Genomic DNA, 227399 nt, shown 5'->3' with positions numbered 1-227399 from the left:
CGTCTTGTCGTACCCGCGCTCCTGGAAGAGCCGCATGGCGGTCTCGAGGATCAGGGCGCGGGTCTGCTCGGACTTGCTGAGGGGGGCGCCGTCGCCGGGGCCGTCGTTCTTCGCGGGCACGGAAGGAGCCTAACGCCAGGAAGCGCCCGCCCTACGGGGCGGTGCAGGTGCCCGCGGCGCAGCCCGGCGGGGTGTGGCTCCAGCCGTGGCGCGGGTCGTACGTCCACCCGTCGCCGCGGTGGTACACGCCCCCGCCCCATCCCGTCGTGGATCCCCGCCACTTGGCGGCGGCCAGCACCGCGCCCCTGGCGAGCCGGGCGCCGGCGGGAGTGCTCAGCCGGTGGGCCAGCGGCCGGTACTCGCGCAGCGCCCACAGCGTGACGATCCACGCGGCGGCCCCCCGGTACACCTGCCCGCCGTCGCCGACCACGGTGATCTCCTCCAGCGTGGACCCGTGATCGAGGTCCGGGAAGCGGGCCCGCGCCGCCTCCGATCCCGCCGGGACCGGCTCCAGCGGCACCAGCTGCGGCCGGCGCACCAGCCAGTCCCGCAGGAAGGCGCACAGGGAGCACTCGGCGTCGTACAGCACGGTGAGCCGGCGGACCGGGACGCGTGCGGCGCCCCGGTCCTCGACGGTGGCCGTCACGCCGCTCACGCCCCGGCCCGAGGGGCCGCCCAGCCCTGCGGCGGCACCGGCGGGACCTGCTCCCGCTCCATCACCCCGCGCCGCCGGATCCTGTTGAGCACGTACACGTTGCCCAGGTGCATCACGCCGAGCACCAGCAGCACCACGCCGAGCTTGGTCGACAGGGCCTCGAAGACGCCGCGGGTGTCGGTGATCGTGTCGTCGTCGCTCAGGTACAGCGCGACGAAGCCGAGGTTGACGAGGTAGAAGCCGACCACCAGGAGGTGGTTGACGGCGCCGGCGAGCTTCTCGTTGCCGTGCAGCACGTCGGCGAGGAAGACCCGCCCGTTGCTGCTGAGCGTGCGGGCCACCCAGACGGTCAGCGCGATGCTGACCACCAGGTAGATGACGTAGGCGATGACCGTGCGGTCCATGTCCCCCAGCCTTTCTTGAACGCGTTCAAAACGCTGACGGGAGAGACTCTAGACCTTCTTTTTGAACGTGTTCAACTCAAGGGTGGGGTGGGCTGCGTCACGCATCCGCCGTGTTCGGTGTGCGGCTCAGTCGGCCTTGCGGGGCCGTCCCGCCCGGAGGACCTCGGCCACGTCCAGGGTGACCTTGGCGCCGATGGAGTCGGGGAGGGTGACCTGCCGGCCGGGGGAGTGAAAGCGGTGGGTGACGTAGCCGTCCCCGGCCGGGTCGGTCAGAACGTGTACGCGCTGGTGTTCGCGGTCGACGACGACGTAGACGGGGATCTTCGCCTCGGCGTAGGCGGCGACCTTGGTCTTCAGGTCGTTCTTCCAGTTGCTGGAGGTGACCTCCAGGACGAGGCGGAAGCAGACCGGGTCGTAGCAGTTGTTCTCGATGAGGTGGTCGTCGATGTCGGAGTCCACGACCACCAGATCAGGAATCGCGTAGTCCTCGGTGTCGGTGGGCAGCCAGAGGCCGACGCCCTGGAGCACTTCGGTCTCCCCGCCGTGCAGTCCGGCTGTGAAGAAGGGGAGCATCAGTGTGGTCAGGGCGCGGGCGTGCGGGCCGTCCGGTGGGGGGGACACGAGGATCTGGCCTCCGAGGATCTCGACGCGGTAGCCCGGAAGTCGGTCCATGAGACGGTTCGCCTCCGCGATCAGCGGACGCTCGTCGTGGGGCCGCTCGACGGATGCTGCGGACATCGCGTGCCTCCTGGGGGGCTGGTGTCGAGACCATCATCGTAGGGCGGGAGACGCCCTCACGTCCGTCTCAGCCGCGTTCACCCGAACGTGGGGCATATGCCGGAGGGCCCCGTCTCCGGCGGAGACGGGGCCCTCACGGACCTGAACGAACGAGGTACCTCAGTAGCGGCGCGTGATCAGCGCACGCTTCACTTCCGCGATCGCCTTGGTGACCTCGATACCGCGCGGGCAGGCGTCCGTGCAGTTGAAGGTCGTGCGGCAGCGCCAGACGCCGTCGCGGTCGTTGAGGATCTCCAGGCGCTGCTCGCCGGCCTCGTCACGCGAGTCGAAGATGAAGCGGTGCGCGTTGACGATGGCCGCCGGGCCGAAGTACTGCCCGTCGTTCCAGAACACCGGGCACGACGAGGTGCAGGCGGCGCACAGGATGCACTTGGTCGTGTCGTCGAAGCGCTCGCGGTCCTCGGCGGACTGCAGCCGCTCGCGCGTCGGCTCGTTGGTGTCCTTCGTGATCAGGAAGGGCATCACGTCCCGGTACGCCTGGAAGAACGGCTCCATGTCCACGACCAGGTCCTTGAGGACCGTCAGGCCCTTGATGGCCTCGACCGTGATCGGCTTCTCGGGGTTGATGTCCTTGATCAGCGTCTTGCACGCCAGGCGGTTCTTGCCGTTGATCCGCATGGCGTCGGAGCCGCAGATGCCGTGGGCGCAGGAACGGCGGAAGGTCAGCGTGCCGTCCAGGTCCCACTTGATCTTGTGCAGCGCGTCGAGGACACGCTCCTTGGGGTCGATCTCCAGCTGGAAGTCTTCCCAGGTCGCCTCGGCCGAGACCTCCGGGTTGAACCGGCGGATCCGCATCGTGACGGTGATGTAGGGGGAGTCGGCGAAGCCGGGCCCGGGGGAACCGGCCGCGTCCGCCTTGTCCAGAACAGGGGTAGCCATCAGTACTTACGCTCCATCGGCTGGTAGCGGGTCTGGACGACCGGCTTGTAGTCCAGACGGACGGTCTCGGTGCCGTCGGCGCCGACCTCGCGGTACGCCATCGTGTGGCGCATGAAGTTGACGTCGTCGCGGTTCGGGTAGTCCTCGCGGTAGTGACCGCCGCGGGACTCCTTGCGGGCCAGCGCGGAGACGGCCATGACCTCGGCCAGGTCGAGCAGGTTGCCCAGCTCGATGGCCTCCAGCAGGTCGGTGTTGAACCGCTTGCCCTTGTCCTGGATGGCGACGTTCTTGTAGCGCTCGCGCAGCTCGGCGATCTTCTCGACCGCCGTCTTGATCGTCTGCTCGGTGCGGAACACCATGACGTTGGCGTCCATGGTCTCCTGCAGCTCACGGCGGATGGTGGCCACCCGCTCGTTGCCGGTGGAGGACCGCAGCCGCTCGATCTGCTCGACGACGAACGCCTCCGGGTTCTCCGGCAGCTCGACGAAGTCGGCCTTCTGCGAGTAGTCCGCCGCCGCGATGCCGGCCCGCTTGCCGAACACGTTGATGTCCAGCAGCGAGTTGGTGCCCAGGCGGTTGGCGCCGTGCACGGACACGCAGGCGACCTCGCCGGCCGCGTACAGGCCCGGGACGACGGTGGTGTTGTCCGCCAGGACCTCACCCTCGACGTTGGTCGGGATGCCGCCCATCGCGTAGTGCGCGGTGGGCTGGATCGGGATCGGGTCCGTGTACGGCTCGATGCCGAGGTACGTCCGCGCGAACTCCGTGATGTCGGGCAGCTTGGCGTCGAGCTGCTCCGGCGGGAGGTGCGTGAGGTCCAGGTAGACGTGGTCGCCCTCGGGACCGCAGCCGCGGCCCTCGCGGATCTCCGTGTAGATGGAGCGCGAGACGACGTCACGGGAGGCGAGGTCCTTCATGACCGGCGCGTACTTCTCCATGAAGCGCTCGCCGTCCTTGTTGCGGAGGATGCCGCCCTCACCGCGGGCGCCCTCCGTCAGCAGGATGCCCATGCGCCAGATGCCGGTCGGGTGGAACTGGAAGAACTCCATGTCCTCCAGCGGCAGCCCGCGCCGGTACACGGCCGCCTGGCCGTCACCGGTCAGCGTGTGCGCGTTCGACGTCACCTTGAAGAACTTGCCGGTGCCGCCGGAGGCGTAGATCACCGACTTCGCCTGGAAGACGTGGATCTCACCGGTGGCCAGCTCGTAGGCGACCACACCGGCCGACTTCCTGACGCCGTCGACCTCGGTGATCAGCTGGTCCAGGACGTAGAACTCGTTGAAGAACTCCACGCCCTCCTTGACGCAGTTCTGGTACAGCGTCTGGAGGATCATGTGACCGGTGCGGTCGGCCGCGTAGCAGGAGCGGCGGACCGGGGCCTCGCCGTGGTTGCGGCTGTGACCGCCGAAGCGGCGCTGGTCGATGGTGCCATTGGGCGTCCGGTTGAACGGCAGGCCCATCTTCTCCAGGTCGAGGACCGAGTCGATGGCCTCCTTCGCCAGGATCTCGGCGGCGTCCTGGTCGACCAGGTAGTCACCGCCCTTGACCGTGTCGAAGGTGTGCCACTCCCAGTTGTCCTCCTCCACGTTGGCCAGCGCGGCGGCCATGCCGCCCTGCGCGGCGCCCGTGTGGGAGCGGGTGGGGTAGAGCTTCGTCAGGACGGCCGTGCGGCTGCGCTTCGTCGACTCGATGGCCGCGCGCATGCCCGCGCCGCCGGCGCCGACGATGACGGTGTCGTACTTGTGTACCTTCATGAGTTTCGCAGCCCCGTGCCTAGCGGATGTTCGGGTCGAAGGTGAAGATCACCAGCGTGCCCAGCAGGATGGTGAACACCGTGGCGGTGTAGAGCAGGCCCTTGAGCCACAGCCGGGTGTTCGGCCGCTCCGCGTAGTCGTTGATGACCGTGCGCAGGCCGTTGGCGCCGTGCAGCATCGCCAGCCACAGCATCAGCAGGTCCCAGACCTGCCAGAACGGCGAGGCCCAGCGGCCGGCCACGAAGGCGAAGCCGATCTTGGAGACGCCGCCGTCCAGCACGAGCTGGATCAGCAGGTGGCCGATGACCAGGACGACCAGGACGACGCCGGACAGGCGCATGAACAGCCAGGCGGCCATCTCGAAGTTGCCGCGCGTGCTCTTCGGGCTCTTCTTGGTCCGCTTGCGCGGGGGCTCGATGACCGGCGCCGGGTTGTCGACGGAGTAGAGCGCGTCGCCCTCGACGGGGCCGATGCCCGAGGCGGTGGTGTCAGTCGTGGACATGGGTGTCAGCTCCCGAACAGTTCACGAGCGGCGTGGCCGAGTACGGGGTAGATCGCCCCGAGCATCAGCACGAGCCACAGGGCGACGACGGTCCAGAGCATCTGCTTCTGGTAGCGGGCGCCCTTGACCCAGAAGTCGACGGCGATGACACGCAGGCCGTTGAGCGCGTGGAACAGGACGGCGGCGACGAGGCCGTACTCCAGCAGCGCGACGATCGGCGTCTTGTACGTGGCCACGACGGTGTCGTAGGCCTCAGGGGACACCCGCACGAGGGCGGTGTCCAGCACGTGAACGAACAGGAAGAAGAAGATGAGGACGCCGGTGACTCGGTGAGCCACCCAGGACCACATTCCTTCCCGGCCGCGGTACAGCGTTCCAGCCGGCACGGAAGTTTCCTCCGGGAGCGGGGTTCGGGGCCGCGCCGGCTTTCCTTGTCGGTCGGGCCCGGCCGGGTACGGTCCACCGGCCCCCAGCATGTTAGCGACGCTTGCCCGCGGTGCTTACAGCGGGCCTGCCGGTGTGATCAAACTGGCACGCTTACGGGCTACCGGCTGCCACCGGGGTGGGGGATATGCGGTCGATCGCCCGGATCGGCCCCGTGGCGGTCCTGCGCGCCCGCGCGGCGAAGCCGCAGGTCGTCAGAGCCCCGCGCCCCTGGCCAGGTCCGTCAGGCGCCCTCGTGCCAGACGCCGGAGCTCCTCCGCCGCCACCGCCCGCTCCTCGTCCGGATCGTTGGCCAATCGTGACCGGATGTCCTCCAGGACCCGGCCCAGGGTCTCCTCCTCGGGGACGCCGTCCAGGCAGATGACGAACACGTGGCCGAACTTGGCCGCGTACGCCGTGTGGGCCGCGGTCAGGGCCGTGTGGGCGGCGGAGTAGGTGCCGTCGGGGAGGGCGGGGAGGGACTCCGCCGCCAGGGCCTCCGTCAGCTCCTCGGGGGAGAGGTCGTACGCCGCCTCGTCGGAGGCCGCCAGGAGGGACGGCAGGTCGGGGTAGGGGCGGTGGCCGGAGAGGCGCAGGGCCCAGCGCAGGCTGCGCAGGCAGCCCAGGAGGGCGCGCTCGGCGTCCTCGGCGGGAGCGGCGTTGAACCGCTCGAGCGCGGACGGGGTGCCGGGCGCGTCGCGGGACTGCCCGGGTATGACGACTCGGCCGGGGAGGTCTGGGAGACGGTGCGCAGGCAGCGTGGGTCCTCGTGGGCGTCGCGTGTGTGTCGGTGGAAGATGCTGTGAGAGTTGTGACGACACGTTATCGAGTGAGTCCGAGACGTGTCCGATCGGTACCCCGAATTCACCCGGACGGCAGAGTTTGAGGACGGCTCGTCGACGCCCTTCACCCGTTCGGGTCGTACGTTGGCTGGGTGAGTCGGCACAGGCAGCACAGGCAGCACGGACAGCACAGGCGCCGCGCGGCGGCGGGGGCGGTGCGGCGGCGACGGGTGCCGGCCGTGGCCCTCGCCGCGGGCGCGGTGGTGGCCGCGTCCGGCGTGGGCCTCGGCCTCTGGGCGGCCTCGGACGGCGACGGCGCGTCCGCGGGCGCGACGGCGGCCTCCTCCGCGCGGAGCCCCGGCGGTCCGGACGAGGCGGCCGGGACGACGGGCGGGGGCCCGAGCCCGAGTCCGAGCCGGACCCACCCGCTGTCGAAGGCGCCGCGCACCATACCCGCCGTACGCGACCACACCGCGGAGCGCGGCCCGGGCTGGCGTCCCGCGAAGGGCCACCGGGTGGTCGTGGACGATCCCGCGCTGGCCGACGAGGGGCGTCTGACGGCCGGCGAGCTGGGGCTGGCGTACGCGGGGGAGCGGGACGACCGGCGCGCCGGGGACCTGCGGCTGGAGCTGAACCGGGACGCGGGCGCGAACCCCGAGTCGTACACGATGACCGTGCGGGACGGGCGGGTGACCATCAGCGCCCCCGGCGAGGCGGGCGCGTTCTACGGCACCCGCACGCTCAAGCAGGAGATCGAGGGGGCCGGCGGCGCCCCCGAGGGCGTGGTGCGCGACGAGCCCGCCAAGCAGCGGCGCGGGCTGATGCTGGACATCGCGCGCAAGCACTACACCGCCGGCTGGATCGAGGACCGGATCCGTGAGCTCGGCGACCTGAAGTTCAACGAGATCGGCCTGCACTTCTCCGACGACCAGGGCTTCCGCGTCGAGTCCGACTCGCATCCGGAGATCGTCTCCGCGGACCACCTCACCAAGGCGCAGGTGAAGGAGATCGTCGATCTCGCGGCGAGCCGGCACATCACCGTCGTCCCCGAGATCGACTCGCCCGGACACCTGGGCGCGGTCATCGCCGCCCACCCGGACCTCCAGCTGCGCGACGTGAACGGCGGCGCGGTGCGCGGCGCGATCGACATCTCGAAGCCCGGGTCCGCCGAGATCGTCGACGACCTGCTGGACGAGTACGCCGGGCTCTTCCCCGGCGGGCAGTGGCACCTGGGCGGCGACGAGTACCAGGCGCTGGTGGTCCCCGACCCCGAGGCCTCGTTCCCGGGGCTGGCCGCCGCCGCGCGGGAGAAGTACGGCTCCGGCGCGACCGTGGAGGACCTGACCACCGGCTGGCTCAACGACCGGGCCGCCACGGTCCGCGCCCACGACCGCACGCCCCGCGCCTGGAACGACGGCTTCTTCCGGGACGGGTCGGTGCGGGCCGCGGAGGACATCCAGGTCGCCTACTGGACCGGCAAGGAGATCGGCGCCCGGCAGCCCGCCGAGTACCTGAGCGAGGGCCGCAAGGTCGTCAACCACAACGACGAGTTCCTCTACTACGTGCTCGGGGAGCCCCTGACCTTCGTCTATCCGACGGGGGAGCGGATCTACGAGCAGTGGACGCCGCTGGTGCTGCGCGGCACCACCGCCGTCCCCGAGCGGTACGACGACCAGATCCTCGGCGGGTCCCTCGCCGTCTGGGGCGACATCCCCCGGGCCCAGACCCAGGACCAGGTCGCGGCCGGGATCCGGCTGCCGCTGCGGGCGACCGTCCAGAAACTCTGGGACCCGGACGAACCGGAACTGTCGTGGGCGCAGTTCCGGGACCTGGCGGGCCGGCTGGACTGACCGGGCCCCGATCCGGTGGCCGAAAACCTCTCCTTCCGCCTGCTCGACCGGCTCGGCGCGGTGCCCCTGTGACACTCCCGGCCCGTCGCACGCAGTAGGGGGAAATGCGGGCTCCGTGAGGGATGGGGCACGTGAGGGCCTCGTCAGGGGCTCGCGAACACCCCTTGAGGAGGCGTGGATGAGCCTGGTGGACCTGATCGCACAGGCCGACGAGCGCGGACTGGCCGTGAGTGGATTGGCTTGTTTGGATCGGTGCGTGCCGCTGCTGGGCGGCGACGACGAGGTGCTGCGGCCGCTCTGGGCGAGCCTCGCCCGGGCCGCGCCCGCCGGTGACTGGGCCCAGCGGCTGGAGGAGGCCCGCGGCACGCTGGACGCGGCGGCCGGCGGCGCGGACGAGGCCGCGGTGCTCGCGCACCGGATGCTCGCCGGCGCCCCCGCCGAGCGGTCCGCCGCCGGGCTGCGGGAGTGGGCCGACGACTGCTCCCTCGCCGCGCTGCGGATCCACCGGCTGCTGGACGGCGCCGCCGACGACTGCGGCCTCGCCGACGCCCGCTGTGACGACCGCCCCGACGGCCTGTCGCCGCTGCTCGCCGCCGAGCTGCGCCGCCAGTCCACGGTCCTGGAACTCCTCGCCGCCCACGGCCCGGCGGGCCTGCGCACGGCCCGCGAGGTCTGCACGGAGGGGCGCCGGGTGCTGCGCGCCGTGGTGTCCCGCCGCAGCCGCAGGGACACCTGAGCCCACGACTGCGGCCCGACCCGGACCGCAGTGACGAAACGCTTTGCCGGCGCGCTTACCAGGATGTGACGACTGCGACGACTGTGACGACACAGCAGGAGACCAGGCCCCAGGCCGCGACCAAGCCGGTCCGCTGGGCGGCGGACGCGGTGGCGGCGATGCGCGAAGGAGCACGGCTGCGCCTCGACTACTCGGCGCGCAGTCTGTGGAGCGTCGACCGGATGATCGAGGACATACGCCAGGAGGCGGCCCCGCTCGCCGCCGTGGAACTGGTGCTGCGCGGGTTCGGCGCCTACGCCGGCGAGGTGATCGCCCGCCAGACCGGCGGCGAGTGGTGGTCCTCCGGCGGCGACCACTGGGTCCGCACCCCCGACGGCCGCCTCTGGGACCCGATCGAGGAGGCCCGCCGCTGCTACACGGGCGACGGCTCGCTGCGCCTGCTGTGCCGCGACGCGTCGGACGGCGAACGGACCTGACGCACGCGACGGCCGGGGCCCCGCACGGTGTGCGGGGCCCCGGCCGTCGTCGTACCGGGTGCGGATTACGGCGCCAGGGCCTGGCCCAGCCGCACGTCCGCCGCCAGGCCGAGGGCGCCCCTGCCGAAGACGTACGAGTCGCCGTAGCCGAGGCCCGAGCCGTTGCTCGGCAGGTACAGGAGCACACCGTCCCAGGTGTCCTCGCCCTCGGCCCCGGCCGTCAGGTCCGCGCGGCCGTAGCCGGACAGGTCCGTCAGGGACACCGCGGAACCGAACCGGTCACCGGACTCGGTGGCGCCGGCGATGCCGGAGGTGTCCTGGGAGACGCCCACCGCGCCGGAACCGGTGAGACCGGAGGAGCCGCCGCGGAACAGGAGCACCTGACCCGCGTCCTTGCGGCCGGCGCCGCTGCGGGTGAGGTCCTCGCCGGGGGCGCCGGCCAGGACGTCGGCGTAGCCGTCGCGGTTGTGGTCGCCGGCCGACACCGAGGTGCCCAGCGCGTCACCGGACTCGTTGGAGCCGGGGACGCCGGAGGTGTCCTGGTGGAGCGTCCTCATGCCGGTGGTGGTGAACCCGGTCGACGTGCCCAGGACCATGGTGATCCGCCCGCCCGGCGCCGAACCGCCGGACTCGGCGGCCACCGGCTGGCCGATGACGATGTCGTCGTAGCCGTTGCCGTTGAAGTCGCCCGCGGCGATGGAGCGCCCGCCCTTGACGGAGATGACGCCCGCCTTGGTCAGGCCGGACGCGGAACCCGCGAAGCGGACGACACGGCCGGTCCCGCCGGTGTCGCGGTAGTTGAGGGCGATGTCCGCGTAGCCGTCCCGGTTGAAGTCGCCGCTCGCGGCGTCCAGGTAGGAGACGGACCCGGTGGAACCGGTGAGCGTGCCGTACGCGGTGGCGCCGCCGGTGTGACGGGCGTTCCAGTTGCCGCCCCCGCCGGTGCCGGCCGCGAACACGTCCGCCGTGCCGTCACCGTCGAAGTCGCCGACGGCGACCGTGGTGCCGAGCTTCGCGCCGGTCTGCGTGACGCCCGAGGTGGAGTACGAGAAGCCGGTGTTCAGCTCCGGGCCGTACATCACCGCGACCCCGCCGCGGTCGGTGTGGCCGCTGGTGTCGTTCTCCCCGGGGACGCCGATCGCGAGGTCGGCGTACCCGTCGCCGTTGACGTCGCCCCAGGCGGTGGAGGTGCCGAAGCCGTCACCGGACTCGTCGGAGCCGGGGACGCCGGGGCTGTTCTGGGTGAGCGTCCTCTTCGCTCCGGTGACCGGGCCGTTCGGCCCGCCGGGGATCACGGTCACGCTGCCGCCGCCGCTCGAGGCCTTCGGGGTGCCGGCGACCAGGTCGGCCAGGCCGTCCCGGTTGTGGTCCGAGGTGGCCAGGGCGTGCGAGACGCCCGGGTTCCCGGCGAGCGAGGCGATGAGGGACAGCTTCGGGTAGAGGTTCGCGCCGGGGCAGGCCGTGTAGTTGGTGTCCCGGTGGCCGAAGACCCGCGGCAGGGTGACCGACTCACCCTTGTCGATCTTGTTGCCGGTGACGCCGGCCTCCGTGCCGGAGGTCAGCGTGACCTTGCCGGTCGGGTCGATGCCGTACATGCCGAACTTCCAGGCGACGACCCGCGCGATCGAGTCCAGCGCGGCCCGGCTCGGCCGGGCGCTCTCGAAGTTGCCCAGGTACGAGATGCCGAGCGTGTCGGTGTTGAAGCCGACGTCGTGCGCGCCGGTCACCGGCAGGTCCATGCCGCCGCTGCGGCCCTCGAAGATCTGCCCGCAGCGGTCGACGACGAAGTTGTAGCCGATGTCGTAGTAGCCGCGCGCGAAGTGCTCCTGCTGGATGGAGCGCATCCGGGCCCGCGAGTCGGCGCAGGACACGCTGTTGTCGCTGTCGACGCCGGTGTGGTGGACGACGGCGGCCTTGATCTCGGTGCCGTAGCTCGGCGTGCCGTCGTAGTCCGTGGACGCGCCCCACTCGGCCTGGGTGATGACCGGCGGCTTCACGACCGTCGAGGGCCGGGGCTCGGGGACGGTGGGCGTCGGCTCGGGGGACGCGGTCCCCGCGGCCGTCTCCGAGGGGGTGCCGGTCGGCTCCGCGGAGGCCGTGTCCGTGTCCGTGGGGGTGGCCGTGTCCGTGGCGGGCGTCTCCGTGGCGGGCGTCTCCGCGGGGGCTGCGGTGCTCTGCGTCCCCGTCGGCTCCGGGGTCACCGGTGCCGTGGTCTCCGCCGTGAACGCGGCCGGCTCCATGTCCGCGACCGTGGGCGCGCCCTCGGGGTCCGTGCCCGGGTCGAGGAGCTTGACGTCCATGCCGGCCGGCTGACCGCCCGCCTGGGTGCCGTCGGCGTTCACCACGCGCACCTCGACGCCGTCGGAGTCGTCGGTCCACACCGACGCCGTGCCGCCGCGGGTCGCCGCCCGCTCGCCCTCCGCGCCGTCGGCCTGGCTCGGCTCGTCCTCCAGCTTCTGCCAGCCGGACCAGGTGCCGGTCTCCAGGTCCCGGGTGCGCACCTCGGGCGTGCCCTTGGCGTCCGCCTCCGGGTTGTCCCAGGTCACCAGCACCGCGCTGAAGCGCTCCGTGGCCTGCCGGTCGAGACCCCGGCGGCCCGCGCCCCGGTTCTCCAGCTCCAGCGTGTGGACGCTCGGCTCGCGGGCCTCCTCCCGCGGGCCGGCCGGCGCGGACGACTGATCGGCCACCGCGTACGTGACGACGCCCGCGCCGCTGAGCACGACGGCCCCGACGGTCAGCCAGGTCCGTCGTTTCAGGCTGAGCGGCTTGTACGCATGGGTCCTGCGAGGACTCAACTACCCCACCCCTAGAGAAAGCACATGGACACCACCTGTCCCACAGGTGGCACTCATCCAGCGCCGAGCACAGGCCAAACGTCACACGTGGCGTCACCGGATCCGCCCCTCCCCCGAAGGGCCCTCGCGGACGTCCGGGAGGCCCAAAGGTTGTATGCCTCCTGTCAGTTGACCGTGTGGTGATCGCCACGTCCGCGGCCCGTGATGATCACGGTCCGCCGGCCGCTTGGTTCCCGGGGGATGCGAACGGGTGCCCCGGTGAGTCGAGTCGAGGGGCGGTGTCGCATGGAGGCGGCGGACGAGCGGGTACCGGGCGCGGGACGGATGCGGCCGCACGCCGCGGCCTTCGTCGCCCTCGCGACCGCCCGCGGCAGGCTTCCGCTGGACTACTCCGTGGCCAGCCTGCGTCTGGTCGACGCCCTGGTCGACGGGCTCCGCAAGGGCGGGGCGGACCGCGAGCGGGTGCACGACACGCTGTTCGGCCTCGGCGCCTACGTCGGAGAGGTGCTGGTGCGCCGCGCGGGCGGGGTGTGGGTGGACCTCGACGAGCGGCAGCGCGCGTCCTTCGGCCAGCCGGTCGGGGTCCGGATGCCCGACGGCCGGATCTGGAACCCGGTCGGCAAGGTGCACAACCGGTTCGAGGCGGGCGGCCCGCAGGAGTCGCTGCAGACCTTCTACCTGGTGCTGCACGGCCGGGCCCGGCGGGCCGTCGCCTGACCGTCGAACGGGGCGGCACGGCGGGACTCCGTCGTAGGGGGAGCGGGCGGACCGGCCCGCGTCCGCGTGTGCCGCACGGGGCGTGTGACGAGCTGTGACACTTTCGTGGCGCCGGACGCTGATGACCGTGGGGGTGCGGGCGCTGTCGGACGTGCTCACACCAAGCGATAGCGGTGCGCTACGCGTTCGGTACGGACGAGGACGGTTCTTGGGCCACGGAGGGGAATCCCGCCGCGCACAGGCGCACGACGGGGAGCTGGGCGCGGCCGTCGTGCGGGCCCAGAAGGGCGACGAGGCCGCCTTCGCCGTGGCCTACCGGCTCGTGCAGCCCGGCCTGCTCGCCTACGTGCGCGGGCTCGTCGGGGACGACGCCGAGGACGTGATGTCGGACGCCTGGCTGGAGATAGCCCGCGACCTGGGGAGGTTCAAGGGCGACGGGGCCGGCTTCCGGGGCTGGACGGCGACCATCGCCCGGCACCGGGCGCTGGACCACCTGCGCCGACAGCGGGTACGGCCCCGGCCGTCGACCCTGGAACAGGACGTCCTGGACCTGCCCGGGCCGCAGAGCACCTACGACCAGGCCATGGAGGCCATGTCCACCGAGTACGCCCTCGCACTGGTCGGCGGGCTGCCGCGCGACCAGGCCGAGGCCGTGCTGCTGCGGGTGGTCGTCGGCCTCGACGGCCCCGCCGCCGCCCGCGTCCTCGGCAAGCGGCCGGGCGCGGTGCGGACGGCCGCGTACCGGGGTCTGAAGCGTCTGGCGAAGCAGCTCGGCGTCGAGAGTGTGACGGATGAGGCGTCGCGGACGCTGGGTGAGTCGACATGAACGTCGGCCGGGACGGCGGACACGGCGGGCGGCGCGGCGACGCACGCCCCGGGCCGGCCGCACCCGGCGGCCCACGACGGCCCCCGAGGGCCGTCGGCTGAACAGGCCGGACACGTGGAGCGTATCCGTCGGTCCGGGCGGCGGCGCCCACGCGGCCGGCCCGTACGGGCGCGGCGGTCCGGGCGGGCCGCGGCGGCGGACATCAAGTGGAACGAGCAGGGACGGGAACGGACATGGGTGAACGGCAGAACGACGGCGGGCCGGCCGGCCGTCGGCGTGTGCACCCTGAGAGGGGCGCGCCGCCCGGGCCCGGCGGTCCGGATTCCGTCACGGGTGGGCGCCGGGTCGTCGACGCCGCCGACCTGGAGGCGCTGCTCGCCGGCGCGCTGATCCGCCGCGGCGTGGACGCCGGGGCCGAGCAGCGGGCCGTCGCCGCGTTCCTGGCGGCCCGGGAGTCGGGGGCGCAGGGCGCGCGCACCCGGCGCCGGGACGACTGGCGGCCCCGGCGGAGCCGGCTCGGCCGCCACTCGCTGAAGGCCACGCTCTCCGTACTGGCCGCCGGTCTCACCCTGAGCGGGGTCGCGGTCGCCGGCATTGGCGTGACGGACTCGTCCACGGACGGCCCGGCGGAGGACGGCAAGGGCACCCACGCCCCGTCGCCCGGCGCCACCGGCCCGTCCACCGGCGGCCCGGCCGGCCCGGGCGCCGGGGGCGACCGGCCGGACCTCCCGGGGACCGCCCGGGAGACCGAGGCCCACTGCCGCGCCTACGAGGAGGTCCGGGGGCGCGGCAAGGCGCTGGACTCGACGGCCTGGGAGCGGCTGACGGAGGCGGCGGGCGGCGCGGCGAACGTCGACGCCTACTGCGCCGGGCGGCTGGGCGGGGCGGCGGGGGCCGAGGAGCGGTCCGCCGGCACCCGGACGCCGGAGGCGAAGGGCGACGAGGAGGCCGACCGGTCCGGAAACGGCCCCTCCGGCACCCCGGGCGACAACGCCACGCGCACCGCGGGCAACGGCCCGGGCGGTGCTCCGGGCACCGCCGGCAACGGCTCCGGCGGCGGTTCGGGCACCGCGGGCGACGGCGCGGACGGCAGCACGGGCAAGCCCGGGAACCCGGGCGCCGAACGCCCGTAGCGCACCCGTACGCCCCGCCGCCACGGGGCACGGCTCACCGGCGGTCCGTGTCCCGTGGGGTGCCTGGGGCCGGATGCCGGTTTTGAGACCAAGGCTGTTGATTTCAGGCCGAAAGACATCCCGCGCTTTACGGATGTACTCGCCACTGATTGAGGATGAACTCGGAAGCAACACGTCCCATTCACTGTGTGGTGGTACCGAGTACTCCGCTCACGTTCAGGACCTCGTGGCACTCCGACGCCTGACGACCCGTGGCCGGTGTACCGGGCTTCGCGCAGGTCACGCTGATGGTCACCGTGTCGTTCTCGGGGATCTCGATGGGGGTGACCCAGTGGTAGTCCTGGTTGCGGAACGTCTCCAGCGCGATCGTGGTGATCTTGCGGTCGCCGAAGGTGATCGTCAACACGCCCTCGTCGCCCTGGAAGTTGGCGACGACGATGTCGGTGACCCCGAAGACGCTGTTCTCGGGCACCCGGTAGGTGCCGGTCCCGGTCGACCCGGCGCCCGTCCTCAGGTCGATGGTCGCCGAGCTCTGCCGGCCGCCGGCCGCGGTGCCGTCCCCGGCCGAGGAGCCGTTTCCGCCGCCGCCCGGCCCGGTCTCCGCCCCTGCCCCCGCCCCCGACTCCTGGCCGCCGCCTCCGGGCCGGCTGTCCGCGCCGGTGCCGGGGGACCCCCCGCCGGCCTCCTGCTCCCCGGCCGGCGTCGGCCGCGGCCGGACCGCCTCGGTGGCCGCCTCCTCGGCGGCGCTGCGCACCGCGGGACGGACCAGCGTGAACCAGGCGAGCAACAGCGCGAGCAGCGCGGCGAGCAGCACCAGCAGCCACTTGGGGAAGACCGGGATCTGGACGAACTCCGCGTCCAGCGGCGGCCCTGCGACGGGATCGTCCCGGCGGGCCTGGGCCGGCTCCTCCCGGTCGACGGCCTCCGTGGTCTCCACGGTGAACGGCCACACCACGGGAGCGCCGAACCACACCGGCTTGGCGGTACGGACCCGCAGCCCGACCTCCGCCGACTCGCCGGGCTCCAGCTTCGGCTGCGCCGGGTCGAAGACGAACCCCAGCTCCTCGCCCGCCTGCCCGGCGGTGAAACGCGCCCGCACCGCGGTGTTGCCCCGGTTGCGCACGGCCAGCCGGTAGCGGCCGCGCAGCCAGCCGCGCCGGCGGCGCGGGGACAGCTCGGCCCGCAGCTCGTGGAACTCCCCGATGTGCACGGTGGTCTCGAGGACCCGCACCGCGTCGGGGTGCTCGTTCGGCAGCACCCGCACCCCGAGGGGCGTCTCACCGGCCCGGACCTCCGGGGAGCGCGGCGGCTCCAGACGGAGCGTCACCGTCTCGGAGGTGCCGGGATACAGGGAGACGCGCGCCGGTTCCACCGTGGTCCAGGCGGCGCAGTCCCCGACGACCTCCAGGTCGTACGCCTCGACGATGTCGCTGTCGTTGCGCACCGTCAGGGTGGTGGTGGCGATGTCGCCCGGAGTCACCGTCACGGCCGGGATGTCGAGGCCGGGCGCACCGGGACCGGAAGAGGCTGCGGAAGGCGTCACGCCCTCACCGTAGGAACGCGCCCGGGAGCGCGGCCAGGAACGCGAGGGCAACGCGCGGGCAGCGGCGCTGCCCGGCAAGTCAATGTCAACTCCGTTGTAACGGTGTGTTCTTGATGTGGCGAGCCGCCTCCCGTGCGCCACCTCTTCCGTGATCGCCTCGCGTTTCATCCCTTACCCCCCACCGACTCATGAAACAGGTAGCCATGTTCCGCGTGGAAGAGAACAAACCTGCCGCGTCCGACATCGCGCCGCGTGACTCCGTCCGGGCCGGCTCGATCCACCGCACCTCCCGCTCCGAACCCCCGGCCCGGGTGACCCTGGCCGTCTACGCCGCCGACCCCGTGCTGCGCGTGGGCGTCGTCCAGCAGCTGCGGCACCGCCCCGAGGTCGACCTGGTCGACGCCGACGACGCGGACTCGGCCCAGGTGTCCCTGGTCGTCGTCGACCACGTCGACGACGACGTGGCCGCCTTACTGAACCGGCTGCGGCACAACAACGCCACCCGCACCGGCCTGGTGATAGGCACCCTCGGCGCCGGCGGGCTGCAGCGCGTCATCGAGTGCGGTGTGGCGGCGGTGCTGCGCCGTGCCGAGGCCGATCAGGACCAGCTGCTGCGTCTGGTCCTGGCGACGGGCAACGGCGAGGGAATGCTGCCCGGCGACCTGCTCGGCGAACTGCTCGACCACGTCGGCAGCCTCCGGCGTTCCGCGCTCGACCCCGGAGCCCTGTCCCTGTCCACCCTCACCACGCGCGAGGCGGACATGCTCCGCCTGGTGTCGGACGGACTGGACACGGCGGAGATAGCCCGCAAGACCTCGTACTCCGAACGCACCGTCAAGAACGTCCTGCACGAGGTCATCACCCGGCTGCAACTGCGCAACCGGGCGCACGCGGTGGGCTACGCGCTGCGCAACGGTCTGATCTGAGGACCGGCCGGGCGCCCCCGCCGACGACGCCGGGGAACCCCGCGCTGCCCGAAAGCACACCCCGCGCTTCCCCCGGGTGCGGCCCCACCGCCCTGCCGCCGTGCGCGCGGCCGGTGCACGGTGGCGGGGGCACGTCCAGATGCCGCACCAGACTGCGAAGGGGACCGTGATGGAAACCGCTGGCTCCGGCGGGCGGTACCGCCTGGGGAGACTCGGCATGTCACTGCTGCTGGTCGTCCCCCTCCTCGGGGTGACGGCGGCGGCCGGTCCGGGCAGCGCCGAGCCGCGGCCGACGGCCGCGGCGGACGCCGCTCAGACCCGGATCGTGTACGCCGGCACCGGGCACCGCAGTCTCGGCGAGGTCACCACCACCACCTCCAGCACCGCACTGCCCGGCAAGGGTCCGGCCCCCTCCGACGAGGATCCGGCCCACTACGACGTGCAGCCGTCCGCCCTCGGCGACCAACTGGTCTTCGCCAGCCGCCGCGACGAGAAGAACCCGCAGATCTACCTGCGGGCCGCCGACGGTTCGGTACGGCGGCTCACCACCGGCATGGACGCGGCGCACCCCCAACTGACGTTCGACGGGCGGTTCGTGGTGTTCGACGCGGCCGAGTCCGCCGCGGGCGGCGGGACGCAGCGCGACCTGTGGCTGGTGCGCACCGACGGCACCGTCGGCACCGGTCTGTCCCGGCTGACCAACACCCCGGACGACGACGAGGAGGACCCGACGGTCTCCCCCGACGGGAAGCGCATCGCGTACGTCTCCGACGTCGACTCGTCGGCCGGCCGGCAGATCTACGTACGGAACCTGGACAAGGGCATCGCCACCCGGATCACCGACCCCGCGAACGGCACCGCCTCCGAACCGGCGTGGAACCCGGTCGACGACGGCGACAACCGCGACTGGATCGCGTACACCGTCACCACGACCGAGGACGGGAAGTCCGTGCGCCGGCTGCGGATCACGAACCGGACGGTCGACGAGCCGCCCACGAACGGGACGGTCGACGAGCCGCTGTTCGGGGGCGCGAGGGCCGGCTGGCGTGCCCACGGGGCAGCGTGGCTGCCCGACGGGGACGGGCTGGTGTTCCTCAGCCCCGAGACCACCTGTGAGTGCGAGGGCGACTGGGACCACGTGTTCCGGTCCACCGCCCACTCCGACCGGGTCCCCTCGCTGGTGCTCAACGAGAACCGGGACGTCCTCTCGCCCACCTGGCTCGGCCCCCTCGACGGCGGCAGGGCGGTGGTCGAGCGCACCTCCGCGGCCGGCCCGCACGCGGTGACGCTCCAGGACGCCCGGACGGACGGCTCCGACCCCCGCGACCTGGGGCTGACGATCCTCAACGAGGATCCGGAGGCCGACACCAACATCGACGCCGCCAAGGACCCGCTGTTCGATCCCCGGCCCGGCTACGACCCGTGGACCGAACGGCAGAGCTACACGCCCGACGGCCGCCGGATCGTCGTCACCCGTTTCGAGACCAACGCCGCCGGCCAACGGATCCAGCGGATCTGGATGGTGGACGCCGACGGCTCCAACCCGGCGCCCATGAAACTCGAGGGACGCGCCGACACGGACTGGGACACCGACCCGGCGTTCTCCCCGGACGGCAAGTACCTCGCCTTCACCCGGACCTCGCCCGGCGGCGTCGGCGGAACCAGCCACATCCTCATCGCGGACGTCGCCAGCGGCGCGATCACCGGCGAGGTCGTCCCGCCGGACGGAGAGCTCACCGGCCGGGACGCCCAGCCCACCTGGTCCCCCGACGGCACCACCCTGGCCTTCACCCGCGCCGAGGAGATCAACGGGGCCGGCGGCAACAAGCACGTGTGGACCGTGTCGGTGGACGACCTGTCCCAGCAGGACGGCCTGTCCCAGCAGGACGACCTGAGCGAGGAAAACTGCCCGGGCGACTGCGAGGTCATCGACGACAGCCCCGCGTTCTCCCCGGACGGCCGCGGCATCGCCTTCAACCGCAAGAACGGCGCCGGCCGGATCGACGAGAAGAACGGCATCCTGCTGACCTCCCTGACCGGCGACACCTGCCGGGTCCTACTGCCGACCGCCGCCCGCGGCCTGCCCGGCGCCTGCGGCCGGGAGCTGCCGGACACCTCGGTCACCGGCCCGCACCAGCCCCGCGACGCCGCCTGGACCGCCGACGGCAAGGGGCTCGTGTTCAGCTCCCGCGCCGCGGTCGCGGTCAACAGCCCCGAGAAGCTGAACCTCCTCGACATCGCCTCCGGTGACGTCACCGCGCTCACCGGCGACCTCGCGGGCCGGCAGAAGGAACCCGCCGTCCAGCAGTCCGTGGACCTCGCCGTCCGGGCGCCCGGCACCGCCCCGCGGGTCACCGTCGGCGACACCACCACGGTCACCGTGGAGGTGGTCAACAACGGCCCCGCCGCCTCCCCCGGCACCCGCCTGACCGTCGCCCCGCCGGCCGGCGTGCGGGTCACCCGGATCAGCCGTCCCGGCGGTACCTGCGACGCCGCCTCCCTCCAGTGCGACCTCGACGTGGTGGAGCCCGGCACCACCGTCCCGGTGGACGTCACGCTCACCGGTGTCGTCCCCGGCGACGCGCCGGTCGGCTGGTCGGTCGACGGTACGGTCATCGACCCGCGGCCCAGCGACAACGCGGGCCGGACCGTGGTGCCGGTGGCCGAAGCCACGCCGACGCCCACGCCCACACCTACGCCGACTCCGACTCCGACGCCCGCGCCCCCGACTCCCACGCCGCCCGCGACCCCGACCCGGACGCCGACTCCCGCGGTGCCTCCGGAGCCGGCGGAGCCCGAGGCCGGTCCCGGGGTGCGGGTCGCCGCCCAGCCGAACCCCGGCTACGTCGGCGGGCGCGTCGTGGTGACGTACACCGTCCGCAACGGCCGCAACGCGCTCGCCACCGGACTGCGGCTGCGCGTCGGCCTGCCCGCGGGCATCCCCGACAGCGGGCGCCCGGCCGGCTGCGACCGGAGCTGGGTGTGCGCGCTGCCCGACCTCACACCGGGCGCGAGCACCGTCGTACGGGTCGTGCTCAGCCCGGACAAGGCGATGACCGGCCAGGTCACCGGCGTGCTCACCACCACCGGCACGGACGCCGACCGGAACGACAACACCGCCCGGCAGCGGCTGCGCGTCCTCCAGCCGCGCATCGTCGCGGTGCCGGAGATCGGCAGGCCCGGCTTCGTCACCTCCGTGCGCGGCGAGGACTTCCCGCCGGGAGCGCCGGTGCGGTTCACGTGGAAGCCGGGGATCACCGCGGCGGCGGCGCCGACCGTCCCGCTGGCGGACGGCACGTTCACCGGCCAGCTGCTCATCCTCGCCAAGGACCAGACCGGACCGCGCGTCATCACGGCCAGGGGCCCCGGATTCTCCCCGGTGAGGACCGACTTCCTGGTCGTCAACGGCAGCGTGCAGCCGCCGGACGAGGTGACCCGCCGGTGATCCACGAGGTCGACGAGGGGCTGCGCCGGCTGCTCGCCGGAAGTGGTCTGGAGGCGTCGGGCGTCGACGTGGTCTTCGACGCCCCCACCCGCGACTGGGCGGCGCGGCGCAGCGCCCCGACCGTCTGCGTCTTCCTGTACGACATCCGGGAGGACGCCCTGCGGCGCGGCACCGGCGCCGGGGAGGTGTACGACGAGGACGGGCACCTCGTCGCACGGCGCTCCCCGCCGCGCTGGTTCCAGCTGACGTACCTGGTCACGGCGTGGGCGAGCCGCCCGCAGGACGAGCACCGGCTGCTGTCCCAGGTGCTCGGCTCCCTGGTGGCCCACGACGTGCTGCCCCCGGACCTGCTCACCGGCTCGCTCGCCGAACTCGGCCTGACCGTGGGCCTGGACACCGCCGGGACCGGGATGGACGCCCCGGCCGCCGCCGACGTGTGGTCGGCGCTCGGCGGGGAGCTGAAGGCGTCCCTCGGGGTCCGGGTACGGGCACCGCTCGCCGGGGTGACCAAAGCCGTCGCGCCGCCGGTCACCGAAGGCCTCGTCGTGCGCTCCGCCGCCGCGCGCGAGGGCGCTGCAGCGAGCCCGGGACGCCGGCTGCGCTACACGGAGGCGAGCGACCCGGGCCCGGACGGCTTCACCGGCCCGCGCGAACGCCCGCCGGCCCCCGCCCGACGCCGCCGCAAGGGAGACCGCCAGCCGTGACGCACACCGTGGAACCCGCACTCGACGGCGGCCACGCCGGGGGAGGGGGCACCGACGCCGATGTGCCCTCCGCCGGCCCCGACGCCCTCTGGGCGCGGCTCGCAGCGGTCGAGAGACGGGTGCGGGAGGCCGTGGCGGTGCGGCGGCACGCCGATCCGGATCCCGACGACCCCTACCGCGGCCAGTACCTCACGCCGGAGGCGGCGGCGCGGATCCTGGACGAGCCGGGTGGGCTCGACGCGCCCGCGCAGGGGCCCTGGCAGCCGCCGGCCCGTTCCGTCCCCGGCACGCTCGCCCGGCGGTTCGGGCTGTCGCCGCTGGACCTGGACCTGCTGCTGGTCGCCCTGGTGCCCGACCTGGACGCCCGGTTCGAGCGGCTCTACGGCTACCTCAACGACGACCTGACACGCCGCCGGCCCACGGTCGGGCTCGCACTGGAGCTGTGCGGGCTCGGCGGCGCGTCGCCCGCCCGGTTCCGCCTCGCCCCCGGGGCCCCGCTGATCGCCCGCGGCCTGGTGGAGGTCACCGAACCGGAACGGCCCCCGCTCTCCCGCGTCCTGGTGGTCCCCGACCGGGTCACCGGCCACCTCCTGGGCGGCACACAGCCCGACGCCCGGCTCGCCGGTGTGCTCGGCGAGGTCCTCGAGGACCCCACCGCCGAGGCCGCGGAGGTCCGCCGGGCGGCGGCCGCGGCCGGGACCGGCATCGGCCTCGTCCATCTGCGCAGCCGGGGCGGCGACGCCGGTGGACTGGCCGCCGCGGCCCTGCGCCTGGCCGGTCTGCGCCCGCTCGTCCTGGACACGGCGGCGCTCGCCCGGCGCCCGGCCGACGTGCCGGCGCTGGCCCGGGTGATCGCCCTCGAAGCCCGTCTGACCGGCGCCGGTGTGGTGCTCGGACCGCTGGCGGAGCTGCCCGGGGAACCCGCCGAACGGGCCCGCACGCTCAGCGCGCTCTGCGCCGAACTGCGGGGCATCCCCCTGTTCACGCACGGCACGACGGGCTGGGACCCGCTCTGGGCGGCCGACACCCCCGTCGTCCTGACCGTGCGGGCCCCTTCCCCGGACCGCCGGGCCGCCCGCTGGCGGCACGCGCTCGCCCGGGCGGCCGGGGTGACCGGTGGGGCCGTGACCGGTGGGGCCGAGGGCCTTCCCCGGGCCGCCGCTGCCGCGGAGCCTCCCGGCCGGGAGGCCGGTGCCGCCGGGTTCCTCGACCGGGCGGCCGGCGAACCCGCCGCGACCGGAACCGTCGGCCGCCCGGCCCCCGGTGACGTCGTCCCGGTCGGCGACGTCGAGGAGCTCGCGCAAGCCGTCGCCGCGCACCGGCTGGACGCCGGGCAGCTGTACCGGGCCGCCGACGCGGCGGTGCGCACGGCCGCGCTCGACGGCCGTCCCGTCGGGCCGGACGATCTGCGTGTCGCCGTACGTGCCCAGAACGGTGCCGGACTGGACCGGCTCGCCCGGCGGGTGGAGCCGGGCGTCGGGTGGGACGACCTGGTGCTGCCGCCCACCACCCACCGGCGGCTGCGGGAACTCGCGCTGCGCGCCCGCCACCGTGAGCAGGTGCTCGGGCAGTGGGGGATGCGGCCCGGCGGCGGCCGGGGGCGCGGCGTCATCGCGCTGTTCGCCGGCGAGTCGGGCACCGGCAAGACCATGTCCGCCGAGGTCGTCGCCGCGGACCTCGGCATGGACCTGTACGTGGTGGACCTGTCCACCGTGGTGGACAAGTACGTCGGGGAGACCGAGAAGAACCTGGAGCGCATCTTCACCGAGGCGTCGGCGGTCAACGCGGTGCTGCTCTTCGACGAGGCCGACGCGATCTTCGGCAAGCGCTCGGAGGTGAAGGACGCGCACGACCGGCACGCCAACATCGAGTCGGCGTACCTGCTCCAGCGCATGGAGTCGTTCGACGGGATCGCGGTGCTGACCACCAACCTGCGGGCCAACCTGGACGAGGCGTTCACCCGCCGCCTGGACGTGGTCGCGGACTTCCCGATGCCGGACGCCGGCCGGCGCCTCGCCCTGTGGGACCGGTGCCTGGGCGACCGGCTGCCCCGGGCCGACGACCTCGACCTCGCCTTCTGCGCCGACCGCTTCGAACTGGCCGGCGGCTCGATCCGGGCCTGCGCGGTCACCGCGGCCTACCTGGCCGCGGAGGCGGACGGCCCGCTCACGATGCGGCAACTGGTCACGGCGGTCGCCCAGGAGTACCGCAAGCTCGGACGCCTGGTCCTGGAGAGCGAGTTCGGTCCGTACACGGCGGAGGCCGTGGGCGTGTGAGGCGCCGGGACCGTCAGAGACTGGCGGTCTTGAGGATGTGGGTGGCGATCACCTGGAACTTCCGCAGCTGGGCCTCGATCTCGGCGGCGTAGTCCGGTGCGTCGACGGTGACGGGGTAGTCGGTGCCCTTGGCGCGGTAGTGCGCGGTGATCTGCCGGTTCCCGGCGAACCGCAGCGCGACGCCCTCCGGCCAGTCCCTGAGCAGCAGGAGGGGACCGTACGGTTCGAACCACCGGGGAAGCACCAGGGAGGTGAACCCGCCCGGGCCGGGAGGGATCCGGTCGGACGGCACGTCGGACTCGTAGGACCCCAGGTGCGGGCCCTTGGTGAGGACGTCGGCCCCCGGCCTGCCGACGATCGCCATCGCCGTGTTCTGGGTCCGGTCCTGGAGCAGCGACCGGTACTGGGCCACCGTGTCCGCGTGGGACTCCGCGAGCAGCCCGGCTTTCTTGTTGTTCAGCACGGCCGAGGCCAGCATGCGGAACATGCCCTCGTCGCCCGCGGCGGCCTCGCGGACCTCGGCGAGCTCCGCCTCGCTCAGCGCGGTACCGGGAACGTCCTCGGCCATCTCACCGAGGATCATGTCGTCGTCCACGGGACGCTCCATGGCCACGCTGAAGCTGCCCCGGTCGCGTGCCGTCAGCGACTCGTCCACCACGTCCCGGATGTCCGCGGCGGAACCGCCCCCGCGCGCGTCGAGCACGTTCACCGCCAACGCGGTGCTGTCCCCCTCGTCGTTCGAGCCGGTGAAGGCCGTCCCCTGGCGGGACAGGGTCCTGCGCCCCAGGATCCCGCTGCCGTTGATGGAGTGGACCAGGTCGATCATCGCCGCGATGCGCCCGACCTCGATGACGAGCTCCTCGGCGTCCTTCACCTGCAGGGGCACGTCGGCGGTCAGCTTCGGCGCGTAGCTCAGCACCAGCCGGCCGGTGTCGGTGAGGAGATAGTCCAGTCCGGCGTCCTGGACGACGCGGGCCGGATCGGCCACCTCCGCGCCGCCGACGAGGACCGCCCGCTGGACCGCCGCCTCCCCGGCGACGGCGGCGGCGGGGTGCTCCGGGCCGGCGGTGCGCACTGGAACCGGCCCGGCCATCACCCGGCGGGCAGTGGCCTCGGCCTCGCGCTCGAAGCGGTCGCCGGGATCGCTGATCCGCAGGCCCGCGCCGTCGTCGGCGCCGGCGACCGGCCCCCGGCGCTGCTGGACGACATGGGTGAGCTCATGGGCGAGGGTGTGCTTGTCCGTTCCGCTCCGGCCGAGGACGACATGGCTGCCCGAGGTGTACGCCCGTGCTCCCACCGAGTCCGCCGAGGCCGCCGCCTCGGGGCCCGTGTGCACCTGCACGTCGTGGAAGGACTCGCCGAGCCGGGCCTCCATCTCCGTCCGGAGCGCGGGCTCGAGCGGCCGGCCGGGCGTGCTCAGGACGTCGTGCACCGCCGAGCGCTGCACCGGCGCACCGTGACCGCAGTCGGCGGTGTGCTCGTGCCGCTCCTCCGCCACCATGCGCGCCACCACCGCGTTGCCCACGGCACGTTGCAGGGCCGGCAGCCCCGCGGGGGACGGACCGCCCGTGAGGGCCGTCCGTTCGGCGGGCGGCGCCGTCCGGGCCTGCGCCCGGCCCGTCCGGCCGGCCCTCTGCGGTTCTTCACGGGCACGCATGCGCTGTCCTCTCCACGGATCCCCGGCCCTCCAGTCGAGCGCGCGGGCCGGCGGGGCGTCCAGGGCCGTGAGGGCAGTACGGGGGCAGAGGCGGGTCCCGCCCGGACGGTCAACGCGGGCAGTCCGGAAAGGCAGCGGTCTTGCCCCTGTCCAGGTCCGCCGGTCCCTGCCGCCCCGCCCGGTGCGCCGCGCAGACTCGGCCTGGACACAGGTGACCGCAAGGACGTTAAGGAGCGAGCATGCCGACGTACCTCACCCCGGGCGTGTACGTGGAGGAGGTGCAGTCCGGTGCCCGGCCGATCGAAGGGGTCGGCACGGCCGTCGCCGCGTTCGTCGGCTTCGCCGGGAAGGGCCCGTTCCACGCGCCGACGCTGGTCACCAGCTGGGACCAGTACGCGCAGCTGTTCGGCGGCTTCACCGAGGGCACCTATCTGGCCCACGCGGTCTACGGGTACTTCGCCAACGGCGGCGGCGCCGCGTACGTGGTGCGCATCGGCGGGTCCGCCGAGGACACCTCCGCCCCGGCGGCGGGCAACGGCCGGCCGAGCGGAGCCGGCCGGGCCGCGCAGCCGGTGGAGCTCGGCGGCTTCCTGATCGCGGCCAGGCCGGGCGTGACCGGGGTGTCGGTGGAGATCGCCGACGCGGACGGCGAGAACCCGCCGGAGGACCGCTTCAAGGTCCTGGTCCGCCGCGGCGACCAGGTGGTGGAGACCTACGAGGCCTCCACCCGCAAGAACGTCAAGGGGTACCTGGTCACCCAGGCCCGTGCCTCCGCGCTGATCGAGGTCACCGAGCAGCGCGGCGCCGGCCAGACCAAGCCCGCCGCGCAGACCGTGGCGGTCCCCGACGCCCCGGGCGTCCCGGCCGTGAACGGCTCCGGCGAGCCGGCCCGCATCGACCCCGCCGAGTACGTCGGCGACGCGGCGGCCCGCACCGGGTTCGGCGGCCTGGAGACCATCGACGAGATCACCATGGTCGCGGTGCCGGACCTGATGGGCGCCTACCAGCGCGGTGACATCGACGCCGAGGGCGTGCGCACCGTGCAGCTCGCCGTCATCTCGCACTGCGAGCAGATGGGCGACCGGGTGGCCGTGCTCGACGCCCCGCCCGGGATGTCCGCCCAGCAGGTGCGCACCTGGCGCAACGACGAGGCGGGCTACGACTCCCGCTACGCCACCCTGTACTACCCGTGGGTGCGGGTCTTCGACCCGGCCCTCGGACGCAACACCACCGTCCCGCCGAGCGGTCACGTCGCCGGTGTGTGGGCGCGCAGCGACGCCGAGCGCGGCGTGCACAAGGCGCCCGCCAACGAGGTGATCCGCGGCGCGGTCGACCTGGAGCTGCGGCTCAGCAAGGGCGAGCAGGACCTGCTCAACCCGATCGGCGTGAACTGCATCCGGGCCTTCCCCGGCCGCGGCATCCGGATCTGGGGCGCCCGCACCCTCTCCTCCGACCCGGCCTGGCGCTACCTGAACGTGCGCCGTCTGTTCAACTACCTCGAGGAGTCCATCCTGCTCGGCACCCAGTGGGTGGTGTTCGAGCCGAACGACGACCGCCTGTGGTCGAGCATCCGGCGCAACGTCACCGCGTTCCTCCAGGAGGAGTGGCGCCGGGGCGCGCTGTTCGGCCGGACCGCCGCCGAGGCGTTCTACGTGAAGTGCGACCGCGACAACAACCCGCAGGAGTCCATCGACCAGGGCCGGGTCGTCTGCGAGATCGGCGTCGCGCCGGTCAAGCCCGCGGAGTTCGTGGTGTTCCGGCTGGCCCAGTTCTCCGACACCACCAGCCTCATCGACGAGTGACCCGCGGGTCCGCAAGGGAAGGTTGACAGACAGACATGGCAACGGGCGACGCTCTTTCCACCCACGTCTTCGGCGTGCAGCTCGGCGGGTACCTGGTCGAGTCGATCCAGGAGATCAGCGGCTTCACCGTCGAGGAGGATGTCGTCGAGGTCAAGCAGGTGACCTCGGAGGGCAAGCAGATCATCCGCAAGCAGCCGGGCGCCCGGCAGGCCGGCGAGATCACGATCACCCGGGGACTCGACCAGAGCAGCGAGTTCACCAACTGGATCAAGGAGACCCTGAACAACGGGGCCGTGAACTCCGCGCGCCAGAACCTCACGATCGAGATCAAGGACACCGAGGGCACCACGGTCCGCCGCATCCAGCTGCTCCAGGGCTGGGCCTCCAAGTGGGAGGGCCCGTCCCTGAAGGCGGGCGAGTCCTCCCCGGCCACCGAGTCCGTCACGATCGTGTTCGAGGAGATCGTCGTCGAATGAGGCGTCGTACGGTGACGGCGGGCAACCTGGAGGAGCTCCTCCAGGCGACGGCGCCCGCCCCGGCGGCGGAGCAGACGGCGGCCACCCCGGCCGCCGCCCCGCCGCGCCGGGAGGACCACGGACTGCGCACCGAGTTCGAGTTCGAGCTGCCGCGCGGCTACGTGGACGACGAGGGCACGGTGCACCGGCACGGCACGATGCGCCTGGCCACCGCCCGCGACGAACTGCGGCCCCAGATCGACCTGCGGGTCAAGGAGAACCCGGCGTACCTGAGCGTGGTGCTGCTGAGCCAGGTGATCACCCGGCTCGGCTCGATCACCGATGTGCACGCCGGGGTCGTGGAGCGGATGTACGCCACCGACGTCGCCTTCCTCCAGGACTTCTACCGCCGCATCAACAGCGAGGGCCACACCCGCGCGGCGGTGACCTGTCCGCACTGCGAGGGCGGCTTCGAGGTCGACCTCTCGGGTGGGCGCCTGGGGGAATCGTGACGTACGCGCTTCCCCGGCTCCGGGAGGAGATCGCGTACGTCGCCTACCACTTCCACTGGCAGCGCGAGGAGATCCTCGACCTGACCCACGGCGAACGCCAGCAGTGGGTGGCCGAGATCGCCCGTATCAACACCCGCATGAACGAAGGCGGTTGAACACATGGCATGGCGGGACAGGCTGCGCCGCCGGGCCGCGGGGCCGTCGGCGGACGGCCGGTCCGGCACGGGCGGCACAGGCGTGGACCGGGGCGCGAACGGCGTCCCGGCCGCCGCCGTGCCCGCCGACTGGGACGGCGGCTGGCGCCGCACCGCCGCACCACGACTCACCGTCTCCCGCGCCCCACTGGGCGTGAGTGACGGCCTCTCCTTCCGCTCGGGTCTCGCCGCCTGGCAGAACCCGTCCTTCGACGGCGGCCTCGGCCACGCCCTGCTGCCCGACGCCCCGACCGGCCTGGTGCGGGGGGTCACGCGTCCGGCCGCCCCGCAGGCCACCGGCAGCGGCGGGGGGCCGCTGCTGCTCCGTGCGGTACGGACGGAGGGGGACGGCCCGCAGGGCGGTGCGCCGGACGCGGTGCGGCCGGACACGGCGCGTGCGGATACGGCGCGTGCGGACGGTGCGGCGTCGGCCACGCCGGTCGCGCGCCGGATGCGCTCGTCCGGTTCGGGGTCCCCGGGTTCTGGGTCTTCGGGTTCGTCGTCCTCGGGCTCGGCGTCCTCGGGCTCTGTGTCTTCCGGTTCCAGGGCCTCCGGACCCAAGCCGTCCGGTCCGGCATCCTCCGGTCCGGGGGCGTCCCACGGCGGCTCAGGCGGTGCGCGGGCGGCGGGCACGGGGTCCGGGGCGGAGACCGTGGCGGCTCGTTCCGCTTCCACCGACGGCACCGCCGGCGATTCCGGCACGGGGAGGCCGGGCGGCGCCCCGCAGACCCGCGGCATCACGTCCACGACGTCCCCCGCCGTGCTCTCCTCGTCGGCTCCCGCTGTGCAGCGGGCCGTGACACCGGGCGGCACCCCGGTCGTGGCCCCCTCCGATTCCGGCCGCCCGTCGACCACTCCGCCGATTCCGCTCGTACGACGTGTCTCCGTGGTCCCCGGTGCGTCCGCCGGGGGAGCCGGTGCCCGGCCCGCTTCCGGCGCCCCTTCCTCTTCCTCGTGGACATCCTCCGAGGGGCGCGGTGCGAACCCCGGGTCCGCGTCCGGGCCGTCCGTGCAGCGCACCGCCGCGGGGGCGTCGCCCGAACGGAGCGGCGGCCGACCGGAGGCGCCCCGGACCCCCGATGCCGAGGCGTCCCGCCCGGTCGCCCGGCCGCGGCCGGTGGGACCCCGGCTGACCGTCGCCCGCCGCGTGGCCGTGCCCGTACGCCGTGTACCCGCCCTGCGCCCCACTGCTGCCCCCGCCCCCGCCTCCGCCCCTGCGCCGGGCGACGCCACGACCTCCGACCCGTCCGGCTCGGCCGCCCCCGCCCCGACCGCACCGGCCGGTCCCCAGGCACCCCCGGCCGCCCCCGTCCAACGCGCGGGCGGCCGACCGCCACTGGGCGCCCCGCTCACCGAACTGCCGCACACGGCGACACCGTTGGCGAAGGACGCTCCCGCCGTACCCGCCACGGGGCCCGCTTCCGGCCCCGCGCTTCCCGTCGTCCAGCGTCAGGCCGAGGACACGGCCGGCACCTCGTCCGCCAACGGCGTGCGGGGGACGGCCCCGAGCACCGGCCCCGACATCCCTGCCTCGGACCCGGGTCCCGTTCCCCGGCGATCCGGTGCCCGCGCCCGCGGCGGTCTGGGCGCGCCCCTGCCCGCGCTGCCCCTCAGCGCCGACCTGCCCGGCGCCACCGCGTCCGGCGCCCGGGGCCCCCGTACGACCTCCGGCGCCCGGACGCCCGCGGAGGCGTCCCCGGCACGGGGAGGGGGCGCGGCGGCCGCCCCGCTGCTGGGGACCGTCGGTGTCCAGCGCAGCCTCACGGATCAATCCGCCACATCGAGCACGCCGAGCGCACCGAGCACCCCGTCACCCGGTCCCGCGGGTCCTCACGGCAGCGGGCCGGCCACGCCGCTGGTGACGCCGGTTCCGGCCGCCGCGTCCCCGGGTCCGGCACCGGAAGGCCCGGCCGGGAACGCCGTACGCCCCACGTCGGCGTCGGCGTCGGCGTCGGCACCGGCCGGACCGGGCCCGGGTCCCGTCGTCGCCCGTGCCATGAGCCCTGCCGCGGGCGCGACCACCACGGGCGCCCGCACCACGGCCGGGGGCACGGCCAGCGCAGGCTCCACTGTCAGTGGCCCGGGGACCATCCGTCCCACGGTCAGGAGCACCGCGGCGGCCCAGCCCGCCGCCACAACCACCCCCCGCACCACCCCCGTGGCCCCCCGCACCCTCGCGCTGCTCCCCGCCCGCCCGCTCAGCCTCAACACCCGGGCCCCCGAAGGCGCGGCACCGGCGGCCGCGTCCCGCAGCGGCGGTGGCCGTCCCGTCGTGGCCGCGCGCTGGACCACGGCCCCGGCCGCCTCCGGCGCCGGCCCCGCAGCGTCCACCGGCGCGCCCACGCGCCCGGTGCCCGCCCCGTCCCCGGGTTCCCCGGCGACCCCGCCGCACGTCCAGCGGGCCGTGACGACGCACCGGCCGCAGGACCCGGGTGTGCGGCGACCGGACCCTGCGGTACGGGCCGGCGGACCGGCCGGCCCTCGGAGCACCGCCACCGGTCCTCGAAACACCGCTACCGGCCGGCGCGTCCCCGTCGTCAAGCCCGAACCGCCCCGCACGGCTCCCGGTACGGCGGCCGCCCCCGCACCGGCGCGGTCCCTCCCCGTGACCGCCCTCCAGACGGCACCCCTCGCCCACGGCCCGTCGGCCACGACGGCACCGGCGCCGGTGGGACCCGTCCCCGTGGTCCGCCCGAGGGCCGTGCCGCCGGGACCGGCGGCAGGCGGGGGAACCGGCCGCGGGGCGGCCCCGGTCCAGCGCGACACCTCCCCCGCCGGTGACCTCGCCGTGGCCAAGGGCGTACCGGTCAAGGCCGTACCGGCCGAGTCGGGCCCGGAGCGTGCCCGTTCGTCTTCGGTCTCCGCCGCCGGCGACCTCGCGGTGCCCGGGGGCCGCGGCAGGGGCGCGGACCGGTCCGCCGATTCGCCGCAGAACCCCGGCGCCGACCTGGACGACCTGGCGCGTCGCCTGATCGACCCGCTGGCCCGCCTGCTGCGCACCGAACTGCGGCGCGGCCGGGAACGTACGGGCCGCCCCTACGACGGACGCCGCTGAGGGCACGGCACGGAACGGATGACGGACTGATGACGGACAACATCTTCGCGAGCAGCGTGTTCTTCCAGCTCACGATCGGCGGCAACGACCTGGGCGCGTTCAACACCTGCTCCGGCATGGGCGCCGAGGTGGAGATCGAGAGCTACGCGGAGGGCGGCAACAACGGCTTCGCCTGGCAGCTGCCCGGCCGCGTGACCTGGTCGAACATCACGCTCACCCGGCCGGTCACCGCCGACACGGCGAAGATCGGCCGCTGGCTGGACGAGACGCTGAAGCGGGTGCAGCCCAAGGACGGCGAGATCGTGGCGCTGAGGCCGAACCTCAGCCGGATCATCAGCTGGCAGGTGTTCGGGATCGTGCCGGTGCGCTGGCAGGGCCCGTCCTTCGACCCCAGCAACTCGCAGGCCGCGGTGGAGACCCTGGAGATCGCCTACGAGGGGTTGCGCCCCTCCTGACCCGGTCCCGCCGACCGCCCCGCACCACCCGCACCCGCCCCGGAAAGGAAGTCCCGGCATGTCCACAGTGTTCCGCTCCAGTCGGGCCAGGGCCCAGCTGACGCTGAAGGAGCCCCCGGCCTCCGTCGGAGCGAAGCCGGGCGGGACGATCGCGCGGCTGGACCTCCAGTTCAACCCCAACACCCTGGAGCTGCAGAAGACCACCGAGTGGCGGCGCACCCCGTCCCGGATGGCGGGGCAGTCGGCGCTGCCCGAGTTCGTCGGCAGCGGCCCGCGCACACTGAGCCTCGAGGTGTTCCTGGACGCCACCGCCAAGCACGACAACTCCGTGGAGCGGGCGGTGGAGAAGCTGATGAAGGGGTGCGTGCCGACCCCGGCGAGCATCGGCCGCAAGAAGCCGGCCAGTCCGTGGGTGCGGTTCGAGTGGGGCACCGCGCGCACGACCTCGTTCGACGGGGTGCTCTCCAGCCTGTCGGTGTCGTACACGCTGTTCGACGTGGACGGGAAGCCGCTGCGGGCCACCTGCCGGCTGTCGATCGAGGAGGCGAGCGTCGACCCGGCGGGCCAGAACCCGACCTCCGGCGCCCGCACCGCCCGCAGCACGCACACCGTCGTGGCGGGCGACAGCCTGGCCCTGCTGGCCTGGCGGGAGTACGGCGACGCGACGGCCTGGCGGGTCATCGCGGAGGCGAACGGGATCGACGATCCGATGGCCCTGGTGCCCGGCACCGAACTGGTGGTGCCGGGGCTGCGGGACGCGGACGGTGAGGAGGAGCGGTGAGCACTGCCGTGGAACGGGGCGGCCGGTCCTTCGCGGCGGACCCGATCGTGGAGACGCCCGGCGAACTCCCGCAGATCTGGGCCGCCCAGCTGGTGAGCTGTGTGGTGGACGAGAACGTGGGCCTGCCGGACGCGGCGGTGCTCACCTTCCGCGACCCCGACCACGAGTTCCTCCAGAAGACCGGCATCACCATCGGCACCCCGCTGAAGGTGTCGGTGGAGACGGTGTCCGGGCAGGCGCGCGAGCGGCTGTTCAGCGGCGAGGTGACGGCCCTGGAGCTGGACCGGGACCGCACAGGATCGTTCACGGTGGTGCGCGCCTACTCCAAGGCGCACCGCCTCCAGCGCGGCCGGAAGGTGGTGGCGTACCGGAACATGACGGCGGCGGCCATCGTCCGCAAGGTGGCCGCCGGGGCGGGCCTGGCCTGCGGCACCGTGGAGGCCGCGCCGGTCACCTACCGGCAGCTGTCGCAGGCGAACGTGTCCGACTGGGACTTCCTGCAGTTCCTGGCCGCCGAGAGCGGCGCGCAGGTGCGCGTCGACGACAAGGGCCTGCTCCAGTTCACCAAGCCGGAGAAGGCGTCCGGCGCGCCCTCGCCGTCCACGTCGGCCACCCGGAACCCGATGGTGCTGGAGTACGGGCGGAACCTGCTGGCGCTGCGGGCCTCCCTGTCGGCCGCGGACGGGGCGCAGCAGGTGGAGGTGCGCGGCTGGGATGTCACCACGAAGCGGCCGCTGGTGGCCGCCCGGCCCTCGGTGGACAGCGACGTGGTGGTGCCGGGACTGAGCCCGGCGTTCGCCGCCCGGTTCGGCAGGGCGAAGCTGACGGTCACCGACACCCCGTACCGCACCCAGGCCGAGACGAAGGCGGTCGCGGACGCGGTGGCGGACCAGGTGAGCGCGGGGTTCGGCGAGCTGGAGGTGCTGGCCGAGGGCAACCCGAAACTGCGGGCGGGCAAGCCCGTGGCGCTCGGTAACGTGGGCCAGGCCTTCTCCGGCAAGTACACGGCGACGGCGGTGCAGCACGTCCTCGAACCGCACGGCGGATACCGTACGACGGTGTGGGTGAGCGCCAGCCCGGACCGTTCCCTGACCGGCCTGGTCACCGGCGCCAACGCGCCCTCCCGCGGCCCGCGCATCCCCGGTCTGGCGATCGGCGTGGTGACCGACGTGCGCGAGCCCGGCGGCGTTGAGAACGGCGCCGTGAAGCTCACGTTCCCCTGGCTGGACGACACGTACGTCACCGACTGGGTGCGCACCGTGCAGTGGGGCGGCAAGGGCGGCGGGGGAGTGGTGAGCCCCGAGGTCAACGACGAGGTCCTGGTCGGCTTCGAGCAGGGCCTGCTGGACAGCCCGTACGTCATCGGAGGGCTCTACAACGGGGTGGACAAGCCCTCGCCGCACGACGTGCCGCTGGTCGACGGGACCACCGGGAAGGTCAACCGCCGTTCCTTCGTGTCGCGTTCGGGGCACCGGGTGGAACTGCTGGACGCGCGGGCGCCCGGCCGCTCGGGGGTGCGGCTGATGACCGCCGACGAGCACATGGAGGTGTTCCTCGACGACCGCCGGGACCGGATCGAGCTGACGGTGTACTCCGGCAAGGGCGGGGCCCGGCAGCCCCTCAGCTCCGTCGTGCTCGACAAGAAGGGCATCACCCTGGACGCGGGCCGGGGGGACGTGAGCGTGTCCGGCCGCAACGTGGACATCCAGGGCCGGGTCGACGTGAAGGTCGGCGGCCGCAACGTGAACGTCACCGGAAGCTCGGGCGTCACCGTCGACGGCGGTCTGCTCGGCGTCCTCAAGGCCAAGCTCATCCGGATCAACTGACCCCGTCCGCCGTCGTTTTCCGACACCCTCCGAGGAGAGCCGCATGCCAGCCGCAGCCCGTACCGGTGACCCCACCAGACACGGCGGCCGGATCACCACCCCGCCGCCCGCCGCCGCGCAGGCGGTGGCGACCGTCCTGATCGGCGGCCGCCCCGCCGCCGTCGTGGGCAGCCTGCACGTCTGTGTGCTCCCTCCGCACGCGGCCCTGGGACCGGCCAACGTGATCATGCCCGACCCGGCCGGGCTCACCTCGGGCCAGGTCCTCATCGGCGGGCTGCCGGCCGCGCGGGCGGGCGACCGGACGACGTGCGGCGCGACGGTCCTGCCCGGCGCCGTGAACGTCGTGATCGGCGGTGGGGTGTGAGCGAACGGTTCATCGGCCGCGGCTGGGGGTTCCCGCTGCGGGTCGGGCCCACCGGCGGGATCGCCCTGGTCGAACGGGAACGGGAGGTCGAGGAGGCGATCCGGCTGGTGCTCGGCACCGCGCCCGGCGAGCGCCCCATGCGCCCGGAGTTCGGCTGCGGCATCCACGACTACGTCTTCGCCCCCGGCGACGGCGCCACCGCCGGACGCGTCGCGCAGCAGGTGCGCGAGGCCCTGGAGCGGTGGGAGCCGCGGATCGCGGTGGACGACGTGGTGGTCGCCTTCGACGCGGTCGAGGACGGCACCCTCTACATCGACGTGCGCTACACCCTGCGATCCACCAACGACCGGCGCAACCTGGTCTTTCCCTTCTACACGATCCCCTCCGAGGAGGGGGCCGAGGAAGCGGGCGCGGACTGATGGCCCTGCCCTCCCCGAACCTGGACGACCGGCGGTTCCAGCAACTCGTCGACGAGGCCAAGCGGTACGTGCGGCAGCGCGCCCCGGAGTGGACCGACCACAACGTCTCCGACCCGGGCGTCACCCTGATCGAGACGTTCGCCTACCTCGTGGACCAGCTGCTGTACCGGCTGAACCGGGTCCCGGACAAGAACTACACCGCGTTCCTGGACCTGCTGGGCATCGGTCTGTTCCCGCCGACCGCGGCCGGCGCCGACGTCGACTTCTGGCTCTCGGCGCCGCAGCCCGACACGGTCGCGCTGCCCCCGGGCACCGAGGTGACCACCGCGCGCGGCGAGTCCGACGAACCCGTGGTCTTCACCACCACCGACGAACTGCGCATCCTGCCCAGCGAGTTGACCCGCCTGGTCACCGCGCCGAGGACGGGCGAGCAGAGCGACCGGACCGGCATGCTCGCCGACGGCCTCGACATCCCCTGCTTCCAGACGAGGCCCGAGCCCGGCGACGCGCTGCTGTTCGGCCTGCCGACGGCGGTGCCGCGCTGCATCGTCGCGGTGCGCCTGGACAGCCGCGTCGAGGGCATCGGCGTGGACCCGCGCCAGCCCCCGCTGGTGTGGGAGGCCTGGGACGGCGGCGGCTGGCGGCCGTGCGAGACCGGCGACGACACCACCGGCGGCCTCAACCGGCCCGGCGAGGTCATCGTGTACGTACCGGCCGGGCACACGGCGTCGGTGATCGGCGGCACCCGGGCCGGCTGGCTGCGCTGCCGGGTCACCGAGGCGGAACCGGGCCAGCCGTTCTACTCGGAGTCCCCGACGGTGCGCGAGGCGGCGGTGTTCACCGTCGGCGGCACCATGTCCGTCGAGCACGCCGAGACCGTGACCGACGTGCCGCTCGGCACCTCGGAGGGGGTCGCCGGACAGACCTTCCGGCTCGGCCGCCCGCCGGTCCTCCTGGACGCCGGGCCGCCCGTGGTGGAGGTGTCCTCCGACGAGGGGTGGCGGCGCTGGGAGGTGGTGGAGCACTTCGGCCGCTCCGGACCCGCCGACCGGCACGTCCGGGTGGACGCCACCACCGGCGAGTTCCTCTTCCCCCCGGCGCTGCGCGAACCCGACGGCACGCTGCGGCAGTGCGGCGCGGTGCCGCCCAAGGGCGCGCGGATCCGGGTGGCCCGCTACCGCACCGGCGGCGGCCCCGCGGGCAACGTGGCCCGCGGCGCGATCTCCGTGCTGCTCAGCTCCGTGCCGTACATCGCCCGGGTCGTCAACCGGGAGGCGGCGCGCGGCGGGGTGGCCGGGGAGACCGTCGAGAACGCCAGGCGGCGCGCGCCGGAGGCGCTGCGCATGCAGGACCGCGCGGTGACCGCCGAGGACTACGAGATCATCAGCCGCCGGGCCGCGCCCTCGGTGCGCCGGGTGCGCTGCCTGCCGGCCGCGGACGCGCCGGGCGCGGTACGGGTCCTGGTGGTGCCGGACGCGGTGGCCGACGAGGGCGACGACCGGCTGCGCTTCGAGCAGCTGATCCCCTCCGACCAGGTGCTCGCGGCGATCACCGCGAGCCTCGACGAACGGCGGCTGATCGGCACCCGGCTCGTGGTGGAGCCGCCGGTCTACCAGGGCGTCACCGTGGTGGCCCGGCTCTCGGCGGCCCCCGGCGACACCGACCGGGTCCGCGGTGCCGCGCTCGACGCGCTCTTCGCCCACCTCAACCCGCTCGTCGGCGGCCCGGACGGCACCGGCTGGCCCTTCGGGCGGCCCGTCCAGTACGGCGAGATCTTCGGCGTCCTGCAACGCGCCACCGGCAACGCCCTGGTCGAGGAGATCCGGCTGTTCCCCGCCGACCCCGTCACCGGCCGCCGCGGCGCCCCCACGGACCGCATCGACCTGTCCGCGGGCGCACTGGTCTTCTCGTACCAGCACCAGGTGGTCGTGACGGCGGTCGGGGCGGAGGGCCGGGGATGAGCCGTGCCGCGATACCCGGTCTGCCGAGCAGGTACCCGATCGGCGGGCAACTGCCCGCGCTGTACGCCGACGACGACTTCGCGCAGCGGTTCACCGCCGGGCTCGACACCGTCCTCGCCCCGGTGTTCTCGACCCTCGACAACCTGCCCGCCTATCTCGACCCCCGGGTCACGCCGGTCGACTTCCTGGTCTGGCTGGCGTCCTGGGTGGGGGCCGTGGACGACCCGCAGTGGCCGGTGGAACTGCGCCGCGAGGCCGTCGTCCGCGCGGTGGAGCTGCACCGGTGGCGCGGCACCCGGCGCGGGCTGGTCGAGGCCCTGCGGCTCGCGCTCGGCGTGCACGCCGACGTGACCGGCGACGGCGGTGCGGTGTGGTCGGGCACCGCGGCCTCCGCCCTGCCGCCGGAGCCGTCCGCCGAGGTGCTGGTCCGGGTCCGGCCGGCCGGCGGGACACCGGTGGACGTGGACAGGGTCCACGAGATCGTCCGGGCCATGTGCCCGGTGCACACGGCGTTCCGGGTGGAGGTCCTGTCCGGTCCGCCCGCCGAGGAAGGGAGCTGACGCATGCGTGCATGTCCCGCGTGCGGGGCGGCCAACGACCCCGCGGACGACTTCTGCGGCAACTGCGGCGCGTACCTGGGCTGGTCGGACACACCGCCCGCGACGAGCCGCGCCGCCACACCGGCGACTCCGGCGGTCACGGAGCCGGCGGACCCTCCGGCGGACCCGGGGCCCCCGGCCGTTCCCGGGCGGCCGGCCGCTCCGGCGGGTCCGGGCCGGCCGGCCGCTCGGCCGACCGCCGCGGAGCCCGGGGCGGACCCGGTCCCCGACGGCCTCCCCGCGGCCGTCCCGGAGCTTCCCGCGCCCCCGGCCGTCCCGGAGGTCACCCCGCCGGAGGTGTCCGAGGCAGTCCTCCCGGAGGACGGGCCCCTGTCGGCCGCGCGTGCCCTCGGAGCGTCGCTGCGTTCCCGGCTCACGGGCCGTGGGCCCGACGGGGCGGGCGTCCCGGACATCCCGGCCGCGCCCGCGGACCTCCTGGCCGCAGCCGTCCCGGAGACCCCGGCCGCGGATGCCGCGGGCTCCCGCGCCGGCGCCGACGACGGGCCGGACGCCGACGACGGGCCCGGTATCGACGACGGGCCGGACGCCGGCGACGGGCCAGGCACCGGTCAAGGGACCCGCACCCCCGAGGGTCACGGAACCGCCCCCGCCCAGCGGGCGACCCCGAGCCCTCCGCCCCCCTCCGCCCCCGGCGCTCCCCGCGCCGGCTCCCCGGCCCCCGCTCCCGCCGAGTCCCCGACCGCCCCCACCGCCTCACCGCCCCCGGCAGCCCCCCGGCCCCCTGCCGCCTCACCGCCCCCGACCGCCCCCCGGTCTCCCGCCGCCCCACCCTCCCCGACCGCCCCCCGCCTCCCGGCCGCGTCACCCCCCGCCTCCGACCCCGACCCCGACCCCGTGCGCCCCGTCCTCCCGGCGAAGCCGGTGGCCCCCCGCCCCGTCGTGCGTCCCGCGGCGGTGGAGGACGACGGGGCGGGGCGGCCGTGTCCCGCCTGCGGTACGCCCAACCGGCCCGAACGCCGGTTCTGCCGGCGCTGCGCGGCCGAGCTGAGGCCCGCCGAGAAGCCCGCCCCGCTGCCGTGGTGGCGGACGGTGTGGCCGTTCCGGCGCCGGACGCGGGCCGGCTCGGGCTCGGTGTTCCGGTTCTTCGTGATCCTGGCCGTGGTGCTGGCGCTGTGCGCGGCCGGTTTCCTGCTGCTGCCCGCCGGACGGGCCCTGATCGAGGACACCCGGGACAAACTGGGCAAGGCCACGCCCGTGACCCCGGCGGGCGTCGAGGCGAGCGGCGCGGTGCCCGGACACCCGGCCACGGACACCACGGACGGGCTGAACAACCACTACTGGGGCGCGCCCGGACCGGGCGCCTCGGTGACCTACACCTTCCGCAAGCCGTTCCGCCTGGTCGACCTGATCATCACCAACGGGGCGTCCGCGTCCCCCGAGGAGTACGCCCGCCAGGCGCGCGCGCTCCAGGTGGACCTGGAGGTGACGGCGGAGGACGGCACGAAACACGACAAGGAGATCACCCTCAGCGACAAGCCGGGCCCGCAGACGATCCCCACCGGCGTCAGCGACGCGAAGACGGTGCGCCTGGTGCTGCGTTCACCCGCCGGCCTGACCCCGGGGCGTCATCTGGCCCTGGCGGAGGTGGAGTTCTTCCAGCGGAGCTGACGACGCGCCGCCCCGGGCCCGCCCCACGCGCCTTCGGGGCCGGGCCCCTCCTCGGCGGAGGGGGAGACGCCAGGGCAACGGCCGGGGCCGCCACCCCCCACAGGAGAGGCCCCGGCCGTCGCGCGTCACGGGCCGCGCGGCGACCCGTACTTCCTACAGCGCCATGAGTGCGTTTTCTGTCACACCCACCTGTGTCACGGGTTAGTTGCATCTTGGACGGACATGGACGGGGAGGGGATTCAGGCCGTAACGTGCCTTTCGCGCCAGGCCGTGGCGGACACATGACCATGAACCACCCGCGGTCCCGAGGCCGCAACCACTGATCGAGCAACCACGACGGCGAGAACCCGGTCCGCGAGAGCGGCGCCGGTCGAGGCGCAGAAGGGCGCGCGCGGGTGCTGGGGGACGACGCGGAGCTGACCACCGCGGTGCGCGCGGCACAGGACGGGGACGAGACCGCTTTCCGGACTGTGTACCGCGCCGTGCACCCGCGGCTGCTGGGGTACGTACGGACACTGGTCGGCGAGCCCGACGCCGAGGACGTGACGTCCGAGGCGTGGCTGCAGATAGCCCGTGACCTGGAGCGGTTCACCGGTGACGCGGACCGGTTCCGCGGCTGGGCCGCCCGTATCGCCCGCAACCGCGCGCTGGACCACATACGCATGCGCGGGCGCCGCCCCGCGATCGGCGGCGACGAGACCGAGCTGACCGGGCGGGCCGCCGAGTCCGACACCGCCGGTGAGGCCATCGAGGCGCTGGCCACCGACGGCGCGTTCTCCCTCATATCCCGGCTGCCCCAGGACCAGGCCGAGGCCGTCGTCCTGCGCGTGGTCGTGGGCCTCGACGCCAAGTCCGCCGCCGAGACGCTGGGCAAACGACCGGGTGCCGTACGGACGGCCGCGCACCGGGGTCTGAGACGCCTGGCCGAACTGATCGGCGGCGATCCGGAAGCCCAACCGGAATCCGCCGGGGTGCTCGACGCCCTCCCTCCCCAGAGAGAACCACGCCGTCGTACGGTGACGTCCGCGAGTGTCACGCAGATGCGAACGCGGACGCAGAAGGACATGTGATGGCCGACGAGCAGCACAGGTGGCTGGACCGCGGGACCGCGGAGCGCTTACTGAGCGGAGAGTCCCCGGAAACCACCGATCCCGCCGCCCGTGACCAGGCCCGACGGCTCGCCGCGACCCTGCGCGCGCTCTCCGCGCCACCCCCTCCGGACGGCGCGGAACTCCCCGGTGAGGCGGCCGCCCTGGCCGCCTTCCGTACGGCGCGCGAGGAACGGGAGGGGGCGGGCGAAACGGCCCGCGGTGCGGACCACCCGGCCGGAACCCGGCCCTCCGACATCGGGCCGATTCATATCGGCGCCCCGCGCGGTGATCGTTCCGGAACCGCGGACGGACCCCGGCGGAGACGGTTCCCGCACCTCGGGCTGGCCGCCGCGATGGTCGCCGGCATGGTCGGGGGCGCCGCGGTCCTGGCCGGAACCGGGATCCTGTCCGCACCGTCCGACGGCTCCCGGTCCGACCCGGCGGCCTCCGTCACGGCCACCGGCACGCACCCCGAACGCCCGCTGGTGTCACCTCCGCCGAAGGGCGGCGCACCGGGCGGAGCCACGCCCGGGGGCCGGCACCCCGAGGGCGCCGCCGGCACGGCCGAGGACGGCGTGGGCGCCGCCGGGGACGCCGACGGGTCCCGTGCACCGGGGGAGCCCGGCGCGGAGACCGGTGACGGCGCGGCCCGTTCCGGGCACGACGGGAAGCGGATCGCCGCGGCCTGCCGCGCGTGGCGCGACGGCGAGGCGCTGAACGGCGAGCGCGAGCGCCTCCTCGAGGACGCGGCGGGCGGCTCCTCGCGCGTCGGCCCGTACTGCGAGGACGTGCTGTCCACACCGGACGCACCCGGTGCATCCGATGAGTCCGGTACATCCGGTGCGTCCGGCGCCGGTGAGGGAGCCCCCGGCGGCAACGGCAACGGGAAGGCCGACGGCCGGAGCGAGGGGCAGGGCCAGGGCCAAGGTCAGGGCCGGGGCAACGGCGGCAGCAGTGCCGAGAAGGGCACCAGCGGCACCAGCGGCACCAGCGGCAACAAGGGCGAGGGCGGCAAGAAGAACCCATGACACCGCTCTGACCTGCCCTTTTGTTGACCGCTGAAATTTCCTCTGAAATTTCCTCCCGGCAGGTGTGACACTTTCGGCCCTCGTGGCGCAGTAATGAGTGAGCCGACTGGTCATCGGCTGCCGCACGGAGCCGGGGTTCCCCCCGTACCCACGGCTCGTGCATTCGGCGCGGGCGGGACACGTTCCCCCGGTCCCGCCCGCGCCCCGTCTCACCAGTGCACGACCACCTTGTCGCCGCTGCGCACCTGCCCGTACAGCAGGGCGACGGCCTCCTCGTCCCGTACGTTGACGCAGCCGTGCGAGGCGCCGGCGTACCCCCGCGCGGCGAAGTCGGCCGAGAAGTGCACGGCCTGGCCGCCGCTGAAGAACATGGCGTACGGCATGGGCGAGTCGTAGAGCGTGGACACGTGGTGCCGGGACTTCCAGTAGACGTGGAAGACGCCCTCCCGGGTCGGCGTGTACTCGGAACCGAAGCGCACCGGCATCGTCGACACCGTCCGCCCGTCGACCATCCAGCGCAGGGTGCGGCTCGACTTGCTGATGCACAGCACGCGGCCGGTAAGGCAGCGCGGGTCGGGCGCGTCGGCCGGCTGGCCGCCCATCAGATACAGCTCCCACCTGCCCGGTTCGCGCGTCATGCCGAGCAGCCGCTGCCAGGTGACGGAGTCGGTCACCCCGGTCCTCGGCAGTCCGCGCCTGCCCTGGAAGCCCCGGACCGCCTTCACCGTCAGGTCGTCGTACGTCCCCGTGGGCCCGTGGAAGATCCAGGCGACCTGCCGCAGCCGGGCCTGGAGCTCGCGCACGTCGCGCCCGGAGTCACCGGGGGACCACAGCACGCGCGGTGCCGGGGCGCCGGGACGGGGGGAGGACTTCCCGCCCCCGGCCGGAGCCCGCGACGCCGGCGGCGGCGCGGCGGGCGTCCGGCCCGGCACCTCGACGCGCACCGGCGGCCGGCGCTCCCCGTCCGTCCCGGCGGGCTGCACCGTGCAGCCGGCCGCGCACCCCGCGAGGGCGGCCAGCGCCGTGAGACCCGCGATCCCTTTCCTCCCCATGCCCCCTCCTCCGCACACCGGCCGCCCGGCCGTCACCTGAGTTGTTCCCCGGACGTGACCGCCGGCGAACAACGGGGCATGGTGGTGAGTGACCGGAAGACGACCGCCGGGGTGGTGCTGTGAGCGGGGTCCCACCCAGGCTGTGAGGAAGGTCCCAGCGTGCGCCCCTCCACCGGACCGCGCGCACACCGCTACAGTCCGTCGAAGGGTCGTCCTGTACTGACGGGTAACCGAGGGGTGCGGGGCGGGCGAGTCGAGCAACGCCGCTCAGCGGGAGGCATCACACCATGGCGCGCGAGTCGGGCAGTGCCCGGTCCACCGAGAGCGGACTGCCCATCGAACCGGTCTACGGGCCACAGGCCCTCCAGGGCTGGGACCCGGCCGGGAAGCTGGGCGAGCCGGGGGCGTATCCCTTCACCCGGGGCGTGTACCCGACGATGTACACCGGCCGGCCCTGGACGATGCGCCAGTACGCCGGTTTCGGCACGGCGACGGAGTCCAACGCCCGCTACCAGCAGCTGATCGCCAACGGCACGATGGGCCTGTCGGTCGCCTTCGACCTGCCCACCCAGATGGGCCACGACTCCGACGCCCCGATCGCGCACGGCGAGGTCGGCAAGGTGGGCGTCGCCATCGACTCGATCGACGACATGCGGGTGCTGTTCGGCGGCATCCCGCTGGACAAGGTCTCCACGTCGATGACGATCAACGCCCCCGCCGCCCTGCTGCTCCTGCTCTACCAACTGGTCGCCGAGGAGCAGGGCGTCCCGGCGGACAGGCTCACCGGCACGATCCAGAACGACGTGCTGAAGGAGTACATCGCGCGGGGCACGTACATCTTCCCGCCCAAGCCCTCGCTGCGGCTGATCGCCGACATCTTCAAGTACTGCAGGGCCGAGATCCCGAAGTGGAACACGATCTCGATCTCCGGCTACCACATGGCCGAGGCGGGCGCCTCGCCCGCGCAGGAGATCGCGTTCACCCTCGCCGACGGCATCGAGTACGTCCGCACGGCGGTCGCGGCCGGCATGGACGTCGACGACTTCGCCCCGCGCCTGTCCTTCTTCTTCGTGGCCCGCACCACGATCCTGGAGGAGGTCGCCAAGTTCCGCGCGGCCCGCAGGATCTGGGCCCGGGTGATGAAGGAGGAGTTCGGCGCGAAGAACCCCAAGTCGCTGATGCTGCGCTTCCACACGCAGACGGCCGGGGTGCAGCTGACGGCCCAGCAGCCCGAGGTGAACCTGGTCCGCGTCGCCGTCCAGGGCCTCGCGGCGGTGCTCGGCGGCACCCAGTCGCTGCACACCAACTCCTTCGACGAGGCGATCGCCCTCCCGACCGACAAGAGCGCGCGGCTCGCCCTGCGCACCCAGCAGGTCCTCGCCTACGAGACGGACGTGACGGCGACGGTCGACCCGTTCGCCGGCTCCTACGTCATCGAGAGGATGACCGACGACGTCGAGGCGGCGGCGCTGGAGCTGATGCGCAAGGTCGAGGACCTCGGCGGCGCGGTCAACGCCATCGAGCACGGCTTCCAGAAGAACGAGATCGAGCGCAGCGCCTACCGCATCGCCCAGGAGACCGACTCCGGCGAGCGCGTCGTGGTCGGCGTCAACCGCTTCCAGCTCGACGAGGAGGAGCCCTACGAGCCGCTCCGCGTCGACCCGGCCATCGAGGCCCAGCAGGCCGAACGCCTGGCGAAGCTCCGCGCGGAGCGCGACCGGCGGGCGGTCGACTCGGCCCTGGCCGCCATGAAGAAGGCGGCGGAGGGCGAGGACAACGTCCTCTACCCGATGAAGGACGCCCTGCGCGCCCGCGCGACGGTCGGCGAGGTGTGCAACGCGCTGCGCGAGGTGTGGGGGACCTACGTGCCGAGCGACGCGTTCTGAACGCCTTCCGGACACGGTGAGCGCCCGGGCCGGCACCCCGCATCGGTGGGTGCCGGCCCACGTCACCCGCCGCTTCCCCGGGGCCGGGCGAAACCCCGTGGACGGAGCGTCGTACATCCATGCGACACTCCCCCCATGTTCGGCGTCACTGACCTCCCCACCTACCTCGCGGGCCTGATCCTCATCGTCCTGCTGCCCGGCCCCAACTCCCTCTACGTCCTCTCCGTCGCCGCCCGTCGCGGTGTGCGGGCCGGGTACACGGCCGCCGCCGGGGTGTGGTGCGGGGACACCGTGCTGATGACGCTCTCGGCCGCCGGGGTCGCCTCGCTGCTCCAGGCCAACGCCGTGCTGTTCGGGATCGTGAAGTACGCGGGCGCCGGATATCTGACCTGGCTGGCCGTCGGGATGCTGCGGGCCGCGTGGGGGATGTGGCGGACGCGGCGGGACGAGGACGTGACCGAGGTCCCCGCCGCTGCCACGCCCGGTGAGCGTCCGTTCCGCCGGGCCCTGGTCGTCAGTCTCCTCAACCCCAAGGCGATCCTGTTCTTCATCGCCTTCTTCGTGCAGTTCGTCGACCCGGCCTACGCCTACCCGGCGCTCTCCTTCGTCGTCCTCGGTGCCTTCGCCCAGATCGCCAGCGTGCTCTACCTCAGCGCGCTGATCTTCGGCGGCACCCGGCTCGCCGCGGCCTTCCGCCGCCGCCGTCGCCTGTCGGCGGGGGCGACCTCGGCGGCCGGCGCCCTGTTCCTCGGCTTCGCCGCGAAGCTGTCGCTGGCGAGCGCGTAGGGCTCAGCGCCCGCCGAACCGGGCCAGGTACTCCGGGAGCCCGGCCGCCGTGTCCCCGGCCCAGCCCACGTAACCGTCCGGCCGGACGAGGAACAGCCCCGCCCCGTACGTCCCGTGCGCCGGTCCGCGCACCACCCGTACGGCGTCACCCGGGGCCGGGACGTCGTCCGTGCCCAGCGCCAGCAGGGTCCAGTGCGGACCCCGGAACGCGTCGAAGAGGCGTACGCCGCTCACCGTGGCGTCCGGGGCCCGGTCGCCCGCGCGCACCGGACCCGGCGCCGTCCGCGTCTCCGCGGTGAGCGTCGAACCGGGGTAGCCGAGCCCCAGTTGCCGGGTGGCCCCGCCCCGCCGGGTCTCGCCCCGGTGGACGCTGGTGGACAGGCTCAGCATCCGCTCGGCGACCGGGCGCCGCTCCTCCTCGTACGTGTCCAGCAGCGACGCGTCCGCCCCGTCGCCCAGCACCGCGCCCAGCTTCCAGCCCAGGTTGTAGGCGTCCTGGACGCTGGTGTTGAGGCCCTGGCCGCCGGCCGGGGAGTGCACGTGCGCCGCGTCGCCGGCGAGGAGGACCCGGCCCGCGCGGAACCGGTCGGCGAGCGCGGTCCGCGGGCGGAAGTCCGAGGCCCAGCGGACCTCCGTGACGTCCTCGGCGGCGAGGTGCGAGCGGGCGGCGACGACCCGCCGTACGCCCTCCGGGGAGAGGTCCACCTCCGTGCCCTCCGCGAACCGGGCCATCAGCTGGAAGTCCTCCGTCCCGGCCAGCGGGCAGATCGCCAGCAGGTCCTCGGCCCCCTCGCCCTGCGGGAAGAAGTGCCAGTTGTCCCGGTCCAGGCCGCTGATCCGCACGTCCGCCACCAGCGTGGGGAACGGGTCCACCGCCTCCCCGGTCATGCCGACGCCGACCGCCCGGCGCACCACGGAGCGGCCGCCGTCCGCCGCGACGAGGTACCGGGCGCGCACCGCCCCGCCGGAGGCGAGGTGCGCGGTCACCCCGTCCCCGTCCTGGGCCACGCCGCTGACCTCGCGGCCGAAGGCGACCTTGCCGCCGAGCTCCTCCAGCCGCTCCAGCAGGATCCGCTGGGTGCGCCACTGCGGGACCATCCAGGGCTCGTCGTACGGCGAGCCCTCGCTCGGCTCGGCCGGGTCGGACAGGTGGTGCTCGCCGAGCCGCTCGCCGTTCCGCCAGATCATCCCGACCGGGTAGCCGCCGCCCGCCGCGCGGATCGCGTCCAGTACGCCCAGGTCGTCGAAGACCTCCATGGTGCGCGGCTGGATCCCCTTGCCGCGCGAGCCGGGGAACAGCTCGTCCGCCCGCTCCACCACCAGCGCGGGGATCCCGCGCCGGGCCAGGTCGATGCCGAGGGTGAGGCCGGTCGGTCCCGCGCCCACGACCAGTACGTCCACGTCACTCACGATCCCGTCTCCTTAACACTGTTAAGTGCCCTGCCTCCCGAGCGTGTCCCTAACGGTGTTAAGTTGTCAAGCGTGAGTTCGGAACGACGCGCCCCCCTGGACCGCCGACGGGTCGCCGACACGGCGCTGGAACTGCTGAACGAGGTCGGCCTGGACGGCCTGACGCTGCGCGCGATCGCCAGGGAACTGGACGTCAAGGCGCCCGCCCTCTACTGGCACTTCAAGGACAAGCAGGCGCTGCTCGACGAGATGGCGACGGAGATGTACCGCCGGATGGTCGCCCACAACCCGCTCGACCCGGACGACACCTGGCAGGAGCGGCTGCGCAAGGCCAACCGGGGCCTGCGCACGGCCCTGCTCGCCTACCGCGACGGCGCGAAGGTGTTCAGCGGCTCACGCTTCACCGGCATCGAGCACGCCGGGCAGATGGAGGACATGCTGCGGTTGCTCACCTCCGCCGGTTTCCCCCTCGCCCGGGCCGCCCGCGCGCTCAACACGACGTACCTCTACACCCTCGGGTTCGTCACCGAGGAGCAGGGTGTCCAGCCGCTGCCCGGCGAGCGCCGGGAGGGCTTCGACGTGGCGGAACGCGCCCGGGCCATGGCCGAGTACCCCCTCGCGGCCCAGGCGGGCAGGGAGATCTTCGAGAACTACGACCGGCACTTCGAAGAGGGCCTCGACCTGCTGATCGCGGGGATCGAGGCCCGGTACGGGACGCGCTGAGGTCAGGAGGCGCGCAGGAACGCCGACAGCGACGCCTTGCCGAGGTAGGTGAAGCGGGTGGTGCCCGTGAGGTGCTTGTCCAGCGCCTCCTCGATGCCGGGCCACTTGGGGTCGCCGAAGTCGTCCAGGACGACGATCGCGCCCGGGGCGGCGATCTCCTCCGCCCATGCGAGGTCCTTCGCGACGCCCTCGGCCGAGTGGTCGCCGTCGACGACGATCACGCCGTAGGACCGGTCCGAGACGGCCGCGCGGGTGTCGGGGTCCTCGGAGAAGCCCTTCCGGATCCGGGCGGCCGCGCCCGCCGGACCGGCCAGGGCGAGATTGGTGCGCACGGCCTGCTCGTCGACCGGGGTGCCGGAGGGGTCGGAGCGCCGCGGGGTGCCGGGCTGGAGCTGCACACCGGCGAACGGGTCGACGATCGTCACGCTCGGGCTGCGGCCGTCGCGCTCCATCATCCGGATCAGCCCGGCGGAGAACATGCCGTAGAGGGTGCCGATCTCCAAGATCTCGTCGTTCGGCGGGTCGAGCAGCGGGATCGTGCCGAGCTTGCCGCAGATGTTCATGGTGCCGCCCGCGATCCGGCCGGCCCCGAGCGACTCCAGCGCGACCAGCAGCCGGTACGCGGCGGCGACGTTGCGGACGGCGGCGTCCCGGTCCCCGGCCAGCTCCGCCACCTCGGAGTGCAGCCGGTTCAGCGGGCCGGGGCTCACGATCCGCGACAGCCCGCGCCCGGACGGGCCGAGCAGCAGGTCGAGGGTGAGCTGCTGGCGCTTCACCGTCTCGGCCGTCTCACGGAGTTCTTCTCTGTCCGCCGCGCCGGCGGCGGCCGCGGCGCGCAGCCGCCGGTCGATGCGCTGGTCGATGAGCTCGGCGACCGGGCGCAGCAGACGGCGGGAAACGGAACTGGTGAGCAGGGCACGGCTGTTCATGAACCGGAGACCTCAATCCGTCGGGAGCAGGGCGAGAGTGGTGCGGTTCGTGGTGGGGAACAGGCTAGGCGCGGGGCCGCGGTGGGCAGGGGGTACGGAGTCGAGCGGCGCGCGAACAAGTGGCGAACTCCGTGTGGAGCCCGGGCGACGCGTGCGCCGGCCGGGTCAGCCGAGCAGTCGCCGCAGGTTCAGCTTCCCCCACAGCAGGCTGGTGACGAACGACAGCGCCATGACCGCGGCGACCAGGCCGACCAGCAGCAGCCCCGCCACCGGTCCGCTCAGGTCCGGCGACACCAGCGGGGTGACGATCTCCTCGACGAACAGCACATGCACCATGTACGCGCCGAGCGCGGCATCGGCCAGCTTCTTCAGCAGCGGCTGCCGCTTCTCCGGCACCCGGATCCTGCTGATCAGCAGCAGGACGCAGACGCTCATGGCGGCGACGAAGAGATGCGCGTTGGGCATCACGTAGTGGATCTGGGTGTTGTACCAGAGGGCGCCCGCCATGGTGAGCGGCAGCACCGCGTACAGCGGCCACCGCGTGCGGACGACCCCGGCGGGGAGGGCGAACAGCAGCGCGCCGCCGACCGCGTACACCAGCGAATAGGTGCCGAACCCCCAGGCCACCGGCGGCATCTCGCGGTCCGTGAGCTCGGCGATCGTGGTCAGCACGCTGGGCAGGACCGCCATGCCGAGCAGCGCCGCCCCCAGCCCGTAGGGCCGCTTCCCCGCCTTGATCAGCATCGCGAAGGCGAGCAGCATGATGATCGGGATGTAGGTGTACATGAACCACAGGTGGTACGCGGGCTGCACGGAGCCGAAGAGGGAGTACTCCGCCAGCTCGGCCATGGGACGGTCGTTGCGGTTCCGCAGCCATGCCCAGACCAGGTAGACCGCCGTCCAGGCGAAGAGCGGGACGGTGTTGCGGACGACGCGCTGCCACATGCGGGCGCTGTCGCGCGGCGGCGCGCCGACCAGTACGGCCCAGCCGGCTATGGCGAAGTACATCGGGACGGCGAAGGGATTGATCGCCTCGGCGATGTGACCCGCCCAGTACGAACCGGCCCCGTTCTCCGGGGCGTTGCCGGTGGAGCGGATGAACTGGGCGCCCACGTGGCCCAGCATGATGGTGGCGGAACAGATGAGCCGCATCAGGTCGATGTCGAAGCGGTGTTCGCGCGCGGGGGCGGCGGTCTGTTCCTGGGCGGGGCTGCCCTGTTGGTGCGGCAGGCGTACGGCGATGTCGTTCGGCACCGCGCAACTGTCGGCCGGTGTGGTGTACGGGAGTTGACGAGCGGGTGGCACCGTCGTGACCGGTGCGTCTCGGTTGGCCGTGCGGGACGGGTGGGGAAGGGTGGGAAGGGGTGCGGCGCGGCCCGGCGCCGTACGGGACGCCTCCCCCACTCGCGGCTCCGTTCGAGCGGGGGAGGCGTCCCCGTCCCCGGGGCCGCCTCCCGGGCCTTCGAGGCGCCGGGGGAGCCACGACCGCCCGCGGCGGGGGCGTCAGGGCTTCCGGGTGGCGCGGCGGATCTTCCTGCCGACCACGCGCTTGGCGCGGGCCGCCTGGATCCGTGCGCGGGTGCGGGGGGTACTGCCGGGCAGGCCCAGCTCGGCCAGGCGCAGTTCGGGGAAGTAGTAGCCCGGCGTGTCGGGCAGGTGGGCGCGCAGCCAGTCGGCCGCCGGCCCGCGCAGGGCCGGGTACGTCTTGGGCTGCATGCAGAAGCCGATCGCCCGCACCAGCGGCGACAACGTCTCCGGGGCCGCGCCGACGACCGCCGGGGCCTCCTCCCGCTCCAGGTCGGGCACCAGGTGGTCGACCACGGCCAGCGGGACGCGGTTGCTGTTCGGGTAGGGCTTCAGACGCCCCATCACCAGCGCGGTCCCGACCCGGGCGACGGGCACGTCGTAATAGGCGGAGGCGGTCACCATCGCCGTCGAGAAGCAGCCGACGACGAGTTCGGGACGGCAGTGGTGGTACAGGGTCTCGGCCAGCAGCGGGGCGTCCAGCACGGTGAGCCGTACCCCCGCGTCCGCCGCCGCCTTGCTCAGCGCCGCCGAGTAGCCGGCGGGGGCCGTCGGATGCGGCTTGAAGACGAGGGACCGGTGCCCGGCCCGCACGGCCCCGGTGAGCATGCGGACGTGCAGGTCCTCCTCCTCCCGGTCGCTCAGGATGTTGATCGCCGCCAGGTACTGGCCGAGCAGGACGGCCGTCGGCGCCTCATCGAGGACGGGCGCCAGCCTCGGGTCGTCCGCCGCCTCCACGGAGATCTCGTCGAGCACGCCCCGGAACGCCTCGTCCGGGACGATCTCGGGCTCCACGCCGTACTCGGACAGCAGCAGCGGCCTCAGACCGGGGATCAGGTCGAGGTGCAGCAGCCGCCGGATGCGGCGCGCGATCGTCAGCGGCAGCTTCTCCCGGGTCGGGCCGTAGCTCATCAGCCCGTCGGCGTACACGTCGACGGCGGCCTCGGAGAAGATCGCCGCCAGCGCGCGGGCCGGGTTGACCTGGATCGACTCGACGGCGAGCTCGACCGTGTCCCGCTCGTCGATGCCCCACTGCAGACGGAACGCCCGCTGCCACAGCACCGTGTCGTTGCCGCGCGGGCCCCAGGTGCTCGGGTGGTACGGGCTGATCGCCTCGTTCCAGCTGATCACCGAGTCGAACCGGCCGGCCAGCGGCCCGTAGCCGTGCATCTCGTCCAGACGCAGCGCCGTCTCGGGGACGGCGGCGTTGTTGGAGACCAGCAGGACGCGCCGGGCCCCGTCGCGCGGCCCGTACCGGCCGGCGTCCAGCGCCGCGGCGAGCGTGGCCGCCCCGTAGAGGGTCGAGACCTGGAATATCTGGGTCGTGTGGGACATGGGTCAGGCAGCCTTCCGCCCGTCACGCAGGCGGCCGAGCAACCTGCTCCGAGTGCTGTCGATGGTCTTGAGGGTCTCCTCCAGCGCCTGCTCCGGCATCCGCTGGAGCGCGGCCCGCGTCTCGCGCCGCAGTCGCTGGGCCGCCGCGGGCTCGTACTCGTTCACCTTGCCGATGTGGAACGCGATCATGGCGCAGTAGGTGCGTACGGCCTTCAGGAGGAACCGGTCGGCCTCCGGGTCCTGCTGCACGTCCCGCAGCAGCGCGTCGTAGGCGGGGATGAAGTCCAGCTGGCGGTCGTCCTTGATCTGGGTGAGCGAGGTCGCCACGCCCCGCCGGTAGAACACCCCGTGCAGCCCCAGGGACGCGTACGTCCGGGCCTTCAGGTGCAGCCGCCAGATCCACAACCGGTCCTCCGCCGTGCGGAGTTCCGTCGCGAAGCGCATGCCGCCGTCGGCGAAGAGGTGCCGGCGGTAGATCCCCGCCCAGACGAAGGGGTAGTCGACCATCGTCTCCGTGTCGGCGGGCGCGATCCCGTCGCGCGGGTCCATCACGGCGTTGCGCACGGCGGCCGGGGGCCGCCGGATCACCCGCTCGGTGCCGGTGGCCTGGACGTGATCGGTACGGGCGAAGTCGCAGCCCAGCTCCTCCATGGCCCGCACCATTCCGGCGAGGTGGCGCGGCCCGTACCAGTCGTCGCCGTCGAGGAACGTGATCAGCTCGCCGTCGGCCGCGTCGATACCGCTGTTGCGCGCCTGGGCGATGCCCAGGTTCGTCTCGTGCCGGATCACCCGGGCGCCCGGGAGCTTCTCCGCCCAGCGGTCGATCACCCAGGGCGTGGCGTCCGTGGAGCAGTCGTCGACGAGCAGGAACTCGAAGTCCGGGTGCGCGTTGGCGGCGAGGCTGCGCAGGGTGCTCTCGGCGAAGGCCTCCACATTGTGCATCGGGACGACGACGGACAGTTTCGGCACGTGGTTCTCTCTTTCGGGGCTCGAAGCGGCGGTGGTGCGGTGGCTCATGCCGGGCCGAAGGTCTCCCGGAGTTCGTCCAGGTTCGACCGGGTCGTCTCCCACAGGAACTTCTGCGCGTCGTGCACGTCCGCCACCGCGGCGGCGTGGTCGTCGAGGAGCGCCGCCGCCCGCTCCCGGAGACGGGGGCCGAGTCCCCGGTCGTGCACGGACAGCCCCCACTCCTCGCGGCCGATGTCGGACAGGAAGTAGGCGAGCTTCGGGTGGGAGACGAGGCTGAGGATCGGGGTGCCGCAGCCGAACGGGATCATCCCCGCGTGCCCGCGCATCCCGATCACCAGCCGCGCCCGGCGGTACAGCGCGCGGATCCCGTCGTTCGTCATGTCGTACAGCTGCTCCACGGGCAGCGCGATGCCGTGCTCCCGGCGCAGGTCGTGCACGAACTTCTCGTCGGCCGGCATGTGGGCGGCGTACCGTACGTCGGCCCGGTCCCGCAGGCCCTCCAGCGCGGTGGCCAGCTGGGCGAGGAAGTGACCGTAGTCGTGGCCGAAGCGCAGGCCCGCGCGGTCGTACGCGCAGTTGACCAGGACGGTGTCGTCCCGCGGCACCGGGTCGAGCCACCCGGGGACCAGGTACCGGGCCACCGTGGTCGGGCAGGGCTGGTAGCGCACCCGGTCGCGCAGTCCGGCGGGGAGCAGCTCGCGGACCCGCTCGATCGAGCCGTGGTTGCGCAGCCCGAAGAACGCCGACCGCTCCACCAGGACCCGCAGGCTCTCGGCGAACCGGCCGCGGCGGTAGAGCTGCCCGTCGAACACGTTGTAGCCGACCGCGAACACCGCCAGCGGCGCGGTCAGCCGGGCCAGCACGCCGTCCGGGACGTTCCACTGCCAGTGGCTGTTGCCGTTGGGGGAGGTGTCCGGCAGGAACAGCCCGCCGCCGCCCACGACCACCCCGCGCCGCGCGTTCAGCTCCTCCAGCGCCGCCTCGTCGACCAGCCGGTGCACCGGCTGCTGGTACCAGCGGCGCGGGCCGGTGTCGGTGCCGAAGCACATGCGCACGGCCTCGGGCAGGACCTTGTCGCCCGCGTTCTCCTGGCCCTCGGCGAACAGCGCCACGTGCGCCAGCTGTTCCGCCGGGGACGGCGGCTCCGGCTCCGGGGCCCGCTCACGGGTGCGGACGTACCAGCCGTGGCACCCGGCGTCGGTGGGGTCGGCCTCCAGCCCGTCGCGGGCGTAGGCGTGCGCGTCCGCCTCCCGTCCGCACAGCCACGCCAGACGGGCGAGCTGGGCGAAGGCGCGCGGCGCGACGTCGGGCGAGGCCGCCGCCAGGAGCAGACGCGCCTCGGCCTCGTCGTAGCGGGACAGCGCCATCAGGCAGACGCCGAGCGTCTCCTGGCAGCGCGGCGCGTCCAGCCGGTCGCCGACGACCGGGGCGAGGACGTCGACGGCCTCGTCGTAGCGGCCCTGCCTGCGGTACACGTCGGCGACCGTACGGGCGAGGTCGAGCGAGGGGCGGGCCCGGAGCAGGGGCGGCGCGAGGTGCGCCAGGAGGTCGGGGTGCTTCTCGCCGGGCAGGGCGCAGTAGGCGGCCCGGAACTCCTCGTCGCCCATCTCGAAGCGGCGCCGGGCCTCGGCGGCCGGACCGTACCCGGGCTCGTCGAACGGGCCGGTGAAGTGCAGGACGGCGACCTGCGCGGGCACCGGGGCGTCGTCGTACAGCCGGCGGGTGAGGAAGTCGTACCGCGCGTCGACCGGCGCCAGGACCCCCTCGGGCACCGGGTCCGGTCCGGCCGCCGCCCCGTCGTCCACGTCGGCGCGCTGCACGACCAGCAGGCCGTCCGGCAGGACCGCGCGCCGTTCCCGCCCCTCCTCGTCGCAGAGCAGCTGCGGCACGGCGCCGACCCCGTGCCGCATCCGCAGCAGCGCGCCGATGTCGCCCAGTACGACCATGGCCGGGGTGAAGGCGACGACGGTGTCGTAGCCCTCCAGCCGGAAGACGTCACCACGGCCGTCCGCCCGGCGCGTCACCACGCGCGGGTGCAGCCGGCGCAGCGCGTCGAAGGAGGAGTCCGGCAGTCCGGGGTGCAGCACCACGAAGTCCTCGCACACGCCCGGATTGGTGAGCGCCAGGCTGCGCAGCAGCGTGGGCAGGGCGGGCAGGCCGTCGGTGCCGGTGTGGACGGCGAAGGCGATCCGGCGTCTGCCGGTGACGGTGCTCCGGTCGTCCGCGGAGGTGGCGGAGGAGTGGGTCATCGCAGGGCGATCCTCATCTTGCTGTCGTCGACGTGCGTCGCGCGGTCCATGACCCACTCGGCCTCGTCCGGCCGCAGCCGTCCGGGCTCGCCGAAGCCGATGAGGTCCAGGCGGGGGCTGACGTCCAGGAAGTCCAGCAGCCGCAGGACGGTGAAGGCGGTGCTGGTCCCCGGGCCCCAGGCTCCCTCGCCCAGCAGCGCCGGGTCGCTCAGCGGACGGCGCAGGGAGGCGTCACCGACGTGCTCCTGCGCCCCGGCCACGAGCCGCTGCCGCGTGGCGCGCCGCCACGCGGCGGCCGGGTCGCCGAACACCAGCCGGATGCCGGCCGGCCGCGTCCAGGCGGGCCCGTCCCACGGGGTGTCGCCCCGCAGCGAGACGGCGTGCAGACCGGTGCGCTCGCCGGTGCCCTCCGCGCGGAGCCGGAAGGAGTCGCAGCGCACCACCAGGTCGTAGCGGTCGATCTCGGCGCCCAGCGTGCTCCCGGCGACCTCCGGGGCGTCCGACACCAGGCACACCGTCCGCCCCGCGACCAGGCCGCGCAGCCCGCCCACCCCGACCGGCGTGCTCCCGCCGAGCAGCGGGTCGGAGATCCCGGACCGCTCGACGAGCCGCCGGTGGGCGCCGTACAGCGCGAGTAGACGCCGTACGGCCGGGTCGCCCGCGCCGTGCTCGGCCACCCGCGCCCGTACGTGGGCGGCGAACTCCGGTGCCGCGACCGCGGTGGGCTTCCCGGCCAGGTCGCGCAGCGCGGCGCCGGCACCGGGGAACAGCGCGGCGGCCTCCTCCAGGCACTCCATCCGGCGCCGCAGCGTGTCGATCCTGCGGGCGACCTCCTCGGCCGCCTCGCCGTCCCGCAGCAGCGTGAGGTGGCGCTCGTAGCACTCCAGTGCCTCGTCGCCGCGGCCGAGCCCGTCCAGCGCCCGGCCGCGCAGCCGCCACGCGCCCCTGGACCGCTGCCGGATCCCGGTCGACGTCTCGGCGATGCCCAGGGCCAGGGCGAGTCCGTCGTCCCCGCCGGCCTCCAGCGCGCGCTCGCCGACCTTGAGCAGGGCGTCGAAGGGGTCGGCCGACGGGGCGTCGAGCGAGCCGGCGAGGACGCCGATCGCCCGGGTGAGCCGGGTGTCCCGGGCAGTGGGGCGGCCGTCCCGCGACGCGAGGTACTCACCGCACAGGCGCAGGCCCCGGGCGTACAGGTCCCGCCTGGCGGCCTCCTTCTGCCGTGCCGTGAACAATCCCGCCAGGGGGTTCGTCATGCTTCCACCGTCCTCCGATCGGAGGCCGAATGTGCCCCAGTACGGCTGGTCGGCGGTGGCTTCCGGGTGGACATCGGGTGAACAGTGCCTCTCGAACAGTCGGCCCGGCGTCGTGGGCCGCTCAGCGCCGCACGGCCTTCCTCAGTGCCCGCGCCCGCCGCACCACCCGGCGCGCGGTGGTGCTGCGGGGCAGGAACGCCAGCCGTTTCGGGATGCCGCCGGGAAGCCCCAGCGAGGTGAGCCGCCTGCGCTTGAACCAGTGCCGGGTGCGCGGGCCGAAGTGCCGTGCGAGGTACCGCTCCGCGACCGGGCGCAGGGCCGGGTGGATCTGCGGCTGCATGGTGAAGCCGAGCGCGGTGACCAGGTCGTCCAGCTCGTCGGCGGGCAGGGTGCTCCCGCCGCCGGGCTCCAGGGACGGCAGCAGCGCGTCGGCCAGGACCGCCGGGACGCGGTCGCCGTTCTGGTAGGGCGTCAGCCGCTCCAGGGCCCGCTCGGTACCGGTGCGGGCCACCGGCAGGCCGTAGAGCGCGGACGCCGTGAACAGCGCGGTCGAGAAGCAGCCGACGACCAGCGCGGGCCGGTACCTCTCGAACAGCACCTCGGCGGGCACGGGGCTGTCGACGACGGTGAGGTCCACCCCGAGCCGCTCCGCCTCGGCGGCCGGCGCGCGGCCGTGACGGACCGGCGCGAGGGGGTGCGGCTTGAACACGACGGCGCGGTGACCGCGTTCGGCCGCCCCCCGCACCATCCGCACGTGCAGGTCCTCCTCCTCCCGGGCGGAGAGGACGCCGAGCCCGGACAGGCACTGGCCGAGCAGCAGCGCCGAGCCGTCCGGCAGCGCGGGCAACTCACCGGCGGCCTCCGACAGTTCACCGACCGCCTGCCGGAAGGCGTCCGCCGGCACCACCCGCGCCGGCACGTCGAACTCGGTCAGCAGCATCGGCGTGAGGCCCGGCACCAGGTCCAGGTGGAGCACCTGCCGCACCCGCGTGCCCACGAGCGGGTCGAGCCGGGCGCGGGTGGGACCGTAGCTCATCAGCCCGTCGGCGTAGACGTGGACCGGGGCACCGGTGAACACCTGGGCCACCGCGAGGGCGGGGGGCACCGCGACGGACTCCAGGACCAGTTCCACCCGGTCGCCGCCGAGCCCCCACAGCCGCCGCAGATGCCGCTCCAGGAGCGGGACGTCCTCGGGACGCGGCGTCCAGGCCCCCGGGTGGAAGGGGGTGATGGCCTCGTTCCAGGAGAGCACGTCGTCGAAGTGGTCGCGCAGCGGTGCGAAGCCCGGCATCCCGTCCAGCGCCGGCGTGCTCTCCGGGACCTCGGCGTCGTTGCACACCAGCAGCACCCGCCGCTCCGCCTCCGGGAAGCAGCCGGACTCGATCGCGGCCGCCAGCGTGGCCAGTCCGTACAGCGACGAGGCGCAGAAGATCTGGGTGGTACGGGACATCACGCGGCCCCCTTCCCGGTGCCGGCCCTGCGCCGCAGCCGCCGCAGCCGGGCGGAACGGTCCATGTCCATGGTCTCCAGTACGTCTTCGAGCAGGTCCTGCGGCAGCCGGTCGAGCGCCGCCGCGCCCATCGTCCGCAGCCGCCCGGCCACGGCCGGTTCGAACTTGTCCTCCTCGGCCAGGTGGTGGGCCATGATCGCGCAGTACTGCCGCACCGCCTTGGGCAGCAGCCGGCCGGCGTCCCGGTCCGCCGCCGTCTCCGCGACGATCAGGTCGAAGGCGCGGATGAAGTCGAGCTGGCGGACGTCGCCGATCCGGGTGAGGGAGGAGGCGATCCCGCGCCGGTAGAACACGCCCAGCAGGCCGACCACGGCGAACGACTCCGCCTCCCGGTGCAGCTTCCAGGTCCACGGCCGGTCCTCGGCCGTGTGCAGCCCCTCGGCGAAGTGCAGCAGTCCCCGTTCCAGCAGCCGCCGGTGGTAGGCGCCGGCCCAGACGGACACGTAGTCCACCGCGGTCGTCCGGCCCACGGGGAGGATCGCGTCGCGCGGGTCCAGCACCTCGCCGCGCAGACCGACCGGGACCCGCTGCACGGACCGGGCCCGGCCGGTCACCCGCACGTGGTCGGTGCGGACGAAGTCGCAGCCCAGCCCCTCGGCGGCCGCCACCAGCTCCGGCAGGTACCCCGGAGCGAACCAGTCGTCGCCGTCCAGGAAGGCCAGGTACTCGCCGCGCGCCGCGTCCAGCCCGGTGTTGCGCGCGGTGGCGATCCCGGCATTCTTGTCATGACGGATGTAGCGCACCTGCGCGACGCGCGAGAGGTCCTCGGCCGCGCGCTCGAGAATCGCCGGGGTCTCGTCCTCGGAATGGTCGTCGACCAGAACGAACTCGAAATCCGGCCGGGCGTTGGCGCGAAGACTTCGCACGGTGTCCGGGGCGTATTGCCGGACGTTGCAGAACGGGACGATCACGGAAAGCTTCGGCACCCGCGGAACACTAGGAGGGTGCCCGTCCGGGCGCCTTTCCGGCGGCTGTCCGGGCAATGAACTCCACGTGTCCGTAAGGTGCATGACGTCTACGCACCGCGTTCCCGCGGGCCGGTTCGGCTCCCGGTGGGGTGTTGTTAACTTTTCGTTGATGCGCGGTTGGGCCCTGCCTAGAATTCGCTTCCTAGCGTCTGCGGCGTGCCAGCAAGTGCAACGAAGCCCCTCAGGGTCGCGGTCCTCGCGGATTCCGACACCCGGTGGAAATGGGGCGCGCTCACCGCGAACCGCGTCGCGCCGCGGGACGTCCGCCTCGACGGATTCCTGCTGCGGGGCCGCGCCACCCCCACCGCCCGCCAGCTCGGCGAGGTCGGCGTCCGGGCGGACTCGCTCCGCGAGGTCACCGCCGTCGAGTTCCTGCGCGCGATGCGCGAGGAGTCGTACGACCTCCTCGTGCTCGCCCTGGTCGGCGGCGGTGTGCAGGCGATGCTGCACGGACTCAAGCGGATCTGGGAGGACCGGCCGCAGCGGCCCGTCGTCGTCACCGGATACGTCGGCGTCGTCTACGAGAAGCTCGCCGACGGCCTCCTGCTGCGCCACGGCGCCGACCTGGTGCTCGCCAACTCCCGCCAGGACGCGGACCGTTTCCGCGCCGTGTACGAGGGGGTGGGCGCCGACGCCGGCTCGGTGACCGAGGTCGCGCTGCCGTTCCTCGGCGGGGACGACTACACCGGCGAACACGACCCCTACACCGTGGTGTTCGCCGCCCAGCCCTCCGTCCCGGAGAACCGCAGGGACCGTACGTACCTGCTGAACCGGCTGGTGCAGCACGCCCGCCGGCACCCGGAGCGCGAGGTGCTGCTGAAGCTGCGCTCCAAGCCCGGCGAACACACCACGCACATCGAGGAACTGCCCTACCAGAAGCTCGCCCAGCGACTGGACCTCCCCGCCAACTTCCGCCTCGTGTACGGGCACATGGGCGAGGTCCTCGACCGGACCGACCTCCTGGTCACCGTCAGCTCCACAGCCGCCCTGGAGTCGCTGCACCGCCGCATCCCCACCGTGGTCCTCACCGACCTCGGCATCCGGGAGGCGCTCGGCAACCACCACTTCGTCGGCTCCGGCTGCCTCGCCTCCTGGGACCAGCTCGACGCCGGACACCGCCCGGAGCCCGACCCGGAGTGGGTGGCCCGGCAGGGAGTGGCCGCGGAAGGCTCGTACGGAACGGCCTTCGACGCGGCCCGCGAACGCATCGCCGCGCTGCTCGGCCGTCCCGGCGGCCTCCCCCCGCTGACCCCGTACTACACGCCCGTCACCGCGCCCGGCTATCTGCCCGGCATCCTCGCCCGCCACCACCTCGGCCCGGACGGCACCCCGCTGCCCGGCGCGCCCGCCGCCGACAAGGAGCCCGGACCGGTCCGGCAGATCGTGCGCCGCGCGGCACGCGGCGCCTACCGGCACGGCGTGCAGCGCGTGGCCCCGGTGATCCGCCGGATGGGCGAGCTGTGACCGGTCCGATCCCCGATCGAGGAGCTGATCCGATGTCCCACCCGCCGACGGCGCGCCGCGTGCTCGCCGTGATCCCCGCGCGCGGCGGCTCCAAGGGCGTGCCCGCGAAGAACCTCGCCCCGGTCGGCGGCGTACCGCTGGTGGCGCGCGCCGTGCGCGAGTGCCGGGCCGCCCGGTACGTCACGGACGTCGTCGTCTCCACCGACGACCAGGCCATCGCGGCCGCCGCCCGGCAGGCCGGCGCCGAGGTCGTGCTGCGGCCCGCCGCCATCGCCGGCGACACCGCCACCTCCGAGGCCGCCGTGCTGCACGCCCTGGACGCCCACGAGGCCCTGCACGGCGCCCCCGTGGACGTCGTCCTGCTCGTGCAGTGCACCAGCCCCTTCCTGATCCGCGAGGACGTCGACGCAGTGGCCGGCGCGGTCGTCGACCAGGGCGCCGACACCGCGGTGACCGTCGCCCCGTTCCACGGCTTCATCTGGCGCGACGCGGCGGACGGGACGACGGCCGGCACCGGCGCCCACCCGGCCGCCGCCGGGGGCCACGGCGTCAACCACGACAAGTCCTTCCGGCCCCGCCGCCAGGACCGTCCCCAGGACCTCCTGGAGACCGGCGCCGCCTACGCCATGGACGCGGCCGGTTTCCGCGAGCACGGGCACCGGTTCTTCGGCCGCACCGAACTCGTGCGCACCGACCCGGCCCGCGTGCTGGAGATCGACGACCCGCACGACCTCGCCCGGGCCCGCGCCCTCGCCCCGCTCTTCGACGCGGAGCGGCCCGGCGCCCTCCCGACCGCCGACGACGTCGACGCGGTCGTCCTCGACTTCGACGGCACCCAGACCGACGACCGGGTGCTGATCGACTCCGACGGACGGGAGTTCGTCTCCGTGCACCGCGGGGACGGACTCGGCATCGCGGCCCTGCGCCGCAGCGGCCTGAAGCTGCTCATCCTGTCCACGGAACAGAACCCGGTCGTCGCCGCCCGCGCACGCAAGCTCAGGCTCCCCGTGCTGCACGGCATCGACCGCAAGGACCTCGCACTGAAGCAGTGGTGCGAGGAGCAGGGCATCGCGCCGGAGCGCGTGCTCTACGTCGGCAACGACGTCAATGACCTCCCGTGCTTCGCCCTCGTCGGCTGGCCCGTGGCGGTCGCGAGCGCCCACGACGTCGTACGCGGCGCCGCACGCGCGGTCACCACCCTCCCCGGCGGCGACGGCGCGATCCGAGAGATCGCCGGCTGGATCCTCGGTCCCTCTCTCGATTCCCTCCCCAAGTAAGGAAACCCCGGACATGAGCACCAACTCCCGCATCCGTACCCTCGGTTCCCGCGAGGCCGGCCCCGGCCGCCCCGTGTACGTCACCGGCGAGATCGGCATCAACCACAACGGCGACCTGGAGAACGCCTTCAAGCTGATCGACGCCGCCGCCGAGGCCGGCTGCGACGCGGTCAAGTTCCAGAAGCGCACCCCCGAGATCTGCACCCCGCGCGACCAGTGGGACATCGAGCGCGACACCCCCTGGGGCCGGATGACGTACATCGACTACCGCCACCGCGTGGAGTTCGGCGAGGACGAGTACCGCCGGATCGACGAGTACTGCAAGACCAAGAACATCGACTGGTTCGCCTCCCCGTGGGACACCGAGGCCGTCGCCTTCCTGGAGAAGTTCGACGTCCCCGCCCACAAGGTGGCCTCCGCCTCCCTCACCGACGACGAGCTGCTGCGCGCCCTGCGCGCCACCGGCCGCACGATCATCCTCTCCACCGGCATGTCCACCCCGAAGCAGATCCGCCACGCGGTCGAGGTCCTGGGCAGCGACAACATCCTGCTCTGCCACGCCACCTCCACCTACCCGGCGAAGGCCGAGGAGCTGAACCTGCGGGTCATCAACACCCTCCAGCAGGAGTTCCCGAACGTCCCGATCGGCTACTCCGGCCACGAGACCGGCCTGCAGACCACCCTCGCCGCCGTCGCCCTCGGCGCCGTCTTCGTCGAGCGCCACATCACCCTCGACCGCGCCATGTGGGGCTCCGACCAGGCCGCCTCCGTCGAGCCGCAGGGCCTGACCCGCCTGGTCCGCGACATCCGCACCATCGAGGCCTCCCTCGGCGACGGCGTCAAGAAGGTCTACGACTCCGAGCTCGGCCCGATGAAGAAGCTGCGCCGCGTCACCGGCGTGGTCGCCGAGGCGGAGATCGCCACGGCCGCCGGCGAGCCCGTGGCCGTCTGAACCCCCGCACCCCCGCACCCCCTCCCACCCTTACGACGACGGGAACGGTCGTACGTCGATGAGCCCCCGCGCCGGCCGGCCCGGCCCTCACACCCTCGCCTTCGTCGAGAGCCCGGTACAACTGCTCAACGTGCTGGAGTGGGCGCACGCGCACGCGCCCGGCGTGGGGCTCACCCTCGTGGTGCTGTCCCCGGTCGACCCGATGACCCGGGGCCAGCTGCGCCGCATGGCGGAGCTGGCCCGCGAGGAGGGCCACCAGGTCCGCTGGGAGGAGGCGCGCGGGGGAGCGGGCGCCCCGCTGCAGACGGTCGGCGGCCTCACCGCGCCGCTCCGCCGGGCCGCCCGCGTCGTCCTCGGCGACCCCTTCTCCCGCTACGTCCAGCTGCTGCTGACGATCACCCGTGCCCGTGAGGTCGTCGTCGTCGACGACGGCACCGCGACCATGGAGTTCGTCGGCCAGCTGGCCCGCGGCGAACGCCTGGTGCGCTGGCACCGCAAGGGCGGCCGCCCGGGCCCCCGCGAACTCGTCCTCGCCCCCGTGTCCGCCGCCGCCCGGCGCCGGCTCACCCCCGGCGGGAAGCGCACGGTGGAGGTCTTCACCTCCATGCCCATGGAGGACACCCCGCCCGGGGTCACCGTCAGCTCCCACACCTTCGCCTGGACCCGGGACCGCTTCGGCCCGCCTCGCGTCACCCGGGGCGCCGACATGGTCGGCACCTCCCTGGTGGAGACCGGCGTGGTGGACGCCGACGCCTACCTGGAGGCCGTACGCGCCCTGGTCGCCGCGCACGGCGCCAAGCGCTACTTCGCGCACCGCCGCGAGAGCACGGAGAAACTCCACCGGCTCGCCGTCGAGACGGGACTGGAGGTCGTCCGCCCGGAGCTCCCGCTGGAGATCGTCGCCCGGCGCGGCCCCATCGGCGCCACCGTCCTCAGCTTCCCCTCCACGGTCGTCCACACCCTCCCGCTGGCCCTCGCCGGCACGGGCGTCCGCGTCACGGTGTGCGACATAGACCCCGCCTGGCTGACCAAGAACGCCTCCCCCCGCGCCCAGGGCTTCCTGGCCAACGTCACGGACACGGCCAGGTCCGCCCACCACCTGCGGACGGCACCGGCGGTCTGAGTCCCCGGTGCCGGAGGGGAGCGGGCGGGCCTTCGCGTCCCCGGTGCCGGACAGCAGCCGTCGCCCGCCGGCATCCGCCGAATGAACCGGTCCGCGTGGCTTGGGCCGAGCGTGGTAACCGTGAGGAGTGGACGGGTGCCGGAACCGGGGCACGGAGTGTGATCGACCTCATGGACCGGCAGGCCATCGGCCTATACCCTCGCAAAAAGGCGGTGAGTGTACCCACCTCAATACACAGCTATGCGTAGGGCAGCCGGATTTTCTCCCCCCAACGGGCTGATTTTTCTTGATCGGGGGTCGGTGGACGGCTCCGGCACCCTACTCTTCAAAGGGTGAAACCACTGATGTCACTGGAGTCCGAGATCGATCTCCCCGGGGGAGCGGTGCTCCCCGGCGCGCTGCCCGAGGCCCTGCGCGCCGAACTCGTGGCCTTCCGGCGCGACCTGCACATGCACCCGGAGCTCGGCCACCAGGAGTTCCGCACCACCGCGGCGATCAAGGAACGCCTCGAGCAGGCCGGTCTGAAGCCGCGCGTCCTCTCCAGCGGCACCGGCGTGATCTGTGACATCGGAACCGACGACGAGGCCGGCACGGACTCGGCGATGCTCGCCCTGCGCGCCGACATCGACGGCCTGCCCATCCCCGATGTGAAGGCCGACTGCCCCTACCGCTCCACGGTGCCCGACCGCGCCCACGCCTGCGGCCACGACGTGCACACCACCGTCGTGCTCGGCGCCGGCCTGGTCCTCGCCGAACTGCACCGCCAGGGCCTGCTGCCCCGCCCCGTGCGGCTGATCTTCCAGCCCGCCGAGGAGGTGCTGCCCGGCGGCGCCGCCGAGGTGGTCGAGGACGGCGGGCTGGACGGCATCGGCCGGATCCTCGCCGTGCACTGCGACCCCCGCGTCGACGCCGGGAGGATCGGTCTGCGCGAGGGACCCATCACCTCCGCCTGCGACCGGCTGGAGATCGCCCTCGACGGCCCCGGCGGCCACACCGCCCGCCCGCATCTGACCACCGACCTGGTCACCGCCGCCGCGCGGGTCGTCACCGACGTGCCCGCCCTGGTCGGCCGGCGGGTCGACAGCCGCAGCGGACTGGCCGTGACCTGGGGCCGGGTCGAGTCGGGCCACGCGCCCAACGTCATCCCGCAGCACGCCGAGCTCTCCGGCACCGTGCGCTGCCTGGACCTGGAGACCTGGCGGCAGGCCCCCGACATCGTGGTCGCCGCCATCGACGAGGTGGCCAACCTGCACCGCGCCAAGTCGGAGATCACCTACGTGCGCGGCGTCCCGCCGGTCGTCAACGAGGCCGGCGCCACCGAACTGCTGCGCGACGCCATGATCGCCCGGCGCGGGGTGGAGTCCGTCGAGGGCACCGAGCAGAGCCTCGGCGGCGAGGACTTCTCCTGGTACCTGGAGCGCGTCCCCGGCGCCATGGCCCGCCTCGGCGTCCGCCCCCCGGGCGAGCGCACCGTGCGCGATCTGCACCAGGGCGACTTCGACGTGGACGAGCACGCCATCACCGTCGGCGTGGAGCTCTTCACCGGCGCCGCCCTGCTGGACGCCCTCCGCTAGAGCGGCACCGCCCGCCCGCCGCGGTCCCCCTGCCACCCGCTCCGCCCGCCCCCGGCTCCCTTCCCCGCCCGTTCCGCTTGCGCGCCGGACGTGGGAGGGGCAGCGTGGGGCCGTGCAGACGCGCGCGTCCCGCCGATCGCCCGTTTCGGGCCCCTACGGCCCTCTGGTTCACAAGGACGTAACCGGCCATCGGCACGAATGGATAACGGCCCCGCTGGACCCCGTTCCCAGGAGTGTCTACGCGCGTTAATGTGCGCCGAACCGAGCACCCGCTGCGGGGCTTTGGAGAATGGGGAGCTTCAGATGCGTCGGATATCCAAACTGACCCGCGTCGCGGTGGGGGTCGCCTCGCTCGCACTCGCCGCCACCGCCTGCGGCGGCACCAGCAGTGACAACGGCGACAGCGGCGACTCCAAGGAAGACCTCGGCCTCGCCATCGCCTACGACATCGGGGGCAAGGGCGACCAGTCCTTCAACGACGCCGCCTTCGCCGGCCTCACCAAGGCCAAGGACGAGTTCGGCTACAAGACCGCCGACGTCGAGCCCACCGAGGGCGAGACCGACGCGGACAAGGAGCAGCGTCTGGCCTCGCTGGCCCGCCAGGGCTACAACCCGATCGTCGGCGTCGGCTTCGCCTACGGCCCCGCGATGAAGGCCGTGGCCGCGAAGTACCCGAAGACCACCTTCGGCATCGTCGACTCCGTCGTCGAGGGCGACAACGTCGCCTCCCTCGTCTTTGCCGAGGAGCAGGCCTCCTACCTCGCCGGTGTCGCCGCCGCCAAGGCCACCAAGACGAAGACGGTCGGCTTCGTGGGCGGTGTGGACATCCCGCTGATCCACAAGTTCCAGGCCGGCTACGAGCAGGGCGTCGAGGACACCGACCCCAAGGTGAAGGTGGTCCCGCAGTACCTGACGCAGACCGCGGAGGAGGGCGGCTTCTCCAGCCCCGACAAGGGCAAGGCCGCCGCCGAGGGCCAGATCGAGAAGAAGGCCGACGTGATCTACCAGGCGGCCGGCCTCTCCGGGCAGGGCGTCATCGAGGCCGCCGCCAAGGCGAAGGTCTGGGCGATCGGCGTCGACTCCGACCAGTACCAGCAGGAAGCCCTCGCCGCGTACAAGGACTACATCCTCACCTCCGCCCTGAAGGACGTCGGCGGCGCGGTGTACGCCCTGGCCAAGTCGGTCGAGGACGGCAAGCCGCTGACCGGCACCCAGGTCTTCGACCTCAAGGTGAACGGCGTCGGCCTCTCCGAGAGCAACCCGAAGATGGCCGGGATCGCCGGTCTGACGGACGCCGTGGCCAAGGCCAAGGAAGGCATCATCGACGGCTCCATCAAGGTCCGGACGGAGTAGCCGGACCCGGCACACACGCACGGAGAGGGCCGGCCCGTCGGGCGTCGGCCCTCTCCGTCGTTCCCGCGTCCGCTCACCCACCGCCACCCTCCGCTCGCGCCCGGCAATGCCCTGCCCACCGCTCGACGCCGTGTTGGCCACGGCCGGATAACAAGGTGGACAGAAGGGGTTTTCAGGCAGGTCTACGCGCGTTAATCTGCGGCAAAGCCAGCGCCGCAGCTGAACACGTCCCGGCGCTTGTACGACTAGGAGCACCACACATGCGCCGGATTTCCCGGATCACGGTCGCAGGCGCAGCGACCGCCTCCCTGGCCCTCGCCCTCTCCGCCTGCGGCGGCACCTCCACCTCCTCGAGCTCCTCGGAGTCGAAGGGCGACAAGGGCCTCGCCATCGCCTACGACGTCGGCGGCAAGGGCGACCAGTCCTTCAACGACGCCGCGTACGCGGGCCTGGAGCAGGCAAAGAAGGAGTTCGGCTACGAGACGGCCGACGTCGAGCCCACCGACGGCGAGACGGACGCCGACAAGGAGCAGCGCCTGGTCTCGCTGGCGAAGCAGGGCTACAACCCGGTCGTCGGTGTCGGCTACGCGTACGCCGCCGCCGTGAAGGGCGCCGCGGAGAAGTACCCGGACACCACCTTCGGCATCGTCGACGACGCCACCATCGAGGCGGACAACGTCGCCGACCTGGTCTTCTCCGAGGAGCAGGCCTCCTACCTCGCCGGTGTCGCCGCGGCCAAGAGCACCAAGACGAAGACGGTCGGCTTCGTGGGCGGTGTGGACATCCCGCTGATCCACAAATTCCAGGCCGGCTACGAGCAGGGCGTCAAGGACACCGACCCCAAGGTGAAGGTGGTCCCGCAGTACCTGACGCAGACCGCGGAGGAGGGCGGCTTCTCCAGCCCCGACAAGGGCAAGAGCGCCGCCGAGGGCCAGATCGAGAAGAAGGCCGACGTGATCTACGCGGCCGCCGGTCTGTCCGGCCAGGGCGTCATCGAGGCCGCCGCCGCCAACAAGGTGTGGGCGATCGGCGTCGACTCCGACCAGTACCAGCAGGAAGCCCTCGCCGCGTACAAGGACTCGATCCTCACCTCGGCGATGAAGGACGTCGCCAAGGCGGTGTACAACCTTGCGAAGTCGGTCGAGGACGGCAAGCCCACGACCGGTATCGTCAAGGGCGATCTGAAGACGGGTGAGGTGAGCCTGTCGAACTCCAACCCGAAGTTCGCGGACGACGCCGAGCTCCAGGAAGCCATCGAGACGGCCAAGGAGAAGATCATCAGCGGCGAGATCAAGGTCAAGTCGAGCTGAGACACCCCCTGAACGATCCCGGGGTCGCGTCCGCTCGACGGGGTACGAGGAGCCCGGCTCCTCGTACCCCGTCGGTCGAGTGCGCCACCCCTTTGCATGCCGTAGGGGCACTACGCGCGTAGACGGCCCCCGTCCCCAGGAGAGTGCGTCATCAACGCGTCCAGCAGCCCTCCGGCCGCAGCGGCGGTCAACGATTCGGCGACCGCCGTCGAACTCGCCGGGATCACCAAGCGCTTCCCCGGTGTCGTCGCCAACCACGACATCCACCTCACCGTCCGCAAGGGCACCGTCCACGCCCTCGTCGGTGAGAACGGCGCCGGCAAGTCGACCCTGATGAAGATCCTCTACGGCATGCAGAAGCCGGACGAGGGCACCATCGCGATCCACGGCGAACAGGTGAGCTTCTCCTCGCCCGCCGACGCCATCGTCCGCGGCATCGGCATGGTGCACCAGCACTTCATGCTCGCCGACAACCTCACCGTCCTCGAGAACGTCGTCCTCGGCAGCGAGAAGCTCCACGGCATCGGCGCCAGGGCCCGCCGCAGGATCAAGGAGCTCTCCGACCGCTACGGCCTCGGCGTCCGCCCCGACGTCCTGGTCGAGGAGCTCGGCGTCGCCGCCCGCCAGCGGGTGGAGATCCTCAAGGTCCTCTACCGCGGCGCCACCACCCTGATCCTCGACGAGCCCACCGCCGTCCTCGTCCCGCAGGAGGTCGAGGCCCTCTTCGACAACCTGCGCGAGCTGAAGGCCGAGGGCCTGTCGGTCATCTTCATCTCCCACAAGCTGGGCGAGGTGCTCTCCGTCGCCGACGAGATCACCGTCATCCGCCGCGGCACCACGGTCGGCACGGCCGTCCCCGCCGAGACGACCCCGCGCCAGCTCGCCGAGCTGATGGTGGGCAGCGAGCTGCCGACGCCGGAGACGGCCGGGTCCACGGTCACCGACCGCCCCGTCATCACCGTCGACAAGCTCCGCCTGGCGGCCCCCGGCGGCAAGGCCCTGCTCGACGACATCACCTTCACCATCCACGCGGGCGAGGTCCTGGGCATCGCCGGCGTCGAGGGCAACGGCCAGACCGAGCTGGTCGACGCCCTCATCGGCCTGCGCCACGCCGACTCGGGCACCATCCGGCTGGCCGACGAGGAGATCACCTCCTGGGCCACCCGCAAGCGCCGCGAGCAGGGCATCGGCTACATCCCCGAGGACCGCCACCGCCACGGCCTGCTCCTGGAGGCCCCCCTCTGGGAGAACCGCATCCTCGGCCACGTCACCGAGCGGCCCAACGCCAAGGGCGTCTGGCTCGACCCGAAGGCCGCGCAGGAGGACACCCGCCGGATCGTGACGGAGTACGACGTCCGCACCCCCGGCATCGACGTCACCGCCGCCTCCCTGTCCGGCGGCAACCAGCAGAAGCTGATCGTCGGCCGCGAGATGAGCCACGAGCCGCGCTTCCTGATCGCCGCCCACCCCACCCGCGGTGTGGACGTCGGCGCGCAGGCCGCCATCTGGGACCACATCCGCCAGGCCCGCCGCGAGGGCCTGGCCGTGCTGCTGATCTCCGCCGACCTGGACGAGCTCATCGGCCTCTCCGACACCCTCCGGGTGATCTACGACGGCAAGCTGGTCGCGGACGCCGACCCGGCCACCATCACCCCGGAGGAACTCGGCACCGCCATGACCGGCGCGGCCGAGGGCCACCTCGAACACGACGAGAACCCCGAGACCCCGGCCGACGGCGGCACGTCCGCCGGGTCCCCGGAAGACGAGGCCCGCTGATGAAGAAGTTCGACAAGGAGCGCGTGCTCCTCGCGGTGGCCGGACCGGTCATCGCGCTCGCCGTGGCCTTCGTGCTCAGCGCGATCGTCCTGATCGCCTCCGGCAAGAACCCGGTCGAACCGTTCGCCCTGATGTTCGAGCAGGCCGGCTTCTCCGACATCCAGGTCCTGATCATCAACCAGGCCTCGATGTACTACATCGCCGCCCTGGCGGTCGCCATCGGCTTCCGCATGAACCTGTTCAACATCGGCGTCGACGGCCAGTACCAGCTCGCCGCCATGATGGCCGCCATCGTGGGCGCGCACATGAACCTCCCGGCCGTCCTGCAGATCCCGCTGCTGCTCCTGACGGCCGTGTGCACCGGCGCCTTCTGGTCCGGCATCGCCGGTGTCCTCAAGGTCACCCGCGGGGTCAGCGAGGTCGTCGCCACGATCATGCTCAACGCGATCGCGACCTCCGTCATCGGCTACCTCTGGCTGCCCACCGTCTTCGGCGTCAAGGTCGGCAACAACAACACCACCGGCGAGATGCACGAGTCCGGCTGGGTCCCCGGCATCGACATGGGCGAGGCCGGCGAGATCTACGGCCTGGTCATCCTCGCCGTGCTGCTCGGCATCGGCTACTGGGTCGTCCTCAACCGCACCCGCTTCGGCTTCGACCTGCGCGCCTCCGGCGCCTCCGAGTCCGCCGCCGCGGCCAGCGGCGTCAGCCCCAAGCGCATGGTGCTCACCGCCATGCTGCTCTCCGGGGCCATCGCCGGACTCGCGGGCCTGCCGATCCTGCTCGGCGACACCCACACCTACAGCCTCAACTTCCCCACCGGCATCGGCTTCCTCGGCATCGGCATCGCCCTGCTCGGCCGCAACAGCCCGGTCGGCATCGCCTTCGCCGCCCTGCTGTGGGCCTGGCTCGACAAGGCCTCGCCCGAGCTCGACTTCCACGGCTACGACAAGGAGATCGCGGTCATCATGCAGGGCCTGATCGTCCTCTCGGTCGTCGTCTCCTACGAGGCCGTCCGCGAGTGGGGCCTGCGCCGCCAGCAGCGCCGGGTCGGCGCGGAGCTCGCCGCGGGGCACGTCCTGGGCGCCGACAACAACACCACGAAGGAGGTGGCCGGCCGATGACCGCTCCGACCACAGCGACCGACGTCAACCAGCCGTCGCTGGAGCACGCACCGCCGACCGGCCGCCGCATGTCGTGGCCCGTCCTGCTCCTGGTCATCGCCGGAGCCCTGGCACTGGTCTCGATCGTCCGCATCATCACCGGCGCGGACGGCATCACCAACGTCAGCCAGATGTCCACCGCCCTCCAGCTCGCCGTCCCGATCGGCCTCGCCGGCCTCGGCGGCCTGTGGGCCGAGCGCGCGGGCGTCGTCAACATCGGCCTCGAAGGCATGCTGATCCTCGGCACCTGGTTCGGCGCCTGGGCCGGATTCCAGTGGGGCCCGTGGACCGGTGTCCTCGTCGGCATCCTCGGCGGCGCGATCGGCGGCCTGCTGCACGCGATCGTCACCGTCACCTTCAACGTCAACCACATCGTCTCCGGCGTGGCCATCAACATCCTCGCCCTCGGCGCCACCCGCTACCTCGCCCCGCTCGCCTTCGAGGGCCACCCGGGCGGCTCCGCCAAGCAGTCCCCGGCGGTCGACTCCCTCGGCCACTTCACCGTGCCGGGACTCTCCGACGGGCTGAGCGACCTCAACGGCAAGGGCTGGTTCTTCGTCTCCGACGTCGCCGGCCTGCTCGGCGGACTGGTCACCAACGTCTCCTGGCTGACCCTGATCGCCGTCGCGCTGATCCCGGCCACCTGGTGGATCCTGTGGCGCACGGCGTTCGGCCTGCGGCTGCGCTCCTGCGGCGAGAACCCGGTCGCCGCCGAGTCCCTCGGCGTCAACGTCTACAAGTACAAGTACCTCGCCGTGATCATCTCCGGCGGTCTGGCCGGCCTCGGCGGCGTCTTCCTGTCCATCGTGGCCAACCCCTTCTACCTGGAGGGCCAGACCAGCGGCCGCGGCTACATCGGCCTCGCCGCGATGATCTTCGGCAACTGGATGCCGGGCGGTCTCGCCATCGGCGCCGGCCTGTTCGGCTACACCGACAGCCTCAACCTGCGCGGCGGCTCCGCCAACGTGCACGCCCTGCTGCTGCTCGGCGCGCTGCTGCTGGTCATCGGCGCGATCTGGCTGGCCGTCCGCAAGAAGTACGTCCACGCGGCGATCACCCTGGTCGTCGGCGTCCTCGTCGGGGCCTGGTACGCCGGCACCAACGAGGTCCCCAACCAGGTCGTCGCCGCCACGCCGTACGTCATCACCCTCGTCGTCCTCGCGCTCTCCGCGCAGCGGCTGCGGATGCCGAAGGCGGACGGCATGCCGTACCGGAAGGGACAGGGCAAGTGACCACGGCCGACGTCGACTGGGAGGCGCTGCGCGCCGCCGCGCGGGACGCCATGTCCCACGCCTACGCCCCCTACTCGGGTTACCCGGTCGGCGTGGCCGCCCTGGTCGACGACGGGCGCACGGTCTCCGGCTGCAACGTCGAGAACGCCTCGTACGGGCTCGGGCTGTGCGCCGAGTGCGGACTGGTCTCGGAGCTCCAGCGCACCGGGGGCGGCCGGCTCACGCACTTCACCTGCGTGGACGGCGACGGCGAGATCCTCGTCCCGTGCGGCCGCTGCCGCCAGCTGCTGTACGAGTTCGGCGGCCCCGGCCTGCTGCTCGAGACCCCGGCGGGGATCCTGCCGCTGTCGGAGATGCTGCCCCAGGCCTTCGGCCCGCAGCACCTCACCAAGTAATTCCCCGCGGCCCCTCCGGGCGACAGCCGTTACCGTCGACCGGAGGGGCCGCACCCTTCGCACCCCCGGAAGGAACGCCAGCCATGGCCATGGACGCCATCTCCGTCATCCGCACCAAGCGGGACCGCGGCGAACTCAGCGACGAGCAGATCGACTGGGTGATCGACGCGTACACCCGCGGGGAGGTGGCCGACGAGCAGATGTCGGCCCTCGCGATGGCGATCCTCCTCAACGGCATGAACCGGAGCGAGATCGCCCGCTGGACGGCCGCGATGATCGCCTCCGGCGAGCGCATGGACTTCTCCTCGCTCTCCCGCCCCACCGCCGACAAGCACTCCACGGGCGGCGTCGGCGACAAGATCACCCTCCCGCTGGCCCCGCTGGTCGCGGCCTGCGGCGCGGCCGTGCCGCAGCTGTCCGGCCGCGGCCTCGGCCACACCGGCGGCACGCTCGACAAGCTGGAGTCGATCCCCGGCTGGCGCGCGCTGCTCTCCAACGAGGAGATGCTGTCGGTGCTCGACGGCACCGGCGCGGTGATCTGCGCGGCGGGCGACGGACTGGCCCCGGCGGACAAGAAGCTGTACGCGCTCCGGGACGTCACCGGCACGGTCGAGGCGATCCCGCTGATCGCCTCCTCGATCATGTCGAAGAAGATCGCGGAGGGCACCGGCTCCCTGGTCCTCGACGTGAAGGTCGGCACCGGCGCCTTCATGAAGACCCTGGACGACGCCCGCGAACTGGCCCGCACGATGGTGGGCCTGGGCACCGACTCCGGCGTGAAGACGGTCGCCCTCCTGACCGACATGTCCACCCCGCTCGGCCTGACCGCCGGCAACGCCCTGGAGGTCCGCGAGTCGGTCGAGGTCCTGGCGGGCGGCGGCCCCTCGGACGTCGTCGAGCTGACCCTCGCCCTGGCCCGCGAGATGCTGGACGCGGCGGGCCTGCGCGACGCCGACCCGGCCAAGGCCCTCGCCGACGGCTCCGCGATGGACGTCTGGCGCCGCATGATCGCGGCCCAGGGCGGCGACCCGGACGCGGAGCTGCCGGTCGCGCGCGAACAGCACGTGATCAAGGCCCCGTCCTCCGGAGTCCTGACCCGTCTGGACGCCTACGACATCGGCGTCGCCGCCTGGCGCCTCGGCGCGGGCCGCGCCCGCAAGGAGGACCCGGTGCAGGCGGGCGCGGGCGTCGAGATGCACGCCAAGCCCGGCGACACGGTGACGGAGGGCCAGCCCCTCCTGACCCTCCACACGGACACCCCGGAACGCTTCGACTACGCACTCCGGTCGATCGAGGGCTCCTACGACATCGAGGCCCCCGGCACGGACTTCACGGCCACGCCGGTCGTGCTGGAACGTATCGCCTGACCAGGGCTTTCCCCATGCGGATGAACGGGACCGGTGGACCCCCACCGGTCCCGTTCGGCATGCTGGACTCGGTGACGCACCGAAGAGGAGACCGCCATGAGCGCACTCACCGTGAGCCAGGACCCCGACCAGAGCTGGGACGACCTCGTCCGGTTCTGGGAGGAGATGGAATGGCCCGAGGGCAGCAAGGTGGAGATCATCGAGGGGATCATCACCGTGTCACCCGCTCCCGCTTACCGTCACAACTTGATCGCGGAAAGTATTCAGCGTCGCCTCTACTCGGTGATTCCACCGGACTGGGGGATTTTCCAGACGCTGGCGATTGCCGTGCCCTCGCGGGTGGGCATGCTCATCCCGGATCTCGTGGTGGCTCCGAGGCGGGACCACACCGAGTCGGACACCCACATCCCCGCCGCCCTCGCCGAGCTGGTCGTCGAGGTCACCTCGAAGTCCAACGCCCGCGACGACCGCGTCGGCAAGCCCGCCGCCTACGCCACCGCGGGCATCCCGCTGTACCTCCTCGTCGACCGCTGGGCCCCCGACGGCCCGACCGCGACGCTCTACGGCGAACCGCAGGGGGATGTCTACCGTCCCTTGAGCACCGCGAAGTTCGGCGAGCCGATCAAGCTCCCCGCCCCCTTCGACCTCGTCATCGACACCGGCGAGTTCCCCGAGAGCTGACTCACCCCAGCAGCGCCGCCACCACCACCAGGACCGGCACCGACAGCACCGTCGACACCAGGATCGCCTCCCGGGCCAGCGTCTCGCCCACCCGGTACCTGCCGGCGTACGTGAAGAGGTTCTGGGCGGCCGGGAGGGCCGACGTCACCACCACGTCCAGCAGGTGCGCCCCGCGCAGGCCGAAGACGCCCACCGCCAGCGCCCAGGCGGCCAGCGGCTGGCCCACCGCCTTCAGCGCCACGGCGAGGAGGACCGCGCCGCGGTCACCGCCCCGCAGGGGCAGGGTGCTGCCGCGCAGCGAGATGCCGAAGGCGAGGAGCACGGCGGGGACCGCCATGTTGCCGATCAGGGTCACCGGGTCCCACACCGGGCCCGGTATCCCGATCCCGGCCGCCGACACCGCCACCCCCGCCAGCGACCCCACCGCGATCGGATTGCGCAACGGGGTCAGGAGCCGCCGCCACAGCGGCTGCTTCTCACCCGCCGTCGACAGGTCGAGGATCGTCAGCGCGACCGGCGTGACCCCGACCAGCTGGAACAGCAGCACCGGCGCCACGAGCGAGGCGTCGCCCAGCACGTACACGGCGATCGGGATGCCCAGGTTGCCGGAGTTGACGTAGCTGGAGCACAGGGCGCCGATGGTGGTGCGGCCCACGCCCCAGCCCCGTACGACACCCACCGCGACGAAGACGCCCGCCACCGCCGCCGTGCTCAGCGCGGTGACCAGGAGCCGGCTGGAGAAGACCACCGACAGGTCGGCCCGGGCGAGCGTGGTGAACAGCAGCGCGGGCGACGCCACGTGGAACGCCAGCTTCGTCAGGACCTCGCGGCCCTGTGCGCCGAGATACCCCCGGCGGCCGATGACATAGCCGACGCCGATGACGACGGCGATCACCAGGAATCCGCTCAGCACCCCCTGCACGACGGCTCCTCGCGGAGGCGAAGGGCACCGGACGGCGGGGGCGGGGATGATCTATGGCGCATACACCCAACCCTCCGGGCCGGGCCGCCCCGGGTCAATGTGATCCTTACGGCGCCGGCTCCCGCGATGAGTTACGCGCCACCGCCCGGTCTACTGGTCGTGGACGCCATGACACCGCCCGTACTCGTGCTCAGCGGCCCCCTCACCCGGGACGGGGTGAGCGGGCCCTGCGACGCGCTGCGGGCGCTGCTGGACGGCGGGGGTGACGGCGGCGGAAGTGGAGGCGGTGGCGGAAGTGGAGGCGGCTCGGGCCGGGTGGTCGTGTGCGACGTCGCCGGGCTGGGTCCGGCCGGCCTCGCCGCCGTGAACCTGCTCGCACGGCTCCAGCTCACCGCCCGCCGGTCCGGCGGGCGGATACGGCTGCGCGACCCCTCACCGGCGCTGTGCGCCCTGCTCGACCTGGTCGGCCTCCGCTTCGAGGTGGAGGGGCAGCCCGAACAGCGGGAACCACCGCTCGGTGTCGAGGAAGCAGTGGAACCCGGTGATCCGGCCGTCTGATATCTCCAGCACCTGGACCGCCCACGGCGCGAAACCGCCGGCCTCCGGGTCCGGCTTGTACTGCGCGAACCCCGGCAGCCCGTTGACCTCCACCGGCACCAGCCGCGAACCCGCGCAGGCGGCGCCCAGCGTCGTCATGAAGCCCGTGATGTCGTCGACGCCGGTCAGCCAGAGGTCGAACGGCGGCATCGTCATGAGGGCGTCCTCGTGCAGCAGCGCGGTCAGCGCCGACATGTCGTACCCCTCGAACGCCGCCACGTAGCGCTCGAGCAGCTTCTGCTGCTCCTCGTCCAGCGGGTCGGACACCGACGCGTCGGCTCCCGGCTGCCGCCGCTCCGCCAGCGTCGCCCGGGCCCGCTGGAGCGCGCTGTTCACCGACGCGACCGACGTGCCCAGCAGCTCGGCGACCTCACTCGCCTTCCAGGCCAGCACCTCCCGCAGGATCAGCACCGCCCGCTGCCTGGCCGGCAGCTGCTGCAGCGCGGCCATGAAGGCGAGCCGCACCGACTCCTTGGCGACCGCCGCCTCCGCCGGGTCGGCCGGTGTGGGCAGCACCCGGGAGTCGGGCATCGGCTCCAGCCACGTGCTGTCCGGGCGGGGGGAGAGGGCCGCCTGCGCCAGCGGTGTGGACTCCGTCAGGTCCATCGGCCGGGCCCGCTTGTTGCCCGCCGACAGCATGTCCAGACAGACGTTGGTCGCGATGCGGTAGAGCCACGAGCGCAGGCTGGAGCGGCCCTCGAACCTGTCGAAGCTGCGCCAGGCGCGGATCATCGTGTCCTGCACCGCGTCCTCCGCCTCGAAGGAGGAGCCCAGCATCCGGTAGCAGTACCCGGTCAGTTCGACCCGGTGCGCCTCCAGCCTGGCGTCCAGATCGGTCGTCGTCGCGGTGCTGTTCGTCATCGTCGGCCCACCCCATGCGGTGTCGTCGCGGTCCACCACTTCGGAAGCTACCGCAGCCCACTGACAACGGCCCTCCGAGCCGACGAACGTGCAGGTCAGGGCCGCTGACCCAAGAGATTCCCCGCCCCCGCTCCTCAGAGGCCGGAAGGGCTGGGACCAGCCCTTCCGGCCTCTGAGGAGCGGGGGTCCGGAGCGGAGCCCCGGGGCGGGACGGGAAAGGGCGGCGGGGGCGGAAGGCCTCAGGCCGGCCGGACCACGGCCGCCCTCGCCGCCGCCCGGGTCCCGGCCAGGGTGATCGCCGCGACCCCGGCGACCGCCACCAGCCCGACTCCCACCGTCCCGGCCCAGCCCCCCGAGTGGAACGCGAGCGCGCCCACCGTGCTGCCCGCGCTGGACCCGACGTAGTACGCGGACTGGTACAGGGCCGACGCCTGCGCCCGCCCCACCGTCGCCGTCTTCCCGACCGCCGACGACGCCACCGCGTGCCCCGCGAAGAAGCCCGCCGTGATCAGCACCAGCCCCAGCAGCACCACCGGCAGCGACCCGGCCAGCGACAGCAGCAGCCCCGCCGCGGTCGTCCCGCCCCCCGCGTACAGCGCGCCCCGGCGGCCCAGCCGCCCCACCAGCCGCCCCGCCGCCGACGCCGAGGCCGTACCCACCAGGTAGACCAGGAAGATCGAGCCCACGATGCCCTGCGGCAGCGAGAACGGCGCCTCGGTCAGCCGGTAGCCGATGACCGTGTAGACCCCGCCGAACACCGTCATGAACAGCGCGCCGATGGCGTACAGACGCCGCAGCAGCGGGTTGGCGAGGTGGTCCCGGACGGTCCGCGCCAGCACGCGCGGCCGCAGCGAGCCCGGACGGAAGTGCCTCGGCGCCGGCAGCAGCAGCCGGAACGCCACCGCGCACGCCACCGCGACCGCGCCGATCACCCCGACGGCGACCCGCCAGCCCCACTCCTGAGCCACCCAGCCGGTGATCACCCGGCCGCTCATCCCGCCGACGCTGTTGCCGGCGACGAACAGCCCGATCGCGGTCACCAGCGCCTTCGGCGTGACCTCCTCCGCGAGGTACGCGGTCGCCGACGCCGGCAGCCCGGCCAGCGCCGCACCCTGCAGCGCCCGCAGCGCCACCAGCGCGCCCAGCGACGGCGCGAACGGCACCAGCAGTCCGAGGGTCACCGCGACGGCCAGCGAGGCCGTCATGACCGTACGCCGTCCGTAACGCTCCGACAGCGCGCTCATCGGCAGCACGAACAGCGCCAGGCCACCGGTCGCCGCCGCCACCGTCCAGCTCGCGTCACCCGCGCTCACCGCGAAGTCGCCGGAGATCAGCGGCAGCAGGGCCTGGGTGGAGTACAGCAGCGCGAAGGTCGCGACGCCCGCGAGGAACAGGGCGAGACTCATCCGGCGGTAACCGGGTCCGCCCGGATACATCCGGGAGTCGGGGACGGGCCGGGTCGAAGGAACGGATGCGACGGCGCCCACGCTGGTGGACGCCCCGGTACTGGCGGGAGTCATGCCTCGAAACTACGTACGCCCCCGCTCATCCGTCCAATGCATGGAATAGACATAATCGTTCCCATGGAGCATCAGCAGAGGTCATGGGAGCGACTGTCACGAACCAGTGACACACGAGACACGGAAGACATGGCGAGGCTGCTCGCACCCCGCCTCGCCCACTTCGCCGGCGTCGCCCGCACCGAGCACGTCACCCGCGCCGCCCAGGAGATGCAGGTCCCGCAGTCCACCCTCTCCCGGGCGATGGTCCGCCTCGAACAGGACCTGGGCGTCGAACTGTTCGCCCGCCACGGCCGCACCCTCTCCCTCACCCCGGCCGGCCGCACCTTCCTCACCTCCGTCGAGCGCGCCCTCGCCGAGATCGAGCGCGCCGCCGACGAGGTGCGCGCCGACGCCGACCCCGCCACCGGCAAGGTCGCCTTCGGCTTCCTGCACACCATGGGCGCCGAGACCGTCCCCGGCCTGCTGCACGCCTTCCGCGCCGACCACCCGCGCATCCGCTTCAGCCTGGTCCAGAACTACGGCGAGGCCATGCTGGAACGCCTCCGCGCGGGCGAACTCGACCTGTGCCTGACCTCCCCGGTGCCCGACGCCCCCGATCTCGTCGCCCGCCGCCTCGACGAGCAGAAACTGCGCCTGGTCGTCCCCGCCGACCACCGCCTCGCCGTCCGCCGCCGCATCCGCCTGGCCGAAGCCGCCGACGAGACCTTCGTGACCCTGGAACCCGGCTACGGCCTGCGCCGCATCACCGACGACCTCTGCGCCCAGGCCGGCTTCAGGCCCCGCATCGCCTTCGAGGGCGAGGAGGCCGAAACCCTGCGCGGCCTGGTGGCGGCGGGCCTGGGCGTGGCCCTCCTCCCCCCACCGGCCTTCCCCCGCCCCGGAGTGGTGGAACTGACGGTCACGGCCCCCCGGGCGGCCAGGGAGATCGGCGTGGCCTGGCTGGCCGGCCACCCGGACACGCCCCCGGTGGCGGCCTTCAAGAAGTTCCTCCTCTCCAAGAGAGGCACGCTGCTGCCCGCGTGAGAAGGGGCAACCGACTGCCGACGTAGGGGCAACACACCCAGGGGCGCGGGGCTGTACCGATATGCGGCTCCGCCGCGTGGGCGCGATCGGCCACCGACGGCCCGCAGTCCCGACACGACACGAACCGCAACGGCGCTACCGCCGCAAAGACTTGCCGAACCCGGCAGCAAGCGGCATCCGCAGCCCCAACGGCGGAGGCGCCGCCAAGGCGTCCCGCACGGGCCGTGAGAACGCCCGCCCGAACAGCACCCCCATCACGAAGTCCTCCGCCAGTGCCAGCACCTCGTCCCGGTACTGGCTCAAGCCGTGCCCGTCCGAGTGGACTTCGAACCGGCACACCTCCCGGTTCGCCTTCTTCGCCCGCGCCGCCAGCCGGAACGACAACTCGGGATCGCTCCGCGCGTCGTTCGTGCCGTGCACGATCAGCACCCGCCGCCCGGCGAGCTGTTTCACCGGTTCGGGTGGCGCCGCCACATCCTCGTCCGGCAGCCAGGGGGCCATCGCCAGCACGGAGTTGACGGCCTCGTGGCCCCCCGCGCGGAGCGCCGCCCTGCCGCCCATGCCGATCCCGGCGAGGCAGACGGGGACGTCCCCGTAGCGCCGCACGGCCTCGTCGGCGGCCCACGCGGCGTCGCGCGCGAGATGCGCCTCGCTGCCGTTCCAGCCCCGGTAGCGGTAGTGGACGACGTGGGCGGCGAGACCCTGGTCCCGGCCCGCGCGGGTGAGACGGCGCCCCAGGGCGCGTACGGAGGCGGCCGCCACCACGGCGGACGGTCTGCGGCCGGACACCTCCTCGCCGCCGGGGAGCAGCAGTACCACTCCGCTCACCGTCGTCGGCTCCGGGCCGAGCGCCCTCCCCAGCCGGGCCGTGCGAACCGGCGTCGCTTCCTGTGCCATGACAGAACATTCTCAGAAGCGCGGGTGTACTCCACCCGGCCGTGCGGTCACCGTTGGGTATCGACGGATTCGCCCGCCAGGTGATCTACGCGCGTAGGAGTTAGAGTGCGGAGATGACCAGCCAGACCACCGCGAACACCCCGACGACGGAGCAGATCCGCCGGGCGCCCAAGGTTCTGCTGCACGACCACCTCGACGGCGGGCTGCGCCCCGGCACCGTCGTGGACCTGGCCCGCGAGAGCGGGTACGCCCGGCTCCCCGAGACCGACCCCGACAAGCTCGGCCTGTGGTTCAGGGAGGCCGCCGACTCCGGCTCCCTGGAGCGGTACCTGGAGACGTTCTCGCACACCGTCGGCGTCATGCAGACCCGCGACGCCCTCGTCCGGGTCGCCGCCGAGTGCGCCGAGGACCTCGCCGAGGACGGGGTCGTCTACGCCGAGGTGCGCTACGCGCCCGAGCAGCACCTCGAAGGCGGACTGACCCTCGAAGAGGTCGTCGAGGCGGTCAACGAGGGCTTCCGGCAGGGGGAGCGGCGCGCGAAGGGGAACGGCCACCGCATCCGGGTCGGCGCCCTCCTCACCGCGATGCGGCACGCCGCCCGCTCCCTGGAGATCGCCGAACTCGCCAACCGCTACCGGGACCTGGGCGTCGTCGGCTTCGACATCGCGGGCGCCGAGGCCGGCTACCCGCCCACCCGGCACCTCGACGCCTTCGAGTACCTGAAGCGGGAGAACAACCACTTCACCATCCACGCCGGCGAGGCGTTCGGGCTGCCGTCCATCTGGCAGGCCCTCCAGTGGTGCGGCGCCGACCGGCTCGGGCACGGGGTGCGCATCATCGACGACATCCGGGTCCGCGACGACGGCACGGTCGAACTAGGCCGGCTGGCCTCCTACGTCCGCGACAAGCGCATCCCGCTGGAGCTCTGCCCGAGCTCCAACCTCCAGACCGGGGCCGCCGCCTCGTACGCCGAGCACCCCATCGGCCTGCTGCGCCGGCTGCACTTCCGGGCCACGGTGAACACCGACAACCGCCTGATGTCCCACACCGGCATGAGCCGGGAGTTCGAGCACCTGGTCGAGGCGTTCGGTTACACGCTGGACGACATGCAGTGGTTCTCCGTCAATGCGATGAAATCGGCGTTCATTCCTTTCGATGAACGGCTGGCCATGATCAATGACGTCATCAAGCCCGGATACGCCGAGCTGAAATCCGAATGGCTGTTCCGTCAGACGGCTTCCACCAGCGGTTCTCCGGAAAGGGAAAGCTGAGGCCGGCGTCCGGGGAAAACGTGAACACCGCGGGCGTTCACCATCCGTCCGCATTTCGATGTTTGCGGCGGGAGCGGCCCCGTGCCTACGGTCTCAGCACCGCTCACTCCCCGTATCCCATTTCGAGGACGCATTCCATGAAGCAGTCTGCTGCCAAGACCCTCGGTGTCGCCGTGCTGGGTGCCGCCTTCGCCGCCGCCGGTCCCGGTGCCGCCCACGCGGCCCCGGCCGTCCCGGACGCCGCTCCGGCGCTGGACACCGTCGACCGGGCCGTACCGGCGGAGAAGCTGTCCACCGCGCTGCCCGACTCGGACCGGGCGCTGGCGACGGGCCAGGAACTGGCCGGCACCGGCGCGGCGGCCGCGCAGCCGGTCGCCGCGCAGGTGGGCCCGGAGGTCCCGGCCGCCGGTCTCCTCGGTGGCCTGCCGCTGCAGGGCCTGCCCACCCAGGGCGTCGCTCTCAACGGGGTGCCGGTCGGCGCCTGACCCCGCCCGGCGGGAACGTACCGAGGGGGCGCGACCCGGTCCAGGGTCGCGCCCCCGCGGCGTACGCGCGGGGGACGGCGCGGCGGAGTCACCAGGCGGCCCGGGCCTTGTCCTCCGACGGCAACAGGATCCACAGCGCTATGTACAGCAGGAACTGCGGTCCCGGGAGCAGGCACGACAGCAGGAAGATCACCCGCATCGTGGTCGTGGAGGTGCCGAAGCGCCGGGCCAGCGCGGCGCACACTCCGCCGATCATGCGGTCGTTGGTGGGGCGGACGAGGCGGCTCATCGCGACTCCTTCGTGAGCGGTACGAGGCCTCCCGACCGGCTGCCTCCGTGCACTCCACGTTACGGAGACGAAGGGGGCAAAGCATCACTCCACGGGGCGATCCCGACCCTGGGAATCGTCGGGGTCCTCCCCTGAGACGCCTCCTCCACGAGGAGGGCCGGGACGGCCCGCCGCACCGCCAGGCGGCGCAGCCGGGCGCGGCCCGCCGGCACCACCGCCGCATGCGCGAGCGCCGCGCCCGCCGTGTTGAGCAGCAGCGAGTCGACGTCCACGACCTGGCCGGGCACCGCCGTCTGCAACATCTCGACGGCCAGTGACACCAGCGCGGCCGCCGCCGTGGTGCGGATCAGCGAACCCAGCCGCGAGACGGCCAGCCGGCCCCCGGCCATCGGCAGCAGCACCCCCAGCGGCGCGAGCAGCGCCAGCCCCTCACCGACCCGGCGGACCCCCGTCGTCCAGCCCAGCGCGAAGTCGCCCCGGATGCCGTCCAGCGGCCGCAGATTGGCGGGCATCACCCAAGGGACGTCCAGAGGGCGCAGCGTGTACCAGGCGACGAACGCGAGATACGCGGCCAGGAGGAGACCCCCTGTCACACGGATACGGGTCGCGGCGGAGCTGCCGATGAGGCCTTGACGCTGCACGCCCCCCTAGACGCGGCCGCCGGCACGATCGGTTCCGGGATGTCACCCGTTCACCGCATGAGGCATGCGCCACAGCGCGGGCTCACCCGCCGGTGGCCTCCGAGGACGGCGGTTCCCCGTCGTCCGGCCGGGACCGGACCTCGTCCGTGCACTCGTAGCGGCGCGGCCGGGCGTCGTCGGGACCGCCCAGGACCACCGAGCCGTCGCCCTCGGCCGCCGCCGAGTCGGAGAAGGTGCACACGACCTGCGCGAGCCCGGCGGGGGTGAGACTCCCGAGTGCGGTGCTCAGCCGCAGCGTGTCCTCCGGATCGTCGGGCCGCGGACCGCTCACGGTCGTACCGGGCCGCACCCGCGTGCCGTACCCGGCCTGCTGCTCGGCGGCCGACGGCTCCTCGGACAACTCGTCCAGCAGTCCCTGCGCCACCGGCACGCGCCGCGAGTCCGCCGCCCCGTCCGGCACCCGCACCGTCCGGTCCACGGCCACCAGCGACGACCCGCACAGCAGGAACACCCGCACCGGCAGCCCCCGCTCCGCCTGCGCCGGTGCCTCCGGCTCGGCCGGCGAGCAGAGCACCCGCGACGGCGCCGGCCCGAAGTCGGTCGGCACCTCCGTGGCCCGTATCCCGCACCCGGCGAGCAGCGCCCCGAGCGCTCCCGCGGCCAGCAGCGCCGGCACACGGCGCACGGCGGTCCGTCGTACGTTCATCAGGCCCCCTCAGCGCCCTCGTCCCCGGCCCCGCCGGTCCCTTCGGTCTCCTCCGAGGGGCTCTGCGCGGACACGTCCCGCGGCAGCCGCAGGGTGAACACGGCACCGCCCTCGGGGGAGTTGGCCGCGGTGATCTCGCCGCCGTGGATGTGGGCGTTCTCCAGCGCGATGGACAGCCCCAGACCACTGCCCTCGGAACGCGGCCGCGAGGCGCTCGCCTTGTAGAAGCGGTCGAAGACGTGCGGCAGGACCTCCTCCGGGATGCCCGGCCCGTGGTCCCGCACCTCGATGACCACCGTGCCCCCGTCCCCGGCGCCCTCCGCGCCCTCCTCCCGCACCGAGACCCGCACCGGCGACCCGCCGTGCTTCAGCGCGTTCCCGATCAGGTTCGCCAGGATCACGTCCAGCCGGCGCGGGTCGATCCGGGCGTGGATGCCGCGCTCGGCGTCCAGGTCGACCGCGTCCAGCCAGGCACGCGCGTCGATGCAGGCGGTGATCTGGTCGGACATGTCGACGTCGTCGAGGACCAGCCGGGCGGTGCCCGCGTCGAAGCGGGTCACCTCCATCAGGTTCTCCACCAGGTCGTTCAGCCGCCGGGTCTCGCTCACCACCAGCCGTACCGCGGGCTCGATCATCGGATCGATGCCGCCGCCCTCGGACTCCAGCTCCTCCTCCAGGACCTCGGTCACCGCCGTGATCGCGGTCAGCGGCGTACGCAGCTCGTGGCTCATGTCCGCCACGAACCGCCGGGACGCCTCGTCGCGTCCCGCCATGTCCGCCACCCGCTTCTCCAGCGCCTCGGCCGCCTTGTTGAACGTCCGGGACAGATCCGCCAGTTCATCGGTGCCCGACACCCTGAGCCGCGTGTCCAGCTTCCCCTCGCCGAGCCGCCGCGCGGCCACGCCGAGCCGCTGCACCGGCTTCAGCACCGTCGTGGCCGCCGCGTGCGCGAGCAGCGCGGAACCTATCAGCGCCAGCCCGGTGGCGATCCCCAGCGACCAGGCCAGCGAGTTGAGGTCCTTGGCCTCCGGCTCCAGCGACTTCAGCATGTAGCCGGTCGGCCCGCCGCCGATCACCCGCGTCCCCGCCACCAGGTACGGGGTGTCGCCGTCGACGATCCGCTGCCAGTACAGGTGGTGCGGGGCCGTGTTGTTCGACGTGATCCTCTGCCGCTCGGTCACCGCCTCGCGCAGCGAGACCGGCACGTCCTGCAGCGAGAAGCCGTTCAGCCCGCCCGAACCGCCGTACACGGTCCGCCCGTCGGGGTCCTCGGCGACCAGCAGCACGGTGAAGCGCTGGCTGCTGTTCGCCATCTGGCCCGCCGTGCGCTGCAGTTCGTCCTGCGTGGGGTGCTCGGGCAGCGCGCCCGCCCGGTTCCGCATCTCCTGCTCGAAGTCGCGCAGCACCGCGTCCTGGGTACGGGTCAGCACCGACTCGCGGTTCAGCCAGTACGCGATGCCGGACGCGGACACCGCGGCGGTCAGCGCGACCAGCCCGAACACCACGACCAGCCGCAGCCGCAGGCTGGTGAACCGCAGCCGTGACCAGACTCCCCTGCGCGCCGCGGACCAGTCGCGGGACCCCCTTGGTGCTCCTGTGTCACTGAGGCGTGTCCAGCCGGTAGCCGACACCGCGCACGGTACGGATCAGCGTCGGGGACGACGGCACGTCCTCGACCTTGGCCCGCAGCCGCTGGACGCACGCGTCCACCAGGCGCGAGTCGCCCAGGTAGTCGTGCTCCCACACCAGCCGCAGCAGCTGCTGCCGGGACAGCGCCTGGCCCGGACGCCGGCTCAGCTCCAGCAGCAGCCGCAGCTCGGTCGGCGTCAGCTGGAGGTCCTCGCCGTTCTTCGTCACCGTCATCGCCGAACGGTCGATGACCAGGCTGCCGAAGGTCGCCGAGTCACTGGACTCCCGCTCCCCGCGCCGCAGCACCGCCCGGATGCGGGCGTCCAGCACCCGGCCCTGCACCGGTTTGACGACGTAGTCGTCGGCACCGGACTCCAGCCCGACCACCACGTCGATGTCGTCGTTGCGCGCGGTCAGCAGGATGATCGGCAACTGGTCCGTGCGCCGGATGCGCCGGCACACCTCGAACCCGTCGATGCCGGGCAGCATCACATCCAGCACGATCAGATCCGGCCGCTGCTCGCGCAGCAGCTTCAGACCGTCCTCACCGCTGGCAGCGGTCGCCACCCGGTGGCCCTGGCGCGTCAGGGAGAGCTCCAGGGCCGTGCGGATGGCGTCGTCGTCCTCGATCAGCAACAGGGAAGGCACGGGCTCATTCTGGCCCATGGAGGGCTTCCTGTTCGACCCGTGGACGGCAGATGCCCGTTGAGCCCCCATACGTGCCGCTCCGTCCATGGACGTCGGTGAAGGATCCGCGGCCCCGCCGCGGCCGACCCCTGTGACACGTCTGTGACAGTCGGCTGACACGGCCATGAAGGTCCACCGGCAAGCTTTTCGGCACAAGCACAACGGCAGGGCAGAACACCGGAAGTCCACGACGGGGGGCGCGAGATGAACACGCTGCACGGCACCAGCACCAGCGCAGTGATCACGCGTCTGCACGACGTGCACCGGTGTTCCGAGAAGTCCGGTGCGGTGAGCATGCGGGGGTGCGCTCGCAGCACCGGGCGTCAGCACACCACGATCATGACGGTGGTTGACGCGCCCACGGGGGAGACCGACGGGGGGAACGCGTACGGGGAGGGCCCGGGGGAGCGCCGCTCGCTGACGGAGGCGGAGTTCACCGCCTACGTCCAGGAGCGCCGCGCCTCCCTGTACGCCACCGCCTACCACCTGACCGGCGACCGCTTCGAGGCCGAGGACTTGCTGCAGAGCGCGCTGTTCTCGACCTACCGGGCGTGGGACCGGATCAGCGACAAGGCGGCGGTCGGCGGATACCTCCGCCGCACCATGACCAACCTGCACATCAGCGCGTGGCGCCGCCGCAAGCTGAACGAGTACCCGACCGAGGAGCTGCCGGAGACGGCCGGTGACACGGACGCGATGCGCGGCACCGAGCTGCGCGCCGTGCTGTGGCAGGCGCTGGCCCGGCTGCCCGAGCTCCAGCGGACCATGCTGGTCCTGCGCTACTACGAGGGCCGCACGGACCCGGAGATCGCGGACATCCTCGGCATCAGTGTCGGCACGGTGAAGTCCAGCATCTGGCGGTCGCTCCGCCGGCTGCGCGAGGACGAGGTCCTCAGCTTCGGCCGTGACGAGGAGAACGCCTTCGGGGAGCTCGTCGCCTGAAGGTTCGGGGGAAAACGGGGGCCGGGATCCGGGGGATCCCGGGAGACCCGGGGGGAACCGCGGGGACGTCGGGGGACGTCACCGTGACCGACGGGGGACCGGAGGGGGAAGCACGAAGGGGTCACGGGGGACCTCTGCGGATCCGGGGGACCTAGAGGGATCCGGGTGACCACGGGGGAACACGGGGGATCACGGGGGAGTACGAAACAGCGGGACTGGAGGGCCGGGGGGCCCGCCCAGTCCCGCCTTTCGTTTCGTTCGTGCGCCGGGACCGCTAGGCCGGGGTGCTCGTACCCGTCGGCGCCGGGCGTCCGGCCACCGCCGCCCTCGCGAGGCGGCCCAGCGCCTCGTCCCGGTCACAGGCGTACGCGCCCAGCGCCGTCTGACGGGCCACGATCGACCGCTCCAGCCGCATCAGCCGCCAGCCGCGGCGCAGCAGGAACGGCACCGACTTGCGGCCCTCCTTCAGGTCCCGCAGGAACCGCCGCCGGAACGTCCGCACCGGACCGCGGTTCAGGCACAGCGCGTCGGCCAGCAGGCCCAGTTCACGGCAGCGCTCGACGATCTCCGCGGCGAAGATGCCCTCGGCGATGAACAGCGGCGTGCCGCCGATGTCGACGGTCCCCTCGCCGGTACGGGCGCTCAGCGCGATGTCGTAGACGGGAACCGGCGTACGACGCGTGCGGCACAGCCGGTCGATCGCGGCGACGGCGGTGTCCGCGTCCCAGGAGCCGGGGTGGTCCCAGTCGATGTCGGAACTGCCCGCCACGAGGGGCAGGGTCGGGTCGTCGCCCTCCTTGTAGAAGTCGTCGAGGCGCAGCACGGGAAGACCGGAACGGGCCGCGATGAGGGACTTGCCGGAGCCGGAGGGGCCGCAGAGCAGCACGACTCGCGCGGATATGGGCGACAGGGAACTCACGGGACACCAGTCTGAGGCATCCTCCGGGCGGAGTACGCCCCGCGGTACGGCTTTGAAGCGCGCGTCACACTTCGACTACGCTCCGTTTCGGCCCGATTACCCGGTGGAAGTGGCAGGTGGCGGAGCGATGGCCCGACACAAGGCACCCGGGACGCCGACCGCCCGACGCGCCCTGGCCGTCCTCGCGACCGCCTCGGTGGCGCTCGCTTCCGTGGCAACCGTGGCGACCACGCGGGAGACGGCGTGACGTTCGCCCCGTCCGTCGAGCGCCCGTGGCGTGATGCGTGGCCCGTGGTCGCGCAGGCCGGCGACGGCAACGCCTGATCGACGGGCGCGTGTTGGCTGTACTTTACCGACATCGGGCCGGCCGACAGCGCCTTCCCCGCCACCGTAGCGAGGTATTGACATGCGCCGATCCCTGTTCGTCCCGCTGCTGGCGGTGGCCCTGACCGGATGCTCGGTCCTCGGTCGGGACACGCCGTGCACCGAGGCCGCCGCGGACTCGCAGGTGTCCGTCGTGTGGCGGCCCGCCGACTTCGGCGGGCCGGACGCGGCGAAACTCCGGCTGTGCGTGGACGGCGCCTGCGGGGAGCGGGCGTCGGGCGGTCCCGACGACCCGTTCATGTCGCTGGCGGTCCGTCTGCCCGACGACGTCGGCGCGAAGACCGTGCCGGTGCGGCTCGTCGTGACGTCCGCGAAGAGCGGTGACACGGTCGTCGAGGACAGCACCGGGACCGAGCTGACGGAACAGCACCCCAACGGCGCGTCCTGTCCGCCCACCGTCTGGACGGCGACGTTCCGTGCCCACCCCGCCGAGGGCCTCACCTCACCCAAGGGCCTGAAGCTCCAGGACTGAATCCCTACGCGAGGCGCCTGTCCCCCGGCAGCAGCGGGGAACAGGCGCCTCGCGCCTCATGCGTACCTTCCGAACGGGTTGATCATCGGCAACGGACGCCGTGTCGCACCCGGCCGGCGGTGCGCGAAGACGGCCGGCGGTGCGGGGTGGTCGGTCAGTAGGCGGAGCCCGAGGCGCCCAGTGAGCCCGTCGGGTGCCAGACCGTCTTGGTCTCCAGGAACGCCGTCATGCGGTCGGTGCCGGGAGTCGCCGACCAGTCGTCCACGGGCTGTGGACGCAGGACGCGCTTGAGGTTGTCCGCGGCCGCGATCTCCAGCTCCTTCGCCAGCACCTCGTCGGCGCCCGCGAGGTCGATCGCGTTGACGTCCTGGTGCGCGGCGAGCGGGGCGGCGATCTCCGCCGTGCGGCCGGAGAGGACGTTGACCACGCCGCCGGGGAGGTCGGAGGTGGCCAGCACCTCGCCGAGGGAGAGGGCGGGGAGCGGGGACTTCTCGGACGCCACCACGACCGCCGTGTTGCCGGTGGCGATGACCGGGGCGACCACCGAGACCAGGCCCAGGAAGGACGAGTCCTGGGGGGCGAGGACGGCGACCACGCCCGTCGGCTCCGGGGAGGACAGGTTGAAGTACGGGCCCGCGACCGGGTTGCCGCCGCCGATCACCTGGGCGATCTTGTCGGTCCAGCCCGCGTACCAGACCCAGCGGTCGATCGCCGCGTCGACCTGCGCCGCCGCCTTCGACTTCGACAGGCCCTCGGCGTCGGCGACCTCCGCGACGTACTGGTCACGGCGGCCTTCGAGCATCTCCGCGATCCGGTACAGGATCTGGCCGCGGTTGTACGCAGTCGCACCGGACCAGCCGCCGAACGCCTTGCGCGCGGCGACCACCGCGTCACGGGCGTCCTTGCGGGAGGAGAGGGGCGCGTTCGCCAGCCACTTGCCCTTCGAGTCGCTCACCTCGTACACCCGGCCGCTCTCGGAACGCGGGAACTTCCCGCCGACGTACAGCTTGTAGGTCTTGAGGACACTCAGTCGCTGCTCGGACTTCTCAGACATCGAGGTACGCCTCCAGGCCGTGGCGGCCGCCCTCGCGGCCGAAGCCCGACTCCTTGTAGCCGCCGAACGGCGAGGTCGGGTCGAACTTGTTGAACGTGTTGGACCAGATCACACCCGCGCGGAGCTTGTTCGCGACCGCCAGGATGCGCGAGCCCTTCTCCGTCCAGATCCCCGCCGACAGGCCGTACGGGGTGTTGTTGGCCTTGGCGACGGCCTCGTCGGGCGTGCGGAAGGTGAGGACGGACAGGACCGGGCCGAAGATCTCGTCGCGGGCGACCGTGTGCGCCTGGGTGACCTTCGTGAACAGCGTCGGGGCGAACCAGTAGCCGTTCTCCGGGAGTTCGCAGGCCGGGGACCAGCGCTCGGCGCCCTCCGCCTCGCCCTGGTCGGCCAGCGCGGTGATCCGGGCCAGCTGCTCGGCGGAGTTGATCGCGCCGATGTCGGTGTTCTTGTCCAGCGGGTCGCCGAGGCGGAGCGTGGTCAGGCGGCGCTTGAGGGAGTCCAGGAGTTCGTCGTGGATCGACTCCTGGACCAGCAGGCGGGAGCCCGCGCAGCAGACCTGGCCCTGGTTGAAGAAGATGCCGTTGACGATGCCCTCGACGGCCTGGTCGACGGGTGCGTCGTCGAAGACGATGTTGGCGCCCTTGCCGCCCAGTTCGAGGGTCAGCTTCTTGCGGGTGCCCGCGACCGTGCGCGCGATCTCCTTGCCGACGGCGGTCGAACCGGTGAAGGCGACCTTGTTCACGTCCGGGTGGGCGATCAGCGCGGCGCCGGTGCGGCCGTCGCCGGTGACGATGTTGACGACGCCCTTGGGCAGGCCCGCCTGGCGGCAGACGTCCGCGAAGAAGAGCGCGGAGAGGGGGGTCGTCTCGGCGGGCTTCAGCACCACCGTGTTGCCGGTCGCGAGCGCCGGGGCGATCTTCCACGCCAGCATCAGCAGGGGGAAGTTCCAGGGGATGACCTGGCCCGCCACGCCGAGGGGGCGCGGGTTCGCGCCGTAGCCGGCGTGGTCGAGCTTGTCGGCCCAGCCCGCGTAGTAGAAGAAGTGCGCGGCGACCAGGGGGAGGTCGGTGTCGCGGGTCTCCTTGATCGGCTTGCCGTTGTCGAGGGTCTCGAGGACGGCCAGCTCGCGGCTGCGCTCCTGGACGAGGCGGGCGATGCGGAAGAGGTACTTCGCGCGCTCGGAGCCCGGGAGCGCCGACCACTTCTCGAAGGCCTTGCGGGCGGCCCTCACGGCGCGGTCGACGTCCGCCTCACCGGCCTCGGCGACCTCGGAGAGGACCTCCTCGGTGGAGGGGGAGACGGTCTTGAAGACCTTGCCGTCGGCCGCCTCGGTGAACTCGCCGTCGATGAAGAGGCCGTACGACGGGGCGATGTCGACGACCGAGCGGGACTCGGGCGCCGGTGCGTACTGGAATGCGGATGCCATGGTGATCAGTCCACCGTCACGTAGTCGGGGCCGGAGTAGCGGCCGGTGGCCATCTTCTGACGCTGCATCAGCAGATCGTTCAGCAGCGAGGAGGCGCCGAAGCGGAACCAGTGGTTGTCCAGCCAGTCCTCGCCCGCGGTCTCGTTGACCAGGACCAGGAACTTGATGGCGTCCTTCGACGTGCGGATGCCGCCGGCCGGCTTCACACCGACCTGGACGCCGGTCCGGTCACGGAAGTCGCGGACCGCCTCCAGCATGAGGAGGGTGTTCGCCGGGGTCGCGTTGACGGCGACCTTGCCGGTCGAGGTCTTGATGAAGTCCGCGCCGGCCAGCATGCCGAGCCAGCTGGCGCGGCGGATGTTGTCGTACGTCGACAGCTCGCCCGTCTCGAAGATGACCTTGAGGCGGGCGTCCGCCCCGCAGGTCTCCTTCACGGCGGTGATCTCGTCGTACACCTTCAGGTAGTTCCCCGCGAGGAACGCCCCGCGGTCGATGACCATGTCGATCTCGTCCGCGCCGGCGGCGACGGCCTCGCGGACGTCCGCCAGCTTCACGGCGATCGGGGCGCGGCCGGCCGGGAAGGCGGTGGCGACGGAGGCGACCTTGACGGCGGAGCCGGCGACGGCCTCCTTCGCCGTGGCCACCATGTCGGGGTAGACGCAGACCGCGGCCGTGGCGGGCGTGGTGCGGTCGGTGGGGTCGGGACGGACCGCCTTCGCGCCGAGCGCCCGGACCTTGCCCGGGGTGTCCGCGCCTTCCAGCGTCGTCAGGTCGACCATCGAGATGGCGAGGTCGATGGCGTACGCCTTCGCGGTCGTCTTGATCGAGCGGGTGCCGAGGGAGGCGGCACGCGCCTCCAGGCCGACCGCGTCGACGCCGGGCAGCCCGTGGAGGAAGCGGCGCAGCGTGCCGTCGGACGCGGTGACGTCGCTGAGAGCATGGGGTGCAGTGGTGGGCATGGTCACCAGACGAGCATATCTACGCGCGTAGCGGCTGTACAGCCCCGGACCGGATCCCGGGGGGCGTCCCGTGCGGCGTCCCAGGAGGCGCCGAAGGGGGCCGTCCCGGGGGCTCGACGGGGTCGCGGTGCCCGGTGGGTACGGGTTCCACCGCGTACGGCGTCCCCGGGGGCGTCGTGCAGAATCGGGGGCATGACCTCCCCCGAGCAGCAGTCGCCCGACCCGGAGCCCACGAAGCCGGCCGGGTCCGCGGCGCCCCGGTACCAGGACCGCATCTACCGCTCGCCCGCGGCCCTCGTCGGCGGTGTGCTGATACTCGCCGTCATCGGGTGGCTCGGCGTCGACGCGCTGTTCGCCGGGGAGGGCCGCACCCCGTGGCTGGCCCTCGCCGCGATGCTCCTCCTCGTGCCGCTGATCGTCGCCTACACCCTGCGCCCCGCCGTGTACGTGAACGACGACCGGCTGCGCGTCCGCAACCCGTTCCGCGTGATCGTGCTGCCCTGGGGACAGGTCGCCTCGCTGCGGTCCGGTTTCACCAACGAGGTCTTCACCGAGTCCGGCGCGAAGTACCAGCTGTGGGCCCTCCCGGTGTCGCTGCGGGCCCGCAGCAAGGCGAACCGGCAGGAGGCGCGGGCCGCCGCGCGGGCCGAGCTCGGCGGCGGCGGACGCGGGGGCCGTGGCAGCCGTGGTGCGGAGGGCCTCGCCGAGGGGCCCCGACGGCACGAGAGCGACCGGGCGATGGACGAGATGCGCGAGCTGCACGAGCGGCGGCAGGGCGCCGAGGCCGCGCAGGGCGAGGTGACCGTGCGGTGGGCCTACGAGATCGCGGCGCCCGCCGTCGCGGGGGCGGTGCTGCTGGCGGTGCTGCTGGCGGTGGGATGAGGCTGCTGGCGGTGGGATGAGGACGAGCGGGTGACGCGGGGCGAGCGCGCTCGCCCCGCGTGGGGTTTCCTCGGGTGTCGGCCGCCTCGGATGCCGGCCGCCTCGGATGCCGGCCACCTCAGGTGTCGGCCGCCTCAGGTGTCGGCCGCCTCGGATGCCGGCCACCTCAGGTGTCGGCCGCCTCGGGTGCCGGCCGCCTCAGATGCCGGCCGCCTCGGACAGGTCCTGCTTGATCCTCGCGAGGAGGGCCGTCGCCTTCGCGCGGGCCTCGGGGAGGTCGGCCCTCGTCGCGACCGGGACCACCACCTCCAGGTAGCACTTCAGCTTCGGCTCCGTACCGCTGGGGCGGACGACGACGCGGGCGCCGTCGAGGGTGTAGCGCAGGCCGTCGGTGGGCGGGAGGCCGTCCGTGCCCCGCGTCAGGTCCTCGGCCCTGGTGATCGGCAGACCGGCGAGGCGGGCCGGGGGCCGCTCGCGCAGGCGGAGCATCGCGTCGGCGATGACGGAGAGGTCCTCGACGCGGACCGAGAGCTGGTCGGTGACGTGCAGACCGTGCTCGACGGCGAGGTCGTCGAGCAGGTCGAGGAGGGTGCGGCCCTCCTCCTTGAGGGTGGAGGCCAGCTCCGTGATCAGGAGCGCGGCGGTGATGCCGTCCTTGTCGCGCACGCCGTCGGGGTCGACGCAGTAGCCGAGGGCCTCCTCGTAGCCGTAGCGCAGGCCCTCGGCGCGGGCGATCCACTTGAAGCCGGTGAGGGTCTCGGCGTGGGGCAGGCCGGCCTTCTCGGCGATGCGGCCGAGGAGGCTCGACGAGACGATCGACTCCGCGAACGTGCCGGTCGCTCCGCGGCGGACCAGGTGGGCGGCGAGCAGGGCGCCGACCTCGTCGCCGCGCAGCATGCGCCAGTCCGCGCCGGTCGTGCCGGTCGTGCCGGTCGTGCCGTCCTTGACGGCCGCGGCGCAGCGGTCGGCGTCCGGGTCGTTGGCGATGACCAGGTCGGGGTCCGTCTCCCGGGCCTTCGTGAAGGCCAGGTCCATCGCACCGGGTTCCTCCGGGTTGGGGAACGCGACGGTCGGGAACTCCGGGTCGGGGTCGGCCTGCTCGGTGACGAGGACGGGCTCGGGGAAGCCGGCCCGTTCGAAGGCGGCGAGGAGGACGTCCTTGCCGACGCCGTGCATCGCCGTGTAGACGGTGCGGGCGGTGCGGGGGGAGTCCTTCGACAGGACCGCGTCCGTGCGGGCGAGGTAGGCGTCCAGGACGGTGTCGTCGAGGGTCTCCCAGCCTTCGGTGGGGCGGGGGACCGTGGTGAGCGAGGCCACGGCCTCGATCTCGGCGGCGATCTCCGCGTCGGCCGGGGGGACGATCTGGGAGCCGTCGCCGAGGTACACCTTGTAGCCGTTGTCGCGGGGCGGGTTGTGGCTGGCGGTGACCTCGACTCCGGCGACGGCGCCGAGGTGCCTGATGGCGAAGGCGAGGACGGGGGTGGGGAGGGGGCGGTTCAGGACGGCCGCGCGCAGTCCGGCGCCCGTCATGACGGCGGCGGTGTCCTCGGCGAAGTCGCGGGACTTGTGGCGGGCGTCGTAGCCGATGACGACGAGGCCGTCGGTGTGGCCGTGCTTCCTGAGGTACGCGGCGAGGCCGGCGGCTGCGCGGATGACGACGGAGCGGTTCATGCGCATCGGGCCCGCGCCGAGTTCGCCTCGGAGGCCGGCGGTGCCGAACTGGAGGGTGCCACTGAAGCGGGCGGCGATTTCGGCGTGGTCGCCGGTGTCGACGAGGTGGGCGAGTTCCTCGCGGGTGTCCGGGTCGGGGTCCTCGGCGAGCCACGCCTGGGCCTGTGCGATGAGGGCGTCGTCTTGCACGTTCGGTCGGCCTCTCTCGTTGGTCGTCTGTCGGGGTTTCGTGCGCGGTCCTGTGCCGGTGGCGCAGTGTTCGGTCGGGTGGGGATTGAGTGGCGCCTGCGGCTTCGGTGGGGTGCGGGTGGTCTGCCTGCGGCGCAGTGTGTCGGTCCGGTGGGGGTGGGCGTGGTGCCTGGGGTCGGTGGGTGGGGCGGGGCCGGGGGGGGGGTGTCCGTCCTCGGACCGGCGCGGATCACGTTTCTCGGTGGGGGTGCGGGGTGCGGACGCGCCAGCCACTGCGGGCGGCCACCCCCGCCCCGTCCCCTTCCCGCCGTACGCGGCCACCCCTATCGCTACCACCGCCGCCGCTCCTGTGGGCAGCCGCTGCCTCCGCTCCCGCGGGCGGGCAACCGCTTCCGCGGGCGGGCAACCGCTTCCGCGGGCAGTCGTGCCGCTGGGGTGATGGGGGAGGGTGGGCGCTGGGGGTACCCCCTCTGGGGGAGGCGCCCCGTAAGCGCCGGGTTGCGTGAGTACCCCCCGGCCCGCACCCACGCAGGGCCCCCTGAGGGCACCGAGCCGCGTGGACACCCCCGGCCGGCCCCGACGCGGGGCACCCGGCAAGGCGCCAGGCTGTGAAGCCACCTCCGGTCGGCCCCGGCGCGGCGTACCCCACGGCCGCCGGGCTGCGCCGGCCCACGCGCGGTGCCCGCTGGACATCGTCCACCGCCCGGCTCGCCTTCGTGCCGCCCGCGCACCGGTCACCGCGTCCTACAGGCGGCCGAGCACCTGCGCCAGCAGGGAGCCCATCCGGGTGGCGGAGTCCCGGCCCGCCTGGAGGACCTCCTCGTGGTTGAGCGGCTCGCCCGTCATCCCCGCCGCCAGGTTGGTGACCAGGGAGATGCCCAGGACCTCCGCCCCCGCCTCACGGGCGGCGATGGCCTCGAGCACCGTCGACATGCCGACCAGGTCCGCCCCGATCACCCGGGCCATCCGGATCTCCGCCGGAGTCTCGTAGTGCGGGCCGGGGAACTGCGCGTAGACCCCCTCCTCCAGCGTGGGGTCGATCTCCTTGCACAGCGCCCGCAGGCGGGGCGAGTAGAGATCGGTGAGGTCGACGAAATGGGCGCCGACGATCGGCGAGGTCGCCGTGAGGTTGATGTGGTCGCTGATCAGGACCGGCTGACCGGGGCGCATACCCGCCCGCAGACCCCCGCAGCCGTTCGTCAGGACGATCGTCTTCGCCCCCGCGGCCACGGCCGTACGGACACCGTGGGCCACCGCGGCGACTCCGCGTCCCTCGTAGTAGTGCGTACGGCCCAGGAACACCAGGGCCCGCTTCGCACCGATGACGTACGAGCGGATCGTGCCCCCGTGGCCCTCCACCACCGGCGGCGGGAAACCGGGCAGCTCGGTGACCCGGAACTCGGCCTCGGGCGTGCCGAGGGCGTCCACGGCCGGGGCCCAGCCGGAGCCCATCACGAGGGCGACGTCGTGGGTCTCGGCGCCGGTGAGTTCGCGCAGGCGCGCGGCGGCGGCGTCGGCTGCGGCGTACGGGTCGCCCTGGATGTCGTCCGGAAGAAGAGAAGCGTTCACGCGATGAGGGTAGCCGGTATTCGCCTACGCGCGTAGATGTCGGGGCCGACGGGTTGGCGATCGTTGTCTCGTCGTTTCCCGCGAGAGGCGTCAGCAGGGGCGCTTGCGAAGTTCCATCACGTAGTCGTGGGGCGCGCCCGCGGACTCGGCCGCGTCGGCGATCTCGCCCAGGTAGCGGGCCGAGGGGAGGCCGCCCTCGTAGCTGTTGAGGACGTACGTCCAGGCCGGCTCCTCGCCGTCCAGGGTGTGCACGCGCACCCGGGTGCGGCGGTAGAGGTCCAGGCCGCCCGCGCCCTCCCAGCGGTCCAGGGACTCCTCGTCCATCGGGGCGATGTCGTAGAGGGAGACGAAGACCGCCGAGAGCGGGTCCTCGACCAGCGTGGCCAGCGCGCCCTCCCAGCCCATGTGCTCGCCCCCGAACGTCAGTCTCCACCCGTTCAGCCAGCCGGTGGCGCGCAGCGGCGAGTGCGGGGCGCGGCGGGACATCAGCCGCGCGTCGAGGTGGGCGGCGTACGCGGCGTAGAGCGACATGGGGGAAGGGTACGGCAGCGCGGGCGGGGCCCCTCCGGTAACAGGGGGGCCACGGCTGAGGCCCCCGGGCGGTCGCACGGTGAAGTGTGCGGGACAATGGAGTACGTGACTCGGATCGTGATCATCGGTGGCGGACCCGGCGGATACGAAGCGGCGCTGGTCGCCGCACAGCTCGGCGCGGAGGTGACCGTCGTCGACTGCGACGGCCTGGGCGGGGCGTCGGTGCTCACCGACTGCGTGCCGTCGAAGACCCTGATCGCCACGGCCGAGGTGATGACCACCTTCGACTCCTCGTACGAGGAACTGGGCATCATCGTCGCCGACGACACCCCGCCCATGGAGCAGTCCGCCCGGGTGGTGGGCGTGGACCTGGGCAAGGTCAACCGGCGTGTGAAGCGGCTCGCGCTGGCCCAGTCGCACGACATCACCGCCTCGGTGACCCGGGCCGGCGCGCGGGTGCTGCGCGGGCGGGGCCGGCTGGAGGGCATGCAGGCGCTCGACGGCTCGCGGAAGGTCGTGGTGCGCGCCGCGGACGGGACCGAGGAGACGCTCACCGCGGACGCCGTGCTGATCGCGACCGGCGGGCACCCGCGCGAGCTGCCGGACGCCTGCCCCGACGGCGAGCGGATCCTGAACTGGACCCAGGTGTACGACCTGAACGAGCTCCCCGAGGAGCTCATCGTGGTCGGATCCGGTGTCACGGGCGCCGAGTTCGCCGGCGCCTACCAGGCGCTCGGGTCGAAGGTGACGCTCGTGTCCTCGCGGGACCGGGTGCTGCCGGGCGAGGACCCGGACGCCGCCGCGGTGCTGGAGGACGTCTTCCGGCGGCGCGGCATGAACGTCATGTCGCGTTCGCGGGCGCAGTCCGCGAAGCGGGTCGGGGAGCGGGTGGAGGTGACGCTGGCCGACGGGCGCGTCATCACCGGGTCGCACTGCCTGATGGCCGTGGGCGCCATTCCGAACTCCGAGGGCATGGGCCTGGAGGAGGCCGGGGTCAGGCTGCGGGAGTCGGGCCACATCTGGACCGACAAGGTCTCGAGGACGACGGCCCCCGGCGTCTACGCGGCCGGTGACGTCACCGGTGTCTTCGCGCTCGCCTCGGTGGCGGCGATGCAGGGCCGCATCGCCATGTACCACTTCCTGGGCGACGCGGTGGCCCCGCTGAACCTGAAGACGGTCTCGTCGAACGTCTTCACCGACCCCGAGATCGCCACCGTCGGCTACTCCCAGGCCGACGTCGACGCCGGCAAGATCGACGCCCGCGTGGTGAAGCTGCCGCTGCTGCGCAACCCGCGTGCGAAGATGCAGGGCATCCGCGACGGCTTCGTCAAGATCTTCTGCCGCCCGGGCACCGGCATCGTGGTGGGCGGCGTGGTCGTCGCGCCGCGCGCCTCGGAACTCATCCACCCCATCTCGATCGCGGTCGACAACAATCTGACGGTGGAACAGATCGCGAACGCCTTCACGGTCTACCCCTCGCTGTCGGGCTCGATCGCCGAGGTGGCACGGCAGTTGCACACGCGGAAGTCGGGCGCGGAGGCCTGACGGCCGGACACGACGGCCCTATACCACTTGGTACGGGGCCGTGCGAACAACTTCTGCTATTCAGCGCAAACTGCTGAAAGCAGACGGTCGCTGGCGTTACTGTCAGTTTCGTGTTCGCTGCAGAACGTCGCCAATTGATCCTCGAAATGGTGCGAGCGAACGGGGCCGTGTCGCTCCGTGAGCTCGCCCGCGTCGTCCAGACCTCCGAAGTGACCGTACGGCGGGACGTGCGCGCGCTGGAGGCAGAAGGACTCCTCGACCGCCGGCACGGCGGTGCGGTACTGCCGGGCGGTTTCACGCGAGAGTCCGGTTTTCCGCAGAAGTCACATCTCGCGACCGCCGAGAAGACCGCCATCGCCGACCTCGCCGCGAACTTCGTGGAAGAGGGCGAGGCCATCGTGGTCGGCGCGGGTACCACCACGCAGGAGCTGGCCCGCCGGCTGGCCCGGGTGCCCGGCCTCACGGTCGTCACCAACTCCCTGCTGGTCGCCCAGGCGTTGGCCCACGCCAACCGGGTGGAGGTGGTGATGACCGGCGGTACGCTCCGCGGCTCGAACTACGCCCTCGTGGGCAGTGGTGCCGAGCAGTCCCTGCAGGGGTTGCGGGTGTCCCGGGCGTTCCTCTCCGGAAGCGGCCTCACCGCCGAGCGCGGGCTGTCCACGTCCAACATGCTGTCGGCCTCGGTCGACCGGGCATTGGTGCAGGCCGCGGCGGAGGTGGTGGTCCTCGCGGACCACACCAAGCTCGGTACGGACACGATGTTCCAGACGGTGCCCACGGATCTGATCACGCGGCTGGTGACGGACGAGCCGGCCGGGCATGACGACCGGGCGGGGACCGAGTTACAGGCGCTGGCCGATCAGGGCGTGCAGATCGCTGTCGCGGGGGCGGGGGGTGAGGGGGGCTCGGCAGGGCGTCAGCGCCGGGACGTCCCTCTGCCCGGGCCGCGGCGGCAGGGGTCCGGGCTGCGTACGGCTGTGGGGCTGGGGGCGGCGGAGCCGGTGCAGGGGGCGGAGCGGGCGCGGGTGGCGGATCTTCGTCGGCGCTGAGGTTGGCGCGGGGCGTCGGCTGTGCGCCCTCGCGCTTGTACGGGTGCGCCGTGTTCGTGCCGGCCGGCCGGGGGTGGCTTTACAGCCCGGTGCCCCGCGGTGGTGCCGGCCGGGGGTGGGTCTGCGGGGCCCGGCGCTGTGTGAGGTGCCCGCGCGGGTGTGGGCCGGGGGGTGTTCACGCAGCCCGGCGTTTGCGGGGTGCCTCCCCCAGAGGGGGTACCCCCAGCGCCCACCCGTGCCGCCCCAGCGGCACGACTGCCCGCGGGAACGGCGGCGGTAGCGGTAGTCGCGTACGGCGGGGAGGGGTCGGGGGGGGGGTGGCCGCCCGCAGTGGCCGGCGCGTCCGCGCCCTCGGCCCCACCAGGGAACGTGATCCGCGCCGGTCCGAGGACGGACACCCCCCCCCCGACCCACCCACCGACCGTGGGCGCCACCCCCGACCCGTCCCCGACCCACCCACCGACCCCAGGCGCAGCGCCCGCCCCCACCGGGCCGGGCGCTGCGCCGCAGGCGTCGAACGGATCAGTCCTTGATCTCGCAGATCGCCGCACCGGACGTGATGGAGGCGCCGACCTCCGCGCTCAGGCCCTTCACCGTGCCGGACCGGTGGGCGTTGATGGGCTGCTCCATCTTCATGGCCTCCAGGACGACGACCAGGTCGCCCTCCTTGACCTCCTGCCCCTCCTCCACGGCGAGCTTGACGATGGTGCCCTGCATCGGGGAGGTGAGCGTGTCGCCCGAGGCCACCGGCCCCGACTTCTTCGCCGCCCGCCGCTTCGGCTTCGCGCCCGCCGCCAGCCCCGTACGGGCCAGGGACATGCCCAGCGAGGCCGGGAGCGAGACCTCCAGACGCTTGCCGCCGACCTCGACGACGACCGTCTCGCGGTCCACCTCCTCCTCCGCCCCCGCGTCCACGGCGGCGGCGAACGGCTTGATCTCGTTGACGAACTCCGTCTCGATCCACCGCGTGTGCACCGTGAACGGATCGGCCGAACCGGTGAGCTCGGGCGCGAACGCCGGGTCCCTGACCACCGCGCGGTGGAACGGGATCGCCGTCGCCATGCCCTCGACCTGGAACTCCGCCAGCGCACGCGCGGCCCGCTCCAGCGCCTCCTTGCGGGTACGGCCCGTGACGATCAGCTTCGCCAGCAGCGAGTCCCACGCCGGCCCGATGACCGAGCCCGACTCCACCCCCGCGTCCAGCCGCACACCCGGCCCCGACGGCGCGTCGAAGCGGGTGACGGTACCGGGCGCCGGCAGGAAGTTCCGCCCCGGGTCCTCACCGTTGATCCGGAACTCGAACGAGTGCCCCCGCAGCACCGGGTCGCCGTAGCCCAGCTCCTCGCCGTCGGCGATGCGGAACATCTCCCGCACCAGGTCGATGCCGGCGACCTCCTCGGTCACCGGGTGCTCCACCTGCAGACGCGTGTTGACCTCCAGGAAGGAGATCGTGCCGTCCAGGCCGACGAGGAACTCCACCGTGCCCGCGCCGACGTAGCCGGCCTCCTTCAGGATCGCCTTGGAGGCGGAGTACAGCTCCTCCATCTGGGCGTCCGACAGGAACGGGGCGGGGGCCTCCTCGACCAGCTTCTGGTGCCGGCGCTGCAGCGAGCAGTCACGCGTGGAGACCACGACCACGTTGCCGTGCTGGTCGGCCAGGCACTGCGTCTCCACGTGCCGCGGCTTGTCCAGGTAGCGCTCCACGAAGCACTCCCCGCGACCGAAGGCGGCGACCGCCTCACGCACCGCGGAGTCGTACAGCTCGGGCACCTCCTCCAGCGTCCGCGCCACCTTCAGACCGCGTCCGCCGCCACCGAAGGCGGCCTTGATCGCGATCGGCAGCCCGTGCTCCTCCGCGAAGGCGACGACCTCCTCGGCCCCGCTCACCGGATCGGGCGTACCCGCCACCAGCGGAGCACCCGCGCGCTGCGCGATGTGCCGGGCGGCGACCTTGTCGCCGAGGTCGCGGATGGCCTGCGGCGGCGGGCCGATCCAGATCAGGTCCGCGTCCAGCACCGCCTGGGCGAACTCGGCGTTCTCGGAGAGGAAGCCGTAGCCCGGATGGATGGCGTCCGCGCCCGACTCCTTCGCGGCCTTCAGCACCTTGTCGATGTCGAGGTAACTGGTGGCCGGAGTGTCACCGCCCAGGGCGAACGCCTCATCCGCGGCGCGGACGTGCAGAGCGTCCCGGTCCGGGTCGGCATAGACGGCAACGCTCGCGATTCCGGCATCCCGGCAGGCCCGGGCCACGCGGACAGCGATTTCGCCACGGTTGGCGATGAGCACCTTGCGCACGATTGAGGCTCCCTCCTTGAAACAAGCCGAGTTTAGGGACTGCCGACACGGCACTTCGACCCGTCCCCACTGGTGAGCTTGCCCACACGGAGCGTGACGCCAGGCTCGCTCGACCCGCGAAAGCCCTTGTCGCACCTCGGTACGCAGGGCTCCTCCCGAAAACCCTAGCCGTCCTGTGTGGGCAAGGTCTCTGTGAGAGCGTGCTGCGGCCCACTCCGTTTCTTTGTCGAGTCCCTACGAATGGCCCAATGATTCTTTGCCCTCCGCGGACTCCTTGTACCGAGGTTTACCGGTTAGTAGCCTTCGCGTCGGCCCGAACATACTCGGGGTAACCACAGTCGTGCTCGAAAGTGGGTGGGGGCCGGTGGTGCGCAGACCGGTGGCGTGGGTCCTGGCGCTCGTCCTGTTCGCCGAGGCGCTCGGCATCGCGGCGCTGAACTGGTTCCTGGGAGTCGTCGTCGACCGGCAGGACATGTCGCTGGCCGGTCTCGACCCGGACGTGATGTCGACGTCCTCGAAGATCGGCGGGATCGTCTTCGGGCTCTACTTCGCGCTGTGCGGCCTGGTGGCCCTGCTGGTCGCCCTGCGCGACCGGGCGCCCGCCGGGCTCGGCCGGGTGCTGCTGGTCGGCGCGGCGGTGGTGCACGCGCTGCTGGGCGCGGTCGCCTGGGGTCTGGTCGGCCCGCCCGCGTTCCTCTGCATGGTGGCCGTGCTCGGGCTCGTCGTGCTGCTGCTGATGACGTACGACGGCCGTCCGGAGCAGCCGGCCGGCGCCGCTCCCGCGAGCGGCGCCGGCGGTGACGGCGGTGACGGCTCCCCGGTCACTCCTCCGGCGGCGCCCACAGTTCCGTGATGCCGACGCCGAGGTCGGCGAGGAGGCGCCGGACCAGCGGCAGGCTGATGCCGATGACGTTGCCGTGGTCGCCGTCGATGCCGTCGATGAACGGGGCCGAGAGGCCGTCCAGGGTGAACGCCCCGGCGACGTGGAGCGGTTCGCCGGAGGCCACGTAGGCGGCGATCTCCTCGTCGCTGGGATCACCGAAACGGACGACGGTGGAGGCGGTGGCGGAGACGTAACGGCCGCTGACGGTGTCGTAGACGCAGTGGCCGGTCTGCAGCGTGCCCGCGCGGCCCCGCATGTCCTTCCAGCGCGCGGTGGCCTCCTCGGTGTCCGCGGGCTTGCCGAGGGCCTGGCCGTCCAGTTCCAGGACCGAGTCGCAGCCGATCACCAGCGCGCCCTTGACCTCGGGCTTCGCGGCGACGACGGAGGCCTTGGCCTCGGCCAGGGCGAGCGCCAGGTCGGCGGGGGTGGGGGCGGTGACGGCGTCCTCGTCGACCCCGCTGACGATCACCTCGGGGTCCAGCCCGGCCTGCCGGAGCAGTCCGAGCCGGGCGGGGGACTGGGAGGCGAGCACGAGGCGGCGGCGCGGCTGATCTGTCATGCGGTCAGCGTATCCACGTAGCCCGGATGCCTCACCTCACGCCGATCACGAGCATGGCGAGCACCATGGCCAGCGCCATGAGAACGCCCAGCCGCCGCAGCATGTCCTGCGTGTCCCGCAGTTCCTTGGGCGGCTCGTTCTCGGGGTCGGACCACAGCATGTCACCAGCGTGGGGCCGGGCCCCGGGAAGGCGCCTGAGTACGGGTACTCAAGTCGGGGCGCGGCGTTGCTCCCCCGCGCGCCCACGCGGGGGAGCCGCACGGGGGAACGCCCCCGCGCCCTGGCGTGGCTGCCGCTAGCTCGGCCAGTAGGTGCGCGTCCACGAGGCCGGGCCCGGGCGGGGGACGCGGTGGGCCGCGATCCGGGACGGGTCGGACCAGGAGGCGTGGGGGGCGGGCGCGCCGGGCGGCACGGCTGACGCCGCCGCGGCGCGCGCCCGGACCACCGCCAGTGCGGCGGCCAGCTCCTCCGGGGTGGGGTTGCCCCGTACGACCTTGATCACGTCGGCTCCTTACAGGGGGATGTTGCCGTGCTTCTTCGGAGGCAGGGATTCCCGCTTGGTGCGCAGCTGACGCAGGCCGCGGACGATGTGCCTACGGGTGTCGGACGGCATGATCACGGAGTCGACGTAGCCGCGCTCGGCCGCGACGTAGGGGTTGAGGAGGGTGTCCTCGTACTCCCGGATCAGCCGCGCCCGGGTCTCCTCGGGGTCGTCGGCCTCGGCGATGGTGCGGCGGTGCAGGATGTTGACGGCTCCCTGCGCGCCCATCACGGCGATCTGGGCGGTGGGCCAGGCCAGGTTGAGGTCGGCGCCCAGGTGCTTGGAGCCCATGACGTCGTAGGCGCCGCCGAACGCCTTGCGGGTGATGACCGTGATGAGGGGGACGGTGGCCTCGGCGTAGGCGTAGATCAGCTTGGCGCCGCGGCGGATGATGCCGTCGTGCTCCTGGTCCACACCGGGCAGGAAGCCGGGCACGTCGACGAAGGTGAGCACCGGGATGTTGAAGGCGTCGCAGGTGCGCACGAAGCGGGCCGCCTTCTCGGAGGCGGTGATGTCCAGGCAGCCGGCGAACTGCATCGGCTGGTTGGCGACGATGCCGACGGGGTGGCCCTCCACGCGGCCGTAGCCGGTGAGGATGTTCGGCGCGAACAGCGACTGCGTCTCGAAGAACTCGGCGTCGTCCAGGACGTGCTCGATCACCGTGTGCATGTCGTACGGCTGGTTCGCCGAGTCCGGCACCAGCACGTCCAGCTCGCGGTCCTCGTCGGTGACCGTCAGGTCCGCCTCCTCCGGGAACGCCGGGGGCTCGGAGAGGTTGTTCGACGGCAGGTACGACAGCAGCTGCTTGACGTACTCGATGGCGTCCTTCTCGTCGCCGGCCATGTGGTGCGCGACGCCGGAGGCGGTGTTGTGGGTGCGGGCGCCGCCCAGCTCCTCGAAGCCGACGTCCTCGCCGGTGACGGTCTTGATGACGTCCGGGCCGGTGATGAACATGTGGGACGTCCGGTCGACCATGACCGTGAAGTCGGTGATCGCGGGGGAGTACACCGCGCCGCCCGCGCACGGGCCGACGACCAGGCTGATCTGCGGGATCACCCCGGAGGCGTGGGTGTTGCGGCGGAAGATCTCGCCGTAGGCGCCCAGCGAGGCCACGCCCTCCTGGATGCGGGCGCCGCCGGAGTCGTTGATGCCGACGACCGGGCAGCCGGTCTTCAGCGCGAAGTCCATCACCTTGACGATCTTCTGGCCGTAGACCTCGCCCAGCGCCCCGCCGAAGACGGTGAAGTCCTGGGAGAAGACGGCGACCGGGCGGCCGTCGACGGTGCCGTAGCCGGTCACGACGCCGTCGCCGTAGGGGCGGTTGGCGTCGAGGCCGAAGTGGGTGGAGCGGTGCCGGGCGAACTCGTCCAGTTCGACGAAGGACCCCTCGTCGAGCAGGAGGTCGATCCGCTCACGGGCCGTCAGCTTGCCCTTGGCGTGCTGCTTCTCGACCGCGCGCGCGGAGCCGGCGTGCGTCGCCTCGTCGATGCGACGCTGGAGATCCGCGAGCTTGCCCGCGGTCGTGTGAATGTCAGGCTGCTGCTCTTCCGGCTCGGACATCGGGATGCGGCTCCCTGCCTGCTCAAAAGGGGGGACGGTTACTCATCCGTAGCGTAGTGGGGGGCCCTCCGTTCGGCAGTGCGGTCTTTCCCACACCTAGTGTGGGTTGCATGACACCCCGAGATGACTCCGCATCCGCCCACGGCCGGTGGTCCGATCTGGACCGGCCCCCGCTCAACGTCACCGGCCTGCGCCGGGGGCTGGTGCGGGAGGGAGCGCTGTGGCGGCAGGTGGACGTGGTGCAGCGGACCGGGTCGACCAACTCCGACCTGGTGGCCCGGGCCGCCGGGGGGAGGCTGGAGGAGGGCGTCGTCCTCGTCGCCGAGGAGCAGACCGCCGCGCGGGGCCGTCTCGACCGGCGGTGGACGGCGCCGGCCCGGTCGGGGCTGTTCTTCTCCGTACTGCTGCGACCCGCCGAGGTGCCCGTGGCGCGGTGGGGCTGGCTGCCGTTGCTGACCGGTGTCGCGGTGGCGACCGGGCTGTCGCGGGTCGCGGGCGTCGACACGGCGTTGAAGTGGCCCAACGACCTGCTGGTCACGGTGGGCGGCGAGGAGCGCAAGGCCGGCGGGATCCTGGCGGAGCGGGCCGGTGACGACGGCGTGGTGATCGGTGTCGGGATCAACGTGAGCCTGCGCGGCGATGAGCTGCCGGTGCCGACCGCGGGGTCGCTGGTGCTGGCGGGGGCGGTGAGCACGGACCGGGACCCGCTGCTGCGGGGGGTGCTGCGGTCGCTGGAGGACTGGTACGGGCGGTGGCGGGCGGCGGGGGGCGACCCGGGGGCGAGCGGCCTGCAGGAGACGTACGCGGCGGGGTGCGCGACGCTGGGGCGGGTGGTGCGGGCGGAGCTGCCCGGGGACCGGGAGCTGGTGGGGGAGGCGGTCGCGGTGGACGGCGACGGCCGCCTGGTCCTGGCCACGGGGGAGGGCGTGCAGGAGCCGGTGGGCGCCGGTGACATCGTCCACGTGCGCGCGCGGTGAGGCCACGGCTTCGGCGGGGGGTGCCGCAATACCCCACGGCCTCACCTCACGGCGCAACCTGACGGAGTGAGCTGGCGCACACCTGCCGTAGAGTTGGGGCCGGTCGATACCTGGCCGTGGCAGATCGGAAGGGCACGCGTGACCGTCGACGACTCGGGTTCCACGGACGCGCAGGGCGCCGGCGAGGATCCGCTTGCCCTGCGCCTCGAACAGCTCGTCCTGGGCGCCGAGCGCCGTTACACACCGTTCCAGGCGGCCCGCAGCGCCGGCGTCACCATGGAACTGGCCACCCGCTTCTGGCGCGCGATGGGTTTCGCCGACGTGGGCCAGGCCAAGGCCCTCACCGAGGCGGACGTCCTCGCGCTGCGCCGGCTCGCCGGCCTGGTGGAGGCGGGACTGCTGAGCGAGGCCATGGCGGTGCAGGTGGCGCGGTCCACCGGACAGACCACCGCCCGGCTGGCCGAGTGGCAGATCGACTCGTTCCTGGAGGGGCTGACCGAGCCGCCCGAGCCGGGCATGACCCGGACCGAGGTGACGTACCCGATCGTCGAGCTGCTCCTGCCCGAGCTGGAGGAGTTCCTCGTCTACGTCTGGCGGCGGCAGCTCGCCGCGTCGGCCGGACGGGTCGTGCAGGCCGCCGACGACGAGGAGATGGTCGACCGGCGGCTCGCCGTCGCCTTCGCCGACCTCGTGGGGTTCACCCGGCTGACCCGGCGGATGGAGGAGGAGGAACTCGGCGAGCTCGTCGAGGCCTTCGAGACCACCGCAGCCGACCTGGTCGCCGCGCGCGGCGGGCGGCTCATCAAGACGCTGGGCGACGAGGTGCTCTACGCCGCCGACGACGCCGGTACCGCCGCGGACATCGCGATGCGGCTGATCGAGACCATGGCGAACGACGAGACCATGCCGGAGCTGCGGGTCGGCATGGCGTTCGGCACGGTGACCACCCGGATGGGCGATGTGTTCGGCACGACCGTGAACCTGGCGTCCCGGCTCACGTCCATAGCGCCCCGGGACGCCGTACTGGTCGACAGTGCCTTCGCCGAGGAGCTGATCCGCACCGGTGACGCCCCCGCCTCCGAGGCGGCGGCGGCCGAGGCGGTGGCCGCGGCGGAGAAGGAGGGCGAGGAGCCGCCGAGCTACCGGTTCGCGCTCCAGCCGATGTGGCAGCGGCCCGTGCGCGGTCTGGGCGTGGTGGAGCCCTGGCTGCTCACGCGCCGGAACGGGGCCTCCCTCTCGTCCTAGTCCCGGCCGCCGCCCAGGCAGAGACCGATGAGCGGGAGGCACAGGCCGCCGGGGCGGGGGCGGGCTTCCGGTGTGTCCGGCTGTTCCGGTACCGGGTCCCGGGGCGCCGGCTGGGGTGTTCCCGGGGTGTTCGGCGGCGGAGGCGTGGACGGCCGGGGCCGCCGGGTGGCCGGGGTGCGGGTGGTCGAGGGCCGCGAGGCCGGGGTGGTCGCCGTGTCCGGGGTGCTCGCCGTGTCCGGGGTGCTCGCCGTGTCCGGGGTGCTCGCCGTGTCCGGGACGGGCGTCGGGGGCCGGGCCGGGGAGGACGGTCCGGGCGCCGTGAGGGGGTCCGGTTCTTGCCGCCCAGGACCGTGGGGGAGGACGGGATCGCCGCGGGAGCGGGCTCGCCGGCTCCGCCCGGCGCGGGGGAGCCGGCCGGTGTGCCGGTGACCGTGCGCGGGACGGGGCGCGGGCCCGCTTCCACGCCGGTGTCCGTGGCCCCGCCCTGGAGGGCGGTCAGGCGGACCAGGGCGACGACGCTCGCGGCCACGGCCAGGCCTCCCACGGCCGGCAGGGCCTTGCGGCGGCGGGGTCTGCGGTGGCGGCCCCGGAGGCGGGAGGTGCCTGTCGGTGGCTCTCCGGTCGGTGCGGTCGGTGTCATCGCGGTCCCCTCCCCTGCGTGCGCGCCCCGGCGCGCCGCGGTGTGCGCACGCTATGCGCTCCCGCGAGGGGGCGGGCCGGGAGCCGGGGCGATGTCACTCGAACGGGTGGACGGGGGGTGACAAGGGAACCGGGCGTGCGCCCTTTTCCCCGGTGGGTGCGGGCTGCGATGATCGGGACGAGTGCAAGTTAACCCGCGTTAACCGGAGGGTGTCGATGAGTGAGGAACGGTTCGGGGAGTTCGTGCTGGTGCGCCGGCACGAGCGGGGGCGTGTCGCGGAGCTCGTCCTCGACCGGCCGAAGGCCATGAACGCCGTGTCGACCGGGATGGCCCGCTCCCTCGCCGGCGCCTGTGCGGCGCTGGGGGAGGACCGGGAGGTGCGGGTGGTGGTGCTGAGCTCCTCGCACGAGCGGGCGTTCTGCGTGGGGGCCGATCTGAAGGAGCGCAATTCCTTCAGCGACGCCGATCTGGTGCGTCAGCGGCCCGTGGCGCGCGGGGCGTACACCGGGGTGCTCGAGCTGCCCGTGCCGACGGTGGCGGCGGTGCACGGGTTCGCGCTCGGCGGCGGGTTCGAGCTGGCCCTGTCGTGCGACGTGATCGTCGCCGACCGTACGGCGGTCGTGGGGCTGCCCGAGGTCTCGGTCGGGGTGATCCCGGGCGGGGGCGGTACGCAGCTGCTGCCCCGGCGGGTGGGGGCGGCGCGGGCCGCCGAGCTGATCTTCACGGCGCGGCGGGTGGAGGCCGCCGAGGCCCGGGAGCTGGGACTCGTCGACGAACTGGTGGAGGAGGGGCGGGACCGGGAGGAGGCCCTCGCCCTGGCGTCCCGGATCGCCGGGAACTCGCCGGTGGGGCTGCGGGCGGCCAAGCGGGCGCTGCGGCTCGGGCACGGGCTGGACCTGTCCGCCGGGCTGGAGGTCGAGGACGCCGCCTGGCGGTCGGTGGCGTTCTCGGGGGACCGGGCGGAGGGGGTCGCCGCCTTCAACGAGAAGCGCAGGCCGGAGTGGCCCGGGGAGTAGGGACCGGTGGGCCCCGTTCGCTCCCTTAATCTCCCGATTGGGCCTGAATCTTCCTAACCTGGAGAGATGGGTGAGGAGAGCCGGCTGGCGGCCGTGGTGGCGCTGGCCCAGGGCATGGCCGCCGCGCACGGTTCGCGGGACGCCTGGCGGGCCGCGGCCGGCGGGGCCTGCCGGGCGCTGGGCGGGAGCTTCGCCGCCCTGTCGGTGTGGGAGCGGGAGCTCGGGCGGCTGCGGGTCCTGGTGAACGTCGGCGAGCTGGCCGAGGGTGAGGAGGAGTTCCCGGAGGACGAGTCCTATCCGGTGCACCAGTTCGCCGAGATCACCGAGTTCCTGCACGAGCGGTGGGCGGGGGGCGGTGAGCCCGACGCGTGGGTGGAGACCGCCGAGGGGCCCGCGGCGGGGCGCGCCGGGTACTGCCAGCAGCGGGTGGCCGCGCTCAGGCGGCGGGGGCGCGGGTGCTGTGTGGTCGCGCCGATCGTGCTGCACGGGCGGGCCTGGGGCGAGCTGTACGTGGCCCGGCCGGCCGGTGTGCCCGTCTTCGGGCGGGGCGACGCCGACTTCGCGACGGTCCTGGCCGCCGTCGTGGCCGCCGGGCTCGCGCAGACCGAGCGGCTGGAGGAGGCCCGGCGGCTGGCGTACACGGACTCGCTGACCGGGCTGGCCAACCGGCGCGCCGTGGACGCCCGGCTCGACGAGGCCGTCGAGCGGCACCGGCGCGACGGGGCCGTGGTCAGCCTCGTGGTGTGCGACCTGAACGGGCTGAAGCGGGTCAACGACACGCTGGGGCACGCCGTGGGGGACCGGCTCCTGGAGCGGTTCGGGACCGTGCTGTCGCTCTGCGGGGCGATGCTGCCGGGGGCCCTGGTGGCGCGGCTCGGCGGGGACGAGTTCTGTCTGCTGGCCGTGGGGCCGCCGGCCGACGAGGTCGTCAAGGCGGCCGACGAGGTGTGCCGGCGGGCCGCGGAGCTGGGGATCGGGGACGGCGTCTCCTGTGGCGTGGCGTCCACCGGCGATCCCGTCGGGCCGGTGCACTCCGCCCGGCGGCTGTTCCGGCTGGCCGACGCGGCGCAGTACCGGGCCAAGGCCGAGCGCGCCGCGCATCCCGTCGTGGCCGGACGGGAGGGCCCGGACGATCCCGTCGTACGGCTCGCGGACCAGCCGTCACGGACGGCGGACGGGGAGCGGCGCCGGTTCCGGGGGCGGCATTCGCCGTAGCGCGCGACCCGTGGGTAAGGGGTGAGGTGCCGACCCGGTGATGACACCATTGAATTCACTGCGTACGCTCCTGAATATGGATATGCACACTGTGGTGGTGGGGACCTCCGGCGTGACCGCGTCCGACGTGCTCGCCGTGGCGCGCGGCGGCGCCCGCGTCGACCTGTCCGCGGAGGCGGTGGCCGCCCTCACCGCGGCCCGCGAGATCGTGGACGCCCTGGCCGCGAAGCCGGACCCCGTCTACGGGGTGAGCACCGGCTTCGGCGCCCTGGCGACCCGGCACATCAGCCCCGAGCTCCGCGCCCAGCTGCAGCGCAACATCGTCCGCTCGCACGCCGCGGGGATGGGACCGCGCGTGGAGCGCGAGGTCGTACGGGCGCTGATGTTCCTGCGGCTGAAGACCGTCTGCTCCGGGCGCACCGGCGTCCGGCCCGAGGTCGCGCGGACGATGGCCGACGTGCTGAACGCCGGGATCACCCCGGTCGTGCACGAGTACGGCTCCCTCGGCTGCTCCGGCGACCTGGCCCCGCTGTCCCACTGCGCCCTCACGCTGATGGGCGAGGGGGAGGCGGAGGGCCCCGACGGCGGTGTGCGGCCGGCCGGCGAACTGCTCGCCGAGCACGGCATCCGGCCCGTCGAACTGCGCGAGAAGGAAGGGCTCGCCCTCCTCAACGGCACCGACGGCATGCTCGGCATGCTGGTCATGGCCCTCGCCGACCTCGACGTCCTGTACAAGTCCGCCGACGTCACGGCCGCCCTGACCCTGGAGGCGCTGCTCGGCACCGACAAGGTGCTCGCCCCGGAACTGCACGCCATCCGTCCGCACCCCGGCCAGGCCGCCAGCGCCGCCAACATGCTGGCCGTACTCAAGGGTTCGGGGCTGACGGGACATCACCAGGACGACGCGCCCCGCGTCCAGGACGCCTACTCGGTGCGCTGCGCCCCACAGGTCGCCGGCGCCGGACGGGACACCCTGGCGCACGCCCGGCTGGTCGCCGAGCGCGAACTCGCGTCCGCCGTGGACAATCCGGTCGTGCTGCCCGACGGCCGGGTCGAGTCCAACGGCAACTTCCACGGGGCGCCGGTCGCGTACGTGCTGGACTTCCTCGCCATCGCCGTCGCCGACCTCGCCTCCATCGCCGAGCGCCGCACCGACCGGCTGCTGGACAAGAACCGCAGCCACGGGCTGCCGCCCTTCCTCGCCGACGACCCCGGCGTGGACTCCGGGCTGATGATCGCCCAGTACACGCAGGCCGCCCTGGTCGGTGAGTTGAAGCGGCTCGCCGTACCGGCGTCGGCGGACTCGATCCCGTCCTCCGCGATGCAGGAGGACCACGTCTCCATGGGCTGGTCGGCGGCGCGGAAACTGCGCACGGCCGTCGACAACCTCACCCGGGTCGTCGCGATCGAACTGTACGCCGCCACCCGGGCCGTGGAACTGCGCGAGGGGCTGACCCCGGCGCCGGCCACGCGGGCGGTCGTCGAGGCCGTGCGGCAGGCGGGTGTGGGCGGTCCCGGACCCGACCGCCACCTCGCTCCCGACCTCGCCGCGGCGGACGCGTTCGTGCGGGACGGACGGCTGGTGGCGGCCGTGGAGACGGTCACCGGACCGCTGGGCTGAACCGGCCCGGGCCCGGCGGCCGTTCCGCCGGGCCCGCGCGCGTCAGAGGCCCAGGCGTTCCCGGCGGACCGAGTAGACGACGAAACCGGCGCCGAGGGCGAGGCAGGCCGTGCCGCCGGCGATGTACGGGGTGCTGTCGAAGCTGCCGGTGTCCGCGAGGCGGACGTCCCCGCCCGTGCCGTCGGCGGACGCCGCCATGACTCTCGCCTGCTGCGTGACCTGCGGAGACGGACGTGCCGCGACCGTGTCCGCGACCGGTGTGTTCGAGGTCGCGTTCGCGGACGGGACGAACCACAGGGCACACAGCAGGGTGCCCGCGGCGGTGGCGGTCAGCAACGGACGGAGCGCGGATGACACGGAATATCGATCCCCTTGTGGCGCTGGCGAATTGGCCGTGCGGGGCGATGTTAGTGAACAGCGCGGGTCACAGGAAAGCGACGGGGGCCCGAGGCCGTACGCTCCGGGCATGAGCACCCCAGAGACATCACGGTTTGTACGGCTTCGCGTGGAACTCGTCCTCGAAATCGACGACGAGGAGGCGGTGACCGGGGCCGCACTGCGCAGGATCGCGGACGACGACGGTATGCCCGACGAGGAGCGGGTACACGCCGAGAGTGCCGTGACGGAGGACACCGCGGAGGCCCTCGCCCAGCTCGTCGACCCGTTCGCCCTGATCGGCGAGGTGCCGGGCGTGGAACTGCTGCAGGCATCCTGGAGCGGCGAGGAGATCGACTACGACCCCGACGCGCCGGAGTGGGACCTCGACGAGGGCGACGACGAGCCCTACGACGAGGAGGAGGACGGGGCGGACAGGGTCGGCTGAGGCGTTTTGGGGAAATCGTGATCCCGGGCGGCAACCGCCGCCCGGGTGATGACGTCTCAAGCGACGGTGCACCGGCCGGCACCCGCGCCCTCCGCCCCGGCGGACGTGGCGAGCCCCACACCCATGGGCCGTGGGGAACGGGAGCACCCGGTCGTAGCGTTGAAGGTTGTGGACGAGGTTCTTCGGCTTCGGGCCGGGGACTCGTGGGGTTGGGATTCGGCAACGATGGAGAAGCGTGTGATGACGGACGGTAAGCGGCGCAGGGGTCTGGCGGCCGCGTCCGCTCTGCTCGGCGGAGTGCTGGTGCTCTCGGCGTGTTCCGGCGGTGACGACGGCGCCGCGGGCGACAGCGGCAAGGGCGACTCGCAGGCCCAGGTCGACGAGGCGGCGGCCAAGAAGTCCTCCGAGGCGCAGATCAAGATCACGCCGAAGGACGGCTCGAACAACGCCTCCATCAACAACTCCGCCGCCGTGACCGTGGCCAAGGGCACGCTGACCGAGGTGAAGATGACCACCGCCGACGGCACCGCCGTCGCCGGTGAGATATCCGCAGACAAGAAGAGCTGGAAGCCCAGCGTCCAGCTGGAGCGGGCCACCACCTACAAGCTGTCGGCCACCGCCGAGGACTCCGCGGGCCTCGCCGCCCACGAGAACGCCTCGTTCACCACGGTCGCCCCGGACAACAGCTTCATCGGCACCTTCACCCCGGACGACGGCACCACCGTCGGCGTCGGCATGCCGGTGTCGATCAACTTCGACAAGGCGATCACCAACAAGGCCGCGGTGCAGAAGGGCATCACCGTCTCCACCACCAGTGGCCAGGAGGTCGCCTGCCACTGGTTCAACGCCAACCGCATGGACTGCCGGCCCGACGAGTACTGGCAGGAGGGCTCCACCGTCACGCTGAAGCTGGCGCTCGACGGTGTCGAGGGCGCCGAGGGCGTCGTCGGCGTCCAGCAGAAGACGGTCACCTTCAAGATCGGCCGCAACCAGGTGACGTACGTCGACGCCAAGACCAAGCAGATGAAGGTCACGCAGGACGGCAAGACCGTCCGCACCATCCCGATCTCCGCCGGTGCGCCCGAGAACAAGACGTACGAGGGTCAGATGGTGATCTCCGAGAAGTTCAAGGAGACCCGGATGAACGGCGCGACGGTCGGCTTCACCGACGACGACGGCAAGGGCGAGTACGACATCAAGGACGTGCCGCACGCCATGCGCCTGTCCACCTCCGGCACCTTCATCCACGGCAACTACTGGGGCGCCAAGTCCATCTTCGGCAGCGTCAACACCAGCCACGGCTGCGTGGGCCTGTCCGACACCAAGGGCGCGAACGACCCGAGCACGCCGGGCGCCTGGTTCTACGACAACTCGATCATCGGCGACGTGGTCGTCGTCCAGAACACCGGCGACAAGACCATCGCCCCGGACAACGGCCTCAACGGCTGGAACATGAGCTGGGAGCAGTGGAAGGCGGGCTCGGCGGTCTGACGCCGGCCGCGCACGCGGCGCCCTCACCCCACCACCCGGCCGATGCCGCCGTCCGCCCCTCCGGGGAGCGGGCGGCGGCATCGGTCTTCTTCTCATGGGGCTCTTATGAGGCGCTTACCGCTTCATCACCCGGCGTCCCTAGCTTGCCGCCATGTTCTTCACCTACCTGAGGCGCGAGCTGCGCCGCCGCAGAAAGGCGGCCCTCGTCGTCGCCTCCGGGCTCGCGCTCGGCATCGCGCTGGTCATCGTGGTCAACTCCGTGTCCTCCGGCATGAGCAAGGCGCAGGAGAAGGTCCTGCAGTCCCTGTACGGGCTCGGCACGGACATGACGGTCACCAAGGCCGCCGAGTCCCAGACCGCCGACGAGCGCCCCCGGTTCCAGTTCGACGCCCAGGACGACGACTCCGGCGAGGAGCAGAGCAGCGACCGCGTCATGGTGCAGGGCTTCCAGACCCTGGCGAGCTCCACCGTGACCAAGGTCGCCGAGCAGGACGGCGTCGCCGACGCGGTGGGCGGGCTGAGCCTGCAAGTCATGAAGGTGAGCGGCGAGTTCACCCGGGGTCAGTTCCAGCAGGACGGCCAGGGCGCCGAAGGCGGCCAGGGCGGCGCTCCCGGTGCCGGCCAGTCCGCCCCGGAGGGCCGGGTCGAGGGCGGCGGCGCCAACTTCGACGTCAACAGCTACACCGTCTACGGCACCGACGTCACCGAGCCCGCACTCGGCCCGCTGACCTCCTCCGAGATCACCGACGGACGCACCTTCGAGAAGACGGAGACCGACGCGAAGGTCGTCGTCGCCGACTCCGCCTACGCCAAGGAGAAGAAGCTCGAGACCGGTGACACCGTCACCGTCAAGGGCACCAAGTACAAGGTCATCGGCATCGCCACCGCCTCCAGCGGGGACGCCGCGGCCAACCTCTACCTGCCGCTGAAGCAGGCGCAGACCCTCGCCGACGCCAAGGACAAGGTCACCACGATCTACGTCCAGGCGACCGACTCGCAGCAGATCGACAGCGTCAAGTCCGGGATCCAGAAGAACATTTCCGGTACGACCGTCACGACCTCCGCCGACCTCGCGGACACCGTCTCCGGCTCCCTGTCCACCGCCTCCTCGCTCGCCGCCGGCGTCGGCAAGTGGCTATCGGTCGTGGTGCTCGTGGCCGCGTTCCTCGTCGCCGGTCTGCTCACCTCCTCTGCGGTCTCCCGCCGGGTGCGCGAGTTCGGCACCCTCAAGGCGCTGGGCTGGAAGTCCGGCCGGGTGACCCGCCAGGTGATCGGCGAGTCCATGGTCCACGGCCTGGTCGGCGGCGCCCTCGGCATCGCGCTCGGCCTGGCGGGCGCGTACGCCGTCACCGCCGTCAGCCCCACCCTGCAGGCCCAGCTCGGCGGCGGCAGCGGTAGCGGCGGTACGGCCGGTCCCGGTGGTGGCGGCATGGGCGGCCCCGGCCGGCAGGCCGCCGCCAAGACCCTGGAGGTCGCGCTCACCGCGCCGGTCAGCCTCACCACCCTCGCCCTCGCGGTCGGCCTCGCCGTGGCGGGCGGTCTCGTCGCCGGCGCCTTCGGCGGCTGGCGCGCCTCCCGGCTGCGGCCGGCCGACGCGCTCCGCCGCGTCGAGTAGCACCCGCCCGGCACCAGCCCAGGGGCCCGCCCGCGGCGGACGGGCCCCCACCCCCGTACGCGATCCAGGAGCAGACCCATGTACGAACTCAGAGGCGTCACCCGGCGCTACACGCGCGGCAAGGAGACCGTCAACGCCCTCGACGGAGTCGACCTGACCATCCCCGACGGCGACCGGCTCGTCATCCAGGGCCCCACCGGCGGCGGCAAGTCCACGCTGCTGCAGATGCTCGGCGGACTGGACCGGCCCAGCTCCGGCGAGATCGTGCTGGACGGCACCGACCTGGCCAAGCTGCCCGAGGCCCGGCTCACCCGGGTCCGCAGTGAGAACATCGGCTTCGTCTTCCAGTCGTTCAACCTGATCCCCACGCTCACCGCGCAGGAGAACGTCGAGACCGCGCTCGTCCCGCTCGGCGTGAAGGCCAAGGAGCGCCGGGAGAAGGCCGCCGAGGCACTGGCGTCGGTCGGTCTGGGCGAGCGGCTCGGGCACCTGCCCAGCGAGATGTCCGGCGGGCAGCAGCAGCGCGTGGCCATCGCGCGGGCGCTGGTGAAGGAGCCGAAGGTGCTGCTCGCCGACGAACCCACCGGAAACCTCGACGAGTCGATGCGCGACGAGATCATGGACGTGCTCATCCGCATGTGGAAGGAGCTGGGGCTCACCTTCGTCATGGTCACCCATGACTCGGCGATCGCGAAGGCGGCCCCGCGCCTGGCGACGATCCGCAAGGGACGGATCACGGTGAAGGAGAACACGAAGGCCTGACCGGGAAGGCGCCAACCGCGCGTTTGTGTAACGGAGTTCCGGCGGTGTGGTTACAGCCGCCCGACGACTTCGCCACCCTCTCCGGCGTCCCTTGAGACGCTTGATCACCCCTCGGCATACTGCGTGTTCCGGGGGGTGCGCACATGCGTACGAGACCACCCCCGGCCGGGTGACGTCGAGTTCGCCCGGCGACTTCGCTAGGGGGAACCTTGCGCAGACAAGTGAAGAGAGCGTGCGCGGCCACGATCGCCACGGCGACCGCCGTGGCGCTCGCGGCGGGCATGGCCGGCCCGGCGTCGGCGAACGGGGAGCGCACGGCCTCCTCCTCCGCGACGGAGGCGTCCTCGTCGCAGGCCAAGCACCGGATCACGCTGATCACGGGCGACCGGGTCGTGGTGGACGCCAAGGGCCGCGTGGTCGGCCTGGAGCGGGCCGAGGGCCGGGAGCACATACCCGTGCAGGTCCGCCGGACCGGCGGCCACACCCTCGTCCTGCCGGCCGACGCCGCCCGGCTGGTGGCGAGCGGCAAGCTGGACCAGCGGCTGTTCGACGTCACCGAGCTGAACAAGGCCACGACCCGCGGCTCCCAGAAGCGGGGCCTGAAGGTCATCGTCGGCTACCAGGGCGGCGCCCGGGCGGCCAAGGCCGACGTCCGTGACGCGGGCACGGTCCGCCGGACCCTGAAGACCCTGAACGCGGACGCGGTGCAGACCCCGCACGAGGACGCGCCGGAACTGTGGGACGCCGTCACCGACGGCGACCGCACCGCCTCCGGCATCGCCCACGTCTGGCTCGACGGGGTCCGCAAGGCCTCCCTCGACACGTCGGTGGCGCAGATCGGCACCCCGAAGGCCTGGGCGGCCGGCTACGACGGCAAGGGCGTCCGGATCGCCGTCCTCGACACCGGTGTCGACGCCACCCACCCGGACCTCAAGGGCCAGGTGACCGCGTCCAAGAACTTCACCTCCGCGGCCACCGCCGGCGACAAGGTCGGCCACGGCACCCACGTCGCGTCCATCGCGGCCGGTACCGGCGCCCAGTCCAAGGGCACGTACAAGGGCGTCGCGCCCGGCGCCAAGATCCTCAACGGCAAGGTCCTCGACGACTCCGGCTTCGGCGACGACTCCGGCATCCTCGCCGGCATGGAGTGGGCGGCCGCGCAGGGCGCCGACGTCGTCAACATGAGCCTGGGCGGCATGGACACGGCCGAGGTGGACCCGCTGGAGGCGGCGGTCAACAAGCTCTCCGCCGAGAAGGGCGTCCTGTTCGCCATCGCGGCCGGCAACGAGGGCCCGCAGTCGATCGGTTCGCCCGGCAGCGCGGACGCCGCCCTCACCGTGGGCGCGGTCGACGACAAGGACAAGCTCGCCGACTTCTCCTCCACCGGCCCGCGCGTCGGCGACGGCGCCATCAAGCCGGACGTCACCGCTCCCGGCGTGGACATCACGGCCGCCTCGGCGAAGGGCAACGACATCGCCAAGGAGGTCGGCGAGAAGCCGGCCGGGTACATGACCATCTCCGGTACGTCGATGGCGACCCCGCACGTCGCGGGCGCCGCGGCGATCCTGAAGCAGCAGCACCCGGAGTGGACCTCCGCGGAGCTGAAGGGCGCGCTCACCGGCTCCACCAAGGGCGGCGCGTACACGCCGTTCGAGCAGGGCTCGGGCCGCGTCCAGGTCGACAAGGCCGTCAAGCAGACCGTCATCGCCGACCCGGTGTCGCTGAGCTTCGGCGTCCAGCAGTGGCCGCACACCGACGACGAGCCGGTCACCAAGGAGCTCACCTACCGCAACCTCGGCACCCAGGACGTCACCCTGAAGCTGACGTCGACCGCCACCGGCCCCACGGGCAAGGCGGCCCCGGCCGGCTTCTTCACGCTGGGCGCCACGACGGTCACGGTCCCCGCGGGCGGCAAGGCCTCCGTCGACCTCACCGTCGACACCAGGCTCGGCGGCACGCTCGACGGCGCCTACTCGGCGTACGTGGTCGCCACCGGCGGCGGGCAGACCGTGCGGACCGCCGCGGCGGTGCAGCGCGAGGTCGAGTCGTACGACGTGACGCTGAAGTTCCTCGACCGCGCGGGGCAGCCGGCCGGCAACTACGTCGCCAACCTCGCGGGCATCTCCGGCCTGGGCGCCGACCGGTGGTACCAGCCCTACGAGGCCGACGGCACCGTCACCGTCCGCGTGCCCAAGGGCGGTTACGTCCTGGACACCGGGATCTTCGTCAGCCCCGACCCGGAGAAGTACGAGGGCGCCGACTGGCTCGCCCAGCCCAAGCTGAACGTCACCAAGGACACGACGATCACGCTGGACGCCCGCAAGGCCAAGCCGGTGAAGATCACCGTGCCGGACAAGGCGGCCAAGGGGGAGTTCGCCTCCGCCGACTACACCGTCGAGACGAAGGACTCCTCCCACGGCTTCGGCTGGTGGCTGGACTCGTACGACAACTTCCGCTCCGCCCACCTGGGTCCGCAGATCACCGACGGCTCGCTGAGCCAGCAGTGGGACGCCCACTTCAGCAAGGGCGCCAAGGAGCAGTACAGCACCGTCACCGGCGCCAAGGTCAAGAACCTCGCCACCGGTTACACCCGGGCCTACAAGACCGGCGAACTCGCCACGGTGAAGGTCGGCATGGGCGCCGCGGCGAGCGGCAAGAAGGGCGTCGTCAACCCCGTCGGCTGGCTGCCCGGCAGCACCGGCGCCTCCTCGTTCGGCAACGAGCAGAGCCTGCCCGGCACCCGCACGCTGCACCTGTCCACCACGGGCGGGGTGAAGTGGGACCTCGACTTCGAGCAGATCGGCGGGGTCGACAAGGAGGGCTGGCCCGTCTCCGAGGCCGGCTACACCATCGGCCAGGCGAAGGGGTACAAGGGCGGCAAGACGTACCAGGAGACCGTGAACACGGCCGTCTTCGGGCCGCGTCTCACCTCCGACTACGGCCTCTTCCGTGACGGCAACAGCATCTACGGGCGGACCCCGCTGTTCGCCGACGGCAAGGGCCACGCCGGCTCCTCGGTGTTCACCTCCGTCACCACCAGCCTCTACCGCAACGGCAAGAAGGTCGGCTCGCACGACGACCCGCTGTTCGGCGAGAAGGAGTTCAAGGTCCCGTCCGCGGACGCCTCCTACAAGCTGACCACCTCGGTCAAGCGCAGCGCCAAGGTCGCCGCCGCCTCCACGCGGATCGACGCGAGCTGGACCTTCCGCTCCAAGAAGACCGCCGGCCTCAAGCAGCTGCCCGCCTCCTCGGTCCGCTTCCAGGCGGCCACCGGCCTGGACAGCAAGGTGACGGCCGGCAAGAAGGCCAGTGTTCCGGTCACCGTCGAGGGTGCTGCCAAGGGCAAGAACCTCAAGTCCCTGGCGGTGTACGTGTCCTACGACTCCGGCAAGACCTGGAAGAAGACCACGGTCACGAAGGGGAAGATCACCGTCAAGAACCCCGCGAAGGGGAAGGCCATCTCCTTCCGCGCCAAGATCGCCGACAAGAAGGGCAACACGTCGACGATCTCGATCTACAACGCGTACCACGGCAAGTAGTCCGTGAACGGACGGCCCGCCGGAAGCACCGCTTCCGGCGGGCCGTTCCGTCTCCTCCGGCAGCGGGCCGGCGAGGGCGGGAGCCCGGCAGCGGACCCCGCCCCGGCTCAGGGGGCCGTGCTCTGCGTCCCGGCCCGCCTCGCGTCCGCGCCCCAGCTGGACAGAAGCCTCAGGGCCTCCGCCGACGGCGAGTCCGGCTCCGCGAAGTACGTGACCAGCGACTGCCCGGTGTCGTCGCCGGCCGGGCGGAACGACTCCCACAGCAGCGTCAGCTCACCGACCAGCGGATGCCGGACGCGCTTGACGCCGTGGCTCTTCTCCTTGACGTCGTGTGCCGCCCACAGCCCGCGGAACTCCTCGCTCTTGACGGACAGCTCGCCCACCAGCGAGGACAGCTGGGGGTCGTCCGGATGGAGGCCCGCGTCCATGCGGAGGTAGGCGACCATGTCGTACGCCTTCTGCTCCCACTCCACGAACAGCTCCCGGTGGTCCGGGCTCAGGAACACCAGCCGCGCCCAGTTCCGCTCCTGCGCCGGGAGCCGCCCCCAGTCCCCGAAGACCGCCGCCGCCATCCGGTTCCAGGCGAGGATCTCCGAACGCCGGCCCACGACGTACGCCGGGACCGCGTCCATCGAATCCAGCAGGTGCCGCAGCGCGGGGCGGACCTGCTGGGTCCGGGGGGCCGGCTTCCGCTTCTGCCGCCTGGGCTTCGCCAGGTGCGTGAGATGGGTGCGCTCGGCGTCGGAGAGGCGCAGGGCGCGCGCGATCGAGTCCAGCACCTCCGCCGACACGTTCCGCCCGTTGCCCTGCTCCAGGCGCGTGTAGTACGCCACGGACACCCCGGCGAGCTGCGCCAGCTCCTCGCGGCGCAGGCCGGGCACCCGGCGGTGCCGTCCGAAGTCCGGCAGGCCCACGTCCTCCGGCTTCAGCCGGGCCCGCCGGGTGCGCAGGAACTCGCTGAGTTCGGCCCGCGGGTCGAGGCCGCCGCCCGCGGGACCGGCCGGAGGGGTGTGCTGCTCGTCCATGTCCCCAGTATCCCCGGTCGTACGCACGGCATCCTGTCCCCGCCAGTGGTACGCACGGCCAACGTAGGCAGAGCGGTGGACTGGGTGAACCCCGGACGTCGGGGCAGGCTGGAGGCCGTGCCCGGCCGGACAGAAGGCTGCCGGGCGCACGACCCCACGAGGAGAACTCCGGCATGACCACTGTTGCCGCGTACGCCGTACCCGCCGCCAAGGCTCCGCTGGAGCGGACGACCATCGAGCGGCGCGCGGTGGGCGAGCACGACGTCCTGATCGACATCAAGTTCGCCGGCATCTGCCACTCCGACATCCACCAGGCCCGTGAGGGCTGGGGCGAGGCGATCTTCCCGATGGTCCCCGGCCACGAGATCGCCGGTGTGGTCTCCGAGGTCGGCCCCGGCGTCACCCGGTTCCGGATCGGCGACCGCGTGGGCGTCGGCTGCATGGTCGACTCCTGCCGCGAGTGCGACAACTGCCGGGCGGGCAAGGAGCAGTACTGCACCGGCGGCATGGTCGGCACCTACAACGCCCTGGACAGGAACGGCGAGCCCACCCACGGCGGCTACTCGGAGAAGATCGTCGTCGACGAGAACTACGTCGTCCGCATCCCCGACGGGCTGGCCCTCGACGTCGCCGCGCCCCTGCTGTGCGCCGGCATCACCCTCTACTCCCCGCTGAAGCGCTGGGGCGCCGGTCCCGGCAAGAAGGTCGCGATCCTCGGCATGGGCGGCCTCGGCCACATGGGCGTCAAGATCGCGCACGCGCTGGGCGCCGAGGTGACGGTGCTCTCGCAGTCCCTGCGCAAGAAGGACGACGGCCTCAAGCTGGGCGCCGACCACTACCACGCCACCAGCGACCCGAAGACCTTCGAGGAGCTGCGGGGCACCTTCGACCTGATCGTGTCGACGGTGTCGGCCCCGCTGGACTTCAACGCCTACCTGTCCCTGCTGCGGACGGAGGGCACGCTGGCGAACGTGGGCGCCCCGGAGGAGCCGGTCTCCCTCAACCTCTTCTCGGTGATCGGCGGCGGCAAGACCCTCGCCGGCTCGATGATCGGCGGCATCGCCGAGACCCAGGAGATGCTGGACTTCTGCGCCGAGCACGGCATCGGCGCGGAGATCGAACTGATCGGCGCGGCCGAGATCAACGAGGCGTACGAGCGCGTCCTGAACAGCGACGTCCGCTACCGCTTCGTGATCGACACCGCGACGATCTGACGCCCGGCTTCGGCTCCGGCGCCCGGCTCCGGCGTCCGGCGAGGAGGAGCCGCGGGCGGCACCAGCCACGGCGCCTCGGACGAGTGAGGGCGGGGCGCTGCCGCAGGACCCGGGTCCCGGGGACCACCGTTTGGTCACCGGGACCCGGCCGGGCTCCGTACCCCGGTGCCGGCCGGGCTCCGTACCCCGGTGCTCAGTGCGGCAGCGTCGCCGGGCTGCCGCCGTTCGCCTCGTAGCCGGCCACCGCCAGGGCGCGGTAGACGGCGAACTCGGCGGCCGGGTCGGGGGAGAGGGTCCACGGGAGGGCGCCCACGTGGCCGTCGATGTGTATGAGCTGGCCCATGGCCTCCGCCCAGCGCTCGCCGCGGACCAGGAAGAAGACCAGCAGGTGCCGCACGTGCGCCGACATCGGGTCGTCGGGGCGGGCCGAGTGCACCGCGTGCAGCGCGCCGTGGATCGCCTTGGTGACGGTCTCGCTCCGGTAGAAACCGGCGACCAGGTTCACCTCGGGCAGGTGCTCGAACACCGCGAAGAGCGGCATGGCGGCGAGCAGGGAGCCCCGGGGCGCCCGCGCCGCCGCGGCCTCCGCGAAGTCGTACGCCTGCTGCCGCGAGCCGTGCCACTTCTCGCACCAGTAGTGCAGCGCCGCCAGGTGCGCCCCCATGTGGGCCGGGGCGCGGTCCAGGATCTTCAGCCAGAGCTGCTCGAAGTCCTGCCGCGGGTAACCGAGTCCGCGGGCCACCGACAGTTCCACGATGTACGGGACCGGGTCACCGGGGGCCAGCAGGGCGGCCTCGCCGCACGCCGCCCTCGCCTCCTCCATGATGATCCGGAACTCGTCCGTCCCGGGCACCGCCGTACGCCACGCCTGCTGCACCAGGAACTCGGCGTGCACCGCGGCGCCGCCCGCGTCCTTGGGCATCTCGGTCCGCCACACCCGCAGCCACTGCCCGCCCGGCGTCTCGCCCACCCCGCCGGGCCGCTGCTGCAGCTCCAGCGAGGCCGCGCCCGCGAACGCCTGGACGCGCTGCCAGCGCCGCTCGCCCTCCGCGTCCGTGCCGGCCAGCAGCTGCTGCGCCGCGCGGTAGTCCTGGGTGCGCTGCACCAGGTCCAGGACGTCCAGCAGGTCCTGGTCGGGGCCCGGCATGCGGACGTCCAGCTCCTCCTCGCGGGCGAAGCGGTAGTTCGCCGGGTCCGCCGCGTCCGGGTGGCCGGCGGGGACCTGAGTGATCGTCCCGCGCCCGCGCCTCAGGAACGGCAGCACCACGAAGCCGAGCATGACGAGGGCGATCAGGACCCAGAGAATCTCCATGTCACCAAGCGAACCAGACCGCGCCGACAATTGGCCAACCCGGTGCCGGACCTTGTGGAAAACTCCCGGCACCCGCCCGCTCCGTCCGCGCCGCCCGCTCCGCGTCCGCCATCCGCGCCGTGCGCGCACTACCCTCGGTGCCCATGAGCGACAGGCACATCAGTCAGCACTTCGAGACGCTCGCGATCCACGCGGGCAACACCGCCGACCCCCTGACGGGCGCGGTCGTCCCGCCGATCTACCAGGTGTCCACCTACAAGCAGGACGGCGTCGGCGGCCTGCGCGGCGGCTACGAGTACAGCCGCAGCGCCAACCCGACCAGGGCCGCGCTGGAGGAGAACCTCGCCGCCCTGGAGGGCGGCCGCCGCGGCCTCGCGTTCGCGTCCGGACTGGCGGCCGAGGACTGCCTGCTGCGTACGCTGCTCAGCCCCGGCGACCACGTGGTGATCCCGAACGACGCGTACGGCGGCACGTTCCGTCTCTTCGCCAAGGTCGTCGCCCGCTGGGGCGTGGAGTGGTCGGTGGCCGACACCTCCGACCCGGCCGCGGTGCGCGCCGCCCTCACCCCGAAGACCAAGGTCGTCTGGGTGGAGACCCCCTCCAACCCGCTGCTCGGCATCACCGACATCGCCGCCGTGGCCCAGGTGGCCCAGGACGCCGGCGTCCGGCTCGTCGTCGACAACACCTTCGCCACCCCCTACCTCCAGCAGCCGCTCGCGCTCGGCGCGGACGTCGTCGTGCACTCCCTGACCAAGTACATGGGCGGCCACTCCGACGTCGTCGGCGGCGCCCTGATCACCGGCGACGCGGAGCTGGGCGAGGAACTCGCCTACCACCAGAACGCGATGGGCGCGGTCGCCGGACCCTTCGACTCCTGGCTGGTGCTGCGCGGCACCAAGACGCTCTCGGTGCGCATGGACCGGCACAGCGAGAACGCCACGAAGATCGCCGACATGCTCACCCGCCACGCGCGCGTGACGAGCGTCCTGTACCCGGGGCTGCCCGAGCACCCCGGTCACGAGGTCGCCGCCAAGCAGATGCGGGCCTTCGGCGGCATGATCTCCTTCCGCGTGGAGGGCGGCGAGGAGGCGGCCGTCGAGGTCTGCGACCGGGCCCAGGTGTTCACGCTCGGCGAGTCCCTGGGCGGCGTCGAGTCGCTGATCGAGCACCCCGGCCGGATGACGCACGCGTCCGCGGCCGGTTCCGCGCTCGAGGTCCCCGCCGACCTGGTGCGCCTCTCCGTGGGCATCGAGAACGTCGACGACCTGCTCGAAGACCTCCAGCAGGCGCTCGGACGGTGACGGTCACCATCCCGTGAGCGGTGGGGTCGTCCGAGACGGCGGCTCCACCCAGGGGCGGGCCGTCAGCGCCCACACCGTGAACGCCACGGCCGCCGCCAGCACCAGCAGCCGCACCGCGCGGCGGGCGAGCGTCCTGCGGCGCAGGATGCGGGCCCCGCGGCGCGCGCCGCCTCGGCGTGGAGCCCGGGCGGCACGCGCGGCGGTGACTGCTCCAGCATCCGCCGCACGGTCTCCTCACGCCGCATCCGGGTCACGACGGCGCCGCCTCGGCGCGGCCCGCCGCGGGGGGCCGGTCCCGGGGCGGGCGCAGCACGGCGGCCATCGCGCGGTGGAGGACGGTCCGCACGCGCTCCGCGGGCAGACCGAGCAGGGCCGCCGTCTGTTCCTCGGCGATCCCCTCGTGCAGCCGCAGCACCAGGATCAGGCGTTCCCGCGGGGTGAGCCGGGCGAGCGGGCCTTTCGGACGGGCGCGGGAGGGGAGCAGTCCGCCGCGGTGGTGCCGGGTGCCGTATCCGAAGCGGGTCGCCAGGTACCGGCGGGTGTGGGCGTAGGGGTCCCCGCCGTGCGGCCGGTCCCAGCTCGCGTACGTGTGGGCCAGCGCCAGGGTCAGCAGGCGCCGGGCCCGCGGGTTGTCGTCCGGGGCCTCGGCGGTGAGCAGGGTCGCGGTGTGCAGCAGCCGGGCGCCGGCGCCCGCGACGTACGCCTCGAACTCGCGGGCGCGGTGGATGTCCTGGGACGCATGCCGTCGTCGCAACCGCGCCTCCCGCGCCCCCTGGGTGAGCCCTCGGTTCTCATATCAGGCCAGGGGGCACCATCCGGTCAAGAGACGTGCGCGCGCGACGCTTCGGTTTTCCGCCCCCGCCGCCCCTTCCCGTCCCGGCCCGGGGCTCCGCCCCGGACCCCGCTCCTCGAACGCCGGAGGGGCTGTTCTCAGCCCCCGGGGATCAGGAGTCCGCCCGGTCAGGGGCGGACATCCGCGCCGACAGCGCGCCGTTGAAGCGTGACAGGAGCGCGCAGAACGCCTCGCGCTCCTCCGGTGCCCAGTCCTGCGTCAGCTCGGCCATCAACTGGCGCCGCGAGGAGCGCACTTCCTCCAGGCGCGCCTGCCCGCGCGGGGACAGCTGGAGCACGACCGCGCGTCCGTCCTCGGGGTGCGAGGTCCGTTTGACCAGGCCGGTGTCCACGAGCGGGGCGACCTGCCGGGTGACCGTCGAGGAGTCGATGCCCATGCTCGCGGCGAGCGCCTTGACGCCCATGGGACCTTCCTTGTCGAGACGGTTGAGCAGCAGGTACGCGGCGCGGTCCATCGAGTTGCGCACCTGGCCGACCCCGCCCAGACGCGTCTGTTCGGCACGGCGGGCGAACAACGCCACCTCGTGCTGCAGCGTGTCGAGAAGACCGGTGTCACCGACGGCCGTCAGGTCCGTCCTCATGTCCATCGACATATCAGGTGGTGTGGGCATGGCCGGGGACTCACTTCGTGGAGGGCTGCTCATCGGGGGACAGGGTACGCGGCCGGACGACGGCCCGTACCGGCGCTGCGCAAAGCCGAGTCCGCGGGTTGGTCACACCGGCCGCCGTCACCGGTGAACTGCGATCCTGGAGTCATGAGCTACAGCACGGCCGAATCCCTGCGGACCGTCACCCTCGACGATGTCCGCGGCGCCCGGAAGATGCTCTCGGGCGTGGCCCGGACGACCGCGCTGGAGGGCAGCAGGCACCTGTCCCGGCAGGTGGGCGCGCCGGTGCACCTGAAGTGCGAGAACCTGCAGCGCACGGGGTCGTTCAAGCTGCGCGGCGCGTACGTGCGGATCGCCGGGCTGCTGCCCGAGGAGCGGGCCGCCGGTGTCGTCGCGGCGAGCGCCGGCAACCACGCACAGGGGGTCGCGCTGGCGTCGTCGCTGCTCGGGGTGCGGTCCACGGTGTTCATGCCGAAGGGCGCCCCGCTGCCGAAGATCAGCGCGACCCGGGAGTACGGCGCCGAGGTGCGCCTGCAGGGCCAGGTGGTCGACGAGACGCTGGCCGCGGCGATGGAGTACGCGCACGGGACGGGCGCGGTGTTCATCCACCCCTTCGACCACCCGGACGTCATCGCGGGCCAGGGCACGGTGGGCCTGGAGATCCTGGAGCAGTGCCCCGAGGTGCGCACGATCGTCGTCGGGGTCGGCGGGGGCGGGCTGGCCGCCGGGATCGCGGTCGCGGTGAAGGCGCTGCGGCCCGAGGTGCGGATCGTCGGCGTGCAGGCGGCGGGCGCGGCGGCGTATCCGCCCTCGCTGGCGGCCGGGCGTCCGGTGGCGGTGCGCAACCCGGCGACGATGGCCGACGGGATCAGGGTGGGACGGCCCGGCGACGTGCCGTTCGGGATCGTCGGCGAGCTGGTGGACGAGGTGTGCACGGTCACCGAGGACGAGCTGGCGGCCGCGCTGCTGCTCTGCCTGGAGCGGGCCAAACTGGTCGTCGAGCCGGCCGGGGCGAGCCCGGTCGCGGCGCTGCTGAGCCGGCCCGGAGCCTTCGAGGGACCGGTCGTGGCGGTGCTGTCCGGCGGCAACGTGGACCCGGTGCTGATGGAGCGGGTGCTGCGGCACGGCATGGCCGCGCAGGGCCGCTACCTGGCCGTACGGCTGCGCCTGACGGACCGGCCGGGCGCGCTCGCGTCGCTGCTGGGGGCGTTGTCGGTGGCCGATGCCAACATCCTCGATGTGAGCCACGTACGGACCGACCCCCGGCTCGGGCTCACGGAGGCGGAGGTGGAGCTGCGTCTGGAGACCAAGGGCCCGGAGCACTGCGCGGAGGTCAACCGGGCCCTGCGCGAGGCGGGTTACACGGTCGTGGACTGAGACCTGACGGGGTGTCACTCCTTCGGGCAATCCCATTGTGAGACGCGATACATCGCGTTATGGTGAGTCTCGCCGTCGGGTGGCCCACCGTGCGTCCCGCCGTCCCCGCCCGGCGGAAAATCCGAGCACACCGAAGCGCGCAAACCTAGGCTTTCCGAAGAATCACGACGACGTGGAGACTCATATGCCAGGCGCCATCTATGCCGAAGGTCTGGTCAAGACCTTCGGAAACGTCAGGGCACTGGACGGCGTCGACCTCGAGGTCCCCGAGGGCACCGTCCTGGGCCTCCTCGGGCCGAACGGCGCGGGCAAGACCACCACCGTCCGCTGCCTGACCACCCTGCTGCGGCCCGACCGCGGCAAGGCGGTCGTCGCCGGCCTCGACGTGCTGAAACAGCCTGACGCCGTACGCCGCTCCATCGGCCTGTCCGGCCAGTTCGCCGCCGTCGACGAGTACCTGACCGGCCGCGAGAACCTGCAGATGGTCGGACAGCTCTACCAGATGAGGGCGAAGGCGGCCAAGGCCCGCGCGGACGAGCTGCTGGAGCAGTTCCACCTCGCGGACGCCGCCGACCGCACCGCCAAGACCTACTCCGGAGGCATGCGCCGCCGCCTCGACCTCGCCGCCGCCCTGGTCGTCTCACCGCCCGTGATGTTCATGGACGAGCCGACGACCGGCCTCGACCCGCGCAACCGCCAGCAGCTGTGGGAGGTGATCAAACAGCTCGTCTCCGGCGGTACGACGCTGCTGCTCACCACCCAGTACCTGGAGGAGGCCGACCACCTGGCCCACGACATCGCGGTCGTCGACCAGGGCCGGGTCATCGCCCAGGGCACCTCCGACCAGCTCAAGGCCCGCACCGGCGGTGAACGCGTCGAGGTCGTGGTGCACGAACGCGAGCACATCCAGGCCGCCTCCGCCCTCCTCGACAAGTACGGCCTGCGCGGCGCCGGCCGGGGCGACACCACGGTCGAGGAGCACATGCGCAAGATCACCACACCGGTCTCCGGCGGCGCGAAGCTCCTCGCCGAGATCATCCGCGACCTCGACACCGCCGGCATCGAGATCGACGACATCGGTCTGCGCCGCCCCACCCTCGACGACGTCTTCCTCTCCCTCACCGGCCACGTCGCGGAGGCCAAGGACGAGGACGAGGACATCAAGGAGACCGCGAAATGAGCGCCGTCACCGACACCGTCCGGGTCACGGCCCCCGGCAACCCCATCGGCCAGTCGATCCGGGACTCCCTGGTCGTCGCCAGACGCAATCTGATCCGCATGGCCCGGATCCCCGAAGTGGTCATCTTCGGGCTCATCCAGCCCATCATGTTCGTGGTGCTGTTCTCGTACGTGTTCGGCGGCTCCATGGACATCGGCGGCAGTACGAGTCCGCAGGTGTACCGCGAGTTCCTGATGGCCGGCATCTTCGCGCAGACCGTCACCTTCGCCACCGCCGGAGCCGGGGCGGGCATCGCAGAGGACATGCACAAGGGGCTCATCGACCGCTTCCGCTCCCTGCCCATGGCGCGCGGCGCGGTGCTCACCGGCCGCACCCTCGCCGACATGGTGCAGACGGCGCTCACCCTGCTCGTGCTCGCCGTCGTCGCCCTCCTGGTCGGCTGGCGCACCCACACCAGCGTCGGCGAGGTGCTCGGCGCGTTCGCCCTGCTCCTCCTGGCCGGGTACGCGTTCACCTGGATCGGCGCGCTCATCGGCCTGTCGGTGCGCACCCCGGAGGCGGCCACCTCCGGAGGACTGGTCTGGCTCTTCCCGGTGACCTTCGTGTCGAACGCGTTCGTGGACTCCAGCAACATGACGCCCTGGCTGCGCCACATCGCCGACTGGAACCCGTTCAGCGCCACCGTGCAGGCCTGCCGCGAGCTCTTCGGCAACCCCGGGGTCTCCACCTCGGACGCCTGGCCCATGCAGCACCCGGTGTGGGCGTCGCTGATCTACTCGGTCCTGATCATCGCGTTCTTCCGGACGCTCGCCGTGCGCAAGTACCGCTCGGCGGCGGCATGACGGAGCCCCCGGCGCCGCACAGAGTGCCGGGGGCCCGTCGGGGACTCGCGGGGGCGGGTCAGCCGGTGTACGGCTTCGCCTCCAGGATCTTCACCGAGGCCTTCTTGCCGTTCGGCAGCTCGTACTCCGCGTCCTCGCCGACCTTGTGGCCCATGACGCCCGAGCCCAGCGGGGACTGCGGCGAGTAGGTCTCGATCTCGGAGCTCGCGTACTCGCGCGAGGCGAGCAGGAAGGTCAGCGTGTCGTCCTCGTCGCCGTCGAAGGCGATGGTCACGACCATGCCGGGCGCCACGGCGCCGTCGGCCGCCGGGGCCTCGCCGACCTTGGCGTTCTCGAGGAGCTGGGTGAGCTGGCGCACGCGGAGCTCCTGCTTGCCCTGCTCCTCCTTGGCCGCGTGGTACCCGCCGTTCTCCCGCAGGTCGCCCTCCTCGCGCGCGGCGGCGATCTTGGCGGCGATCTCCGTGCGCGCGGGACCAGTAAGGTACTCAAGCTCGTCCTTGAGCTTGTTGTACGCCTCCTGGGTCAGCCAGGTGACGTTCTCGCTGGTCTGGGTCACAGGTGCTCCTCGTAGGTACTGGGAATACAAAGCATCGCCCTACCCAGAAGGATGTTCCTCCAGGGACGGGCGAAACCACGAGCCTAACAACTGAGGGCCCGCAGGGGGAGGACATAAGCCACCGGACTCATGTCAGCGCAGGTCAGCGACCAGGTATTCCCCGCGGTGTCAGTCCGTGTGGCAGCCGACCAGCTCGGCCGAGGTGCCCCGGGAGGTGGTGCGGAGCGTGACGACCTCGTCGATGCGCGTGGCGTCCGCGTCGAAGCGGAAGTCGGCGCGGCCCACCTCGGCGCCGTCCTCGGACTGGGAGCGGACCGTGCAGTAGCCGACGACCCCCGCGTCCTTGTGCACCTCCAGGTGCACCTTCACGGACTTCTCGGCGGTGTCGAAACCGATCATCTCGGCGCTGATCTCGTTCCGGGCGACGTAGTGGTAGCCGAACCAGCCGATCAGCCCGAGCATCAGCACCGACAGCACGGCGCCGACGACCTTGAGGGTGCGGTCGGCACGCTGGTCCGAGGAGCGGCCGTAACGGCCCTCGGGCAGCCGCGTGCTCGACGTACTCATGATCGTCTCCTCGGCAGGAGGGGACCGGTGTCCCCTGGCAGGCCCCGGAGTGGAAAACCCCGGAATTATTCGTCCCCCGATTCGGTCACTATAGAAGCCTGCGACTGCGCCGCCGCACTGAGGGCGCCTACCGACTTGAGGATTGAGTCTTGACTGACCAGCTGCGACTGATGGCCGTGCACGCCCACCCCGACGACGAGTCGAGCAAGGGCGCGGCCACCATGGCGAAGTACGTGTCCGAGGGGGTGGACGTGCTGGTGGTGACCTGCACGGGCGGGGAGCGCGGCTCCATCCTCAACCCGAAACTGCAGGGCGACGCGTACATCGAGGAGCACATCCACGAGGTGCGCAAGAAGGAGATGGACGAGGCCCGGGAGATCCTGGGGGTGAAGCAGGAGTGGCTCGGGTTCGTCGACTCCGGGCTGCCCGAGGGCGACCCGCTGCCGCCGCTGCCGGAGGGCTGCTTCGCCCTGGAGGACGTCGACAAGGCGGCCGGTGAGCTGGTCCGCAAGATCCGCGCGTTCCGCCCCCAGGTGATCACCACCTACGACGAGAACGGCGGCTACCCGCACCCCGACCACATCATGACCCACAAGATCACGATGGTGGCGTTCGAGGGCGCGGCGGACGCCGAGAAGTACCCGGAGGACGAGTTCGGTCCGGTGTACCAGCCGCTGAAGGTGTACTACAACCAGGGCTTCAACCGTCCCCGCACCGAGGCGCTGCACCAGGCCATGCTGGACCGCGGCCTGGAGTCGCCGTACGGGGACTGGCTGAAGCGCTGGAGCGAGTTCGAGCGCAAGGAGCGCACGCTCACCACGCACGTGCCGTGCGCCGACTTCTTCGAGATCCGCGACAAGGCGCTGATCGCGCACGCGACGCAGATCGACCCCGACGGGGGCTGGTTCCGGGTGCCGATGGACCTCCAGCGGGAGGTCTGGCCGACGGAGGAGTACGAGCTCGCGAAGTCGCTCGTCGACACCTCCCTCCCCGAGGACGACCTCTTCGCGGGCATCCGGGACAATGCCTGACATGAGCGCAAGCGCAAGCCTGGCATTGACCCACCTGGTCCCCCTCGCCAAGGAACTCGACGAGGACAAGGTCACCCCCGGTGTTCTCGGGTTCATCGTCTTCGCGGTGATGGCTCTGGCGGTGTGGGGCCTGATGAAGTCCATGAACCGGCACATGGGGCGCGTCGACTTCGTCGAGCCCGAGGAGTCCGGGGAGCCGGGGGCCGAGAAGGCGGGGGCGGCGGCCGCCGAGAAGCGGGGCTGAGCGGGCCGGCCCTCCGGAGCTTTCGGAGGGCCGTGCGGCGGTGTGAGCCGAGTGCCCGGTGCCGGCGTGGGCCGGGGGCGTTCGCGCAGCCCGGCGCCTACGGGGTGCCTCCCCCAGAGGGGGGACCCCAGCCCACCCGTGCCGCCCTGCAGCACGACTGCCCGCGGTGAGTGAGAGCGGCGCGACTGCCCGCGGTGGGCGGTGGGATGCCCGACCGGCGCGCCTCCTCCTCCACGGCCCGCGCCAACAGCCGTTCGGCGTCCGCCCGATGACTGTCCCGCATGACGTGCCCCCCCTCCGGCGGCGGCTCCTCCGCCCACGAGTGTCCTTCGTACGGGCCGTCGGCGCGACGGGGCCGCGATCAACGACCGTACCGGCGCTACCTCTTCACCCGGCCGCGGACCGCGAGGACCGCGAGTCCGAGCAGCGCGGGCTCGACGACGCGGGAGGTCATCTCGACGTAGGTTCCCGCGGTGGTGAGTTCCTGCCCGGAGGACCGGAAGACCACGGAGTTGACGACGACCCGCAGCGACTTGTCGAACCGCTCGGCCGACAGCCGGCCGCGGTACGGGCCCCGGGGGTCGACCGGGTCGGGCTTGTCCGTGGTCAGGGTGATGCGGTCGCCGCTGACCTTCCCGGTGCTCACCGGCTCGGGGTCGTCCTGGGGCAGGCCCCACAGCATCATCGCCAGCACGGTGGCGACGACGGCCAGGAGCAGCCACCCGAGGGCCCGTACCGCCCGCAGTCCGTACCCGGACAACGCCCAGTACAGGGCGAGGAGGGTCCGCTCGCCCGGGGGCGACTCCGGGTCGTGGCGGCGCATCTCCATCTCGCCGTAGTAGAAGTCGGCCGCCCCCGGCTCGTTCCTGCCGTCCTCCAGGGCCTTGCGCAGCTGCCGGTACACGGGAGCCAGCACCGCCGGTTCCCACACGTCGGTGCCGTCCGGCGCGTCCGTCCAGCCGTCCGCGCGCTGCCGGCCGGCGCGCCAGTGGTGCTCCTCGGCCAGGGTCCGCCTGCGGGTCCAGCGGACCGGCCGCCGACCGACCCGGCGCATCCCCGGGGGAGGGAACGCGAGCGGGCACCGTCCGTCCAGTTTCAGCTGGTCGAGGTGCACGGTCCCCACGAACAGGCAGTCGGTCAGGTCCACGTCGGTGAGGACCAGGTGGGCGGCGTCCGTACCCCGCAGGGAGGTGACGCGCACGCGGGGGTCGGAGAAGTCCTCCTCGGGTATCTCCTCACCGGTGCCCGCGGTGAACGGGCGGGAGCGGCCGGCGATGCTCACCGGGAACTGCAGCACGGCGTCGCTGACGTCGACCTCGGCCCGGCGCAGCCGGAGCGCCGCCGTGGATCCCCAGCGCGTCCGCCGGCAGCGCAGGGTCTCCACCGCCGCCTCGATCGTCACCGCGGACTGGAACTCCGCGTCGGACAGGTCCAGCAGTCCGGGGAACACCAGCGGGCCCAGCACCGTCGTGCGCAGGAAGGTCGCCTTCTGGAAGGTGACGACGCCGCGTACCCCGTTCCCGCCGAACTCGACGTCACCGCCGATCGTCGCCCCGGGGAACGCGGCGCCCCTGGCGAGTCCCGTGCCGTCGAAGGAGACGTCCTCGCCCAGCGTCGCCGCGTCGAAGCGCGCCTCCCGGGCGAACTCGGTCCCGTCGAACCAGGCCTTGCGCCCGATCCTCACCCGGTCGAACTGGGCCTCCTCCTCGAACAGCGCCCCGTCGAACAGGGCCTCCCCGGTGATGTCCGCCCCGGTGAAGACGGCCGGCCCGTGGAACGCGGTCCCGCCGAAGACGGCGTCCCTGCCGACGACCAGCCCCTGGAAGACGGCGGGGCCGCCGATCCTCCTGGCGGCGAACCTGAGGTCGCCGCCGATCCGGGCCTGGTGGAACCAGGCCGCGGCGCGGATCTCCACGTCGTCGAACCAGGCGTCGCGGCCGACGACCACGTCCCCGAAGCCGAGGTCCCCCTCGAACACGGCCCCGTTGAAGTAGGCGCCGTCGTCGAACCTCGCTCCGCCGAAGGAGCAGTCGCCCGTGAAGTCCACCTCGTCGAACTGCGCCTCACCGCTGAACACGGTCTCGTCGAGCCGGACACGGCCGAGGCGGTGCCGTCCCGTCACGGGATCGCCGAGCGCGGCGAGCAGCTCGTCCAGCAGGCTCCGGGTGAACGGCGTGCCCCGGTGGTCCAGATCGGCGCCGGGCTCCAGGCCGGCCAGGTACGCGGCGCGCCGGTCCCCGCCGAGGTGGGCGAGGCAGGCCGGGTACGGGTCGACGCGGCGGCCACGGCAGTCCTGGTCGCACCGCGGCCAGTCGGGGGCTTCGGACGATGACGGGGTGATGGCCGTACTCCTGGGTCGGTCGGGGGACGCCGGCGGCGACGGGACTCACGCGGTGTAGAGGGTGACGATCTTGCGGTCCGCGCCGTGCGGTCGCTCGACCCTCGCCTCCACCAGCCATTTCCCGGGGCCTCCGCGCAGCTCCGCCCGGAACCGGCCCGTGGCGTCGCGGGTGAGGACGACGTTCTCGCCGGTCCGGCTGCCGATGCGCCGCATGACCGCCGACGGCCTGCGTTCCGCCAGGTTGACGCCCAGCACGGAGGCTTCGAACGGCCGGCCGGCGACGGCCTCCGACGGGGCGTGCAGGGTGATCCGTTCGTCACCGGCGAGCATGCCGCTCGCCGGGAGGCCCTTCCTGAGGGCGGAGAGCCGCTCGCCGACGGCCGCGGCGCTCGCCATGTCGGCGTGCCGGGCGTCGGTCCACAGCATGTCGGCCGGGTCCCGCAGGGCCCAGTGCGCGACGGCGGACTCCCGCGGGACCGTCCCGTCGCCGGGCCCGAGACCGTCGCTCCCCCCGGCGAGGTCCAGCCCGTCGGACGAGAGCCCGACGGTGTGCGGCGTCGGATGGGCCGTGCTCCCCAGGCAGTGGACGTCGTACGGGAGCCGGCCGCCGGGGTCGGTGCGCCGGTGGGCCTCGCGCGCGGCGTGGAACCGCCGGTCGAAGGAGAGGGCGTCCTCGACGAGGGCGGTGGGCAGGCCGGGGACGGGGTACCGGCGGTCGTCGAGTCCCCGCAGCCGGCTCTTCCCCGTGACCCGCACGGCCGCGTAGACCGGCAGCATCTGCGCCACCGACGGCAGGGTGAGGGCGAAGCCGCGCAGGACCCCGTTCAGCGCACGCGCGTCTGGGCCGTCCCCCGCCGCGTGGCCGGTCAGCAGCCGGACGGCTCCGGCGAAGCCCTGCTGGGGCGTGCCCAGCGTGACCAGGGTCCTGGCCGTCTCCCGGCCGCCCAGGCACTCCAGGTAGTACCGGCCGGCCAGGCCGCCCGTCGAGTGGCAGACGAGCACGACCTTCGGGGCGTCCGGACGGTCCGGGAAGTGCGCGCCGACGCGCTCGCTCCACCGGGTGAGTTCCCGCTCCACCCGCGTCTTCAGCCGTTCGGCGACGAGCCGGTGGGACAGGCGCCAGTCGTACGCGAAGGGAACGAACTGGTCCTCGACCGGATCACCGAGCGCCGTCCTGATGTCGGGGTGGCCCATGGAGGAGAGCAGTCCGGGCATCGAGTCGGGGGCCGTGGTCAGCTCGTCGGCCACCACCCGGAACCGCTCCTCGGGCGGCTCGTCGCCGAGACCCGGCGGAAGGGCCAGGTCCGCCAGCGCCGCGGGGGAGGGCCGGGACCGGAGCAGGGCGTCGCCGGCCTCGCCCCACAGGTCGCGGCCGTCCCTGGTCAGCCGGCTGCCGAGAAACCCGGGTACGAAGACCACGAGGTCGTGCTCCACTGCGCCCTCCTCCGTCGCACAGGTCGTACGTGTCGCATGTGTCGTACGTGTCGCATGTGTCGTCATGCACGGTCGTCGTCCGGCCCGAAGAAGGCGTGGGGCAGCCGGATCAGATCGCACCGGTCGTTGCCCTGGAGCGCCACCACCAGGCCCCGGGGGTCCGGGGCGGCGTCCGCCGCGTGCACGGTGTATCCCCGCCAGGGGACGCCCTCCCCGTGCAGCCAGGTCCTGGCGCGCACGTCCCACACCCGCGGTGCCGTCCACGCGTCGCAGACCAGCAGTACGGGCCGCTCCACGGGGCCCGCGAACACCAGCGACGTCACCTCCGGGAGCTCGCCCGGGAGCCGCTCCGCGGGCTTGTCGCGGCCGGCCGTGCAGTCCTTCAGGCGGACGCCGTCGTCCACCCAGGCCAGCAGGGGGAAGGACTCCTCGTCCTCGGGGTCGTACAGCTCGCCCAGCGCCAGACGGGCGGGGTACACGTCGGTGATGCGGAGCGGGTCGCCCCCGCGTTCCCCGTGGGGTTCCCACAGCCGGATCTCGTCGGCGAGGTCGGCGGCCAGCCAGTACGTCCCGTCCCGCATGGACCGGGCGCCGAGGTCGCAGCAGCGCAGCCCCACCCGTGTCGCCCCCGCCGTGCGCCAGCCCCGCGAGGCGTCGACGGGCATGTCCGCGTGGACGACGCGTCCTCCGTCCGGCACACAGAGGCGCAGCCGCGCCGCGGCGGGATCGACGACGAGACCCAGCGACGGAACGGCCTCGCCGTCGTCCCCGCCGAGCGTGAGGTCGTGCCACGCCTCGACGGACAGGTCCGCGGACAGGCGCCAGGTCCGTACGGTGCGCCGCGCCGCCGCGACCACGGTCCAGGCGCCCCCCGTGTACACCGCCTCGACGGCGGTCACCGGCTTCACGTGGGTGAGGACGGTGGCCGGGGCGGTGGCCGGATCGCCGGGGCCGGGCCGGGACACCAGGATCCGGTCGGCCCAGGTGCGGCAGAGCAGCGGTGGCCCGTCCGGCGCCCCGGCCAGGGCGACCGCGGGTCTCTGGTTGCCCGGACGCCGCCGCGTGCCGTGTCCGGCCGCGAGCGCGGGACCCACGTCGAGCATGCGGATGTCGGGGCCGTCGGCCACGGCGAGCAGTCCCGCTCCGCCGGGTTCGAAGGCCATGGCCCGGTCCCGGGGCGCGGTCATCCGGAACGTCGCTTCCCGTCCGGGGTCCTCGACGGCCCGGACCCGGACGGTGACCTCCTCGTAGCCGGCGAGGAGCAGGTCGTCGCCGTGGCGTCCGAAGACGAGCCCCCGCGCCGACGAGTCGAACTCTTGTACGAGCTCCACGGCCGGTGGTGCGACGAGGGCCGCGTCGTCCGTCTCGCAGCGCCAGACCCGCACCCGGCTCCCGTCGGCGACCGCGAACCAGCCCCGCAGCCCTCCTCCGGGCGCCGGCACCGGCTCGGAGGTCGCCGCGGCGGCCAGCGCGGGTGCTCCGAGTCGGCCCAGGTCCGTCGCCTGCGCGAGCAGGCCGCCGGAGCCCGCCGTGCCGCGGTCGGCCTCGAGCAGCGCGGCCCGTTCCCCGGCGACCACGACGAACAGCCGCGGGCCCATGGGGAGCGCGGCGATCCGCTCGGCGTCCATCATGCGGATGTCCGTCAGGGGTGTGCCGAGCCGGTGCGTGCCGCCCTTCCAGGACCACATCCACATCCGCTGCCCGTCGGCCGCCAGCACGACGGTCTCCGACGCCCGCTCGGCCGCCGCCAGGGCGCCCACGGCACCGCCCCAGTGGTAGACGTGGTCGGGCAGCCGGGAGCCGGAGCGCCAGAGGTAGACGGCCCGGTCGTCGCGGGCGACGGTGGTCCAGTGGGGTCCGGTGCCCACCTCGCGCACCTCCGTGAGGGCGCTCCCGCGCTCCCCGGACGTCTCCCCGGTCCGGCGGGTCAGCAGCCGTTTGCCGGACTCCGGGTGCAGGACCAGGATCTCGCCGCGCCCGCCGGCGGTCAGCGTGTCCCCGGCCACCGGTTCCGTCCGGTCCGCCGTCCCCGTGCCGGCGCGCCAGCTCAGCGTCCGTGCCCCGCCCTGCGGGGCGGGGCGGCGCCACTCCAGGGGGTCCGGCGGCATGTCGGTCCAGTACTCCTGCCACGGCAGGAACCCGTCGGCCTCCGCCAGCGTCCGGTAGGTCGCGTCCCGGTGGCTGACGAAGGCGGTCGCCCGCAGCAGGGCCTTGCGGGCCCGCAGGGAGGACGAGTCGCGGAAGGCGTCCCCGACGCGCCCGTAGAGCGCCGCCCCGTCGCACTCCCGGGCCAGGGCGGAGGCCGGCGGCAGCATCACGTCCGGGTTGGTGCGCAGCAGGAAGCCGACGTCCTGGAAGAGCGCCCGCAGTTCCTCCGGCCCGACCTGGGCGGCATGGGCGCCCAGGTAGTCGAGGGCGTAGGGGGCCGCGCCGGTCCAGTCGTCCCCGGCCTGCGCGCGGAGCGCCGTCACCACCCTGCGGTGGGCGGCCGGTACGTCGAGCCCGGCGCCGGTGAGGAAGAACTCGCCGTAGCTCGGGTGCGCCAGGTGGTAGGTCGTTCCTCCGTCGTGCGGGGCGGTCTGGGAGGCGACGATGCCGCCGTCGGCGCTCCGGCACACCTGCCGCAGGGCGCCGAGCGTCAGCTCCGTGCTGCCCTCGTCCCGCAGTGCGTTGGCGAGGGCGAGCCAGGTCCGGCCCGGCGCCAGTCCGCGCCCCTGGACCACGGCCAGCGGGCGCAGGACCTCGTGCGCGCGTTCCGCGCCCCGCTGCGAGGTGAGGTGGCCGACCTCCTCGGCGAGACGCCTGTGCAGGTCCATGCCGCCGGACGTCATCCACGACGACAGTTCCGTCTCGGTGGCGGTCCGGGGCCGGCGGGCGAGTTCCGTCGCGGCGAGCCGGGCCACCAGGAACGAGCCGTGGCTGCCGGACGCGATGTGGCCGGCGGCCCACGCCCGGTCGGCCTCCCGCTCCCCTCCCCGGTACGGGGAGCCCTCCGCGTCGAGCACGGACCGGGCCATCGCCGCGATGCTCGTCCTCGCCTCCTCGTCGTTCCCCAGCACCACCGGATCGACGCTCTGGTCCAGCGTGTCCAGCAGCGACTCCTCCTCGGCGGGCGCCGTGCCGCGTCTGCGGGGCTGCGGTCGCGTACCGACGACCACGCGGACGCCCCACAGTTCGGACAGCGGATTCAGCAGGTGGCGCGCGATGTCGTGGGCCTGGTCCGGAAGGGCCTCGTCGAGGGCGTCGAAGAGCAGGGTCAGGGAGCCCGCCCGGGAGACGAGGGCGTCGACCGCCGCACGGCACTGCTCCGGCGTGACCGGCCCCGCGGGCAGCGGCGCCATCCCCCCGAACGGCGACAGGACGCCCCACAGGGCCGTGACCAGCGAGTGGACCGACTGCCCCTTGCAGCTCAGCGCGGCGTGCACCGTCCCGGCGCGCGGCAGCGTCGAGGGGTCGAGCTCCGGTCCGAGGGTCTCCCGCCACTCCGGCAGGGAGGTGAGGGCCAGCCGGCCGAGCAGGGCCGTCTTCCCCGTTCCCGCGAGACCCGTCACCGCGAGGAGCCCCTTCGGATGGGTGTCCATCCAGCGCACCACCCTGCCCAGGGCCCGGTGCCTGCCCGCGAAGTGACGGCTGAGGTGGCCGCCCTCCTCCAGGTCGAACTGCCCGGCGACGACCCACGGCTTCCGCCCCGTCAGCACCGCGGGGGTGTGCACCCGCCGCTCACGGTCCTGGAAGTGGGGGTTCTCCAGGAAGTTGTTGGGCAGCGACCGGATCTCGGTGTGGCCGGGGCGCTGCGCCGGCTCGTCGAGGCCGGAGGCCGCGGCCGCGGCGTCCACCCCGTCCAGCAGGTACGGCACGGGCAGGTAGAGGGCGGAGGACTCGAAGGGGCGGGCGTGGTCGGGGGCCACGAAGTCCGGCTCGGCCAGCGCCTCCTCCAGCCACCTCACCCAGCGCCCCTCGGGGACCTCCGCCTCGAACCCCGAGGTGCCGACGACGACGAAACCGGCCCGCCGGCTCTGCCGCGCCCTGCCCACGCTCTCCCGTTCCAGGCGCAGGGCATGGCGCAGGGCCTCGGAGAGGTGGCCGCCGTGGGAGGAGCAGGCGTCGACGACCAGGAGGGTGTCGGTCTCGCACTCGGGGTGCAGCAGCCGGTCCACGAGGTCCGTCAGGGCGAGGGCGCGCTCGGGTGCGAAGCGGCCGTCCTCCCAGGAGTCGGCACAGGCGAGGAAGTAGCCGTGGTCCCCCCGGTGGATCCCGTGCCCCGTCCAGTAGAGGATCTTCCGCTCGGCGTCATGGGCCAGGAAGTCCTCCAGACCTTCCCACAGCTGCCGGCGCCCGGCCCCCGCCCCGTCGACGCGGACGTTCTCCCCGAACCCCAGCGAGGTCTGCGCCACATGGGTGAACCGCTCCCGCACGTCCGCCACGTTCCGCAGCCTCAGCCGCTCCCGCATGTCCGCGTCGGGATGCGCGTAGTCGGACACGGCCACGGTGCCCACCAGGGACGAGGACCGCCGTTCGGACTTGACCAGCGCCAGGTGAACGCCCACATCGCTCCGTATCATGACGAGGTCCTGCTGCTGAGAGCTCCAACGAAGCTTACTGAAAAGGGTGTTGTTCATGCGTAGGGACAGGTTCACCGTGGTCGGCAGGGTGACGGGCTGCCACCTCTTCGAGGGTGACGGGACCCGTCCCATCCGCGAGGACGACATCCGCGTCAAGTACCGCCCCAGGCGGGTGGAGTTCCCCGAGGAGATCGGCGGCTGGCGGCACGCGATCCAGGAGGAGGAGCGGCGCAAGGAGGCCCTCGGCCTGCCGCACCGCTGGAACAACGAGCGCTTCGCCGTCGAGCGGGTCGTCGTGACCCGCACCCACCTGGCCGAGGACCCCGTCGTCACCCTCACCCTCCAGGACGCCGACTACTTCGACTTCCTCACCACCTCCCTCAATCTCGAACGCAAGCAGCGGAACGGCCTGACCCTGCGCGACCAGTACCTGGAGAGCGAGGACCCGGTCCACGCGCCGGCGTGGATGAACTGCAGCTTCGGCGTGAACGTGGCGCTGGAGACGGGCAAGGACGGCAAGATGCTGTTCTCGCGGCGCAGCGCCCGCGTGGCCGGACCGAACAGCTCCCGGTGGAACTCCTCCGCCAACGAGGGCCTGGCCCGCAAGCACGACCTCCCCGAGGACGGCGGCCCGATCAGCCTGCACGCGGTGGCCCGCCGGGCCCTGTTCGAGGAGCTCGCCGTCCACGCCACCGACGAGCTGGACCTGGAGCTCCTCGGCTTCGGCCTGGACCTGGACAACCACCAGTGGGCGGCCTTCTTCCGCGCGGTGCTGCCCGGCCTGGACGAGGAGACCCTGCGGCTGCGCTGGACCCGCGGCGTGACCGACAAGTGGGAGCACGACCGCTTCGAGTTCGTGCCTGCCGACCCCGCCTCCGTGCTCGGCTTCATCGCCGACGAGCCGCCGGAACGCTGGTCCCCCTGCGCCCCGGCCCTCTTCTACCTCGCCCTGGTGCGCGGCGCCGTACGGCGGGCGGGCGGCGATCCGGCCGCGCGCTTCGCGGTCGAGGCGGCCGAGCAGCAGGTCATCGAGGCGCGGCGGCCATAGACCGCCGCGGAGCCTGCCGGGGGACACACGGGGGTCGCGGGGCGCCCGTCCCGCGGGGCACGGCCGGGTGCGCGAGGATGGAGGCATGGCGAACCGACTTGCGCAGGCCACGTCCCCCTACCTCCTCCAGCACGCCGACAACCCGGTCGACTGGTGGTCCTGGTCCGAGGAGGCCTTCGCCGAGGCGCGGCGGCGCGATGTGCCGGTGCTGCTGAGCGTCGGCTACTCGAGCTGCCACTGGTGCCACGTGATGGCGCACGAGTCCTTCGAGGACCGGGCCACCGCCGACGAGATGAACGCCCACTTCGTCAGCGTCAAGGTGGACCGCGAGGAGCGCCCGGACGTCGACGCCGTCTACATGGAGGCGGTGCAGGCGGCGACCGGACAGGGCGGCTGGCCCATGACCGTGTTCCTCACCCCGGACGCCGAGCCGTTCTACTTCGGCACCTACTTCCCGCCCGCCCCCCGGCACGGCATGCCGTCGTTCCGGCAGGTGCTCCAGGGCGTCCACCAGGCGTGGGCCGAGCGGCGCGGCGAGGTCGACGAGGTGGCGGGCAAGATCACCCGGGACCTGGCCTCCCGGGAGCTGTCCTACGGCGACGACCGGCTGCCCGGCGAGCAGGAGCTCGCGCAGGCGCTGCTCGGGCTGACCAGGGAGTACGACCCGCAGCGCGGCGGGTTCGGCGGGGCGCCGAAGTTCCCGCCGTCCATGGTGATCGAGTTCCTGCTGCGCCACCACGCCCGCACCGGCGCCGAGGGCGCGCTGCAGATGGCGGCGGACACCTGTGAGCGCATGGCGCGCGGCGGGATCTACGACCAGCTCGGCGGCGGCTTCGCCCGGTACTCCGTCGACCGGGACTGGGTGGTGCCGCACTTCGAGAAGATGCTCTACGACAACGCGCTGCTGTGCCGGGTGTACGCGCACCTGTGGCGGGCCACCGGCTCGGAGCTCGCCCGCCGGGTCGCGCTGGAGACCGCCGACTTCATGGTCCGCGAACTGCGCACCGCAGAGGGCGGGTTCGCCTCCGCGCTGGACGCCGACAGCGACGACGGGACGGGGCGGCACGTGGAGGGCGCCTACTACGTGTGGACGCCCGCGCAGCTGCGCGAGGTCCTCGGGGACGACGACGCGGAACTCGCCGCGCGGTACTTCGGGGTGACGGTGGAGGGCACCTTCGAGGAGGGCGCCTCGGTGCTGCAGCTGCCGCAGCGGGACGAGGTGTTCGACGCCGGGCGGATCGACGGCATCAAGGAGCGGCTGCTGGCGGCGCGCTCCGCCCGGCCCGCGCCCGGCCGGGACGACAAGGTGGTCGCCGCCTGGAACGGGCTGGCGATCGCCGCGCTCGCCGAGACCGGCGCCTACTTCGACCGGCCGGACCTCGTGGAGGCCGCCGTCGCCGCCGGTGACCTGCTGGTCCGGCTGCACCTGGACGACGGGGCCCGGATCGCCCGCACCAGCAAGGACGGCCGCGTCGGCACGAACGCGGGGGTCCTGGAGGACTACGCCGACGTCGCCGAGGGCTTCCTGGCGCTGGCGTCGGTGACCGGCGAGGGCGTCTGGCTGGAGTTCGCCGGACTGCTGCTCGACCACGTCCTGGCCCGCTTCACCGACCCGGGGTCGGGCGCCCTGTACGACACGGCGTCCGACGCGGAGCGCCTCATCCGCCGTCCGCAGGACCCGACCGACAACGCCACCCCGTCCGGCTGGACCGCCGCCGCGGGCGCCCTGCTGGGCTACGCCGCGCACACCGGCTCCGCGCCCCACCGCACCGCCGCCGAACGGGCGCTGGGCGTGGTGAAGGCGCTCGGCCCGCGCGTCCCGCGGTTCATCGGGTGGGGACTCGCGGTCGCCGAGGCCGTACTGGACGGGCCGCGGGAGGTCGCGGTGATCGGTCCGGCACTCGACGACCCGGCCACGGCCACCCTGCACCGCACGGCGCTCCTGGGATCCGCGCCCGGCGCGGTGGTCGCGGCCGGGACCCCGGGGAGCGACGAGTTCCCGCTGCTCGCCGACCGTCCGCTGGTCCAGGACGAACCGGCCGCCTACGTCTGCCGCAACTTCACCTGTGACGCGCCGACGACCGACCCCGACCGGCTGCGGACGGCGCTGGGCGGCTGAACCCGCCGCACCGGGGGGACCGCGCTCCCGTCGGCGCGCCGTGCGCCCCGCGGGAGCGCGGTGCCGCATCGACACGCGGCTCGGCCGCGTGACCGCGCCCGGCCCGCGGTTCCCCGCGGTTTCCCCCGACGGCGCTACCGCGTGGGCGCGCCCGGCCCGCGGTTCCCCGCGGTTTCCCCCGACGGCGTCACCGCGCCGGCGCCGTCACCGCGTCAGCCCAGCTCGGACCGCGACGCGACCGCCTGCTCCACGATCGCGACCAGTTGCTCGTGGTGCGCACCCTTCCAGTACGCCCGCCCGCACTCACCGCACTGCGCGAACACGTCGTACGTGCGGTGGGTGCCGCCCTTCAGCTGGCCGGCGACCTCGTCCTTGGTGACCTTCCGCAGCAGGCCGTTGCAGGCGGTGCAGCGGGTCCACGGCCGCAGCTCGGGCCGGAACCGGTCGAGCACGTAGGCGAGTTGTTCCTCCGGCCGGGTGCTGTAGACGAACGCCCCCGCCCACAGCTCCCGCCGCCGCAGCAGCCCCCGGTCCCGGCTGAGCATCACCCGCCGCTCCGCCGCCGACCGCGCGGCCAGCGCCGGATCGCCGATGTCCGTCGACTCGTACGCCGTGTCCACGCCCAGCAGCCGCAGCCGGCGGGCGAGCGTGCCGAGGTGCACGTCGAGCAGGAAGCGCAGGGGGGCGCCCGGCACCCGCTGGGGGTGCGCGACGGCGCGTACCGTCACCGACTCGCCCGCGGCCGGCACATGGCCGGCCGGCACCTCGCGGCCGTCCACGAGCAGCGCGCCGACCTCGGTCAGCGGGACTCCGAGGGACTCGACGACATGGCCGAGGCTGGAGACCCCGTCGGTGGCGGCCTTCGTGGCGCCGGTGGGCCGCGCCCGGGGGACGAAGAGCAGCAGCTCGGGGGCGAACTCGAGGTGGATCTCGGGACCGTTCACCCGGCCAAGGATCTCATGTCCGGCGTCCGCCGCCTCAGGATGTCGCGGCGGGCAGGCCGTGCTCGAACACGTCGAGGGCCCGGTCGACGAGGTCGGCGAGGTCGTCGGTGTGCCCGCGCTCGGCCCAGTAGCGCGAGGCCTCCAGCAGGCCGCCGGCCAGGGCCGTGGTGCCGACCCGCACCTCCAGGCCGTCCGGGTCGAGCCCGGTGCGCACGGCGACGGTACCGGCGAGCAGGCGGGCGGTGGCCGACAGGCTCTCCAGCATCCGGGAGCGCACCGCGGGCACCTCGGCCGTCAGCCGCGCCCGCAGCAGCGTCGCGTCCGGCTGCTCGGTCATCGCCAGGCCGACGGCCTTGCGCAGCACGTACCGGACCGAGTCCGGCCAGGGCTCGTCGGCGGGCCTCGCGGCGAGTTCCGCGAGCAGCGGCCCGTCGTACTCGTCCGTGAGGACGATGTCCTCCTTGGTGGGGAAGTACCGGAAGACCGTCGACGGCGACACCTCGGCGCGCTCGGCGATCTGCTCGACCGTCGTGGCGTCGTAGCCCTGCTCCCGGACCAGTCCGTAGGTCGCGTCGCGGATGGCCTCGCGGGTCTTGGTCTTCTTCCGCTCGCGGAGCCCGGGGCGGGGCGGGGCGGCGGGGGCGAGGGGGGAGCGCGCGGCCTTCATGACCCTCATTCTCGGCCATGGGGAACACACGGAGCCGGGGCCGGCGCCCAGGCATGGAAAAGGCCGCGGCGTGGTGCCGCGGCCCGGTCGTCGGACGGGTGCCCCCTACCCGTGCTGGTACGCCGCCAGGGAGATCCCCACGTAGTGGGCGATGAAGGCGGCCAGGGTCAGGGAGTGGAAGACCTCGTGGAAGCCGAACCAGCGCGGTGAGGGGTTGGGCTTCTTCAGGCCGTAGATCACCCCGCCCACGCTGTAGAGCAGACCGCCCACGACCACCAGGACGAGGACGGCGATGCCGCCCGTGCGCATGAAGTCCGGCAGGAAGAAGACGGCCGCCCAGCCCATCGCGATGTAGCAGGGCGTGTAGAGCCAGCGGGGGGCGCCGACCCAGAACACCCGGAAGACGATCCCGGCGGCGGCCGCCGCCCAGATGCCCCACAGCAGCCAGCGGCCCTTGGAGTCCGGCAGCAGCAGGATGGTCAGCGGGGTGTAGGTGCCCGCGATGATCAGGAAGATGTTGGCGTGGTCGAGGCGGCGCAGCACTCCGTCCATGCGGGGGCTCCAGTCGCCCCGGTGGTACAGCGCGCTCACGCCGAACAGCAGGCAGGCGGTCAGCGCGTAGACCGCACAGGCGAGGCGGGCCCGGCTCGAGCCGGCGAAGGCGGTCAGCACCAGCCCGGCGACCAGTGCGGCGGGGAACATGCCGAGGTGCAGCCAGCCGCGGAGCTTGGGTTTGACCGGATGCGGCAGGGAGGTCGCGACCGGACCCCGGCCGTCAACCGCCGGGTCCTCGGGCGCGTCGGGGGCGAACGCAGTCATGTCCGGCATGGTACCTACGGAACCGTAAGTTATGCGTCCGGGGGCCGAATTGACCACATGGCATGGTCATCATCTCACGCCGCCCCGTCGGCCTGTCACGCAAAGAAACCACCACGTTCACTCAACGTGCGCGTAAAGGCCCGCGAGAAACCGTGGCCATCATCACGTTGCTCACCTGTGCGGCCCTCTGGACAGATGGGCGCTCTCGTCGGATGATCAAATGAGTGCGGTCGACACCGGATGAGCGCCCAGGGCTCAACCGTGAAGCATCCGGGTCGCAGCCCCCACGGGGCCTCCCAACAAAAAACCCCTCATTTAGGAGCAATCGTGGCGCGCGACATCGCGGCTCCCAGCGTCCCCACCACCCACCAGGGACTGATTTCCTGGGTCAACGAGATCGCAGACCTGACGCAGCCGGACCGGGTGGTCTGGTGCGACGGCTCGGAGGCGGAGTACGAACGCCTGTGCGAGGAGCTCGTCGCCAAGGGCACCTTCCGCAAGCTCGACCCGATCAAGCGCCCCAACTCCTACTACGCGGCCTCCGACCCCACCGACGTCGCCCGCGTCGAGGACCGGACCTTCATCTGCTCCGAGAAGGAGGAGGACGCCGGCCCGACCAACCACTGGAAGGCCCCCGCCGAGATGCGGGAGATCTTCCAGGGCGAGAAGGGCGTCTTCCGCGGCTCGATGAGGGGCCGCACCCTGTACGTCGTGCCCTTCTGCATGGGCCCGCTCGGCTCGCCGCTGTCCGCCATCGGCGTCGAGATCACCGACTCCGCGTACGTCGCCGTCTCCATGCGCACCATGACCCGGATGGGCCGGCCGGTCCTGGACGAGCTCGGCTCCGACGGCTTCTTCGTCAAGGCCGTGCACTCGGTCGGCGCCCCGCTGGAGCCCGGCCAGGAGGACGTCCCCTGGCCCTGCAACCGGACCAAGTACATCTCGCACTTCCCCGAGGACCGCGAGATCTGGTCCTACGGCTCCGGCTACGGCGGCAACGCCCTGCTCGGCAAGAAGTGCTACGCCCTGCGCATCGCCTCCGTCATGGCCCGCGACGAGGGCTGGCTCGCCGAGCACATGCTCATCCTCAAGCTCACCCCGCCGCAGGGCGAGTCCAAGTACGTCGCCGCGGCCTTCCCGTCCGCCTGCGGCAAGACCAACCTCGCCATGCTGGAGCCCACGATCTCCGGCTGGACGGTCGAGACGATCGGCGACGACATCGCCTGGATGCGCTTCGGCGAGGACGGCCGCCTGTACGCCATCAACCCGGAGGCCGGCTTCTTCGGCGTCGCCCCCGGCACCGGCGAGCACACCAACGCCAACGCCATGAAGACCCTGTGGGGCAACTCCGTCTTCACCAACGTCGCCCTCACCGACGACGGCGACGTCTGGTGGGAGGGCATGACCGAGGAGACCCCGGCCCACCTCACGGACTGGAAGGGCAACGACTGGACCCCCGCGTCGGGCACTCCGGCCGCCCACCCCAACGCCCGCTTCACCACCCCCGCCGCGCAGTGCCCGATCATCGCGCCCGAGTGGGAGGACCCCAGGGGCGTGCCGATCTCCGCGATCCTCTTCGGCGGGCGCCGCGCCAGCGCCGTACCGCTGGTGACGGAGTCCTTCGACTGGAACCACGGCGTCTTCCTCGGCGCCAACGTGGCCAGCGAGAAGACCGCCGCCGCCGAGGGCAAGGTCGGCGAGCTGCGCCGCGACCCCTTCGCCATGCTGCCGTTCTGCGGCTACAACATGGGCGACTACATGGCGCACTGGATCGACGTGGCCAAGGACAAGGACCAGTCCAAGCTGCCGAAGATCTACTACGTCAACTGGTTCCGCAAGAACGACGAGGGCAAGTTCGTCTGGCCCGGCTTCGGCGAGAACTCCCGCGTCCTGAAGTGGATCGTGGAGCGCCTGGACGGCCGCGCGGAGGGCGTCGAGACCCCGATCGGCGTGCTCCCGGCCAAGGCCGCGCTGGACACCGAGGGACTGGACCTCTCCGACGCCGACCTGGACTTCCTGCTCACCGTCGACAAGGACGTGTGGCGCGAGGAGGCCGCCCTGGTCCCCGACCACCTGAACACCTTCGGCGACCACACGCCCAAGGAGCTGTGGGACCAGTACCACGCGCTGGTGCGGCGCCTGGGCTGACGCCCGCACAGACCCCGCGGCCGGTCGGAATGAGGATGCCCTGACCAGCGATCGTCACGTCACGGCCGGCCGCGGAACACACCGGCGAGGCCCGCACAACGGCGTGCGGGACCCACGGGCCCGTCGCCGTCCCCTCCGCCCGCCCCGGCGGAGGGGACGACGACGGGCCCTCGCCCATGCCGGGCTCACGGGGAGCGGTCCTCCAGGTACCGGGTGTGGGACTCCTGGCGCCGGGCCTCCGTCTCGCGCAGGCCCGCGGCCAGCCGTTCCGCCTCCTCGCGCAGCAGACCGAGCTGACGCTCCAGGTGCCGTTCCGGAGGCTCCTGCCCCGGAGCCAGCCGCGTCCACCAGCGGGTCCGTACGTAGGCGTCGACGGCCTCCGGCACGTCCTGCCGCACGGCCCGGGACAGGGAGTGCACGGCGTCCGGGTCCTGGGCGAGGAGCTCGGTCGCCCGTCCCGGGTCCAGCAACGCGGCGAGCAGCCCGGTCAGCCCGGTGAGCCGGTCCGTCGCGGCGGGCGGCAGGTCGACGTCCGCCAGGTACTCCCGCAGCCGCTCGAAGTCGGCCCGCACCTCGTCGAGCTGCGCGGACGGGTCCGGGAAGGCGGGCGGCGCGGGCCGCTCGGGCGGGGCGGCCAGCGCGCCCGCCCCGTACAGCCCGGCCACCACGACCGGCCAGTACGGACCCGCCACGCCGGTGAACGTCAGCACCAGCCCCGCCAGCCCGCCCGCGCACCCGGCGAGGTTCTTGCGGGACTCCAGGTACGCCATCGCCCTACTGGTAGCCACGGATCTCCTCGAACGCCCCGTCCAGCGAGTCCTGCCCGTCGAACAGCCGGCCGCCGGTCAGCCCGGCGATGTGCTCCAGCTCGGCCCGGTCGGAGTCGCCGAACAGGATGGGGAAGACGGGGATGTCCCGCCGCTCGCGGGACAGTCCTCCGTAGAAGTCGTCGAAGTCGCCGGACCCGTCGCCCGCCGTGTTCTCGCCGTCCGTCATCAGCACGATCGACGTGAACGTGTCCTCGCCGTCGCCCAGGTGGTCGTACGCCTTCCGCAGGGACGTGTAGATCGCGGTCTCGCCCTCGGCCCGCAGCGCCCCGGTGTCCCGGCGGATCGCGGCGAGCCCCCGCTCCGGATCCTCGGGGCGGACGACATGGGTGCGCACGCTCTTCACGTCCGTGCCGAACGGCATCAGGGTGACCTCCTCCCGGTCGCGGAAGTCGCCGGTGAGGTCGGTGAGGGCCTGCTTCAGCCGGTCGATCCGCTCGCCCTCCATCGAGCCGGAGGTGTCGAGGACGTACACCGTCCGGGAGGGGCGGCGCAACTGGTTCTCGTACGCGTCGAGCAGCCCGTCGGCGACGGAACGGCTGCCGGGGAACGGCAGCTCGCGCCGGCGGCCGGTGTCCAGTCCGGCCGCCGGCGGAACCGAGGCGACCACCGGGCGGCGGTGCGTGTGATCGGTGATCAGCCGCTGGACGGCGTCCGAGCGCAGCGCGTCGGCCACCCGGCGCACGTCGTCGCGGGTGGCCGCGCCGGTCGAGGCGAGGGAGGAGAGCGGATAGTCGGCGGTGACCACCCCGTCCTTCGGACGGATCACCGTCAGGCCCTCGAAGCCCTCGAGAACGGACTCGTAGTTGAGGAGCGCGTCGACGTCACCGCGGCGGTGGTACGCGCCCGCCAGCCAGCCCGAGGAACCCGAGGTGAGCTTCTGCCCCTCGAAGAACTCCTTCAGCCGCGGCGTCGCCTCCGTCACGTCGGCGTCGGTGAGCGCGGACTGCGCCCCGGAGAGCGCCGAGGCGACGGAGACCAGCGTGGAGAAACCGGAGTTGGAGCGGGTCGGATCGGTCATGCCGTAGGTGAGTCTCCCGTCCCGGACGGCCCGCTCGATCGCGGACCAGGTGACGTCCTCGGGGTTCCAGCCCAGCTCCTCGACGACGGCGGACCGCACCCCGACGGCGACCGGGCTGGACATCACGGGCGTCTCCGAGACGACCTTCCCCGCCGCCTCCGGGCGCAGCCGCAGGTAGTCGTTGGAGGAGAGCCACACGGCGTCGTACCGTCCGTCCGTCCTCCCCGTGGCCAGCATGTCCACGGCGTCGAGCGTGCCGATCCAGGTGGGCCGGATCGTGACGCCGGTGTCCTCCTCGACCCGCTCCAGGACCGGGGTCATGTCGCTGAGCTCGCTGGAGGCCAGCACCCGGAGCGTGCCGGGGGCGGCGGCGTACGGGTCCTGCTCCGTCTCCGGCTTCTCCGGCGCGGCGGTGCACGCGCCCAGCAGGGCCGCGGCGGCGGCGAGCAGCGCGGCCAGGGAACGCCGTCTCATCCGAGCCCCCCTTCCAGTGCGCCCTGCGACCGGCTGCGCTCCAGGTGGTGACGGGAGTACTGGAGCTCGGAGGTCAGGTTCTCCACCGTCGCCGCCATCGCCTCGGTCGCCCGCGCCCGGTAGGTGTCGATGGCGTCGAGGGTGCGGTGGATCTGCTGGAACGCGGTGCGCAGGGTCTCGGCCCCGACCGCCGGGTCGGCGGCGATGCGCTGGATCTCCCCGCTCTGCGTCGCCAGCATCTCCGCGTTGCCCCGGATCAGCTCCTCGGTGGTCCCGCGCAGCGCGTCGACCTGCGCGACGACCTTCTTCTGGTGGTCGAGCGCGGACGCCAGCATCACGGAGATCCGCAGCGCCGACACGGTCGTCGTGGCCGCCCGGTCCACGCCCTTGATCAGCTCGTCGTTGTTGCGCCGTACGACGTCCATGGCGAGGTAGCCCTGCGCGCACACGGCGAGCTGGGTCAGCAGGTCCTGGTGCTTCTGCCGGACCGGGAAGAGCACGTCGGCGCGGAGCGAGTCGGCCTGCGCCGGATCGGTGGCCGCCACGCCCGCGATGTGCCGCTCCACGGCGGTGTCCAGGGCCTCCGTCAGGACGACGTACTCCTGGAGCTTGCCCATGGTCTCCCACAGGCGGACCCGCTCCGTCTGCAACGCGGCGTTGTCGCGGCGCAGTTCGTCCTGTCCGCCGCGCAGCGCGCCCACGATGCCGTTCAGGGTGCCCTGCGCGGAGGCGTACCTGGCGACGTGGTCGCGCAGCCTGTTGCCGCCGGGCAGCCGGGAGAGGAACCTGCGGCCCCTGCCCGCGGGCAGGTCACGCGGGTCCAGGTCCTCGACCACGCGCCGTAGTTCGACCAGCGACCCGGCGACCTTGGACTGCGCGTCCCTGCCCTTGCCGGGCAGGCTACGGACCGTGCGGTCCAGCATGCGGTTGGACTGCGCGGTGGCGGTGCGCATCTCGCCGGCGCCCAGTGCGGTGATCTCCCCGACCTTGCCCGCGAACTCGGGCGAGCGGGCGTCCAGGGCCGCCAGCCCCTCGACGTACGCGGCGGCCTTGGCCGCCATGTCGGCGCGCACGCCCTCGTCGACGGGCACGAGACCGCCGGCCTTCTCCCGGGGCACGGGAGCGACGGCCTCGGGCGGCGTCAGTACGAAGTCGCCGTCAGTGCTGTTCATATGTTGCTGTTCCCCCTTATCCGCGCGCCCGTCGCGCCAGCTCGCGCAGCACCGCGGAGGTGGGCACGGGCGCCTGGCGGACGCCGGTCAGTCGCTGCTTGAGGTAGGCGGTGCGGCCCACGGCGGCCGCCGCGAACTCGGCCATGTCGCCCTGCGGGCGGAAGCCGTGCCGGACGGCCAGCCTGCGCAGCGCCGGGTCGCTGCCGAGGAGTTCGGCGACCTTCCGGCCGTTCTTGGTGAGCGGGACGACGGTGTGGTCGCTGTTGACCGTGGTGTCCGGGTAGAGGACGACGAGGTCGTCCGCGTTCTGCTGCTCGTCGAGGAGCGCGGCCACCTGGGACTCGTAGACGAGGACGAGCGGGTTGCCGGCCCCGCTGACGAAGTCCCGGAACGCCGCGTCCGTACTGGTCTGCTGGGCGCCCTGGACACCGACCAGCTTGCGCAGCAGGGGAGCGGTGCGCCCGACCTCGGCGTCGCCCGCCACCACCTTGCCGCCGTTGGCGACGTAGGAGGCGGCGGCCAGGTACAGCGCGCCGGAGTTGGAGGTCTCCGGGTCGGTGCTGGAGATGTAGAGGGTGCCGGTCAGCTCCCCGTACTCCCCGGCCCCCTCGAGCTGCTGCCAGGTGCGGTCGCGTTCGGCCGCGTCGAGGTAGGCGTCCATCCTCAGCGTGCCCGGGTTCTTCCCGTCGAGCACGGCCAGCCCGTTCCCGGCGAGCACCTCGGCGGCGCCGCGGCGGGACACGACGACGAGGGGCGAGTAGAACGGGCGCGGGAGGATGCCCCGCACCCCGTGCTTCTCGGCCAGCTCGGCGGCGGGCGCCCGGCTGGACGGGAAGGCGAGGTCGTACCCCCCGAGGTCCAGCCCCTCCATGGCCCAGGACCCCGAGGTCTCGGCCTCGACGGTGTAGCCCTTGGCGGCGAGGGCCTCCACCACGTCCGGATCGGCGAAGAACTCCGCCTTCTCCGATCCGATCACCATGCGCACGGTCTTCGTTGCCGTGCCCGTCTCCCCGCTGTCCCGGCCCGCGACGACGGCGGCCACCACACCGGCCGTCAGCAGCACCGCGAGGACGATTCCCATAATCCGTCTCACGTCCGGAGCATCCCTGCGGAATCCAACGTTCCCCGACGTCCCCGGTGAACGGCCGGTGTCCGAGCCATACCGGTACGCAACGGGAACCGGCCATTCCGGCGAGGGGACCGAAACCGGTGCTCAGTCCTCCGGTCCGGGTGGGTCCACTCAGACGGACGCGACCGGCACCGCACCACGGTCCGGGGCTGCGCCGCCTCCCTGCGTCCCCGCCGCCAGCTCGCACCACACGGTTTTGCTCTCCGGTCCCTGTGTCACACCCCACCGCCACGCCAGTGCGTCCAGCAGGGCGAGCCCCCGCCCCGACTCCTCGTCGGCGCCCACCGCCGCACGCAGGACGGGCAGCGCGCGCGGGTCGGGGTCGGTGACCTCCAGCCGCGTGCGCCCGCCGCCGTCGCACCACACCCGGACGGTGACGGGCACCCCCTCGCCGACGTGCCGGATCACGTTGGTGACCAGCTCGCTCGCGCAGAGCTGGACGTCGGTGCCGTGGCCGCGCAGGGCGCGGCGCACGACGGACACCTCGGCCGGTGTCGCGAGCAGATCGAGTGTCGTGGCCGGCCGCATCACGCCGCCCCCTTGCGGAGGGCGGCGGTGAGGGCCCGGGCGGTGAGGAGGTTGCAGTTGCCGAGGGAGATCAGGGGCCGGACGGGGCAGCGGGAGGCGAAGGCCGGGAGGTCGACGCCGAGGGACGGCAGGGTGATGCCGTGCGCGGCGAGCGCCGCCCGCAACTCCTCGGCGCAGGCGTCGGCTTCGGTGGGGCTGTGCATGGGGTTCACACCTTCCAGTGCGCTGTGTGACGAACCGTTCACACTCTGCCGCCGGTCGGCGTAGCGTGACAGCACTTCGGCATCCCGGCCCTGAACTGCGCGGATGCGGTACGGGAGCCGGTAGGGGCCGGGGAACACCCGGAAGTGGGCGGTAACGGCACAGCGAGGACGGTGAACGATGGGGCAGCGCAAGGACATCGACGGTTCGACGGGCGTCCCGACCTTCTACGGCAGCGAACTGCGCTGGAAACGGGAGGAGGCGGGGCTGACGCTCCAGCAGTTGGTCGAGGGCAGCTTCTACGGTCCGAGCCACCTCAGCGAGATCGAGCGGGGGACGCGCCGGATGCCGGCGGAACTGGCCGAGCACGTGGACAAGGTGCTCGGCACGGACGGGTTCTTCCGGCGGCGGTGCGAGGACGTGCGGCGGGCGAAGCGGCGCGGGCACGCGAGCTACTTCGAGCGGGTGCTGGAGGCGGAGAAGCACGCGGAGACCATCGAGGAGTGGTGCCCGACGCTGATCCCTGGGTTGTTGCAGACGGAGGCGTACGCGCGGGCGGTGGTGCGGGCGACCCACCCGCTGGCACCGGCCGAGGAGGTGGAGGAGAAGGCCACCGCCCGACTGGCGCGGGCCCGTCTCTTCGAGGAGAACCACAAGACCCCCGTGTACTGGGCCATCCTGTCCGAGTCCCTGCTCCGCCAGCCGATCGTTCCGCCGGACCAGGCAGCCGAACAATGGGAGCACATTGCAGGGTTGGCCCGGCGGCATCGAATCGTTCCCCAGCTTCTCCCGTGGAACTGCGGGGCGCATCCGTTCATGTTGGGCACGGCCAAGATCATGACGTTCTCCGATGCGCCACCGCTGGTCTACACCGAGGCGCTGCACAGCGGGGACACCATCGACGATCCGAGCCTCGTGAAGGAGTACCGCAGGTCGTACGATCTGCTCAGGGCCGCCGCGCTACCTCCTGAGGCGTCCCTCGCCCTGATTGAGCAAGCGGCTGAGGATGGCAGAAATGGCGAGCAACGAGATTGACTTGAGCACAGCCGTCTGGCGTAAGAGCAGCTACAGCAATGGCAGTGGCGGCGACTGCGTCGAGGTAGCCGAAGCCTTCCCAGGCGCCGCCCGCTGGCGCAAAAGCACTTACAGCAACGGAACGGGCGGCGACTGCGTAGAGGTCTGCGACGCCCACACCGCCGTCGTCCCGGTCCGCGACTCCAAGGTCCCCCACGGCCCGGTCCTCACCGTCACGGCCCCGGCCTGGACGTCGTTCGTCGCGTCCCTCAAGTGACCCGGACCGGCTTCCCTCGTTCTTAGGGGCGTACTTCTAAGAGGTACGCCCCTAAGAGGCGCACCTCCGACACCAGGAGGCCCCCATGGCCCGGCCCGCACCGCGCAGCCTGCCGAGACCATCGGACATGTTCGACCGTGAGTGGGAGTGGAGCGAGCTGACCGCTTTCGCGACCGCCGAAGGAGCGGGGCCCCGGCTCGGAGTGGTGTCGGGGCGCCGTCGTCAGGGGAAGAGCTTCCTGCTCCAAGCGCTCGCCGAGGCCACCGGAGGCTTCTACTTCGCCGCGGTCGAGGCGTCGGCCGCCGAGTCCCTGCGGTTGCTGGGCGAGGCTGTCGCGCGTTTCACCGGGGCAGCCGTCCCCCAACGACCCGAGAACTGGGACGAGGCGCTGGAGATGCTCTTCCGGCTGGCGGCGGAGAGGCCGCTGACGGTGGTCGTCGACGAGTTCCCGTACCTGGTGCGGAACGCCCCGTCCCTCCCGTCCCGGTTGCAGGCCGCCCTCGGCGTACGCTCCGAGCGCCACCGCACGGAGCGTCCGCGGATCCTCCTGTGCGGCAGCGCGATGTCCTTCATGGGCGGGCTGCTCTCCGGGGCCTCCCCGCTCTACGGCCGCGCCGGCCTCGACCTCGTGGTTCACTCCCTCGGCTTCCGGGAGGCCGCCGAGTTCTGGGGCATCCAGGACCCACGGCTCGCGGTCCTCGTCCACGCGATCGTCGGCGGAACCCCCGCCTACCGGCGTGAGTTCGTCGACGACGACGTACCGGACGGCGCCGACGACTTCGACTCCTGGGTCTGCCGGACCGTGCTCAATCCGGCCCGGCCGATCCACGGCGAGGCCTCGTACCTGCTCGCCGCCGAGCCGGACCTGCGCGACCGGTCGCTGTACCACTCGGTCCTGGCCGCGGTGGCGGGCGGCAACCGCACCAGCGGTGGCATCGCGAGTGCGGTAGGCCGCAAGGCCACGGACATCTCCCTCCCGCTGACCGTCCTGAGGAACTGCGGTCTGCTGACCGCCGAGCCCGACGCCTTCCGGGGCAACCGGACCACGTACCACGTCGCCGAGCCGCTGATCAGCTTCCACCATGCCGTCCTACGGCCCGAGACGGCGCTTCTCAGCCGCCGCCGGGGGGCCGCCAGGGTCTGGGAACACAGCCGTCCCACCTTTCTCAGCAAGGTCGTGGGTCCGCACTTCGAGCGGTTGTGCCGGGAGTGGGTCGAGTGGCACGCGGACCCCGGGACGTTCGGAGGCATGCCGATCCAGGTCTCCTCGGGAACGGTCGCCGACCCCGCGAGCCGCACCGGCATCGAGGCCGATGTCGTGGTGCACGGAGCGATCGGCCAGGACCAGGGCATCCTGCTGTCCGTGGGCGAGGCGAAGTGGAACAAGGTGATGCACCTCGGGCACCTGCAACGCCTGCGCCGCATGCTGGACCTGCTCGCCGCCCGAGGCGTGGACACCGGCCACGCCACCCCCGCCTGCTACAGCGGCGCGGGCTTCGACCCGGATCTGCGCGCGGCTGCGGACCGGGGCGAGGTCGTCCTGGTCGACCTGCAGCGGCTCTACACCGGCTCGTGAGCCCGCGAAGTCGACGCCAGTGCCGGTCCACCGGCCGAGCAGCCGCCGGATCGCGGCGCTCCCCGTACCTCCCGCATTGCCAAGTCCCTTGTAGTTCAACACACTTACTGAACTATGAGAGCGACACGGGGGGCGTATCGCGGTTCCGTATGGGGTGTCCTGGCCGTCGTCTTCGGGGCGGGCGCGGCCGGACTCATCTTCTTCCGGGACACCGCGCCGCTGCGCGACAGTCCACTGGCCGACATCCTCGCGACCGCGCTCGGCGCGGCGGCCGTCGGTATCAGTCTGTACGCGCTGGGTTTCACGGTCAGGGCCGAGCAGTCGGACCTCGCACGCCGGTTGACCGAGTTCAAGAGCCAGGTGGACCGGCGTCTCATGGCCGCCCCACGCGGCTACTTCCCGGGCTCCGACAATGTGATCCCCGTCGGTTTCAAGGACTCCGCCGCCCCCGGGACCACGGTGTCGGAGCCGCTGGGCGATTACTTCACCTCGTCACGGTGCAAGGACCGCCTGGTCATCCTCGGCGGCCCGGGCTCCGGGAAGACGGTCGCCGCGACCCAGCTGATGGCCCGTCTGATGGACGGCCGGCGGGACGGCGATCCGGTGCCCGTACGCATCCCGCTGTCCACCTGGAACACCGAACTCGAGCTGGTCGACTGGCTGTCCGGCTACCTGAAGGAAAGAGGCCTGGTCCGCTCCAGGGCCGTGGCCCGCCAACTCCTCGACGAACGCCTCGTCCTGCCCATCCTCGACGGTCTCGACGAGATGGACCCGCCCGGCGTGCCGCCCGCGAAGAGCCGTGCGCTGAAGGCCCTGCGACGGCTCAACCGCGAGTACACCGGCCGGACGGGGCAGGCGCCGCTCGTGGTGGTCTGCCGGGCCGACCGCTACAACGCCCTGAAGTCGAAGGAGAGGCTCGAACACGCCACCGTCGTCACCCTCCAGCCGCTCTCCAGTGACCAGCAGCTCGCCTTCCTGGGCAGGAGCGGCCAGGACGAGACGGGGGAGTGGCTGCCCGAATGGCGGCGGCTCGCCGAGGCCCTCACCTGGACCGGCACCCCGCGCGGGCTGGCCCGGGTCCTCGGCACCCCGTGGCGGATGGCCCTGCTGACCACGGCGTACACCCAAAAAGGCGAAGACCGCCGCCCGCTGCGCACCCCCGACGCGCTCCTGGCGATGCCGTTGAACGCCGTACCGGACCACCTGCTCGGCCTGTACACCCGTGCCGCCGCGTCGACGTACAGCCGGCAGCCGGACGCCGGCCGCCGACGGGACCCCGCGAAGGTCGAGGAGTGGCTGACCACCCTGGCCCGGCATCTGCGGGACGACCATCGGCCGGACGAGTCGGCCGGCGCCCCGCGCCCCCGTGACGAGGTGGTCTCCGACACGGATCTCGTGCTGCACCGGCTGTGGCGGATGGAACGCGACTCCGGGATGCAGCATGTCGAGCTCGCGCTGCTGATGCTGCCGTTCGTCGTCTCGATCAACCTGGCCGAGCGGCTCGGCCTCACGCCCTGGGAGGACCTCCCGTACCCGAGCCTCTTCGCCGCCTTCGGCCTGCTGTTCCTGATCCAGGCGGTGCTGCCCGTGGCGCTGGAGAACACCCGGCGGCAGCCCGTTCCCCGTCACCTCGACTGGCGGCTGCTGGGGAAGCCGAAGATGATCGGCCTGAACGTGATGTACGTCGTCGGCTGGGTGCTGTTCCTGGTGGACCGGGGCCTCAGCCCGTCGCTGTTCGCGCTGGTCCTGGCCGGGAACGTCCTGTCGTTCGTGACCTCGCAGGCCGTCTGGAGCACGGGCGACCACCCGCAGGCCACCCTGACCGGTCCGCGCGACCCGCTGCGTGCGGAACTGCGCTACGCGCTCTTCTGGGCGGTCGTCACCTCCCTGTGGGTCGGCTCGCTGATCGCCCAGTGGTCGGAGAGCCTTCTCGGCTTCGCCTACGGCGCGCTCCTCGGCGTCCTCCCCGTCTTCACCCTCGCGGCGCGGGCCTGGCGTCGCTACCTCCTCTTCAAGCTCGCCGCGGGCCGCCGGCTCCCCTTGGGACTGGGCGGCTTCCTCGACTGGTGCGTCGAAGCGGGCATCATGCGCGTCGAGGGCTTCGCCTACCAGTTCCGCCACCGCGAACTGCAGGAGTGGCTGGCGGCCCGGCCGGAAGGCCGTGTCCCCACCCGCGGAGCGCGGAGGGCGCCCTGAGCGCCCTCCGCGGTCGACCGCGGACGACGGCCGCCCTCACCCGCACGGGACACGCCCGAGGGGGCGGTGACGGTCGCCGCGGACGGCACCTTCACCGTCAACGACATCCCGCGCACCCGGCGGGAGACCACCTACCGGGTGGGCTGGCAGGGTGACGACCTGCACCAGGGCACGACGGCGTCGGCGACGGTGTACGTCACCCGCTGACGGCGCGCGAAACGCCGGCGGGGGGGGGGGGGGGGGCCGCCCCCCCGGGCGGGGGGGGGGGCCGCGGCCGGGGGGGGGGGGGGGGGGGGCCCGCGGGGGGGGGGGGGGGGCCGGGGGGGGGGGGGGGGGGGGGCACCCCGGGCACGCTGCCCGGGGTGCCCCGCCGGCGACGGGGGATGTGTGGCGCCCGGTCCGCGCGTCGCTGCGGGTGCACGCGGACCGGGGCCGTTCGGGGGGAGCCCGTCGGCGGGCTCAGTGGGACGCGAGGGCGTGCGGCTGCAGGGCCGCGGTGTGCGCGTCCATCCGTTCGGCGGCGAGGATCGCCGCCGACGTGTCGGCGCGGGAGGCGGCGACGACCAGGGCGCGGCCGGCGAGCGCGTGCGCCCGCCGGTGCAGGGCCGCCGCGTTCGGCTCGCGGCCCCTCGTGGTCGCCGACGCGCGGGCCGGCGTACGTCCTCCCCGCAGGCGGGCCACCTCCCCGGCGAGCCGCTCGGCCGCGGTGTCCAGATCGGCCGAGGGCGCCGTCACGCGCAGTTCGTCGGTGACGGCGAGCAGTGCGGCGAGATGCCCCGCGAGCTGGATGTCCAGCTCTTCCTCGCGGGAGCGGTGGGGGAAGTCGTGGGGGGTGCCGGCCATCGTGCTGTGGACCGACTTGGCACGGATCGGTTCGTACATGGATGGCCTCCTGTGATGCAACAGGAAACCATCCTAGCTTGGATTCAGTCTAAAGTTGAGTCGGTCGCAAAAAAGGATCTCAGGGTTGGCTGTATCCGTCCAGGAAGCGGGCGATCCGCCCGACCGCGTCCCGCAGGTCGGTGACCGACGGCAGGGTCACCACCCGGAAGTGGTCCGGCTCCGGCCAGTTGAAGCCGGTGCCCTGGACGACCATGATCTTCTCGCGGCGCAGCAGGTCCAGGACCATCCGCCGGTCGTCCTTGATCTTGAAGACGTCGGGGTCGAGCCGCGGGAAGAGGTACAGCGCCCCCTTCGGCTTCACGCAGCTCACGCCGGGGATCTGGGTCAGCAGCTCGTACGCCGTGTCCCGCTGCTCGAGCAGCCGCCCGCCCGGCAGTACCAGGTCGTTGATCGTCTGGCGTCCGCTGAGCGCCGCGACGACCCCGTGCTGACCCGGCATGTTCGCGCACAGGCGCATGTTCGCCAGTATCGTCAGGCCCTCGATGTAGGAGTCGGCGTGGGCGCGCGGACCCGAGATCGACATCCAGCCCACCCGGTAGCCGGCCACCCGGTACGCCTTCGACATGCCGTTGAAGGTGAGGGTGAGCAGGTCGGGGGCGACGGACGCGGTGGGGACGTGCCGCGCGTCGTCGTAGAGGATCTTGTCGTAGATCTCGTCCGAGCAGACCAGCAGGTTGTGGCGGCGGGCGATGTCGGTGAGGCCCTTGACGACCTCCTCGTCGTAGACCGCGCCGGTCGGGTTGTTCGGGTTGATGATCACGATCGCCTTGGTGCGGTCGGTGACCTTGCGCTCCACGTCGGCGAGGTCCGGCATCCAGTCCGACTGCTCGTCGCAGCGGTAGTGCACCGCCGTGCCGCCGGAGAGCGAGACGGCCGCCGTCCACAGCGGGTAGTCGGGCGCGGGGACGAGCACCTCGTCGCCGTCGTCCAGCAGCCCCTGCATCGCCATCACGATCAGCTCGGAGACGCCGTTGCCGATGAAGACGTGCTCGACGTCGGTCTCGATGCCGAGGGTCTGGTTGTGCATGACGACCGCCCGGCGCGCCGCCAGCAGGCCCTTCGCGTCGCCGTAGCCGTGCGCCGACGACACGTTGCGGAGGATGTCCTCCAGGATCTCGGGCGGGCACTCGAAGCCGAACGCCGCCGGGTTGCCGGTGTTCAGTTTCAGGATGCGGTGACCGGCCGCTTCCAGCCGCATCGCCTCCTCGAGCACCGGGCCCCGGATCTCGTAACAGACGTTGGCGAGCTTGGTCGACTGGATCACCTGCATGCTGGGAGCTTACGGCCCGGTATGGCCCTTCGGGCCGTGTTTTCCGCCACGTGAGACGCATCGGTTCGGGCGGGTATGTCCGTCTGCTGTCCTCATGGCCCCCCGCATCCCTACAATGCTCCGCCATGTCCAGCCCTCCTCCGTACGCCGAAGGGGGGTACGACGCTCGGGATCCCCAGGGTCCGCCGAACGTGTACCTCCCGCAGACCGCCCCGCCCCAGGCCTACGACGCCTACGTCGACCCGGCGTCCGCCCACGGCTGGCAGAACGCGTACGACGAGACGCGCGAGCTGCCGCCGGTGGGTGACGCCGTACCGCCTCCGGCGCCCGCGCCCTCCGGGGGCGCCGTACCGCCTTTGGATCCGGTGCCCGCCGAGGGGGCCGCACCGTCCCCGGCGGGCGCGGGCGGGGAGCGCCGCTCCCACCGCGCCTCCGGCCGGGGAGCCCGGCGCCGTCCCGGTCCCGGCGGGCCGCGCCGCCGGGTCGTCCTGGGGGTCGGCGCGCTGGGCGTCGCCTCGGTCGTGGCGCTGGCCGGGTTCGCCTTCTCCGGTTCGCCCTCGGGGGGCGCGCCGGACGGGGACGGCCGGGCCGGGACGTCGGCGGACGAGCCCGAGTCCGCGCAGCCGTCGGGTTCCGCGGACGGCGGGCCGGCGAGTGAGGCCCCCTCCGGCGCCCCGTCCACGAGTGCCCCGGAGGAGGGCCGGACGGCCGGGGAGGGGTCGCCGGAGCCTTCCGCGGGCGCCTCCACCGCCTCCTCACCGACCCTCCCCACGGCGACCCCCACCGCCTCCACGGGCGCGGACCAGTCTGGTCCGGGCAGTGCCGACGACCGGCCGGGCCGGGGCCAGGGGCCGAAGAAGTCCAGGTAGGAGCGGGGTCCGGGCGGACGCCCGGAGGTGAGCGGGGATGCCGGTGCCCGGTGGACCGGCCGACCCGCCGGTCGCGCACGCCCGGCTCCGCCGGCGCGGGGCGGGATCGCGGTGCCCGCGCCGCCCCGGCGGGGTCACCGGCCAAAAACGCGTGCTTGTCCCCCCGTCATTCGCATGATGACAATGCGCATGACAATCCTGTGGGCGGCCGGAGGTCCTCCGGCCGCCCGACGCCGCAAGAGGGGACCCCCATGAGAAAACCTCTCGTCGCCGCGCTCTGCGCCCTGGCCTTCGCCGGGGCGGGCGCGACTCCCGCGGTCGCCTCCGCGCCTTCCCCCACGGGCGCGGAGACGACCACGGGCGCGGGCCCGGCCACGTTGACGGACGTCGTCGACAGCGCGGTCGGGACCGCGGCGGACACCCTGTCCGGACTCACCGCGCCCAAGGAGAGCGCGGTGAACTTCGCCGGCGCCGTCTCGCTCAGCAACTGCTCCGGTTCCGTCGTCCGCATGCCCGGCTCGGCGGACGACGACCCGGCGCTCGTGCTCACCAACGGCCACTGCCTGGAGAGCGGCTTCCCCGCGGCCGGCCAGGTCCTCGTCGACCGGGCGTCCAGCCGCACCTTCGGACTGCTGAACTCCGCCGGCTCCAGGGTCGCCACCCTGCGCGCCGACCGGCTCGTCTACGCGACCATGACCGACACGGACGCGGCGATCTACCGGCTGAGCACGACGTACGCCCGGATCAGGAGCGCGTACGGCATCGACGCCCTGCCCCTGAGCGCCACCCGCCCGGCGGCCGGTACGGCCATCAGCGTGGTGTCCGGCTACTGGAAACGGATCTACAGCTGCTCCATCGACGGGTTCGCGTACCGCGTGAAGGAGGGGGAGTGGACCTGGAAGGACTCGGTCCGCTACACCTCCGCCTGCGACACCATCGGCGGCACCTCCGGCTCGCCGGTCGTCGACAGCGCCACCGGCCGGGTGGTCGCCGTCAACAACACCGGCAACACGGACGGCGAGCGCTGCACGCTCGACAACCCGTGCGAGGTCGACGAGAACGGCGGCGTCACGGTCCGCCAGGGCATCAACTACGCCCAGCAGACCTACCTGTTCCCCGCCTGCTTCGGGGTGGACAACAAGCTCGACCTGAGCGCGAGCGGCTGCGCCGTCCCCAAGCCGTGAGGACGTGAGGGCGGGCGGTCAGCGGGGCGTCCCGCGGACCGCCCGCCCCGCCAGTACGTCCGTGCGCCGCCCGTCCTCGATCACGAACCGCCCGTCGACCAGCACGTGCGGGATGCCCGTCGGGAGCGTCCGGGGCTCGGCGAAGGTCGAGCCGGCGGCCACCGTCCGCGGGTCGAACAGCACCAGGTCCGCCCGGTACCCCTCGCGGACCAGCCCCCGGTCCGGCAGCCGCAGCCGCGCCGCCGGGCGCGAGGTCAGGTGCGCGACGCACTCCTCCAGCGACAGCACCCCCGACTCCCGCACGTAGTGCCCGAGATAGTGCGGGAACGTCCCGTACGCACGCGGATGCGGCTTGGCGCCCTGCAGGATGCCGTCCGAGCCGCCGGTGTGCACCCGGTGCCGCATGATCGCCCGTACGTTCTCCTCGTGGCCGACGTGCTGGAGGATCGTCGGGGCGAGCCGGTCCTTCAGCAGCAGCTCCCGCGCGACCGTCCAGGGCGACTCGCCGCGCTCCCGCGCCGACTCCAGGACCGTACGGCCCACGTACCCGTCCAGCGCCGGGTCGCCGACGCCCGAGATCTCGACGGTCTCCCACTCCACGGGCACCCCGTGGCAGCCGTCCGAGCCGGTGACCTCCAGATGGTGCCGGATCCGCTCCGCCGTCCCCTCGTCCGCCAGCCGCCGCAGGATCTCCTCGGGCCCGCCCTCGCTCGCCCAGCTCGGCAGCAGCGCCACCAGGGTGGTGCAGCCGGGGGTGTAGGGATAGGTGTCGAGGGTGATGTCGGCCCCGGCGTCCAGCGCCTCGTCCAGCAGCGACAGCAGCTCGGGCGCCCGGCCCCGGTTCACGCCGAAGTTCATCGTGGCGTGGGCGAGGTGCAGCGGGCAGCCCGCCTCCCTCGTCAGCGCCACCATCTCCGCGTACGCCTCCAGCGCCCCGGCTCCGTACGAACGGTGGTGCGGGCAGTAGTAGCCGCCGTACGACGCCACCACCCGGCACAGCTCGGTGAGTTCGGCGTCCTCGGCGTACATGCCGGGGGTGTACGTCAGCCCCGACGACATGCCGACCGCGCCCTGCTCCATGCCCTCCGCGACCAACCGCCGCATCCGGTCCAGCTCCTCGGGCGTGGCCGCGCGGTCCTCCCAGCCGACGGCGAGGGCGCGCACCGTGCCCTGCGGGATCAGGTACGCGGCGTTGACCGCGATGCCCGCGTCGAGCCGGTCCAGGTACTCGCCCACCGACCGCCAGTCGAAGTCGACGTCGTCCCCGGAGCCGTTCCAGCCGGCGATCGCCCGGCGCACCTCGCCGAGCGTCCGGTCGTCGACCGGCGCGTACGACAGCCCGTCCTGGCCGAGGACCTCGAGGGTGACGCCCTGCGCGGCCTTGGCGCTGTGGTCGGGGTCGCGCAGCAGCGCCAGGTCGCTGTGGGCGTGCATGTCGATGAAACCGGGGGCCAGCACCAGCCCCTCGGCGTCCAGCTCACGGCGGGCCCCCGGACGCTGACAGCCCGCGTCCGCCGCCTCCTTCACGATGGAGACGATGCGGCCGCCGTCCACGACCACGTCCGCGCGGTACGCGTGGTCGCCGGAGCCGTCGACGACGTCCGCGTCCCTGATGACGAGCTCTGCCATGCCGGCCTCCTAGAAGAACGTGCGGATGTAGTCGACCACCGTGCCGTCCGCCTCCGCCACGGGGATGAGCACCCACTTGTCGAACGACGTGCACGGGTGGGACAGCCCGAGCCCCACCCAGTCCCCGACCTCCAGATCGGCCTCCCCGGTGGTGCGCAGCCAGGCGTGCTGGTCGGACAGCCCGGTCACCGAGATCCCGGTGGCCGGACGTTCGCTCCCGTCCCGCCGGACCACCTGGGCGAACGGCAGGTCGAGGTCGTGGGCCGCGTCCCGCTTGCCCGCGTTGGTGAACGCCTGCTCGGCGGACGGCCGGGACACCACCTGCGTCCACAGCCGGAACGCCGGCTCCAGCCCACCCTCCTCCGGGACCCGGTTGAAGGGGGTCAGCCTGCGGTAGTGGCCGTCGTCGTGCGAGACGTACGCGCCCGAGCGCAGCAGCTTCAGCACGGGCGCGGAGAGCTCCGGGATCCCGGCGAACACGTCCGCCACCGCGTCGAACCAGGCGCTGCCGCCCGCGCTCACCACGATCTCGTCGAGCCCCGCGAACCGCCCCGCCCCGTCGAAGTCCACGGCGAGCGACACCAGCCGCCGCAGCCAGGCGCGCACCCGCTCCGGATCGGCCCGCGGCACCTCGCCCTCGTACCCGGCGACCCCGACCAGCCGCAGCGCCCGCGCGTCCGCCACGGCGTCGGCGACGGCGGCGCACCCGGCCTCCGTCCGCACACCGGTGCGGGCGCCCTCGCCCGCGGCCAGCTCGACGACCACGTCCACGGGGCGGGAGGCGCCGCTCAGCGCCGCGTCCATCAGCTCCACCCCGCGCACGGAGTCGACGTAACAGACGAACCGGAAGCCGGGGTCGGCGTCCTGCTCGGCGGCGATCCACCGCAGGGCCGCCGGGTCGACCAGCTCGTTGGCGAGGAAGACCCGCCGGACCCCGAACGCCCGCGCCACCCGCACCTGGTGCGGAACGGCCAGCGTGATGCCCCACGCCCCGTGCTCGATCTGCCGCCGGAAGAGCTGCGGGGCCATGGACGTCTTGCCGTGCGGCGCGAAGGCGAGCCCGTGCCGGGCGGCGTACGTCTCCATCAGCTCCAGGTTGTGCTCCAGGCGCTCGGCGGAGAGCGCCAGCACGGGCGTGGTGAAGCCGTCGGTGAAGAGGTTGCGGCGCTGTGCGGCCAGCTCGCCGACGGTCAGCCCCTCGGCGTCCGGCGGGAGGCCCTTGAAACGGTGGTCGACCCGTTCCTCGGTGAGGTGGGCGAGAACGTCGAGGACCATCAGAGCCTCCCTGATCAGTAGTGTTGCATTACTTGCAACACTCGTTGCGTATATCGCTTACCGCTGTCTAACATCTCGGCCACGCGCGGTCAACGGACGCCGCGTCCCTCCACCCGACGAGGAGCCCCGTCATCGTGACCGTCACCGGACCCTGCAACGCCCCCGACGTCGTGGACGTCGTCGCGCTCGGCGAGTCCATGGTGACGTTCCTGCCCTCCCGGCCGGGCCGCCTCGCCGACGTCCCCTCCTTCCACCGGGGGATCGGCGGCGCGGAGTCGAACGTGGCGTGCGTCCTCGCGGCGGCGGGCCACACCACCCGGTGGATCAGCCGGGTCGGCGCCGACGGCTTCGGCGACCACCTCGTCGAGGCGATCGGCGGATACGGCGTCGACGTGTCGCACGTCCGCCGCGATCCGGCCCGCCCGACCGGCGTCTACTTCCGCACGGCCGGCGACCGCGCCACCGACGCCCACGAGGTCGCGTACTACCGGGCGGGCTCGGCGGCCTCCGCGATGTCGCTCGCCGACCTCGACCCGGACGCGCTCCACGCCGCCCGCATCCTGCACCTGTCCGGCATCACGGCGGCCCTCTCGGCCGACTGCCTGACCCTGATGCGCGAACTGACCGCCCGCCGCCCCGGCCGCCCGCTGATCTCCTTCGACGTCAACCACCGCCCGTCCCTGTGGCGCGACGCCCACGGCCCGGAGATCCTCCTGGACCTGGCCCGCGGCGCGGACATCGTCTTCGTGGGAGAGGACGAGGCGGAGTCGGCCTGGGGCATCACGGGCGGCCCTTCGTCGGTCCGGGAGGCCCTGCCCGAACCGGAGATTCTGGTGGTCAAGCAGGGCGCACGGGGTGCGGTCGCATTCCGCGAATCAGCGGGCCGCACTGCCGCCGGTCGCGGGCAGTCGTGCCGCTGGGGCGGCACGGGTGGGCGCGACGGCACCCCGCAAGCGCCGGGCCGCGCGACGACCCCCCGCCCAGCCACGACCGTGCCGGCCCTCGAAGTCGACGTGGTCGCACCCACCGGCGCCGGCGACGCCTTCGCCGCGGGCTTCCTCTCCGCGACCCTCCGCGACCTCCCCGTACGCGACCGGCTCCGCCACGGCCACCTCATGGCCGCCGCCACCCTCACCGCCCCCGGCGACCTCGCCCCGCCCCCCGCCCGCGCCCACGCGGACCGCCTCGCCGCCCTCGACGACACCGCGTGGGGGAGACTGCGACTCGGCCCCGGCTGGACACAGGCCGGAGAAGAGGCCGACGAGGAGGTACCCACCCCATGAGCCAGACCGTAGACCGCGCCCTGAGCATCCTCCCGCTGCTCGCGGAGGGCCCCGCCGACCTCGGCCAGGTGGCCGACCGCCTGGACGTGCACAAGTCCACCGCCCTCCGCCTCCTGCGCACCCTCCACGAGCACGGCCTGGTCTACCGCCAGTCCGACCAGCGCTACCGCCTCGGCGCCCGCCTCTTCGCCCTCGCCCAGGAGGCGATGGAGAACCTCGACGTCCGCGAGATCGCCCACGCCCACCTCGTACGCCTCAACGAGCAGTGCGGACACACCGTCCACCTCGCCGTGTACGAGGAGAACGAGGTCCTCTACATCGACAAGGTGGAGAGCCGCTACCCGGTCCGCATGTACTCACGGATCGGCAAGCCCGTCGCCATCACCGTCGCCGCCGTGGCCAAACTGCTCCTGGCCGACCTGCCCGAGCACGAGCGCCGCGCCCTCGCGGAGAGGCTCGACTACCCCATGTACACGTCCCGTTCGACGCCCCACGCCGCCGCGTTCCTCCAGGAACTGGCCAAGGTGCGCGAACAGGGCTGGGCCACCGACCTCGGCGGCCACGAGGAGTCCATCAACTGCGTCGCCGCGCCGATCCGCGGCGCCGACGGCCGGGTGGTCGCCGCGATGTCGGTCTCCGCGCCGAACGTCGTCGTCACCGCCGACGAACTCCTCACCCTGCTCCCGCTGGTGCGCCGTACGGCGGACGCGATCAGCGGCGAGTACTCCGGCAGAACCCCAGTGAAGGACACCCCCGCATGACCGAGAAGACCGCGCTCACCCCCGAGACCCACACCACCCCGCCCGCGAAGTTCTCCCACGGCGTCCGCAAGGGCGACATCCTCCAGGTCGCCGGCCAGGTCGGCTTCCTGCCCGCCGAGGAGGGCAAGCCGCCCACGCCCGCCGGTCCGACCCTGCGCGAGCAGACCCTCCAGACCCTCGCCAACGTCAAGGCGATCCTCGAGGAGGGCGGCGCGAGCTGGGACGACGCGATGATGATCCGCGTCTACCTCACCGACGTGGACCACTTCGCGGAGATGAACGAGATCTACAACGCCTACTTCGAGGAGCAGGGCCTCACCCAGCCGCCCGCCGCCCGCACGACCGTCTACGTCGGTCTCCCCGCCGGCCTCCTCATCGAGATCGACGCGCTCGCCGTCCTCGGCTGACCCGCGCCTCTCCCCCGTACACACCCGCACGCCGTACGTCGTCACGGCACGGCGTCCCGCACCCCCTGGGACGCCGTGCCGCGATCCCCCCTGCCCGAAAGCCCCATGCCCTTAACCAGAGGACCCCCGAATGCCCCACCCGTCCCTCCCGCTCGCCGCCTCCGCACCGGCCGAGACACCACCGCACACCGGAGGACTGCTCCTCCTCCTCGACGGCACGGCGGGTCTGCTGACCGTCGCCGCCATCGGCATCGCGCTCCTGCTCTTCCTGATCATCAAGGTCCGGCTCCAGCCCTTCGTCGCGCTGCTCGCCGTCTCCATAGCCGTCGGCCTGATGGCGGGCCTGTCGGTCACCGAACTCTTCGGCACGGTCCAGCGCTCGGACGCGGTGTCCACCATCGAGTCCGGCATGGGCGGCATCCTCGGCCATGTCGCGATCATCATCGGCCTGGGCACCATGCTCGGCGCGATCCTCGAAGTCAGCGGAGGGGCCGAGGTGTTGGCGGGCCGGCTGCTCGGCCTGTTCGGCGAGAAGCGGGCGCCCTTCGCGATGGGCCTCACCGGCCTGATCTTCGGCATCCCGGTCTTCTTCGACGTCGGCATCTTCGTCCTCGCGCCGATCGTGTACGCCGCCGCCAAGAGCTCCGGCAAGTCGATCCTGCTCTACTGCCTCCCCCTGCTCGCCGGCCTCTCGGTCACCCACGCCTTCCTGCCCCCGCACCCGGGCCCGGTGGCCGCCGCCGGACTGCTCCACGTCGACCTCGGCTGGGTCATCCTCATGGGCGTCGTCTGCGGCCTGCCGGCCGTCGCCGCCGCCTGGGTCTACTCCGCCTGGATCGGCCGGCGCATCTTCGTCGCCGTACCGCAGGACATGGTCGAGGCGGCCGAGGAGGCCAAGCGGGCCGTCGTCGCCGAGCAGCGCGCCTGTGGGGTCGAGCCGCGGGAGGCGCCGGTGCCGCTCGGCACGGTCCTCGGCATCATCGGCACGCCGCTCGTCCTGATCCTCGCGGCCACCTTCTCCTCGATCGCGCTGGACCCCTCCACCCTCCGCTCGGTCGTCGAGTTCTTCGGCCACCCCTTCGTGGCCCTCACCCTCGCCCTGTTCCTCGCGTACTACCTGCTGGGCATCCGGCGCGGCTGGTCCCGCAAGTCCCTGGAGACCGTCTCCACGTCCTCGCTGAAGCCGGTCGGCAACATCCTGCTGGTGGTCGGCGCGGGCGGGGTCTTCGGCGCCGTCCTCAAGGCCAGCGGGGTCGCCCAGGCGCTGTCCGACACCTTCAACGACGTCGGCCTCCCGGTGATCGTGCTGTCCTACCTGATCTCCGTGGTGCTGCGGGTCGCGCAGGGCTCGGCGACGGTGGCGATCGTGACGACGGCGGGCATCGTGGCCCCGCTGCTGGCCGAGGGGGACCACTCGCAGGCGTTCGTGGCGCTGGTCATCATGGCCATCTCGGCCGGCTCGATCTTCGCCTCGCACGTCAACGACGGCGGTTTCTGGATGGTCGCCAAGTACTTCGGCATCAGCGAGCGGGACACGCTCAGGACGTGGACGGTGCTGGAGAGCGTGCTCTCCGTGGCCGGGTTCGTGGTCGCCGCCGCGCTCAGCCTCGTCGTGTGAGCCGTGGTGCCCGTGTAGGCGTCCGATAACGAAGTTGGGGGCTGGCTGTGTCCGGCACAGGTTTATCGACCATACTCCTGCGGTGTGGAGCAGCGCACAGGTTCGAGCAGCCAGCCCCTGAAGGGCGCCGGGTTCGACCCGGCATTCATCCCCGGGCTCACCTCGCCCGCGTCCGGCCGGGGGGAGGACGCGAAGGCGGAGCCGGAGGAACCGGAGGACACCGCCCCGGAGTCGGAACCGGAGACGAAGCCGGAGGCGGAGCCGGCGGTGGAGGAGGAGTCCGCCCCCGAGGAGTCGGCGGCCCCCGACGGCCCCGTCTTCGAGGCCTCCGACCGCCGCGCCCGGGTCGTCGCCGACCACAGCGGGGTACGCCTGCGTCTGGACGACCAGGAGTGCGAGTTCCGCTGGGACGAGATCGGCGCGGTGGAGACGGAGACCGCCCGCTTCGGCAAGCGCTGGACGGTCACCGTCCACACCCCCGACCGCCGCTGGTACCCCCTGGAGATCGAGGCGCCGTCCAGGAGCCGCTTCGCGGAGTGGGACGCCGGGCTGGACGCCGTCCTCGACGAGTACTTCGAGGACGGCGGCGACGAGTCCGCGGAGCCGGCCGGGACCACCGACGGCACGGAGGCCGTGGAGGCCACGGACGGCACCGGGGACGACGCCGCGAAGTAGCGGGCCCCTAACCGCAGTACTGCGCCTCCTTGCCGATGGAGCGGTACATGCAGTCCGCGTTCTCCAGGAGTTGCAGGACGGCGTCCCGGTTACGGGACGTCTCCCGCTCGATGACCTCGTCGGGCGGGTAGAACCCGCCTCCGGAGCTGGAACCCGGGTACATCTCGAAGGTGTAGCCGAAGATCTTGTGCGTGCCCCACAGGTAGTCGTCGATCGACCCGTCCGTGATGTACAGGTCGCTGGACTGCTGGGGCGTGTAGCCGTTGCTGGCGGCCATCTTCTGGCCGACCGCCTTGAACGCGGCGTGGTCGTCGGCCGTCATGCCGGTCGTGGTGTCGGAGGAGGTGTAGCCGAACGGCCACAGCACCAGCTCGCTGTAGGTGTGGAAGTCGACGCCGGCCTTGATCTGCTGCACCCCGCCGACGACCCGGCTGCGCACGAAGTTCGCCACGACCTTCACCTCGGTCGCGGACTCCGGGGCGGAACCCCGGTACGTCTCGGAGGACGTGGAGCCCGAGGAGCCGCCGCAGCAGCCCCAGCGGTAGTCCCAGTTGCGGTTCAGGTCGGTCCCGACGTACGACGAACCGGAGTTCGGCTGGCGGTTCTTGCGCCAGGAGCGGTAGGAGCCGGAGGCGATGTCGTACTCGCCGCCGTCCGGGTTGAGGTCGGGGACGATCCAGATCTCCCGGTTGTTGACCATGTTGGTGATCCGGGAGTCGCTCCCGTAGCCCGCGCCGAGTTCGCGCAGCAGGTACAGGGCCATCTCCACGGTGAGGTGCTCGCGGGCGTGCTGGTGGTGGGTGAACAGGACCTCCGGCTCGCTCTCGTCGCTCGCCACGTTGTCGCTGACCTTGATGGCGACGATGTCCCGGCCCTGGTAGGACTTGCCGATCACCCGCTTGCTCATGATGGTCGGGTACGCCGCCAGCCGCTGGTCGATCTCCGCGTTCATCTCGGCGTAGTTGTGGTAGCGGGAGTCGGCCGAGGGGAAGTCGAACAGCCGCAGCCCGTCGGCGGCGGACGAGCGGTCGGGGGCGGAGCCCAAGGGGGTGACCTCGTAGCCCTGTTGCCGCAGTGCCCGGATCTGGTCCGCCCGGCCGGAGACCACCACGGTCTCCTCGTCGGCCTCGTCCACGGTGACGCCGGAGCGCTGGATCGCCGTGCGGGTCACGGGAGTCGTGCGCTGGTGGATCTCGTACTGGCGGACGTCCTCGGCCGAGGGCGCGGCGCGGTCGGCGCTGTCCGCGCCGGCCTGTGTCGTCGTCAGCGACAGCGGCGCCGCGAGGGCGAGGGCGAGGAGGGTGGCGAGCGCGGCGGACCGCCGTCTGCCACGGATGCGGAGTCGCATGAAGTCTCCTTGTGGGAGGTGGGGGTGGTGCACGGCGACGTGCGTGGTGCGGTGCCGACATCGTCACGGAGTGACATGGACCGGTCAAGGTAGGGATTCCGGCCGATCACTCGACCAGGTGCATCCCGTGAAGATCCCCGCACGCCCTCTTGTCCGACCGGCGGTCATGGGCTTTCTTGACCCCCATGGCGGACACCACGGGCAACACCACAGACACAGGCACAGCGGGCGGGGCCGTCCCGGCTCCGCCCGAGTCCGGCTGGCGCTCCATCGGTCCCGGCATCGTCGTCGCCGCGACCGGTGTCGGCGCCGGCGACCTCGTGGCCACCCTCATCGCGGGCAGCAACTTCGGCTACACCCTGCTGTGGGCCGCGATCATCGGCTGTCTGGTGAAGATCTCCCTCGCGGAGGCGTGCGGCCGGTGGCACCTGTCCACCGGCCGCACCCTCTTCGACGGCTGGGCGAGCCTCGGCCGCTGGACGACCTGGTTCTTCGCCGTCTACGCCGTGATCTGGGGCTTCGTCTACGGCGCGGCGGCGATGTCGTCGAGCGCCCTGCCGCTCCAGGCGCTCTTCCCGGACGTGATGGACCTCGAGTGGTGGGGCATCGCCTGCGGCCTGGTCGGTCTGGTCTTCGTCTGGTTCAACAAGTACGCCGTCTTCGAGAAGGTCATGACGGTCCTGGTGGGCGTCATGTTCGTCGTCACCGTCTACCTGGCGGTCCGGGTCACCCCCAACCTCGGCGACGCCTTCGCCGGCCTCCTCCCGGTCCTCCCGGACGAGAAGGACTCGGTCCTCAACACCCTCGGCCTGATCGGCGGCGTGGGCGGCACCATCACGCTGGCCGCGTACGGCTACTGGGTCAACGCCAAGGGCTGGACGGGCACCGGCTGGATGAAGGTCATGCGCCTGGACAACCGGGTCGCCTACGCCACCACCGGCCTCTTCGTCATCGCGATGCTCTTCGTCGGCGCCGAGCTGCTGCACTCGGCGAACATCGCGATCGCGAGCGGCGACAAGGGCCTGATCCAGCTCGGCGACATCCTGGAGCAGGAGTACGGCACGGCCACCGGCAAGCTCTTCCTGATCGGCTTCTTCGCCGCCTCCTTCACCTCGCTGATCGGTGTCTGGCACGGCGTGAGCCTGATGTTCGCCGACTTCCTGACCCGGCAGCGGGGCGAGCGGGAGGCGCGGGGCGACGAGCTGGCCTCCGGCCGCCGCGAACGCTCCTGGGCCTTCCGCGCCTACCTGCTCTGGCTCACCTTCCCGCCGATGATCCTGCTCTTCCAGGGGCAGCCCTTCCGCCTGATCATCGTCTACGGCGTCCTGGGCGCCGCCTTCATGCCCTTCCTCGCCCTCACCCTGCTCTGGCTCCTCAACTCGGCCCGCACTCCCCGCGAATGGCGCAACGGCCCGCTCAGCAACACCATGCTCGCCGTCGCCGGCCTGCTGTTCCTGGTCCTGTGCGTCAAGCAGGTCTGGGACCAGCCCTGGTCGGAGTTCTTCTAGCGCCCCACGCGCACCGCCCCGCCCACCCGGTGGTGGGCGGGGCGGTGCGCGTGCGCGCCGGACCGGTCAGGGAAGGGCGTGGACGTGCGGGCCCACCGCGCTGGACCAGGCGTTGCCGGCCGTGGCGTCCCAGTTCGTGGACCAGGTCATCGCGCCCCGCAGGGACGGGTAGGTCCTCGACGGCTTGAAGGTGCCGCAGTTGGTGCCCCGGGTGAGGCAGTCCAGGGCGTTGTTCACGACCGACGGCGAGACGTGGCCGCTGCCCGCGCCCCGCGTCGAGGCGGGCAGGCCCAGGCCCACCTGGGACGGGTCGAGACCGCCCTCCAGCTGGATGCAGGCGAGCGCGGTGAGGAAGTCCACCGAGCCCTGGCTGTAGACCTTGCCGTCGCAGCCGAGCATGGAACCGCTGTTGTAGTACTGCATGTTGACGACCGTGAGGATGTCCTTCACGTTCAGCGCGGTACGGAAGTACGAGCCGGACGTCGACTGCATGTCGATGGTCTGCGGGGCCATCGTCAGGATCATCGACGGGCCCGCCTTCGCCGACAGCGACCGCAGCGCCTGCGTCATGTACGTCGGGTTGAGGCCGTTCTCCAGGTCGATGTCGACGCCGTCGAAGCCGTACTCCCGCATCAGGGCGTACACCGAGTCCGCGAAGTTCGTCGCCGAGGCGGAGTCGTTCACCGAGACGGTGCCCTTCTCGCCGCCGACCGAGATGATGACCTTCTTCCCGGCCGCCTGCTTGGCCCGGACGTCCGCCTTGAACTGGTCGACGGTGTAGCCGTTCAGGCCCGCCGAGTCCAGGTGGAAGGTGACCGCGCCCGGGGTGCCGGTGGCGTCGGCGAAGGCGACCGCGATGATGTCGTAGTGGGACTGGACGTCCGAGAGGCGCTGCACGGCCGCGCCGTTGTCGAAGTTCTGCCAGTAGCCGGTCACCGCGTGCCGGGGCAGGTCACCGCCCCCGCCCCCGCCGCTCTCCTTCGTCCGCGCCGTCACCGCCGCCGACTTCGGCGACTCGCCCGCCGCGTTGGCCGCCGCGACCTGGAAGGAGTACGAGGTCGAGGCCGCGAGCCCGGTCACGGTCGCCGACGTGCCCGACACGGCCGTCACCTTCGTGCCGTCGCGGTAGACGCTGTACCCGGTCGCCCCCGGCACCGCGTTCCACGCCAGCGACACCGACGAGGCGGTCGTACCGGAGACGGACAGGCCGCCCGGTGTGCCCGGGACCGTCGGCTCCGGGTCACCGCCGCCGCCCCCGTCGGGGCCGAACACCGACAGGTCGTCCGCGTAGTAGGCGGCCTGCCCGTACCAGCCGTGGGTGTAGACCGTCACCGAGGTGGTGGAGGAACCGGTGGTGAAGCCCGTCGACAGCCGCTTCCAGCTGCCGGAGTCCGGGGTCCAGGTGGAGACGTCCGTCGTACCGGTGCCGGTCACGCCCAGGTAGGCGTACCCGCCCTGCACCCAGCCGCTCAGTTCGTACGTGGAGTTCGGCTTCACCGCGACGGTCTGGGTGCAGCGGGCGTTGTCCTGCCCGGCGGGCGTGGCCTTGAGCGCGGCCGTGCCGCCGTGCACCGGGGAAGTGACGGTCGCACCGCTGTTCGCCGAACAGGTCCAGCCGCTCAGACCCGCCTCGAAACCGGCGTTCCTGGCGTTGTTGACGTCCGCCGCGGACGCCTGGCCCGCGCCGGCGAGGGGAAGGACGAGGGCGAGGGCGGAGACGAGGGCTCCGGCCCAGAGACGTCTGCCGCGAACGGGCGTTCCCGGTGGGCGGTTCATGGGGGCCTCCGGTGGGGGAGAAGGGTGGGGAGAAGTGGGGGGAGGAAAGGGGAGGAGGGAGCGACGGTGGCCACCGCGTGCAGCACAAGGTGGTCCAGACCAATCGGGTTGTCAATAGGTCCAGACCAAAATCGACCCGTGAGCCGACCTCGGGACGTCGCCCGGCGTCAAGGCGGTGCACGGGATCCACACCTACGAGGCCCGATCGAGACCGGCGAGATGCTCAACGTGTCCCGTTTTGGCGCACCTTGTGCACCGACGGTTGCTGTTCGGCTACCCAAACGCTGTTCTCCGGCCACAGACCCGCGGATACAGTGCTGACGTAGTCACGCAGTGAAGTCACCGGGGCGCATCGGAGTGACGCCCGGTGGGCCGAGGGGCCTGGGAGAACGGGGAGCCGCGCGTGCCAACTGCCATTGCCGTGACCGGCGCCGACATGGCGCTGCCGGCCCAGGACGAACGAACCCTGCCCGCCGTCGTGCTGCGGGACGTCGACACCCGCCCGCTCGAACAGGTCCTGTCCGAGCTGCAACTGCTCGTCGAGCACCACGGGCACGTCATCGTGCTCTGCTCCCGGGCCACCCCCACCGCCGTCCAGCGGCGCCTGCACACCCTGCGCTCCCTGCTGGAGAGCGACCGGATAGCCCTCTTCCGCCCCGATCTCCCACCCCTCGGCGTCGCGGTCCTGGCCCGCCAGTTGCGCCAGCTCGCCTCCTGCGACCTCAGCCCCGGCGTCCTCGCCTCCGCCGGCCGGCTGCTGATCCACTACATCCACTCCGGGGCCCTGCTGGGCTCCGTCGCCCGCCTCGACCGCGTCCCCGTCGACCTGAAGCAGCACGCCAGGTCCTGGATGCCCGGCAGCCAGTTCGCCGTGCTCGCCCACCCGCAGCCGCACCTCGTCCGCCTCGGCCCCGAAACGACGCTCGACGGGCCCGAGTTCGGCACCTGGATGCTCGTCGCCAAGGGACAGCTCCAGTCCGACTGGGTCACCACCACGCTGGCCCCCTCCTGGAAGGTCCAGGGCCTGCGCGAGACACCGCTGCCCGCCGAGTCCGCCGACTGGTGGGGGACCGGCAGGATCGTCGAGTTCTGCACCTACCTGCCCGACCTGTCCGTCCTGTACCAGCTGGTCACCTCCGTACGGCGCGGCAGCTGCCACTGGTGCGGCATCGACGTCATCGGCGACCGGTGCGTGTTCTGTTCCGCCGTACCACCCGCCCCCGAGGGCACGCCGGCCCTCACCCGGCGGACCTGACCCCGTCCGTCCCCCGTTCCGTCCCGCCCACCGCACGACCCCGCCCGATCCCGCTCGACCGATATCCCCGATGAGGTTGCACGGTTCATGAACTCCCGTCAGCGCCGCGGCGTGATACTCCTGCTCCTGTCGGTCCTGTGCGCCCTGGGCGCGTTCGCCGGCGTGCTCTCCGTCATCAGCGACGTGGAGTCCAAGGTCGGCCCCGAGGTCACCGCCTACCGGCTGAAGACGGACGTGGCGCCCTACACCCCCCTCGGCACGGGCCAGTTCGAGAAGATCGAGATGCCCGAGCGGTGGCTGTCGAAGAACGCCGTCACCGACCTGGACGAGATCCGGGGCAAGATCGCCGTGACCGATCTGCGGGAGGGCTCCCTGCTGCAGAGCGACATGATCGTGGACCAGCCCGCCCTGCGGCCGGGACAGCAGGAGGTCGCCATCATGATCGACGCGGCGACCGGCGTCGCCGGCAAGATCACACCGGGCTCCTCGGTCAACGTCTACGCCACCTTCGAGGGCGAGCGCGAGGGCGACCCCGACCAGTCCAGAATCATCGTGACCAACGCCAAGGTCCTCGACGTCGGCAAGCTCACCGCCCTCCGGCCCGACGAGAACGACCGCGGCCGGGAGCCCACCGACGCCGTCCCGATCACCTTCGCGCTGTCCGCCGTCGACGCCCAGCGCATCACCTACGCCGAGTCGTTCGCCCAGCGGGTCCGCCTCGCGCTGGTCGCCCCCGGAACCGACACCACCGTCCCGGACTCGCAGCGGACGTACGAACTCGCGAAGGACAAGTGAGAGGCCCGCATGCCCACGAGGATCCTCCCGGCAGTCGGCGACGCGGACGCGGTCCGGTCCCTCACCACACTGCTCAGCCAGCTCCCGGACGCCGAGCCGGTCGCCCCGGTGGCCGACTCCACCCAGCTCGTCGACACCCTCGCCCGGCTGGCCGCCGAGTCCGTCGACGAACTGCCCGAGGTCGTGGTCGTGCACGAGCGGATCGGCCCCGTCCCCGCCCTGGAGCTGATCCGCGAAGTCGCCCTGCGCTTCCCCGCCGTCGGCGTCATCCTCGTCACCTCCGACGCGAGCCCCGGCCTCTTCCAGGCCGCCATGGACTACGGCGCCCGCGGCCTGGTCGCCCTCCCGCTCGGCTACGAGGAACTCGCCAGCCGCGTCCAGGCCGTCGCCCAGTGGTCGTCCGGCGTACGACGCCACCTCGGCTCCGGCGGCGACGTGTTCACCGGCGTCGGCGGCACCGTCGTCACCGTCAGCGGCGCCAAGGGCGGCGTCGGCGCGACCCTGACCGCCGTCCAGCTCGCCCTCGCCGCCCAGGCCTCCGGCCGCACCACCGCCCTCGTCGACATGGACCTCCAGACCGGCGACGTCGCCGCCTACCTGGACGTGCAGTTCCGCCGCTCCGTCGTCGACCTCGCCGCCATCACCGACATCTCCCCGCGCGTCCTCGCCGACGCCGTCTTCCGCCACGACACCGGCCTCGCCCTGCTGCTCGCCCCCGGCGAGGGCGAACGCGGCGAGGACGTCACCGACCGCGCCGCCCGCCAGATCGTCAGCGCCCTGCGCTCCCGCTACGAGGTCGTCGTCATCGACACCGGCGCCCAGCTCGGCGGCGCCGGCGCGGCGGCGGTGGAGATGGCCGACACGGCCCTGCTGGTCACCACCCCCGACGTGATCGCCGTACGGGGCGCCAAGCGGGCGGTGCGGATGTGGGACCGGCTGCAGATCCGCAAGGCCGAGGAGACCACCGTGGTCGTCAACCGGCACACCCGGTCCACGGAGATCCAGCCCTCGCTCATCCGGAGGATCACCGGCACCGCGGTCGCGGCCACCGTGATCCCCGCCCACTTCAAGGAACTGCAGGCCGTCGTGGACGCCGGCCGCGTCCACGAACTGGAGAACAAGAGCACGGTGAAGCAGGCCCTGTGGGGCCTGGCCGGCGAACTCGGCCTGGTCAAGGCGGCGCAGGGGGACCGGAAGGCGGGCCGGCCGCGCGGCGACCGCGGGTCGGTGAGCTTCCGGCGGCGCAGGGATTCGGGGGGATGAGGCGATGAGGACGACGGCGGCACGGCGACCGGACGACCGGGGCCAGGTGACCATCGAGTTCCTCGGCATGACCCCCACGATCCTCGTGACGCTGGCGGTGCTGTGGCAGCTCGTCCTGGTGGGGTACGCGTTCACACTCGCGGGGAATGCTGCGGACGAGGCCGTACGGGCGGGTACGGCGGTGGCACCCGGCGCGCGCCAGGGCGCCTGCCGGGAGGCCGGACTGGACAAGCTGTCGGGAGCGTGGGCGGGGGGAGCGACCGTGAACTGCACGACCTCGGGCGGCTTCGTCACCGCCGACGTGAGGCTGGGCGTCCCCCTCCTCTTCCCCGGCGCCGTCTCCCTGCCCCTGGACGTGGAGGGGCACGCGGGCGCGGTCGAGGAGGAGAAGGACTGACATGCCGCACATGCCGTGCAAGCCGTACACGCCGTACAAGCCGTACACGCCGTGCACGCCGCACGCACGCCGGTCCCGTGACCGCGGCCAGGTCGCCATCGAGTACCTCGGCTTCCTCCCGGTCCTGCTCGTCGTCGCGATGGCCGCCGTACAGCTCGGCCTGGTCGCCTACACCGCCCAGCAGGCCGGCACGGCGGCCCGGGCGGCGGCGCGCAGCGCGTCGCTGGGCGAGGCGTACGGCTCCACCTGCGGGGCCGCCGTCAGCGACTGGCTCGCCGACGGCACCTCCTGCGAGGGCCACCCCGGCGGCGACGAGGTCACCGTCACCGCCACGGTCGACATCCCGTCGATCGTGCCGGGCTGGGACTTCGACCCGGTCCGGAAGTCCGCCACGATGCCGCGCGACCACTGAGGAGCGAGCGACCCATGAGCCTGCGGGCACGCATCAACTCCCCCGAGGAGACGGGCGGACGGGGCGAGGACGGCCACCTGGTCGCCTCCTACCGCGCCAAGCTCCTGGAGGAGATCGACCTCGCGGAGATGAGTTCGCTGGCGGCGGCCGAGCGCCGGGCCCGGCTGGAACGCGTCCTCGGCCACATCATCAGCCGCGAGGGCCCGGTCCTGTCGACCGTCGAGCGCTCCCAGCTGATCCGCCGGGTCGTCGACGAGGCACTGGGCCTCGGCATCCTGGAACCCCTGCTGGAGGACGCGTCCATCACCGAGATCATGGTGAACGGCCCCGACGCGATCTTCGTCGAGCGCGGCGGCCGCGTCGAACAACTCCCGCTCCGCTTCGCCTCCAACGACCAGCTCATGCAGACGATCGAACGCATCGTCTCCACCGTCAACCGCCGCGTCGACGAGTCGAACCCCATGGTCGACGCCCGCCTCCCCTCCGGCGAGCGCGTCAACGTCATCATCCCGCCGCTCTCCCTGACCGGCGCCACCCTCACCATCCGCCGCTTCCCCCGCTCCTTCACCCTCCAGGAACTCATCGGCCTGGGGTCGCTGGACGAGCACATGCTGTACCTGCTCGCCGGCCTGGTGCAGGCCCGCTTCAACGTCATCGTGTCCGGCGCGACGGGCACGGGGAAGACGACCCTCCTGAACGCCCTCTCCGGCCTGATCCCCGAGGGCGAACGCATCATCACCATCGAGGACTCCGCCGAACTCCAGCTCCAGCAGCCGCACGTCATCCGCCTGGAGTCCCGCCCGCCGAACGTCGAGGGCAAGGGCCGGGTCACCATCCGCGACCTCGTCCGCAACTCGCTCCGCATGCGCCCCGACCGCATCGTCGTCGGTGAGGTCCGCGGCGGCGAGTCCCTGGACATGCTCCAGGCCATGTCGACGGGCCACGACGGCTCCCTCGCCACCGTCCACGCCAACAGCGCCGAGGACGCGTTGATGCGGCTCCAGACCCTCGCCTCCATGTCCGACGTCGAGATCCCCTTCGTCGCCCTGCACGACCAGATCAACAGTGCCGTCGACGTCATCGTCCAGCTCACCCGCTTCGCCGACGGCGCCCGCCGCGTCACCGAGGTCGCCCTGCTGGAGAGCCACGGCTCGGAGCCGTACCGGCTGGCCACGGTCGCCCGCTTCCACGCACAGCCCATGACCCCCGACGGCCGCGTCCACGGCGTCTACGAGCACCACCCCCTCCCGCGCCGCGCCGCCGACCGCCTCTACATGGCGAGCCAGCCCGTTCCCCAGGCGTTCGGCATCGCCCAGTCCTACGACCAGCTCGCCACCCGAGAAGCCAGGTAGGAACCGTCCCCATGGATCTGCAGAACCTGATCACGCTGACCACCGGCATCACGCTGCTGACCTGCGTCCTCGCGGTCGTCGGCGTGCACGCGTACGCCACCGGCAGGGCACAGCGGCAGGCGCTGGTGGACCGGCTGTCGGCCACCGGCCAGATCCCCCTCGCCGGCCGCCGGCGCCACTTCCCCACCCTGGACCGCCGCCTGCGCCGCACAGGGCTCGGCAAGAAGCTCGAACTGCGCCTGACGGCCACCGGCCTGGACATCACCCCCGGCGAGTTCTTCGTCTCCATGCTCGCCACGGTCACCGGCCTGTGGCTCGTCGGACAGGCGACCCTCGCCCCCTTCTTCGGCCCGATCGCCGGCCTGCTCGGCATCGGGGTGGCGCTGCAGTTCCTCAACTGGCAGCGGCAGAAGCGCATCGAGAAGTTCATCAACCAGCTCCCGGAACTGGCCCGCATCCTCGCCAACGCCACCCAGGCCGGCCTCGCCCTCCGCACGGCCATCGGCATGGCGGCGGAGGAGCTGGAGGCCCCGGCGGGCGAGGAACTCTCCAAGGTGGCCAACCAGCTGGCGGTGGGCGCGTCGATGGACGACGCCCTCGGCGAACTCGCCGACCGCCTCCCGTCCCGCGAACTGGTCGTCCTGGTCACCACCCTGGTGCTGTCCAGCCGGGCGGGCGGCCAGGTGGTGAGCGCCCTGCGCAACCTCACGGAGACGCTGGAGGAACGCAAGGAGACCCGGCGGGAGGTCCGGACCCAGCTCTCCCAGGTCAGCATGACGTCGTACGCCGTCCCCGTCCTGGGCATCGGCTCGTTGTTCCTGATGAACGGGGTGAAGGACGGCGCCCTGGAGCGCATGACCGGCTCCCCGGCGGGACAGGCCGCGGTGATCATCGCGTTCGGCCTGTACGCCGTCGGCTTCGTCCTCATCCGCCGCCTGTCCCGCATCGACGTCTGAGCGGCGAGGAGGACCGACCGACATGGGACTTCTGCTCGCCCTCCTGATGGGCCTCGGCGTCTACGGCGTCTTCGCCGGCCTCCGCATGTACCGGGCGGAGGCGAAACTCCCCAGCGACCTGGCCCTGGCCCTGGAGGTCGGCTCCACCCGCACGGGCGCGGTCGACTCCCTCGTCGACCGCCTGGGCATGCGCTACGCCCCCGCCGTGCTGCGCGTCATGGGCCCCAAGCAGGTCGCCAGGTACCGCCGCAGGATCGACCTGGCGGGCAACCCCGGCGGCCTCACCATCGACCGCTACGCCGCCCGCCGCGCGGTGTACGGCTTCCTGGGCGCCCTGGGCTTCCTGGTCTTCCTGATGCGCGGCCAGCTCTTCATGGCCCTGCTCCTTCTGGCCTTCGGCGCGTTCTGGACGGAGGTCGGCATCTGGTCGGCGATCCGCGTCCGCAAGGACGTCATCGAGCGGACGCTGCCGGACTTCCTGGACGTACTGGCGGTGGTGGTGAGCGCGGGCCTGGGCTTCCGGCAGGCCCTGGACCGGGTGTCGTCGAAGTACGAGGGCCCGTGGGCGGACGAACTGCGCATCACACTCCGTCAGATGGACCTCGGCATGAGCCGCCGCCAGGCCTTCGCGGAGCTGCGGCGCCGCAACGACTCCGAGCAGGTGGCGATGTTCGTCACGGCGCTCCAGCAGGGCGAGGAGCTGGGCGCGCCGATCGTCGACACCCTGGTGTCCCTGGCCAAGGACATGCGTCGTACGGACGCGCAGAACGCCCGCCGCAAGGCCGCCCGCGCGGTCCCGAAGGCCACCATGATGATCACCACGTTCATGGTCCCGGCCACGATGATCCTCCTCGGCGCCGGCCTGATCCTCGGTTCCGGCATCGACTTCGGCGCGGTCACGGGCGAGTAGGACAGGAGGCAGGGTGCGATGACGACGACCAGGGAGCGCACGGGGCTGTTCCGCCGCGCGGCCGGACCCCCGGAGATCACCACCCCGCCGGCGGGCACGGTCCTCCCGCCCTGCGCGAGGACGGGCGCCCCGGACGTCCCGGTGACCTCGGCGACCCCGGCACTGCCGCCGGGCTGGGAACCGGCGGGTCCTGACGTGAGGGGTTCGGGCAACCCGTCGCACGGAGGGAATGCCGCCGATGGTGCTGGGCCCCCACAAGGGCCACCCGCACCCGACGACGAAAGCCGCACGGATGGTGCGGGCGGGAACCCCCATCCGGCCGAAGGCCGGATGCACCCCCCACAACCCGCACCGGCACCCGCAACCGCACCGGGCCCGGACGTCCAGATCCAGATCAACGCCCTCCAAGCCCTGTGCCGGCAGGCGTTCGGCTTCCGCCTGGCGATGATCGCGCTGGCGACCCCCTCCGCCCTCCTCAACGCCGCCCCGGGCTGGAGCACCCGCCTCGTCGCCATCGCCGTGGTCGTCACCTTCATGGCCTCCTACGTCCTCTTCAGGGACTGGGAACGCTTCGGCCCCCTCCTCCTCCGCCACCCCACCCTCCTCGCGGCGGACACCCTCTTCGGAGCCCTGCTCCTGATCTCGGCGGGCCCCGACACCACCCTCGCCTACGTCAGCGTCTGCACCCCCCTCCTCGCGGGCCTGGTCTACGGCTGGCGCGGCGCGGCCGTCTTCGCCTCCCTCCAGGGCCTGATCCTCCTCCTCGTCCACGCGGCCCTGGACAACCCGCGAACGGACCCGGCGGAAGCACTCCTCCTCCCCGGCCTCTGCGTGATCGCGGGCGCGGCCGGCTCCAGCCTCCGCAACCTCATGCTCCGCCTGGGCACGGCGACCCGGGCCCTGACGGCCGTCCGGGCCCGTCTGGCCGTCACGGAGGCAGTCGGCGCCGAACGCGCCCGCCTCGCCCGCGACATGCACGACTCGGTGGCCAAGACCCTGCACGGAGTGGCCCTGGCGGCGGACGGCCTGGCCGGCACGGCGGGCGCCCCGCGCATGGACCCGGCCCTGGTGAGACGACAGGCGGAACTCGTGGCCCGCTCGGCCCGCAGAGCCGCCGCCGAGTCCCGCGAACTCCTGGCGGATCTGCGCAGGGAGTCGGACCCCGGCCAGGGCACGGACGTCCTGGTGGAACTGGCCGCCCGCACCCGCGACTTCACCCACCGCACCGGTGTGCCCGCGACCTACCGCCCCACCGGCGAGCACGCGGTCCCGCCCGTCCCGCCCGCCGTGGCCCGCCAACTCCTCACCATCGCCTCGGAGGCCATGGAGAACGCCCACCGCCACGCCAGGCCGACCGGGGTCGACGTCCACGCCGGCGTCCACGGCGACCTGCTCCGCATCAGCGTGTACGACGACGGCACCGGCCTCCCGCCCGGCACCGACCTCGAACAACTCCGCCGCGCCGGCCACTTCGGCCTCGTCGGCATGGTCGAGCGGGCGGCCTCGGTCGGCGCCCGCATCCGCATAGGCCGGGGCGAACACACCCGAGGCACCGAAGTCCGCCTGGAACTCCCGCTGGCGGCCGTGACGACTCCCACGGAGGCCACCCCGTGACGACACCCCCCCACCCTTTCGCCAGCGTCCCGCCCCCGGCCTCCCTCCGGGTGGTGGTGGCCGACGACAACCCGGTGGTCCGCGCCGGCCTGACCGCCCTCCTCACCGGACGCGAGGACATCACGGTGGTGGCGGAGGCGGCCGACGGCCGGGAGGCCTGCGAGGCGGCCCGCACCCACCGCCCCGACGTGGTCCTCCTGGACGTCCGCATGCCCGGCGTGGACGGCATCTCGGCACTCCCGTACCTGGTGCGGATCGCTTCCGTGGTGATGCTGACGTACAGCAGGGAGTCGGAGGTCGTCCAGGAGGCCCTGCGCAGGGGAGCGGGCGGCTACCTGGTCCACGGCGAGTTCACGGCCGACCAGCTGGTGTCGGCGATCCACGACATCAAGGAGGGCAGGCCCCACTTCACCCCCACAGCGGCAGGCGCGTTGCTCTCGCAACTCCGCCAGAGTCCTCGACCGCCCGGAACGCTACCAGAGGGACTGGGTGCTGCGCGCACAACTCACCGGAAAACAAACGGACTCGACCTCCCCCACATCGTGCCCTCGCCTACTTCTGTGGAAAACCTTTCGCAACTGCAACCGGATGTGGCACGATCGTCGTCCGGGTGGGCAGGCGGCCGTCCGGCCGCTCCCGACAGGGCGGGGTACCGGCTCAGCACGAGGGAGGCGGAGATCATGGACCTCATCGCGTCCGGCATGACCAACCAGCAGATCGCCGCCACGTGCTTCATCAGCGAGAAGACGGTCAAGAACCACATCAACCGCATCTTCGCGAAGCTCCACAGCACGAGCCGTTCCGAGGCCGCGGCGAAGTGGCTCGGCACGGCACCGGGTTCGGGCCGAGGGGTGGGGTGACCTCCGGTGACGGCAGGGGGGACGAGGAACCGGGTCCGCGATTGGGCCCGGGATTGGGCCCAGGGGCCCTCTGACGGACGGGGCTCCCGCCCGTACGTTGCGGATGCCGAAGGCGGCCTCACGGAGCAGGCCGCCACTGCGTCAGCCGGAGGGGAACACCATGAGCGACCTGATGATGAAGACCGCCGTCGCGACCAAGGTCCGGGTCAACGGCTGGAAGAACACGACGGTCGAGGCCATGCAGCGCCGCAACGCCGACAAGGGCCAGACCGCGGTCGAGTACCTGGGCATCATCGCGGTGGTCGTCCTGATCGTGCTCGCGATCACCGGCACCAGCATCGGCCAGACCATTCTCACCAAGATCAACGCGCAGATCGCCAAGGTCGCTCCTTGAGGCGATGCCGCCGCTACGGCGACGCAGGGCAGGCCTTCCCCATCTACCTCACGGTGGTGGGGGGCCTGCTCTTTCTCGCGTTCGCGTACTTCGCGGTCGGCCAGGCCGCGGTGAACCGGAACGGCGCGCAGACCGCTGCCGACGCGGCGGCACTCGCGGCGGCACAGGACACCCGGGACGCACTCGCGGACCGGTGGGTCCAGGACCTGCCCGATCCGGCGAAGTGGCAGGCCATCTTCGACGGCGATGTCGACGGCATCGGTCTCACCTGCGGACGCGCGTACGAGCTCGCCGCGCGGAACGACGCCCGCGTGGACGGATGCGGCCTGGCGGGCCTCCTCGGCTACAAGGTCGATGTCCAGACCAACAAGACCGTCGGAGACTCCATCGTCCCCGGTACGGAGAACCGTCGCTCCCACGCGACCGCCACCGCTGTGATCGAGCCCCGCTGCACCTTCCGGCCTCCGCCCGAAGACGCTGGAGAGGACGTACTGCCGCTGCTCACCTGTGAGGGCGGCGAGGAATGGGAGCTGGACCCGAAGGGGCCCATCGAACTCCTCCCCAAGCCCGAGGACCTGTTCGACGTCCACCTGGCCGACTGACAAGCGAACGACGAGTGATGAAGGAAGCGGAGAGATGAGCATTCGGATCACTGCCAAGGCCCGCAGAGGGATGGTCGCGTTGACCATCGCGGCCGGTCTTGCCGTGGGCGCCGTGGGCTGTGGTGGTGGAGGCGACGACGACAAGCCGAGTCCTTCGGCGTCGGCCTCCGAGGACAGTGGTTCCAAGCCGAGTGCCCAGGAAGGACAGGCGGAGACGCCTCTGGCCGAGCTCAAAGGCACGGACGGACTGCTCCTGCAGATCACCTCCGCTGTACGGGATTCCGGCGGCTTCGTCACCGTGAGCGGCAATCTCAAGAACGACGGCGCGGAATCGGTGGCCGTCCCGGCCCAGACGAGCGGCGACGAGACCGAGGTCGTCAAGCACGGCCAATCGCTGGGCGGCGCAACGCTTGTGGATTCCAAGGGGAAGAAGCGTTACTACGTGCTGAGGGACACAGACGGCCGTCCGCTGACGACGACGGGTCTCACCACCCTCAACGCAGGTCAGGCCCTTCCCGTCTTCATGCAGTTCCCCGCCCCGCCGACCGACACGACTGACGTGAGTCTGCAGCTGCCGACGTTCTCCAGCGGCACGATCAAGATCTCCGGGTGAGGCCGGCCATGACCCGTACCCCGACCCGCTCGGCGCCGCCCCGCCTCGCCCTGGTCCTCTCGGCCGCCACGCTCATGGCCGCCACCCATCTGTACGGCGCGGCGGTGGCGCACGCGGACGACGGCCCCAGCGTTCCGCCGGGAACCGAGGCGTCCGCGTCCGCACCCGTCGAGGTCGACCCGAACGACCCCGACCTCAAGCTCCCGGAGGGCGCCACCCTCACCGAGCCCAAGGTCCTCGACATCAAGCAGATCGTGGAGGAGAAGAGCGGCGACGAGCGTCGCGAGGACACCAACTCCGACGTGACGTTCGCGCTCCAGGCCGAGGTGCTGTTCGGCAAGGACAGCGCGAAGCTCGGCGCGGAGGCGAAGGCCCGTATCGTCACGATCGCGGGCGAGATCAAGACGCAGAACGCGACGAAGGTCCGCGTCTTCGGCTTCACCGACAACCTGGGCTCGTCCGCCCACGGCGACGTCCTGTCCCGCCGGCGCGCCAACGCCGTGCAGGCCGTCCTGGGCCAGGAGCTGAGCGACGCGGACATCACCTACGAGGTGCGCGGATACGGCGAGCAGTACCCGATCGCCGACAACTCCACGGAGGCCGGCCGTAAGAAGAACCGCAGGGTCGAGATCACCTTCCCGCGCACGGCGAGCTGAGCCGACCGGAGCAGGCGGTCGGCCCTGCCCGCTCCCGGCCTGCGTGGTGAGGGCCTGCGCCGGCGGCCTAAAGGTCCACCTCCACCAGGGCCCCGGCCCGCATCCCCCACCCCTCCATCGCTCCGGCCTCGGCTTCGAGCACATGCCGTGCCCGGAGCCGGGGCAGACCGAGCCGCCCGGGCGGCATGGTGCGGACGGCGATGACCCGGAGCCGCCGGTCGAGGTAGGCGACGTCGATGGGCATGCGCATACGGAAGGTGTGCACACTGTTGGCGGGGGAGAGCAGCAGGGCCCCCTCGAGGGAGTCCCGCCCCAGCAACCCTCTGGTACGGGCCCGATAGGAGGCGGCGATCTCCAGCGGAACGCGCACCGGCGCCCCCTCACCGTCCCCCCGCACGGTCAACTCGCCACGCCCGTCCCGCCAGCGCCCCATCCCCGACCGCCCCCCTGGACCACCCACCGACGAACCGTCCGCACCGACCGTATCTCCGCGGGCCCCCGAAATCAGTGCTTGCGGAGCTGCGCCGCCAGGGCGGCCAGCGTCTGGGCCGTCTCGGACAGGCTCGCGACGGCGGCCTGGAGCTCCGAGGCGACGCGGGGAGCCGTGGGGAGGACGGAGGGCGCGGCGGCGACCGGCGTGCCCCGGTAGCCGATGGGACCCTCGTCGTGGCGCTGGTAGTAGCCGGTGAACGCCCGCCCGGCGGGCGCTTCCGCGAACCGGACCCGGGCGAGCTGGACCTCGGTGCCGCCGGCGTTGCGGGTGATGTCGAGACGGTAGTGGCGGTAGGCCCGGGCGGCGGAGCGGAGGTGGAACTCCCTCGTCTGGAAGCGCTCGGTGAACTTCTCGCCGCTCCGGGTGTCCAGCGGTGTCCACGTCTCACCGTCGTGCGAGCCGAGGAGGGTCCAGTCCCGGGGGTCGCGCTCGTCGAAGTCGTTCGCCGACGTCAGGGAGTAGGAGGCGACGGCGGTGGGACGGGCGAGGGTGAAGTCGAGGTGGGCGGTCTCCTCGAACGCCAGCCACTTGCTGCGCTGGTCCTCGAGGAGGTTGTCGGCCCCTTCGCCCCCGTCCTCGAACTCGTCGCTCGCCTCGACCCCGGTCACCTCGACCTCGGAGGCGGCGGCGTGCAGCACGGCCACCCCGGAGTTGCCCCGCTGGTCGCGCCAGGTCACCCGCTCGACGGGCGCCCCGCCGTCGTCGACCAGCAGCCGCAGTTCGTGCGAGGTGTGCCAGCGACCGTCCCACCCCTCCTCCGTGTGGAAGCGGTGCAGGGGGGACGCCGAGAGGTGCACGGTGTCGTCCGAGAAGGGCCGGCGGTCGGTGAGCCGCCCCCGGTACTCGTACGCCGTACCGTCCGCCGCGCGGTAGCAGCCGTGGAAGTCGGACATGGCGGACTGGAAGCTGATGGCGGACTCGGCGCCGTCCTCGCCGCGCCAGCCGAGCTGGGCGGGCAGGGAGTGCTCGTCCCGGTCGATGTGGAAGAGCAGCCGCGGTGCCGCACGCCAGGAGGCCGAGGCGGCGTGGGCGGGGCGGAGCTCCGTACGGTAGGTGAAGACCGAGTCGCGGGCGGCTTCGGCGACCCGCGCACGCTCGGAGCGGCCACGCTCCCGGACGGGGTCCAGGGTGATCCGGTAGAGCCAGAGCATGCTGCCGGCCTTGGCCGAGGACCGTATCTCCAGGGTGTTGGTGCCGGGCTTCAGCAGGCGCCCGGGCACCGCGAAAACGTTGTCCTGCGGAAGGTCGCCGCCGCCGGGCACGGTGAGGTCCTCGGCCACCACCTCACCCTGGACCAGGACGTCCATCGGCGCGTACCCGAGGTCGGAGCCGAGCTTGGAGACGAGGGCCGTGACGGTGAGCGTCACCTGGGGGACGTCCTCCGGGTCCTCCACCTCGAAGTCCAGCGTCACGCTCCCGCCCGCGCTCAACGCCAGGTGCGACCCGGCGAACCGGGCCCGGTGGTACCTGACGTCGGCGTTGGCCAGCCGGGTCGGATCGACGGAGAAGTCGGCGTAGGTGGCCTCAAAGCCCATGAGTACTCCAGATTGTGACGGCCTGTCAGTAGACGTCGACACGTGAGGGCGACGATGATCCAGGACCCTAGTGGGCCGGACTGACAAGGCCGTTCAGGCGAAGGGAACCGCGTCGGCCGGGGCGGTGTGCCAGTTGGTGACGACCGGGTCCTCGACGGTGATGGTGCCGACCGGCAGGGAGACCGGGTCGGGGTCGGCGTCACCGACGCCGACGATGATGCTGTCCAGCTCCTTGCCGCCGTTTCCGCCGGTGCTCTTCGGGTTCACCCCGGCATAGGCGGTGGTGCTCCCGGTCAGCTTGATCTGCCGGCCGACGGACTGCTCCGCGGGGCCGGCCTGGGTGCCGTCGGATCCGAACGCCACGGTCGGCAGTGCGGCGGGCAGGTAGCAGGTGATCCCCGACTTCGCCTTCGCCATGATCAGGATGTATCCGCCGGCCTGGGTCTCGGACTTGGTGCTCCAGGAGATGTCGTTGGCGCCGCAGCTCTGCTCGACCGCCGCCCGCTCCCCGTCGCCGGTGTCGACGCCGGAGCCGGCCCCGCCCGTCGTGTCGGCGCCCTCGTCGGCGTCCTGACCGCTGTCCGAGGCCGACGAGCCGGACGGCGAGGCGGCCGTGTCACCGGTCGAGGCGGCGGACGAAGAACTGCTCGCGGCACCGGTGTCCGTGTCCGCGTCCGTGTCCTGGCAGGCGGTCATCAGCATGGCGCCGCCCACGAGGGCCGCGGAGACGAGGAAGGCCTTGCGACGGTTGCCGAACATGAAATCCCCTTGGTGATCAGTGGTGTGAGCCGCATCGTTCGCGGCTTCCCGGCGCTGTCCTGATCACTATGAAGGGGCCGCGAGCCGAGGGGATACCGCTGCCGTCGTTCCACGACATCGCTGTCACGGAAGGGTGACATGGTCGCGGACTCGTCTGGCCTCGTTCCGAGTTGGAACCGACGACCTGCCGCTCACCACCTGATCGCTCCGGCTGACGGAGCCGGGCTCGGTTGGACGCCGCTTTGGGCCCACGGGACCATGCCCTGACCACTTTCCCCTTCCTACCCTCGGGGCCTGCCGTGAACCAAACACGGTTGCGCAACCGGGGGACTTGAGGAGGAGCGTCATGGCCTCGCACGGGGGAGGGGCGGAGTTGGGGGTGGCGCGGGGCGCGCCCGGGCACGGGGGGAGGACGGCGGGACATGCCCCGGCCCCTGTCCCGGGCCCTGCTGCTCGTGCACGCGCTGTTCGCGTTCACGGTGCTGGGCGGCCTGGGGCTGCTCCTCACGGCGGCGTCGTCCGACGCGGTGGACGGCACACTGCTCGCCCAGGTGGCCTACGCCGCCGCTCCCGGAGTCCTCGGCTGGTGGCTGGCCCGCCGCACCCGGCGGGGCGGGGCAGGGACCCGGGCCGGGCTGATCGCCGTACAGGCATGGCTGATCCTCGGGTCGATATCCAACCTCGCCGGCGGATCGGCCCGCGGCCTCACCCAGCTCCTCCTCCCCCTCCTGATCCTGTTCCTCCTGACCCGACCGGCGAGCCGCGACTGGTACCGCCTCGCGGAACCGGACCGACGCGAGCGCCACCCCTTCTCCCTGCCCCGGATGATCCGGTGGCGCCGGGACGACGGCCAGACGGCGGTGGAGTACGCGAGCCTGGTCGCGGTCGTCGCGGCGATCGTCGCCGCGTTGGTCGTCAGCGGCCTGGGCACCCAGATCCTCACCGGCATCCGGACCCAGGTGTGCCGCGTCACCGGTACGGCGTGTCCGGGCCCCGGCGGGAGCGACGACAGCGAGGTCACGGCGGAGGGCGGGACCGGGGACGCGGATTCCCGCGAGGCCCCCTCCGGGCCGGAGGACGACCCCTCGACCACGGACCCCACGGACCCCACGGACCCCACGGATCCCACGGATCCCGCGGATCCCGCGGATCCCGCGGATCCCGTGGACCCGGTCGACCCGGTGTCCGCCGAGGACGAGATCGACGAGCCGCCGTACGAGGATCCGACCACCGACGGCGAGGGCGACGCCCCCTGATCCTGACAGCCCTCATCACCGACCACCCGCTCAAGGAGTTGCGGGAGCCCGCAAGTTGACCCCATCCACTCTGGTGCCTCGACTTACGCACCGGATAGCTTTGGCTTCGCTGAAGCCAAGCCTCGCCCCACCGGGAGCCGACCGTGAACCGCCGCCCCACCCTGCTCGCAGCGCTCGCGCTGACCGCCACCGCGGCCCTGACGCTGTCCGCATGCGGAAGCGACGACGACACCACCACCAAGGACAACGACAAGATCGCGGGCGCGGACACCGGGGGCGAAAAGTCACCCTCCCCGACCGAGTCGGCCTCCGCCTCAGCAGACCGCCCGAAGATCGAGCTGCCGGCCGACCTCTCCTACACCTTCGACTGGCCGAAGACGGGCGACAAGGAGAAGGACGCGGTCCTGGCGGACAGCGAGCAGTCCATCAAGGCTGTCGACCTGGCGATCGTCAACCAGAACGCACTGGACAAGGCGTACCTCTATTACTACGAGGGCGAGGCGGCGGCAGGGACGCAGAAGTTCATTGAGGCGTACGTAAAGGCCAAGGCGCGAGTGACAGGCGTGTACCGCTATTACGACGCTTCTGTAAATGTAAGCGATGGAAGCGCTGGGTCGCTCGTCTATTGCGAGGACCAAAGCAAGGCCTTCGATATGTATCTGAAAGACGAGAAGGTCAATAAGACCCCTGTCACCAAGAACAGTTATGTGCTCTACAACACTCAGCTGCGCAAGAATGAAAAGGGTGTCTGGGTCGTCACGAAGCTACTGTCCCAGAGGGGGAGCGAAAAGTGCCAGCCCTGAGCCCAACAGCACGATCCCTGATGGTGTCGGCCGTGATTGGTTCCGTCCTGCTGAGTAGCACACCTGCTATGGCTGATAACGTGATTGGTGGTGGAGCGCAAGACTCGGCTCCTGAAAAAGAGGTCCACGGGGGTGCAGGAGAAGACGGGACGCTGTCTGCTGGGGTCGTAGTTTTCGACCGGTCCAAGAACGGCTCGGGCCCGAAGGCCGGCCCCGTAGCGTCCGCCAGTAACTGGACACCGCCTGCATGCTATTACGCACCCAAGTACACCCCGGAGCAGCTGCAGAAGTACCTGGAGCCGATCTGGGAGGCGGGGTCCACGGGTTATGAGTGGGATGCCCAGCAACGAGACCGGTACGTCGAGGGCCACCCCTACAAGGACTTCAACAAGGACAAGGCCGGGGAAGGTTACTGGTGGGACTCCTACGTCACACCCGGTCGGGAGGGCGATCCCGGCGCGCTGGATTGCGACAAGCCCATCTTCTGGGTGGATGAGAACGACGATCCGCCGGCCGATGTCCCGCAGGCGATCACCGCAGAGGTCCTTGCGCAACTCGCTTACGCGGAGATCCGCGTTCCCTCAACGGAAGTGGATCTCGCCCCGAATGGGACAACCAAGGTGAATCTTCCCACCTGGGCATGGCTGGATGCGGTGGATTTCAAACCGGTGTCGGTCACGGCTTCCGTTCCGTTGCTGGGCATCGAAGCGACCACGACGGCCGAACCGGTGTCTGTTCAGATCGACCCGGGCACGCCGGATGCCGAGACCTACCCCGCTTCTGGAGTCTGTGAAATCCAGAACGGTCGTATTGGCGAGCCGTACGAGAAGGGCAAGGTGGACGAGACACCCCCGTGCGGAGTGAAGTACCTGCGCTCCTCGGGCGATGAGTCGTACCAGCTCGAGGCCACGGTCACCTGGAAGATCCACTGGACGGGCACCGGCGTCGCCGGTGAGCAGAAGTTGCCGGACGGCACGTTCGGTGGGGAGCAGGACGTCGTGGTCCAGGAGATCCAGGCCATCAACCGCTGAGCCCCTTACGAGCATTGGCGGTCAGCTAGCGTAGGTCGCGCAAGCCAAGCCTCGCCCCACCGGGAGCCGACCGTGAACCGCCGCCCCACCCTGTTCGCAGCGCTCGCGCTGACCGCCACCGCGGCCCTGACGCTGTCCGCATGCGGAAGTGACGACGACACCACCACCAAGGACAACGACAAGATCGCGGGCGCGGACACCGGGGAAGAGAAGTCACCCTCCCCGACCGCCAGCCCGTCGGACTCCGGCGGACGTCCGAAGATCACGTTCCCTTCCGACGCGAAGAACGTCTTCGAATACGAGAAGACAGGCGACGCGGCGAAGGATGCGGCGCTCGCCGACAGTACGCTCACCGTCAACGCTGTGGATGAAGCGATCTTCGAGGGGGACACGGGAACCGAGGCTCTGGGCTTTTACATCACGGATAAAGCCCTGAGCTCGTACATCACTTATGTTCAGAAGTACATCGACGACGGCGAGACGTGGGTCGGTGAGACTCGCTACTCCAACTACAAGGTGACGCTCTCGGGCCCCAGGAAGGCTTATGTCACCTACTGCTCCGATGAGAGCAAGTCGTACATCAAGAATAAGAAGACAGGTAAGGTCGATAGATCCCCGGCCACGGCGGATGCATACGTCCTCTACAACACGAGTCTGACCAAAAACTCTGAAGGGGTCTGGCAGACCACCGACGTCGTCTCTAACAGGGGAAACAAGACGTGTCAGTCGTGAGGAAATCGGCGAGGACTGTCACCGTTCTGACGCTTGCATGTGCTTCTCTCTTCGTTTCTCATATGGCATTTGCTGGACGCGGCTCAAACGGTAATGCCAATGAGGCCGAACAGAGTGCCGACGCCGACGATGAAGGCAACCTCTCCGTCACCGTCGGCGGCGTCGTCTTCGATCGTTCGAAGAACGGCAGCGGCGACTCTGCAGGGGCGTTGACGTCGTCCACCTCGTGGAGCCCGCCTCCCTGCTGGTACGCCCCCAAGTACACCCCCGAGCAGCTGCAGAATTACCTGGAGCCGATCTGGGAAGCCGGCTCGACGGGCTACGAGTGGGACGCCAAGCAGCGCGAGAAGTACAACGCCGATGACGAGAAGAAGGGCTTCAACAAGGACAAGACCGGCGAAGGCTACTGGTGGGGCTCGTACGTGGACAAGAGCTACCCGCCGGGCTGGGACTCCTGCGACGAGGACTACTTCTGGGTGGACACGGGCGACGCCCCGCCCGCCAACATCGAGAACGCCATCACTCCCGAAATCCTCGCCGAACTCGCCTACGCGGAGATCCGCGTGCCGGGCACCGAGGTGACGCTGGCCCCCGCGGAGGCGACCAAGGTGAACCTCCCGACGTGGGCGTGGCTGGACGGCGCGGAGTTCAAGCCGGTTTCGGTCACGGCGTCCGTCCCGGTGATCGGTCTCCAGGCGACGGCCACGGCGGAGCCGGTCGCGCTGGAGATCGAACCGGGCACCCCGGACGCGGAGACCTATCCGGCCTTGGGTGTCTGTGAAATCCAGAACGGTCGTATCGGCGAGCCGTACGAGAAGGGCAAGGCGGACGAGACGCCCGCGTGCGGGGTGAAGTACCTGCGCTCCTCGGGCGACGGCACCTTCCCGCTCCAGGCGACGGTGACCTGGGAGATCCACTGGACCGGCACCGACGGTGCGGGCGGCGACATCCCCGACGGTGAGTTCGGAGCGACGCAGGACGTCGTGGTCCAGGAGATCCAGGCCATCAACCGCTGACCACATGCTTCGCCCCACCGGGAGCCGACCGTGAACCGCCGCCCCACCCTGCTCGCAGCGCTCGCGCTGACCGTCACCGCAGCCCTGATGCTGTCCGCATGCGGAAGTGATGACGGCGGCACTGCCAAGGACAATGAGAAGGCCGCGGGCGCGCACACGGACGCAGAGAAGCCGGCATCCCCGAGCGACGCGGTCTCCGCCTCGGCAGACCGCCCGAAGATCGAGCTGCCGTCCGACGTCACGTACGAGTTCCAGTGGCAGAAGACAGGTGACCCGGCGAAGGACGCGGTGCTCAGCGACGCCGAGCAGCGGATCAGGGCTGTGGACATGGCCATCGCGGAACAGGATCCGTTGCACGGGGCCTACCGCTTCTATTCCGAGGGCACGGCTGCTGCGGCAAGTCAGAAGTACATCCAGGAATTTGTCGATCACAAAGCACGCACGACGGGCTTGACCCGCTACTACAACGAAAGCGTGACCGTCGACCATGACGGAACCGCCGCTCTGGTGTACTGCGAGGATCAGAGCAAGGCGTTCAACAAGTTCCTGGAGACCGGCAAGACGGACGTCACACCAGTGACGCAGGACGCCTACGTCATCTACGCAGGCACCCTGCGCAAGAACAAGAGTGGTGTGTGGGTCACCGAGCGCCTGACGTCTCAGAGGGGCAGCGGCAAGTGTCAGCCCTGAGTCCGGCCGTATGAGCTGATCTTCGCGTTCTTCCTGGCGCGCCAGTACGACTCCGGGCGCACGCCGCACCCGGCGGAGCGCTTCCGCCGGCTTCAGGTCGTCACGGATTGCGGATCGTGTCGTTCATTCCATCGGTGGTGTCGATGCGGGTGGAGGGGACGGCGTATGGCGGAGCGGTTGGCGGTTGACGGGGGCGAGCTCGGGCGGTTCATGAAGTCCCTGCGCGAGTCGTCGAGTTCGCTCAGAGGCGTGCGGAAGGCCCTCGCGGACGCGACCGTCACCGGGCTGGGTACCGATGATCTCGACAGTGCCTGTGAGGACTTCCAGGAGAACTGGAAGTACGGGGCCGAGGAGATCGGCAAGCAGACGGATGACCTGGCCGAGATCATCGGCAAGAGTCGGGACAGCTACCTCGAGGTCGACAAGACCCTGGAGGAGGCACTCAGGCAGGCCCGGGAGGGCAAGGGCGGGGGCGGGGGGAAGTGACCTTCGCTCCGGAGACCGACCGGTCCGGCGCCGTTCTTGATCCGCAGGCGCGGGCCGATCTCGGTCTGCCGCAGGGACTCAAGTCGGCGCCGCGCATCCCCAACCCGGAGTATCCGCATCTGGGGTTCAATCCGGTGCCGGGTGACACGGAGACCGTCCGTCGACTGCACCGGAAGCTGAGCGGGTGCGCGGAGATACTGCGGGACGCGCACGACGTGGTCACCAAGCTGCTGGACGGCAGTTGCTGGAAGGGGGACGCCGCCGTCGCCTTCCGCGAGCAGCTCGACGGCGGGCCGTTGCCGCTGAACCTGAAGAACGCGGCGCATTCCCTTCGCAAGGCGGCCAAGCAGTTGAGCCGTTGGGAGGGTGAGCTGGAGGAGTTCCAGCGGCGCGCGAAGCGGTTGGAGGGTGAGGCGGAGGAGGCGCGGGCCGCGGTTGACCGGGCCGAGAGGCGGGCGGGCAAGGCGGGGGAGGCGCGTGGGGAAACGGATGTCGAGGAGGCGCAGACCGAGCTCGACAAAGTTGTGCGCAAGGCGAAGCGGCTGGCTGAGGAGCATGAGCAGCAGGCGAAGCACCGTGCGAGCAAAATCCGCGACGCGACGAAGAAACTGGCCCCTCATGAACCAGGCTGGTTCGACGAGGCCCTCGACTGGCTGACCGACAATCTGCCGGACATCCTGAGCTTTTTGGCCGGTGTCGTAGGAGTTGTGGCGATTCTCTTTGCAGGTCCGCTCGGCTTGACGATGGTGGCCGCGCTAATGCTTGTGGCGTCTGGGTTGAGCGTGACGGCGCTGGGTCTGAGGCTCATTGCGAATCCAGAGACTCTGGAATCATTGAAGGATGGCTTCGCCAAAGGTGAGCTCGATGCGGACTTTTGGAGCAACCTGGTTTCAGTAGGGGCAGATGTTGCCGGGGTGATTCCCGGTCTAGGGGCGGTTGCGGCAGGGGCCAAAGGGGCCACGAACGCGATTCGTGCCGGAGGAGAAACACTTAGCCTCGTGCAAAAGGTGACGCTTTTCGGGACCAAGTCCATGGACAACATGCAGTCGATTGCCCGGCTGGACAACCCCTTGATTGCGCGGGCAGTGCGGAGTCTCGGCAGCGCTGACGCAGCGGCCAAAGCGGTGGCTGCCACCTCGGGATTGACTGGAGTCGGTACTGCTGGTTTTGGGATTTACAACAAGATTGTGGACGCGGATGACAATGGCGTCAAGGATGGCACTGTGGCAGGTGTAGACGGGGCGAGACTTATTTTGGACAACGCCGGAATTTTTAATGTCGTTCGTCACGTCTTCTGACATCTGAGTGAAGGGAAGGATGACGCGTGGATCCTGAACGTTGCCAAGTGGCGTGGGGTCATTCACTTACTCGCCTGTCCTGGTCAGGGCACGTGCTGATGTGTGTTGCCGGTCTACTGTGGTGGCTCGCCTCGTGGTTCGGTCTGCTCTACGTCCTGGTTGTTCACCTTTATCCGGGACTTGCCCTCCTTTTTGTGATTCCACTATGCTACTGCTTCTATCGAGCAGTGGTTCAGTTGCGCTATTTTCGCCCGGCCCTTCGTATGCGACGCATCATGCGAACGTATCCATGGCGAGTCCTTCGGGAAGTTCCACACGGATTGACGGAACATGCCGAGGTGCCAAACAGGCACTATGGGTGGTTTGAGATGTCCAATCCAGCCCACTCTCAGCATCGACTGCCTCTTGTCTTTTCGCAGCATTACCGTACGGAGTGGTGGCATCGCAGGATGGCTCCCCGCGCCAAGCCGACGTTGAAGGCAGAGATCGAAACACTCTGGTTTGCCGGCGATCCCCGCTTTATTGGACTCATCGCTGTACCCGGTCGAGGCGGAAATACACCCCGGAGGCTGCATGTACTCGAGCAGCGAATGACACGGCATGATGGCCAGCTCTTTGCGGACTGGGGCGTCACTGCGGAGGATGTAGAGCGCGGTCGGCGCGTCGGAATTTTCCCTACCCAACCCTGACCCACTGTATGGAACCTCTGTGGCCAACTCGGCGATCATTCTTCACGACTCGTTCAACGACCCTGATGCGGCGCTTTGGTTCGTTGAACCAGCTGGCTTCATGGCCCTTCCCTTGGAAGCTCTACTCCCTCCTCCTGACTCCGTGGCAGCGGACGACTTACGGTCGGTGGTTGCTCCGCTCCTGGATGCCGTCCCAGATGAGATGACACGTCAGCAGCTCATTGCCCAGTTCGCCACAGCTCAGCGGCTGCTGGCCGCCCTGCGCGAGGTCGGTACCGTTCACTGCTCCGTCGGGCTCCATCGGGACGACGTCGTGGGCGGGCCGGGGCCGCTGTTCTCCCTCTTCACCATCTCCTGGCGGGAGACTGCCACCGCCCCGCGCGGTGTCACTGCGGCCCGGGCGGTGACGGCCGGTGGGGGGCACGGCGGTGTGGAGTTCGTCGAGCTTTCCTGTGGGCCCGCCGCGTTCAGCGAGTCGGTGTCCGTGCCGGGTGCCGGCAGCGGGCTGCCGCGGCTACCGCTGCTCCAGGTGCATGCGCACCTGCCCCACCCGGACTGCCGCCGCCTGGCCGTGCTCACGCTCACCACGACGGCCCCGGCGCGACGGGACGAGTACCGGGCGATTCTGCGGCTGATCGCCGCGAGCGTCAGTTTCAAGAGCCCGTCCCAGGTGGGTAGGACCCACCCATGACCACACTAGGCGCAGTCTTCCGCCCCCAGCTCGCCCCCGAGCGTCTCCGTGCCGTTGCCGAGCTCGCCGACGATGTCGGGCTCGAGGAGCTCTGGTTGTGGGAGGACTGTTTCCGGGAGGGCGGGATCTCGACCGCCGCTGCCGCGCTGGCGTGGACCGAGCGGGTGCGGGTCGGGGTCGGGCTGCTGCCCGTGCCGCTGCGGAACGTCGCCATGACGGCCATGGAGGCCGCCGGTCTCCACCGGATGTTCCCGGGGCGCGCGATCCTCGGCGTCGGGCACGGAGTGCAGGACTGGATGGGGCAGGTCGGGGCGCGGGCCGAGTCGCCGCTCACCCTGCTGCGGGAGCATCTCGTGGCGCTGCGGGCCCTGTTGGGAGGAGAGCGGGTCACCACCGAGGGGCGGTACGTCAGGCTCGACGACGTCGCCCTCGACTGGCCGCCGCAGGGGCCGGTGGAGGTGCTCGCCGGTGCCACCGGGCCCCGTACCGTGCGGCTCACCGGTGAGGCCGCCGACGGGACCATCCTCACCGCCACCACCTCACCCGAGGGAGTGCGGCAGGCGCGCCGGCTCATCGAGGAGGGGCGGGCCGCGGCGGGGCGCGCCCACGAACCCCACAGGATCGTCGTCTATCTGCTCGCCGCCACGGGGCCCGGGGCCGGTGAGCGGCTGCGGGCCGATCTGGTCGCCGAGGGGGTCGGCGAGGAGACGGATCTCGGGGTCGCCGGGGACGCGGGGGACGTCGCCAAGGCCGTACAGCGGCTCGCCGAGGCCGGGGCCGACTCGGTCGTCCTCCAGCCGACCGGCGACGAACCGGACCCGGAGGGCTTCGTGCGGTTCGTGGCGGAGGAGGTGCGGCCGCTGGTGCCGTAAAAGCCGGAGGACAGGGGGCGGTTCCCCTGTGCATGATCGGTGCATGACGGACGAGGCGAGCCGCCGCACCTTCGAGGACCTGATCGCGGAAGGCGCCGCGGTGCCCACCGAGGGGTGGGACTTCTCCTGGTTCGAGGGGCGGGCCCACGAGGCCCGGCCCTCGTGGGGGTACGCCAGGTCGATGGCCGAGCGGCTGGGCCGGGCCGACGCCGTGCTCGACGTCCAGACCGGGGGCGGGGAGGTGCTGGACCTCGCCCTCGCCCGTGCCCCCCGGCCGCCCCGGCTCGCCGTCGCCACCGAGGGCTGGGCGCCCAACGTCGCCAAGGCCACCGCACTGCTCCGGCCGCGCGGTGTCGCCGTCGTCGCCTCGCCCGAGGACGCGCCGCTGCCCTTCGCGGACGGGGCCTTCGACCTCGTCGTCAGCCGGCATCCCGTCGAGGCCCCGTGGGAGGAGATTGCGCGGGTCCTCCAGGACGGCGGCGTCTACTTCGCCCAGCACGTCGGGCCCGGCAGCGTCCACGAGCTCGTCGAGTACTTCCTCGGGGCGCGGCCGGACGAACAGCGCGACGCGCGGCATCCGGACCGTGAGCGGCGCGCGGCCGAGGCCGCCGGGCTGGAGGTCCTCGATCTGCGGGCCGAACGGCTGCGCGTCGAGTTCCACGACATCGCCGCCGTCGTCCACTTCCTGCGCAAGGTGATCTGGACGGTGCCCGGTTTCACCGTCGAGGCGTACCTGCCGCGGCTGCGCGCCCTGCACGAGCGGATCGAGACCGAGGGAGCCTTCGTGGCCCACAGCACCCGGCACCTCTTCCACGCCCGCAAGGGCGAAGCCGGCCGCGCCTCGCGCCCGTGAGTTTCCGCATCGCCACAAGAGGGTGCGCGTCGGCAGGGCCGCGCGGGTGGCGGTGCCGCGCCGCGGAGGGGCCGCGCGGTGCCCGAGGAGGCCTCCGCGGGTCAATCCTGCGTCCGTGCCCGGGTCACCCGTCGGAGGGATGACCGGAAGTGTGGTCACCCTGTCGGCGGATGGTGTCACATCCGGCGCAGAGTCCCCCCACCGCTCGTTTTTCACGTGATTTCGCCGATTTTCAGCCACCTCGGGGCCCCGGAAAGCGCCTTTGAGGGGCGTCTGCGCGTCGCCGGACGGCTTCGGAGAGTAGTTGTGGCGCGCCGATGTACGCAGCATCACTTACGAAGGGTTATGGTGGAAACCCCCCCTCGGGCCGGTCCGTCTCCCCCCCACGGACCGGCCCGTTTTTTCTCGGCCCCGGGGCGAGCGCCCGACGGGGCGGTGATCCGGGAGCGGTGAGCCAGGAGCGGCGTGCACACCGCATGCGGCACCCGCGCGGGTACGAGCGGCGATCCGTACGGGTGCGGGCGACGGGCCGTACGGGTGCGGGCGACGGGCCGCACGGGTGCGGGCGACGGGCCGCACGCGGACGAGCGGCGGACCGCGTGCCGCCGCCGGGGCGGCCGGCGGGCGCAACCACCCCGGGCTTTGGGGACCCCCGCCCCGGCAGGGGTACGCTTCGCCTTCGGGGACCGCCATACGGACAGGGGCCGCCCGAGGCCGAGACCGGGCCGCCCGCCGCGTGACGCGGCGGGGAGTGCCGCGCCTGTCCGATCCGTACGGAGGGGCTGACGATCACGTGAACCTGCGCGACAAGCTGCGGGGCCTGCTGGTCAGGCTGTACGCACGCCGGGTGGAAGGTCACCTGGACACCGCTCAGGTGCCCAAGCACATCGGCGTCATCATGGATGGCAACCGCCGCTGGGCGAAGGCAGCGGGTTCCAGCACCGTCCACGGTCACCGGGCCGGCGCGGACAAGATCGAGGAGTTCCTCGGCTGGTGCAGCGAGACGGACGTCGAGGTCGTCACCCTCTGGCTGCTGTCGACGGACAACTTCGACCGGCCGAAGGAGGAACTCGTCCCGCTCCTCGGCATCATCGAGGACGTGGTGCGCACCCTCGCCGCCGACGGACGCTGGCGGGTGCACCACGTGGGCACGCGCGACCTCCTGCCCTCCGGGATGCAGACCACCCTGAAGGAGGCCGAGCAGGCCACCGCGGACGTCGACGGGATAGTGGTCAACGTCGCCATCGGATACGGCGGTCGCCAGGAGATCGCCGACGCGGTGCGGTCCATGCTGCTGGACGCCCAGGAGCGGGGCACGTCGATGGACGAGCTCGCCGAGGCCGTCGACATCGACATGATCGGGCGTCACCTCTACACCCGCGCCCAGCCCGACCCGGACCTCGTCATCCGCACCAGCGGTGAGCAGCGGCTGTCCGGATTCATGCTCTGGCAGACCGCGCATTCGGAGTACTACTTCTGCGACGTGTTCTGGCCGGCCTTCCGCAAGGTCGACTTCCTGCGCGCGATGCGCGACTACGCCGCCCGTCACCGGCGCTACGGCGGCTGAACGCCTCGCGGTCACCGCACGTCACACGGAGTTCACCGGCGCGCCGTCATATGCCGTGGCATGGCGGCGCTCGTTCGAGGGCATAACCCAGACAGGTCGACACCCGAACCACGGGTGTCGGATCTCAGCGGGCGGCACGGACGCCGTCCGCCCGGGAGGCCCTTTGCACCAGCCCGACCGTGCGGTCACGACACGGAGGAAGCGGCGGAGGGCCGGTTCCCGGCCCGCTGTGCATGGGGGCCGGCTACCGGTCCAGCTCCGCATCGTCGCTCCCCGACCTCATCCGAGGGGGTACGTCCTTCCGTGGTGACCAGCGCAAAGCGCCACAAGCCCGACCGGCGCACCTATGTTCTCGACACCAGCGTCCTGCTGGCCGATCCAGGCGCCCTGAACCGCTTCGACGAGCACGAGGTCGTGCTCCCCATCGTCGTGGTGACGGAGCTGGAGGCCAAGCGGAACCATCCCGAACTCGGCTATTTCGCCCGGCAGGCACTGCGCCTGCTGGACGACTACCGGGTGCGGTACGGCCGTCTCGACGCCCCCATCCCGACCGGGGACCTCGGCGGGACCGTGCGGGTCGAGCTCAACCACTCGGACCCCAGCGTGCTGCCCAGCGGCTACCGCCTGGGGGACAACGACTCCCGCATCCTCGCGGTCGCCCGCAACCTGCAGGCCGAGGGGTTCGACGTCACCGTCGTGTCGAAGGACCTCCCGCTCAGGATCAAGGCGTCCTCCGTGGGACTCCTCGCCGAGGAGTACCGCGCGGAGCTCGCCATCACGGACTCCTCCGGCTGGACCGGAATGTCCGAACTGACCCTGCCCGGCGAGCAGGTGGACGTCCTCTTCGAAGAGGGCCACGTGTACGTGCCCGAGGCCTCCGACCTGCCCGTGCACACCGGTCTGACCATCCAGTCGGAGCGCGGCAAGGCGCTGGGGCGGGTCACGCCCGAGGGCAACGTCCGTCTGGTGCGCGGCGACCGGGAGGCGTTCGGCATCAAGGGCCGCAGCGCCGAGCAGCGGATCGCGCTCGACCTGCTGCTCGACCCGGACGTCGGGATCGTGTCCATGGGCGGCCGGGCCGGCACCGGCAAGTCGGCGCTGGCCCTGTGCGCCGGCCTGGAGGCGGTGCTGGAGCGCCGTCAGCACCAGAAGGTGATGGTCTTCCGTCCGCTGTACGCGGTGGGCGGGCAGGAGCTCGGCTATCTGCCGGGTTCCGAGGCGGAGAAGATGAGCCCCTGGGCGCAGGCGGTGTTCGACACGCTGTCGGCGGTCACCAGCCGGGAGGTCATCGAGGAGGTCACCGCGCGCGGGATGCTGGAGGTCCTGCCGCTCACCCACATCCGGGGCCGTTCGCTGCACGACGCGTTCGTGATCGTGGACGAGGCCCAGTCGCTGGAGCGGAACGTCCTGCTGACCGTTCTGTCCCGGATCGGTGCCAATTCGCGGGTCGTTCTGACCCATGACGTCGCCCAGCGGGACAATCTGAGGGTCGGTCGGTACGACGGTGTGGTCGCCGTCGTCGAGAAGCTGAAGGGGCATCCGCTGTTCGCGCACGTCACCCTGACGCGGTCCGAGAGGTCCCAGATCGCTGCGCTTGTGACCGAAATGCTCGAAGACGGGCAGATCTGACCCGCACGGTCCAACAAAGGTCGGTCACGCGGTAGTTGGCGCCGTCCGGAAAGGCGTAGAGCCTAGCCGGGCGGCGCCGGCGCGTGTGCGGATTCCCGGGATTCCCCGGCGCCGAACGAGATGTGAGCTTTCACACGCAACGGGGAATTGCCTTGCCCCGTCGGGTTACGGCAGAGTCTCACTCCTGTCAGGCCCCGCATACGACACACCTGTCCCCCTGGGGGTGCCCCCGCGCTTTTGTGGCGGGGGAGGTATGGCACCACAGTTTCAACTCCATAGCGTCGTCGTATGCCGCCCGAGCACCACGCGGCGCTCCCTCGTGGGAGTTGCCCACCGGGCCCGTGCCTCCCGTGACCCGTAGTTGGGGAGGTCAGTGCCAGGGGCACGATTGCGTCCGCGAGGGTCACCGAAGCGGGCGATGCTGGAAGGAAACCGTGTGAGCCGGATCTCGGTCCGGGGATTCGCAGTGGCCTCGGCCACCGCGGTCACCGCTGTCGGAAGCGTCGTCGGCGTTGCCTCGGGCAGCACCGCACAGAACAACGACGCCGAAGCGACGGCAAGCGGCACCACGCTGCTCGCGGACATCCCCGCGGGCCAGCAGGCCCAGGTGCAGACCGCCTCCCTGACGCAGCAGGCCGAAACGATGGCCATCGCCGCGGACGCGAGCGCGAAGAAGGACGCCGAGGAGGCCGCCCGCAAGGCCGCCGCCGAGACCGCGGTCGCGAAGAAGAAGGAAGCGGCCGAGAAAGCGGAGAAGGCGGAGCAGGAGGCCAAGGAGCGCGCGGAGGCCAAGGCCGCCGCCAGCCGTTCCGCGACCCGCGACGCGTCCAGCTTCCCGGTCCAGTCGTCCTACACGGTCGCCGAAGTGCAGGCGATGGCCCGCCAGCTCGTCCCGGCCGACCAGTTCCAGTGCTTCAGCAACATCGTGGACCACGAGTCCAGCTGGAACTACCAGGCCGACAACCCCACCTCCGACGCCTACGGCCTGGTGCAGGCGCTCCCGGGCTCCAAGATGTCCTCCGCCGGAGCCGACTGGGCGACGAACCCGGCCACCCAGATCAAGTGGGGCCTGGGCTACATGAACGACCGCTACGGCAGCCCCTGCGGCGCCTGGAACTTCTGGCAGGCCAACAACTGGTACTAGGGACGACGGGAGCCCTCCGGCCCCGCCCCGCTCAACCACGGCACAGCCCCGCACCGTCCTACGGTGCGGGGCTGTCGCCATGTACGGTCTGACCGACGACTCCAGGGGGGAGTGGTGGGGAGAAACGGGGGAAGAGGACGGATCATGTCGCGAGTGCCAGGGTGGCTCGGCCGGGTCGGAGCCGGACTGACCGAGGTCAGCAAGCGGCTGGAGGAACGCCGTGCCGAGGTGGAGCGGGACCACCGGCCGGACGCCGACGCCGACCTCGGAACCGAACCGGTGAAGACCCCTGGGCCCGCGCCCGAGTCGTCGCTCGCGTACACGGCCACCGTCGTCCCGGCCCGCCCCGACCCGGCGCAGGCCGTGCCCTGGGGGGTGCGGGTGGCGGCCGAGGCCGGCTGGCGGCTGCTGGTGCTGGCCGGCACGGTCTGGGTGCTCATGCGGATCATCAGCGCCGTACAGCTGGTGGTGCTGGCGTTCGTGGCCTCGCTGCTGATCACGGCGCTGCTCCAGCCGACGGTGGCGCGGATGAGGCGGTTCGGCGTGCCGCGCGGTCCGGCCACCGCGCTGACGGCGCTGTTCGGGTTCGTCGTGATCGGTCTCATAGGCTGGTTCGTGACCTGGCAGGTCATGGAGAACATCGACCACCTCTCCGACCAGATCCAGGACGGCATCGACGAGCTGCGCAACTGGTTGCTGAACAGCCCCTTCCACGTCACCGACAAGCAGATCAACGAGATCGCCAAGAACCTGCGGGAAGCGGTCGGCGCCAACACCGAGCAGATCACCTCGGCGGGCCTGGAGGGCGTGACCGTCGTGGTCGAGGCGCTCACCGGCATCCTGCTGGCGGTCTTCTCGACGCTGTTCCTGCTCTACGACGGCAAGCGGATCTGGGAGTGGTCGCTGAAGCTCGTTCCGGCGGCGGCCCGTCCGGGTGTCGCCGGGGCGGGTCCGGCGGCGTGGCGGACGCTGACGGCGTATGTGCGCGGCACGGTGATAGTGGCTCTGATCGACGCGATCTTCATCGGCCTCGGCATCTACTTCCTCGATGTGCCGATGGCGGTGCCGCTCGCCGTGTTCATCTTCCTGTTCTCGTTCGTCCCGCTCGTGGGCGCGGTGGTGTCGGGGGCGCTCGCGGTGGTCGTCGGGCTTGTCACGCAGGGCGTGTTCACGGGCGTCATGGTGTTGGTGGTGGTGCTGGCGGTGCAGCAGATCGAGGGGCACATCCTCCAGCCGTTCATCCTGGGCCGCGCGGTCCGGGTCCATCCGCTCGCGGTGGTGCTGGCGGTCGCCTCGGGCGGCATGGTGGCCGGCATCGGCGGAGCGGTGGTCGCCGTGCCGCTGGTCGCGGTCACCAACACCGTCGTCGGCTATCTGCGGGCTTACTCCCGTGAGACGGCCGTGATCCAGGCGCCCCGGCCGCGCGGTGCCACGGCGATGTCCGAACCGGACGCTCCGGTGCCGGCGGCGGCGGAGGCTCGGCCTCCGGCGCCGGAGGAGGAGACGCGTCCGGGTGACGCCGGGGGCGCATAGGTACGGGTGGGCGAGGGGGCCCCGCCCATGGGGGTCCCCCGCTCCAGCGAAGCCGGGAGTGGGGGAGGCACCCGGCGAGCGCCGGTGAGCGGTGCTGGTGCGGGGCGGGGGAGGTCGCGCGGCCCGGCGCTTGCGGGGTGCCGTCGCGCCCACCCGTGCCTCCCCCAGTGCCTGAAGGGCCTGGGAGGTACCCCCAGGGCGGCACGACTGCCCGCGGAGCGCGGGGCACGGAGCGCGGGGCATGGAGCACGGGGTGCGGAGAGCGGGGCACGGGGATGCGGGTCGGGCCCGTTCACCGGTTGGGGTGGACGGGCCCGACGCGCGTGACGGTGTGCGGAGTCACTCCGCGAGGGCCGCCTCCGCGTCCAGCGTCGCGGCGACCGCCTGGACCACCGCGGCGATCTTGAAGGCCTCCTGGATGACCTCACGCTCCACGCCGGCCTTGCGCAGCACCTGCTCGTGGGAGTCGAGGCACATGCCGCAGCCGTTGATCGCGGAGACCGCGAAGGACCAGAACTCGAAGTCGACCTTGTCGACGCCCGGGTTGCCGATCACGTTCATCCGCAGGCCGGCGCGCAGGTTGCCGTACTCGTGGTCCGACAGCAGGTGGCGGGTGCGGTAGAAGACGTTGTTCATCGCCATCACCGCGGCGGCGGCCTTGGCGGCCGTGTACGCCTCCGGCGACAGGTTCGCCTTCGCCTCCGGCTCCAGCTCACGCAGCACGATCGCCGAGCGCGAGGCGATCGCCGTCGACAGCACCGTGCCCCAGAGCTGCTGGGCCGACAGGTCCGAGTTGCCGATGACCGAACCCAGGTTGAGCTTCAGGTCCTTGGCGTAGTCCGGTATGCGGGACTTCAGGGAGTCGAGCGACATGCCGGATCACTCCCCCGACAGCAGCGCGACCGGGTCCAGGGTCTCGTCGCCCTTGGACCAGTTGCACGGGCAGAGTTCGTCGGTCTGCAGGGCGTCCAGCACCCGCAGGACCTCCTTGGGGTTACGGCCGACGGAGCCGGCGGTCACCATGGAGAACTGGATCTCGTTGTTCTGGTCCACGATGAACACGGCGCGCTTGGCGAAGCCGTCCTCGCCCTCGATGCCGAGGTCGCGCATCAGCTCGTGCTTGGAGTCCGCCATCATCGGGAACGGCAGGTCGCGCAGGTCGTCGTGGTCCTTGCGCCAGGCGTGGTGGACGAACTCGGAGTCGCCGGAGAAGCCGAGGACCTGGGCGTCACGGTCGGCGAACTCGTCGTTCAGCTTGCCGAAGGCGGCGATCTCGGTCGGGCACACGAAGGTGAAGTCCTTGGGCCACGCGAACACGATCTTCCACTTGCCCTCGTAGGTCTTGTGGTTGATCGTCTCGAACTCCTTGCCCTTCTCCAGCGAGACGCAGGCGGTCAGTTCGAAATCGGGGAACTTGTCACCGAAAGTGAGCACAGGCTCTCCTTGCAGCGGGGAAACACCCGGATTGCGGGCATTTCCCATGGGTTGGACCTTGTTGATGTTGGCACAACGTGCATTGATTAGTGAAATAGCTACACTCGGTCGTGTTGATCGGAGGTAGCTATCAGTGACCGTGGGCAAGAGGCGCAGGCAGCCCAGTTTCGCTCAGCTCCGCGCGTTCGCCGCGGTGGCCGAGCATCTGCACTTCCGGGACGCCGCCGCGGCGATCGGGATGAGCCAGCCGGCGCTGTCGGGCGCCGTGTCGACGCTGGAGGAGACGCTCGGTGTCACCCTCGTGGAGCGTACGACGCGCAAGGTGCTGCTCTCACCGGCCGGTGAGCGGCTCGCCGCCCGTGCCAAGGCCGTACTCGGGGAAGTCGACGCGCTGATGGAGGAGGCGGACGCGCTGCGGGCGCCGTTCACCGGGGTGCTGCGGCTCGGCGTCATCCCGACCGTCGCACCCTATCTGCTGCCGACGATCCTGCGGCTGGTCCGCGGCCGCTATCCGCTCCTCGACCTCCAGGTGCACGAGGAGCAGACCGCGAACCTGCTGGACGGACTGGCCGCCGGCCGGCTCGACCTGCTGCTGCTCGCCGTGCCCCTCGGTGTCCCCGGCGTGACCGAGATCCCCCTCTTCGACGAGGACTTCGTGCTGGTCACCCCGCTCGGCCACCGGCTCGGCGGCCGGGAGGGCATCCCCCGCGCGGTGCTGCGCGAGCTGAACCTGCTGCTGCTCGACGAGGGCCACTGCCTGCGCGACCAGGCCCTGGACATCTGCCGGGAGGCCGGGCGGGCCGACGTCCCGGCCACGACGACGGCGGCCGGGCTGGCCACACTCGTCCAGCTGGTCGCGGGCGGCCTCGGGGTGACCCTGCTGCCGCGCACCGCCGTCCCGGTCGAGACCGCCCGCTCCAACCGGCTGCTCACCGCCCGCTTCACCGACCCGGCCCCCAGCCGCCGCATCGCCCTCGCCATGCGCACGGGCACGGCGAGGGCGGCGGAGCACAGGGAACTGGCGGCGTCCCTGCGAGCGGCGATGCGGGACCTTCCGGTACGGATAGTGGGGAGCTGAGCGCCCCCCACCGTCCGTTCCGTTCACTCCGTGCGCAGCCCGTCCGGGCGCATCATGCGCAGCAGCGGGGGCAGGCTCAGCAGGGTCACCGCGAGGACCACGCCCGCGCCGACGCCGGTCATCCTCAGCACGCTCGCCCAGTCCACGCCCACCGGTGTCGCGGTCATCTTCAGCAGCACCGCGCCCAGGGTCACGCCCACTACCGAGGCCAGCAGCAGGCCCAGGCCGATCGGTATCGCCGTCTGCCAGAGCACCGACAGGCTCAGGGTGCGCCGGCGGGTGCCGAAGGCGACCAGGGCCGACAGCAGCTTGCGGCGCTCCCGCAACTGCTCCAGCTGGGAGACCAGCAGACTCGCCCCGATCAGCGCCAGTACGGCCACGGCGCCGACGAACAGGCCCGTACGGATCGACTCGTAGCGGTCGGAACGCTCGGTGGCGTACCACGTCGCCGGAACGCTCATCGGATCGATCTCGGCCGCCGCGTTGCGCACGTACTCGCGGACGTACGGCACCGAGTCGTCGATCACCAGATACAGCTCCCCTCTGACCGCCTCCGCCATGGCTGCGGGCATCGCGCCCGGGGTCATCAGGAAGCCGTTGCGCTGGGTGCCGGTCGGGTCGTCGATCGAGTCGGCCTGCTTCACTCCCTCCGGGAGCGTCCAGGCGACGGCCTCGGTCCCCGCGGGGCCTTCGGGCGTCTCCAGGTACAGCTTCCGGCCGGGCTTGTTCAGTGCCGCGGTCCCGTCGTCGTAGTCGCCGCCGCGGAGCGTGAACGCGTCACCGTCCCGGCAATCCGGCAGCTTCGCGACCTCCCGCAGGGTGGCGCAGTCGCCGATGGTCAGCGGCGCGCCGTTCTGCGGCTCCTTCTGCGGCGGCGCGTCATAGAGGTACCCCTCGGACAGGGCGTGCACCTGGCGTACGCCCTTGGTCCTCTCCAGCTTCGTCGTGGCCGCGCCGAGTTCCATGCCCGTGGGCACCCGCACCTGCATCTGGGCCCTGGTCACGTCGTAGTCGGTGGCCTTGGTGTAGTAGTCCTCCACCCCGGCGAACAGCATCTGCAGCGCGATCGCGCCGGCCACGGCCACCGCGATGCCGTTGACCATGCGGGCCGCCGCGCCGCTGCTCAACTGGAGTCGGCGCACGGCGAGTTGCCAGGACACGCTGCCCGAGCCGAGCCGGGCGACGACCGTCTCCACGATCCACGGCAGCAGCGCGGTGACGCCGACGAGCAGACAGACGACACCGCCGGTGACCAGGTACTGGTTGAAGTCCCCGTTCTCCTTGCCCTGGCCGATCATGGGGAACAGCATGCCGACCCCGGCCAGCGGCAGCAGCAGCCGCCACCACAGCCTGCGGCGGGCGGGCCGCGCCGTGCGCACCACGCCCAGCGGCTCGATGACCACCCCGCGCAGCGCCAGCAGCGTCACCAGCACCGCGGCCCCCGGAACAGCCACCGCGACCAGCAGCGCCAGCAGCGGCGAGGGGTTCAGGTAGCTCGGGAAGACACTGATCCGGAACACCTCGACGGAGGCCGCGAACTCACGCCCCGCCAGGAAGAACCCGGTGCCGAACACCAGCCCCAGCAGTGCCCCGCCGAGCGCCTCGCCCGCGGCGATCCGCCGGGTCATGCCGCCGTCGGAGCCGACCAGCCGCAGCGCGGCCAGCCTGCGGTCGCGCCGCTCGCCGCCGAACCGTACGGCCGCGGCGATGAACACGGCGACCGGCATCAGCAGCACCACGAAGACGACCAGGACCAGCAGCATGAGGACCGGGTCCATCTCCTCCTCCACCGGGTTGGGGTCCCCGAAGGAGTCGATACGGCCCACGATCCCGTCGCCAACCCGCTGTGCGAGGCCCTCGGCGCCCGCGTAGTAGGCGAGCTCCTGCGAGCCGATCAGCCCCTGCTCGCCGATCGTCCCCACGATGTCGTACGAGAGCCGTTCCCGCAGCAGTCGACTGTCGTCGGAGCCGAGGAGTTCCCTCAGCGCGGGGGAGACCCACATCTCGCCCGGCGCCGGGAACTCCCGGAGCCCCGGCGGCAGCGGGGCCTTGGCGCCCTCCGGCTCCAGCAGCCGGCCGCGGATGTCCCGGCCGTCGAACTCGGTGTCGGTGTCCGCGGTCACCAGGGTGTCGTCGGCGCGCTCGATCTGCTCACCGAAGGTGTAGTTGAGCCGCGCCTCCCCCCGCCGGTCCCGCTCCGCCAGCGCGCCCGGCAGGGCGGTGGTCAGCAGCAGCAGCGCCACCCCCAGCCCGACCCCGACGGCGGTGAGCAGCGCGCGGATCCAGCCCTCGCGTCCGCCGGCGAAGGCGAACCGCAGCCCCATGCCGAGGTCCCGCGCCCACTGGCCCGCACTCATACGGCGCGCTCCATGTCCCGGGACTTCCCGTCGCGCACGACGACCTCGCGGTCGGAGTACGCGGCCACCCGCGCCTCGTGCGTGACGAGGACGACGGCGGCGTTGGTGGACCGGGCGGCGTCGGTGAGCAGCTCCATCACCCGCTCGCCGTTGAGGGAGTCCAGGGCACCGGTCGGCTCGTCGGCGAACAGCACCCGGGGGCCGGTGACCAGCGACCGTGCCACGGCGACCCGCTGCCCCTGACCGCCGGACACCTCGCCGGGCCGCTTCTTGCGGACGTCGTCCACCTCGAGGCGCTCCAGCCAGGTCAGCGCGGCCCGCTCGGCCTCCTTGCGGGGCGTGCCGTTCAGCCGCAGCGGCAGGGCGACGTTCTCCACGCAGGTGAGTTCCGGCACGAGCTGCCCGAACTGGAAGACGAAGCCGAACTCCGAGCGCCTGAGCGCACTGCGCTCGGCGTCGCTCATCGCGGTCAGCTCGCGCCCGTCGTACGTGATCGACCCGGAGTCGGGGGTGACGATCCCGGCGAGGCAGTGCAGCAGCGTCGACTTGCCCGACCCGGAGGGTCCCATCACGGCGACGACCTCGCCGGGGTGGATGGAGAAGGCGGCACCGTCGAGCGCGGTGGTGGGACCGTAGGCCTTGCACAGGTCCTGGGCGGTGAGCAGGGAACCGGGGGGAACGGGCGCGGTCATCGGGTCACCGCCGCACGGAGCTTGTCGAGACGCGCCGCGGTCAGCTCCAGCCAGCGCAGATCGGCCTCGAGGTGGAAGAGGGCGTGGTCGCAGATGAGCTGGTCGGCGAGATCGCCCTTGCGCTTGCGGTCGGTGAGGATCCGCATGCCGCGCAGGTGCTCCGAGCGCTGCGTGTCGAGGATGTCGGCGGCGTCCCGGCTGGTGAGCAGGGCGAGGACGACCTTGGTGTAGAGCGTCGACTGGAGGTACGGCTCCGGCTTCTCCGGGGTGGCGAGCCAGCGCTCGACATCGGTGACGCCGGCCTCGGTGATCGCGTACCGCTTCCGCTCGGGGCCGCCGCCGGCCTCGATGCCGTCGACTTCGACGAGCCCGTTCTTCAGCAGCCGGGACATCGTCGAGTAGACCTGGCCGTAGTGCAGCGGCCGGTCGTGACCGAACTTCTCGTCGAAGGCCCGCTTCAGGTCGTAACCGTGGCGCGGACCGGACTCCAGGAGCCCCAGGAGGGTGTGACCGATGGACATGCGGAGCACTCTACACACGGTGTATACGCAGTGTGTATACACCGAGTGTGCAGACCGTGGCGCGGTGTACGGCGGCCCAGGTGGGAGCCGATTGTCACGGTTCTGTCACTGCGCCCGCGGAAGCGTGGACGGCCCGCCCGGGGGAGGCCCGGGGCGGGCCGTTCAGGCCGGCGGGGGGCCGGGGCTGGAGCTCCCGGGCGGACGGCCGCGGCGGGGCAGCGGCCCCGCCTCGCCGGGCAGCCGCCCCGCCTCCGCGAGGGCGCGCCGGAGCAGGAACTCGATCTGCGCGTTCGCCGAGCGCAGCTCGTCGTTCGCCCACCGCGCCAGCGCCTCGTACACCGACGGGTCCAGCCGCAGCAGCACCTGCTTGCGCTGCGGCCGGCCCTGGGGGGCCGAACCCCCGGACGGAGTCGTCACTGGTAGAGCGTCCCGGTGTTGAGGACCGGCTGCGCGGAACGGTCGCCGCACAGCACCACCATCAGGTTGGACACCATCGCCGCCTTCCGTTCGGGGTCCAGCTCCACGATGTCCTGCTCGGCGATCCGGGCGAGCGCCGACTCGACCATGCCCACGGCGCCCTCCACGATCTTCTGCCGCGCCGCCACGACCGCGCCAGCCTGCTGCCGCTGGAGCATCGCCGAGGCGATCTCGGGAGCGTACGCGAGGTGCGTGAAGCGGGACTCGATGATCTGCACGCCGGCCGCCTCCACGCGCGCGTGCAGTTCGACGGCGAGCTTCTCGGTGATCTCCTCGGCGTTGCCGCGCAGCGAGAGGCCGTCCTGGTCGTGGGCGTCGTAGGGGTACTCGATGGCGATGTGCCGGACGGCCGCCTCGGTCTGGGTGGAGACGAACTCGATGTAGTCGTCGACCTCGAAGGTGGCCTGGGCGGTGTCCTCCACCCGCCACACCACGACCGCGGCCAGCTCGATCGGGTTGCCGTAGGCGTCGTTCACCTTCAGGACCGCGGTCTCGTGGTTGCGCACCCGCGTCGAGATCTTCCTGCGCGAGGTGAGGGGGTTCACCCAGCGCAGCCCGTCCTGCCGGATCGTCCCCCGGTAGCGGCCGAAGAGCTGCACCACCCGCGCCTCGCCCGGCGCCACCATGTTCAGCCCGCACATCGCGAGGAACGCGGCGACGGCGACCAGGACGCCGGCGACGATCAGTGCGGCCTTGGCGCCGGCCCCGCTCACCGCCGTGGCGCCGATGACCAGCCCGGTGCCGGCCAGCAGTCCGACCAGTCCGAGCAGCAGCGCCAGCCCGCCGCCGATGCTGTGCGCCGCGAACTCCCGCACGCGCGGGGCCGGCATCTCGGGCACGTCGGCCGTGACCTGCGTGTCGTGTATGGACATGAGTGGTCCCCCGTTTCTCCGGGTGCCCGCCGAGCGGCTAGCACCTGCTTATCTAAGTGATATCACTTTACCCCGGCACGGCAACCTCGTACCCCTCTCGCACGTCGGTTCCGTTGGAACGGGTGCTGATTGTCACGCCCGTAAAGGCCGGATCGGCCGCCCTTTGTCATAGCCGCCGGTGTTAGCTTTCTGAGCTGACCTGAGCGGCGAACTGGTGTGGCCGACGAGCACACACGAACGAAGCGGAGCGGAACGGGCGCATGGGACGAGCGGAAGAAAGACGCGCACGACAGCGCGGTGGGCGCCGTGCGGCACCCGGCGGCCGCCGTTCCCCGGGCGCGGTCGGCCGCAGCGGCATACGCCGCCTCTTCACCTGGAAGAAGATCCTCGGCACGTTCTTCGGCCTCTGCCTGCTCGGCATGGGCGCCTTCATCGTGCTGTACCTGGTGATCGACATCCCCGAGGGGAACGCCGACGCCGAGCTCCAGGGCAACGTCTACGAGTACAGCGACGGCTCGATCATGGCCCGCAAGGGCTACAACCGCGAGATCGTCGACCTCGCCAAGGTGCCCAAGGACGTCCAGCGCACCTTCGTCGCCGCCGAGAACAAGAGCTTCTACAAGGACTCCGGCGTCGACCTCAAGGGCACCGCGCGCGGTGTGCTCAACACGCTCTCCGGCAAGGGCGCGCAGGGCGGCTCGACGATCACCCAGCAGTACGTCAAGAACTACTACCTGTCCCAGGAACAGACCGTCAGCCGCAAGCTGAAGGAGCTGGTCATCTCCTTGAAGCTGGACCGGGAGAAGTCCAAGGACTACATCCTCGCCGGCTACATCAACACCAGCTACTACGGCCGCGGCGCCTACGGGATCCAGGCGGCCGCGCAGGCCTACTACCGCGTCGACGCCGAGGACCTCGACGTCGAGCAGGGCGCGTACCTCGCCGCGCTGCTCCAGGCGCCGAACCAGTACGACTGGGCGATCGCCAGCGACACCGGCAAGAAGCTCGTCCAGGAGCGCTGGAACTACGTCCTGGACAACATGGTCGAGCAGAAGTGGCTGGACGGCTCCGACCGCCGGGGCATGGAGTTCCCGGTGCCCGAGGAGCCCAAGGCCGTTCCCGGGATGGAGGGGCAGACCGGGTACCTGGTGGAGGCGGCCAACACCGCGCTCAAGCAGCAGCTCGTCGCCCAGGGCACCGCCGAGGACATGAAGCAGGCCGAAGCCATGCTGGACCTCGGCGGCTACACCGTCACGCTCAACATCGACAAGAAGAAGCAGAAGGCGCTGGAGGAGGCGGTCAAGACCGAGCTCACCAGCAAGCTGGACCCCGAGAAGCGCGAGGTCGACGCCGACGTCCAGGCCGGCGCCGTCTCGGTGGACCCGAAGACGGGCGCGGTCGTGGCGATGTACGGCGGCGTGGACTACGTGAAGCACTACCGGAACAACGCCACCCGTGACGACTACCAGCCCGCCTCCACCTTCAAGCCGCTGATCCTCGCCGCGGCCGTGGACCAGGACGCCGAGACCCAGGACGGCGTGCCGATCACGGCGAACACGCTGTACGACGGCACGAGCAAGCGCCCCGTGATGGACGGCGACCGGGAGGTCGGCTTCGCGCCCCCCAACGAGGACGACGTCGACTACGGCGACATCACCGTCCAGGAGGCGATGAACAAGTCCGTCAACTCGGTCTTCGCGCAGATGGGCATCGACGTCGGCATGACCGAGGTGGTGAAGGCCGCGGGCGAACTCGGCATGGAGACCGAGGGCATGGAGGCCGTGCCCGCGCAGACCCTGGGCAGTATGGGCGCGAGCCCGCTGGAGATGGCCGGCGTCTACGCCACCCTCGACAACCACGGCAAGAAGGTCACCCCGGCGATCGTGAAGTCGGTCGAGCACAAGGACCGCGCGGTCGAGTTCCCCGACCCGGTCGGCGAGCAGGTCATCAGCCGCGAGGCCGCCGACACGGTGACCTCCGTGCTCACCGGCGTGGTCGACGACGGCACGGCCAGGCAGTCCGTGCGGGAGAACCCGCTGCGCGACGGCCAGCAGGTCGCCGGCAAGACGGGTACGTCCGACAACAACAAGTCGGCCTGGTTCACCGGCTTCACCCCCCGACTGGTCACCTCGGTCGGCCTGTTCGGCGAGGACGCCGAGAACGGCAACCAGGTCCCGATGTACCGGGCGGGCGGCGTCGACCACCGCGTCAACGGCGGTGGCTTCCCCGCGGAGATCTGGGCCGCGTACACCTTCGGCGTCATGGACGAGGTCACCGAGTTCGACCTGGACACCAAGCAGGGCAACGCGGTGAAGCCGAGCACCTCGCCGTCGGTCTCGCAGTCGCCGTCGCAGAGCCCGAGCGGCGAGCCGACGAGCGAGGAACCGACCACGGAAGCACCGCCGGAGACATCCGAGCCGCCGACCTCCGAGCCGCCGACGTCGGAGCCGCCGACGTCGGAGCCGCCGACGGACCCGACCACCTCCGCACCGCCGACGTTCGAGCTCCCGGGGGGCCCGGAGGACCCGGGGGACGACGAGGAGCAGTAGACGGGAGACACGAGGGGCGCCCGGTGACCACACCGGGCGCCCCTCGTCACGCCGTACGACGGCTCAGCCGCGGTTCAGCTCGAACCACACCACCTTGCCCGTGCTCAGCCGGGTCGCGCCCCAGCGCCGGGCCAGCCGGTTCACCAGGTACAGCCCGCGCCCGCCCTCGTCCGTGGCCCGCGCCTGCCGCAGCCGCGGCAGCTGCGGCACGTCGTCACCGACCTCGCAGCGCAGCACGTCGGTGCGCAGCAGCCGCAGGGTGACCGGCCGCGTGGCGTACCGCACGGCGTTGGTCACCACCTCGCTGACCAGCAGCTCGACGGAGTCGCTCAGCTCCTCCAGACCCCAGCGGGACAGCGCCCGCCGGGCGAGGCGGCGGGCCCGGCCGGGGGCGGCGTCCTCCGGCTCCAGGAACCAGTACGCCACGTCGCTCGGCGCGATCCCGTCGAAGCGGGCGGCGAGCAGCGCGATGTCGTCGTCCCGGTCGCCCGGACCGAGCATGTCGAGCACCTCGTCGCACAGCGCCTCAAGCGGCGGCGGATGATCGGGCCCGGTGAGCTGCGCGGTCGCGGCGAGCTTCTCCCGCAACTGCTCGATCCCGGTCCACACGTCCCGCAGCCGGGACTCCACCAGGCCGTCGGTGTACAGCAGCAGGGTCGCCCCGGCGGGCGCGTCCAGCTCCACCGCCTCGAAGTCCACCCCGCCCACACCGATCGGGGCGCCCGCGGGCACCCGCAGCACCTCGGCCCGGCCGCCCAGCTCCAGCAGGACGGGCGGCGGATGGCCGGCGTTGGCGATGGTGATGCGGTGCGAGACCGGGTCGTAGACCGCGTACAGACAGGTCGCCATGCGGTCCACGCCGAGCCGCTGCGCCTGCTCGTCGAGGTGGTGCAGCACCTCCTGCGGCGGCAGGTCGAGACCGGCCAGGGTCTGCGCGGTGGTGCGGAGCTGGCCCATGATCGCCGCCGACGTCATGGAGTGCCCCATGACGTCACCGACCACCAGCGCGACCCGGCTGCCGGGCAGCGGGATGGCGTCGTACCAGTCGCCGCCGACCCGCGCGGTCTCCGCGGCCGGCAGGTACCGGGACGCCAGCCGCACGCCGGTGCAGCGCGGCAGGTTCTCCGGCAGCATCGTGCGCTGCAACTCGTCCGCGATGTACGCCTCCCGCCCGTACAGCACCGCCTTGTCGATGCCGAGGGCGCTGTGCGTGGCGAGCTGGGCTGCGACCAGCAGGTCGTCGGCCTCGAACGGGATGCGCTCCGGGCGGCGCAGGAACAGCGCCGCGCCGATCACCCGCCGCCGGCCGCGCAGCGGCGCGAGGATCGCCCGCTGTCCGTCCGGTACGGCCGGCGCGCCCTCCTCGCCGAGCAGTTCGGGCAGCGCGGCGCGGGCCGCGGGCGCGTCCGTGAACACCGGCCGCACCCCGCGCAGCACCTCGGCGAGCGCGCTGCCGGGCCGCACCGTGCACAGCTCCGCGCCGACCGAGTCCAGCTCGGACGGCTCCGGCGGGGCGACCGGGGTGAACCCGCCCTCGGTGTCCCGCTCGGCCGGTATCCGGTCGCTGCGGCGCAGCCGCAGCACCAGCGGGCCGGTGGGCCGCTCGTCGCCGACCGGCAGCGGATCGCGCAGATAGACCAGGATCGCGTCGGAGAAGGTGGGCACGGTGGCCCGGCACAGCCCCATCACGATCTCGTCCAGGTCGATGCCGCGGGCGATCCGCCGGGTCGCGGCACCGACGAACCGCAGCCGGTCCCCGTCCCGGCGCATCGGCGTGGGCCGCCCGGGCCGGGCGAGCTGCCCGGTGCGCCGCTCCGTGCCGTCGGGGCCCACGGCCGGCTGCACCGGGATGCCCTCGGGCGCGGGACGCGGCCGGTGCGTGTCCGGTCCGGCGCCCTGCCCGGCACCCGGCTGGGAGTGCTCGGAGCCGGGCCCGGCGGCCGGGTCCTGGCCGGTGCCGTCCGGCGCCACCGTGTCCGGCGACGCGGCCCCGGACGCGGGAGACTCACCGCCGGAGCCGCTCTGAAGGGGTAAGGCGGCCCCCGTGCCCGGCACACGCGCCGGCGGCGGGGTACGCAGGAGCGCCCCGCGGGGATCCGCGGGGTCGACGCCCGGCTGCGGGCGTTCGAAGGAGGTCGGCTGCTCCGTCACGCGTGTCGAGTCCATCCGTCCGGCGCACGCCGTGCGCGCGGTTCGTCCCGCCGAAACTCCGATACCCGGAATACGTGCCCCCGGAACGGAATTCCCGCGTGGTCAGAGGTTGTTCCTGTGCCGTTGGCCGGCCGTTCCCGGCCGGCACCGGTGTTTCCGTACCCCTCGCTCACGTCCTGCCGCCCCTCGGTGACGATCGGTCAAGCCCGGTTCCCGCTCCGGCGGTTGCTGCCCCGCGCCCCTGCGGAGGACGATCCTACGTTTCCCGCCCGGGGACGCGGCAAGGGTCTCACGAGGACACATGCGCCGGAGTGCGGTCCCAGTCCTGTGGCAGTGACGGTACCGTCCACGACGGATCCGGGCGCCAGTTCTCCCACCGGTCGGCGAACGGCGGCCCCCAGGCCTCGATCACCTCCACCGCGGCCCGCCCGGCCGCCCGCACCCTTGCGGCCAGCGCGGAGTCCACCAGACCGTCCCGCTGGGCCTGGGCGAACTCGTCCTCGTCCCGCCAGTGCCAGGCCCGGTCCGGGTGCACGGAGATGTCCAGGAAGTGGTCCTCGGAGTCCACCCCGCCCGCCCAGCGGGCCAGCGGCTCCTCCAGGTTCACGTACCAGTTCTTGAACCGCCAGCCCGGCTCCCAGAACAGCCACACCGACCAGGGCTCGCCGGGCCGGGCCAACTTCAGCACACCGGTGCCGAACCAGCGGTCCCGCTGCACCGCGCGCGGCTTGGTGTACCGGGTGCCGAGCGGCTCCTGGTGCACCGGCGTGCCGTCGGCGAGCACCGGCTTCACGCACTCGGTGCCCGGCGCCATCCACACCGCGAGCAGCTCCGGGTCGTCGCGTACGACCGTGACGGGGCGCGCGATGTGGATGCGCGCCCCGGCGTTCTCCCGGTACCGCCACAGGATCTGCGTCCCGGGCGCCCAGTGTCCGGCCGTCCCGCCCGCTTCCTCTTCCCCGCGTTCCTCGCGCATCGCCGCTCCGCCCTCTGTCATGGCCAGATAGTAGGTGCCATGCGCATACGACGCCGTGGTCCCCGCCACGGTTCACACCCGGCGTGCCAGGCTTTACGGGCGCGTCATCCGCAGGACATCCAGCGCCTCGTCGAGCTGCTCCACGGTGAGGTCGCCCCGTTCGACGTAACCGCCCTCCAGGACCACCTGCCGGATGGTCTTCCGCTCGGCCAGCGACTTCTTGGCGACCTTGGCGGCCTCCTCGTAGCCGAGGTACTTGTTGAGCGGGGTGACCACGGACGGCGAGGACTCGGCGTACTCCAGGGCCCGTTCGCGGTGCGCGACGATCCCGTCGACCGTGCGGTCGGCGAGCAGCCGGGAGACGTTCGCGAGCAGCCGCACCGACTCCAGCACGTTCTTCGCGATGACCGGGAGCATGACGTTGAGCTCGAAGTTGCCGGCGGCGCCCGCGGCGGCGACGGTCGCGTCGTTGCCGGTGACCTGCGCGCAGACCATGAGCACGGCCTCCGGGACGACCGGGTTGACCTTGCCGGGCATGATCGAGGAGCCGGGCTGGAGGTCGGGCAGGCTGATCTCGGCGAGGCCGGTACGCGGTCCGGACGCCATCCACCGCAGATCGTTGGCGATCTTCGTCAGCCCGACGGCGATGGTCCGCAGCTGACCGCTGGTCTCCACGACGCCGTCCCGGGCGCCCTGCGCCTCGAAGTGGTCCCGCGCCTCGGTCAGCGGCAGCCCGGTCGCGCGGGCGACCTCCTCGATGACGGCGGCGGAGAACCCCGGCGGGGTGTTGATGCCGGTGCCGACGGCGGTCCCGCCCAGCGGCAGCTCGGCGAGGCGCGGCAGGGAGGCGTTCAGGCGCTCGATCCCGTACCGCACCTGGGCCGCGTACCCGCCGAACTCCTGGCCCAGCGTCACCGGAGTGGCGTCCATCAGGTGCGTCCGCCCGGACTTCACCACGTCGGCGAACTCCTCGGCCTTGCGCTCCAGGGACGCGGCGAGGTGGTCGAGCGCCGGGATCAGGTCGCGGGTGACGGCGGCCGTGGCGGCGATGTGGAGGGACGAGGGGAACACGTCGTTGGACGACTGCGAGGCGTTGACGTGGTCGTTGGGGTGCACGTCCCGTCCCAGCCGCTCGGTGGCGAGCGTGGCGACGACCTCGTTGGTGTTCATGTTGGACGAGGTCCCGGAGCCCGTCTGGAACACGTCGACGGGGAAGTGCTCGTCCCACCGGCCCTCGGCGACCTCGGCGGCCGCCTCCTGGATCGCCTCGGCGACGTCCTCGTCCAGCACCCCGAGCCGGGCGTTCACCCTGGCCGCGGCGCCCTTGATCCGGGCGAGGGCCTCGATGTGGGCGCGCTCCAGCCGCTGCCCGGAGACCGGGAAGTTCTCCACGGCGCGCTGGGTCTGCGCGCGCCACTTGGCGTCGGCCGGTACCTTCACCTCCCCCATGGAGTCGTGCTCGATGCGGTAGCGCCGGTCGTCGTCCGTGGTCGTCATCGTCGTACCTCCGAGATGCACAGCAGCGGTGTCCGACGAGCGTATTCCCGGACGGCCCCCGCCCCGCCGCAGGAGGAGCGCGGCGGGGCGGGGGTCCCGTGGGGGGAGGTCAGCCGCCCTGGAGGGTGACGTCGTCCAGGAGGAAGCTCGTCTGCAGGGAGGAGTCCTCACTGCCGGTGAACGTCAGGGTCACCGTCTGCCCCGCGTACGCCGACAGGTCGACCGACCGCTGCACGTAGCCGCTGCCGGCGTCGGCGTTGGAGAGGGTGGCGAGCGTGGTGCCGCCGGCCCTGACGGTGAACCTGTCGTACGCGGTCGAGCCGGACTCGTCGGTGTCGATGTGCAGCCAGTAGCCCAGTGCCGCCCGGGAGCACCCGGACGGCACGGTCACCGTCTGGCTGATCGACTCGGTGCCCGTGGACCCGTTCCCCCCGAGCCAGGCGAATCGGGTTCCGCCGTGGGCCGGCTGTCCCGTGTGGGCGCCGATGGCTCCGGTGGTCCCGGTCCACGGCGAGGTGCCGCTCTCGAACCCGCCGTTCACGACCGCTCCGGCGGTGTCACAGCCGCCGCCGGTGCCGGCGTCCACGGCCCGCTGCCAGATCGTGTACGCGATGCCGTCGGACGCGCGGTCCAGGCCGGTGGTGTTGATGTTGGTGAGGGTGTCGCACGACCGGTGGTAGCAGGGGTCGTACGCGGACCCGGAGGTCCCGCCCCACTTCGCGGCCTGCGCGGAGGTCTTGCGGGCACTGGCGCCCATCGCGTAGCCGGAGGTCGGGATGCCGTACTGCTCGAAGGAGTAGTCGTCGCTGCGTCCCGCGCCCTCGGTGTTCTCCTCCGGCTGGAGGCCCAGTGAGTCCCAGTACGCCTTCATCGGCGCGGCGGCCGAGGAGGTGATGTGGTTGACGAAGTAGCCGCCGTTGGTGGAGGCGATCATGTCGAAGTTGTAGTACGCCTTGATCTTCGCGCGCTCGGTCGACGACAGCGAACGCACGTAGAAGTCGGACCCGTTGAGGCCCTGCTCCTCGTCGGTCCACCAGGCGAAGCGGACCCGGTCGCGCAGGGTGGGGTTCTGCCGGGCGAGCGTCAGGGCGTTCTCCAGCAGGGCGGCCGAACCGGAGCCGTTGTCGTTCATGCCGGGCCCCGCCGAGACGCTGTCCAGGTGGGCGCCGAACATGTACACGGTGCCCGCGTCGCCCTGCGGCCACTCGGCGATCAGGTTGGGCCCGGCCCCGCTGGTGCAGCCGGAGGTGCACGGCTGTTCGGTGACGGTGTATCCGGCGGCCTGCAGCCTGCCCTTCACATAGGCGACGGAGTCGCGGTAACCCTGGCCGGTGGACCGGCGGTTGCCGCCGTTCCGGCCCGCGATGGCGCTGAACTCGTTCAGGTGCGCCTTCACCTGGTTCACATCGACGTCGGGCGCTGCGGTGGTGTCCGCGGTGCGCACGGGGCCGGCGGCCGCGGCGGGGAGTGTTCCGCAGCCGAGCACGACGGCGAGCGAGAGGCCCGCCACGGCGAATCTTCGTTTCACCTGGTCTCCTCCGGGAGGTGGCTGTGGGGTGAGCCACACAGGGGTGACATGGCATGAGCATGTCGGAGTGGCGAGAAGACTCACAGTGATGGTGGGGCCAGTCAACGGAACGGGCGGCGAGAGGCCGAGGTTGTCCGAAAGCGGCACACGAGGTCCGCTATGCGGACGGCGGCCCGCCCTCGCCGCCCCTTCCCCGCTCCTCGAACTCCCCCGGAGGGGCTGAATCGGTTCCTCCGGCGCTTGAGAAGCGGGAGTCCGGGAGCGGCGCCCCCGGTGAACGGGAACGGAAAGGGGCGGGGGGGGCGGGAAACCCCGCCCCCGCCGCCCCGCCCCGCGGAACTACGCCAGCCCGGGCCCCCGCACCGGGATCGACGTGAACGTCGGCTGCTGCGGCGAAGGATCCTGGAAGAAGTCATTCCCCTTGTCGTCGACCACGATGAACGCCGGGAAGTCCTCCACCTCGATCTTCCACACGGCCTCCATTCCGAGCTCCTCGTACTCGACGACCTCGACCTTCTTGATGCAGTCCTGCGCGAGCCGGGCCGCCGGCCCGCCGATGGACCCGAGGTAGAACCCGCCGTGCGCGTCGCACGCGTCGGTCACCTGCTTGCTCCGGTTCCCCTTCGCCAGCATGACCTTGGACCCGCCCGCCGCCTGGAACTGCTCCACGTACGAGTCCATGCGCCCGGCCGTCGTCGGCCCGAAGGACCCCGACGCGTACCCCTCCGGCGTCTTCGCGGGACCCGCGTAGTACACCGGGTGGTCCTTCAGGTACTGCGGCATCTCCTCGCCGGCGTCCAGCCGCTCCTTGATCTTGGCGTGCGCGATGTCCCGCGCCACGACCAGCGGCCCGGTCAGCGAGAGCCGGGTCTTGACCGGGTACTTGGTCAGCTCGGCGAGGATGTCGTCCATCGGCTGGTTGAGGTCGATCCTGACCACGTCGCCGGACTCGTCCAGCTGCTCGTCCGTCGTCTCCGGCAGGAACCGCGCCGGGTCCGTCTCCAGCTGCTCCAGGAATACGCCCTCGGCGGTGATCTTCGCGACGGCCTGCCGGTCCGCCGAGCAGGACACCGCGATCGCGACCGGGCACGACGCCCCGTGCCGCGGCAGCCGCACCACCCGCACGTCGTGGCAGAAGTACTTGCCCCCGAACTGCGCCCCGATCCCGATCCTCTGCGTCAGCTCGAAGACCTTCTCCTCCAGCTCCTTGTCCCGGAAGCCGTGGCCGAGCGGCGACCCCTCGGCGGGGATCCCGTCCAGGTAGTGCGCGGAGGCGTACTTCGCGGTCTTCAGCGCGTACTCGGCCGACGTGCCGCCGACGACGATCGCCAGGTGGTACGGCGGACAGGCGGCCGTGCCCAGCGAACGGATCTTCTCCTCCAGGAACTTCATCATGGAGGCCTCGTTCAGGACGGCCTTGGTCTCCTGGTAGAGGAACGACTTGTTGGCCGACCCGCCGCCCTTGGCCATGAACAGGAACTTGTACGCGCCGCCGTCCGTCGCGTACAGCTCGATCTGCGCCGGGAGGTTGGAACCGGTGTTCTTCTCCTCCCACATGGTGAGCGGAGCCATCTGCGAGTAGCGCAGGTTCAGGTTCTTGTAGGCGTCGTAGATGCCCCGGGACAGGGCCTCCTCGTCGCGCCCCTCCGTCAGCACGTTCTGCCCGCGCTTGCCCATGACGATCGCCGTGCCGGTGTCCTGGCACATCGGCAGCACGCCCGCCGCCGCGATGTTCGCGTTCTTCAGCAGGTCGAGCGCCACGAACTTGTCGTTGCCCGACGCCTCGGGGTCGTCGATGATGCGGCGCAGCTGCGCCAGGTGGGCCGGGCGCAGATAGTGCTGGATGTCGTGGACGGCCTCCTCGGCGAGCTTGCGCAGCGCCTCCGGCTCCACCTTGAGGAAGGTCCGTCCGTCGGCCTCGAAGGTGGAGACACCTTCGGAGGTCACCAGCCGGTAGGGGGTGGTGTCCTCTCCCATGGGGAGCAGATCGGCGTACTCGAACTCAGGCATCTCGCCCATTCCTCACTCGACAGACGGCCGCCCGCCGACGTCGGCGGGCGCCCACCAGCGTAGGACCTGCTCCCCGGGGCGAGGCTGTGAGGTTGTCCTCAGTCGTCCCCGTCAGGGGGTAGTCGCGATCTATCGCGTTTCGGTACGCTGTTGCCGTGGACCTCCAGAAGCACGCCCAGCAGCCGGCCGCGGCACCGCGGACGGCCGAGCTGCGCGCCTCCGACGCCGACCGGGACCGTACCGCCGACCTCCTGCGCGAGGCCCTCGCCGAGGGCCGCCTCACCGCCGACGAGCACGCGGAGCGCGTCGAGGGCGTGCTGGCCGCCAAGACGGTCGGGGAGCTGGAGGTGTTCCTCCAGGACCTGCCGATAGCCCACCAGCGGCGTGCGGCGGCACACGCCTCCGCCCCCAGCCGCCCCACCACCGGCGCGATCCCGGTGGACCCCGACGACAACGTGGTCGCGGTGTTCAGCGCCGCCTCCCGCAAGGGCCGTCGGCGCACCGGCCGTCGCATCCACGCGTACGCGGTCTTCGGCAGCGTGGAGATCGACCTCAGCGAGGCGCTGTTCGACCACCAGCAGGTCATGATCAAGGCGTTCTCCGTCTTCGGCAGTGTCGAGGTCCTCGTCCCGGAGAACGTGTCGCTGCGCGGCATGGGCGGCGGTGTGCTCGGCTCCTTCGAGGTGGACACGCTCGACGCGGCCGACGACGAGGCCCCGGTGGTCTACGTCGACGGCTGGGCGGTGCTGGGCAGCGTCGAGGCGCGGCCCAGGCGCGGCAAGCTCGTGGCGGACATCCTCGACCGGGTGCAGCGCAAGGTCGACCGGAGCCTGCGCAGGCACCTGGGCCACTGACGCGCGGTCCGGAACTCAGTGCATAGGCGCGCGCACATCGGGTAAGCCTTGCTGCATCGTGTCTCGCTTGCGAAGCCGTCGTCAGGAGTAGACCGTGCTGCAACCGCCGCATTCGTCCCTGCAGATAGCCGCTGTCCCGGCCCAGCGAGCGGCAGCGCGGGACAGGGACCAGGACGCCCCCTGGCACACCGAGGCGGTGTGCCGGCGCGACGAGGCGGGGCTGTTCTTCGCACCCTCGAAGGAACCCACCGCCGCCCGGCTCTCCCGGGAGGAGGCGGCCAAGCGCGTCTGCGCCCGCTGTCCGGTGATGGTCGAGTGCCGCGAGCACGCCCTGCTCCAGCCCGAGCCCTACGGTGTCTGGGGCGGCCTCACCGCCGCCGAGCGCCGAGTGGTCCTGGCCCGCCGCAGGCGCCGCGACATGGAACTGAAGAAGGCCTCCCGCCCGGGCCGCATCGCGGCAGCGGGCTGACACGCGCGCGCAAGGGAAAGGGCGCCCCCTCCGCACAGGGGGCGCCCTTTCGGCGCGGGGCTGTGACACGTGCGGCTCCGCCGCGTGGGCGCTCCCTCCGCACCGGGGGGGCGCCTCGTCACGCCGGGCGGGGCGATCCACCAGGGGGCGCGGGGAACTGCGCGACCAGCCGCAGTGCGCCCGCACTCACCCACGCGCCGCGCCGCGGGCACGACGCACCGAAGTGACGTTTCACTTCGCCCGGTCGAAATCGATCGCGCTGTACGCCCGCAGCTTGCTCAGCCGGTGCTCGGAGTCGATCCTGCGCACCGTCCCCGACTTGGACCGCATCACGATGGAGTCGGTCGTGGCCGTCTCCGACCGGTACCGCACCCCGCGCAGCAGCTCGCCGTCGGTGATGCCCGTCGCCACGAAGAACACGTTGTCCCCGGTGACCAGGTCCTCCGTGGTCAGCACCCGGTCCAGATCGTGTCCGGCGTCGACCGCCCGCTGCCGCTCCTCGTCGTCCTTGGGCCACAGCTTGCCCTGGATCGTGCCGCCCAGGCACTTCACCGCGCAGGCCGAGATGATGCCCTCGGGGGTGCCGCCGACGCCGAGCAGCAGGTCGATGCCGGTGCCCTCGCGCAGCGCGAGGATCGAGCCGGCCACGTCGCCGTCGGAGATCAGCTTGATGCGCGCCCCGGTCTCCCGGATCTCCTTGATGATGCCCTCGTGCCGCGGCCGGTCGAGGATCACCACGGTGACGTCCTCGGGGGTGGCCCGCTTGGCCTTGGCGACCCGGCGGATGTTCACGCTCACCGGCGCGTTGATGTCGACGAAGTCGGCGGCCTCCGGCCCGGTGACCAGCTTGTCCATGTAGAACACGGCCGACGGGTCGAACATCGAGCCGCGCTCGGCGGCGGCCAGCACCGCGATGGCGTTCGTCATGCCCTTGGCGGTCAGCGTCGTACCGTCGATCGGGTCGACGGCGATGTCGCACTCGGGGCCGGTCCCGTCACCCACGCGCTCCCCGTTGAAGAGCATCGGGGCCTCGTCCTTCTCGCCCTCGCCGATGACGACGACGCCGTTCATCGAGACGGTGGAGACGAGGGTGCGCATCGCACGCACCGCGGCGCCGTCGGCGCCGTTCTTGTCGCCGCGCCCTACCCAGCGGCCGGCTGCCATGGCCGCCGCCTCGGTGACCCGTACGAGCTCCAGGGCGAGGTTGCGGTCGGGGGCCTCGGACGGGACATCGAGCTCGGACGGCAAGTGATGGTGTTCGGTCATCGGAGCGCACCTTTCTGTACGACGACGGCCGGATGAGGGTGTGGGCACGACTCTATCGTCAGTACGACAAAATGAGCAGGGGACCCCACGGATGAGCGCACCGGGCACCTGCGACGATAGGGGGCGTGGCAGGAACGAGCAGCATGCAGAAAACGGCCCGGGACATGATCCTCTCCCTGGTCCTCGTCATGCTCGCCGCGGGAGTGGTCTGGCTGTTCATCCCGCACGAGGACGGCGAACCCGACATCAAGCGGGTCGACTACCGGGTCGACCTCCTCACGGCCCGCCGGGCCGCCTCCTACCCCGTGGCCGCGCCGGAGGGCCTGTCCGAGGCGTGGAAGCCCACCTCCGTCCGCTTCCAGGGCACCGAGGCCGACGCCTGGCACCTCGGCTTCCACGCCCCCGACGGGGAGTACGTGGCGGTCGAGCAGTCCGCGGCCAAGCGGTCGGTGTTCATCGAGGACAAGACGCAGGGCGCCGCGAAGACCGGGGCCACCGAGCGGATCGACGGCAGGACCTGGACGCGCTACGAGGGCGACCACTACGACGCGCTGGTGCTGGAGGGCACCGAGGGCTCGACCACGGTGGTGACCGGCACGGGCTCGTTCGGCCAGCTGGCGAAGATGGCCGGGGCGCTGCGCACCGAGTGAGCGCACGCGACACGGGGCGGGGCCCCCCCCCCGGGGGCGGGGGGGGGGGGGGCCGCCCCCAGTGCGCGGGTGGCGTGCTAATTAGGGGGGTGCGACCGGGAGGCGATCAAAACACGCGGGGCGCGCGTT

The 227399-nt window shown here is 72.4% G+C and carries 202 protein-coding genes and 3 pseudogenes (1 of these 205 running past the window's edge); 119 read left to right on the top strand and 86 right to left on the bottom strand.

All coding sequences use genetic code 11. From position 1 onward, the window contains the following. The 9 genes from ACFY3N_RS02690 to ACFY3N_RS02650 all read right to left on the bottom strand — a co-directional run. Nucleotides 1-120, bottom strand: the beginning of a protein-coding gene (locus tag ACFY3N_RS02690; RefSeq protein ID WP_390814829.1) for a TetR/AcrR family transcriptional regulator. 654 nt of this gene lie to the left of the window's left edge; only the first 120 of its 774 coding nucleotides appear in the window; it begins with the start codon at nt 118-120; the stop codon falls past the left edge of the window. Nucleotides 121-151: 31 nt separating this feature from the next. After that, on the bottom strand, nt 152-655 hold the full coding sequence (locus ACFY3N_RS02685; protein WP_390814828.1) for a thiol-disulfide oxidoreductase DCC family protein: 504 nt from the start codon (nt 653-655) through the stop codon (nt 152-154). After that, nucleotides 652-1059: a hypothetical protein gene (locus tag ACFY3N_RS02680; protein WP_390814827.1), complete on the bottom strand. Its 408-nt coding sequence runs from the start codon at nt 1057-1059 to the stop codon at nt 652-654. Before ACFY3N_RS02680 ends, ACFY3N_RS02685 begins: the two co-directional genes overlap by 4 nt. 126 nt (nt 1060-1185) lie before the next feature. Then, the gene (locus tag ACFY3N_RS02675; RefSeq protein WP_390814826.1) at nt 1186-1797 is read right to left on the bottom strand and encodes a Uma2 family endonuclease; all 612 of its coding nucleotides are present in this window, start codon (nt 1795-1797) and stop codon (nt 1186-1188) included. A gap of 159 nt (nt 1798-1956) precedes the next feature. Further along, the gene (locus ACFY3N_RS02670; protein WP_390814825.1) at nt 1957-2736 is read right to left on the bottom strand and encodes a succinate dehydrogenase iron-sulfur subunit; all 780 of its coding nucleotides are present in this window, start codon (nt 2734-2736) and stop codon (nt 1957-1959) included. Continuing rightward, on the bottom strand, nt 2736-4490 hold the full coding sequence (gene sdhA / locus ACFY3N_RS02665) for a succinate dehydrogenase flavoprotein subunit (RefSeq protein WP_390814824.1): 1755 nt from the start codon (nt 4488-4490) through the stop codon (nt 2736-2738). Before sdhA ends, ACFY3N_RS02670 begins: the two co-directional genes overlap by 1 nt. A 19-nt stretch (nt 4491-4509) precedes the next feature. Then, the gene (locus ACFY3N_RS02660) at nt 4510-4992 is read right to left on the bottom strand and encodes a succinate dehydrogenase hydrophobic membrane anchor subunit (protein WP_390814823.1); all 483 of its coding nucleotides are present in this window, start codon (nt 4990-4992) and stop codon (nt 4510-4512) included. 5 nt (nt 4993-4997) lie between these two features. Then, nucleotides 4998-5378, bottom strand: coding sequence for a succinate dehydrogenase, cytochrome b556 subunit (sdhC, locus tag ACFY3N_RS02655; protein ID WP_390814822.1), 381 nt, complete (start codon nt 5376-5378; stop codon nt 4998-5000). Nucleotides 5379-5630: 252 nt separating this feature from the next. Beyond that, nucleotides 5631-6236 (bottom strand): 2-oxo-4-hydroxy-4-carboxy-5-ureidoimidazoline decarboxylase, encoded by a 606-nt coding sequence (locus ACFY3N_RS02650; RefSeq protein ID WP_390814821.1) that lies wholly within the window; start codon nt 6234-6236, stop codon nt 5631-5633. Nucleotides 6237-6412: 176 nt separating this feature from the next. On the opposite strand from ACFY3N_RS02650, the gene ACFY3N_RS02645 reads away from it, so the two are divergent. The 3 genes from ACFY3N_RS02645 to ACFY3N_RS02635 all read left to right on the top strand — a co-directional run bounded on the left by ACFY3N_RS02645 (nt 6413) and on the right by ACFY3N_RS02635 (nt 9259). After that, entirely contained in the window at nt 6413-8047 is a 1635-nt protein-coding gene (locus ACFY3N_RS02645; protein WP_390815028.1) for a glycoside hydrolase family 20 protein, read from the top strand. Nucleotides 8048-8225: 178 nt separating this feature from the next. Next, nucleotides 8226-8783, top strand: coding sequence for a hypothetical protein (locus ACFY3N_RS02640; RefSeq protein ID WP_390814820.1), 558 nt, complete (start codon nt 8226-8228; stop codon nt 8781-8783). Between the two features lie 83 nt (nt 8784-8866). Next, complete coding sequence (locus ACFY3N_RS02635) at nt 8867-9259, top strand: hypothetical protein (protein ID WP_390814819.1); 393 nt, start codon at nt 8867-8869, stop codon at nt 9257-9259. Nucleotides 9260-9324: 65 nt separating this feature from the next. On the opposite strand, the gene ACFY3N_RS02630 is transcribed toward ACFY3N_RS02635, so the two are convergent. Continuing rightward, nucleotides 9325-12054 carry an N-acetylmuramoyl-L-alanine amidase gene (locus ACFY3N_RS02630; protein WP_390814818.1) on the bottom strand — a complete coding sequence of 910 codons (2730 nt, stop codon included), beginning with the start codon at nt 12052-12054 and terminating at the stop codon, nt 9325-9327. Between the two features lie 285 nt (nt 12055-12339). On the opposite strand from ACFY3N_RS02630, the gene ACFY3N_RS02625 reads away from it, so the two are divergent. The 3 genes from ACFY3N_RS02625 (at nt 12340) to ACFY3N_RS02615 (ending at nt 14730) form a co-directional block, all read left to right on the top strand. Then, nucleotides 12340-12771 (top strand): hypothetical protein, encoded by a 432-nt coding sequence (locus tag ACFY3N_RS02625; RefSeq protein ID WP_390814817.1) that lies wholly within the window; start codon nt 12340-12342, stop codon nt 12769-12771. A 208-nt stretch (nt 12772-12979) separates the two neighbouring features. After that, on the top strand, nt 12980-13597 hold the full coding sequence (locus tag ACFY3N_RS02620; RefSeq protein WP_390814816.1) for an RNA polymerase sigma factor: 618 nt from the start codon (nt 12980-12982) through the stop codon (nt 13595-13597). 233 nt (nt 13598-13830) lie between these two features. Then, the gene (locus ACFY3N_RS02615) at nt 13831-14730 is read left to right on the top strand and encodes a hypothetical protein (protein WP_390814815.1); all 900 of its coding nucleotides are present in this window, start codon (nt 13831-13833) and stop codon (nt 14728-14730) included. 181 nt (nt 14731-14911) lie between these two features. Here ACFY3N_RS02615 and ACFY3N_RS02610 read toward each other — a convergent pair whose 3' ends face one another. Then, nucleotides 14912-16273: a hydrolytic protein gene (locus ACFY3N_RS02610; protein WP_390814814.1), complete on the bottom strand. Its 1362-nt coding sequence runs from the start codon at nt 16271-16273 to the stop codon at nt 14912-14914. A 203-nt stretch (nt 16274-16476) separates the two neighbouring features. On the opposite strand from ACFY3N_RS02610, the gene ACFY3N_RS02605 reads away from it, so the two are divergent. From ACFY3N_RS02605 to ACFY3N_RS02590, 4 genes are all read left to right on the top strand, one after another. Next, nucleotides 16477-17199, top strand: coding sequence for a LuxR C-terminal-related transcriptional regulator (locus tag ACFY3N_RS02605; RefSeq protein WP_390814813.1), 723 nt, complete (start codon nt 16477-16479; stop codon nt 17197-17199). A gap of 217 nt (nt 17200-17416) precedes the next feature. After that, nucleotides 17417-20644, top strand: coding sequence for a hypothetical protein (locus ACFY3N_RS02600; protein ID WP_390814812.1), 3228 nt, complete (start codon nt 17417-17419; stop codon nt 20642-20644). After that, nucleotides 20641-21348, top strand: coding sequence for a DUF4255 domain-containing protein (locus ACFY3N_RS02595; protein ID WP_390814811.1), 708 nt, complete (start codon nt 20641-20643; stop codon nt 21346-21348). The genes ACFY3N_RS02600 and ACFY3N_RS02595 overlap by 4 nt, the downstream gene beginning before the upstream one ends. Further along, a complete protein-coding gene (locus tag ACFY3N_RS02590) occupies nt 21345-23624 on the top strand; it encodes an ATP-binding protein (RefSeq protein WP_390814810.1) in 2280 nt (759 codons plus the stop codon). The genes ACFY3N_RS02595 and ACFY3N_RS02590 overlap by 4 nt, the downstream gene beginning before the upstream one ends. Nucleotides 23625-23637: 13 nt before the next feature. Here the strand turns inward: ACFY3N_RS02590 and ACFY3N_RS02585 are convergent, their stop codons facing one another. Beyond that, nucleotides 23638-25281, bottom strand: coding sequence for a DUF4157 domain-containing protein (locus tag ACFY3N_RS02585; protein WP_390814809.1), 1644 nt, complete (start codon nt 25279-25281; stop codon nt 23638-23640). A 239-nt stretch (nt 25282-25520) separates the two neighbouring features. Here ACFY3N_RS02585 and ACFY3N_RS02580 point away from each other — a divergent pair, with 239 nt between their 5' ends. From ACFY3N_RS02580 to ACFY3N_RS02565, 4 genes are read left to right on the top strand one after another with little or no spacing between them, the layout of a single operon-like run. Further along, entirely contained in the window at nt 25521-27083 is a 1563-nt protein-coding gene (locus ACFY3N_RS02580) for a phage tail sheath family protein (protein ID WP_390814808.1), read from the top strand. 35 nt (nt 27084-27118) lie between these two features. Then, entirely contained in the window at nt 27119-27559 is a 441-nt protein-coding gene (locus tag ACFY3N_RS02575) for a phage tail protein (protein ID WP_217128024.1), read from the top strand. Continuing rightward, nucleotides 27556-28050: a hypothetical protein gene (locus tag ACFY3N_RS02570; RefSeq protein WP_390814807.1), complete on the top strand. Its 495-nt coding sequence runs from the start codon at nt 27556-27558 to the stop codon at nt 28048-28050. Before ACFY3N_RS02575 ends, ACFY3N_RS02570 begins: the two co-directional genes overlap by 4 nt. Further along, nucleotides 28047-28205, top strand: a complete 159-nt coding sequence (locus ACFY3N_RS02565; RefSeq protein ID WP_217128022.1) for a DUF6760 family protein — start codon at nt 28047-28049, stop codon at nt 28203-28205. The genes ACFY3N_RS02570 and ACFY3N_RS02565 overlap by 4 nt, the downstream gene beginning before the upstream one ends. 1869 nt (nt 28206-30074) lie before the next feature. Here the strand turns inward: ACFY3N_RS02565 and ACFY3N_RS02560 are convergent. After that, on the bottom strand, nt 30075-30386 hold the full coding sequence (locus ACFY3N_RS02560; RefSeq protein ID WP_390814806.1) for a hypothetical protein: 312 nt from the start codon (nt 30384-30386) through the stop codon (nt 30075-30077). A gap of 463 nt (nt 30387-30849) precedes the next feature. On the opposite strand from ACFY3N_RS02560, the gene ACFY3N_RS02555 reads away from it, so the two are divergent. From ACFY3N_RS02555 to ACFY3N_RS02505, 11 genes are all read left to right on the top strand, one after another. Further along, nucleotides 30850-31299 carry a hypothetical protein gene (locus ACFY3N_RS02555; protein ID WP_390814805.1) on the top strand — a complete coding sequence of 150 codons (450 nt, stop codon included), beginning with the start codon at nt 30850-30852 and terminating at the stop codon, nt 31297-31299. 29 nt (nt 31300-31328) lie between these two features. After that, on the top strand, nt 31329-31754 hold the full coding sequence (locus ACFY3N_RS02550; protein WP_361737385.1) for a phage tail protein: 426 nt from the start codon (nt 31329-31331) through the stop codon (nt 31752-31754). 58 nt (nt 31755-31812) lie between these two features. Then, nucleotides 31813-32535: a LysM peptidoglycan-binding domain-containing protein gene (locus ACFY3N_RS02545; RefSeq protein WP_390814804.1), complete on the top strand. Its 723-nt coding sequence runs from the start codon at nt 31813-31815 to the stop codon at nt 32533-32535. Continuing rightward, on the top strand, nt 32532-34361 hold the full coding sequence (locus ACFY3N_RS02540) for a VgrG-related protein (protein ID WP_390814803.1): 1830 nt from the start codon (nt 32532-32534) through the stop codon (nt 34359-34361). Before ACFY3N_RS02545 ends, ACFY3N_RS02540 begins: the two co-directional genes overlap by 4 nt. A 43-nt stretch (nt 34362-34404) precedes the next feature. Then, complete coding sequence (locus tag ACFY3N_RS02535; protein WP_390814802.1) at nt 34405-34725, top strand: PAAR domain-containing protein; 321 nt, start codon at nt 34405-34407, stop codon at nt 34723-34725. Beyond that, on the top strand, nt 34722-35144 hold the full coding sequence (locus tag ACFY3N_RS02530) for a GPW/gp25 family protein (RefSeq protein ID WP_390814801.1): 423 nt from the start codon (nt 34722-34724) through the stop codon (nt 35142-35144). Before ACFY3N_RS02535 ends, ACFY3N_RS02530 begins: the two co-directional genes overlap by 4 nt. Continuing rightward, nucleotides 35144-37105, top strand: coding sequence for a putative baseplate assembly protein (locus ACFY3N_RS02525; protein WP_390814800.1), 1962 nt, complete (start codon nt 35144-35146; stop codon nt 37103-37105). The genes ACFY3N_RS02530 and ACFY3N_RS02525 overlap by 1 nt, the downstream gene beginning before the upstream one ends. Continuing rightward, the gene (locus tag ACFY3N_RS02520; RefSeq protein ID WP_390814799.1) at nt 37102-37665 is read left to right on the top strand and encodes a phage tail protein; all 564 of its coding nucleotides are present in this window, start codon (nt 37102-37104) and stop codon (nt 37663-37665) included. Before ACFY3N_RS02525 ends, ACFY3N_RS02520 begins: the two co-directional genes overlap by 4 nt. Nucleotides 37666-38559: 894 nt before the next feature. Further along, entirely contained in the window at nt 38560-39333 is a 774-nt protein-coding gene (locus ACFY3N_RS02515) for an NADase-type glycan-binding domain-containing protein (protein ID WP_390814798.1), read from the top strand. Between the two features lie 395 nt (nt 39334-39728). Beyond that, nucleotides 39729-40403 carry an RNA polymerase sigma factor gene (locus tag ACFY3N_RS02510; protein WP_390814797.1) on the top strand — a complete coding sequence of 225 codons (675 nt, stop codon included), beginning with the start codon at nt 39729-39731 and terminating at the stop codon, nt 40401-40403. Beyond that, complete coding sequence (locus ACFY3N_RS02505; protein ID WP_390814796.1) at nt 40403-41452, top strand: hypothetical protein; 1050 nt, start codon at nt 40403-40405, stop codon at nt 41450-41452. The genes ACFY3N_RS02510 and ACFY3N_RS02505 overlap by 1 nt, the downstream gene beginning before the upstream one ends. Nucleotides 41453-41661: 209 nt before the next feature. Here ACFY3N_RS02505 and ACFY3N_RS02500 read toward each other — a convergent pair whose 3' ends face one another. Next, a complete protein-coding gene (locus tag ACFY3N_RS02500; RefSeq protein WP_390814795.1) occupies nt 41662-42504 on the bottom strand; it encodes a L,D-transpeptidase family protein in 843 nt (280 codons plus the stop codon). Nucleotides 42505-42791: 287 nt separating this feature from the next. Between ACFY3N_RS02500 and ACFY3N_RS02495 the strand changes: the two genes are divergently transcribed. Next, on the top strand, nt 42792-44390 hold the full coding sequence (locus ACFY3N_RS02495) for a methylmalonyl-CoA mutase (protein ID WP_390814794.1): 1599 nt from the start codon (nt 42792-42794) through the stop codon (nt 44388-44390). A gap of 135 nt (nt 44391-44525) precedes the next feature. Further along, nucleotides 44526-45176 (top strand): leucine efflux protein LeuE, encoded by a 651-nt coding sequence (leuE, locus tag ACFY3N_RS02490; protein WP_390814793.1) that lies wholly within the window; start codon nt 44526-44528, stop codon nt 45174-45176. 3 nt (nt 45177-45179) lie between these two features. On the opposite strand, the gene ACFY3N_RS02485 is transcribed toward leuE, so the two are convergent. Beyond that, a complete protein-coding gene (locus tag ACFY3N_RS02485) occupies nt 45180-46586 on the bottom strand; it encodes an FAD-dependent oxidoreductase (protein WP_390814792.1) in 1407 nt (468 codons plus the stop codon). A gap of 72 nt (nt 46587-46658) precedes the next feature. On the opposite strand from ACFY3N_RS02485, the gene ACFY3N_RS02480 reads away from it, so the two are divergent. Next, on the top strand, nt 46659-47309 hold the full coding sequence (locus ACFY3N_RS02480; protein WP_390814791.1) for a TetR/AcrR family transcriptional regulator C-terminal domain-containing protein: 651 nt from the start codon (nt 46659-46661) through the stop codon (nt 47307-47309). Nucleotides 47310-47311: 2 nt separating this feature from the next. Here ACFY3N_RS02480 and ACFY3N_RS02475 read toward each other — a convergent pair whose 3' ends face one another. The 8 genes from ACFY3N_RS02475 to ACFY3N_RS02440 form a co-directional block, all read right to left on the bottom strand. Next, nucleotides 47312-48238 (bottom strand): class I SAM-dependent methyltransferase, encoded by a 927-nt coding sequence (locus tag ACFY3N_RS02475; protein WP_390814790.1) that lies wholly within the window; start codon nt 48236-48238, stop codon nt 47312-47314. Between the two features lie 165 nt (nt 48239-48403). Further along, complete coding sequence (locus ACFY3N_RS02470; protein WP_390814789.1) at nt 48404-49492, bottom strand: acyltransferase; 1089 nt, start codon at nt 49490-49492, stop codon at nt 48404-48406. Between the two features lie 249 nt (nt 49493-49741). Then, entirely contained in the window at nt 49742-51097 is a 1356-nt protein-coding gene (locus ACFY3N_RS02465; protein WP_390814788.1) for a polysialyltransferase family glycosyltransferase, read from the bottom strand. Between the two features lie 3 nt (nt 51098-51100). After that, on the bottom strand, nt 51101-52066 hold the full coding sequence (locus ACFY3N_RS02460) for a glycosyltransferase family 2 protein (protein WP_390814787.1): 966 nt from the start codon (nt 52064-52066) through the stop codon (nt 51101-51103). Between the two features lie 44 nt (nt 52067-52110). Next, nucleotides 52111-54315 carry a polysaccharide pyruvyl transferase family protein gene (locus tag ACFY3N_RS02455; protein ID WP_390814786.1) on the bottom strand — a complete coding sequence of 735 codons (2205 nt, stop codon included), beginning with the start codon at nt 54313-54315 and terminating at the stop codon, nt 52111-52113. Beyond that, nucleotides 54312-55568: a hypothetical protein gene (locus ACFY3N_RS02450; protein WP_390814785.1), complete on the bottom strand. Its 1257-nt coding sequence runs from the start codon at nt 55566-55568 to the stop codon at nt 54312-54314. Before ACFY3N_RS02450 ends, ACFY3N_RS02455 begins: the two co-directional genes overlap by 4 nt. A 121-nt stretch (nt 55569-55689) precedes the next feature. Further along, on the bottom strand, nt 55690-57018 hold the full coding sequence (locus ACFY3N_RS02445; protein WP_390814784.1) for a polysialyltransferase family glycosyltransferase: 1329 nt from the start codon (nt 57016-57018) through the stop codon (nt 55690-55692). Next, nucleotides 57018-58004 carry a glycosyltransferase family 2 protein gene (locus ACFY3N_RS02440; RefSeq protein WP_390814783.1) on the bottom strand — a complete coding sequence of 329 codons (987 nt, stop codon included), beginning with the start codon at nt 58002-58004 and terminating at the stop codon, nt 57018-57020. Before ACFY3N_RS02440 ends, ACFY3N_RS02445 begins: the two co-directional genes overlap by 1 nt. 198 nt (nt 58005-58202) lie before the next feature. Here ACFY3N_RS02440 and ACFY3N_RS02435 point away from each other — a divergent pair, with 198 nt between their 5' ends. From ACFY3N_RS02435 to ACFY3N_RS02375, 13 genes are all read left to right on the top strand, one after another. Beyond that, nucleotides 58203-59510: a DUF6716 putative glycosyltransferase gene (locus ACFY3N_RS02435; protein ID WP_390814782.1), complete on the top strand. Its 1308-nt coding sequence runs from the start codon at nt 58203-58205 to the stop codon at nt 59508-59510. A 32-nt stretch (nt 59511-59542) separates the two neighbouring features. Then, nucleotides 59543-60787, top strand: a complete 1245-nt coding sequence (locus tag ACFY3N_RS02430) for a cytidylyltransferase domain-containing protein (protein ID WP_390814781.1) — start codon at nt 59543-59545, stop codon at nt 60785-60787. Nucleotides 60788-60800: 13 nt separating this feature from the next. Further along, complete coding sequence (locus ACFY3N_RS02425) at nt 60801-61739, top strand: N-acetylneuraminate synthase family protein (protein WP_390814780.1); 939 nt, start codon at nt 60801-60803, stop codon at nt 61737-61739. 58 nt (nt 61740-61797) lie between these two features. Next, nucleotides 61798-62862 carry a hypothetical protein gene (locus tag ACFY3N_RS02420; RefSeq protein ID WP_390814779.1) on the top strand — a complete coding sequence of 355 codons (1065 nt, stop codon included), beginning with the start codon at nt 61798-61800 and terminating at the stop codon, nt 62860-62862. 344 nt (nt 62863-63206) lie between these two features. After that, complete coding sequence (locus tag ACFY3N_RS02415) at nt 63207-64436, top strand: M20 family metallopeptidase (RefSeq protein WP_390814778.1); 1230 nt, start codon at nt 63207-63209, stop codon at nt 64434-64436. Nucleotides 64437-64739: 303 nt separating this feature from the next. Further along, the gene (locus tag ACFY3N_RS02410) at nt 64740-65789 is read left to right on the top strand and encodes a BMP family protein (RefSeq protein WP_390814777.1); all 1050 of its coding nucleotides are present in this window, start codon (nt 64740-64742) and stop codon (nt 65787-65789) included. A gap of 260 nt (nt 65790-66049) precedes the next feature. Beyond that, nucleotides 66050-67099: a BMP family protein gene (locus ACFY3N_RS02405; RefSeq protein WP_390814776.1), complete on the top strand. Its 1050-nt coding sequence runs from the start codon at nt 66050-66052 to the stop codon at nt 67097-67099. 150 nt (nt 67100-67249) lie between these two features. Further along, the gene (locus ACFY3N_RS02400) at nt 67250-68875 is read left to right on the top strand and encodes an ABC transporter ATP-binding protein (RefSeq protein ID WP_390815027.1); all 1626 of its coding nucleotides are present in this window, start codon (nt 67250-67252) and stop codon (nt 68873-68875) included. Then, nucleotides 68875-69999 (top strand): ABC transporter permease, encoded by a 1125-nt coding sequence (locus ACFY3N_RS02395; RefSeq protein WP_390814775.1) that lies wholly within the window; start codon nt 68875-68877, stop codon nt 69997-69999. The genes ACFY3N_RS02400 and ACFY3N_RS02395 overlap by 1 nt, the downstream gene beginning before the upstream one ends. Next, nucleotides 69996-71270, top strand: a complete 1275-nt coding sequence (locus tag ACFY3N_RS02390; protein ID WP_390814774.1) for an ABC transporter permease — start codon at nt 69996-69998, stop codon at nt 71268-71270. The genes ACFY3N_RS02395 and ACFY3N_RS02390 overlap by 4 nt, the downstream gene beginning before the upstream one ends. Beyond that, entirely contained in the window at nt 71267-71665 is a 399-nt protein-coding gene (locus ACFY3N_RS02385; protein WP_390814773.1) for a cytidine deaminase, read from the top strand. The genes ACFY3N_RS02390 and ACFY3N_RS02385 overlap by 4 nt, the downstream gene beginning before the upstream one ends. Nucleotides 71666-71754: 89 nt before the next feature. Further along, nucleotides 71755-73032, top strand: a complete 1278-nt coding sequence (locus ACFY3N_RS02380) for a thymidine phosphorylase (RefSeq protein ID WP_390815026.1) — start codon at nt 71755-71757, stop codon at nt 73030-73032. 96 nt (nt 73033-73128) lie between these two features. Further along, nucleotides 73129-73713 (top strand): Uma2 family endonuclease, encoded by a 585-nt coding sequence (locus tag ACFY3N_RS02375; RefSeq protein ID WP_390814772.1) that lies wholly within the window; start codon nt 73129-73131, stop codon nt 73711-73713. A 1-nt stretch (nt 73714) separates the two neighbouring features. On the opposite strand, the gene ACFY3N_RS02370 is transcribed toward ACFY3N_RS02375, so the two are convergent. Then, nucleotides 73715-74635, bottom strand: a complete 921-nt coding sequence (locus ACFY3N_RS02370) for an AEC family transporter (protein WP_390814771.1) — start codon at nt 74633-74635, stop codon at nt 73715-73717. 126 nt (nt 74636-74761) lie between these two features. On the opposite strand from ACFY3N_RS02370, the pseudogene ACFY3N_RS02365 reads away from it, so the two are divergent. After that, a pseudogene (locus tag ACFY3N_RS02365) lies at nt 74762-75046 on the top strand (hypothetical protein); the annotation flags it as partial. 21 nt (nt 75047-75067) lie between these two features. On the opposite strand, the gene ACFY3N_RS02360 reads toward ACFY3N_RS02365, so the two are convergent. Next, the gene (locus ACFY3N_RS02360) at nt 75068-76093 is read right to left on the bottom strand and encodes a sigma-70 family RNA polymerase sigma factor (RefSeq protein ID WP_390814770.1); all 1026 of its coding nucleotides are present in this window, start codon (nt 76091-76093) and stop codon (nt 75068-75070) included. A gap of 239 nt (nt 76094-76332) precedes the next feature. Then, entirely contained in the window at nt 76333-77613 is a 1281-nt protein-coding gene (locus ACFY3N_RS02355) for an MFS transporter (RefSeq protein WP_390814769.1), read from the bottom strand. Nucleotides 77614-77676: 63 nt separating this feature from the next. On the opposite strand from ACFY3N_RS02355, the gene ACFY3N_RS02350 reads away from it, so the two are divergent. Beyond that, nucleotides 77677-78639 (top strand): LysR substrate-binding domain-containing protein, encoded by a 963-nt coding sequence (locus tag ACFY3N_RS02350; RefSeq protein WP_390814768.1) that lies wholly within the window; start codon nt 77677-77679, stop codon nt 78637-78639. A gap of 135 nt (nt 78640-78774) precedes the next feature. On the opposite strand, the gene ACFY3N_RS02345 is transcribed toward ACFY3N_RS02350, so the two are convergent. Next, nucleotides 78775-79536, bottom strand: a complete 762-nt coding sequence (locus ACFY3N_RS02345; RefSeq protein ID WP_390814767.1) for an alpha/beta hydrolase — start codon at nt 79534-79536, stop codon at nt 78775-78777. Nucleotides 79537-79649: 113 nt separating this feature from the next. Between ACFY3N_RS02345 and ACFY3N_RS02340 the strand changes: the two genes are divergently transcribed. Continuing rightward, a complete protein-coding gene (locus ACFY3N_RS02340; protein WP_390814766.1) occupies nt 79650-80807 on the top strand; it encodes an adenosine deaminase in 1158 nt (385 codons plus the stop codon). A 137-nt stretch (nt 80808-80944) separates the two neighbouring features. After that, nucleotides 80945-81292, top strand: a complete 348-nt coding sequence (locus ACFY3N_RS02335; protein WP_390814765.1) for an ATP-binding protein — start codon at nt 80945-80947, stop codon at nt 81290-81292. 88 nt (nt 81293-81380) lie between these two features. Here the strand turns inward: ACFY3N_RS02335 and ACFY3N_RS02330 are convergent, their stop codons facing one another. The 5 genes and pseudogenes from ACFY3N_RS02330 to afsQ1 form a co-directional block, all read right to left on the bottom strand. Then, nucleotides 81381-81581 (bottom strand): PspC domain-containing protein, encoded by a 201-nt coding sequence (locus ACFY3N_RS02330; RefSeq protein ID WP_390814764.1) that lies wholly within the window; start codon nt 81579-81581, stop codon nt 81381-81383. A 59-nt stretch (nt 81582-81640) separates the two neighbouring features. Further along, nucleotides 81641-82222, bottom strand: coding sequence for a VanZ family protein (locus ACFY3N_RS02325; RefSeq protein ID WP_390814763.1), 582 nt, complete (start codon nt 82220-82222; stop codon nt 81641-81643). Nucleotides 82223-82304: 82 nt separating this feature from the next. Next, the gene (locus ACFY3N_RS02320) at nt 82305-82928 is read right to left on the bottom strand and encodes a hypothetical protein (protein ID WP_390814762.1); all 624 of its coding nucleotides are present in this window, start codon (nt 82926-82928) and stop codon (nt 82305-82307) included. Beyond that, nucleotides 82928-84531, bottom strand: a pseudogene (locus ACFY3N_RS02315) (ATP-binding protein). Before ACFY3N_RS02315 ends, ACFY3N_RS02320 begins: the two are co-directional and overlap by 1 nt. Then, nucleotides 84528-85205, bottom strand: coding sequence for a two-component system response regulator AfsQ1 (gene afsQ1 / locus ACFY3N_RS02310; protein WP_159050378.1), 678 nt, complete (start codon nt 85203-85205; stop codon nt 84528-84530). The pseudogene ACFY3N_RS02315 and the gene afsQ1 overlap by 4 nt, the downstream one beginning before the upstream one ends. 243 nt (nt 85206-85448) lie before the next feature. Between afsQ1 and ACFY3N_RS02305 the strand changes: the two genes are divergently transcribed. Continuing rightward, nucleotides 85449-86186: a SigE family RNA polymerase sigma factor gene (locus ACFY3N_RS02305; RefSeq protein WP_390814761.1), complete on the top strand. Its 738-nt coding sequence runs from the start codon at nt 85449-85451 to the stop codon at nt 86184-86186. Nucleotides 86187-86460: 274 nt separating this feature from the next. On the opposite strand, the gene ACFY3N_RS02300 is transcribed toward ACFY3N_RS02305, so the two are convergent. Then, nucleotides 86461-87105, bottom strand: a complete 645-nt coding sequence (locus tag ACFY3N_RS02300) for a uridine kinase (RefSeq protein ID WP_390814760.1) — start codon at nt 87103-87105, stop codon at nt 86461-86463. Between the two features lie 406 nt (nt 87106-87511). On the opposite strand from ACFY3N_RS02300, the gene ACFY3N_RS02295 reads away from it, so the two are divergent. After that, on the top strand, nt 87512-87961 hold the full coding sequence (locus tag ACFY3N_RS02295) for a hypothetical protein (protein ID WP_390814759.1): 450 nt from the start codon (nt 87512-87514) through the stop codon (nt 87959-87961). A gap of 154 nt (nt 87962-88115) precedes the next feature. Here the strand turns inward: ACFY3N_RS02295 and ACFY3N_RS02290 are convergent, their stop codons facing one another. The 3 genes from ACFY3N_RS02290 to deoC are packed head-to-tail and all read right to left on the bottom strand — an operon-like array spanning nt 88116 to nt 91403. Next, nucleotides 88116-89015 (bottom strand): aldehyde dehydrogenase family protein, encoded by a 900-nt coding sequence (locus ACFY3N_RS02290; protein WP_390814758.1) that lies wholly within the window; start codon nt 89013-89015, stop codon nt 88116-88118. Next, nucleotides 89008-90444, bottom strand: a complete 1437-nt coding sequence (locus ACFY3N_RS02285) for an aldehyde dehydrogenase family protein (RefSeq protein WP_390814757.1) — start codon at nt 90442-90444, stop codon at nt 89008-89010. Before ACFY3N_RS02285 ends, ACFY3N_RS02290 begins: the two co-directional genes overlap by 8 nt. A 5-nt stretch (nt 90445-90449) precedes the next feature. Next, the gene (gene deoC / locus ACFY3N_RS02280) at nt 90450-91403 is read right to left on the bottom strand and encodes a deoxyribose-phosphate aldolase (RefSeq protein WP_390815025.1); all 954 of its coding nucleotides are present in this window, start codon (nt 91401-91403) and stop codon (nt 90450-90452) included. Between the two features lie 192 nt (nt 91404-91595). Between deoC and ACFY3N_RS02275 the strand changes: the two genes are divergently transcribed. Continuing rightward, nucleotides 91596-92285 carry a PH domain-containing protein gene (locus tag ACFY3N_RS02275; protein ID WP_390814756.1) on the top strand — a complete coding sequence of 230 codons (690 nt, stop codon included), beginning with the start codon at nt 91596-91598 and terminating at the stop codon, nt 92283-92285. A gap of 198 nt (nt 92286-92483) precedes the next feature. Here ACFY3N_RS02275 and ACFY3N_RS02270 read toward each other — a convergent pair whose 3' ends face one another. From ACFY3N_RS02270 to ACFY3N_RS02260, 3 genes are all read right to left on the bottom strand, one after another. Next, nucleotides 92484-94145 (bottom strand): phospho-sugar mutase, encoded by a 1662-nt coding sequence (locus ACFY3N_RS02270; RefSeq protein ID WP_390814755.1) that lies wholly within the window; start codon nt 94143-94145, stop codon nt 92484-92486. A gap of 744 nt (nt 94146-94889) precedes the next feature. Beyond that, nucleotides 94890-95714, bottom strand: a complete 825-nt coding sequence (locus ACFY3N_RS02265) for a purine-nucleoside phosphorylase (protein ID WP_390814754.1) — start codon at nt 95712-95714, stop codon at nt 94890-94892. Between the two features lie 90 nt (nt 95715-95804). After that, the gene (locus tag ACFY3N_RS02260; protein WP_390814753.1) at nt 95805-96245 is read right to left on the bottom strand and encodes a gamma-glutamylcyclotransferase; all 441 of its coding nucleotides are present in this window, start codon (nt 96243-96245) and stop codon (nt 95805-95807) included. Between the two features lie 96 nt (nt 96246-96341). On the opposite strand from ACFY3N_RS02260, the gene ACFY3N_RS02255 reads away from it, so the two are divergent. Together ACFY3N_RS02255 and ACFY3N_RS02250 are read left to right on the top strand one after the other, a co-directional pair. Beyond that, nucleotides 96342-97790 (top strand): NAD(P)H-quinone dehydrogenase, encoded by a 1449-nt coding sequence (locus ACFY3N_RS02255; RefSeq protein WP_390814752.1) that lies wholly within the window; start codon nt 96342-96344, stop codon nt 97788-97790. A gap of 110 nt (nt 97791-97900) precedes the next feature. After that, complete coding sequence (locus ACFY3N_RS02250) at nt 97901-98839, top strand: DeoR/GlpR family DNA-binding transcription regulator (protein WP_390814751.1); 939 nt, start codon at nt 97901-97903, stop codon at nt 98837-98839. A gap of 522 nt (nt 98840-99361) precedes the next feature. Here ACFY3N_RS02250 and ACFY3N_RS02245 read toward each other — a convergent pair. Further along, on the bottom strand, nt 99362-101134 hold the full coding sequence (locus tag ACFY3N_RS02245) for an acetyl/propionyl/methylcrotonyl-CoA carboxylase subunit alpha (protein WP_390814750.1): 1773 nt from the start codon (nt 101132-101134) through the stop codon (nt 99362-99364). A gap of 364 nt (nt 101135-101498) precedes the next feature. On the opposite strand from ACFY3N_RS02245, the gene ACFY3N_RS02240 reads away from it, so the two are divergent. Further along, complete coding sequence (locus ACFY3N_RS02240) at nt 101499-101987, top strand: hypothetical protein (RefSeq protein ID WP_390814749.1); 489 nt, start codon at nt 101499-101501, stop codon at nt 101985-101987. Here the strand turns inward: ACFY3N_RS02240 and ACFY3N_RS02235 are convergent. The 4 genes from ACFY3N_RS02235 to ACFY3N_RS02220 all read right to left on the bottom strand — a co-directional run bounded on the left by ACFY3N_RS02235 (nt 101956) and on the right by ACFY3N_RS02220 (nt 104677). Next, on the bottom strand, nt 101956-102576 hold the full coding sequence (locus tag ACFY3N_RS02235) for a Maf family protein (RefSeq protein WP_390814748.1): 621 nt from the start codon (nt 102574-102576) through the stop codon (nt 101956-101958). The two genes, ACFY3N_RS02240 and ACFY3N_RS02235, sit on opposite strands and share 32 nt — an antisense overlap. A gap of 31 nt (nt 102577-102607) precedes the next feature. Continuing rightward, entirely contained in the window at nt 102608-102736 is a 129-nt protein-coding gene (mmpB, locus tag ACFY3N_RS02230) for a morphogenic membrane protein MmpB (RefSeq protein WP_106979509.1), read from the bottom strand. Between the two features lie 135 nt (nt 102737-102871). Then, the gene (locus ACFY3N_RS02225) at nt 102872-103078 is read right to left on the bottom strand and encodes an acyl-CoA carboxylase epsilon subunit (RefSeq protein WP_390814747.1); all 207 of its coding nucleotides are present in this window, start codon (nt 103076-103078) and stop codon (nt 102872-102874) included. Between the two features lie 9 nt (nt 103079-103087). Then, a complete protein-coding gene (locus ACFY3N_RS02220) occupies nt 103088-104677 on the bottom strand; it encodes an acyl-CoA carboxylase subunit beta (RefSeq protein WP_390814746.1) in 1590 nt (529 codons plus the stop codon). Nucleotides 104678-104787: 110 nt separating this feature from the next. Here ACFY3N_RS02220 and ACFY3N_RS02215 point away from each other — a divergent pair, with 110 nt between their 5' ends. The 5 genes from ACFY3N_RS02215 (at nt 104788) to hutH (ending at nt 111391) form a co-directional block, all read left to right on the top strand. Next, complete coding sequence (locus tag ACFY3N_RS02215) at nt 104788-105654, top strand: biotin--[acetyl-CoA-carboxylase] ligase (RefSeq protein WP_390814745.1); 867 nt, start codon at nt 104788-104790, stop codon at nt 105652-105654. A 138-nt stretch (nt 105655-105792) separates the two neighbouring features. After that, nucleotides 105793-106899 carry an adenylate/guanylate cyclase domain-containing protein gene (locus ACFY3N_RS02210; RefSeq protein WP_390814744.1) on the top strand — a complete coding sequence of 369 codons (1107 nt, stop codon included), beginning with the start codon at nt 105793-105795 and terminating at the stop codon, nt 106897-106899. An 855-nt stretch (nt 106900-107754) separates the two neighbouring features. Next, nucleotides 107755-108555, top strand: a complete 801-nt coding sequence (locus tag ACFY3N_RS02205; protein ID WP_390814743.1) for an enoyl-CoA hydratase/isomerase family protein — start codon at nt 107755-107757, stop codon at nt 108553-108555. A gap of 66 nt (nt 108556-108621) precedes the next feature. Continuing rightward, nucleotides 108622-109770, top strand: coding sequence for a diguanylate cyclase domain-containing protein (locus ACFY3N_RS02200; protein WP_390814742.1), 1149 nt, complete (start codon nt 108622-108624; stop codon nt 109768-109770). Between the two features lie 82 nt (nt 109771-109852). After that, on the top strand, nt 109853-111391 hold the full coding sequence (gene hutH / locus ACFY3N_RS02195; protein WP_390815024.1) for a histidine ammonia-lyase: 1539 nt from the start codon (nt 109853-109855) through the stop codon (nt 111389-111391). A 42-nt stretch (nt 111392-111433) separates the two neighbouring features. On the opposite strand, the gene ACFY3N_RS02190 is transcribed toward hutH, so the two are convergent. Further along, the gene (locus ACFY3N_RS02190) at nt 111434-111748 is read right to left on the bottom strand and encodes an LAETG motif-containing sortase-dependent surface protein (protein WP_390814741.1); all 315 of its coding nucleotides are present in this window, start codon (nt 111746-111748) and stop codon (nt 111434-111436) included. Nucleotides 111749-111857: 109 nt separating this feature from the next. Between ACFY3N_RS02190 and ACFY3N_RS02185 the strand changes: the two genes are divergently transcribed. The 5 genes from ACFY3N_RS02185 to ACFY3N_RS02165 all read left to right on the top strand — a co-directional run bounded on the left by ACFY3N_RS02185 (nt 111858) and on the right by ACFY3N_RS02165 (nt 119621). After that, nucleotides 111858-112214, top strand: a complete 357-nt coding sequence (locus tag ACFY3N_RS02185) for a hypothetical protein (RefSeq protein ID WP_390814740.1) — start codon at nt 111858-111860, stop codon at nt 112212-112214. A gap of 240 nt (nt 112215-112454) precedes the next feature. Then, on the top strand, nt 112455-113705 hold the full coding sequence (locus ACFY3N_RS02180) for an Ig-like domain-containing protein (RefSeq protein WP_390814739.1): 1251 nt from the start codon (nt 112455-112457) through the stop codon (nt 113703-113705). Between the two features lie 151 nt (nt 113706-113856). After that, entirely contained in the window at nt 113857-115320 is a 1464-nt protein-coding gene (locus ACFY3N_RS02175) for an ABC transporter permease (protein WP_390814738.1), read from the top strand. A 78-nt stretch (nt 115321-115398) separates the two neighbouring features. Further along, nucleotides 115399-116082: an ABC transporter ATP-binding protein gene (locus ACFY3N_RS02170; RefSeq protein WP_390814737.1), complete on the top strand. Its 684-nt coding sequence runs from the start codon at nt 115399-115401 to the stop codon at nt 116080-116082. 209 nt (nt 116083-116291) lie between these two features. Further along, nucleotides 116292-119621: a S8 family serine peptidase gene (locus ACFY3N_RS02165; RefSeq protein ID WP_390814736.1), complete on the top strand. Its 3330-nt coding sequence runs from the start codon at nt 116292-116294 to the stop codon at nt 119619-119621. A 107-nt stretch (nt 119622-119728) separates the two neighbouring features. On the opposite strand, the gene ACFY3N_RS02160 is transcribed toward ACFY3N_RS02165, so the two are convergent. Then, nucleotides 119729-120646: a helix-turn-helix domain-containing protein gene (locus tag ACFY3N_RS02160; protein WP_390814735.1), complete on the bottom strand. Its 918-nt coding sequence runs from the start codon at nt 120644-120646 to the stop codon at nt 119729-119731. A 173-nt stretch (nt 120647-120819) separates the two neighbouring features. On the opposite strand from ACFY3N_RS02160, the gene ACFY3N_RS02155 reads away from it, so the two are divergent. Further along, on the top strand, nt 120820-121860 hold the full coding sequence (locus ACFY3N_RS02155; protein ID WP_390814734.1) for an NAD(P)-dependent alcohol dehydrogenase: 1041 nt from the start codon (nt 120820-120822) through the stop codon (nt 121858-121860). 193 nt (nt 121861-122053) lie between these two features. Here the strand turns inward: ACFY3N_RS02155 and ACFY3N_RS02150 are convergent, their stop codons facing one another. Next, nucleotides 122054-123172 (bottom strand): hypothetical protein, encoded by a 1119-nt coding sequence (locus ACFY3N_RS02150; RefSeq protein ID WP_390814733.1) that lies wholly within the window; start codon nt 123170-123172, stop codon nt 122054-122056. A 143-nt stretch (nt 123173-123315) separates the two neighbouring features. On the opposite strand from ACFY3N_RS02150, the gene ACFY3N_RS02145 reads away from it, so the two are divergent. Further along, on the top strand, nt 123316-124473 hold the full coding sequence (locus ACFY3N_RS02145) for a cystathionine gamma-synthase (protein WP_390814732.1): 1158 nt from the start codon (nt 123316-123318) through the stop codon (nt 124471-124473). 3 nt (nt 124474-124476) lie between these two features. Here ACFY3N_RS02145 and ACFY3N_RS02140 read toward each other — a convergent pair. The 3 genes and pseudogenes from ACFY3N_RS02140 to ACFY3N_RS02130 form a co-directional block, all read right to left on the bottom strand. Continuing rightward, nucleotides 124477-124727: pseudogene (locus ACFY3N_RS02140) on the bottom strand (hypothetical protein). Beyond that, nucleotides 124724-125227 carry a sigma factor-like helix-turn-helix DNA-binding protein gene (locus ACFY3N_RS02135; RefSeq protein ID WP_390814731.1) on the bottom strand — a complete coding sequence of 168 codons (504 nt, stop codon included), beginning with the start codon at nt 125225-125227 and terminating at the stop codon, nt 124724-124726. The pseudogene ACFY3N_RS02140 and the gene ACFY3N_RS02135 overlap by 4 nt, the downstream one beginning before the upstream one ends. A gap of 190 nt (nt 125228-125417) precedes the next feature. After that, nucleotides 125418-125906, bottom strand: a complete 489-nt coding sequence (locus tag ACFY3N_RS02130; protein ID WP_390814730.1) for a MarR family winged helix-turn-helix transcriptional regulator — start codon at nt 125904-125906, stop codon at nt 125418-125420. Nucleotides 125907-126080: 174 nt separating this feature from the next. Here ACFY3N_RS02130 and ilvA point away from each other — a divergent pair, with 174 nt between their 5' ends. From ilvA to ACFY3N_RS02115, 3 genes are all read left to right on the top strand, one after another. Next, complete coding sequence (gene ilvA, locus ACFY3N_RS02125) at nt 126081-127310, top strand: threonine ammonia-lyase (protein WP_390814729.1); 1230 nt, start codon at nt 126081-126083, stop codon at nt 127308-127310. A gap of 184 nt (nt 127311-127494) precedes the next feature. Next, nucleotides 127495-128490 (top strand): ATP-binding cassette domain-containing protein, encoded by a 996-nt coding sequence (locus ACFY3N_RS02120; protein ID WP_390814728.1) that lies wholly within the window; start codon nt 127495-127497, stop codon nt 128488-128490. After that, entirely contained in the window at nt 128487-129332 is an 846-nt protein-coding gene (locus ACFY3N_RS02115; protein ID WP_390814727.1) for an ABC transporter permease, read from the top strand. The genes ACFY3N_RS02120 and ACFY3N_RS02115 overlap by 4 nt, the downstream gene beginning before the upstream one ends. A gap of 58 nt (nt 129333-129390) precedes the next feature. On the opposite strand, the gene greA is transcribed toward ACFY3N_RS02115, so the two are convergent. Next, nucleotides 129391-129888, bottom strand: a complete 498-nt coding sequence (gene greA / locus ACFY3N_RS02110; RefSeq protein ID WP_390814726.1) for a transcription elongation factor GreA — start codon at nt 129886-129888, stop codon at nt 129391-129393. Between the two features lie 168 nt (nt 129889-130056). After that, on the bottom strand, nt 130057-130455 hold the full coding sequence (locus ACFY3N_RS02105) for a DUF4307 domain-containing protein (RefSeq protein WP_390814725.1): 399 nt from the start codon (nt 130453-130455) through the stop codon (nt 130057-130059). Between the two features lie 149 nt (nt 130456-130604). Between ACFY3N_RS02105 and mca the strand changes: the two genes are divergently transcribed. Together mca and ACFY3N_RS02095 are read left to right on the top strand one after the other, a co-directional pair. Continuing rightward, nucleotides 130605-131486 (top strand): mycothiol conjugate amidase Mca, encoded by an 882-nt coding sequence (gene mca, locus ACFY3N_RS02100; protein ID WP_390814724.1) that lies wholly within the window; start codon nt 130605-130607, stop codon nt 131484-131486. Beyond that, a complete protein-coding gene (locus ACFY3N_RS02095) occupies nt 131479-131730 on the top strand; it encodes a hypothetical protein (protein ID WP_390814723.1) in 252 nt (83 codons plus the stop codon). The genes mca and ACFY3N_RS02095 overlap by 8 nt, the downstream gene beginning before the upstream one ends. A 379-nt stretch (nt 131731-132109) precedes the next feature. Here ACFY3N_RS02095 and ACFY3N_RS02090 read toward each other — a convergent pair whose 3' ends face one another. After that, the gene (locus ACFY3N_RS02090) at nt 132110-133852 is read right to left on the bottom strand and encodes a pentapeptide repeat-containing protein (protein ID WP_390814722.1); all 1743 of its coding nucleotides are present in this window, start codon (nt 133850-133852) and stop codon (nt 132110-132112) included. On the opposite strand from ACFY3N_RS02090, the gene ACFY3N_RS02085 reads away from it, so the two are divergent. Beyond that, entirely contained in the window at nt 133838-134062 is a 225-nt protein-coding gene (locus ACFY3N_RS02085; protein WP_390814721.1) for a hypothetical protein, read from the top strand. The two genes, ACFY3N_RS02090 and ACFY3N_RS02085, sit on opposite strands and share 15 nt — an antisense overlap. A gap of 54 nt (nt 134063-134116) precedes the next feature. Here the strand turns inward: ACFY3N_RS02085 and ACFY3N_RS02080 are convergent, their stop codons facing one another. Both ACFY3N_RS02080 and ACFY3N_RS02075 read right to left on the bottom strand, forming a co-directional pair. After that, nucleotides 134117-135505 (bottom strand): lipase family alpha/beta hydrolase, encoded by a 1389-nt coding sequence (locus ACFY3N_RS02080; protein WP_390814720.1) that lies wholly within the window; start codon nt 135503-135505, stop codon nt 134117-134119. 62 nt (nt 135506-135567) lie between these two features. Next, complete coding sequence (locus ACFY3N_RS02075; RefSeq protein ID WP_390814719.1) at nt 135568-140067, bottom strand: peptidase C14 caspase catalytic subunit p20; 4500 nt, start codon at nt 140065-140067, stop codon at nt 135568-135570. 55 nt (nt 140068-140122) lie between these two features. Here ACFY3N_RS02075 and ACFY3N_RS02070 point away from each other — a divergent pair, with 55 nt between their 5' ends. Beyond that, complete coding sequence (locus ACFY3N_RS02070) at nt 140123-141115, top strand: translation initiation factor 2 (protein WP_390814718.1); 993 nt, start codon at nt 140123-140125, stop codon at nt 141113-141115. An 85-nt stretch (nt 141116-141200) separates the two neighbouring features. Continuing rightward, nucleotides 141201-143234, top strand: a complete 2034-nt coding sequence (locus ACFY3N_RS02065; protein ID WP_390814717.1) for a thioredoxin domain-containing protein — start codon at nt 141201-141203, stop codon at nt 143232-143234. Between the two features lie 212 nt (nt 143235-143446). Here the strand turns inward: ACFY3N_RS02065 and ACFY3N_RS02060 are convergent, their stop codons facing one another. The 3 genes from ACFY3N_RS02060 to ACFY3N_RS02050 all read right to left on the bottom strand — a co-directional run bounded on the left by ACFY3N_RS02060 (nt 143447) and on the right by ACFY3N_RS02050 (nt 145664). Next, complete coding sequence (locus tag ACFY3N_RS02060; protein ID WP_390814716.1) at nt 143447-144178, bottom strand: Mut7-C RNAse domain-containing protein; 732 nt, start codon at nt 144176-144178, stop codon at nt 143447-143449. 34 nt (nt 144179-144212) lie between these two features. Next, entirely contained in the window at nt 144213-144845 is a 633-nt protein-coding gene (locus tag ACFY3N_RS02055) for a TetR/AcrR family transcriptional regulator (RefSeq protein ID WP_390814715.1), read from the bottom strand. A gap of 105 nt (nt 144846-144950) precedes the next feature. Beyond that, nucleotides 144951-145664, bottom strand: coding sequence for a hemolysin III family protein (locus tag ACFY3N_RS02050; protein WP_390814714.1), 714 nt, complete (start codon nt 145662-145664; stop codon nt 144951-144953). 327 nt (nt 145665-145991) lie between these two features. Between ACFY3N_RS02050 and ACFY3N_RS02045 the strand changes: the two genes are divergently transcribed. Next, nucleotides 145992-147812 carry a phosphoenolpyruvate carboxykinase (GTP) gene (locus ACFY3N_RS02045; protein WP_390814713.1) on the top strand — a complete coding sequence of 607 codons (1821 nt, stop codon included), beginning with the start codon at nt 145992-145994 and terminating at the stop codon, nt 147810-147812. A gap of 185 nt (nt 147813-147997) precedes the next feature. On the opposite strand, the gene ACFY3N_RS02040 is transcribed toward ACFY3N_RS02045, so the two are convergent. From ACFY3N_RS02040 to ACFY3N_RS02015, 6 genes are all read right to left on the bottom strand, one after another. Further along, nucleotides 147998-148600 (bottom strand): hypothetical protein, encoded by a 603-nt coding sequence (locus tag ACFY3N_RS02040; RefSeq protein ID WP_390814712.1) that lies wholly within the window; start codon nt 148598-148600, stop codon nt 147998-148000. Further along, nucleotides 148587-150134, bottom strand: coding sequence for a substrate-binding domain-containing protein (locus tag ACFY3N_RS02035; protein ID WP_390814711.1), 1548 nt, complete (start codon nt 150132-150134; stop codon nt 148587-148589). The genes ACFY3N_RS02040 and ACFY3N_RS02035 overlap by 14 nt, the downstream gene beginning before the upstream one ends. Next, nucleotides 150131-151306 carry a toxic anion resistance protein gene (locus ACFY3N_RS02030; RefSeq protein WP_390814710.1) on the bottom strand — a complete coding sequence of 392 codons (1176 nt, stop codon included), beginning with the start codon at nt 151304-151306 and terminating at the stop codon, nt 150131-150133. The genes ACFY3N_RS02035 and ACFY3N_RS02030 overlap by 4 nt, the downstream gene beginning before the upstream one ends. Before the next feature lie 16 nt (nt 151307-151322). Next, nucleotides 151323-152399, bottom strand: coding sequence for a hypothetical protein (locus tag ACFY3N_RS02025; RefSeq protein ID WP_390814709.1), 1077 nt, complete (start codon nt 152397-152399; stop codon nt 151323-151325). A 147-nt stretch (nt 152400-152546) separates the two neighbouring features. Continuing rightward, nucleotides 152547-152963, bottom strand: coding sequence for an ATP-binding protein (locus ACFY3N_RS02020; RefSeq protein ID WP_390814708.1), 417 nt, complete (start codon nt 152961-152963; stop codon nt 152547-152549). Then, on the bottom strand, nt 152963-153166 hold the full coding sequence (locus ACFY3N_RS02015) for a hypothetical protein (protein WP_390814707.1): 204 nt from the start codon (nt 153164-153166) through the stop codon (nt 152963-152965). The genes ACFY3N_RS02020 and ACFY3N_RS02015 overlap by 1 nt, the downstream gene beginning before the upstream one ends. Nucleotides 153167-153344: 178 nt before the next feature. Between ACFY3N_RS02015 and ACFY3N_RS02010 the strand changes: the two genes are divergently transcribed. The 5 genes from ACFY3N_RS02010 (at nt 153345) to ACFY3N_RS01990 (ending at nt 158434) form a co-directional block, all read left to right on the top strand. After that, nucleotides 153345-154199 carry a helix-turn-helix transcriptional regulator gene (locus ACFY3N_RS02010; protein ID WP_390814706.1) on the top strand — a complete coding sequence of 285 codons (855 nt, stop codon included), beginning with the start codon at nt 153345-153347 and terminating at the stop codon, nt 154197-154199. Continuing rightward, nucleotides 154180-154455: a DUF397 domain-containing protein gene (locus ACFY3N_RS02005; protein WP_390814705.1), complete on the top strand. Its 276-nt coding sequence runs from the start codon at nt 154180-154182 to the stop codon at nt 154453-154455. Before ACFY3N_RS02010 ends, ACFY3N_RS02005 begins: the two co-directional genes overlap by 20 nt. 85 nt (nt 154456-154540) lie before the next feature. Beyond that, complete coding sequence (locus tag ACFY3N_RS02000; RefSeq protein ID WP_390814704.1) at nt 154541-156031, top strand: ATP-binding protein; 1491 nt, start codon at nt 154541-154543, stop codon at nt 156029-156031. 114 nt (nt 156032-156145) lie between these two features. After that, on the top strand, nt 156146-158227 hold the full coding sequence (locus tag ACFY3N_RS01995; RefSeq protein WP_390814703.1) for an NACHT domain-containing protein: 2082 nt from the start codon (nt 156146-156148) through the stop codon (nt 158225-158227). 66 nt (nt 158228-158293) lie between these two features. Continuing rightward, nucleotides 158294-158434, top strand: a complete 141-nt coding sequence (locus tag ACFY3N_RS01990) for a hypothetical protein (RefSeq protein ID WP_390814702.1) — start codon at nt 158294-158296, stop codon at nt 158432-158434. Between the two features lie 252 nt (nt 158435-158686). On the opposite strand, the gene ACFY3N_RS01985 is transcribed toward ACFY3N_RS01990, so the two are convergent. Together ACFY3N_RS01985 and ACFY3N_RS01980 are read right to left on the bottom strand one after the other, a co-directional pair. Then, the gene (locus ACFY3N_RS01985; RefSeq protein ID WP_390814701.1) at nt 158687-159109 is read right to left on the bottom strand and encodes a hypothetical protein; all 423 of its coding nucleotides are present in this window, start codon (nt 159107-159109) and stop codon (nt 158687-158689) included. Between the two features lie 79 nt (nt 159110-159188). Further along, nucleotides 159189-160400 (bottom strand): pyridoxal phosphate-dependent aminotransferase, encoded by a 1212-nt coding sequence (locus ACFY3N_RS01980; protein ID WP_390814700.1) that lies wholly within the window; start codon nt 160398-160400, stop codon nt 159189-159191. 125 nt (nt 160401-160525) lie between these two features. On the opposite strand from ACFY3N_RS01980, the gene ACFY3N_RS01975 reads away from it, so the two are divergent. Further along, nucleotides 160526-161269 carry a hypothetical protein gene (locus ACFY3N_RS01975; RefSeq protein ID WP_390814699.1) on the top strand — a complete coding sequence of 248 codons (744 nt, stop codon included), beginning with the start codon at nt 160526-160528 and terminating at the stop codon, nt 161267-161269. 251 nt (nt 161270-161520) lie between these two features. Beyond that, complete coding sequence (locus ACFY3N_RS01970) at nt 161521-162453, top strand: trypsin-like peptidase domain-containing protein (protein WP_390814698.1); 933 nt, start codon at nt 161521-161523, stop codon at nt 162451-162453. A gap of 18 nt (nt 162454-162471) precedes the next feature. Here ACFY3N_RS01970 and ACFY3N_RS01965 read toward each other — a convergent pair whose 3' ends face one another. Together ACFY3N_RS01965 and ACFY3N_RS01960 are read right to left on the bottom strand one after the other, a co-directional pair. After that, a complete protein-coding gene (locus ACFY3N_RS01965; protein WP_390814697.1) occupies nt 162472-164082 on the bottom strand; it encodes an amidohydrolase family protein in 1611 nt (536 codons plus the stop codon). Nucleotides 164083-164091: 9 nt separating this feature from the next. After that, the gene (locus ACFY3N_RS01960; protein WP_390814696.1) at nt 164092-165357 is read right to left on the bottom strand and encodes an amino acid deaminase; all 1266 of its coding nucleotides are present in this window, start codon (nt 165355-165357) and stop codon (nt 164092-164094) included. Between the two features lie 134 nt (nt 165358-165491). Between ACFY3N_RS01960 and ACFY3N_RS01955 the strand changes: the two genes are divergently transcribed. From ACFY3N_RS01955 to ACFY3N_RS01935, 5 genes are all read left to right on the top strand, one after another. Then, nucleotides 165492-166640 carry a sugar kinase gene (locus tag ACFY3N_RS01955; RefSeq protein WP_390814695.1) on the top strand — a complete coding sequence of 383 codons (1149 nt, stop codon included), beginning with the start codon at nt 165492-165494 and terminating at the stop codon, nt 166638-166640. Further along, nucleotides 166637-167401 (top strand): IclR family transcriptional regulator, encoded by a 765-nt coding sequence (locus ACFY3N_RS01950; protein WP_390814694.1) that lies wholly within the window; start codon nt 166637-166639, stop codon nt 167399-167401. Before ACFY3N_RS01955 ends, ACFY3N_RS01950 begins: the two co-directional genes overlap by 4 nt. After that, complete coding sequence (locus tag ACFY3N_RS01945) at nt 167398-167808, top strand: RidA family protein (RefSeq protein WP_390814693.1); 411 nt, start codon at nt 167398-167400, stop codon at nt 167806-167808. Before ACFY3N_RS01950 ends, ACFY3N_RS01945 begins: the two co-directional genes overlap by 4 nt. Nucleotides 167809-167938: 130 nt before the next feature. Continuing rightward, nucleotides 167939-169426 carry a GntP family permease gene (locus ACFY3N_RS01940; protein ID WP_390814692.1) on the top strand — a complete coding sequence of 496 codons (1488 nt, stop codon included), beginning with the start codon at nt 167939-167941 and terminating at the stop codon, nt 169424-169426. An 84-nt stretch (nt 169427-169510) separates the two neighbouring features. Then, on the top strand, nt 169511-170101 hold the full coding sequence (locus ACFY3N_RS01935; protein ID WP_390814691.1) for a hypothetical protein: 591 nt from the start codon (nt 169511-169513) through the stop codon (nt 170099-170101). A 7-nt stretch (nt 170102-170108) separates the two neighbouring features. Here the strand turns inward: ACFY3N_RS01935 and ACFY3N_RS01930 are convergent, their stop codons facing one another. Further along, a complete protein-coding gene (locus ACFY3N_RS01930; protein WP_390814690.1) occupies nt 170109-171449 on the bottom strand; it encodes a M14 family metallopeptidase in 1341 nt (446 codons plus the stop codon). Between the two features lie 185 nt (nt 171450-171634). Here ACFY3N_RS01930 and ACFY3N_RS01925 point away from each other — a divergent pair, with 185 nt between their 5' ends. Beyond that, entirely contained in the window at nt 171635-172957 is a 1323-nt protein-coding gene (locus ACFY3N_RS01925) for an Nramp family divalent metal transporter (protein WP_390814689.1), read from the top strand. Nucleotides 172958-173023: 66 nt separating this feature from the next. On the opposite strand, the gene ACFY3N_RS01920 is transcribed toward ACFY3N_RS01925, so the two are convergent. Beyond that, nucleotides 173024-174733, bottom strand: coding sequence for a chitinase (locus ACFY3N_RS01920; protein ID WP_390814688.1), 1710 nt, complete (start codon nt 174731-174733; stop codon nt 173024-173026). A 421-nt stretch (nt 174734-175154) separates the two neighbouring features. Here ACFY3N_RS01920 and ACFY3N_RS01915 point away from each other — a divergent pair, with 421 nt between their 5' ends. The 14 genes from ACFY3N_RS01915 (at nt 175155) to ACFY3N_RS01850 (ending at nt 186812) form a co-directional block, all read left to right on the top strand. After that, nucleotides 175155-175988 carry a hypothetical protein gene (locus tag ACFY3N_RS01915; RefSeq protein WP_390815023.1) on the top strand — a complete coding sequence of 278 codons (834 nt, stop codon included), beginning with the start codon at nt 175155-175157 and terminating at the stop codon, nt 175986-175988. A gap of 87 nt (nt 175989-176075) precedes the next feature. Next, nucleotides 176076-176783 (top strand): Flp pilus assembly protein CpaB, encoded by a 708-nt coding sequence (cpaB, locus tag ACFY3N_RS01910; protein ID WP_390814687.1) that lies wholly within the window; start codon nt 176076-176078, stop codon nt 176781-176783. Between the two features lie 9 nt (nt 176784-176792). Further along, nucleotides 176793-178046: a CpaE family protein gene (locus tag ACFY3N_RS01905; protein WP_390814686.1), complete on the top strand. Its 1254-nt coding sequence runs from the start codon at nt 176793-176795 to the stop codon at nt 178044-178046. A gap of 4 nt (nt 178047-178050) precedes the next feature. Continuing rightward, complete coding sequence (locus ACFY3N_RS01900; protein ID WP_390814685.1) at nt 178051-178443, top strand: pilus assembly protein; 393 nt, start codon at nt 178051-178053, stop codon at nt 178441-178443. Between the two features lie 10 nt (nt 178444-178453). Further along, complete coding sequence (locus ACFY3N_RS01895) at nt 178454-178855, top strand: TadE/TadG family type IV pilus assembly protein (protein WP_390815022.1); 402 nt, start codon at nt 178454-178456, stop codon at nt 178853-178855. Between the two features lie 14 nt (nt 178856-178869). Then, nucleotides 178870-180207 carry a CpaF family protein gene (locus ACFY3N_RS01890; RefSeq protein WP_390814684.1) on the top strand — a complete coding sequence of 446 codons (1338 nt, stop codon included), beginning with the start codon at nt 178870-178872 and terminating at the stop codon, nt 180205-180207. 11 nt (nt 180208-180218) lie between these two features. Continuing rightward, entirely contained in the window at nt 180219-181163 is a 945-nt protein-coding gene (locus ACFY3N_RS01885) for a type II secretion system F family protein (RefSeq protein WP_390814683.1), read from the top strand. A 22-nt stretch (nt 181164-181185) separates the two neighbouring features. Continuing rightward, nucleotides 181186-182073 (top strand): DUF5936 domain-containing protein, encoded by an 888-nt coding sequence (locus tag ACFY3N_RS01880; RefSeq protein WP_390814682.1) that lies wholly within the window; start codon nt 181186-181188, stop codon nt 182071-182073. Nucleotides 182074-182091: 18 nt separating this feature from the next. After that, nucleotides 182092-183687, top strand: coding sequence for a sensor histidine kinase (locus ACFY3N_RS01875; protein WP_390814681.1), 1596 nt, complete (start codon nt 182092-182094; stop codon nt 183685-183687). After that, nucleotides 183684-184547 carry a response regulator gene (locus ACFY3N_RS01870; RefSeq protein WP_390814680.1) on the top strand — a complete coding sequence of 288 codons (864 nt, stop codon included), beginning with the start codon at nt 183684-183686 and terminating at the stop codon, nt 184545-184547. The genes ACFY3N_RS01875 and ACFY3N_RS01870 overlap by 4 nt, the downstream gene beginning before the upstream one ends. A gap of 160 nt (nt 184548-184707) precedes the next feature. Further along, nucleotides 184708-184941, top strand: coding sequence for a hypothetical protein (locus tag ACFY3N_RS01865; protein WP_073932218.1), 234 nt, complete (start codon nt 184708-184710; stop codon nt 184939-184941). After that, nucleotides 184938-185543, top strand: a complete 606-nt coding sequence (locus tag ACFY3N_RS01860) for a pilus assembly protein TadG-related protein (RefSeq protein ID WP_390814679.1) — start codon at nt 184938-184940, stop codon at nt 185541-185543. Before ACFY3N_RS01865 ends, ACFY3N_RS01860 begins: the two co-directional genes overlap by 4 nt. Before the next feature lie 34 nt (nt 185544-185577). Continuing rightward, nucleotides 185578-186156: a hypothetical protein gene (locus tag ACFY3N_RS01855; RefSeq protein WP_390814678.1), complete on the top strand. Its 579-nt coding sequence runs from the start codon at nt 185578-185580 to the stop codon at nt 186154-186156. Nucleotides 186157-186164: 8 nt separating this feature from the next. Further along, nucleotides 186165-186812 (top strand): OmpA family protein, encoded by a 648-nt coding sequence (locus tag ACFY3N_RS01850; RefSeq protein ID WP_390814677.1) that lies wholly within the window; start codon nt 186165-186167, stop codon nt 186810-186812. A 67-nt stretch (nt 186813-186879) separates the two neighbouring features. Here the strand turns inward: ACFY3N_RS01850 and ACFY3N_RS01845 are convergent, their stop codons facing one another. The 3 genes from ACFY3N_RS01845 to ACFY3N_RS01835 all read right to left on the bottom strand — a co-directional run bounded on the left by ACFY3N_RS01845 (nt 186880) and on the right by ACFY3N_RS01835 (nt 189599). Continuing rightward, nucleotides 186880-187245 (bottom strand): DUF192 domain-containing protein, encoded by a 366-nt coding sequence (locus ACFY3N_RS01845; RefSeq protein ID WP_390814676.1) that lies wholly within the window; start codon nt 187243-187245, stop codon nt 186880-186882. A 71-nt stretch (nt 187246-187316) separates the two neighbouring features. Beyond that, on the bottom strand, nt 187317-188840 hold the full coding sequence (locus tag ACFY3N_RS01840; protein ID WP_390814675.1) for a discoidin domain-containing protein: 1524 nt from the start codon (nt 188838-188840) through the stop codon (nt 187317-187319). Nucleotides 188841-188933: 93 nt separating this feature from the next. After that, the gene (locus ACFY3N_RS01835) at nt 188934-189599 is read right to left on the bottom strand and encodes a hypothetical protein (protein ID WP_390814674.1); all 666 of its coding nucleotides are present in this window, start codon (nt 189597-189599) and stop codon (nt 188934-188936) included. A gap of 422 nt (nt 189600-190021) precedes the next feature. Between ACFY3N_RS01835 and ACFY3N_RS01830 the strand changes: the two genes are divergently transcribed. The 15 genes from ACFY3N_RS01830 (at nt 190022) to ACFY3N_RS01760 (ending at nt 205889) form a co-directional block, all read left to right on the top strand. Further along, a complete protein-coding gene (locus ACFY3N_RS01830) occupies nt 190022-190855 on the top strand; it encodes a hypothetical protein (protein ID WP_390814673.1) in 834 nt (277 codons plus the stop codon). 143 nt (nt 190856-190998) lie between these two features. Next, nucleotides 190999-191658, top strand: a complete 660-nt coding sequence (locus ACFY3N_RS01825; RefSeq protein ID WP_390814672.1) for a hypothetical protein — start codon at nt 190999-191001, stop codon at nt 191656-191658. Then, complete coding sequence (locus ACFY3N_RS01820) at nt 191646-192689, top strand: hypothetical protein (RefSeq protein WP_390814671.1); 1044 nt, start codon at nt 191646-191648, stop codon at nt 192687-192689. The genes ACFY3N_RS01825 and ACFY3N_RS01820 overlap by 13 nt, the downstream gene beginning before the upstream one ends. Before the next feature lie 72 nt (nt 192690-192761). Further along, nucleotides 192762-193421, top strand: a complete 660-nt coding sequence (locus ACFY3N_RS01815) for a hypothetical protein (RefSeq protein WP_390814670.1) — start codon at nt 192762-192764, stop codon at nt 193419-193421. A 62-nt stretch (nt 193422-193483) separates the two neighbouring features. Then, complete coding sequence (locus tag ACFY3N_RS01810; RefSeq protein ID WP_390814669.1) at nt 193484-194437, top strand: hypothetical protein; 954 nt, start codon at nt 193484-193486, stop codon at nt 194435-194437. Nucleotides 194438-194467: 30 nt separating this feature from the next. Next, nucleotides 194468-195127 (top strand): hypothetical protein, encoded by a 660-nt coding sequence (locus ACFY3N_RS01805; protein ID WP_390814668.1) that lies wholly within the window; start codon nt 194468-194470, stop codon nt 195125-195127. Nucleotides 195128-195292: 165 nt separating this feature from the next. Beyond that, complete coding sequence (locus ACFY3N_RS01800) at nt 195293-195613, top strand: hypothetical protein (RefSeq protein WP_390814667.1); 321 nt, start codon at nt 195293-195295, stop codon at nt 195611-195613. After that, nucleotides 195610-196911 carry a hypothetical protein gene (locus ACFY3N_RS01795; protein WP_390814666.1) on the top strand — a complete coding sequence of 434 codons (1302 nt, stop codon included), beginning with the start codon at nt 195610-195612 and terminating at the stop codon, nt 196909-196911. The genes ACFY3N_RS01800 and ACFY3N_RS01795 overlap by 4 nt, the downstream gene beginning before the upstream one ends. Before the next feature lie 891 nt (nt 196912-197802). Further along, nucleotides 197803-198291, top strand: coding sequence for a hypothetical protein (locus ACFY3N_RS01790; RefSeq protein WP_390814665.1), 489 nt, complete (start codon nt 197803-197805; stop codon nt 198289-198291). Continuing rightward, on the top strand, nt 198288-199163 hold the full coding sequence (locus tag ACFY3N_RS01785; RefSeq protein ID WP_390814664.1) for an LLM class flavin-dependent oxidoreductase: 876 nt from the start codon (nt 198288-198290) through the stop codon (nt 199161-199163). Before ACFY3N_RS01790 ends, ACFY3N_RS01785 begins: the two co-directional genes overlap by 4 nt. A gap of 43 nt (nt 199164-199206) precedes the next feature. Then, the gene (locus tag ACFY3N_RS01780) at nt 199207-200016 is read left to right on the top strand and encodes a class I SAM-dependent methyltransferase (protein WP_390814663.1); all 810 of its coding nucleotides are present in this window, start codon (nt 199207-199209) and stop codon (nt 200014-200016) included. Between the two features lie 793 nt (nt 200017-200809). Next, on the top strand, nt 200810-201583 hold the full coding sequence (locus tag ACFY3N_RS01775; protein ID WP_390814662.1) for an isoprenyl transferase: 774 nt from the start codon (nt 200810-200812) through the stop codon (nt 201581-201583). Between the two features lie 303 nt (nt 201584-201886). Further along, nucleotides 201887-203212 carry a PhoH family protein gene (locus tag ACFY3N_RS01770; RefSeq protein ID WP_390814661.1) on the top strand — a complete coding sequence of 442 codons (1326 nt, stop codon included), beginning with the start codon at nt 201887-201889 and terminating at the stop codon, nt 203210-203212. Between the two features lie 436 nt (nt 203213-203648). Continuing rightward, the gene (locus ACFY3N_RS01765; RefSeq protein WP_390814660.1) at nt 203649-204356 is read left to right on the top strand and encodes a transglycosylase SLT domain-containing protein; all 708 of its coding nucleotides are present in this window, start codon (nt 203649-203651) and stop codon (nt 204354-204356) included. Nucleotides 204357-204500: 144 nt separating this feature from the next. Then, nucleotides 204501-205889, top strand: coding sequence for an AI-2E family transporter (locus ACFY3N_RS01760; RefSeq protein ID WP_390814659.1), 1389 nt, complete (start codon nt 204501-204503; stop codon nt 205887-205889). A gap of 339 nt (nt 205890-206228) precedes the next feature. Here the strand turns inward: ACFY3N_RS01760 and ACFY3N_RS01755 are convergent, their stop codons facing one another. Together ACFY3N_RS01755 and ACFY3N_RS01750 are read right to left on the bottom strand one after the other, a co-directional pair. After that, a complete protein-coding gene (locus tag ACFY3N_RS01755; protein WP_390814658.1) occupies nt 206229-206762 on the bottom strand; it encodes an alkyl hydroperoxide reductase in 534 nt (177 codons plus the stop codon). Between the two features lie 6 nt (nt 206763-206768). Continuing rightward, complete coding sequence (locus ACFY3N_RS01750) at nt 206769-207323, bottom strand: peroxiredoxin (protein WP_390814657.1); 555 nt, start codon at nt 207321-207323, stop codon at nt 206769-206771. Between the two features lie 133 nt (nt 207324-207456). On the opposite strand from ACFY3N_RS01750, the gene ACFY3N_RS01745 reads away from it, so the two are divergent. Next, the gene (locus tag ACFY3N_RS01745; protein ID WP_390814656.1) at nt 207457-208401 is read left to right on the top strand and encodes a LysR substrate-binding domain-containing protein; all 945 of its coding nucleotides are present in this window, start codon (nt 207457-207459) and stop codon (nt 208399-208401) included. A gap of 23 nt (nt 208402-208424) precedes the next feature. Here ACFY3N_RS01745 and ACFY3N_RS01740 read toward each other — a convergent pair whose 3' ends face one another. From ACFY3N_RS01740 to ACFY3N_RS01720, 5 genes are all read right to left on the bottom strand, one after another. Next, the gene (locus tag ACFY3N_RS01740; protein WP_390814655.1) at nt 208425-210758 is read right to left on the bottom strand and encodes an ABC transporter permease; all 2334 of its coding nucleotides are present in this window, start codon (nt 210756-210758) and stop codon (nt 208425-208427) included. Further along, the gene (locus ACFY3N_RS01735) at nt 210755-211450 is read right to left on the bottom strand and encodes an ABC transporter ATP-binding protein (RefSeq protein WP_390814654.1); all 696 of its coding nucleotides are present in this window, start codon (nt 211448-211450) and stop codon (nt 210755-210757) included. Before ACFY3N_RS01735 ends, ACFY3N_RS01740 begins: the two co-directional genes overlap by 4 nt. Next, nucleotides 211447-211971 carry a PadR family transcriptional regulator gene (locus tag ACFY3N_RS01730; RefSeq protein ID WP_390814653.1) on the bottom strand — a complete coding sequence of 175 codons (525 nt, stop codon included), beginning with the start codon at nt 211969-211971 and terminating at the stop codon, nt 211447-211449. The genes ACFY3N_RS01735 and ACFY3N_RS01730 overlap by 4 nt, the downstream gene beginning before the upstream one ends. Before the next feature lie 162 nt (nt 211972-212133). Beyond that, nucleotides 212134-212439, bottom strand: coding sequence for a hypothetical protein (locus ACFY3N_RS01725; RefSeq protein WP_390814652.1), 306 nt, complete (start codon nt 212437-212439; stop codon nt 212134-212136). Beyond that, the gene (locus ACFY3N_RS01720) at nt 212385-213320 is read right to left on the bottom strand and encodes an SPFH domain-containing protein (protein WP_390814651.1); all 936 of its coding nucleotides are present in this window, start codon (nt 213318-213320) and stop codon (nt 212385-212387) included. Before ACFY3N_RS01720 ends, ACFY3N_RS01725 begins: the two co-directional genes overlap by 55 nt. A gap of 260 nt (nt 213321-213580) precedes the next feature. On the opposite strand from ACFY3N_RS01720, the gene ACFY3N_RS01715 reads away from it, so the two are divergent. Further along, a complete protein-coding gene (locus tag ACFY3N_RS01715) occupies nt 213581-215869 on the top strand; it encodes a transglycosylase domain-containing protein (RefSeq protein WP_390814650.1) in 2289 nt (762 codons plus the stop codon). Between the two features lie 63 nt (nt 215870-215932). On the opposite strand, the gene ACFY3N_RS01710 is transcribed toward ACFY3N_RS01715, so the two are convergent. The 5 genes from ACFY3N_RS01710 to ACFY3N_RS01690 all read right to left on the bottom strand — a co-directional run bounded on the left by ACFY3N_RS01710 (nt 215933) and on the right by ACFY3N_RS01690 (nt 224031). Next, a complete protein-coding gene (locus ACFY3N_RS01710) occupies nt 215933-218035 on the bottom strand; it encodes a SpoIIE family protein phosphatase (RefSeq protein ID WP_390814649.1) in 2103 nt (700 codons plus the stop codon). 274 nt (nt 218036-218309) lie between these two features. After that, nucleotides 218310-219017 (bottom strand): DUF402 domain-containing protein, encoded by a 708-nt coding sequence (locus tag ACFY3N_RS01705; protein WP_390814648.1) that lies wholly within the window; start codon nt 219015-219017, stop codon nt 218310-218312. Nucleotides 219018-219089: 72 nt separating this feature from the next. Then, the gene (locus ACFY3N_RS01700; RefSeq protein WP_390814647.1) at nt 219090-220493 is read right to left on the bottom strand and encodes a class II fumarate hydratase; all 1404 of its coding nucleotides are present in this window, start codon (nt 220491-220493) and stop codon (nt 219090-219092) included. Between the two features lie 109 nt (nt 220494-220602). Beyond that, a complete protein-coding gene (locus tag ACFY3N_RS01695) occupies nt 220603-222021 on the bottom strand; it encodes a M28 family peptidase (RefSeq protein ID WP_390814646.1) in 1419 nt (472 codons plus the stop codon). A gap of 339 nt (nt 222022-222360) precedes the next feature. Further along, entirely contained in the window at nt 222361-224031 is a 1671-nt protein-coding gene (locus ACFY3N_RS01690) for a fumarate hydratase (protein WP_390814645.1), read from the bottom strand. Between the two features lie 155 nt (nt 224032-224186). On the opposite strand from ACFY3N_RS01690, the gene ACFY3N_RS01685 reads away from it, so the two are divergent. Further along, on the top strand, nt 224187-224885 hold the full coding sequence (locus tag ACFY3N_RS01685; RefSeq protein ID WP_390814644.1) for a DUF1707 domain-containing protein: 699 nt from the start codon (nt 224187-224189) through the stop codon (nt 224883-224885). A gap of 94 nt (nt 224886-224979) precedes the next feature. After that, the gene (locus tag ACFY3N_RS01680) at nt 224980-225354 is read left to right on the top strand and encodes a WhiB family transcriptional regulator (RefSeq protein WP_390814643.1); all 375 of its coding nucleotides are present in this window, start codon (nt 224980-224982) and stop codon (nt 225352-225354) included. 231 nt (nt 225355-225585) lie between these two features. Here ACFY3N_RS01680 and glpX read toward each other — a convergent pair whose 3' ends face one another. Then, nucleotides 225586-226620 carry a class II fructose-bisphosphatase gene (gene glpX / locus ACFY3N_RS01675; RefSeq protein WP_390814642.1) on the bottom strand — a complete coding sequence of 345 codons (1035 nt, stop codon included), beginning with the start codon at nt 226618-226620 and terminating at the stop codon, nt 225586-225588. Between the two features lie 143 nt (nt 226621-226763). Between glpX and ACFY3N_RS01670 the strand changes: the two genes are divergently transcribed. Beyond that, entirely contained in the window at nt 226764-227270 is a 507-nt protein-coding gene (locus ACFY3N_RS01670; RefSeq protein WP_390814641.1) for a DUF4245 domain-containing protein, read from the top strand. Nucleotides 227271-227399 lie beyond the last annotated feature (129 nt).

The sequence above is a fragment of the Streptomyces sp. NPDC000348 genome, assembly GCF_042898795.1.
In the GTDB taxonomy this organism is placed as follows: Bacteria; Actinomycetota; Actinomycetes; order Streptomycetales; family Streptomycetaceae; genus Streptomyces.
Note: the sequence above shows the minus strand (reverse complement) of the source record. Positions and strands in the feature narration are given on the sequence as shown.

Bases quoted from the DNA above. Each gene is read 5' to 3' on its own strand.
- deoC (WP_390815025.1), bottom strand. From the start codon at position 91,403: ATGCCCACCACTGCACCCCATGCTCTCAGCGACGTCACCGCGTCCGAC.
- ACFY3N_RS01895 (WP_390815022.1), top strand. From the start codon at position 178,454: ATGCCGTGCAAGCCGTACACGCCGTACAAGCCGTACACGCCGTGCACG.
- ACFY3N_RS02070 (WP_390814718.1), top strand. From the start codon at position 140,123: ATGCGTAGGGACAGGTTCACCGTGGTCGGCAGGGTGACGGGCTGCCAC.
- ACFY3N_RS02290 (WP_390814758.1), bottom strand. From the start codon at position 89,015: ATGTCTGAGAAGTCCGAGCAGCGACTGAGTGTCCTCAAGACCTACAAG.
- ACFY3N_RS01985 (WP_390814701.1), bottom strand. From the start codon at position 159,109: ATGTACGAACCGATCCGTGCCAAGTCGGTCCACAGCACGATGGCCGGC.
- ACFY3N_RS02065 (WP_390814717.1), top strand. From the start codon at position 141,201: ATGGCGAACCGACTTGCGCAGGCCACGTCCCCCTACCTCCTCCAGCAC.
- ACFY3N_RS01850 (WP_390814677.1), top strand. From the start codon at position 186,165: ATGACCCGTACCCCGACCCGCTCGGCGCCGCCCCGCCTCGCCCTGGTC.
- ACFY3N_RS02640 (WP_390814820.1), top strand. From the start codon at position 8,226: ATGAGCCTGGTGGACCTGATCGCACAGGCCGACGAGCGCGGACTGGCC.
- ACFY3N_RS02660 (WP_390814823.1), bottom strand. From the start codon at position 4,992: ATGTCCACGACTGACACCACCGCCTCGGGCATCGGCCCCGTCGAGGGC.
- ACFY3N_RS02150 (WP_390814733.1), bottom strand. From the start codon at position 123,172: ATGGAGATTCTCTGGGTCCTGATCGCCCTCGTCATGCTCGGCTTCGTG.
- ACFY3N_RS02015 (WP_390814707.1), bottom strand. From the start codon at position 153,166: ATGCACAGCCCCACCGAAGCCGACGCCTGCGCCGAGGAGTTGCGGGCG.
- ACFY3N_RS02600 (WP_390814812.1), top strand. From the start codon at position 17,417: ATGTCACTGCTGCTGGTCGTCCCCCTCCTCGGGGTGACGGCGGCGGCC.
- ACFY3N_RS02495 (WP_390814794.1), top strand. From the start codon at position 42,792: ATGGCGCGCGAGTCGGGCAGTGCCCGGTCCACCGAGAGCGGACTGCCC.
- ACFY3N_RS01690 (WP_390814645.1), bottom strand. From the start codon at position 224,031: ATGCCTGAGTTCGAGTACGCCGATCTGCTCCCCATGGGAGAGGACACC.
- ACFY3N_RS02355 (WP_390814769.1), bottom strand. From the start codon at position 77,613: ATGACTCCCGCCAGTACCGGGGCGTCCACCAGCGTGGGCGCCGTCGCA.
- ACFY3N_RS02420 (WP_390814779.1), top strand. From the start codon at position 61,798: ATGAGCCCCCGCGCCGGCCGGCCCGGCCCTCACACCCTCGCCTTCGTC.
- ACFY3N_RS01790 (WP_390814665.1), top strand. From the start codon at position 197,803: ATGACACGTCAGCAGCTCATTGCCCAGTTCGCCACAGCTCAGCGGCTG.
- ACFY3N_RS02505 (WP_390814796.1), top strand. From the start codon at position 40,403: ATGGCCGACGAGCAGCACAGGTGGCTGGACCGCGGGACCGCGGAGCGC.
- ACFY3N_RS02340 (WP_390814766.1), top strand. From the start codon at position 79,650: ATGACCAGCCAGACCACCGCGAACACCCCGACGACGGAGCAGATCCGC.
- ACFY3N_RS02130 (WP_390814730.1), bottom strand. From the start codon at position 125,906: ATGAGGACGGACCTGACGGCCGTCGGTGACACCGGTCTTCTCGACACG.
- ACFY3N_RS02525 (WP_390814800.1), top strand. From the start codon at position 35,144: ATGGCCCTGCCCTCCCCGAACCTGGACGACCGGCGGTTCCAGCAACTC.
- ACFY3N_RS02360 (WP_390814770.1), bottom strand. From the start codon at position 76,093: ATGACGAACAGCACCGCGACGACGACCGATCTGGACGCCAGGCTGGAG.
- ACFY3N_RS02380 (WP_390815026.1), top strand. From the start codon at position 71,755: ATGGACGCCATCTCCGTCATCCGCACCAAGCGGGACCGCGGCGAACTC.
- ACFY3N_RS01710 (WP_390814649.1), bottom strand. From the start codon at position 218,035: ATGGACTCGACACGCGTGACGGAGCAGCCGACCTCCTTCGAACGCCCG.
- ACFY3N_RS02220 (WP_390814746.1), bottom strand. From the start codon at position 104,677: ATGTCCGAGCCGGAAGAGCAGCAGCCTGACATTCACACGACCGCGGGC.
- ACFY3N_RS01890 (WP_390814684.1), top strand. From the start codon at position 178,870: ATGAGCCTGCGGGCACGCATCAACTCCCCCGAGGAGACGGGCGGACGG.
- ACFY3N_RS02180 (WP_390814739.1), top strand. From the start codon at position 112,455: ATGACGGACGGTAAGCGGCGCAGGGGTCTGGCGGCCGCGTCCGCTCTG.
- ACFY3N_RS01760 (WP_390814659.1), top strand. From the start codon at position 204,501: ATGTCGCGAGTGCCAGGGTGGCTCGGCCGGGTCGGAGCCGGACTGACC.
- ACFY3N_RS01755 (WP_390814658.1), bottom strand. From the start codon at position 206,762: ATGTCGCTCGACTCCCTGAAGTCCCGCATACCGGACTACGCCAAGGAC.
- ACFY3N_RS02425 (WP_390814780.1), top strand. From the start codon at position 60,801: ATGAGCACCAACTCCCGCATCCGTACCCTCGGTTCCCGCGAGGCCGGC.
- ACFY3N_RS02185 (WP_390814740.1), top strand. From the start codon at position 111,858: ATGAGCACCCCAGAGACATCACGGTTTGTACGGCTTCGCGTGGAACTC.
- ACFY3N_RS01830 (WP_390814673.1), top strand. From the start codon at position 190,022: ATGCCCCGGCCCCTGTCCCGGGCCCTGCTGCTCGTGCACGCGCTGTTC.
- ACFY3N_RS01905 (WP_390814686.1), top strand. From the start codon at position 176,793: ATGCCCACGAGGATCCTCCCGGCAGTCGGCGACGCGGACGCGGTCCGG.
- ACFY3N_RS01970 (WP_390814698.1), top strand. From the start codon at position 161,521: ATGAGAAAACCTCTCGTCGCCGCGCTCTGCGCCCTGGCCTTCGCCGGG.
- ACFY3N_RS02205 (WP_390814743.1), top strand. From the start codon at position 107,755: ATGAGTGAGGAACGGTTCGGGGAGTTCGTGCTGGTGCGCCGGCACGAG.
- ACFY3N_RS01835 (WP_390814674.1), bottom strand. From the start codon at position 189,599: ATGTTCGGCAACCGTCGCAAGGCCTTCCTCGTCTCCGCGGCCCTCGTG.
- ACFY3N_RS01900 (WP_390814685.1), top strand. From the start codon at position 178,051: ATGAGGACGACGGCGGCACGGCGACCGGACGACCGGGGCCAGGTGACC.
- ACFY3N_RS02215 (WP_390814745.1), top strand. From the start codon at position 104,788: ATGACACCCCGAGATGACTCCGCATCCGCCCACGGCCGGTGGTCCGAT.
- ACFY3N_RS02030 (WP_390814710.1), bottom strand. From the start codon at position 151,306: ATGAACAGCACTGACGGCGACTTCGTACTGACGCCGCCCGAGGCCGTC.
- ACFY3N_RS02330 (WP_390814764.1), bottom strand. From the start codon at position 81,581: ATGAGCCGCCTCGTCCGCCCCACCAACGACCGCATGATCGGCGGAGTG.
- ACFY3N_RS02625 (WP_390814817.1), top strand. From the start codon at position 12,340: ATGGAGGCGGCGGACGAGCGGGTACCGGGCGCGGGACGGATGCGGCCG.
- ACFY3N_RS02455 (WP_390814786.1), bottom strand. From the start codon at position 54,315: ATGACCCACTCCTCCGCCACCTCCGCGGACGACCGGAGCACCGTCACC.
- ACFY3N_RS01730 (WP_390814653.1), bottom strand. From the start codon at position 211,971: ATGTCCATCGGTCACACCCTCCTGGGGCTCCTGGAGTCCGGTCCGCGC.
- ACFY3N_RS02580 (WP_390814808.1), top strand. From the start codon at position 25,521: ATGCCGACGTACCTCACCCCGGGCGTGTACGTGGAGGAGGTGCAGTCC.
- ACFY3N_RS01810 (WP_390814669.1), top strand. From the start codon at position 193,484: ATGGCATTTGCTGGACGCGGCTCAAACGGTAATGCCAATGAGGCCGAA.
- ACFY3N_RS02260 (WP_390814753.1), bottom strand. From the start codon at position 96,245: ATGTCGCTCTACGCCGCGTACGCCGCCCACCTCGACGCGCGGCTGATG.
- ACFY3N_RS01925 (WP_390814689.1), top strand. From the start codon at position 171,635: ATGGCGGACACCACGGGCAACACCACAGACACAGGCACAGCGGGCGGG.
- ACFY3N_RS02535 (WP_390814802.1), top strand. From the start codon at position 34,405: ATGCCAGCCGCAGCCCGTACCGGTGACCCCACCAGACACGGCGGCCGG.
- ACFY3N_RS01700 (WP_390814647.1), bottom strand. From the start codon at position 220,493: ATGACGACCACGGACGACGACCGGCGCTACCGCATCGAGCACGACTCC.
- ACFY3N_RS02500 (WP_390814795.1), bottom strand. From the start codon at position 42,504: ATGGGGAGGAAAGGGATCGCGGGTCTCACGGCGCTGGCCGCCCTCGCG.
- ACFY3N_RS02050 (WP_390814714.1), bottom strand. From the start codon at position 145,664: ATGACTGCGTTCGCCCCCGACGCGCCCGAGGACCCGGCGGTTGACGGC.
- ACFY3N_RS01800 (WP_390814667.1), top strand. From the start codon at position 195,293: ATGGCGGAGCGGTTGGCGGTTGACGGGGGCGAGCTCGGGCGGTTCATG.
- ACFY3N_RS02450 (WP_390814785.1), bottom strand. From the start codon at position 55,568: ATGACGAACCCCCTGGCGGGATTGTTCACGGCACGGCAGAAGGAGGCC.
- ACFY3N_RS02170 (WP_390814737.1), top strand. From the start codon at position 115,399: ATGTACGAACTCAGAGGCGTCACCCGGCGCTACACGCGCGGCAAGGAG.
- ACFY3N_RS02405 (WP_390814776.1), top strand. From the start codon at position 66,050: ATGCGCCGGATTTCCCGGATCACGGTCGCAGGCGCAGCGACCGCCTCC.
- ACFY3N_RS01670 (WP_390814641.1), top strand. From the start codon at position 226,764: ATGCAGAAAACGGCCCGGGACATGATCCTCTCCCTGGTCCTCGTCATG.
- ACFY3N_RS02675 (WP_390814826.1), bottom strand. From the start codon at position 1,797: ATGTCCGCAGCATCCGTCGAGCGGCCCCACGACGAGCGTCCGCTGATC.
- ACFY3N_RS01930 (WP_390814690.1), bottom strand. From the start codon at position 171,449: ATGCGACTCCGCATCCGTGGCAGACGGCGGTCCGCCGCGCTCGCCACC.
- ACFY3N_RS02020 (WP_390814708.1), bottom strand. From the start codon at position 152,963: ATGCGGCCGGCCACGACACTCGATCTGCTCGCGACACCGGCCGAGGTG.
- ACFY3N_RS02285 (WP_390814757.1), bottom strand. From the start codon at position 90,444: ATGGCATCCGCATTCCAGTACGCACCGGCGCCCGAGTCCCGCTCGGTC.
- ACFY3N_RS01840 (WP_390814675.1), bottom strand. From the start codon at position 188,840: ATGGGCTTTGAGGCCACCTACGCCGACTTCTCCGTCGATCCGACCCGG.
- hutH (WP_390815024.1), top strand. From the start codon at position 109,853: ATGCACACTGTGGTGGTGGGGACCTCCGGCGTGACCGCGTCCGACGTG.
- mmpB (WP_106979509.1), bottom strand. From the start codon at position 102,736: ATGCTGTGGTCCGACCCCGAGAACGAGCCGCCCAAGGAACTGCGGGAC.
- ACFY3N_RS02680 (WP_390814827.1), bottom strand. From the start codon at position 1,059: ATGGACCGCACGGTCATCGCCTACGTCATCTACCTGGTGGTCAGCATC.
- ACFY3N_RS02115 (WP_390814727.1), top strand. From the start codon at position 128,487: ATGAGCGCCGTCACCGACACCGTCCGGGTCACGGCCCCCGGCAACCCC.
- ACFY3N_RS02615 (WP_390814815.1), top strand. From the start codon at position 13,831: ATGGGTGAACGGCAGAACGACGGCGGGCCGGCCGGCCGTCGGCGTGTG.
- ACFY3N_RS02395 (WP_390814775.1), top strand. From the start codon at position 68,875: ATGAAGAAGTTCGACAAGGAGCGCGTGCTCCTCGCGGTGGCCGGACCG.
- ACFY3N_RS01950 (WP_390814694.1), top strand. From the start codon at position 166,637: ATGAGCCAGACCGTAGACCGCGCCCTGAGCATCCTCCCGCTGCTCGCG.
- ACFY3N_RS02255 (WP_390814752.1), top strand. From the start codon at position 96,342: ATGGAGTACGTGACTCGGATCGTGATCATCGGTGGCGGACCCGGCGGA.
- ACFY3N_RS01920 (WP_390814688.1), bottom strand. From the start codon at position 174,733: ATGAACCGCCCACCGGGAACGCCCGTTCGCGGCAGACGTCTCTGGGCC.
- ACFY3N_RS02155 (WP_390814734.1), top strand. From the start codon at position 120,820: ATGACCACTGTTGCCGCGTACGCCGTACCCGCCGCCAAGGCTCCGCTG.
- ACFY3N_RS01855 (WP_390814678.1), top strand. From the start codon at position 185,578: ATGAGCATTCGGATCACTGCCAAGGCCCGCAGAGGGATGGTCGCGTTG.
- leuE (WP_390814793.1), top strand. From the start codon at position 44,526: ATGTTCGGCGTCACTGACCTCCCCACCTACCTCGCGGGCCTGATCCTC.
- ACFY3N_RS02430 (WP_390814781.1), top strand. From the start codon at position 59,543: ATGTCCCACCCGCCGACGGCGCGCCGCGTGCTCGCCGTGATCCCCGCG.
- ACFY3N_RS02605 (WP_390814813.1), top strand. From the start codon at position 16,477: ATGTTCCGCGTGGAAGAGAACAAACCTGCCGCGTCCGACATCGCGCCG.
- ACFY3N_RS02105 (WP_390814725.1), bottom strand. From the start codon at position 130,455: ATGAGTACGTCGAGCACGCGGCTGCCCGAGGGCCGTTACGGCCGCTCC.
- ACFY3N_RS01885 (WP_390814683.1), top strand. From the start codon at position 180,219: ATGGATCTGCAGAACCTGATCACGCTGACCACCGGCATCACGCTGCTG.
- ACFY3N_RS02545 (WP_390814804.1), top strand. From the start codon at position 31,813: ATGTCCACAGTGTTCCGCTCCAGTCGGGCCAGGGCCCAGCTGACGCTG.
- glpX (WP_390814642.1), bottom strand. From the start codon at position 226,620: ATGACCGAACACCATCACTTGCCGTCCGAGCTCGATGTCCCGTCCGAG.
- ACFY3N_RS01965 (WP_390814697.1), bottom strand. From the start codon at position 164,082: ATGGCAGAGCTCGTCATCAGGGACGCGGACGTCGTCGACGGCTCCGGC.
- ilvA (WP_390814729.1), top strand. From the start codon at position 126,081: ATGAGCTACAGCACGGCCGAATCCCTGCGGACCGTCACCCTCGACGAT.
- ACFY3N_RS02475 (WP_390814790.1), bottom strand. From the start codon at position 48,238: ATGAACAGCCGTGCCCTGCTCACCAGTTCCGTTTCCCGCCGTCTGCTG.
- ACFY3N_RS01945 (WP_390814693.1), top strand. From the start codon at position 167,398: ATGACCGAGAAGACCGCGCTCACCCCCGAGACCCACACCACCCCGCCC.
- ACFY3N_RS01735 (WP_390814654.1), bottom strand. From the start codon at position 211,450: ATGACCGCGCCCGTTCCCCCCGGTTCCCTGCTCACCGCCCAGGACCTG.
- ACFY3N_RS01975 (WP_390814699.1), top strand. From the start codon at position 160,526: ATGTCCAGCCCTCCTCCGTACGCCGAAGGGGGGTACGACGCTCGGGAT.
- ACFY3N_RS02075 (WP_390814719.1), bottom strand. From the start codon at position 140,067: ATGATACGGAGCGATGTGGGCGTTCACCTGGCGCTGGTCAAGTCCGAA.
- ACFY3N_RS02005 (WP_390814705.1), top strand. From the start codon at position 154,180: ATGGCGAGCAACGAGATTGACTTGAGCACAGCCGTCTGGCGTAAGAGC.
- ACFY3N_RS02445 (WP_390814784.1), bottom strand. From the start codon at position 57,018: ATGTCCCGTACCACCCAGATCTTCTGCGCCTCGTCGCTGTACGGACTG.
- ACFY3N_RS01845 (WP_390814676.1), bottom strand. From the start codon at position 187,245: ATGGGGCGCTGGCGGGACGGGCGTGGCGAGTTGACCGTGCGGGGGGAC.
- ACFY3N_RS02335 (WP_390814765.1), top strand. From the start codon at position 80,945: ATGAAGCAGTCTGCTGCCAAGACCCTCGGTGTCGCCGTGCTGGGTGCC.
- ACFY3N_RS02095 (WP_390814723.1), top strand. From the start codon at position 131,479: ATGCCTGACATGAGCGCAAGCGCAAGCCTGGCATTGACCCACCTGGTC.
- ACFY3N_RS02585 (WP_390814809.1), bottom strand. From the start codon at position 25,281: ATGCGTGCCCGTGAAGAACCGCAGAGGGCCGGCCGGACGGGCCGGGCG.
- ACFY3N_RS01720 (WP_390814651.1), bottom strand. From the start codon at position 213,320: ATGTCCATACACGACACGCAGGTCACGGCCGACGTGCCCGAGATGCCG.
- ACFY3N_RS02410 (WP_390814777.1), top strand. From the start codon at position 64,740: ATGCGTCGGATATCCAAACTGACCCGCGTCGCGGTGGGGGTCGCCTCG.
- ACFY3N_RS02550 (WP_361737385.1), top strand. From the start codon at position 31,329: ATGACGGACAACATCTTCGCGAGCAGCGTGTTCTTCCAGCTCACGATC.
- ACFY3N_RS02235 (WP_390814748.1), bottom strand. From the start codon at position 102,576: ATGACAGATCAGCCGCGCCGCCGCCTCGTGCTCGCCTCCCAGTCCCCC.
- ACFY3N_RS01780 (WP_390814663.1), top strand. From the start codon at position 199,207: ATGACGGACGAGGCGAGCCGCCGCACCTTCGAGGACCTGATCGCGGAA.
- ACFY3N_RS02145 (WP_390814732.1), top strand. From the start codon at position 123,316: ATGAGCGACAGGCACATCAGTCAGCACTTCGAGACGCTCGCGATCCAC.
- sdhA (WP_390814824.1), bottom strand. From the start codon at position 4,490: ATGAAGGTACACAAGTACGACACCGTCATCGTCGGCGCCGGCGGCGCG.
- ACFY3N_RS02415 (WP_390814778.1), top strand. From the start codon at position 63,207: ATGTCACTGGAGTCCGAGATCGATCTCCCCGGGGGAGCGGTGCTCCCC.
- ACFY3N_RS02345 (WP_390814767.1), bottom strand. From the start codon at position 79,536: ATGGCACAGGAAGCGACGCCGGTTCGCACGGCCCGGCTGGGGAGGGCG.
- ACFY3N_RS02200 (WP_390814742.1), top strand. From the start codon at position 108,622: ATGGGTGAGGAGAGCCGGCTGGCGGCCGTGGTGGCGCTGGCCCAGGGC.
- ACFY3N_RS02320 (WP_390814762.1), bottom strand. From the start codon at position 82,928: ATGAACGTACGACGGACCGCCGTGCGCCGTGTGCCGGCGCTGCTGGCC.
- ACFY3N_RS02035 (WP_390814711.1), bottom strand. From the start codon at position 150,134: ATGAGACGGCGTTCCCTGGCCGCGCTGCTCGCCGCCGCCGCGGCCCTG.
- ACFY3N_RS02275 (WP_390814756.1), top strand. From the start codon at position 91,596: ATGACCTCCCCCGAGCAGCAGTCGCCCGACCCGGAGCCCACGAAGCCG.
- ACFY3N_RS02390 (WP_390814774.1), top strand. From the start codon at position 69,996: ATGACCGCTCCGACCACAGCGACCGACGTCAACCAGCCGTCGCTGGAG.
- ACFY3N_RS02520 (WP_390814799.1), top strand. From the start codon at position 37,102: ATGAGCCGTGCCGCGATACCCGGTCTGCCGAGCAGGTACCCGATCGGC.
- ACFY3N_RS02350 (WP_390814768.1), top strand. From the start codon at position 77,677: ATGGAGCATCAGCAGAGGTCATGGGAGCGACTGTCACGAACCAGTGAC.
- ACFY3N_RS01715 (WP_390814650.1), top strand. From the start codon at position 213,581: ATGGGACGAGCGGAAGAAAGACGCGCACGACAGCGCGGTGGGCGCCGT.
- ACFY3N_RS02160 (WP_390814735.1), bottom strand. From the start codon at position 120,646: ATGGACGAGCAGCACACCCCTCCGGCCGGTCCCGCGGGCGGCGGCCTC.
- ACFY3N_RS02465 (WP_390814788.1), bottom strand. From the start codon at position 51,097: ATGTCCCACACGACCCAGATATTCCAGGTCTCGACCCTCTACGGGGCG.
- ACFY3N_RS01980 (WP_390814700.1), bottom strand. From the start codon at position 160,400: ATGCAGGTGATCCAGTCGACCAAGCTCGCCAACGTCTGTTACGAGATC.
- ACFY3N_RS02575 (WP_217128024.1), top strand. From the start codon at position 27,119: ATGGCAACGGGCGACGCTCTTTCCACCCACGTCTTCGGCGTGCAGCTC.
- ACFY3N_RS02305 (WP_390814761.1), top strand. From the start codon at position 85,449: ATGAACACGCTGCACGGCACCAGCACCAGCGCAGTGATCACGCGTCTG.
- ACFY3N_RS02120 (WP_390814728.1), top strand. From the start codon at position 127,495: ATGCCAGGCGCCATCTATGCCGAAGGTCTGGTCAAGACCTTCGGAAAC.
- ACFY3N_RS02670 (WP_390814825.1), bottom strand. From the start codon at position 2,736: ATGGCTACCCCTGTTCTGGACAAGGCGGACGCGGCCGGTTCCCCCGGG.
- ACFY3N_RS01740 (WP_390814655.1), bottom strand. From the start codon at position 210,758: ATGAGTGCGGGCCAGTGGGCGCGGGACCTCGGCATGGGGCTGCGGTTC.
- ACFY3N_RS01865 (WP_073932218.1), top strand. From the start codon at position 184,708: ATGAGCGACCTGATGATGAAGACCGCCGTCGCGACCAAGGTCCGGGTC.
- ACFY3N_RS02010 (WP_390814706.1), top strand. From the start codon at position 153,345: ATGGGGCAGCGCAAGGACATCGACGGTTCGACGGGCGTCCCGACCTTC.
- ACFY3N_RS01705 (WP_390814648.1), bottom strand. From the start codon at position 219,017: ATGACAGAGGGCGGAGCGGCGATGCGCGAGGAACGCGGGGAAGAGGAA.
- ACFY3N_RS01880 (WP_390814682.1), top strand. From the start codon at position 181,186: ATGGGACTTCTGCTCGCCCTCCTGATGGGCCTCGGCGTCTACGGCGTC.
- ACFY3N_RS02055 (WP_390814715.1), bottom strand. From the start codon at position 144,845: ATGAAGGCCGCGCGCTCCCCCCTCGCCCCCGCCGCCCCGCCCCGCCCC.
- ACFY3N_RS02175 (WP_390814738.1), top strand. From the start codon at position 113,857: ATGTTCTTCACCTACCTGAGGCGCGAGCTGCGCCGCCGCAGAAAGGCG.
- cpaB (WP_390814687.1), top strand. From the start codon at position 176,076: ATGAACTCCCGTCAGCGCCGCGGCGTGATACTCCTGCTCCTGTCGGTC.
- ACFY3N_RS01940 (WP_390814692.1), top strand. From the start codon at position 167,939: ATGCCCCACCCGTCCCTCCCGCTCGCCGCCTCCGCACCGGCCGAGACA.
- ACFY3N_RS01995 (WP_390814703.1), top strand. From the start codon at position 156,146: ATGAGAGCGACACGGGGGGCGTATCGCGGTTCCGTATGGGGTGTCCTG.
- ACFY3N_RS02295 (WP_390814759.1), top strand. From the start codon at position 87,512: ATGCGCCGATCCCTGTTCGTCCCGCTGCTGGCGGTGGCCCTGACCGGA.
- ACFY3N_RS02375 (WP_390814772.1), top strand. From the start codon at position 73,129: ATGAGCGCACTCACCGTGAGCCAGGACCCCGACCAGAGCTGGGACGAC.
- ACFY3N_RS02570 (WP_390814807.1), top strand. From the start codon at position 27,556: ATGAGGCGTCGTACGGTGACGGCGGGCAACCTGGAGGAGCTCCTCCAG.
- ACFY3N_RS01785 (WP_390814664.1), top strand. From the start codon at position 198,288: ATGACCACACTAGGCGCAGTCTTCCGCCCCCAGCTCGCCCCCGAGCGT.
- ACFY3N_RS02000 (WP_390814704.1), top strand. From the start codon at position 154,541: ATGGCCCGGCCCGCACCGCGCAGCCTGCCGAGACCATCGGACATGTTC.
- ACFY3N_RS01875 (WP_390814681.1), top strand. From the start codon at position 182,092: ATGACGACGACCAGGGAGCGCACGGGGCTGTTCCGCCGCGCGGCCGGA.
- ACFY3N_RS01960 (WP_390814696.1), bottom strand. From the start codon at position 165,357: ATGGTCCTCGACGTTCTCGCCCACCTCACCGAGGAACGGGTCGACCAC.